The organism is Arsukibacterium sp. (assembly GCF_018402695.1).
Classification (GTDB): Bacteria; Pseudomonadota; Gammaproteobacteria; order Enterobacterales; family Alteromonadaceae; genus Alishewanella.
This window is the reverse complement of sequence record NZ_JAGYIM010000016.1, coordinates 173,015-403,700: the sequence shown is the minus strand read 5'-3', so window position 1 is coordinate 403,700 and position 230,686 is coordinate 173,015. Positions and strand designations below refer to the sequence as shown.

The following is a 230,686-nucleotide window of genomic DNA, read 5'->3' as shown; positions in this document are numbered from 1 at the left end:
GACCACATCCACCGCAGCACTGCTGGTTAGCGCCTGTAATGCCGGACAATGACGCAGCTGCATGCGCGCTGCCACCGCGCTGAGTTTTGGATCGGCTGCAGCCCGGCGCAGGCCATCTGCTAATAAAGCAGCAACCACCGGATTACGCTCTACCAGCGTAACCGTAGCGCCCAGACTGGCCAGCACAAAAGCATCGCGACCAAGGCCGGCAGTCGCATCCAGTACGCTTAATTGACTTTTTTTATTCAGCCCGACCGCCTTGGCTATCGCTTCGCTTTTACCGCCACCATGCTGGCGCCGGTAGCGACTGGCGCCGCTGGCAAAATCAACCAGAATGGCGCCCTGTTTAGCCAGCTCAGTACTTTGCAGCACTAATGCCCCCTGCTGCATACTCAGGTACCAGCCGACGGGCTCGGTAAGGGTAGTCAGGCCAAATTGTTGTTGTAAATGCTGACAGTAGTCAGCATTTAATTCAGCACTTTGCAGCAGCGAAATAGGTAACATTTACAGTTTCACTCAACGAAAAGCCATGCAACTGATAAAACAAGGACACCAGTGTACCTGCTGTCCCGGTGCCCTGACCAGCTGCAATTTCGTTTAATAACCCTGCTTTAGCCAACCATTTAGCTCAGTTACTGACCCCACTGACATTATCAGCACTGTCGCGGTCAATTAGTTTGACAAACGGGTCCACCCCGGCGAACCGCGGTAGCTGGTCCACTAGCAGCTCCAGGGTGTTTTCTCCCGTTACCAACTGATGTTTTTGTAAATACAGTACGCTACTGTCCTGGTTAAATTTATCCGGGTCGGCACTGAATAAACCAATATCAATTTGCTCGCTCAGTGGCACGCTGGTTTGCTGGCCCAGTTCATCGGCCTGAAGTTTGTCAGCGATGACCGTTAACACTACTTTGTATTTGCCGTCAGCCAGCTGTTCGCTACTAGCACCGGCCAGACGCAAATCGTACAGGGTAATGTAGTTGAACTGATCAGCGATAAAAGCTGCTTCTGGTTCATCGGTGTTCAGGCTGATATACCGCACTAAATCTTCAGTGGTCGGGAATGGGTCATTGCGGTACTGATAGCGCTCAGCAAAAGCCCTTAAATTAGCATTTAAGCGTTGCTCCCCTAACCGGTCGGCGATGGCCATCATTACCACCGATCCCTTCTGGTAATGTATGTAGCTCTGGCTTTCTGAGCGCAGCAACGGCTGCTCACCTATCCGCTCACGCGAGCGGCTAGCCAGGTAGCTGTCGAGCTCAAAGCGCATAAACTTGCGCATATTATCCGGGCCATACTTTTGCTGCATTACCATCAGCGCAGCATATTGCGATAAGCTTTCGGAAATCACTGCACTACCCTGCACATCGGCAGCGCCAACCTGATGCCCCCACCACTGATGGGCCACTTCGTGGGCGGTAACGTAGTACACCGGGTCGATATTGTCAGGATCGCGCAAGTCAGTAATAAAGCCAATTTGCTCGGAGTAAGGCACGGTATTGGCAAAACTCTGCGCAAAACTGCGATAGCCCGGAAACTCAATAATCCGCAACTGCCGGTGCTGGTACGGGCCGAATGCTTTGCTGAAGTAAGCAATAGAGTCGCGCACCGACTCCAGCATCCGCGCGACATTCCACGGATGACCCGCATGGTAATACACTTCAATATCAACGCCGTTATATTGCTCCCGGGCCACTTCATAGCGACCAGACGACACTGAATAGAAGTTCACCATGGGCTGGTCCATTTTATAATGGAAATAATTGCGGCCATCCTGCTGCCAGTGTCGTTGCAGATAGCCCGGCACTAATGCAGTCTGATCAGCGCTGGTGGAAACGATGGCTTCAAACTGAATAAAGTCACCGTCCTGACCAAAAAAGTTCTGCTGATAGAAGCGCTCATCTTCCAGTTTGTTAGCCCGCGGCCGTGGTTCCAGCCCGCGTTTTTGCCGCTCATGGCGGTCTTGTAATTCGTAGTTTTGCTGGTAACCAAACTGCGGGAGCAACTCGCGGTTATTAATAAAAGTACCGTTTTCCAACACGCTGTAATCGAAGTTATTTTCTTTAATACCGCGATTCTGCCGTAATAAACGAATTTCACCGCTTATCTGCTCACCCGGTTGGACCGGCCTGGCAAACGTCAGCCAGGACTGGCGGAACCGCTCGTCGCGCTCGCTTAAGATGGCATTGGGGATAGTAATGGTCAGCTGTTCAGTATGTGCCGGCCAGTTAACCAGCAACCGGGTTATTGGCTGCGCCGACTTGTTCTGCCAGTTAACCAGTAAACGCGCCTGAATCTCCCGGGCCTGGGGGTAGATATCCAGCTCGGCTTTTATCCGGGTGGTTACCAGAATGGGCTTATCTTGCAGCGAGCTAAATTGCTTTTCGTAATCGGCCTGCAAGTCCATTCGCTGCTCTGACGTCTGGTAACTATTAATAAAGCGAGTTTGCTGCACCAGATAGCTGCCACTGCCAACAGCCAGCACCAGACACACTGCCGCCGTTAGCATGCCGGCGCGGCCCAACTGATAGGGCAACTGGCGCAGCCGCACTGTTAGTTTTTGCAACGGTCCGCGGTGATACAAACCATAACCAATAATAAACAACACCGCGGCAATGGCGCCCCAATACACCATATACCAGCTATGGGTTAACAGGCTCCAGCCATAGCCGTTTAAATCGGAATAGCCAATGGACGGCGACAGGGCAAAATTATACAGGCTATGACCATAACCCCAGGAAGCCAGCACCGTACTGAGCAGGAAATAGCCCACAAATAAGCCCATCCCGACATATTTATTAGGGCTGACCACCTGCAGGAAAAACGCCAGCACCACGCTGAGCATATATGGCAGCAACGTAAAGTAGCCCAGCCGCACCAGATATTGCAGCAGTTCCAGGTTATCGATGCCTTTAAGCAGCTGAAATACAACTGTGGTTGCGACAGCGAACAGCAACAACAGCGCCATCACCAGACAGACCGCAACAAATTTCGCCAGCCAGAACACCAGGTTCGGTACCGGCAAACTGTCGATAATATCGCCCATACCCGAGCTACGCTCGCGCCAGACAACTTCAGCACAGTAATACACCGTTACCACAACAATAATCAGGCCGGTGGCCCCGGTAATATTAGCAACCATCGTCTGGGTTACCGGCCAGTTTGACGTGCCATACCAGCCAAAATCGCCGAACATGGGTACCATCAGGTTTATTACCGTTAACAGGCCGAGAATAAAAAAGGGTGCGGTGAAAATGACCTGCCGGAATTCAAACTTCATCCGGGCATAGAACATTGGCAGCACAGCAAAACCACTGGCTTTTTGTTGCAGGGTATTCAGCAGTACCAACGGCGCAGCGCGCTGCTGGCCGCGTGGTTTCTTGCCGGTGGCTCTGCTTAGCTGGGGCAACTTAAACAGACCCGCCATCGCCAGTAATGCGGCCGCCACCCCCAGCCACAACAGCCGGTTTTGCAGCAGTACACCGCTAAAACTGACCAGCTGGCTGTTTTTCTCAATAATAGTCCAGTAGCGGCTGACATCGGCATAAGTGCGCAGCGCAAAGGGGTCGAGCAGTGCGGCTAGCTGGCGATACTCTGGCAACCTGGCAAAATTACCGGCCAGAATATAGAACACCAGTAACAGCACCGCGACCAGATACAACGCCATCATTGAACGAAAACGACGGGCAATCGCATAAAACAAGGCAGACAGAATAAACAGGCTCGGCACTGACAACAGCACAAAGGCATTAACATAATAGCTTAGTTGCGTTGGCCCAAAGCGGCTGGCGTCGACCCAGGGCATAAAACTGCCCAGTAAAATACCCAGCGGTACTGCGGTAAAAACCAGCAATACCACCAGATAACTACCGATAAAACGGCCAAACTGATAGCCAAAAGGCGCTATCGGTTTCGAGTAGATCAGTTCCTCCATTTGGTGGCTATTGTTACGCAGTACACTGGAGCCAACAAAGTTTACTACCAGAAACATCGCAAAAATGCCTAAGGTTAATAAAGTTTGAGCAATGGCAAAGCTGCCGTTCTTTAATACTTCGCCACCACTGCCAATACTGACCGAATTGGAGACCACTGATAAAAAGCTGATTAAAAACAGAATAAGGGCCACCACATAAAATGAAGGTTGGCGCAAATAATAACTAAGTTCAAACCGGAGCATTGCTGTAAACATGAATGTCTCCTCAGGCGGGCGTTGTTGCAGTATTTAGCGGGGCGCGACGGGCACGCAAGGTCGAAAAGTACACATCTTCCAGGCTGGCAGTACAGGCTGAAAAGCCCGGCGGCGGCTCGGCCGCATAAACGTTTAATACGGTGCGCCCGGCAAACAGCCGTTTTGAGATAACCGGTAAGCTGTGCTCCAGCTCTGCCGCTTCGCTCTGGCTGGCAGTTATGCTCCAGATTTGGCCCTGCAGCTCGTTAACTAACTGCTGCGGGTTACCTTGTAATAAAATTTCGCCACCAGCCAACACGGCCATGTCAGGGCACAACTCAGCAACGTCATCAACAATGTGGGTGGATAAAATAATGACTTTTTCTTCGCCGAGGCTCACCAGCAAATTGTGAAACCGATTACGCTCTTCCGGATCCAGCCCGGCAGTCGGTTCATCGACAATCAGCAGGTCCGGGTTACCCAGCAGCGCCTGAGCAATACCAAACCGCTGGCGCATGCCACCTGAGAAGCCACTGACGGCTTTATCTTTATGCTGATATAGATTGGTATGGGCGAGTAAGCCATCTACTATTTCCTGGCGTGATTTCTTGTCACTCAGACCTTTTAACACCGCCAGATGATCCAGCAGTTTGTAGGCGCTGATCCGTGGGTAAACGTTGAAATCCTGCGGCAGATAGCCGAGTGTTTTACGCAGCGCTGTCGGGTCTTGCAGTACATCAATATCGTTAAACATGATGCTACCGCTGTCTGCACTTTGTAAGGTGGCGATAGTACGCATCAATGACGACTTACCTGCGCCGTTCGGACCCAGCAGACCGAACAACCCTTTGGAAATGGTTAAATTAACGTTATTAAGCGCTTTTACGCCATTGTCATAGGTTTTAGATAAGCCGTTGATCTGAAGCATGGTAATTTTCCGCGAGCTGAAAATACCACGCTAACACAGGGTTAAAATAACAAGAAGATGCATTTGGTTAACAGCGCCAGTAATTTGTAAGCAAATATACCAAAGGTTAGTAAAGGGATGTTAGCGCTGCATACCTACCTGATTTTCGCCGCAACTTAATGCCACGATCTGACTGATTTCCTGCAAGCTTAACCCTGACTGTTGCTGCCACTGGTTAAATTGCTGCTGAATTTGTTTCAGGCTGCGCTGACTGCTCAGGCCACCATCAAATACCCCGTAAGCGCGCAAGTAGCCTTCAATATCCTGCGTGAGCAAAAAGGTATCCTTACCAATCGCCCGAAGTGCATAAGGGCCGGTATTACCCCCTAATCTCGCGCCATGTTTTTTCAGATAAGCCCATAACCCAATAATATTGTCTGTTGGCCAGTCGGCAACAAAACGGGCGAAACTTTGCTGTTCCTGCTGGACATCGAAAATCATCAACGCATTATCACGAATGGTGAAGACCTTATTCAGATTACGGATAATCCGCGGATCAGCCGCTTTCTGCTCCAGCATCTCATCACTGAGCAGCAGCACTTTTTCAATATCAAAATCGAAAAACAGCTCGCAAAAGCCCGGCCATTTCTGCCGTACTACCCGCCAGACAAACCCGGACTGAAACACCTTCTTAGTCAGCTCGGCCAGCAGCACGCTGTCCGGCAACTGCGCAAGCGTGGCTGGTACCAGCGGCTTACTAATTAGCGCCTGTAACGCTGCTTCACCACCTTTGCGCTCGCAGGCCCGCTGATAAATTGCACTAAAATTTTCTACTGTGCCGGTCATACTGCTCCGTTTAGCCGGTAAGCCTCAGTAACTGTTGTTTTTCACCAGTTTGCACTGGCCACCCGATAACTCTACCGCTGGCTTGGGTACAACCGCACAATCTGACATCCGGCCCAGCCGCATATTTTCTGCCTCAGCAGCGGCGTTATAAGCTGCTATCCGGGCAAGGATCTCCTCCTCATTGCCCTCTTTGGTCGAATAAGCAATGTATTGCGCCGGCCCGCCACAAGGTTTATGGCCAAAGCCCGTTACCCGGCACTGGCTGTTATCGTCAGCGCTGGCATCACCAATCAGCTCTAATGCTTCGCGCCGTAACGCATCAACATCCTGATCTGCTTTTACATTCATTTGCTTCTCCTTCGCTTTGACGGCAGCAATCGGATTTTTTTCCGGATCAATCGCTTCTACTAATGGCTCAGGTGCCAGTCGCTCGTCATTTGCTGCCTGCCCCTGCTGACAACCTGTTACGGCCAGTAATAAAGTTAGTAATGCTATTTGATATTTCATATTCGCCACCTCCGGTTTTGCTCATCCTGACAGAGCAAAACTGAATAAGCAATTAATTAAATGTTAACAACTTAGCCAGCGATCCCCATATGACGAAGCAAGGCTTCATTCGAGGGTTCGCGCCCGCGGAAGCCCTTAAATAACTCCATTGGTTCCGCACTGCCGCCGCGTTCTAAAATCCAGCTTAAGAAATCCCGGCCGGTAGCCGGATTAAATACCCCTTCTTCTTCAAAGCGGCTGAATGCGTCTGCTGACAACACTTCTGCCCATAAGTAACTGTAGTAGCCTGCGCCGTAACCGCCGGCAAAAATATGACCAAAACCATGCTGAAAACGATTAAATCGCGGCGGTACTATTACCGATACTTCGCTGCGAACTTGGTCCAGCAGTTGCTGCACCCGGCTACCGGCTGCACTGTCTGGCGCGGCGCTGTATTCGGCGTGTAAGCGCATATCAAACAAAGCAAATTCCAGCTGACGCACTAAGAACATTGCCGACTGAAAGTTTTTCGCCGCCAGCATTTTATTTAATAAGTCCCCGGGCAGCGGCTCACCGGTCTGATAATGGCCAGAGATAATTGCCAGCGCCTCCGGCGCCCAGCACCAGTTTTCCAGAAACTGGCTGGGCAACTCTACTGCATCCCAGGCTACGCCATTAATCCCGGCAACGGCTGCCGCCTCAACTTTGGTTAGCATATGATGCAAACCATGGCCAAATTCGTGAAATAAGGTTACCACTTCATCGTGGGTAAACAACGCGGGCTTACCGCCGACCGGCTTATTAAAATTACAGGTTAAATACGCTACCGGTGTCTGCACGCTGCCATCGGCCAGGGTGCGCCGGCCGCGGCAATCGTCCATCCAGGCGCCACCGCGTTTCTGGCTGCGGGCGTATAAGTCAAGGTAGAAACTGCCGCGCAGCTCACCCGTACTGTCGGTAATATCATAAAAGCGTACGTCCGGGTGCCAGACATCCACACCTTTGCGCTCGGTAACCGTGACGCCAAACAATTTATTAATAACCTGAAACAGGCCCGGTACCACTTTCGTTTCCGGAAAATAGGGTCGCAATTGCTCATCTGATACCGAGTATCTGGCTTGTTTCAGCTTTTCAGCGTAGTAAGTCACATCCCAGGCGGCCAGCTCAGCGGCCTGATATTGCTCGCGGGCAAACTCACTCAGTTCAGCCAGATCCTGCTCAGCTTGTGGTTTAGCGCGCCGGGCCAAATCGGTCAAAAAGTCCAGCACCTGGGCCGGGCTGTTGGCCATCTTGGTGACCAGTGATTCTTCAGCCGCATTGTCGAAATCCAGCAGCTGCGCCAGTTCATGTTTTAAGGCCAGAATTTCATCAATAATGGCGCTGTTATCAAACTTGCCGGCATGCGGTCCCTGATCAGACGCCCGGGTGCAATACGCGCTGTAAAACTCCTCGCGCAATTGCCGGTTATCGGCGTAAGTCATAATGGCTATGTAGCTGGGAAATTCCAGGGTAAATACCCAGCCAGCTAAATCGCGGCTTTTTGCTTCCTCTTCTGCCGCTAACATTGCATCTTCAGGCAGGCCAGTTAGCAGTGATTGCTCGGTAATATGCTTAAACCAGGCCTCGGTCGCGTCGAGCGTGTTGTTGGAAAAAGCAGAGCTTAACTCGGACAAACGGCTTTGAATTTCACCATAGCGCTTTTTCCTGGCAGCTGATAAGCCAATACCTGACAATTTAAAATCGCGCAGCGCATTGGTAATCACCTTTTGCTGCGCCGGGGTTAAACTGGCAAATTCTTCACTGTCTTTTAGCTTTTCATATGCCTGATACAGCCCTTCGTGCTGGCCCAGCCAGGTGCTGAAATCCGACAACAACGGCAGGCAGCTTTCATAAGCCTCGCGTAACTCGGGGCTGTTAACCACCGAGTTTAAATGCGACACCGGTGACCAGAGCCGGCCCAGCTGGTCACTGTCCTGCTCCAGTTGTTCAACCAGACTGTGCCAGCTAATGTTACCCGCAGCCAGCACCCGCTCTACCGCCTGGCGTGACGAAGCAATCGCAGCTTCCACCGCCGGCTTAACATGTTCAGGTTTAATTTGTGAAAATGGGGGTAGCTCAGTAAAGCTCAGTAGCGGGTTATTAGCTGCTGTCAGGGCTTGCGGTTTTGATTCGGATTGCGATGAAGGTTGCGACATAAAAGTGTCCTGCGAAATAGTGCGGATAATGCTGCTTATCTTGGGTTGGCAGCAGCATTTGTCAAGGTAATGTCTGCAGTGCTTATCGCAACACGCTTGTTTTTAACCGCGGTAAGTCTTATATCTGGCCTATATCCGGCTTCGCCGCGTAATCGTTTTTTTAAAATTAAGGGTATCATTATGGCAAGGCATTTTAATTATCTGGCAATCGGCGCCGGCAGTGGGGGTATTGCCTCAGCCAATCGGGCGGCCATGCGCGGTGCCAGCGCCGCAGTTATTGAGGCTAAGGCCGTTGGCGGTACCTGCGTAAATGTAGGCTGCGTACCGAAAAAAGTTATGTGGTATGGCGCCCATATTGCTGAGGCGATTAAATACAGCCCAGATTATGGTTTTAATTTAACCAATAACGGTTTTGATTGGGCGACGCTGGTGAAAAACCGTGAAGCTTATATTGAACGGATCCATGCAGGGTATCAGCGCGGTTTTGCCAGTAATGGTGTCGAATTTATTGAAGGTTTTGCCCGCTTTGTAAACGCTAATACGGTGGAAGTTAATGGCGAACAGATTACCGCTGACCATATCACCATTGCTACCGGCGGCCAGCCATTGATCCCCGATGTACCGGGCGCAGAGCATGGTATCGACTCTGATGGTTTTTTTGCCTTAACCAACCAGCCGAAAAAAGCCCTAGTAGTGGGTGCCGGTTATATTGCAGTGGAAATTGCCGGCGTGCTGCATGCGCTGGGTAGCGACAGCCATTTGTTGATCCGCCACGACCGGCCGCTGCGCGATTTTGATCCCGATATCACCGATATGCTGCTGGAGCGGATGACTCAGGACAAACTGGCACTGCATAAACATACCAACGTGATCCGGATTGAAAAAAATGATGACGGTAAATTAACGGTTTTCTGTGACAAGAATGTCGAATTTACCGACGTCGACTGCCTGATCTGGGCCATTGGCCGGGCGCCGGCAACTGCCAATATTAACCTGCAGGCTGCAGGCGTAACAACAGACCAACAGGGCTTTATCCGCACTGACAAATATCAGAACACGAATATTAACGGCATTTATGCAGTTGGTGATATCACCGGCGAAGCCCAGCTAACCCCGGTGGCCATAAAGGCTGGCCGACAGTTAGCAGAGCGCTTGTTTAATAAAGACCTGCCCGATGCCCATATGGATTATTCGTTAATTCCCACCATCGTGTTCAGCCATCCGCCGATTGGCACTATTGGTTTAACCGAAGCCCAGGCCCGCGAGCAATACGGCGATGCCAATGTTAAAGTGTACCGTTCCAGCTTTGCCGCCATGTACAACGCCATTACCAGCCACCGGGCGCTGAGCCGCTTTAAGCTGGTTTGTGCCGGCAAAGAGGAAAAAGTGGTTGGTTTGCATGGTATTGGCGAGGGGATGGATGAAGTGCTGCAGGGCTTTGCCGTAGCGATGAAAATGGGCGCCACCAAAGCCGATTTTGACGCCACCGTGGCACTGCACCCAACCAGTGCGGAAGAGTTTGTAACCCTTCGATGATGACTTAAATGACAAAGCCTGAGGCAGGGTTATCTGCCACTAATAGTCTGCCACTGGTGTTGGCGGGGCCACTGTTGCGTGCCGTCACGCCAACCAGCGTGACCTTGTGGCTGGCAACCAGCCAGCCGATACAGCTGCAGCTGGAACTGCGCCCTGAGAATGAAGACGCTCGTCATTTTAACCCGGTGCAGATGCAGCGGCACTGTCAGAGCATCCGCTGCGCCGGGAAGCTGTTTTTGCAGCTAATCCACATTCCGTTGCAACAGCCGCTACCCACTGGCTGCTGGATAGGGTACAACCTGACGCTGGCGACACAGCAACAGAATATGTCAGCCGACTGGCTTGGCTGGCAGCACTGGGCGCCCGATCTGGTATATCCTGGTCGCGACAACCCTGGCTTTGTTATTCAGCCAACATTACTTAGTCTGTTACATGGCTCGTGCCGCAAACCTCACTTTGATGCCGAGGATGGCCTGTTGGCGGCTGACATGCATCTGCAGCAAGTGTCGACAGAGCACTGGCCGGCATTGCTACTGCACAGTGGTGATCAGATATACGCCGATGATGTCGCTGCACCTATGCTTAGAGCCGTACATCAGCTGATTAACCGGCTGGAGTTTAGTGACGAGAGCCTGCCCTGTGTAACCGTAAGCCAGGCTACTGAGCTGCATCAAACCAAACCGCATTTTTTCCGGCGTGATACTCTGTTACCAAAAACGGAAGCTGGCCAGGCTGTGATCAGCCAAGTATTTAAAGGTGCGAAAAAACCGGTTTTTACCTCTGATCATGCCCGCAATCACTTAATTAGTCTGGCTGAAATATTGGGGATGTATCTGTTGGTGTGGTCGCCGGCAGGTTGGCAGGCCGATGCTACAGAGCTGACAGAAGAGCTGGCAGCAAGCCTTGATCAGGCTGATCAGCAACAATACCAGGAGCAACAGGCTATTATCCGCCGCTTTGCAGCTGGCCTTGGCAGGGTACGCCGGCTGCTGGCGCACATACCCAGCGCGATGATTTTTGATGATCATGATGTCACCGACGACTGGAACCTTAGCGCTGAATGGGAACAAACAGCCTACAACCATGATTTTTCACGCCGGATTATTGGTAATGCCTTAATCGGTTATTTGTTATGCCAGGGCTGGGGCAATACCCCCGAACGCTTTCAGACTGGCCAACTGCTGCAACAGGCAGAGCAGGCGCTGAATGACAGCGGATCGGCGCAACATCAGCAGTTTATTACTGAGTTATTGAGATTTAACCAGTGGCAGTATCATTGGCCAACATCGCCGCCGCTACTGGTGCTGGATACCCGTACCCGCCGCTGGCGCTCAGAGGTGGCGCTGGATAAGCCGTCCGGTTTGCTCGACTGGGAGGCGCTTACTGAATTGCAACAGAATTTAATTGGCTATGATGCTGTCGTGCTGGTGTCGCCAGCACCGGTATTTGGGGTAAAGCTTATTGAAGGACTGCAACGGCTATTTACGCTGCTGGGCAAACCGTTAATGGTGGATGCTGAAAACTGGATGGCCCACCGTGGCACAGCCTACGCATTAATGAATTTGTTCCGCCATCCGAAAACCCCTAAACACTTTGTTATTTTGTCCGGCGATGTCCATTATTCGTTTGTGTACGAGGTGAATCTGCGTGGCCGTGTCAGGGGGCCGGATATCTGGCAAATTACCAGTAGTGGCCTGAAGAATGAGTTCCCGGGACGGTTGCTCGATGTTCTGGACAGGTTAAACCGCTGGCTGTATTCACCACGATCGCCATTAAACTGGCTGACCAAACGGCGGCGGATGAAAATTGTGCCGCATAAACCCGACACCGCCAAAGCTGGCGAACGCTTGCTTAATATGGCAGGTATTGGCCTGGTAGAACTTCATGCTGATGGCTCGCCCAAACGGGTGGTTCAGCTTGGCGCAAAAGGCCAGGCTGTCGCCTTTAATATCAGCGAAGAGGACGCCCGCTGGGAGTAAAGGCTAATGCAGCAGGTCTATACGCAGCAGATAGTTGGTGGCGGTAATGGCAGTGTAGAGCAAGCGGGTATCAGTGCTAACTACTATATTAGCCACTGCCATGTTGAATTGAATAGTTTTTAAATACTCAGCTTGTGGCGAGAGTCCCCAAACACCGCCCGGTCCGGTGGCCACCAGAATACGGTATGGCAGCACTTTTAAACCATCGGGTAAGTAATTTTGCTTCTGAGTTTAGTGTTTTAACAGTATTGTACATAATTGTTACTATGCAGACTGAATCCGAGCGATAACTTTTATCTCAAAATCAAAGCCAGAAAGCCAGGTAACACCAACTGCAGTCCAATTCGGATATGGGGCTGATGGGAACATCTGTTGTTTGACTGCCATAATTGACTCGAGCTGGTTTTGAGGATCGGTATGGAATGTTGTAACGTCAATAATGTCATCCAATGAGCATCCTGCAGCACTTAAAACAGACTTTAAGTTGTCAAATGCTAATTCAACCTGACGTTTGAAATCTGGCTCTGGGGTACCATCCGCAAGACTGCCAACCTGTCCTGACACAAAAAGCAGGTCGCCGGATTTTATTGCAGCAGAGTAACCATGCTGCTCATATAGATCATGTTTCCCCTCAGGGATAATTACTTCACGTTTAGTCATCATTTAACTTTTCCAAATTTAAATTTTCTTGGTAATAAGCTCGGCGGCGTTTACCTACTTCATCACTTATGAAGAAAGTGGTATACGACATAGTGCATGACGGTTTAATATACGCGTCGTATGTAGAGTATTTATATACGTTACGTATGTCAATGTTTTATATACGCCGCGTATGTCAGGTGAGAGGGGTAAATGTGAATAAACGTTTGAAATCAATGGCAGAAAATCGAGAGAAATTAATTTCTGCTGCCCGGAGCGCATTTGCTAAAACGGGATACAGTGCATCTTCTATGGACGATATAACGGCGAGCGTTGGTTTAACCAGAGGTGCGCTCTATCATAACTTTGGTGATAAACGTGGATTATTGGCAGCCGTCGTGGCACAAATTGACGGTGAAATGGCAGTGTATGCGCATAAAGCGCGCTCAGAGGCCGGAGATGATTGGCATGGGTTGCTTGCTGAGGGAGCGGCATATATCAAGCTTGCTCTGGACCCTGAAGTTCAGCGTATAGTGCTTCTTGATGGGCCGGCAGTATTGGGCGATCCGACGCAATGGCCAAGTCAGAGTAGTTGTCTGGAATCGACAAAGCTCACCTTAGAGCGGTTAATTGCCGACGGGGTACTAAAAGAAATTGATACTGTGGTTGGCGCTCGATTAATTAATGGCGCTGCGCTTAACGCTGCTCTCTGGGTTGCGGCAAGTGAGACGCCTCAAGAGGTTTTGCCAAAGGCTCTTGAAGCTTTTTTTGCACTGGCTACCGGGTTACTTAAATAGATCTTATTGTTGTTGCAACCATTCTCTTGGGCTTACACCGATTTTTCGGCGAAACGCCCGCGCCAATGCGGATGGGCTCTCATAGCCAACTTCATCTGCAATCAGCGCTATAGGCCGGCCTTGGCGCAGACGTTTTTGCGTTAAGCTAACGCGCCAACTCAGTAAGTAGTCGGCCGGAGTTTTACCTACTATTTTGTGAAACTGTGCTGCGAAACTGGCTCGGGACATACTGGCCGCGCTGGCAAGCTCTGCTACCGACCAGGCCTTAGCGGGCTGATCATGCATTAGCGTAACTGCCCGAGCTAGGCGCAAATCTGCTAGCCCAGCCATCATTCCCGATGACATGCTGCTACTGGCCATGATATGGCGCAGCAGTTGGATCATTACCAACTCAAACAGCCGGTTTAACACGGCATTTTTACCGCAGTTTTGCTCTTCCGCTTCACTAAATAACCACAAGACGCTATCGCCCAAGATTGGTAAATCCTTCACTGGTAACAGCATATAGTCAGGCAAAGACGTGGTTAACGGGTTATCCAAACCGCCGTCAAAACTGAGTTCTGCACTGACCAACTGAGTATTGTCTGTCGCCACCGCGCTCAATTGGTGTTTGCAGGGCCTGGGGATAAATAGCAGGCTTGGTGCGCTAATAACAATTTCCTGCTTGGCTATCAGCAAACGAGCTATACCGTTATTAAACAAATACAGCTTTCCACTTCGCTCCTGAGCGTCAAAGGGCAAGTCACCACTGAAAGTGCCTGCATGAAAAGTCGTGGCACGCATACCAAACTGTGCCAGCAAGGTTGAAAGTCTGTCCACACCCCCTCCAAGTTAGACTATCTGCAGCATAATTTAGACAATATGGCGCCAAAAAACAAACCTGAGAGACTAAAATACCTCCAACGCTTACAGCTGAGCTGGAGCCTGTTAGTGCGCCGCTTAAGGCATGACGTTAACCAACGAAAACTTTTTTCACTGAACAGGAAAACATTATGAGTAAGTTAAGATTTCGCCACATTGCCGCTGCCGTTGCTACAGCAGCGCTGACATTAAGCAGTGCAGCCTTTGCCGCAGACAAACCGACAGTGGTCCTGGTACATGGCGCCTTTGCTGAGTCGTCCAGTTGGAACGGCGTAGCCGCTAACCTTCAGCAGCAAGGCTACCCGGTAGTAGCAGTAGCTAATCCACTGCGCAGTTTAACAACTGACGCCAACTATGTTGCCAGCCTGGTAAAACAAACAGCCGGCCCGGTTGTTTTGGTCGGCCACTCTTACGGCGGCGCGGTGATCAGCAATGCTGTGCAGGACAATACTAATGTTACCGCCCTGGTCTATGTTGCTGCTTTTGCGCCGGAACAAGGCGAAACCGTCCTGGAATTATCAGGCCGTTATCCCGGTAGCACGTTAGGCCCGACATTGGCAACACCAGTGTTACTCAAAGACGGCAATAAAGATTTATACATTCAGCAAGATAAGTTCGGTGAGCAGTTTGCTGCAGATGTACCGCCCGCAGAAGCCACACTGATGGCCGCCACCCAGCGCCCGGTTACTGAACTGGCATTAGCTGAAGCCGCTGGCGAGCCAGCGTGGCACAACATACCGTCATGGGCCATTTATGGTACCGCCGACAAGAACATCCCACCTGCGGCAATGAAGTTTATGGCACAGCGCGCTCAAGCAAAAAAAATCGTTGAAGTATCGGGCGCATCGCATGTGGTTATGACTTCACACCCAGACAAAGTCGCAGCGCTTATTGCAGAAGCGGCAACTTCTGCCGCAACTGCAAAATAACAGACTGCTGCAACAGCGCACTTAATCGACACTAAACTCACTGACAATTTATAGGAAACTACCATGAAAGTATTAAATACAGTTATCACAGCCAGCTTACTTGCTTTAAGTATAGGCAATGCGTTTGCCGCGGGTTCCCCGGGCGTCGAGATGAAAACTCAGGGCTTTCTTAATGCCCTGGCTCAGGGTGGCGGTAAACCATTAGAGCAGTTATCTGTTGCAGATGCCCGTGCGGTGCTGGTCGGTGCCCAGCAAGGCGCTGCTCTTCCGGCTGCTGATATTAGTGAAAAAACCATTAATGTTGATGGCCAGAATATTAAACTGGTGATTGTAAAACCAAAGGGTACAAAAGGTACGTTGCCAGCCTTTATGTATTTTCACGGCGGTGGCTGGGTATTGGGTGACTTCCCAACGCATGAGCGTTTGATCCGTGATTTAGTGCAGCGCTCTGGTGCCGCGGCAGTATATGTTGATTACACTCCGTCGCCAGAGGCCAAATACCCAACTGCAATTAATCAGGCTTATGCGGCAACACAATGGGTAGCTAAGCATGGTAAAGAGATAGGCGTTGATGGCAGCCGTTTAGCGGTAGCAGGCAACAGCGTTGGTGGTAATATGGCCGCCGTAGTAGCATTAAAAGCCAAAGAAGCGGGCACCCCTGCATTAAAGTTCCAGTTATTACTGTGGCCTGTAACCGATGCGAGTTTTAACAATACATCATATCTAACCTATGCTGATAATCACTTCTTAACCCGCAGTATGATGTTGTGGTTTTGGGATAACTACACCACGTCGCAGGAGCAGCGTAACGAGATTTATGCTTCGCCACTGCGCGCAACCACAGAGCAGTTAACGGGTCTGCCACCGGCGCTTATTCAAACTGCTGAAATGGACGTTTTGCGCGACGAAGGTGAAGCTTATGGTCGCCATCTGAATGCTGCGGGTGTTGCAGTGACGACACTGCGTTACAACGGCATGATCCATGACTTTGGTTTGTTGAATGTGTTAAATGACGTACCAGCAGTGCAGGATGCGTTAGATCAGGCTGGCCGCGAGTTAAAAGATCATCTGAACTAATTTAAACAATACACATTTGTTTTGAATTAGCGTTGCCACTTGAAGCAATATTAAGTGGCAACAACTCGCTCTGATTTAACCCCATTAGATCTCACGCCAATTAATGCTGGCCCTGTTATGCGGGGCTGCCTTTTAGAAATTTCAAGGTTATTTATAGCTCTAGAGTACTACCGCATTTCTGTTGCTTTTTCTTCTGTACCAGCTTCAATTCTCAATATGCTCAGCAAGCTTTTTGTACTGCCAACAGTTTACGCAGCATCTTTTCGTAACCTTGTTTAGAGCATACAGTCTGGTTGGCAAAAACACGTTATAACCTGTATGATTGCATTTATGCGGTTACTTCTGTGCTTCTGACTCAGATAAAGTAACCCCCATATATATCTTATAAAGGTTGGTTATGCAGATATCTGAAGTTTTACATGACAAAAAGATCACCGATCCTCCTTTGCTTGGGGACCATTTAGCGATGGATCTACTCAACACAGAAGCTCGCAGTGGCGACATGGTTGTTGATTACTGGGAAAGTGATTCCGATGTGCTCAGATGGCTTAGACAGAATGAAATTTCGGTTGTTTTGCAGCCGGGCCAATTGACCGAAGGTGAGTTACTCTCCCAAGCCAAAGCGTTGAGAACTCTCGCTTTCCAGTTGATTAGCGCCTTTAAGCAGAAGCAGCAACTGCAGGATATTTGTAAGCTGAATACCTACCTGCATTCGTATGTTAGCGCACCGCATTTAGCTCAGGATGGTGATGGGAAATTAACAATAACGCGTATCTCACGCAGTGATACTGCTGCTTCTATGCTGGGGCAGGTTGCAGAAGCAGTAGCTCAGTTGCTGGTTGATGGTGACGCAACATTGATTAAGCAATGCGAACACCCCGATTGCATTTTATGGTTTTATGACCGCACCAAAGCACACAAACGCCGTTGGTGTAGTATGGCAACCTGTGGTAATCGCCATAAAGCTGCGCAGTTTAGAAAGAGAAAAAGTTAAGAAGAGGTAAGTTACGATAGCCTCGTTTTACAGTATTTATGGCAACACAAATCTTGTCAAAGATACGGTCAATGCAGGCTCAGAGATGCTTAGCCTACTGCATTAATCTTAGCTGTTAGTGTATCAAGCTACATCCTCGAATCAGCGTTGCACCGATACAAGTCCCTCCTCATCTTGCTTACAGAGTGTGCGCCAATACCTGGCGTTCTGGAGCTACAACTAGCACAAAAGTAATTCTCGCTGCTTGAAGACTGAGCGGTAGCCAGCTAAGTCATGAGTATTTGATCTGACACTATTCTCTGGCAGCGTATTGAAGAGCTTATCTGCCGTAGACATTTTTATCGATTGCTAGACGAAGTGATTCGTCCTGCCAGCAAAGATGTTGATACTGATTTCTGAATATTGATCAACTCCATAAAGTAACCAATAAAAATGCACTTGACTGGTTACAGGGTGTGATGTAACCTTTAAATTCGATTTTAATTGGTTATGAGGTTATTTATGAAATCCAAAACAATTCCAGCAATACTACTCGCTACCAGCATGGCCAGTGGTGCAGCACTAGCCACCCAAACGGATAATGCTACTGACTCAAATGTGCGATTTAACTATGAGCAAATTGAAAACGTTAATATTTTCTACAGGGAGGTCGGCAGTAAAAATGCTCCAACAATTCTGATGTTGCACGGGTATGCGGCATCTTCTTATATGTGGCGCGATGTCATTGATGCTTTGTCTGGCGATTATCATGTTATCGCATTAGACTTGCCTGCTTTTGGTTTTACGGAGTCTCCTGCCAGGGAAGACTATGAATACACCTTTGCCAATCTTGCAAATACTGTAGATAAGTTTATTAAGAAGAAAGGCATTAGCTCTTTTGCTATCGCCGTCCATGACTACGGCGCTCCTGTCGGTTGGCGCTTAGCGCTTAAAAATCCGGGCAAGGTAACCGCAATCATCTCTCAGAATGGAAATGCCTATGAAGATGGTTTGGCCGAAGGCTGGGGACCGATTAAGAAATACTGGCAAAATCCATCCAGCGAAAACAGAGCAGCCCTTAATGACTTCCCGACACCAGCATCAATTAAATGGCAATACGTAGAGGGTGTACGCGATTTAACCAAAGTCTCTCCAGATGGCTACACCTTAGAAGGGCTTCATGTTTCAAAGCCCGGAATGGCAGATATTCAGTTGGACTTGCTACTTGATTATAAATCCAACGTTGAACAATATCCGGAATATCAGGCCTATTTCCGTAAATATCAGCCGCCACTGCTGGCTGTTTGGGGAAAGAACGATCCTTTCTTCTCACCGGAAGGTGCTCAAGCCTGGAAGAGAGATATTCCGAAAGCTGAAATACACTTCTTTGATACCGGTCATTTTGCATTGGAAACTCACCAATCAGAAATCATTCCGGTGATAAAAGATTTTCTCCAGCGCAATTTGAAGTAAAACTGTCGTGATGTTCACTTGCTGGCGTATGGTGGTACCTGCCGCCTTATGCTGGCAGGTTATTTTGGTGGTAATCCTGGTGATATAATGAACCTTAGGTTTTACGGTGTGATCAAACGCTTATTAAATGGAGCTACTACCAACTCCCGAAAATCAGCTAGATTATAGGTCCTGGCGGATGTAGTAGGCCCCAGAAGAGTCCAGGTAGCATCTTCGGCCAATCGCTAAAAGGCATGACCAAAACTTGAAACCGAACGTATCACAATTTCGCTTGTTTCCACGTCATCAGGCTGTGAAATTGCGTATAACGCAGCGTTTGCGACCGACTCTACGTTCAATGACATCGTGCGAAGTTGACCCACGAGTTCTGCCGCCGCTTTATCAGTAATGTCGTGACCAAGTTCGGTAGTGGTTACCCCTGGAGACAGTACGGTGACACGAATGTTGTTACACTCCTGACGTAAGCCTTCACTAATCGCCCATACTGCGTATTTACTGGCACAATACACCCCACAAGACGGGCCGACGGCATACGCCCCGGTTGATGCAGTATTGATTATCTGACCACGACCTTGTCGCTCCATAACGGGCAACACTGCGCCTATGCCGTTCAGTACGCCCTTTATGTTGATATCAATAATGCGATCCCATTCATCGGTTTTCAACGCATTCATGGGTGATAAAGGCATGATACCGGCATTGTTGAATAACACGTCAACTTGGCCAAAAGTGTGCTTTGCAAATTGTACAAAGGCCTTGACCTGTTCAGCGTCAACAACATCTAACTTTTGGTAGGCCGCTTGACCACCAGCTTGCCTGATTTCCTGTACTATGGACTCAAGACGGTCTGTTCTGCGTGCACCAAGTACGACCTTTGCGCCATTTTTAGCCAATAGTCTTGCAGTGGCCTCACCAATGCCGCTGCTCGCTCCGGTAATAAGAACTACTTTGCTTTGTACATTTTGCATGATGCTACCCTCATTGATTAAAAACTTGTCGAATTGACAGTTGAAATGTTAGATATCTAATGAGAGATTTAGGATGCATGAAACTACGATATTATTGCCTATTTTTGCAACTCGTTAGGGTGGCGGCATGTCCTAGTATATAATTACTGCCAGTGAAATGTCGGGGGTTAGCACAAAATGAAAGATAGCCAATGTACAGAAATTGCTGAATTAGTTAATAAATTCTCAAAGGGGAATGGTGTTCACAGCTCAGCTATTCCCGGCGTAAATTGCATCAAGTTCAACACAACTATTGAAAAATTTCCCGGCGTTTATCACCCCTCTTTGTGTATTATCGTTCAAGGTAAAAAGCGGGTCTTACTTGAAAATGAGATTTTTCAGTATCAACCGTCTGAATTTCTGGTCGCTTCCGTAGATTTGCCGGTGATCGGCCAGATCACTGAGGCAACAAAGGAAAAACCTTATTTATGCTTACAAATTGAACTCGATTTACATGAGCTTACTGAGTTGGCCATGCTGGTTAACAACAGCAAAGACTATGCTAAGTCAATTTATCCCGGTATTTTTATTGGCGATGTTGATGACTCGCTGGCAGATGGTGTACTCAGGCTTGTTCGACTGCTAGAAACTCAGCAGGACATCGAAGTTTTATCACCGATAATCAAACGTGAGATTTACTATCGGTTGATAAATGGTGCGTACGGAATTCGGATTGCTTCGATTACTCAGATTGGTAGCAATATGCAGCGCATTTCAGCCGCTATAAAAATCCTTAAAACAAATTTTAATAGCCGACTAAACATGGAAGAAATTGCCACTGAAGTAGGAATGAGTATTTCCTCGTTTTATACTCATTTTAAGTCGGTGACGGCAATGACCCCTCTACAGTACCAAAAGCGTTTAAGGCTTCTTGAAGCCCGGAAAATCATGATCAATGATCGTCAAGATGCGGCGAGTACTGCGTTCCAGGTAGGTTACGAGAGCCCCTCACAATTCAACCGTGAGTATGCTCGTCAGTTCGGTAATCCGCCTAGACGAGACGTTGGCTCTCTCTCTGGTGAATATTGATAATCTATGTTTCTAAACTGGCAAAATAGACGATAAGAGGAATTGTCTGGGTTTGCCAGCAAAGTTAAAGCCTCAGCGTTGTGCCTCTTCCTCGCGCAAGGTCAGCACTTCCACCCCGGTCTCGGTTACCGCGACGGTATGCTCCCACTGGGCCGACAGTTTTTTATCGCGGGTGACTACGGTCCAGCCATCTTTTTTGGTTTTAGTTTTAGCACTGCCCTGGTTCAGCATTGGCTCTATGGTAAATACCATGCCTGGCTTTAACTGCATGCCGCTGCCGGCCTTGCCATAATGCAGCACCTGTGGTTCTTCATGCATTTCCCGGCCAATGCCGTGACCACAGTATTCCCGCACTACACTGTAGCCTTTACTGTTAGCAAACTGCTCAATAGCAAAGCCGATATCGCCTAAACGGGCACCTGGCTTAACAGCGTTAATGCCCAGCCAAAGTGCCTGATAGCAGTCATCCACTAACTGCCGAGCCAGATAACTCAGCTCGCCAATACCGTACATTTTGCTGGAGTCGGCAATAAAACCGTTTTTCTCCAGGGTGATATCAACATTAACAATGTCGCCATCTTTTAACAGCTGGGTACTTGATGGCACACCATGACAAACCACGTCATTAACCGAGGTATTTAACACATAAGCAAAACCGTACTGGCCTTTGCTGGCCGGCCGCGCCTGCAGTTCATCAACAATATAGCGCTCAGCCAGCTCGTTTATTTGCAAGGTCGACATGCCCGCCACGATTTTAGTGTCCAGCATGGCAAATACCCGGGCCAGCAAGCGGCCAGCTTCGCGCTGCAGTGCCAGCTCGTCGGCGGTTTTAAGCTGAACGCCGCTCATCGGTTGCTCCTGTTACTCCGGCTATACCCGCTATTTTAACGTCAGCCTGTTGCATCAGCATTTGCAGCAGTTGCTGGTAGCTAAGGGTGGGATGCAGTTCTGCCAGCATGCCTACTTTTAACCAGAACTCTACCTGCGAATTGATAGAGCGCGACATGGCACCGCTGGCTTTACGAATTTCTTCATGTAGCTCATCACTAATTTTAACGATACCCATGGTAAGACTCCGCAATCAAAACAATATACGAATTATATATAAAACATATACCGTTGCCAATATCACCGTTCTTCATCGCTTAAATCGATTAGGTCAGCCACTAAAAGTGGCTTTAATAGTTGAAAAATCAGGTCTATAGTCATTTGTATAGAAAACCGGGAGCAAGTTGTACTCCCAGCCAATAGCAACAGTGCAAGGAGTAAATTATGGATAACGGTAGTAATAATACGGGCGGAAAGTGCCCGGTTATGCATGGCGGCAATACCCGCTCAGGCAGTGGTGGTACCCAGAATAAAGACTGGTGGCCGAACCAGCTGAATATTAAAATTCTGCATCAGAACGACAAGAAGTCGAATCCACTGGGCGAAGATTTTGACTACGCCAGCGAATTTAAAAAACTCGATTTGGCCGCAGTAAAGCAAGACTTAACTGCTTTAATGACTGACTCGCAAGATTGGTGGCCGGCTGATTACGGCCATTATGGCCCCTTTATGATCCGGATGGCCTGGCACGCAGCGGGGACTTACCGTACCGCCGATGGTCGTGGTGGCGCCAGCACCGGTAACCAGCGCTTTGCCCCGCTAAACAGCTGGCCGGATAACGGTAATCTGGATAAAGCCCGCCGCCTGCTCTGGCCCATTAAGCAGAAGTACGGTAACAAATTGTCCTGGGCCGATTTATTTATTCTGGCCGGCAACGTGGCGCTGGAATCGATGGGCTTTAAGACCTTCGGTTTTGGTGGCGGCCGCAATGACATCTGGGAACCGGAAGAAGATATTTACTGGGGCGCGGAAAAAGAATGGCTGGCCACCAGTGATAAACCTGACAGCCGCTATTCAGGTGACCGTGAATTAGCCAATCCGTTAGCCGCGGTACAAATGGGCCTGATTTATGTTAACCCGGAAGGGCCGGACGGTAAGCCTGACCCTATTGCGTCCGGCCGCGACATTCGCGACACCTTCGAGCGGATGGCAATGAACGACTATGAAACGGTAGCGCTGACTGCAGGTGGCCATACCTTTGGCAAGGCGCACGGTGCTGGTGATGCCTCGCTGGTTGGAGTCGAGCCTGAGGGTGGTGCGCTGGAAGATATGGGTTTTGGCTGGAAGAGCACTTTTGAAACTGGCATGGGCCGCTATACCATCACCAGTGGTATTGAAGGTGCCTGGACGCCAACACCAACCAAGTGGGACAACAGCTATTTTGATGTACTGTTTGGCTACGACTGGCAACTGACCAAAAGCCCGGCCGGCGCTCACCAATGGGAAGCGAAAAACCTCGCTGAAAAAGACCATGCGCCCGACGCGGAAGATGCTTCTGAACGCGCCAAACTGATGATGACAACGGCTGATATCGCGATGAAAGAAGATCCGGCCTATCGCAAGATATCTGAACACTTTCATCAGAATCCGGACGAGTTTGCCGATGCTTTCGCCCGGGCCTGGTTTAAATTAACCCACCGTGATATGGGGCCAAAATCGCGCTATCTGGGCCCTGAAGTGCCAGAGGAAGATTTAATCTGGCAGGATCCGGTACCAAAGGTTGACCATGAACTGATTAATGATGCTGATATCCGAGATTTAAAAGCGAAAATTCTGGCGTCGGGTTTATCGACCGCGGAACTGGTGTACACCGCCTGGTCGTCAGCTTCCACCTTTCGTAATTCAGACTGCCGTGGTGGCGCCAATGGTGCACGCATTCGCCTGGCACCACAGAACAGCTGGCAGGCGAATCAGCCAGGGCAGCTGAAAAAAGTGCTACAGGCGTTGCAAAACATTCAGCAAGATTTTGACAGTGCCCAAAGTGGTAACAAAAAAGTATCACTGGCCGATTTAATTGTACTGGGCGGTGCCGCTGCCATTGAACAGGCGGCAGAAGCGGCCGGCAACAACATCAGCGTGCCTTTCAGTCCGGGCCGGACCGATGCAAGTAGCGAACAAACCGATGCCGACTCCTTTGATGTGCTGGAACCGGTTGCGGATGGTTTCAGAAACTATCAGCAACAAGAGTTCACGGTAAGCGCTGAAGAGTTACTGCTGGATAAAGCGCAGTTGCTGAATCTGACCGCACCGGAGATGACGGTGCTGATTGGTGGTATGCGAGCACTGAATGCCAATTACGATAACAGCAAATTAGGTATTCTGACCGATCGCCCCGGCCAGCTGACTAACGATTTTTTCGTTAACCTGCTGGATATGAGCACCAAATGGCAAGCTTCATCGGCCAAATCTGACACCTTTATCGGTGTCGATCGCAAAAGCGGCCGGCAGAAATGGACGGCAAGCCGGGTTGATCTGGTATTTGGCTCAAACTCGCAGTTACGGGCCTTGTCAGAAGTATATGCCCAGCAGGATGCTACGCCGAAGTTTTTAAAAGACTTTGTTAAAGCCTGGGTAAAAGTGATGAACGCTGATCGCTTTGACTTGCGCTAACAGCCATTAGCGCTTACCGGATTAGCGAAAAATAAAAAACCGCTGCCAGGAAAGTCCTGCAGCGGTTTTTTTTAGGCTGAATAACGCTTAATGGTCATGATCATGGGCGGCGGGTTCGGCAATACCTAACCATACCAGTTTATGTGGCATAAAGTTAAGTTGCTGAGTTGCCACTACTTCACCATCGGCAACATCAACTGTCAGCAGACTGCTATCAATCGGGTTCAACACATATACTTTGTCGTCACTGGCTGAAATAGCCAGTTCAAAGCGGCTGCCTGCAGGCATGGTACTAACATCTGCTGTGGTTAGCTGTACCTTGGCAACAAACTCAAAAGCTGGCTCTTCAGTCGCTTCTTCTTCGTGCTCATGCCCGTGATAGTTCAGAATGGTTAGATAGCCCTGATTATCTAACAGTACAAACTTTTCGCCATGGTCAGCAAACCCGTAACCGTTCAGACCAGCGCCCTCTGCGGCTTGCCAGTCAACCAGCTCCATTTCAGCATCATGGGCGTGAATAGCAAACATACTGCTGCCGGCAAAACCAACAAAATGTTCTGCATGTTCCGCCCCAACCAGAGTGCCAATCCGCATGCCCTCGCTGAAATCATCGGTATTTACCAGTTTGCTGGCAGTAAAGGTTTCCGCTTGCTGTTCAATTAGCAGCACGCCGTCAGTACAACCAAAACCGATAAAATGCTCGTTCTGGGCACTGCCATGTAAACCAGGGCATAGCTCGTCAAACACCAGCTCTTGGTCAAAGTGATCATCATGGGCGTGATACACCGCCACTTGATCTGGCAGGGTGGTAGCACTGTCAACATCGCGAACGGTTGATACCAGATATTCACCCCGTGCCTGAGCAGCACCATGCATATGAATACTGTAATTGAGCAGCGGGTAGCTATTGCTGTCGATGGTGATGTCGGCTTCAGTAATAACCGCGACCGCGGCGGGCGTGCCACTTTCTGCATCACCATCAAAAAACACCGCGGTCTGGCTGTCGGTGCTGGTGATGTGGGTTGGCCGGCTGTCGCTAAGAACAAAGCTGGCTAAGGCAGGGTCTTGTTGGTAGTCATCAAAATGATCGACATGGTCTTCCTGAAACAGCCCACCATCAATAAATTCTACCCGGTCGGTGGTGCGCTGGATGGCCAGGGCGTAGCGTTTAGCCGGGGAGGCAGCCAATGCCGATGGAATATCGGCCACAGCAAAGGTATCCAGCAGACTGCCATCAGTTAGCTCATAAACCGATACCAGATTGGAGTCTTTGGCAGAAATTACCAACCTGCCGGCCGTGCTAATGTCACCGTGGCCATGATCGTGGTCATCCTCATGATCGTCACCGTCATCCACTGCTATCGGGTCTTTTTCAACAATGCTGGTAGTGCTGTCACCGCAGCCGCTCAGTAAAGAGACGCTAATCAGCACCGCCAGAGCGGTTAATTTAGTTTGCAACATAATAACTCCTAACAAAATGAAAAAGGCGACGGGCCAGGAAGCTCCCGCCGCAAAAAAATCAGAAGCGGCCGCGCAAACCCAATGCCAGCGAACGGCCTGGTAGCGGTGCAACATCTTTTAAGAATGAGGTATGTACCCGTGCGGTCTCATCGGTCAGATTCTGGCCTTTCAGATATAACGTCAGCTCCTGCATACCCACGTCAAAGCGGTAACTGACACTGGCATCCAACAGGGTATAGCCGGCGGTCGCCTGCTCCATCTGAGCTACTTTGTCTTGTTTAAAGTAACGGGTGGCCCGGATGTCGGCACTGATGGCATCCTGTTCGTATGCCAGTTCAGCCGCTACCCGCAGTGGTGGCGTGCGCGGCAAATCACCGCCGCTCTGCAGCCGGGCCCGGACATAGTCACCCTGCAGGGTCAGTTTAAACGGGTCATTAACCTGCCAGACATACTCTGCCTCTAAACCGTGCAGGGTAACGTCTGCTGCAGCAAACAAGTACACTGGCATTTCATCAGAATGCTCATCGCCGTGTTCATCGCCATGCCCAGCGTCGGGGCCGTGATCATGGCCAGCTTCGGCAAACAGTCCGGTATTTTGCTGGTAATAGTAATTATCAATGCGGTTGTAAAACGCGTTTAGCACGAACCCGGTATTGCCACTGAACTTACGCAGGGTCAGATCCAGGTTATTCGACTTTTCCAGTTCAACAGGTTGGTTATTTAATACAAAGGCTTCATCATCCTGCACAAACAACGCACCAACTTCATAGGACGCGGTACTGATATGCGGGCCGAATGACAGCAATTCTGCGGCTGAAGGTGCCCGTTGCGAATGCGAGATCGATACGCCAAGGTTATAACCGTCGGTAAAATCCCATACGGTACCGGCCGACAAGCTGTAAGGTGTAAAACGCTGTTTTACATCAAATACCCGGATGTATTCTGTACCATCACCATGATCATGTTCATCTTCATGTTCACCTTCGTGATCATCATGGCCGTGCGCTGTCAGCTCCGGTAACAACACATTTGGCGCTTCCAGCGTTACCCGCTCAATCCGGGCACCCAGTTGCAGCAGCCAGTTGCCGATATGGCGCTCTTCAACCCAGCCAACTGCCAGCATTTCGGTCTCTGATGGCGGTGTAAAGGCTTCTTCACCTAAGGCTTCAAAGTCGCTGAATTTATAGTGCAGGCTCAGGCCACCGCGCCATTCCAGCAAAGTGCGATGCAGAATTTCAATCCGGGCTTCGTGGCTGCGGTTTTTAAAGGTGGTGCCCACTTCGCCCTGTTCAATTTCGGCATGCTGATAATCGGTAAAAGCCAGTTTAGTGTTAACAGAGCGGATAAAGCCTGTTGCCGAATTCAGCTCGCTTAACAGCTGCAACCGGTTTTGAGTTAAATCGGCATACACCTCTTCCTCTGCTGCATGTTCGTCATGACTTTCTTCTTCATGGCTGCCATGCGAATGGCCCGGAATACCGTACTCACGATCTAACCGACCATAGGAAACACCAATAAAACCATTGTCCAGCAGCAAGCTGCCGCCGAGGGTAAAGCCTTTCGCTGTTGCGGCGGTATTGTCGACCCGCCCCTTCACCGCATCTGCCTCCGGCTCGGCCTCAGCAAAACCCGGAATCTTATAGCTTTTGTTATCACGCCAGAAACCATCTACATACATTGCGACATTTTCAACACCCGTTACAAGTGAACCTGATGCCAGTTTCTCGTCGTTTACAGAATCCCCCTGCAGCATCCACTCGGCACGGGTAGTGTTGTCGGTAGGAATGCGCTCATCCACCACATTAACCACGCCACCAATAGCACCACTGCCATAAAATAAGGTGGCGGGACCGCGCAGTACTTCTATCTGAGTCGCGGTGCTGGTCTCGCTGGCAACGCTGTGATCGGGACCAATTCTGGACGCATCGCCAGCGTCCAGACCATTTTGGGTAATCAGCACTCTTGGCCCGTCTAAGCCGCGAATAATCGGGCTACTTGACACATTGCCATAAAAGTTAGAGTGAACGCCCACTTCGTTTTTCAACGTATCACCCAGGGTTGACGCCTGGCGCATTTTTAAAGCGTCACCGGCCAGTACGCTAACCGGCAATGACGACTCAGTAGCCGAGGCATGAAAAGGGCTGGCGGTCACATCGATGACCTCGATGGTACTACTGAGCAGGGTCAGACTAACGTCTGCTAACCCTTGTTCAGGCACGGTAAAATGGAAATTCCGGTGACCGAAACGGCGCGCCTCAATATGCAACTCAGCTTCGCCCGTGCGCAGGTTGCTAACGACAAAGCGACCATCTGAATTGGTCACAACCCGTTGGTTTTCGCCTACAACACTCACTTCGGCCCCGGCAACGGGCTTGCCGTTTTCGTCGTTAATTACCCCGGTAATAGACTCAGCCATGACCTGGCCGGTCAATAAACTGGCCGCAACCACAGTGGCTACAATGGTTTTTCTAAACATCTTGTTCCCCATAAAATACCGATTTTTAGTTCAATCGCTGGCAATGGTTACCGGTTAACAAAGTTTCGCTCGCCGACCTAATGCTATGTTATAACATTTTTGATTGTTTTGTTATACTATAACATTGTTTTTTTGAGGACAACCCCGGGTCAGCATTTGGTGCCCGGTAGTTAAGTGTCAGGGAGTTACTATGAAAGATCTTATTGCGGCAGCTCTGTCCGGCCTGTGTGTAGTGCATTGCCTGACGGTACCCATTTTGTTGGCACTGGGCAGTTCCGGCGTACTACTGGGGGTATTCAGTTCTGAATGGTTTCATTATCTGATGTTGTTGCCTATCAGTGCGTTGCTGGCCTGGAGCCTGCCCGGCGGCTGGTGTGTCCATCGCAATAAAACACCGTTTATTCTGGGTTTAGGCGGTTTTCTATTGTTGGTGGTGGCACTGTTTGCCGGCCATGATGCCGAGCTGCCATTATCGGTAGCGGGCGGCCTGCTGCTGGCGTGCGCTCACCTGCATAACCGAAGGCTATTGCTCTGCCATTTGCTGTAAAAACTGCAGCCGCTGTTGCTCTTCGGCGCTGGCCTGAAACGGCTCGTCAGTTAACTGGCTGAGGGAAAAAAACTCCAATGGGTATTCGCTTTGCTCACTGTCGCCATAGCGGGTTAGTTCACCGGGCACGGCGGGACGGCGTTCCAGCACAAAGCTGCTGAGAATATAGGGGCCCTCCTGCTGGCGCAGCACCGCTTTGTAGGCGCGCAAAGTGAGTTCGCCGTTACCCTCAGCTAACTTTTCTGTGGCAGTCAGCAATGCCAGTGGCTGGCGTTCTGCGGTAAATAAGTTGGCGCGTAGCCGGTAGTAGCCAGCCTGCTCTACCTGCAGTTTTACCGGGATCAACATGTCACTGCCAACACCCCGGCTGGAACCTACCCCGGTAATAGTGGCTACCGGGTGGCTGTATAAAAATCCGGTTTTCAGGGTTTGTTCCCGGCCATTGGCGCTAAAGGTCACGCTGATTTCTACCGGGCCGTTCCAGTCGTCTTCAGGGCTTAATTCCGCCTGCCAGCTTTGTTCATTGCCCGGGGCTGTGCTCTGTTGCATGGCTTCGCTGGCCAGTAATGTGTTGTCCTGCTCACTATGTAACCGCACACTAACACTATGCACCGTTAAACCAGTTACCTGCAGGCTTACCGGTACCGCCTCAGGGTAACTAAAACGGTATTTCGGCAGCACTATCGCTGCGCTGGCGCCGCCTTCCAGTGGTACCGGTTGCACCACATAAATGTTGGGGTGAAGTAAATGACTGTCAGCCTCGGACAGTGGCCGCGAATAGCCCGGGTACTGCAGCTCGCTGGCATAAGCTGTTGCCAGTAACTTAAAACTGTCGCTGACCGGCTCCGGCAGCCGTTCGGTAACGGTAATGGTAGGCTTGACTGGCGCTTTAGCTTTGGCCGTTGCAGCAGGCTGCACGGCTATGGTGGCGACTTCTGGCACTGTTACCGGATGAGCTGGCTGGTCTGATGCACGCCAGAATAACCACAGGCCTGACAGCAATGCTGCCAGGGCCAGTACGACCATGATGACTTTCTTCACTGCTTAAGCCACACCTGTTAATTTGCCGCCTGATACACCAGCGCCGACATGCTGGTATTGTTCGAGTTACGCACTACCCGGTAGCGCGAGCTGAATATCCACCAGCCACGTTTTTCATCATAGGTACTGAACTGCAGACTGTCGTTATTTAAATAACCTGCACTGCTATTGGCGGCAGTGACTTCATCCTGAACCTGATTTGCGATTAAGCCACCATGACTATAGCCTTCGCTCATTAACAACGGATAATGGTAAGGCATAAAACTACGCACCCCATTGCTCTGACTAGCCAGCTTGCCGTCAAAGGCGACACTGGCCGAGCAGCTGCCGAAGTTACCTGCCGTCGCCGCACCACAGGTAGAGTGACTGGCTACCACACCATCATCTGTACCGGGTAAAAATGGCCCGGTGGCCCCGAGGTAATCAGAGCCGGCGCCAACAAAGCGTAAGCGCGGCACCCGGCTATCCGGAAACGACGCCAGCTGACGGGCACTGTTTACCCGCAAGTCATTCAGAACGCCCACCGTGCCAGCGTTAGGTATCTCGCCAAGCCAGGCGGCCAGCGCCAGCCGCAAGGTAAAGTCGATAAGGCCCGAGCCACTGGCGACATTTACGGCCAAATCGGCCAGCTCAGAACCCCCTCCCGCGCCGGCGAAGTCAAAGGTGGCGACAATATTGAGCGGTTGCAAACCGGCATTCTGCAGCCACAACGCCTGATTATCCAGCAGATAGCGGGTCACTAAATCGCCGGTGGAGTGCGAAACAAAAATACAGCCATTGGCGCAAGTACCATTTACCGACAGTTGCTGCAGTTTTGGCCAGACATAGTCACTGGCAATTTTACCGGCAACCCGCTCATGGGCCGGCCAGTCAATCCGCACATCGGCCCGGTCGCGCCAGTAGGCCTGCCAGTAAGCTGCACCATCGCTGCTGACTTCGCTGGCATTGGGCCGGCTGGCCAGTTGCTCGGGTTGTAAACCATGCACCAGTACCACCGGATAACCGCCAACGGCGGCACAGAGGTTAAAGCTGACGGCGAGGCCGCCAAGAAGCGCTGCCGAGAGCAGCCTTGTTAATTTTTTCATTACAGTTCCTCGTCTTTATCTTATTTTTATTGGGGTAATGCTGTCCTGACTCAGTGAACAAAAATAGAACAGTAGCCACTGATTGCAAGAGGCAGTTTTCGGGACTATAAGGGCTAAGCGGCGCTATGGCTTGCGCTGGTGTTTAAATAATTTCCAGGCATGTGGTGTGAGAACTCATTAGCGCAGGATTAACAGCTGCTGAACGTTGTTGTCAGAATTGGTTAAAGCTAACAGGCGTTTAAAGTGATTACTCGAACTTTTTTCACAATATCAATAAAAAAACGCAGCCGAAGCTGCGCTTTAACGGATAAACGCCGGTTACTGCGTTTTCATCTGCCGGTGAAACTCAGCTAAATCGGTGATCACCTGCTGGCCTTCGATTTCAGCAAAAGGTTGCTGACTGAAACCGGTACCACGCATTTGCACTGAAATCCGGGCGGCTTCCTTATTTAACAGGGTTTCCTGATAAAAGGCTTTTACCTCGTCCAGGGTCAGTTTTTCCACTTCGGCTATCAGTTTTTGCTTGCTGTCGAAGTCAAACTTTTCCTGATACCAGTCGCTGATCAGCGGCGCCATTTCCTCCTGCAAGTTTTTCGGTGGCTCTTTCAGGCTTACCAGTAAGCTTTGTTTTAACTGTTCAAAGCCGGCATTGTCCAGCTGTTGCAGGATTTGCCAGTATTGCTGCTTAAAGTCATCAAACCGTTGCTGCATATCCGCTACCGGCTTAACCGGGGTTTGAATATATAAGCCGAAGCCGGTGTAATCTTCAACACTGACGGCAGCGCCGCCCACGGCATAGGCTAATTGCTCTTCGGTACGCAGGGTGTCAAAGGCTTTATTGGAAAAATGACTTTGTAACAGCCGGCCGCGGGCCAGCTGTTTAACTGACGGGTCCGGGTGAATATGCATATCCACGACTGCCACATCCGCCACCACTAAATCTTGCTGCAAGCTTATAACCTCACCTGGCGCAGGTTGCCATACCGGGCTGCGGGTATAAGCCAGGGTTGTCCGCTCTGTCGGCAACCTGGCAGCGATAGTATTTACCAGCTGCTTAACATCTTCCTGATTATAATTACCAAACGCGAAAATACGCAGCTGGTGATTCGCCAGTACCTGCTGCATAAACTGCTGTAAATCGGCCGCCGTTAATTGCTCAGCACTGGCAATTAACTGCTCATTATTATAGTTGCCGCCCCGGTACAGGCTGTTAAACGCCATAAATGCCTGTTGAAACGGGAAACGCCGCTGTAAATTGCGGATACCCCGGACATAACGGTCTACCGCCTGACTAAACCGTTCTGCAGTTACTTCGGGGGTTAACCCAGCCAGTGCCTGTTTTAACAGCTGTGGCTGTTTATCGGTAAAGCCACCAAGACTTAGTACCAGACCATTATTGTCATTCAGCGATAAGTCCATCCCGGCCACTGAGGCTTCGGTTGCCAGCACACTTTGCTCCAGGTTATATAAATCCTGCCACAGCGCAAACATCACTTTCGCTTTAGCATCCTGCAATGCTGCCGGGCTGTTCAGAAAAATGTTCAGCCGGCCTCTGGGCTGGCTGGCAAACTGCTGGCTGGGATACAACCAGGCTTTAATGCCTTTGTCTTCTACCACCAGTTCTGGTTTATCCGCCTGTGCCGGCGCTCGCAATTCAAAATTCTCCGGTAATAACCGGTTCACAGCGGGTAAGTTAGTAGCAATCGGGCTTTGCTGCCAGCTGGCAATTTCCTGCTCGCTGATGTCGGTAATTTTGTAACGGCCATCATAGAAATGCAATTCGCTGTCAAAAGGTTCCTGCTGACTGATATACCACACCCGCAAACTTTCTGGTTTCAGCTGCTGCAGCACCCGGTTGATCGCTGCCGCGTCAAACCGCTCGTAATGATAGGGGGCATTTACCGCATGCTGGGCAGGCACAAACTGCATGGCATGCGCCAGGTTAGAGACATAACCGAAACCATCGGTTTTTTCCAGAAAACGAAAGCGGTTGGCCAGACTGGTTTGAATTTCACTGAAATACTTGCTGTCGACCCCGTCGCGTTTTATCAGCTCCAGATACTGCATCACGGTGGCAATAATGGCCTCACGCTGCGTCATACCACTGTCAGTCAAATTGATATCAATAGTCAGACTGCCATAGTTACCGTAAGCGCCTGGTTCTGCACTGGCCGATAATGATGAAATTAAGCCCAGTGCTTTCAGTTGCTGCGCCGGCGACCCCGGCATTTCAGAGCCGAGCAGGTAGGTAATGAATTCGTTCGGTTTAACCGCAAACTCATCGCTGTTATTGGTGATAGTGAAATCCAGCTTCAGCTGTTTTACATCTTCATTCGGTACGTAGTGGATCCTTTTCGCCCCGAAGTCCTGATAATTCAGCTCAGTGTCAACTGCCGGCTTGGCGATTTCTTTGTTTTCAATGGCAGCAAAATGTTTGCGGGCTAACAGCTCCATTTCAGCCAGCGGTAAATTACTTAACAACGCCAGCTTCATAGTATTGGCAGAATAATACTGCTGATAAAACTTTACTGTTTCATCATGCAGTTTACTGCCCTCTTTGTCGCTGAGCGTTTCCAGATTACCAATTAAAAACCGGTTTGCCGGGTGCTCACCAAACATGCTACGCGACAGCTTAAACTGGCCAAAAAAGTCCATTTCCCGGCGCATCGACCATTCTGCATTAACGGCATTACGTTCTTTCTCGGTATATTCCGGCAGTAATAACGGTGCTTTGAAGAAATCAGAAAAACGGTCCAGTGCCTCATCATAAGACGGATTATTTATCTGAAACATGTAGTTGGTAATGTCCAGCCAGGTGTAGGCATTGGCAGCGCCACCATTTTGCGACATAAAGCCGTTGTAGGAGGCCGGATCGGGGTAGCGCTCTGTGCCCATAAATAATAAATGTTCTAAGTAATGCGCCATGCCCTGCTGGCTCATCGGATCCTGCAGTAAACCAACGCCAACGCTCAGTGAAGCCGCCGATTTTTCGGTAGTAGGGTCTGATACCAGAATCACTTCCAGCTTATTTGGCAGTACCAGCGTTTTATACTGGCGCTCGTCATTCGGGCTGACTAATACCTGGCCGGCAACCTGCTGCTCCATGCGTGGCTCTGTCGTTACCGCAGCACGCTCTCCGGCGCAACCAGTCAGCACTGCCAGTGCTACCGCACTGATAACAAATATTTTTTTCATTAGGGCACCTGTAGTAGATTGCTGCACTTCACGTAAATGTGAAATTTTGTAATACCCAATGTAATAAATAACGTCAGCAATAGGCAAGCCGGCTAACTGAAAAGCCGACCAGCAGATTGTAATGAAATGTGTCGAAAGGTTACTAGCTAATGCCGCGCTTATCCCAGTGCAGTATCCAGCAGCATCATCAGCACAAAGCCCAGCATCAGGCCGGTGGTCGCCGGTAGTTCATGGCCCTGACGGTGCGATTCCGGGATCATCTCATGGCTTATCACGAACAACATGGCCCCTGCGGCCAGCGCCAGGCCCCAGGGTAACAACAGGCTGGAATCCCCTAACACAGCTGCACCCAGCACCGTCATCACAGGTTCTGTCAGGCCCGATAATATCGCCATGCCCACCGCCAGGGTGCGGCTGTAACCAGCTGCCAGCAGCGCCATAGCGACAACCAGCCCCTCCGGGATGTCCTGAATAGCAATACCGGTGGCCAGCGCGGTTGCCGCAGCGGTATCGCCACTGGCAAAAGAGGCGCCTATAGCCAGTCCTTCCGGAATATTATGTAAAATAATAGCAAACACAAATAACCAGCTGCGGCGCAATTTTAAGCCGCGTAAGCGGTCTTCTTCCTTGATAAAGTGCTGATGCGGCACCAGCCGTTCAACCAGTAGCATTAACGCTGCCCCAAACAAAATTGCCAGCGCCACACTGCCTGAACTGCGCCAGGCCGAGGCCCCACTGTTTTCCAGAATAGCTAAAGCTGGCACAATTAATGAAAACATGCAGGCAGCCAGCATGACGCCCGCGCCGAAGCCGAGCATCACATCATGCAATTTTTGGGATAAGCGTCGTATAAACAATGCCGGTGTTGCACCAGCAGCAGTAGCCGCTGCCGCAACCATTCCAGCATAAAAAGCATAGCGGACATTTTGTTGCTGTTGCATTAACAGTACCAGCTGCTGGATCGCATAACTGGCACCCAATAAAATAATCAGGGCGCCTAACACCTTGCGGCCATTAAGCCAGGGTGGCTGCATTAACGATTGCTTCATGCCTGCTCCTGCCACCACAGACTATGAGGTGGCCAGTAAATTTATATAACTATCTGTAATTTAGAATTCAGTATAGGCACTTATTCTGAACACAAGCTTGTTATGCTGTTGGTCCAGGATTAAACCAAGTAAACACGCAAATAATAATAATTATCGTTTGAGTATTTGTAAAGGGGAAATCCTACATATACCCCGGCAGATGCTGAAACAATGCTTTGTCTGCACAGCGCCGACGCCGGGTGCTATTTTTTTTCGTTTTTCTTTTTTGCCGGGCTGCCCGGTACCCACCAGGCTTTGGTTTCTGCCGGAGCTTGCTCTGCGCTGGTACCGCGGGTTTTAAGCAATGATATCGCCATTGAACCACCAATTAGCACTGCGGTTATCAATAATGCAATTTCTGTCGGAATAACTTTTTCGCCGAAGTACGCATTCAGGATCATTTTGCTGCCCACCACCATAAGTACTAATGAAAGACCGTATTTCAGGTAGTGGAAGCGATGAATTATACCCACCAGCGCAAAATACAGCGCCCGCAGACCTAAAATGGCGAAGACGTTAGCGGTATATACAATAAACGGGTCGGTGGTGATCGCAAAAATTGCTGGAATAGAGTCCAATGCGAACACTAAATCAGTCAGCTCAATCAGCACCAGCACGATAAATAATGGCGTCATAAATAGTAAGCCATTGCGGCGGACAAAAAAACGATCTTGTTCAAAGGTGTCGGTAACTCTGAAACGTTTGCGCATAAACTTCACAATGCGGTTGTTTTCCATGTCAGGTTCCTGCCCTACCATCACCAGCATTTTAATACCGGTGAAAATTAAGAAAGCACCAAACAGGTAAATAATCCAGTGGAAAGCTTCAATAACGCTGGCCCCAACGTAAATCAGGGTGCCACGCATCAGCAAGGCACCAATAATGCCCCAGAACAGTACTTTATACTGATATTTCGGCGGTACCGAAAAATGCATAAACACCAGCAGAAACACAAAGATATTATCGACGCTCAGGCTTTTTTCGATAAGGTAGCCGGTAACAAACTGATAACCGCTCTCGCTGCCCATAAAATGGAATACACCGGCGGCAAATATCATTGCCAGCACCACATAGCCCAGGCTGAGCCACAGCGCTTCTTTAACTGTTATTTCTTTGGAGTTGCGGTGTAGTACGCCCAGGTCAAAAGCCAATAGTGCCAGCACAAACAGATTAAACCCTATCCAGGCCCATAACATGTCCATTCGCTTCTCCGGTTAGGTTGTTGTTTTGATAAAATCATTAACCAGTGTGTCACTGCAGTGGCAGAGAAAACAAGGTATGCAACAGAATAAAAGCTGCTGTAGCGGCGTGATTTTAAATAGCAGGATTAGTTGAAAACGTTGAGGAGCTCCGTCAAGTATCGCAATCACTGTACGTGATATGATGCAAGTGTCGTTAATTCAGCTGAATTACCGTCTGGCCGATGTTGACCTAACTTTATGTTTTGCCTTAGCGGGCAGTAGGACCACTAGAGCGATACCACCCAAAATCGCCAGTGATGCCAGCAGCAGGCGCAGTGTTAATGGCTCCTGCAACAGCAATACTCCGCCCAGCGCCGCCAGCATGGGCACGCTTAGCTGCACTGTCGCCGCTGTGGTTGCTTTAATTAAAGGCACAGCACTGTACCAGATGGCATAGCCCACGCCCGAGGTTACAGCTCCAGACAGTAACGCGTAGAATATTCCGGAACTATCTACCGACAATTGTCTGGACAACAGCACAGATAACAGCAATGTCATAGGGATAGTACGAATAAAATTACCGGCAGTAACCTGCAGCGGATTGCCCGCAGCTTTGCCGCGCAACGAATATACGCCCCAGGCAATACCGGCAGCGATCATCAGCAACGCACCAATCAGCGGCGGCGCCGATGCCCCGGGTAGTAACAAGCCGGTTAAGCCGGCACATGCCAGTGCCAGCCCAAGCCATTGTCCTGCAGCAAAGCGCTCACCACACCACAGGCCATACGCAATCATGCTGGTTTGCACGGCACCGAATAAAATTAATGCACCAATGCCGGTATTTAACTGCATATAAGCAAACGAAAAGGCCGCAGCATACACAAATAGCGCCAGCGCCGACGGCCAGTTTCCAGCCCCTCTTACGCTGCCACTACTAACTCCGCTGCGCAGCACCACCAGGACAAACAACACCACCGCCCCTGATAACAACCTGATAGTTGTAAAGCTGGCGGCATCTATCTGGGTATGGGCCAGTGCTGCGCGGCACAGTAACGAATTACCTGCAAAGGCGATAAGCGCCAGCAGGGTTAACAGCAAGGCCCGGTTTATTTATCAATACCTAACAGATTCAGAATAAACGCATATTCCTGCGCATATTCGGCCAGTCGCGAAAAGCGACCAGATTTGCCGCCATGGCCGGCTTCCATATTGGTTTTAAACAGCAGCGGGTTCTGGTCAGTTTTATGGGTCCGTAATTTAGCTACCCATTTAGCCGGTTCAAAATACTGCACCTGAGAGTCATACAAGCCGGTGGTGACATACAGTGCCGGGTAGGCCTGTTGGCCCACCTGATCATAAGGCGAATAGGCCAGCATATAGTCATAGTACTCTTGCTGTTTAGGGTTGCCCCACTCATCAAACTCATTGGTGGTAAGCGGAATAGTTTCATCCAGCATAGTGGTGACCACATCGACAAAGGGCACATGGGCTATCAGTGCCCGGTATTTCTCTGGTGCCATATTTGCTACGGCGCCCATCAGCAGGCCACCTGCGCTGCCACCCATACCAAATACTTTGTCTTTCGCCACATAGTCATTAGCAACCAGGTGATCGGTTACTGCAATGTAGTCGGTAAAGGTATTAACTTTGTTAAGTAGTTTGCCGTCTTCATACCAGTGACGGCCCATTTCCTGGCCGCCACGGATGTGGGCAATGGCATAGACAAAGCCGCGATCTACCAGCGAAAATACGGTTGAGCGAAATGATGGATCAGACGAGCTGCCGTAAGAGCCATAAGCGTACTGATACAACGGCGCGGTGCCATCGCGCTTAAGCCCTTTGCGATACAGCAACGACACCGGTATGTTAGTGCCATCTGCCGCCGTGGCCCAGACCCGCTCAGTAACATAGTTGCTTTGCGCAAAATCACCCAACACTTCGGTTTGCTTCAGTAGCTGCTTTTCGCCGGTTTGCATATTCAGCCTGTACACCGTCTCCGGAGTGGTCAGTGAGGTATAGCTGTAGCGCAACCAGTCGGTATTTTGCTCCAGGTTTTTCTCAAAACGGCTGACATAAGCGGCTTCATCGGAGGCAATATAAAACGCTTTGTCCGGCGCTTGCCAGGGCATAATTTTAATACGGCGCAGACCGTTGCTACGCTCGCTGATTGCCAGGTAGTTATCAAAGGCTGTAAAACCCTCAATAAATACCTGTTCATCATGCGCCAGCAGTGGCTGCCAATGCTGGCGATTACCAATTTTATCTGCAGCAACAGTCATTAAGCGGAAGTTTGGTGCCTGCCAATCGGTTTTTACAATCCAGCGGTTCTGATGATGCTCAGCACTATATTGAAAGTCGCGCTGACGCGGTGCCAGTACCTTAAATTCTGTTTGTGGCTGATTGCTAGGTTGCACCCGGATTTCCGTCGACACCGTGCTTTCAGAGGTGATCATCACATAGCTATCATCCTGGCTGTTACCAAGGCTTAAATAAAAGCTGTTATCAGGCTCCTGATACACTGCTTTTGCCTGGGCTGCGCTATTGCCCAGCTTATGCTGCAACACCGTGGTGCTTAACAGGGTTACCGGGTCATTCTGAATAACATACACAGTTTGGTTGTCAGCGGCCCAGGCCAGGCTGCCGGATAAGCCCGTTAGCTGGTCTGGCAAATCCTGCCCAGTGCGTAAATCACGAATTTTCAGGGTGTACTGGCGCCGGCCACTGCTATCTTCCAGATAGGCCAGCAGGTTCTGATCCGGGCTGATCTGCCAGTTTGCTACCCGGTAATAGTCTTTGGCAGCCGCCAGTTGATTCACATCCAGCATGACTTGCTCAGTGCCATCTTTTAATGACTTGCGAGCATAAATCGGGTATTCCTTGCCGGCTTCATAACGGCTGTAGTAGCTGTAGTCACCTTTAGTATAGGGTACCGAACTATCGTCTTGTTTAACCCGGCCGATAATTTCGTCAGTCAGCTTGTCCGTTAAGGGCTGATAGGCTTTCGCATAAGCAGCAAAATAATCGTTTTCGCGGTGCAGATAATCCAATACGGTCGGCGATGTGCGACTGTCATCACGTAGCCAATAGTAAGGGTCTTGCCGGTCACCCTGCGGCGAGGTAATGGTATAAGGTTGCTGCACGGCAACCGGGGGCAAATTGCGGTTAATATCGTTGGCACTGAGCCAGAAACTACTGACGCAACTGGCGGCTAGTAGCAGAGAGACGGCATTTTTGTACATAGATTGATGCTCAGTAAAAAATAGTACCGGAAAATTAACACAAAGCCACGGGGCAGGCCAAAGTATGCAGCTTAATAAAGTGTAAGCGAGTGTAATAAAAAAGCCGGCAATAACAGCGGCCGGCTTTCTGCATATTCGTTGTTAACACGCCACTACATTTGCGCCTGCAGGTAATTTTCCAAACCCAGCATCTTAATCAGCCGCAGCTGCTGCTCCAGCCAGTGGGCGTGGTCGTTTTCAGTATCGTCCAGCAGTTGCTGTAACATATCGCGGCTGACATAGTCCTGCTCTTTCTCACACAATGCCATGGTTTTTTTCAGCAGTTTTGCCACGGTATATTCCACGTTTAAATCGTTCTGCAACATGGCAGGCACGTCTTTACCGACATGAATGGCGTCGCGGTTCTTTAAATCAGGGGTACCTTCCAAAAATAAGATCCGTTCAATCAGTTTAGAAGCATGGCCTTTTTCATCGTCAAACTCATGGTCAATCCGTTCAAACAGCTTGTGCAGGCCCCAGTCGTGATACATGCGCGAATGAATAAAATACTGGTCCATCGCGGCCAGTTCATTGGCTAACAATTCGTTTAATGCTGCTATTACCTGTTGATTACCTTTCATAATTACTGGCCTCCTACCTGAGCTTGCAGGTAATTCGCCAGCCCCATTACGCCAATTTGATGTTGCTGGGTTTCCAGCCAGTCGATGTGATCTTCTTCGTATTCCAGTAGGTCCGTCAGGATGTCGCGGCTAACGTAGTCCTGCTCGGTTTCGCACAGGGCAATAGCCTCGCGCAGTAACGGCAACTGTTCATACTGAAAATCCATATCGCATTGCAGCATTTCCTCAGTATCTTCACCAATCCGCAATTTACCCAGCGCCTGTAAATTCGGTAAGCCTTCCAGCATTAAAATCCGCTCAATCAGCTCATCGGCCTGCTTCATATCTTTAATCGATTTTTTATAGCAAACGTCGTTCAGCGCTTGCAGGCCCCAGTTTTTATAAATGCGGGCATGCAGAAAATACTGGTTTATTGAGGTCAGCTCGAAGGTAAGTACTTCATTTAATTTACTAAGTACTTTGGGGTTGCCTTGCATAATGCGACTCCGGTTAGCGTTAACATGGCATTAGCTTAGGCCAAAAGCATCAATTTAGCAAAATTACTTTTAAAATCATAATGATACAATTAATAAGTATTCGTATTTTCATCAAGCCTGTTACCGGATTATCCTGTAAAACTGCTGTCAGTCGCATTGCGACTTCGCAGCACGCCGTTTTGACGCTACAGTACCCTGGTAATTCAAACTAAGAGAGCTGTTTATGCTGCGTTTAATCAAAATCAGCGGCCTTTTCGCCGCCCTGCTAATGGCCAGCTGGCACCTGCATGCTGCTGAGCAAGTTCAAATTGACGCTGACTCGGTGGTAACCACCGAACACCGCACCGAAATTAATGGCAAAAGAGTTAACTACAAAGCGCATACCGGTACCCAACCCGTTTGGGACAGTGAGGGTAACCCGACTGCCACCCTGTTTTATACCTATTATCAGCGCACCGATATTAAAGACACGGCAAAACGGCCACTGTTAATTTCATTTAACGGTGGCCCGGGTTCTGCGTCGGTTTGGATGCATGTTGCCTACACCGGCCCTAAAACCCTGAATATTGATGACGAAGGTTACCCTGTGCAGCCATATGGCGTAAAAACCAACCCGCATTCGGTGTTGGACGTAGCCGACATAGTGTTTGTAAACCCGGTTAATACCGGTTATTCACGGGTGCTGCCAGATAAAGATGGCAAAATGCCAAGTAAAGATCAGCAACAGAAAATGTTTTTCGGCACCAACGCCGATGTCAGCTATCTGGCAGAGTGGATTAACAGCTTCGTCAGCCGCTACGAGCGCTGGAGCTCACCGAAGTTTTTAATTGGTGAGAGCTATGGCACCACCCGGGTGTCCGGCCTGGCGCTAGCCTTGCAGAACCAGCAGTGGATGTACTTAAATGGCGTGGTACTGGTATCGCCGACCGATATAGGTATAAGCCGGGACGGCCCGGTAAAAGCCGCTAACCGCTTACCGTATTTTGCTGCGACGGCCTGGTATCATCAGAAGCTTGCCGCCGACTTGCAACAGAAAGACCTGTACGACATTCTGCCCGAAGTCGAAGAATTTACCATTAACCAGTATCTGCCGGCCTTAGCCAAAGGCAATATGATAAGTAGCGAAGAAAAACAGCAGATAGCCGAGCAGGTTAGCCGTTACTCTGGCATCAGCGTGCAAAACGTGCTGCGCTCTAATCTGGATATCAGTACCAGTTATTATTGGAAAGAGCTGTTACGCGACCGCGGCCAGACCGTCGGCCGGCTCGATTCCCGCTATCTGGGACTGGATAAAACCGATGTCGGTGATACGCCGGATTACTGGGCCGAGTTGACCTCCTGGCTGCACTCATTTACGCCGGCCATTAACCACTATCTGCGCACCGAGCTGAACTACAAAACCGATGTTAAATACAATATGTTTGGCCCGGTACACCCATGGGATCGCAGCAACGATAATACCGGCGAAAACCTGCGCCAGGCCATGGCCCAGAACCCATACCTGCAAGTGCTGACCCAGTCGGGCTATTATGACGGTGCCACCAACTATTTTGATGCCAAATACAATATGTGGCAGCTTGATCCGAGCGGCAAAATGAAACACCGGATGAGTTTTAAAGGCTATCGTAGCGGTCATATGATGTATTTACGCGCCGAAGACTTACAGAAATCGAACGACGATTTGCGGGAGTTTATTTTAAATGCGCTGCCAGCTGAGGGGCAGCCGGCAAAGTACTAAGTTTAGCCTGGCTGCCTTGAGAAGCAGCCAAAAGGATACCATGCTATACGTTCAACCCTTACATGGACAAGGAGCCTGCAATGGCAACCCGGATTGAACACGATAGCATGGGTGAACTGCACGTGCCCGCCAACGCGCTGTATCAGGCCCAGACTCAGCGTGCCATAAATAACTTTAAGTTAAGCCCGCTAACCCTGCCGCGGGCTTTTATTCAGGCTATTCTGCAGATCAAAAAAGCCGCCGCTACCGCTAACAGTGAGCTGGGCGAATTAGACCCAGCCATTGCTGGCGCCGTTATTTATGCTGCGGAGCAGCAGCTTGCCAGCACTGATATGGCACAGTACCCGCTGGATGTATTTCAGACCGGCTCGGGTACCAGTACGAATATGAATATCAACGAGGTACTGGCCACCCTGGCCAGTAAGCAGCTGGGTCAGCAGGTGCACCCGAACGATCATGTTAACGCCGGCCAGAGCAGCAATGATGTGATCCCCACTGCTATTCAGCTAAGTAGTGCCCTGGCCATCCATAACCAGCTCATCCCGGCACTGCGGCATATTCAGGGCGTGTTGGTGGTAAAAAGTCAGCAGATTGGCCACATTGTTAAAACCGGCCGCACCCATTTAATGGATGCCATGCCGGTGCGCTTTGAGCAGGTACTGGGTGGCTGGCAAAGTCAGCTGGCCCATGCTGAACAGCTCTTGCAACAGCAACTACCACGTTTACAACAACTGGCTCAAGGTGGCACTGCGGTAGGTACAGGTGTCAACACTCACCCGGAGTTTGCCCGCTGCTTCGCCCGTCACCTGAGTACCGATACCGGCCTGCAGTTAAGCCCCAGCCAGGATTTTTTCTTCAATATCGGCTCGCAGGATGTTGCCGTAGCCTGCTCGGGCGCATTAAAAACCCTGGCGGTTGCTTTGCTGAAAATCAGCAATGATTTGCGCTGGATGAACTCAGGCCCGCTGGCTGGTTTGGCCGAAATAGAACTGGCTGCACTGCAGCCCGGCTCCTCTATTATGCCCGGCAAAGTCAACCCGGTGATCCCGGAGGCCGTCGCCATGCTAAGTGCTCAGGTAATCGGTAATGACACCACCATTACCGTGGCTGGCCAGTCAGGTAATTTTGAACTGAATGTGATGCTGCCGCTTATTGGTTATAACCTGCTGCAAAGTATTGAGCTACTGAGTAATGGCTGTATTGCCCTGGCTGATAAGGCGATCAGCGGCTTTACCGTGAACCAGCCGAATATTGATCACTCGCTGGATAAAAATCCGATTCTGGTAACCGCGCTGAATCCGGTTATTGGTTATGAAAAAGCCGCAGCCATTGCCAAGCAGGCTTATCAGCAACAGCGGCCGGTGCTGGACGTCGCATTGGAACATACGGACTTAACTGAAGAAGAGCTTAAAAAGCTGCTGGACCCTGCCCGGCTTACCCGTAATCAATAGCCAGTTACCCCATACAATTTTTCGAAACCCGGCGGCAGCAACCCTATGCATTGTCTGCCAGCCGGATTTTATCGCAGCACACAGCACAATAGCCGCGCCGGATGTCAAGTCGCTGATATTGCTGCTATAGTCAGCTCCAGCATATTGACAACAAAAAAGGTTATCGATGAAACACTGCAAATTTGCGCTGCTGGCCAGTTTACTGGTCAGTGGCGCAGCATCGGCCGATCCGGTGCTGCTACATAATGTAAAAGGTTATGGCTTTAACACCGACCGTGAATTAGTGACGTTCAGTGCATTAGCATTTGATGACGCCAGCGGTAAAGTGCTGGCTCGCGGTGATGCTGCTGTGCATAAGCAGTTTAGTAACGCCCGTAAACTGGACGGTAAAGGTAAAACCTTATTACCGGGTTTAATTGATGGCCATGGCCATATGCTGGGGCTGGGCGAATATTTAAACCAGGCCGATTTACGGGGCATTGGCAGCGAACAGGCTACCGTGGCAGAAGTCGCCCGCTTTGCGGCCAGTCAGCCGCAGGCACCCTGGGTTGTCGGCCGCGGCTGGAACCAGGTGCTGTGGGACAATAAAGCCTTCCCTGACAAAAGTTTGCTGGATGAGGCTGTTGCCGACCGGCCGGTCTGGCTGGTACGGATAGACGCCCATGCTGGCTGGGCCAACAGCAAAGCACTGGCAGCAGCAGGTATTAACAAAGACACCCTGGACCCGCCTGGCGGCGAAATTATCCGTGATGCTAACGGCAACCCGACCGGCGTATTTATTGATAACGCCATGCAACTGGTGCAGCAAAAAATTCCGGCGCCAACCAGTGATGATAAAACCGCGGCGCTACAGTTGGCATTTGAGCACTTGCTGGCACTGGGTATTACCAGTGTGCACGATGCCGGGGTAGATACCGGCCTGGCCGATATTTATCAGCAACTGGCTGAAACCAATCAGTTGCCGTTGCGTTTATATGCCATGTTATCGGCTAAAGATCCGGAACTGGGCCGCTGGCTGGAGCAGGGAATTGTTGACGATCCCCAAGACTGGCTGGATATCCGCTCGGTGAAAATTTATGGCGACGGCGCCCTGGGCAGCCGTGGTGCCGCGCTGCTGGCCGATTACAGCGACCAGCCGGGCCAGACCGGGTTACTGGTTACCCAACCAGATGCCCTAACCCAGATTATGCAGCTGACGATGGATGCCGGTTTTCAGGCTAATGTCCATGCCATTGGCGACCGGGCGAACCGGCTGGCGTTAGACCGGTTTGAACAACTGGCCACCGCTGAACAGCGACTGGCCGGCCGCCACCGGATAGAACATGCCCAGATTGTATCGCCGAACGATATTCCGCGCTTTAAAACGCTGCATGTACTGCCCTCGATGCAGGCGGTGCATGCTACCTCAGATAAAAATATGGCCGGCGACCGGCTGGGTGTAGCGCGGTTACGCGGCGCCTATGCCTGGCGTAGCTTTATTGACCAGGGCAGTATTATTGTCGGCGGCTCTGACTTTCCGGTAGAACTGGCCAATCCGTTTCATGGCTTACACGCCTCAGTTACCCGCCAGGATCAACAAAATCAACCTGAAGGCGGCTGGCTGCCAGAGCAGCGGCTAACCCTGACTGAGGCATTGCGCTCATTTACCGTCGATGCGGCCTACGGTGCCTTTCAGGAAGATACGCTTGGCACCCTGGCACCAGGCAGCTGGGCTGACTTTATTCTGGTCGATCAGGACATCTTTAATATCGATCCCAGCCAGTTATGGCAGGTATTACCGCAACAAACCTGGGTGCACGGCCAGCAAAAATATAACCGTAACGCACAACAGTAGCAGCAGACAAAAAAACGGCGCCTCCAGCGCCGTTTTTTTTAATTATTAGCAAAAATGCCCGTTACGCCTGCTCAGGCTCTGTAGCTGCAGGCTCTGGTTCAGAGAAATCGGGGCTGCCAGCCCGGGTATGTTTATCGCGCAGCTTGCCAATGGTTGAACTTAACTTACGCTGCAATTTATCTGCGGCACCGGCTACCGCCTGGCCGACCGTCGCGGCATGCTCAGTAATCGCTATCGGCTCCATCCCTTCCGGACGGGCTTCTAATAAGCATCGCTTATCATTGCCGGCGTGCTTGGTATTGCCGTTTTCATCGCTTAAATGCACTTCAATCCGGGTTACGTGGTCGGCAAAGCGGCTTAATTTAGTGTGTAGTGTCTCGCGTACAAATTCTGCCAGCCGCTCGTCGGCCTGAATATTACGGTCACTATTAATTTGAACTTGCATAGACTACTCCTGTTAAATGACACTGGGTCGGGACTGTCTTAACAGACCCTGCCCGCGCCGAATGGTTGCATGCTACTCTTACATATCTGGAGACGTTCAGCGTCACACTCAAGGCCAGCCTTAATAATTTATCGCCGATAAAATCAGACAGCACAGCAAAGTCTGGTTAAAATAGCCGTAATATTCACCGACCAAAGCCAACAGCATGATAAGTATCAAATGGGCCAAGCTGATTAAATCGCTGCACCTGAAAAAGTACCGTAAAGCCGAGCAGTTGTTTTTTGTCGAAGGCGAAAAAGCGGTGCTGGAAGTCTTGGCCTCAGGCTGGACTGTGCCGGCGTTATTTGCCACCGAAGCTTTTATCCAGCAGCACAGCCAGGCGGTGAAAGCTGCTGCGTTACTGCAGCCATGCAGCAGTGACGAACTGGTAAAAAACGGGACTTTTAGTAGCAATGATGCCGCGCTGGCAGTTGTGGCAATGCCGCAGTGGCCGCTATTTAGCGCAACAGAACACAGCTGGACTCTGGTACTGGATAATATTAATGACCCCGGCAACCTGGGCACCATTATCCGGGTCGCCGACTGGTATGGTATCAAGCATATTCTTTGCTCGCCAGATACCGCCGATTGCTACAATCCCAAAGTCATTGCGGCAGCAAAAGGGTCATTTTTGAGAGTGCAAGTGCATTATCTGCCGCTGGCCGACGCATTGGCCCATGCCAGTATGCCGGTATACGGCGCCTATCTGGGCGGCGACAATGTCCATCAGCTTAGATTAAACGAGGCCGGTGGCTATATTGTGCTCGGCAATGAAGCCAACGGCATCAGCAATGAACTTGGCCGGTGCATCAACCGTAAAATCACTATTCCGTCTTTTGGCGGCGCAGAATCGCTGAATGTTGGTATTGCCGCAGCGGTTATCTGCGATAATTTACGCCGGCTTAGCCATTAACAATCAGCCGTTAACAGTGCAGCCGCTTTGCGCTAAACTGGCACTATTATGTTGTTCGTTCACTGGCGGTTTTACCATGACATTTCCTACTATTGAGCACGCAGTTGGCAGCACCCGGCTAGTTAAATTGCAGCGCATGGCGGCGCATACCAACAGTACTGTATTGCTGAAACTGGAAGGCGACAACCCGGCAGGCTCGGTTAAAGACCGGCCGGCGCTGAATATGATAGTGCAGGCTGAACGGCGCGGTACTATTAAGCCAGGTGACAGAATAATCGAAGCCACCAGTGGTAATACCGGCATCGCCCTGGCGATGGCAGCGGCAATTAAAGGCTACGCCATGACATTAATCATGCCCGATAACGCCACTGAAGAGCGCAAAAGCTCGATGCGCGCCTATGGCGCCGAGCTGATTCTGGTGACAAAAGAGCAAGGCATGGAAGGTGCCCGCGATTTAGCCCTGCAAATGCAGGCCGAGGGTTTGGGCATAGTACTGGATCAGTTTAATAACCCGGACAACCCGGCAGCACATTATGCCAGTACCGGACCTGAGATTTGGCAGCAAAGCCAGCAGCAGGTTAGCCATTTTGTCAGTAGCATGGGCACCACCGGCACCATCATGGGGGTGTCGCGCTACTTAAAACAGCAAAACCCGGCGATTCAGATTATTGGCCTGCAGCCGGCCGAAGGCGCCAGTATCCCGGGGATCCGGCGCTGGCCAGAAGCTTACCTGCCAGGTTTTTTTGATAAAAGCCGGGTAGATAGGATTATTGATATCGGCCAGAACGAAGCACTTACAGCTATGCGCCGCCTGGCTAAAGAGGAAGGTATTTTTGCCGGCGTCAGTTCCGGCGGTGCCGTGCATGCCGCCATTCAGCTAGCTGAGCAACACGACAATGCGGTCATAGTGGCCATTATCTGTGACCGTGGCGACCGTTATTTGTCGGCCAATATCTTTTAATTCCAGTCTGCTTTACCCTAAATCATTGTTATTTCGGCGCTGTCTGTTGTAGTAATCCCGGTATCCGGTTTGGTATAACCGGCTAATTAGACTATTCTTATTCCCACTGCGTCACCTGTTTTTCCGCAATTGATAAGGCCCGCTTATGAAAACCCACTGCAGAGTTGCCCTGATCGCTGCTGCTGGATACTTAGTTACGCCAGCATCCTTCGCCGCCACACCTGCCGAAACAGACGAAATTAAACAACAACTCAGCCAGCTAAAAGCACAAATTGCCGCACTGGAAGCCCGGTTGGCAGAGCAAGAAGAAACTCAGGCTGAGCTCAGCAGCCAGCAACAGGCCGAGCGAAGTAGCGAAGAAGCAGAAGAAGTGGCAGCAGAGCAGACCAGCACTGCTGACGAAGAGGGAATTACACTGGGTGGCGCTATCCGCACTAATTACAGCCATACCTCTTACAGTGACGGCAATAAAAACCGGGGCGGCGATTTTGCGCTGGATATATTCCGGCTTAATTTAAACGGCAGTATTGGCGATGTGTTACTTAATGCCGAAATTCGCTTTTTTGATTATATGACCGCCGTTAAATATGCCTATGTTGGCTATCAGCTTACTGATGACTGGCAGGTGCAGGCGGGCATTACCCAGGTACCTTTTGGTAACTGGCCCTATAACTCGCATAACTGGTTTTTCAGCACTAACTATTATATCGGGCTGGAAGATGACCACGATTTAGGTATTTTATTTAAGCGCCAGCTAAGTGACAACTGGCAGCTGGATTTAGGTTTCTTTAAAAACGACGAATTAGGCGGGGTAGATGGCTATGTTGGTAGCCGCGCTGACCGCTACTCATATGACATAGTGGGCGCCCGCCTTTCAGGTGATGGTATCTACGATGATCCGGCGCAGCCGCTGGGTGAGTACAACACCTTAAGTGGTCGCTTTGGCTACCACCTGACTCAAGGTGAGCTGAAAACCGAGCTGGGGGTATCAGCACTGGCCGGTGGCTTGCATAATGGTCAGACCCGGGCCGGTGATTACCACGCCTGGGCAGTGCACAGTAATAGTCACTACCACAACTGGAACCTGCAGCTGCAGTACACCAAGTACCAGTACGATGTCGATGGCGGTGCAGATCGGATGGCTGTGGGTGCCTACGCTTTTTATGATTCGATTGCCGCCGAGGCCACGTCTGCCACAGTAAACCTGGCTTACAGCGTGCCTGTTGAATGGGGCCCGGTAACCGGTTTGCAGTTCTACAACAACTATGGCCTGGTGTACGACAAGTCAGATGGCAGCCGCGACACCATGATGAACATTACCGGCTTCTCTGTGGCAGCAGGCGGTCTGTTTACTTATTTCGATTTAGTTCATGCTAAAAACCAACCCTTTGTCGGTGGCAGCGCCAGTGGCGACAGCAGTGAAACCGAACGGCGTTTCAATATCAATATTGGCTATTATTTCTAAAATAACAACAAGGATATACTAATGACAACTGAAAAGGATCCGATGATCCCGGATGGCAAAGTTAATCCAATCAATACCGATTATCAGGTGGGTCAGGACAACATCGTAGTGAAAGTCGGGCCTTTCGGCCTGGATATTCACAACCGGGTGTTTTTGATCTCCGGCTTGTCCATCATTGTTTTTGTGTTGCTAACGCTAATATTTCATAGCCAGGCGGCAACGGTCTTCAGCGATATGCGCGGCTGGCTTACCAGCAACCTCGACTGGTTTTTTATCAGCGCCGCCAATATTTTTGTGCTGCTGTGTCTGGGGTTAATTGTCTCACCACTAGGTAAGGTACGCCTTGGCGGCACTGAAGCCACCCCGGACTTCAGCTATATTGGCTGGTTTTCGATGTTGTTTGCTGCCGGTATGGGCATTGGCCTGATGTTTTACGGCGTGTCAGAACCCTTGTCGCATTTTAACAGCGCGTTTGCCGGCACCACAGTGGTGGATGGCGTCAGAACCGACTGGGCGCCGCTGGCCGGTGCTGCCGGTGACGCGCTTGCAGCCGAAAGACTGGGGATGGCAGCGACAATTTACCATTGGGCGCTGCACCCGTGGGCCATTTACGCCATTTTAGCGCTGGGTTTAGCGTTATTCTCGTTTAACAAAGGTTTACCGCTGACTATTCGCTCGGTATTTTATCCGCTGCTGGGCGAGCGTGTCTGGGGCTGGCCGGGACATATTATTGATATTCTGGCGGTGTTTGCCACCTTGTTCGGCCTCGCCACCTCGCTTGGCCTGGGCGCCTCGCAGGCCAGCGCGGGTTTGAACTACCTGTTTAACTGGCCAGAGGGGGTGACCACTCAGATCTTGCTGGTTATTGGCATAACCATGATAGCGCTGCTATCTGTTCTGGCAGGCCTGGAGGCCGGGGTAAAACGCTTATCAGAAATTAATATGACCCTGGCAGCATTGTTATTATTGTTCGTGATTATTGTCGGCCCGACTTTAGCGATTTTAACTGGCTTTTTCAGCAATTTAGCCGCCTATTTACAGCATCTCCCGGCACTGGCCAACCCAATTGGCCGGGAGGACGCGAACTTTTCCCAGGGCTGGACGGCCTTTTACTGGGCTTGGTGGATTAGCTGGTCGCCCTTTGTCGGCATGTTTATCGCCCGGGTATCCCGTGGCCGCACCGTTAGGGAATTTTTGATTTCCGTCTTGCTGATCCCTTCATTGGCCTGCGTGTTGTGGATGACTGTTTTTGGCGGCACCGCGATTAGCCAGGTGGTACAAGACAGCTATATGGCCGCAGTTGAAGCCGCCTTGCCATTGCAGTTATTCAGCATGCTGGATGCCCTGCCGCTGGCCGGCATTACCTCCTTTATTGCGATTATTCTGGTGGTGGTGTTCTTTGTCACGTCGTCAGATTCCGGCTCCTTAGTGATTGACACCATAGCTGCCGGCGGTAAGGTCAATGCACCTACACCGCAACGGGTATTCTGGTGTACCTTTGAAGGCCTGGTTGCCATAGCGCTTATTCTGGGTGGCGGTCTGGTGGCATTGCAGGCGATGGCGGTGTCAACCGGTTTCCCGTTTACCCTGGTGCTGCTGGCATCCTGTGTGGCGGTGGTGAAAGGCCTGATGTCTGAACCCCGTGGCAGCTAGGTTCAGCAGCCGTGGAAATTGAGCAGATTGAAATCCTGGAATTCCTGAAACGGCACCCGCCGTTTCAGGAGCTACCTGCTGAGCAACTGCAGCAAGTCGCCATCGGTATTGATATCGGCTATTTTAAAGCCGGCAGTGAAATTCTGCGGTTTAATGAACCGCTTCACGCCCTGCACCTGATCCGCAGCGGCGCAGTGGAAACCTATCGGCGCAATGGCGATTTATACAACCGCCTCAGTGAAGGCGGTTTTTTTGGTGAGCAAGGTTTACTGCGCGGCGGCAAGGTGCGCTTCCCGGCTACTGCCCTGGAAGATACCCTGATTTATTTTATTCCCGATCAGGTGTTTCAGCAGTTGTTTGATGACAATGAGTTTTTTGCAGACTATGTCCAGGTTGGCGACAGTGAACGGCGTAAAACCAGTAAAGCCAGTATCCAGGCCCGGGCCGATTTGCTCGGCGCGACGGTAAGTACCCTGCTAAGCCGGGAACCGGTTACCATCGGCAGCGATGCCAGTGTCTGGCAGGCGGCGCAACTGATGACCGAGCAAAACGTGTCATCGCTGCTAATCCTCGATCCGGAACAACATCTGGCCGGCATTATTACCGATAAAGACATTCGCGCCCGGCTGGTGGCACCGGGGTTAAAATCTGAAACCCCGGTCACTGATATTATGTCGGCCAAACCGGTGACTATTGAGCAACAGCAATACATTTTTGAAGCCATGATGCTGATGCTGCGGCATAACCTGCACCATTTGCCGGTCGTCAGCCAGCAACAAGCGGTTGGCGTGATTGCCATCTCCGATATTATCCGCTTTGAGTCACAAAACAGTCTGTACGTGGTCAGCCGGATTTTCCGCCAGCAAACGGTTACTGACTTACAGGCACTAGTGCCCGATGTGCATGCCTGTTTTGTACGGATGGTAAACGAAGATGCCAATTCACAAATGATTGGCAGCGCTATGGCCGCGATTGGCCGTAGCTTTAAACAACGCTTGCTGGAGCTGGCTGAGGCGGAACTTGGCCCGCCACCGGTACCTTACTGCTTTTTAGCATTGGGCTCGATGGCCCGGGACGAGCAATTAGTGCTAACCGATCAGGACAATGCCTTAGTTCTGGATAATCGTTTTGACCCGGCTCAGCACGATAGCTACTTTCAGCAGCTGGCAGCCTTTGTTTCTGATGGCCTGGCAGCCTGTGGCTACACCTATTGCACCGGTAACGTCATGGCAACTAACCCGCAGTGGCGTCAGCCATTAAAGGTATGGCAGCAGTATTTTCAAAACTGGATAGCGCAGCCCTCCGCTGAGCGCTTGCTGCACAGTTCGATTTTTTTTGATCTTGATGGTGTCTGGGGCCAAACCCAGTGGGCCGAACAACTTCAACAACTGGTCAGCAACCTGGCCCGCAAAAAACCCTTGTTTCTGGCCAGCATGACCCGCAATGCCCTTAGCCGCACCCCGCCACTTGGCTTTTTTAAAGACTTTGTAATGGAGCAGGACGGTAAACAAAACAATGTTTTAAATATTAAACGCCGGGGCACCGCCCCCTTTGTCGATTTAATCAGAGTGCATGCGCTGGCCATCGGTTCCACCGAAAGCAATTCATTCAGCCGCTTACAACAGATCACCGCAGCCAACGTATTACCCAAAGGCCGGGCCGAAGATTTACGTGATGCTTTTGAAGTAATAGCCATGACCCGCATCCGCCAGCAGGCCGCAGCGCTTCGCAGTGGCGAGGAGCCTGATAATAATGTGCTGCCTGAACAGTTGTCAGAGTTTGAACGCAAACATTTAAAAGAAGCATTTCAGGTACTGAGCAATGCCCAGAAATTCCTGAAGTTTCATTTTAAAGCCTGAGGTAAACATGCTGTATCTGGGGCCTGAGCAGGCAGACAACAAGCAGCATAGCAGCAGCACCGACTGGCAGCAGTATTATCTGCAACAGGCGGCTGTGGTTAAGCACCCGTTATTGCAGCAGTTTTATGCCACAGGTATGGTGGCGGGCAGTACCCCCATCAGCCAGGTACCGCTGGTCGCGGTCGATTTTGAAACCACCGGTCTTAGTGCCGAGAGTAACGGTATTGTCAGTATTGGCCTGGTGCCTTTTAATTTGCAACGAATTTTCAGCTCCCGGGCCCGGCAATGGCTGTTAAAACCCCGCTTTGCCCTAAGTGACGACTCCGTTACCGTCCACCGGATCACTCACTCAGAAATAAGCCATGCCCCCGATTTAACTGCCGTGCTACCCGAGCTGTTACCAATGCTAGCCGGTAAAGTCGCCGTGGTGCACTACCGCCAGATTGAACGCAACTTCCTGGCGGCCAGCGTCAACGTGCGGCTGGGCGAGAGTATCTTATTCCCGGTGATTGATACCTTAGAGCTGGAAGCCCGCCTACACCGGGCTAAGCCGCTTAGCTGGTGGGATAAATTACGGAAAAAGCAGCAGGTGTCGATCCGACTCGATGCCAGCCGCAGCCGCTATAAGCTGCCACCGTACCGGCCACATCATGCGGTAACCGATGCCCTGGCCAGTGCTGAATTACTGCAGGCACAAATTTGTCACAGGTTCAGCGCCGCCACCCCGGTTAGTGAGCTATGGTGCTAATACCGTTGCCTTGCAATTGCCCTGCAGCAAAGGCATAGTAGCCAAAACAATCATCAGGTCAGACCACCATGAACCCATCGCCGATAGCAACCAAACCAAATAAGCTGCAACGCATCGTCACTAAGTGTTATCAGCTGCCAAAAGCACTGCAGGCTTTCGCCTTAAGCACGGTTTTCGGCCGGGTCATTAAATTTGCCGGCACCGCCGGGGTGGAAGTACTTGAGCTAAAAGGCGCCCGCTCGGTATTGCGATTAAAAAACCGCAGAAAAGCCCAGAACCATATTGGCTCGGTGCATGCCGCCGCGACAGGTTTACTGGCCGAATCGGCCACCGGCTTTTTAGTTGGTATTCACCTGCCCGACCACAAATTACCGCTGCTAAAACAAATGCAAGTTGACTACATTAAACGCTCAAGCGGTGATTTAACGGCCGTGGCAACCCTGACCGATGACCAGATAGCAGCGATGCATAACGACGATAAAGGTGAAGTAACCGTAGCAGTTACCATTACCGACAGCGCGGGAATTGAGCCGGTGCATGCCCGGATGACCTGGGCCTGGATCCCAAAGAAACGTTAAGCAGATTCATAGCGCTTACCCTGAACATTTAACCCCAGCCCCAGTGAGCTCATATCAATTCTGTATTTTTTTACAGAGAAGTAATATTTGTTGCTTTTTTAGGAAGCCAGGAATAAATTCAGCCACAGAACAATAATATTTACTAATTCAGGGAAGTAAAATGAATCAATTTTTATTGAGCTTTAAGCTGTGCTTGCTGATGTTATCAGTTTTACTGTTAGCTGGCTGCGGCGGCGGAGGTTCTGATTCCGGCTCAACACCACCTACGGTTGCTGACACTACACCAAACACTTTTAATTTCACTGCACAAACTGATATTGCGCCGGAGGCTGTCGTCACCTCCAATAGCATAAGTATCTCCGGGATCAATGCGGCAGCTGGCATAAGCATTCAAAACGGCGAATATTCTATTGATAACGCAGCCTTCACGACAACCGCAGCTACCGTAAATAATGCAGCACAAATCAGGGTGCGTCACCAGGCTGCATCGCAATTTGCGACCAGTCGTACCACAACGCTGACTGTGGGTGGGGTTAGTGCCAGTTTTGTTAGTACTACCCGCAATCCACCCTCAACCGGCACAGATGTTCCTCCACAAGCCGCAATTGTTTTTCCCTGGGCACAATCTAAAACTTCAGCGGGCACCATTGCAGTTCGCGGTACGGCAAGCAGCACCAATGGTATCAGCACCCTTAGTGTCAATGGCGTTGCCGCGATTATTCAACCGGTAGCTGTAGCGGCATCACAAGCGTTGGTGCTTAGTGGAAATGGTCAACTTGATGATGACGACAGCGAGCAATATGAATGGACGGCAAATGTTGAGGTAGATCCATATACCAATACCGATTTGATAGTGTCAGTGGCGGATCTATCAGGTAACCAGGATGACGGCGCTGCAGCAGCGCAAACTAATACCCTACAAGCGCCCCGCTATTTTGATTTTGATGAGGGCAACAACAGGCTGATTGGTATGATGGACAACCGGGACCTGGTTGCTATTGATTTGACGGATTTAAGTTATGACGTGTTGGCAGTTGTTGATGAAGCGACTCAGTTCAGCCTTGACCCAACTTCGGGCCGGCTGCTTTACAGCAGTTTCTCCGGTAACACATTGTCTCTTTCTTCATTGGCACTTAGCAACGGTGAAGTCAGCACTGTCCAAACATATGAACCAGAACTGGCTGAGGATACTCAGGTTACCAGCGTGCTTACTCAGCTGGATCTGACCAACCAACGGGTGTATATATTATTACGGCTGATTGAAGCTGATACGACTTCTGCCACGGACAGGTTATATCAACTCAATCTGGTTGATAATAGTATTACGCTACTCTCGCAAAGCACGTTGCAAGATCAGCCGTTCTTACCGATGTTTGAAATGCTGTTGCATGGCGAACGCTTGTTTGCTACATCACAGGACGAGCAGCTAATCGAAATTAATACCACCGACGGTCAACGCACATCTTTGCTTCAGCTGAATAATATACCCATGGCTTTAGCTGGGGGGCAAACTGCAAGTCAATTGTATGTGGCCGGTTTAAATGGCATGGTCAAGGTAGATCTTAGCCTGATGGAGGCATCTATGCTATCAGCCGAAACCCCGGCATCGCAGTTTCCTACCTCTCAGATCAGCGATGCCCTTCTGCTAAACGAACAAACCCTGCTGGTGGCAGACTCCAGCTTTGAGCTGGTTATGCAAATTGACACCCTTAATGGCGAGCGTTCGGGTCTGTTAAGTTCAGGTATTGGCGCAGGACGCCCTTTGCTGTCTCCGCAATATCTTACGTTTGCGGATAACACTACTACGTTGTACGTACTGGATGATGGCCAGAACGCGGCAGAATCCTTATTTGCCGTCGATTTAACCTCTGGAGACCGGGTTCAGCATAGTGCGATTGACCGCCCCCTTAATAGCTACCCAAGTGGCTTGTTTTATTACGCCAGCAACAATGCCCTGCTGGTAGGATTCAATGATGCCATCTGGTCTGCGTCGTTGGAAGATGGCAGCCTGAGCGTGATAAGCGATGCCAGCACCGGCAATGGTCCTAATATAGGCACGTTGGAGGGAGGTGATTTAGACAGTGCTACCAGCATTTTATACATGGCTCAGTATGTTCTGGAAAATGCAATTTTGCGTATTGATGTTGCAACGGGAGACCGCAGCTTGCTGGAGTTTGACGGTAGCGCTGGCCCAGCAGCTGTTATCAGTGGCCTGAAAGATATTGCACTGGATAAAGAAAATAATCAGTTATTTTTAGCCAGTCAGGGCCAAAGTGCAATTTACCAGCTTGACCTCGGCACAATGGAAACCGTGCTTTTGACCGATCAATGCCATAATCAAAACGCGCAAAACATCCTGGACGTTAGTGTTTCTGGCATTCAGAAAATTCGTTTCGATGCCGACAACCAGCGTTTGCTGATTTTGGCCAGTCAATTAGCGAGCTACGATCTTGTGACAAAGTCGTGTCATATAATTGGCCAGAGTAATGAATATTATAATGTGCTACCGCTTGAAAACGGTACCTTTCTGAGTATTAGTCAAGGGGCGTTAAAGCACTTTGACCCAACAAGCCAGAAACAAGTAATTATTTCCAAGTAATATGTATGGCCGGCAGAACATACTGCCGGCCATCGCTTGCTAAGGCTGAGTTAACTGCCAATTACCCCACCGTCGTCTTTGGTAATTACCACTGTTGCCGAACGGGGCCGGTTACTGCCGCCATCTGGCCAATGACTGGTAAAGTCGGTAGGCGTGGAACGATCGCCGGGGTGCTGAATATTGACAAACAGGGTTTTCATATCCGGCGTGGCACTGATCCCGGTCACTTCGCAATCATGGGGCCCGACTAAAAAGCGCTTCATCTGCCGGGTGACCGGGTCGGCGACCAGCATTTGGTTGTTGCCAAAAGGACCTTCGCCTTGCTGACTGCCACTCATGTCGGTTTGGATCCAGAGTAAACCGTTTTTATCAAACCATAAGCCATCCGGACTGGCCAGATGATTGTCTGCCGTTAAGGTAAGCTCAGTGTCCGGCGTTTCGGTACCCACATCACCGGCCAGCAGGAAGATATCCCAGTCAAACGCCTGTGCCTCCTGGGTGTCACGTTCGTGCCAGCGAATAATATGGCCAGTAGCATTGGCCGCGCGCGGGTTAGCGGCATCGGTTTGCTGCTCGGTACGGGCAGTATTGTTAGTTAGGGTAAAATACACCTCACCGGTGTCAGGATGTACCGCACCCCACTCCGGCCGGTCCATCTTGGTTGCCCCGGCTACATCAGCCGCCAGCCGGGTATTTAGCAATATGTCAGCCTGATCGGCAAACTCAACACCAGCGGCAGTGGCTTTTGCCATAAAATCGCTGTTGTTAATATCCAGCGGTAACCAGTCGCCACTGCCATCGTCATTAAAACGGGCCACGTACAAAGTGCCTTCGTTCAGCAAATGGCCACCAGCGGTGTTCTGAAAATAAGGCGCTGCAGAGACAAATTTATAAATGTACTCAAAACGGGCATCGTCGCCGGAATACAGCACCAGCGGCTTACCCTCTTCTAACTTTCCAAAAATAATGCCTTCATGGCCGAAACGCCCCAGTGCCGTGCGCTTTTGTGGCACGCTATCCGGGTTAAAGGGGTCAATTTCAACTATCCAGCCAAAGGTATTGGGCTCGTTGCGGTAATCATCGCTGGCCGCCTCACCGCTGCTGCTGGCATTAAAGCGCTGATATTGTTCAGCCGCTGGTGTCGCGGTTTCCCATAAATAACGGCCGTTGCTGGCCGACACGCCATAGCGCCGGTGCTCACGTGGTGGTTCTGCATCGGTGTTAACAAAGTAGCCTGCCCAGTTTTCTTCGCAGGTTAAGTAGGTGCCCCAGGGCGTAAAGCCATTGCCACAGTTGTTCAGGGTACCGCGGGTCCGGCTGCCATCCGGGCTGTATTTCGTAACGACTTTACTGCTGCCGCGCACCGGGCCGGCCAGTTCCATTGGTGTCGCACCGGTGATTCGGCGGTTAAACGGGCTGTTGTTTACCAACTGCCAGCTACCGTCTGTTTGCTGCTGAATATGGGCCACCGATACGCCATGCGCAGCAATCTCTTTGCGCACTTGATCGGCAATACGCGGCACGGTATCAATACCGTTAGGATGAATTAACTTATGGTCGATATACTCATGGTTAAATACCAGCAAGCCTTCCGTCGAACTACTGCCGCTGTTACGGGTGTCAATCGGGAAAAAGTGCATACCGTCATGGTGCATGCCCACTTGCTGTTCCTGCTCGCTACCACTATTACTGGCATCAGTTAAATAAGCCGGATAATCTGCGGTTAGCGGCGTGCCCCAGGGCAGCAGTACACTGGCGCTGTAACCTTCAGGTACAACTACAGTATCTGCCCGGCCTGCCGCCACTGCAGCAAAGCCCAGTAACGGCGCTTCAGCTACCGGCGGCACGACCGGCGCCGGATCCGGCTCGCTGTCACTGCTACTGCAGGCGGTCAGCGAGCTGCCAATAATGGCAGCAACCGCTGCGCCAACACTGCCTTTTAAAAAGCGGCGGCGGGCCATCCGGCTTTGTACTATAGCGGCAAAGGTCGGGTTTACCGAAAAGTTGGTTTGCGGGTCGATGCCCGAGTTATCGATACTGACCTGGGTATAGCTGGTATTGTTTGTTTTGTCTGACATTATTTTTACTCCGGTCTGAAGCGGATGATTAGGCCGCACTATTAAACCGGCCGTACATGGCAAAACCGTTACAATAAAATAGCATTTTTGTGATACCTGCCTGCTGCCAGCGTATTTAGCAGCATGCTGGCCACTGGCGCAGCAAGGGCTGCCTCTGATATAGTTCAGAAAGAGTGCGTTAGCGCAGTAAATCAGGGAAATTACTTTATGCAATGGCAAGTACAGACTTTTGCCGAACTGGACACTTTAACGCTTTACTCCATGCTGCAGTTACGGGTAGACGTGTTCGTTGTAGAACAAAATTGCCCTTATCCGGAGTTGGACGATAAGGACCTGCACCCACAAACACGGCATATTATTTTAAAAAAGGGCGATAAAGTTATCGCCTATTCCAGGGTATTAGCCCCGGATGTCAGCTTCCCCGGCTTTCCGGGTATTGGCAGGGTGTGTGTATCGCAAACAGCGCGCCGGCTGGGGCTGGGCCGGGTTCTGATGGACAAAACCTTAAATGTTGCTGAACAATTCTGGCCGGATATGGACATTCATATCTCCGCCCAGTGCTATCTGCAGCAGTTTTATCAGGAATCGGGCTTTGAAAGCGCCAGTGAGCCTTATCTGGAAGACGATATTCCGCATCTGAAAATGATTAAGCGGGTGCCGCAGTAGCGATGCCGCACAATGTACGGCATCGCTGACTGAGCGGGCAAATCAGAACCGCACGTTTACACCCAGCCAGAGGTTACGGGCCTTGTCTTTATTGTTGTAATCATCAACAAAGCTGGCAGCGTAACCATTCTCACCGTTGGCATCCAACACACAGCTACTGGCCGTTTCACTGCAGGCCGTAAACGCAATATCATAGGTGGTGAAATCCCGGTCAAACAGGTTATTGATCCGGGCATTAAAGGTTACCGATTCGCTGGCCTGATATGACGCGCCCAAATGAAACACATTGTAGGCTTTATAATATAATGCCTGATCACGAGTGACATCCCATGACCGGTAGCGCCGGGTACGGTACTCCGAGGTCAGAAACACACTGAGGGCCTCGGTAGCGTCCCAGGCCAGGGTCAGGTTAGCCATATGTTTGGCACTACTGCCCAGGGGCCGGCCTTTGTTAACGCCACTTTTTTGTTCACTATCAGTGTAGGTATAGTTTGCCCGCAGCACCAGGCTGTCAGTCGCCTGCCAGCGACCGGCCAGCTCCGCGCCCTGAATAGTCACCTTATCTATGTTGACGGTTTTGCTGCTGGTGGCATAACCCAGTTCGGCATATTCACCGGTGGCGGCACATTCAATATTGGTGCCGGTGCCGCAAGGTTGCGAGGCAATTTTGTCGTCGAAATCGTTTTTAAACAGTGTGGCGTTAAAACTGTGGCCGTTCTCATGCTGCCAGTAAGCAGCAAGTTCGGTGGAGACACTGGTTTCAGCAGTTAAATCGGGATTACCAAAAAAGGGTGAAGTACCCTGGCCGCCAAAGCCAATAACACCGTTATAAAGCTGAGTCGTTTTAGGTGTTTTGTAACCGGTACTGACCCCGCCTTTAATCGTCCAGCTGGCGTTTACCGTGTACACGCTATAGAGCCGCGGGCTAAGCTGGTTACCAAAAACCTGATGGTCGTCATGCCGCAACCCGGCGGTGACAGAAAATGATGGCGTAGCATCCCAGCTATCTTCAGCAAATACCGACCACATGTTGTGCTGCTGCACTGCCCCCGGATTACCGCTTTCCATGCCAAAGACACCATCTTCCAGTTCACCGCGGATCAGCTGAGCACCCACTACTGCAATATGATGGCCGGCCAGCTCAAACGGTATATCCAGCTTGGCATCCAGCGTATACTGGTTGCTCGCCATTACCCGTTTTGCCCGCGGCAAAAATGTCGCTTCGGCTAAGTCTTTGCGATCAGCTTCACTGATATCAGCATAAACACCGGTGCCATCGTACATCGCCAGCAACAGTTCCCGCTCACTGGTGGTAAACGGTAGGGTACGGCCATGATTCTGAGTGTCAACATAAGATAACGAGACAAAGCTGTTGCCAAAGTCCCATTTCCCTTCATGGGTTAAAGACCAGGTATCGCGGCTGAATTCCTGGGTTGGGCTGTAGCCAATACGGGGGTTGGCACGCCGGGCCCACTGGCCGCCATCATCAATACAGGCCTGCTCATTCCGGCCCACGCCTCCCTGACAGTAATTAGCCACAGCCCAGACACTGTCAATATTATCTACGGTGCCGACCGGGTACTGCTTATTACCGTCATCATTAATAACCGGTGTGTTGTCGTATTGTTGGGTTGAGGTTTCTATATCAAACCAGATACTCTGATTGCTGGCCGGGGTCCAGCTTAAGCGGCCACCGAATACCTCATTTTCATTGTCAACCGTTTTACCACCACTACCAAAACCGAGTGAGCGGTTACGCACTTCACCATTCGGGTACTCGATTGGGGCATATTGCGGCGTTGATGCCATCCGGTTATAAAAACTACCCCGCAGCGCCATACCCAACACGCCCGGGATCAGCGGACCCATGACGTTAAAGTCGGTTGTTACGTCGTCACCAAAACTATCGTCCGTCTGTACGGTACGGCTATGACTGACCGATCCCATCCAGTTCGCAGTGACTTTTTTGGTGATAATATTAATAACCCCTCCCAACGCATCTGCGCCATACAGGGTGGACGCCGGGCCGCGGATAACTTCAATCCGGTCTACCGCATCCAACGGTGGAATATGGCCAAATTGGTTGCCGCCAAAGTTGTTCGGGTAAATATCGCCATGGTTGTTCTGGCGCTTACCATCAACCAGAATAAGCGTATAGTCGGAGCCCATGCCACGCATACTAATGCTGCCCTGACCGGTTTTATCCCGGGTTTCGCCGATATCGACCCCTTCCAGATCCCGCACCGCGTCCAGCAAAGTGGTATAAGGCCGTTTTGTCAGCTCTTCCTGGGTAATCACGGAAATACTGGCCGGCGCATCTACCAGTTTTTGTTCGAAACCGGACGCCGTGACCACGATAACTTCCATATTGTAATCCGGTGCAGCCGCCGTTGCTCCGGCAGGGGGTAACACAAACGCGGCCGTTATTGCAGAGACCAGGACCGAGGGACGAAATAACATTTTAACTCCTTGTGACAATAGTAAAACCATTGCTAAATGTAAGAAAGGCCGTTAATGATAATTATTCTCAACAACATGTCAACACAAATGATAACTATTATTATTTAAGGAGAGGTCCTGTTTGCCCCACTTACAAAAACGCAAGCCGAATGAGATTGATTCGTATTTTTAGCTGTGTTCTAATTGCGGCCGTTATAATTTGTCTATTGTCTAAGGGAGTTACTATGCGAACTGTTTTCCAGACTAAAGTGTCGCGCCTGTCACTGGCGGTGGCGCTGGCCACTGTCTCATTAGGTGCTGCAGCGCAGCAGCAGATTGCTAATGCAGAAAGCAACGTTGAACGCAAAAAAATAATGCCTGCGTTAGAAGTTATCCGGGTAGTTGGCACAGCTAGTCCGGTATTACTGGACCAGACCGGTACTGTTGTTGTTATTGACCGTGAGCAAATTGAACAAATTCAGCCCCTGTCTACCGAAGATATTCTGCGTCGTATACCGGGTATTAATATTAAAAGTGAAGAAGAAACGTCAATTGTTTCTAACTTCGGCATGCGTGGTTTGTCAGCCAGCGAATCGAAATCACTGATGCTGGAAGATGGTGTACCGGTTGCACCCGGTTTATTTGTCGGTAATGATCGTTACTTCAACCCGCGGATCCAGCGGGTTGAGCAGGTAGAAGTGTTAAAAGGCTCGGCCTCATTGCGTTATGGCCCATCGACCATCGGTGGCGTGGTCAACTACCAGACCAAAACACCGGACGATGGCGTCACCGTTACTGGCCGTGCCGGTTCGTTTAATATGCAGGAAGTCAACGTAGAAGCCGGTGGCAAAACAGCGTCAGGCGACGCCTTTGCCGGTATTGTTGCGACCCATGCCACCAGCGATGGCTTTATGGACAAAGATTACGAAATGACCGACGTAATGGCCAAGGCCGGGGTTATTTTCAGCAATGATCAGAAACTGGGTATTAAAGTGTCGCGCTATGAAAACGATGCAAATATTTCATACCGCGGTTTATTGTTGGCTGACTATCAGGCGGGCGCCGATTATAACCCGGCACCGGATGACTATTTCCTGACGGACCGTACTGCTTTTGATATTAACCACGAGTGGACGCTTTCCAGCCAGGCAACCCTGAAAACCCTGTTGTACTGGAGCGAGATGAGCCGCGATTACTGGCGCTACAATGTCGATACCGCCGCGTCAAACGAGGCAGGCCGCTGGGTCTATACTGATGATTTAACCGGCAACAACCGTTCATTTGACCGGGTAGGCATAGAAACCCGCCTAACGCTGGACCACAACCTGGCAGGCATGGCAGCTAACAGTGAATTTGGCCTGCGCCTGATGCAGGAAGAAGCGAATGACACTCGGATCCGGGCTGTACGCAGCGCTGATCGCACCGGTACCAACGATCGCCACCGGATAGATTACGCAGACAGTGTGGCTGCGTACGCGCAGAGCCGGATTGAACTGAGTGACCAGTTTGCCGTAACCCCAGGTTTGCGGGTTGAATCTTACGAGCAAACCCGGTTGGTGCTCACCAGCGACAATGCTACTGCCAAAACCAGCAATACCGAAGTGTTACCGGGTATTGGCGCTACCTATAACCTGAACGACTCTGCTCAGGTATATGGTGGTGTATACCGTGCATTCTCCCCCGCCTCAAACGGCGTGGCGCTGGATGGCCTGACCGACCAACAGTTAGACGGCGAACGCTCGACCAATGTTGAGCTGGGATTACGCGGCAAACAAGGCGCAGTAAGCTATGAAGTTGCCGCTTTTATGATGGATTTCAGCAATCAGGTGGTTACCGGTAACAGCGACCCGAACCTGTCACAATCTAATGGTGGTAAAACTGAACACCGCGGTATGGAGTTCTTACTAGGTTACGAGCTGGGCGCCGGTTTCAGTATCGACAGCAACGCCACCTGGGTGCCGACCTCCGAGTTTAAAAGCGGTGACAACCAGGGCAATCGGCTACCTTACGCGCCGAAAATCATCGCCAATCTGGCATTGAATTACCAGGTAGAGCAGTTAAGTGCGGCGCTGACTGCCCACCATCGTGGTGAGCAATATGGTGACCCGACCAACCTGGAGGCTATTCCAACCAATGCCGCCGGTGGTATCTGGGGCGGCCTGATGCCATCTTACACGGTGCTGGATTTAACCGCGCAGTATAACCTGGCACAAAACGTGCGGCTATTTGGTGCTGTAAAAAACCTGACCGACAAGCGGTATATTACCGGACTGCGCCAGGGTATCTACGTCGGCCCGGAACGCTCGTTTGAACTGGGCGTCAGCTACAGTTTCTAATTAGATGTTGCTACAAAAAAGCCCCTGTCATCAGGGGCTTTTTTTATTCAGCTTTGCGGCTGGCCATACAGTTGCTCGGCGCGGTTAAATAAAATCCAGCTGGTCAGAATATATTTATCATTTGATACCGGCGTGCAGCCGCGGTGGGTGTGGGTAAAGTAGGCCGGCGCTATGACCATCCTGCCGGCTTTCGGGCTGATGGCTTTATTCTGGTAGAAAAATTCGGTCTGACCGCCCTCTGCCACGTCATTTAAATAAAACATAAATAACAAAGTGCGGTGCAGTGGCTCATTGTGTGGTAACTGCGGGTACACCTCACAATGCCAGTAATTGTAATTACCTTTACCCGCCTGATATTTTTGTGCCTGAATTGGCCCTAACCGGTACAGGGTGCGCATAAAATCACCCGCTTTTGGCGCACCGAATTCAGCATAATTTTCATGGGTAATCGCCAGTGGCTGGCCAGTGTCCGGGTGGCTAACCGTTAAACCAACGGGCGCGATCAGCGCAAAGTGATATTTGGCAAAGTACTCAGCAGCAAACTTGCTGGTGGCATCGATAATCTGCTGCATCGCTGCCTGGTATTCCGGGTGCTGATTTAAATATAAATCGGTACTGATTTTTTTGCTGGTGTCGACGCCGGCGCCGGTGCGGCCAGGTACCCGATGCGGGCTGTTATCAAAAAGCCTGATTAGCTGTTGGCAAAAGTCCGGGCTTAACGCATTATCGTACACCTCTATAAAATCTGTCATGAGTATTCCTGGTTATGTTTAGCGAAGTTATTCAGCCCCGTTTTTCCGAAACCGACGCCCTGGGACATATTAATAACACCGTTTTTGCAGTGTGGTTTGAGGGGGCACGAACTGCGGTTTTCCGCATTTTTACCCCAGAACTTAATCTGCAACAATGGCCTTTGATCATCGCCCGGGTCACTATCGACTATCATGCCCAAACTCAGTATGGTGAGCCAGTAGAAATTCGGACCTTTATCAGCCGCCTCGGTGGCAGTTCGTTTGATGTGTATCAGGAAGCCTGGCAAAACGGGGTTAAATGCGCCTCTGGCACGACAGTAATGGTACAGTTTAATTATCAGCAACAACAGGCTGTGCCGTTAACTGCACAACAAAAAACCGCGTTGTCAGAGCATTTAGTCAGCCCGGCCGACCGTTAATCAGCAACCGTTGGTCGAAAGGCGCTGGCAATTATTGTCTGCAGCCGCTAGCGTGCCATTAATATTAACTAAGGTAAATCACCATGAAAATATGTTCCTCTGTTAGCCTGCTTGCCAGTGCAGCCCTGCTGGCAAGTTACGCTGTCACAGCCTATGACCGGGTTACCGGCCATGACTTTGCCAGCCGCTCAGAAGTGATAGCCCAGAATGCCATGGCCGCGACCAGCCACCCGCTGGCAACCCAGATTGCGCTCGATACCATGAAAAAGGGCGGCAATGCCATTGATGCAGCCATCGCAGCCAATGCGGCACTGGGTTTAATGGAGCCTACCGGCAATGGTATCGGCGGTGATTTATATGCCATTGTCTGGGATGCCAAAACCGGCAAACTACATGGTTTAAATGGTTCAGGCCGCTCGCCCCTCAGTTTAAGTTACGAAATGCTGGCGCACGAACTGGAAAAGCTGGGACGCCCAGATTTACCGCCGCATGGCATGCTGCCGATCAGCGTGCCTGGCGCTGTCGATGGTTGGTTTGAATTGCACAGCAAATTCGGCAAGCTGGATATGGCTGATATTCTACAACCGGCCATTAATTATGCTGAGCAGGGCTTCCCGGTTACCGAGCTTATTGCCTATTACTGGCAGCGCAGCGTGCCAATTTTAAGCCCGCAACCCGGCGATTTTAAAGGCACCTTTACCATCGATGGTAAGGCGCCAGCCAAAGGCCAGATTTTTAAAAACCCGGCGCTGGCTAACACCTACAAAGCGCTTGCCACAGAGGGCCGCGATGCCTTTTATAACGGCGATATTGCGGTACAGATTGACCGTTTTATGCGCGAAAACGGCGGCTACCTGCGTTTTGCCGACTTTGCTAACCATCGTTCCAGCTGGGTAGAGCCGGTTGGGGTTGATTATAAAGGCTACACCCTGTGGGAGCTGCCGCCCAATGGCCAGGGCGTTGCGGCACTGCAAATGCTGCAAATTCTGAAGAACTTTGATTTAAAAGCCATGGGTTTTAATACACCGCAAAGTATTCATACTCTGGTTGAGGCAAAAAAACTGGCATTTGAAGACCGCGCCAAATTTTATGCCGATCAGGACTTTCATAAAACGCCGTTGCAGGGTTTAATTTCGGAAGAATACGGGCGCGAGCGGGCCAAACTAATTGGCGAACGCGCTGCACAGCGGGTTGATGCCGGCAATCCGCACCTGTATGAAGGTGATACCATTTATCTGACCACGGCCGATAAAGACGGCAACATGGTGTCCTTAATTCAGAGCAATTACCGCGGTATGGGCTCCGGCGTGGTGGTGCCTGGCCTGGGCTTTGTATTTCAGGATCGTGGCCAGTTGTTTTCCATGGATAAAAACCACGCCAATGTTTATCAACCGGGCAAACGGCCTTTTAATACGATTATTCCGGCTTTTATCACTAAAGACGGTAAGCCGTTAGTCAGCTACGGTGTAATGGGCGGTGCCATGCAACCACAGGGGCATGTGCAAATTCTGGTGAATATGGTCGACTACGGCATGAACCTGCAGGAAGCCGGCGATGCCGCCCGCTGGCAACACCTTGGTAATACGGAACCCACTGACGGCCAGGATACTTACCTGAGCAATGGCGGTTATATTGAAGTAGAGCGTGGCGTGCCTTACAGCACGGTACGTGACCTGATGCTGAAAGGCCATCAGGTGCGCTATGGGCTGGGTGGTTATGGCGGTTATCAGGCCATTATGAAAGATCATGAAAACGACAGCTATATTGGCGCTTCCGAGTCACGTAAAGACGGTCAGGCAGCTGGTTACTGACCACGAGGGAGACATGGCTAATACCGAGCACAACATGCAAACCGGTTACGCGCTGGAAAATTTACCGGCGCCGGCTGAAGTCAGTGGCGTCACCGCAGCAAACTTTGCCGAAAAAGTAACGGACCACTACCGGCCAGTGGTGTTACGCGGTTTTGCCACACAATGGCCACTGGTGCAAACGGCCAGACATTCATTAACCGCAGCAGCAGCGTATTTAAAAGCACGCAGTAATAATCAGTCACAAAAGCTGGTAAGTCTCGCCCCTGAAACCGATGGCAGATTGTTTTATAATCACGACATTAGCGGTATGAATTTCAGCGCCAGTCAACAGCCACTTAACGCGGCAATAGATACGATGCTTGCCAACAATAGTGAGCAGAGCAATCGTTACTGTGTGCAATGCGTGCCAGTGGCAGACAATTTCAGTTCGTTATTAACTGAGCTGAGCAACCCGCTGCTAACCCCGTCACCCAAGCCGTTTATCTGGCTCGGCACCAGGGTTACTGTGCCGGCACACTTCGATGAAGCCAGCAATATCGCAGTGGTAGCGGCAGGTAAGCGGCGCTTTACCCTGTTTCCGCCGGAGCAGGTAGCCAACTTATATGTAGGTCCGCTGGATTTAACCCCGGCCGGCCAGCCTATCAGTATGGTGAATCTACAACAACCTGACTTACAGGCACATCCACTTTACGCCAATGCGTATCAGGCGGGTTTATCGGTAGAGTTAGACGCAGGTGATGCCATTTATATTCCCAGCCCCTGGTGGCACAGCGTCACCTCACTCAGTGATTTTAATGTGCTGGTGAACTACTGGTGGAGCAATGCCTATGTCGCCAGTGCTCTGCCACTGCCAATGTTGTTACACGCCATCCAGGCCTTTAACCACATGTCCTCTGGCGAACGGCAAGCCTGGCAACACATGCTACAGCACTATTTATTTAAGCCAGAACATCCGTTGGCGCATATCCCGGAAAATGCCAGAGGGGTGCAGGGCAACCTGACGCCGCAACTGGCGCAGGGGCTGCATCAGTGGCTGGCAGCGCAACTGAATCGGTAGTCTTGTTCTGGTGCAGCCTGCCCGCCAGCAGGTAGCGAATTAACGACTAATTTATCTTGCCTTTACAAAAACGGCTGATTAAAGTGCGTAATCAGGAACACAATAAACGGAGTAGTAGTAGTGGATGTCACCCCTGATTATGACAAATACAGTCTGGACGACTTATATTCTGCCGCAAATAGTATTGACCAGGAACAGTATCCTGAGCGCGCCGCGCTGATCCAGCAACATATTAGCGAGCGTGAGGCCAGACGAGCCGCTGAGCAGCAAGCACACCAGCAAGAGGTTACCCAGCAACCCGTCAAACCGACGCCTGAGCTGGTGCTTCCGGCAAATCTGGCCAAGCGCAGCCATCGTTTCTGGGGCGCCATTATTGATGGGGTATTGCAAATTCTGGTGAGCATACCATTGTTCTGGTATGTCGGACTGGCTGCATTTGCTGAACCGAGTATGGGGCTTATTATTGGTTCGGCAATCTACGGCGTGGTCGCCTATTTGCTAATGCACGGCTATTTATTACACCAGTACGGCCAGACAATAGGTAAAGCTGAGTTTGGTATGCGGATAGAACATTTAAATGGTCAGCAAGCCAGCCTTAAACACATAATGCTGATGCGCTATTTACCGATGGTGGCGATAAACTGGATCCCAGGAATTGGTGCTTTCATTGCTGGACTGCTGAATCCGCTGATGATCTTTGGCAAGCAAAAACGGTGTTTACATGACCATGTTGCCCAGACCCGGGTTTGCTATGTCAGTGCCAGGCAACAACCTGATGACGGCATGACCGCGTGATCATTAGTTAACCTTTAATAGCGGCAACATCAACATCAGCATGGTCGCTGGCCATAAAGGCCAGCGCTTTCGCTAAATCACCGGCAAACGGCTCAGTGGCAATCCGCTGTTTGCGAGCACTGATCCGCTCAGCAGCCTTTAAGTAGCGCATTACCTGTTCGCGGCTGGTTAATTGCAGGCGTGGCACCTGCAAAGTAGCACCGCTTTCGTCTTTGGCAATCATGGTAAAGTATGATGAGTTACAGTGCTTGATCAGACCGGTCTGAATATTCTGGGCATCGACCCGGATCCCTACCATCATAGAGGTATTGCCGACATAATTGACCGAAGCTTTCAGGGTTACCAACTCCCCTACTTCTATCGGGTTCAGAAAGTCAACCCGGTCGACCGACGCCGTGACGCAATAGCTGCCACTGAATTTAGAGGCACTGGCAAAGGCTATCTGATCCATTAACGACAGCAGATAGCCACCGTGAATTTTACCACTGAAATTTGAGTGCGATGGCAGCATCAGCTGCGATAAGGTGATTTCTGAACTGGCTACCGTTTTATAATTTGCCATCGCGATATCCTTTTAATTTACCTGCACTGGCTTATCCTGTACCAGTACCCAGGGCGAAATAACCACAGCCCATAACTCAGTATTATTATCAAACCACTGCTGCGCCTGCTGCTCAGTAGTGCGCTGCACAACACCTGCAGCCAGCCAATCTGCCACCTTGGCTTTGTCATCGGCACTGAAGGCATACGCGACGTCTACCAGATCGTGGCCGGAGCCGACGGTTATTACCGACCCTGCAGCATAAAATTTTTGTAGTTGCTGCCAGTTAATCCGGGCGGTTTCACTGACAATTTTTGCTTTAATCAGCTCGGGGGTTTCAGCAGCCTCAGCCAGGTGGCCATCGGGTGGCGTTATTGCGTTCATTGCAATCTCCTTCATTAACAACGGCAAGTGTAAAACAGCTACCGGCCTTACTCCAGCGATTCATCCTCAGCAGCAACCTGGGCGGCACTTAATTCATGTTTTTTCAGTAATTTATAAAAATCGGTGCGGTTGCGTCCTGCCAACTCCGCCGCCCGGGTAACATTGCCTTCAGTCATTTTCAGAACCCGCACCAAATACTGGCGCTCGAACTGGTCGCGGGCATCGGTCAGGGTCGGCCAGTAACTACTGTTTTGTGATAGTGCCTGCTCTACCAGACTCTGACCAATAACCGGACTGTGCGTTAACGCCACACATTGTTCGATAACATTGACCAGCTGGCGCACATTTCCCGGCCATTTAGCAGTCGCCAGGGTTTGCATAGCATCATCGGCGAAGCGGGTGACTTTAACATTGTGCCGCTCGGCACTTAACGCCAGCACATGGCGGGCCAGCAAGGGTATATCCTCTGGCCGTTGCTCCAGACTTGGCAATTGCAGGTTAACCACATTTAAGCGATAGTATAAATCTTCGCGAAAACTGCCCTCGGTCATCGCCTGTTGTAAATCACGATGCGTGGCCGATAACACCCTGACATTAATCGGCACACTTTTGCTGCTGCCCACCGGCCGGATTTGCCGCTCTTGCAACGCGCGTAACAGCTTAACCTGCAACGCAACCGGCATATCGCCAATTTCATCCAGAAACAGGGTACCGCCATCAGCTTCGCGAAATAAGCCGCCATGCTCCGACACTGCACCGGTGAACGCACCCTTGCTGTGGCCGAATAATTCCGATTCCAGCAAGTGCTCTGGCAGGGCACCACAGTTTATTGCCACAAAATGCTGTTTGGCACGGGGGCTGGCTTTATGAATAGCGTTGGCCAGCAGTTCTTTACCGGTGCCGCTTGCCCCGGTAATTAACACACTGACATCGCGCTGGGCTACCCGGTAAGCCTGTTCCAGTAGTGCCGCCATCAGCGGGCTGCGACTGACGATCTCTTCACGCCAGTCTGCCTGTTCAGGTACTGACTGATGCACCGCCTGCTTTAAAATATCCCGCAGTTCAGCGTTATTCAGTGGCTTGGTTAAAAAGCCAAACACGCCGCGCTGGGTAGCGGCCACCGCTTCCGGAATAGAGCCATGGGCCGTCATCAGCACCACCGGCAGGCCCTGATAGCGTTTAGCAATTTCATCAAACAAGCTCATACCATCCAGGCCTGGCATCCGCAAATCACTTAACACCACATCAAAGCTCTGTTTATTTAAAATCGTCAGCGCGGTTTCGGCACAATCGGCACTGACCACCTGATACCCCTCACCCTCCAGCCGCAACGTTAACAGCCGCAATAAGCTTGGGTCGTCATCGACTAACAGTAAACGCGGTTTAGGGTCGGCCATTGTTACCCTCATTGATACTTTGGTTAAGTTGGGCTTCTATCTGAGTTAATGCATCAATTTTTTTCTGCAGATCTTTATTGGTTTTTTGTAGCCGCTCAATATTGTCATGCTGCTGGGCATTCAGCCGGGTCAGGGCGCTGACCGCCGACTCCGTCTCGAGTAATTTCTGGTTAAAAGTTAAATCCCAGCTGATAAGCGCAGCCAGCCCCGGCGGCAATGCGGCAATTTGTTCGGCCAGCTGCATTTGTACCCGCAGTCGGGTTAAATAAGGGGTGTCAGGGTGTAACTGCAGAATAATCCGCTGCAGCATTTGCACCGGATCGGGGTCAGACAGGTCACTCAGTGATTCACGCCACAGCGCGCGGTTGTTTAATAAACTGGCCCGGTAATTGACCCAGGCTTGTAAAGTAGCCGGATCATCACTGAGGCTTAACGCTACTTCAGTGCTGGCCACGCTGTCTTGCGGCAGGGTTTGTGGCTCTGTAGACTCCGGCTCTGCCGTCGGCTCCTGTTCAGGCGGCGGCTGGTTTAACAGCTGGCAGCCGGACAGCGTTACCAGCAGCAATATCAGCGTAATTCTCATGTTATTTTTCCTCTAGCAGCGGTAAACGTACTCTGATACACACATCAGCGTATACCACATCAACAATATCAGCGTGGCCACCCAGTAGCCGGGCACAGTCTGCGACAATAGATAGCCCCAGGCCCGATCCCTGCACCGCATCAAACCTTGGGGTGGTACCGCGCTGAAAGGGTTCAAATAATTTTTCGCGCAGCGCCGTAGGTATCGGCGCACCATTGTTTGCCACTTCCAGCACCAGCATATCGTCCTTTTTATACAATTTTACCCACACCGGGCTACTTTCAGCGCCGTACGCCTGGGCATTGTTGATCAGGTTATCGAGAATACGCCGGAACAAGGTTTCGTCGGTATAAATATTGGTAAGCTGACAGTCCAGCTTAATTTGCTGCTGGCGTTGCTGCAGCGACAGCGCATGGTCGGCAAAACAGGCTTGTAGCAACTGCTGCGGTACCTGACGACTGAGCTCTGGTTTGGCTTGTTGTAATAGCCGGTTGTAATCCAGCAGCTGCTCAGTAAGCTGGCTTAAGCGGTCAGCACTGCCATTGAGCAGCATTACCACTTCCAGTTGTTGCGGGTTCAGTGGCCCCAGCAGTTGTTCAGTTAATAAGGCACAGCCTTCGCGAATGCTGGATAACGGGGTTTTCAACTCATGTGAGGCATGGCGCAGTAAAATCAGCCGCAGTGCTTCTAATTGCTGCAGACGCGAACTTAACCAGCGCAGTTGTTCACCCAATTCTGACAGCTCCCGCGGACCTTCCAGTTTACCGTCCGGAAAATGTTGCTGTTGGCCTATCGCCCTGATCATTTTATCCAGTTTTTGTACCGGTGCTGCCACCCTGCCCGATGCCCACAGCACCAGCAATAAGGTCAGAAATACCAACGCCACGGTTTGCCAGGCCTGGCGCTGCTGCGCGTCCTGTACCAGTTGCTGCTGGTTTTGTAATCGCTGTTCCAGTAAATCCCAGATTTGCTGGCTGATCCGCTGCTGGCGCAGCCTTATTTGCTGTAATAACTGTTCCAGTGGCGTGCCACTCAGCTGGCTGTACTGTGCAGCGAGTTGCTGTAAATCAGCCTGCTGCTGCAAGCAGTCAACCAGCTCGGGTAAATCGTGGCATAACTGGCTAAGGCTGGCTTGCTGATTGCTGATGTGGCTTTGCGCTACCCTGGCCAGCGCCTCCGTTTTTACCACGGCATACTGACGCACAGCCCGCTCAATATCTACCACCAGGTTTTGCATATTCTCGGCCCGGCGCACACTGATCACGGCACTTTCGGCCTCACTGGTTGCAAAGCGGCTTAAACCCGACAGAGCTTTATGGCTTTGCCACATCAATACCCCGACCGGGATCATCGCCAGCAAAAAGCTCAGAATAACCAGTTGTCGCAACGAAGCAGTTCGCAAAGGAAAGCGCATAGGCAGTTAAATTCAGAGAAAGTTAGCGTTAGCATAACCTGTTTAACTAAAAAAAACAGGCCAGTAAGGAGGGCTGGCCTGAACAAGCATTCAGCAAGGAGCTGAACTCATGGGAATAAATTTGGCTTACTGCGCCTTGCGGGCATAAGCTGGCATATAGCTGACAGCCGCCGGGTGAGCGCCGGTGTTAGTGCGGATAACAGCAGCTTGCTGTTGCTCCCAGGCCTGGACACTGGGGTTATTTAAATCGACCCGACGCAACATTGTTACCACTAACATCATATTGGCAACCAGGAACATCGTGATAAACACTAAGAATAAATCCATAACACACCTCCGGTAATTACCTTAGGTGTATCAAGTGTTATGCCAACTTTAAAATATCCAATAAATTCAGTTTATTACAGCATATTTCCTGCTAAAGCCCGCCGTAATTTGTTAATAGTGTCTGCATTCAGAGACACTATTAACCGTCTGAAATGCTAGTTGTTATAAATCAACAAGTTAAACTGTATGCATTTTGCGACACAAAAAATAAGCTTTTGTTTTAACTAAATAAAACCATATTGCTTAGCAACCCGGTCAAAATAATCCAGACAATTTTTGGCGTACTGACGTTTCTCAACATAGCTGCCCGGAAAGAAGCTCTTTTTAAAACCATAGGCCACCATGTCTTTTAAGCGTTTTAGCGGGATATCAAAGTTATCCAGCGCCAGTTGATATTCGTTGCATACTGTCGTGTTAGACACCAGACGGTTGTCGGTGCAAATCACTGTCGCCATCCGGTTGTCCAACATAGCCTTAAACTGATGCTGACGAATATCAGTCAGTTGCGGGTTGGTTTGCAGGTTACTGGTCAGGCATACTTCAATGGCGATGCGCTTATCGGCAATATAACTGGCCAGGTTGCGGATATAGGCCGCTTTATCACAAATATCGGCACTATGGATCATCTCTGGAATAAACATCGAATACCCATGACCAATCCGGTCGGCATAGCATTCGGTAATAGCTTCAAACACGCTTTCAGCACCATAAGCCTCACCCGCATGCAAAGTCTTTAGCATAAAATGCTGATGCGCATATTCGTAGACTTCTTTGAATTTACTGGCAGGGTAGCCCGATTCCTGACCGGCTAAATCCAGGCCGACTATTGGCATACCACTTTCATCACGCAGCCTAACACTGGCCCGCACCAGCTCCATCCCAGCCAGTTTAATCACGTCCATCGGTGCAAAATCACGCATCAGCTGAAATAAATTGGTGTAGTACGGCGAAAAGCCCTTATCGCCAAACATCCGCATCGCGCAATTAATAATGCCATAACCAAAAGGCGGCTTATCACCGCTTAGCACTGTCTCGCTGCGGTTATACTCGTTCTGCGCTCGCTTTAAACCGTTATTTACGGCATGCATGATCTGGTCAAAATCGATGCCGCGGCTTAAATCGATTAGTAACTGAGGGGCAAAGCGAACCTCTATATAGTTAACGCCTTCAGCCTGGTTATCAATGGCCAGCTCATAAGCTGCCCGCTCCAGGTTTTCCGGGTCGCGCAATACGGCGCAGGTGTATTGAAAACAGTGTAAATATTCGCCCAGATTCTGGTATTTATCTTTAAATACCCGCTGTTTTAAGCCGTCAACGCTTTGCGAAGGCAACTTAGTGCCAGTACGCTTTGCCATTTCAATCAGGCTGTCCAGCCGCAGGCTGCCGTCTAAGTGCAGATGCAAATCAGACTTGGGCATGGCTTTAATAAATTCAGCAGAATAACGTGGCATAGCAGCTCCTTTTTTTGTCTGCATATAGTGTATCGCAGTTTACTGCCCTTGTTTTACTGATGTTGGCAAGGACTGCTTCGAAATGTGCTGCTAAATCACTGCCAGACATAAATTTAAATAGCGTTGGCACTCGCTTTTTTGCAGCGACCGCGTATACCTAATACATAGTCCTTCAGAGTAAGACCGTTATGCAAAATAATGCGACGTTAACGATTGAACAAAGCAGGCTGGAGGCATTACAGCAACTCGGCCTGCTTAACACCCCCCCAGAGGAACGGTTTGACCGGATAACCCGGCTGGCCAAAGCGTTATTCAATACTGACATAGTATTGCTAACCCTGCTGGATGAAAAAACCCAGTTTTTTAAATCACGTTTAGGTACCAGCCTGGAAGGCACGCCCCGTGATATCTCGTTTTGCACCCATGCCATTATGGAAGAGAAGTTGCTGGTGATCCCTGATGCACTGCAAGATCCGCGCTTTGCAGACAATCCGTTAGTCACCAAAGAACCGTTTATCCGCTTTTATGCCGGCGCGGTTATTCGTACCTATACCGGTATGGCGCTGGGTACCTTATGTTTAATTGACAGTAAACCGAGGCATTTCAGTGCCGATGAGCAAGAATTGTTGCTGGATTTAGCTAAAGGTGCGGAGAACGAATTTCAGCTGCATTATCTGAAAACCTTACAAGCAGAAAACCGGCGGTTGGCCTGGATAGCAGAGCAAACTGCCAACGGTGTGTTGTACACCGACACGACTAATCAGATAGTCTGGTGCAACAGCGGTTTTAGTAAACTCTGTGGTTACAGCCTGGCTGAGCTGGTCGGGAAAACCCCGGCCGAACTGTTTTTAGGCCCCGATACTAATCCGGTTACCATTCGAAAACTGCACCAGCAAGTGCAACAGCGAAAACCCGCCAAAGCTGACATTCTGTATTACAGCAAGCACGGCAAACCCTATTGGGTGCATGTCTATGCTGAGCCTTTATTCGACGAACAGCAGCAATATCAGGGTTATATTTCAATGCAAACGGATATTACCGAGCGGGTAGGCAAATTAGTCGAAATGGAGCGGCTGGCTCATTTAGACCCGCTAACCGGTTTGCCAAACCGCCGTTACTTTGAAACACACTTTGCCCAAAGCCTTGACCGCTTAGCATGCAACCCCGCCAGCCCTGATATGCTGGCGTTATTTATTATTGATTTAGATGGTTTTAAAGCCGTTAACGATAATCATGGTCATGCTGCCGGCGATCAGGTGCTAACGGATTTAGCTCAACGCTTAAAAAACACCATCCGCGATGCGGAGCTGCTGGCCCGGTTAGGTGGTGACGAGTTTGCACTGTTAGCTGATGTGCAGCATGCCGATGACGTAAGCGCCATTGCACAGCGGATTTATCAGGTAACAGAGCAACCGCAGAGCCTGCCTTCGCAGCCAGGTGATAAGGCACAAATCACGGTAAAACTGGATATGAGCATTGGTATTGCCTTGGCGCCACTTCACAGTATGTCGCAGGCGCAGTTATTTGAGCTGGCCGATCAGGCGATGTATCGGGCGAAAGCCGCCGACCTGCCATTTCTGATTTATACAGCTGGTGACGACTAACTACCGTCAGCCGTTCTATCGCGATTAAAAAAACTTTTGGCCTGGTTTAAATCGTTCAGATGCTGTTTATTGGCCGTTAGAGCACGCCAATCGGCTGGCGACAGCAACTGAAAAGCACGATATTGTGGTTGTTGCTCGCTAAAGCGGGTCTTTACCATGCCAACATCGGTAAATTTTGCCTCGCCATCACTTATCATTAGTGCACTGCTGGTTTGCTCTGCCTCTACCGCCATTAACCGGCCATCGTACAATGCCGTTGGCTTCGCTACCGGGGTATGGCCAATAACCAGTGCATTTACGTTGAAGTGGGCCAACACCTGCTGCAGGTGCGCCTCTTGCCAATCGCCACCGGATACCCCGTCATTGCTTTCTGCAAGAAGTGCCCGGAACTGGCTTAACCCCTTGCTACCGTAAAATAACGCATAGTCAGCCTCGGTCACCTGCTCATTGGTTTGCTTTAAGGTGGTATGGTATCGCTCATTAAGTTGCGTTACCGTCAAACCGCTGGCTAGTACCTGCGGGCTGATACCACCGTGGGTAAACAAATAATTTCCCATCCTGGCAATAATCGGTTGCTGCCGCAGCCAGCCACCCAACACGGTATTGACGGCGAAACTTTGCTCATAAGGCATAAGTTGCTCAATTGCCCAGAAATGCTCAGTCTCCACACGGTCAACCAGGCCGCGCATGACATATTGCTCATGATTGCCGTGCAACAACAGTAACTGGCCACCCTGCTGCTGAGCTTGCTGCGCCAACTGATATAAACGCCATAATAAATCGTATACCTGACGCCCCCTGTCGACGGCATCACCCAGGACAATGAGCTGGCCGTTGCCAAACTGCCAGTCTCCATTGGCATCGGTTACACCGCTGCTACGGGCCCAATGCTCAAAAAATGCGATGTTGCCTTCCAGATCACTAATCACGGCAACTGCTGCCGGCGTCGCTATTTCAGCATTGATACTAAGTGGCGAACCGGCCAGCTGGTAATGATATTGCCGTCCCTGACAATCCAGCTGCACATTGGCGGCAGCGAGCGTTAGCTCCTGCGTAATACGTTTATCCTGACACCAGGCTGTTAACTGCAGTGTCAACGCATTTTTAACGATAACCGGGCCCTGTAAGCCTGAAATTGCTGGCTCACTCGCCTGCACACTGCCAGCTGCGTTCCACTTTATTTCGCCCACGACTATTGGCAAATATACCTTGCTGTAAACACCACCCTTGGTTAATTCAACGGTGGCATTTGCCAGTATTGCTAATAAAGCCGCCAACAACACCAGTAACGTAGCCACTAATACTTTTAGTAGTGTTTTCATTAACCCTGCTTTTAGATACAAAAAATAAACAATTAGGTTTTATATATTGAAGCAACCGTAAAAGCAATGTCTTTCGCTCTAAGCTATTGCTTTTTAATATTATCTGACTTAAAACAGTTAACACTTATTCCTGCTAAGGGACCTACATGAGAATATTATTTCTACTGCCCGCGCTAACGACGTTGCTCGTTTCTGCAACATTATCCGCCAATACCACGGCGTTTAGCCAAAGCCGGGTACTGAGTTCTGCAACCTATTATCATATATTAAGCCCACGGCAGCGGGTAACAGTGGAAAACCAGTTGACTAATCAGCGGCTGGAGCAATTGCTGCCACAGCTGATGGCCGAATCAGAGCTGGATATGTGGCTGGTGATTAATCGTGAGTATGCTGAAGATCCGGTGTATTTTACCCTGGTGCCCCAACCCACTTTTGCTGCGCGGCGTACCACAATGTTGTTGTTCAGCCGCAATGCCGATGGCAGCATTGATAAGTTATCCGTTAACCGCTATCCGCTTGGTGATCCCTATGAATCAGCCTGGGCCGGCGGCAATTTAGCCGAGCAGTGGCAGGCACTGGCCGCTGAAATTGTCAAACGTCAGCCGAAGACAATTGGCATTAACACCTCTGAACACTGGCCGGTGGCTGACGGCTTAACCTCTGGCCTGCACCAACAGTTGTTAAAAGCATTACCCGCGGAATATCACAGCAGGTTGGTATCGGCCGAGCAATTAGTGGTGCGCTGGCTAGAGCAACGCACAGAGGCAGAGCTTGAGCTATACCCGCAGATTGTCAGCCTGGCCCGTTCAGTTATTGCTGAAGCATTCAGTAATAAAGTGATCACCCCTGGCGTGACCACGACCGATGATGTTGCCTGGTATATTCGTGAGCGCTTTGCCCAGCTGGATTTACCGGTCTGGTTTATGCCCTACGTTAACCTGCAACGTCAGGACCTGGCCTGCGAAGCCGATAATCCGTTCTGTGGTACTTCGGGCGTGATCCAGCGCGGTGATGTGCTGCACACCGATGTTGGCATTTGTTATCTTACCCTCTGCACCGACACCCAGGAAATGGCGTACGTACTGCATAATACGGAAACCGACGCCCCCGCGGGTTTAAAGGCGGCTCTGGCCACCGGCAACCGCTGGCAGGATATGTTAACCGCCGAATTTAAAAGCGGTCGTAGCGGTAATGCGATTCTGGCGGCCACCCGCAAAGCGGCCGCAAATGCTGGCATCAACAGCAGTACTTACACCCACGCTATCGGCTTTGTTGGCCATGCACCAGGGCCTACTATTGGTATGTGGGATAATCAGGGCGATACACCAGTACAAGGCGACTGGCCACTATATGCCAATACGGCCTACGCTATCGAAGGCAATATTAAGCAGGCGGTGCCAGAGTGGAACCAGCTGGTACAGATAAAGCTGGAACAAAGTGCCTATTTCGATGGCAAACAGGTCATTTATCTGGCGGGCCGGCAAACGCAGTGGCATCTTGTCAGGTAACTTAAGCGACTATGGCCGGCAGCTGCCGGTCGTTATCTGTTTGCAAAGACCAGCTTATTCAGCTACGCTTCTGAAGCTGTGCATTGTTAATTTTCAACAAGTTATAGCTTATCCAAAACGAAGTTTGTCCGTTAAACAACAAATTCAAGGATGTATCCATGATAAATAAATTGTTCAAAATCAGCTTCGCCAGTGCGATTGCCCTCGTTGGCACGTTATTCTTCGGTATGAGTCAGGCAACAGCAGGCGTTTATAGCTCTGATCAGGTGATTGCCGACCAGCAGCACCATTATAATAAACAGCAGGTACTGGCTTTTGTCGATAGTGCAGAGGTACAAAGTAAACTGATTGAACTGGGTGTCAGCCCGGCTGATGCCAAACTGCGTATCGCCAGTATGACCAATGCCGAGCTGGAAGCCTTTAACAACCAGCTAAATGAGATGCCTGCAGGTGGCGTGGTTGGCACCATAGTAACCGTACTGGTCGTAGTGGCAGTACTCGATTTGATGGGTATTACCAACGTTTATCCGTTTATCCGCCCTATCGGCGGCTGATAGTTCTTTATGCAAAAACTGATTCAGACCAGCCTGTTGGCTGGTCTGTTGCTTCTGCTAACACTTGGGCTGACAGCCTGTCAGACCCCGCCACAAACCCGGCTGTTACTGGCAGAACCTCCTGCTATAGCCCGCACTCATACTATTGGCCAGGTGCCCTTTTATCCACAGCAGGAGTATTTCTGCGGTCCCACTACGTTATCAGAAGTCGCGGGGTATTACGGCGTCAGCAAAAGCCCGGATGAGATAGCGCCCGCTACCTTTACCCCAGGCCTTGAAGGCACACTGCAAATAGAAATGACTGCAGCTACCCGGCAACTTGGTATGGTAGCCTATGCACAGCGCGCAACGATGAGCCAATTATTGAGCCTGATAGCCGATAATATTCCGGTTATTGTGCTGCAAAACAATTCAATCGCCTGGTTACCACAGTGGCATTATGCAGTGGTTATTGGTTATGACATTAATAGCAAAGAGGTGATTTTACATACCGGCGTTACAGAAGCACACCGCCTTAATTTTTCAACGTTCGAGCGCACCTGGCGCCGCGCTAATTACTGGATGCTGGCGATGTTGCCCCCCGATAAAACCAGTGCGCAACTGGACCCTTTTGTCTATACCAAAGCCTGTCAGGATTTAATTGACACCCGGCAAACCAACGCCGGTATTGCCGCGCTGATCAACGCAACTAAACAATGGCCAGACTACTGGCTGCCGTACTTTTACTGGGCAATCATTATTTTGAAGCCGAGCCGAAAAAAGCCGCCGGTTGGTTTGAACAAGGCCTGGACGCAGCCCGGCAACAGGTGGCTTATCTTAACAATTATGCGGTATTGCTTAGCGAGCTTGGCTGTCACAACAAGGCGACAGCTTTAATTGAGCAAGCGCTGCAACTGGCACCGGACGACAAGATGCTACTGGATAGCCAACAGCAAATTAATTCAGCGCGACAGGCGGCTGCAGAAACTTCTGATTGTCAGCTCGGGCATACCCACTAATTAATGCTAATCGCCCCCTGACTAAAACCGGCTTTTTTTAACCATCCTGCCCACTTCCAGAGCAGCGTTTTTTTTGTCGCCGGGAATCATTATCCCGGGGCATCTTTTTATTAAATTATTCCCGCACCGGCACTGCTTCCAGCAGGCTGATGATATTTTGGTTTTTACCCAGCCGGGCCAAATCAAGCAGGTAGCCCTTTTCCAGTGGCTGCATGGTTTGGTTGGCCAGTAACGCTTTTAGCCGTGCCTCTTCACCGTTTGCTACCGCAGTTTTCAAAGCGGAATAGTGGGCGATACTGTGGTTATTTTGATCAGCTTGTGCAGATGTCATTAGTGTTGCTCCGTGGCTGGTGTATCAATCTCTGGTTGCTGCCCGCGTTACAGTATGGCAGCACGCGTTTCATACCCCATTTCTGCTTAGCGCCCTGGCTGGCGAACCAGATGCTCTTGCAGCATTTGGCGTTAAGTTTGGCCATTAGTTGCATTAGTTTTTGAGCTGACTCTGTCTGCTTTCTTTGTGCTTGTGGATCTGCAGACTGCGTAAACAAACCGGGGTGCTTCGTAAAAAAGCTTGATCCAGATCAATGTTCGGCCGTATCATAGTTTCAGAAATTTCTGAAAGTTCAGTAAGGGCTATTTATGCAAATGACACCCATGATCGAGTCTTTTGTTTGTCACTTCGGGGAGATGGGCAGCCGCTGGGGTTTTAACCGCACTGTTGGCCAGATTTACGCCTTGCTGGTGGTCAGTGAGCAGCCAATTTGTGCCAACGACATTGCCGAATTACTGGGTATTTCCCGGGGTAATGTCAGCATGGGCTTAAAAGAACTGGGTAGCTGGCAGTTGGTGCAGGTGCAACATAAAGCGGGCGATCGTAAAGAGTATTATTTTTGCCGTGGCAGTATCTGGGATATGGCCAACAAAGTATTTGAAGAGCGGCGCAAGCGTGAAATGGACCCGACCCTGTCATTGCTGCGTGACATTATGATGGACGAAGCCGCTAACAATGATGAAGCCTATGCCCAAAAACGGATTACTGAAATTCATGACCTGCTGGAAAACATTACCGAATGGACTCAGAGCCTGCAGTCGCTGTCACCGGAAAAGCTCAATACCCTGATGAAGCTGGGCTCCGGCGTGGGTAAGGTGCTGGAATTTACCGATAAATTCCGGCCGAAAAAAGACGCCTAGGGCGTGTTGATACAGAGGTGGTTATGTTAGATACCTTAATTTTGTCCCGCATTCAGTTTGCGGCAAACATCAGTTTTCATATTCTGTTTCCGACTATTACTATTGCCCTCGGCTGGTTGTTATTCTATTTCAAAGTACGCTTTGATCTGTCGCAGCACCCGGTATGGATGCGCGCTTATCGTTTCTGGGTAAAAGTATTTGCCCTGACCTTTGCCCTGGGGGTGGTCAGCGGCATTACCATGTCATTTCAGTTTGGTACCAATTGGCCGGGTTTTATGGAAAGCATCGGCAATATTGCCGGGCCGTTGTTAGCTTATGAAATTCTCACCGCGTTCTTTTTAGAAGCCACCATGCTCGGCATTATGTTGTTCGGCTTTCACAAAGTGCCGCGCTGGGCCCATACGCTGGCTACTTTTCTGGTGGCGCTGGGTACCACCTTCTCTGCATTCTGGATTTTAGTATTAAACTCCTGGATGCAAACGCCGGCCGGTTTCGAAATGATAGATGGCGTTGCCCATGCTACCGACTGGCTGGCCATCATTTTTAACCCGTCATTTCCGTATCGCTTCACCCATATGCTGCTGGCATCGGGCCTGACCGTCTGTTTTCTGGTGGCCGGCATTTCGGCTTATCGCATCTTAAAAGGTGATAACAAGAAAGCCCCGAAACTGACCCTGAAAACAGCCCTGCTAAGCGCGGCTATTCTGGCGCCAACTCAGGTGCTGGTCGGTGATTTTCACGGCTTAAACACCCTGGAGCATCAGCCGCAGAAAATAGCGGCAATGGAAGGGATCTGGCACACCGAGCGCGGTGCGCCACTGGTGTTATTTGCCATACCAGACCAGGAAACCCAACAAAACCGTTTTGCCATTGAAGTCCCTAAGCTGGCCAGCCTGATCTTAACCCATGACGCTGATGGCGAACTGCAAGGCTTAAACGAGTTTGCCGGCGAGCATCCACCAGTGGCGCCGGTGTTCTTCAGCTTTCGGATAATGGTTGGTATCGGCATGCTAATGCTACTGATGGCCTGGTGGAGCAGTTATCACTTGCTGCGCAAAAAAGCACTGTCGCCGCTGCAGCTGAAAATTCTGATTGGCATGACCTTCTCCGGCTGGATCGCTACGCTGGCCGGCTGGTACGTCACCGAGATTGGCCGCCAGCCTTACTTAGTGTATGGCGTACTGAAAACCCGCGATGCCGTAACCACCGTGCCGGGTGAGCATGTCGCCATGACACTGGCCATGTATCTGGTGTTATATCTGGTGCTACTGCTGGCTTATATTAAAACCCTGTTCTGGCTGGCCAACCGCGCGGTTGAAGTGGAAGAATACGATTTAACCCGCCCTGGCCTGGCAGAAAGCCGCAGCGAACCGCTGCCAGAGAGTGCACCTAAACCCCGCACAGGAGCCGCATTATGAGTTGGCTAACCGCAGACAACCTGGCATTGATTTTCAGTGGCCTGACCGCCCTGTCTATCCTGCTATATGCCATTTTAGATGGCTACGATTTGGGCGTGGGCATTACCCTGCCAATGGCCAACGAACCCTGGCGCGACACCGCCATTGCTTCAATTGGCCCGTTCTGGGATGCCAATGAAACCTGGCTGGTACTGGCCGTTGGCCTGCTGCTGGTCGCCTTTCCGGCAGCACATAGCGCCATTTTACATGCTTTATACCTGCCGGCTGCCTTGTTATTACTGGGGTTAATTCTGCGCGGCGTGGCTTTTGATTTCCGGGCCAAAGTTAAAAATAACCGCAAAACCCGTTGGGATTACACTTTTAAAGCCGGCTCAGTGCTGGCCACCTTCAGTCAGGGTTTTATGCTGGGTATTTATGTGATGGGCCTTGAATACACCACCGGCAGTGTTATTTTTGCCTGCTTTAGCGGCCTGTGTGTTACCGCCGCCTTTGCCATGATTGGCAATGCCTGGCTCATTGGCAAAACCAGTGGCGATTTGCAATTACATGCTATTAAGCATTGTAAAATAGCCGGCGTGCTTACCCTGGCCGGTATTCTGGCGGTCAGCGCCATTAACCCGCTGGTCAATGCCAATGCGCTACAGGTATGGACCGAGCCCCCGCTGGCTTTTGTCTTTGCCGCAATCCCCCTGCTGTGCTTTGCTATGTTTGTTATCGGCTACTTAGTGCTGAAACGCTTGCCGCTGCCGGGCGACGCCGGTGCCTGGCTGCCTTTTGTTATTTGCAATATTATCTTTATCTGCAGTTTTCTGGGCCTGGCATTAAGTTTCTATCCGTTTGTAGTACCAAACCAGCTTACCCTGTATGACGCCGCCAGCTCCAGAGAGTCGCTGCTAATCATCTTCTTTGGCGCTGTAGTGGTTATCCCGGTGATCATTGGTTACACCGCCCTGGCCTACTATGCGTTCCGGGGTAAAGCAGATGGTCTGAAGTACTACTAGCAAATAAGTAGCAGTAGGGGCATTGTAGCTAAGGTAACTATTTTCTGCGGTAAGTAAAAGTTACCTGTCTTCGGTAGCGATGATGAAGTAACCAAGGGAAAAGTGGAGGAATAAACTAAATGGTGCCCGGGGCCGGACTTGAACCGGCACGCCCTTTCGAGCGAGGGATTTTAAATCCCTTGTGTCTACCGATTTCACCACCCGGGCAGAGTTGCGTTGCACTGAAAAGTGCTGGCAGAACGGCGCGCATAATAATGAACGCCGGCTGCTTATGCAAGTACTTTATTTACCAGTCCATTGATGACGGAATACGTGGTGAGGACAGCAGCTTGATAAACCGCGCCCAGCGCTCGTCCTGATCATCAGTTTGCTCAATGTACTGTTTTACCAGCTCTTTGCCCCAGTTGTAGTTAATAACATAGGCACCGTAGCTGTCAAAAAACCGCAGCCGCTGCCGCGCTTCCGCTTCGCTGTTCAGGCTGTATTGCTGCAGCAGCGTAACAGCTTGCTCGCCATCAATGTCACCATTTAAGTACTGGCGGGCTATTTCATTACCGACATAACTTAAGCGTGCCATTAACTTTAAGAACGCTGCATAATCATCGGCGGTAGCCGGGTCTAAACCAGCCAGCGGATACAGGACCTCACGTTCGAACTCCAGCTTTTGCTCGCCGGGAAAGGCCAGGTCGATACCATAATTGGCCGTGCCTTCAGCAATCAGTGATTGCGGGCTGTATAACGGATACACACTGAATTCCTGCCAACCGAATTCATTCACCAGCTTTTGTTCCAGTAATGCATTGTACGTGTGGTGACCCGGGTAACCTTCATGACAACCTAAATCGACGGCGCGGGAAATATCAATTGGTCGCTCGCTGTTAATCTGAATTAAGCTGTAGGCGCTCCCTTTGTACCAGTTGTAGCCACTCCAGGGTTTATCCTGCACGTATTCCAGGCTGAAATCCTCATTGTCCGGCAAGCTGATATAAGCAGCGGTGCGGGCTTTACACTCACTGATTGCCCGCTGAAACACCTCGTCCAGCTTATCGGCCGGGATCACAAAGTTCTTGCGGTAGGCTTCTACCCGCTCTGACAAACTGCCATCACCTGGCACCAGCTCATCAATACCGGCCAGCACCTCATCAAAATCAGTCAGGCTGTAATTGGGCGGTGTGGTGTCATACAAGGCCTGCGCCTGAGCTTCAAAGTTAGCTTTTTTGCCATTGCTCAGGCTGTCAGCATGAAAGGCCAGCGCCTGCAGCTGTTTATCCAGGTAATGCAGCCGCAGTTTGAACATATCGTCTTCCGACGTAGGCTGGGTATCAATTTTTTCAAGCAAGGTTTTTGCTTCAGCCGCAATTTCAGCGGCACTAAGACCGCGGGCGACCGCCTCATCGCGTAATTGTTGCGGGCCATAATAGGCATCAACATAGCTGCTATCATGCTCGCCCAGTGCCAGCACCAGTTGCATATACTCGCGGGCAATGTTGTCCGGCTCAACCGTGGCCGCTACCGGCGGTTCGGGCGCTTTGCCACAAGCCGTGGTCAATGCCAGGCTGGCGGTCAGTAACAACGGATTAAACAGAGAATATCGCATAGTCAGCTTCCTTGGTTTGCTTTTATTTTAATGAGTTAGAACACTGTTATCTACTTAAGCCTAGCGCTTCGCCTGCCATGCAGCAACTTTTTCACTCTTTTGGACGTCTATACTGTTGCAGTTAAAAAATAACCATGTTATTACTAATAGCGTTTAGCAGTATAAATTAAGAATAAGAGTAATTAATGAATTTACAACGTTGTGTTTCTACAAACAGCCTCCTCGTGCTCCTCAGCGGCGCGCGGGGTGTGGTTTATTGGTAGAAACGTAACGAACCGATAACAAAAAACCCCGTGCCACTGGCCGGGGTTTTTTGTATTTCAGCCCCCGCCACACGTTGCCACCGACACCGATTAACGGAACAGGAAACACAAGATGAGCGGCGATAATAAAATCTGGATCTTTGACACCACCTTGCGCGACGGCGAGCAGGCCTTACGGGCCAGTTTAAGCCAGAAGCAAAAATTCAGCTGGCCCATGCGATAGCGCGCTTAAAAGTAGATGTGATGGAAGTGGGTTTTCCGGTATCCAGCCCGGGCGACTTTGACTCGGTGCAGCGCATCGCCCGTGAAGTAAAGGGCCCAATCATTTGCGGCCTGGCCCGCGCGGTCACGGCCGATATTGAAGCCTGCGGTGCAGCGTTAAAAGACGCCGAACAGCGCCGTATTCATACCTTTATTGCCACCTCACCGCTGCACTTGCAATACAAACTGCGCAAAACCTTAGCCCAGGCCAGCGAGCAAGCGGTAGCGGCAATTAAACTGGCCAGTCGCTATACCGACGATATCGAGTTTTCCTGTGAAGATGCCGGTCGCACGCCCATTGACGACTTATGCTGGATAGTGGAGCGGGCGATTAACGCCGGTGCTACCACCATCAATATTCCCGATACCGTCGGCTATACCATCCCCAATGAGTTCGCTGCCATTATCAGCACCTTACGCAACAAGGTACCGAATATCGATAAGGCCCGCTTAAGTGTGCACTGTCATAACGATTTAGGCTTAGCGGTCGCTAACAGTATCAGCGCTGTTCAGGCCGGCGCCCGCCAGATTGAATGTACGGTAAATGGCATTGGTGAGCGAGCTGGTAACTGTTCGCTGGAAGAAGTCGCGATGATTATCAACACCCGCAAAGATGTATTAGCACCGCTGTATACTGATATTAAAACCACTGAGATTTACCGCAGTTCTCACTTAGTCAGCCAGATTTGCAATATGCCCATTCAGCCAAATAAGGCGATTGTCGGTGAAAACGCCTTTGCCCACAGCTCGGGTATTCATCAGGACGGTGTATTAAAAGCCCAAAACACTTATGAAATTATGGCGCCAGAGCAGGTGGGCATTCGCCAGAACGAGCTGAACTTAACCTCGCGCTCGGGCCGCCATGTTATTCAGCACCGCTTAGCTGAGCTGGGTTACACCGCCGACGATTACGATTTAGAGGCCGTGTATAAAAGCTTTGTTGCCCTGGCCGATCAGAAAGGCCGGGTGTTCGATTACGATTTAGAAGCGCTGGTGTTTTTTGAAAACATGCAGGAACAAAACGACTATTACGCATTGGAGTTTTTAAGCTCGTCTACCCATACCGGCCATGTTGCCAGCGCCACCGTCGGCTTACGCTGTGGTGATCAGGTTTTTACCGAAGCCGCCACCGGCAATGGCCCGGTGGAAGCCGCCTTCAGTGCGATCTCGCGCATCAGCAAACTGACGATCAAGATGGTCGATTTTAACTTACAGGCCAAAGGCAGCGGCGAAGATGCCCTGGGCCAGGTTGATATTATTGCCGAGCATGAGGGCCGGCGCTTTCATGGTGCCGGTTTGGCTACCGACATCGTGCGCAGCTCGGTGCTGGCGTATGTCCACGTGCTGAACATGATCCAGCGTGCTCAAACCATTGACGCCCACAAGCACGCCCGCCAGACCCATACTCGCGAACAGAACATAGTAAAAATTGCAGCAGGTGAACAACAATGAGTAAGCACTACAACATAGCCGTGCTGGCCGGTGACGGCATTGGCCCGGAAGTCATAGCCGAAGCAGAGAAAGTGCTACAGGTGGTTGCCGATAAATTTCAGTTTGGCATTACCTTAACCCCCGCCTTAGTCGGTGGCGCCGCTATTGACGCCACCGGCGAACCCTTGCCACCCCAAACCTTGTCAATATGTCAGCAAAGCGATGCGATATTATTTGGCTCGGTCGGCGGGCCAAAGTGGACCGGCCTGGCACCGGATAAACAGCCCGAGCGCGGCTCGTTATTGCCACTTCGCAAAACCTTCGACTTATTCTGTAATTTGCGCCCGGGGCAAATTTACCCGGCCTTTGCCGGCTTATCGCCGCTGCACCCGCGGGTCAGCAGCCTGGGCATGGATGTCTTGTGTGTGCGCGAGCTGACCGGCGGTATTTATTTTGGTGAGAAAGGCCGCAGCGACACCGACGCTTTTGATACCCAGCGCTATAGCGTGGCAGAAATTGAGCGGATTGCCCGTGTGGCGTTTGAGGCCGCACAAAAGCGTAGCAATAAAGTCACCTCTATAGATAAAGCCAATGTGCTGCAAACCAGTATTTTATGGCGCGAAACGGTCCAGCGGGTAGCGCAGGATTACCCCGGGGTAACCCTGGAGCATATGTACATTGATAACGCCGCTATGCAGCTTATCCGCAGCCCGCAGCAGTTTGATGTATTGCTGTGCGACAACCTGTTTGGCGATATTTTATCCGACGAAATTGCCGCCATTGCCGGTAGCTTAGGTTTGCTGCCATCAGCCAGCTTAAATGGCAGCGGCTTTGGCTTGTATGAGCCGGCGGGTGGCAGTGCACCGGATATCGCCGGCAAGGGCATTGCCAACCCGATAGCACAAATTTTAAGTGCGGCCTTAATGCTGCGCTACAGCTTTGGTGAGGAAAACGCCGCACGGGCAATAGAGCAAGCGGTGCAGCACTGCTTGGAGCAGCATATTGTCACCCGTGACATTGACCCGGCATCAACCTATGGCACCGCCGCGGTCGGCGCGGCCATTGTTGCGACTTTACGCCAGCCAGCGCACAACCAGAACGGAGTAAACTAATGGGCCACGCTTTTTCAACAACCAGTTCTTCTGCAAAAACCTTATATCAAAAGATTTATGCCAGTCATGTGGTAGGCAAGTTGAACCCCAGTACCGATTTATTGTTTGTCGACCGCCACTTAATTCATGAGGTCACCTCGCCGCAGGCGTTTTCCGGTTTAAAGCTGGCCAACCGCAAAGTACGCCGGCCCGATTTAACTTTCGCCACTATGGACCATAACGTGTCGACCCAGCGCCGCAGTATCGACGCCGCCGGTGAGACTTCGCGCAAGCAGCTGGAAGCGTTAGCGGCTAACTGTAGCGAAAATAACATTCCCTTACTGGATTTAACCCACCCCGATCAGGGCATCGTCCATGTCATCGGCCCGGAGCAAGGCTTAACCCAACCCGGGATGATTATTGTCTGTGGTGACTCGCATACGTCTACCCATGGTGCTTTTGGCGCCCTGGCCTTTGGCATTGGCACCTCAGAAGTCGAGCATGTGCTGGCGACTCAAACCCTGCCGCAGCAACAGGCAAAAACCTTAAAAGTGGAGATAAATGGCGAATTAAGCGCCCATGTTACGCCAAAAGATGTGATTATGGCGGTAATTGCCGAACTGGGCACCGCTGGCGGCAACGGCTATGTCGCGGAGTTTGGTGGCAGCGCCATTGCGGCAATGAGTATGGAAGGCCGGATGACCCTGTGCAATATGAGCATTGAAATGGGCGCCAAAGCCGGGCTGATAGCCCCTGATGAAACCACTTTTGCCTATTTGAAAGGTAAGGCTCATGCGCCGCAGGCAGAGCACTGGGACGCGGCAGTACAATACTGGCAAAGCCTGTATTCCGACGCTGATGCCGTATTTGATAAGCAGGTTGAAATTGATGCCGGCAGCATTACCCCGCAAATTACCTGGGGCACTAACCCCGAGCAGGTTATTGCGATTGACCAGAGTGTGCCCTCACCTGCCAGCTTTACCGATGCCACTAAGCGTGACGCTGCCGAGCGCGCCCTGGCCTATATGGGATTGGCGCCGGGCCAGAAACTGACCGATTGTCAGGTCGATGTGGTGTTTATTGGCAGCTGCACCAATAGCCGGATTGAAGACCTACGGGCCGCTGCCAGTGTGGTGCAAGGTAAGCAGGTCGCCGCCGGTGTGCGGGCCTTAGTTGTGCCGGGCTCAGGTATCGTTAAACGTCAGGCCGAAGCTGAAGGTTTAGCCGACATTTTCAAAAGCGCAGGCTTTGAATGGCGCGAGCCAGGCTGCAGTATGTGTCTGGGCATGAATGATGACAGAGTAGCAGCCGGCGAGCGCTGCGCGTCTACCTCAAACCGTAACTTTGAAGGCCGCCAGGGCCGCGGCGCCCGTACTCATTTGGTTAGCCCGGCTATGGCTGCCGCCGCGGCAATTGCCGGAAAGTTCGTTAATATCGCGACTGTCAGCAGTGAACAAGCAGCCATCCAAAAGGAGACCCGCTATGAGTAAAATTTTTGCTAAGGGCTTAGTTTGCCCGCTGGATAAAAATAATGTTGATACTGACCAAATTATTCCAAAGCAGTTTTTAACCAGCGTCAGCCGCGATGGCTTTGCTGACGCAATGTTTTTTGACTGGCGTTATTTAGCTGATGGCAGCCCGGACCCGGATTTTGTCATCAATAAACCTGAGTATAACGGTGCCAGTATTTTACTGACCCGGGCCAACTTTGGCTGTGGCTCCAGCCGCGAACACGCGCCCTGGGCCATTCAGCAATATGGTTTTAATGTCATCATCGCCGAAAGCTTTGCCGATATTTTCTTTAATAACAGCGTCAATAACGCTATGTTGTTAATTCAGCTAAGTAAAACCAACATCGACTTGCTGTTTAACCGCTGCCAGCAAGGCCCGCAACATTGGCAAATTGATTTAGCCAGTCAGGAAATATTGTTTGGTAATAATGCCGCACTGGGCTTTAATATCGATGCTGATATAAAACAGCGCCTGCTATCGGGGCTGGATTTTATTGGCAGCAGCGAGCAGCTTAACTCACAAATTACTGACTTTGAGCAAAGCCGCAAAGCCAGCCAGCCCTGGCTGGGTTAGCACAACAATATGGTATATTAAAAGCGCACTTCAATTGTCAGTTGGTGCGCTTTTTTAATGTCCTGGCCAAATCTTTAACAGTTATATATCATAAACCAGATAAGACTCAGCTTTTACAATAACAAGGAAGCAGCATGCAGCAGAGCACCAAATTAATGTTGGTGGCACTATTTGCCGTGATGACAACAGGTTGCGCCAGTAACAACGTAAAGCAGGCAGCGGACGATTTTGCCGATGGCACTGTTAGTAATGCCGAGCACCGGCAGCAACACCGTCATCAGCATGGTAATACTGACACCCGCCTTAAAAAGGAAGACTCTATTGCCGGCATTCTGAACATTGGCCTGCAAGGTTTTCTCAGGTTGTTTAAGTCCGAAGAGCCGGAATAATCAATGCCTAAACTCTTTTCCTACGGCACCTTGCAGCAAAACAATGTCCAGCTGGCTAACTTTGGCCGTGAATTGTCAGGTAGCAAAGATATTCTGCAGGGCTATGTGGTCGGTGAAGTAGAAATTACTGATGAGCGGGTGCTGCGCGAAAGTGGCAAAGCCATACATCCTATATTGCGCTTTACCGGTAATCTAAATGATGAAATTGCTGGCACCGTATTTGAACTGACTGACGCTGAACTGGCACAAGCCGACGATTATGAAGTCGATGCCTATACCCGACTTAACGCCTGTTTAAAATCCGGTACTGAGTGCTGGATTTATGCAGCGGCAACACCAGACAGCAGGTAAAACGCATGTCTGACAGGTTACTGCTGATGTTGGCTGACACCATTCTGCTGCTTCATTTCTTATTTGTGCTGTTCGTGGTAGTGGGTCTGTTGGCCATTTACCTCGGCTATTTTTTGCAGTGGCACTGGGTCAGAGCCAAAATATTCCGGATTTGCCATTTAATTGCGATTGGTATTGTTGTGCTGCAATCCTGGCTGGGCGTTATCTGTCCGCTTACGCTCTGGGAAATGGCTTTACGGGAAAAAGCCGGCGCTGCAACTTATGCCGGTTCCTTTGTTCAGCACTGGCTACAATATTTACTGTACTACACTGCACCAGACTGGGTATTTATTGCACTTTATACCGGCTTTGGCGCCCTGGTGCTGATAAGCTGGTATCTGGTACCGGTAAGGACGAACAAACATGGCTGATAACCCACTGTCTGCAGCCAATGCCACGTTACTTGCCAGCGTTCGCCAATGCCGCTTATGTGCAGCCGATTTGCCGCTGGGGCCCCGGCCCATATTACAGTGGCATCCCGATGCGCATATTCTGATAGCGGGTCAGGCGCCGGGGCGCAAAGCGCATCAGGCAAACAGGCCTTTTGCCGATGCCAGTGGTGAGCGCTTACGTACCTGGCTGGGCCTGACTGCTGAACAATTTTATGATCCTCGTTTGGTGGCTATTTTGCCGATGGGCTTTTGCTTTCCGGGCACAGGCAATAACGGCGATTTACCTCCACGGCCCGAATGCGCCCCTACCTGGCAGCAGAATTTATTGCAGCAGTTAACCCGGTTACAACTTACCGTGGTTATTGGTCAGTATGCGCAGGCTTACCACCTGGCTGATCTTAAACCGACACTGACTGAAACAGTTGCCAGCTGGCAGGATTACTGGCCCCATAAAATACCGTTGCCTCATCCGAGCCCGCGCAATAACCTCTGGCTTAAACGCAATCCGTGGTTTGTTGAAATACTGTTACCGAAACTACAAACCAGAGTGCAGCAGGTGCTGGCTGCTGATAACTAAATTAGTTTACCAGGCGGTTAGTCGGTTATTGAAGTTATGCCGTGACTGGTGCTATTTGCTGGGGGCTTGCTAATAAAAAAAGGCAGCCAGGCTGCCTTTTGCAATGAGCTGACTGTTTTAGTTAGCAACCATTTTCAGGTTGGCAAATTTAATCATTTGCTCTGGCGTTTGCAGTTCTGCCATTAACGCGCCGGATTGCACCGCGTCAAAGCTTAACGGCTCAGCAAAGCTAACATTAACCTGCAGCTTTTCTGGCTGGTTAATAAAAGTGGTCAGGCTTTCTTTCATTTCCAGTGGCAGGTTTTCATCGGCAGTGATTGCCATCAGCGCCATGCCTTTTAAGGCGTCCATTGGTGGCAATTGACCCTGGGCGCTGCCCATTTCTACCAGGCGCTCAATAAAGCCGTTGTTGGTTACCACCAGCTCACCACTTTTCAGGGCACCTTTAACCAGATTAGCCATTACGTCTGTCATGTAGCTGTCAGACATCGTTAACTGTTGTTGCTCTTCCGGGGTTTTCTCGCTCATATCGCGGGCAAAGGCCCACAATTCCTGCATCTGGGCAAATGAGATGTTGTAAGCCAGGCTGAACTCGTCATTGATCCGGGTATCCTGGCTGAAATACAGCTCGCCGGTGGCCGGGGTATATTGGTAGCTGTAATCAGCATGCAGCGCCACGCCCTGAACAAAGGCGCTCATATCCGGTGGTAACATTGCCAGCATCGGCTCAGCTACTTTCGCGCCAACCAGCTGCGCGCTGCCTTTATCTGCTAAGCCCTGCGGTTTTAAACCCACAGCGGTCACTTTTTCAATGGTAGCGACCTGGCCCATACCGGCAACGCTAACATCAACCCCTGTCACGCTGTAACTGGACGTAAGTACATTGGCCGACACATCCTGATAACCAATGCTAATTGCTGGCATCAGGCCGCTCGCGGCCATTTCTGCATAAGACTTATTTGCCTGCTCAATTTGCTCTTTAATGGCATTTTCAGCTTGCGAATTGGCATAGTAAAAGCCCGCAGCGGCGGCAACCACAACAATACCGGCACCAACAACTAATTTATTCATACTAATCCTTTATTCAATGTAATTTATCAAACGTATTATTTACAAAAGCGGGAAATCGTAGCACAACCGCCTTGTTGCCGAAAAGTAAGTATTGCAACTATTTTATAAGTTACTGCTACTGCTGGAAAACATTTACCTGCTGCCCAAAGCCTGCTAGCGTGACACTATCTTTAGCCAGCTGATAGCTACCGCATCATGACCCCTTACTTTTTCTGGTTTGATTTACTGGGCGTTGCTGTCTTCGCGGTGTCAGGCACGCTGGCAGCCTGGCGCAACCAGATGGATGGCTTCGGGGTTATTGTACTGGCCAGTGTTACGGCGATTGGCGGCGGCACCCTGCGCGATCTTATTCTGGATGTCCCGGTTATCTGGATAAACAATAATAGTTACTTTTATGCTATTTTTTTCGCCGCCGTAACCACTATTTTATTAGTACGCAACCGTTTAACTATTCCCAACAATACCTTACAAATTCTCGATGCCATTGGCCTGGCATTTTTTGTCATTATGGGTACCCAGAAAGCGCTGGATTACGGCACCTCTACTTTGGTGGCCATTATGCTGGGCACCATGAGCGGTGTATGTGGCGGCATGATCCGCGATGTACTGTGCCGGGAAATCCCCATGGTATTCCGGGGCGAACTGTATGCCGTGACCTGTCTGGTTGGCGGCGGTGTCTATACCAGCTTGCTGGCGCTTGGCGTGGGCCAGTTGTCAGCCATGCTGGCCGGTATGTCGGCGCTATTATTACTGCGGTTGGCGGCGATTAAATGGCAGATTACCATCCCGGTTTTTGGCAAACACCATAACGAATTAAATGAGCCCTGAGTATGCAACAAGCAAGTAACACGTCCACAACTGGCCAGCGGCTTGTCCAGCTTGATATCATCCGGGGCCTGGCCATTTTAGGTATTTTACTGATTAATATTTTTGCCTTTGCCAGCCCACCCGATTACTCCCATAGCCTGATCTGGCAACAAAGCGTCAGCACCCTGGATACCCTGTTATTCAATCTGCAGACCATGCTGTTTTCAGGCCGGTTTTTAACCCTGTTTAATCTGTTGTTTGGGGTCAGCCTGCTTCTAATAGCCCAAAAATATGGCGAGGCTTACTTAAACCGCCGTTTGCAGTGGCTGGCTATCTTTGGCCTGATCCATATCAGTTTTATCTGGTTTGGCGATATTTTGCTCTGGTATGCCCTGACCGGTTTACTGGTATTAAAACAGGGCTATCATAAACTCGATAGTGCAGCGTTGTGGCGCAAAGGCGCTTTGCTATTTGCCATTTCGCTGATCATGCCGGCTTTGTTCAGCTTATATCTGCTGCTGGCGACCCCGCCACCGCAGCAGCCATTAACTGCAGAGCTGTTAATGGCGCAGCAGCAACTATGGACCGGACCTTATCTTACTCAGCTGACGGAAATGCTATGGCATAACCTGCTCATGCTGGTGGGTTTTGCGCTAACTCTGTACTGGCTAATGGCCGCGCTGATGCTTTTTGGCATGGCGCTGTATAACAGCGGCTGGTTTCGCCAGGGCTATTCCGGTCGCAGAACAACCCTGCTGTTGCTGGCGTCACTGACTATCAGCGGCACTACCGCAGTACTCGACCACCTTACCGGCTATGGTTACGATTTGGGCATTATGCTGCCGTGGGAGCAAATAAGCGCCTTGCTGATGGCACTAGCTTTTGCCAGCGCGCTGATTAATGCCCAGCACAAGCCGGGGTTGTGCCGTTGGCTGCAAGGCTGGCTGGCACCCTGCGGCCGCATGGCCTTTACTCTGTATTTAAGCCAAAGCCTGCTAATGGTGTTGCTGTTTAAAGTGTTTAAACCCGACTGGTTTGCCAGCCTCGACCGGTTATCCTTACTGGGTATTGCGGTTGCCACTATCATCCTGCAACTACTATTTTGCCGCTGGTATCTTAAGCATTACTCGCAAGGCCCGCTGGAATGGCTATGGCGCAGGTTGAGCAAGCAGCCTGTAACAAGCATTGTCCATCCCGATGCCAGCTAATAGTCAGCAGCTTAATTATTCCAACTTCCTATTTAACAACGCTTTAGCCGCTGCTATTAAGCAGGCATTCAGTTAGCTGCCGCTAGTTTAAGATTTGTTAATTTAACGATTAAATCTCATAACGTTTACAGCTATCACTATTATAAAAACAATGAAGGAACCAGTATGAAAGGACTTCTGTTCAGTTTAGGGCTATTGGGCTGCAGCTTTGCCAGCCTGGCCACCCCACAGAATATGGATTTTTCAGAAATATCTGAAAACCAGCCAGCCCATTGGCAGATTGCGGGGACAGAGCCGCCAACCTTTAGTAAAGTAGCGTCGCTTGATAACGCCACTGCAATGAAAATCAGTCGCAAAAGTACTACCGCCGGCGCATTTGCCGACATCCACCAGCATATTAAATTTCCCTATGGTGGAAAAAGCATAATGCTTAGCGGATATATAAAAACAACTGAGGTTAGCGCTGATGGTTTCGCCGGTTTCTGGCTTGCTCAGGCGTCAGAAAACGACGACACAATTCACTACACCGATATGGAGTTAAATGCAATTAATGGCAGCAATGACTGGCAGCAATATACACTGAGCGCTGAACTGGACCCTGATACAGAATACTTATATTTTGGCCTGTTGCAAGTGGGTACCGGAAGCAGCGAGTATACAAAGCTTAGCCTGACCATAGACGGTAAACCGATTGCGCAGGCACCTGCAAGAGAGCGAGTGGTCTATCCGGCAGCATTACCCCATAAATTTGAACAAGACTCTGGCATTCGCCTGAAAACACTCAGCCAAACAGAACAACGCAACTTAGCCGCACTGGCCAAAGTATGGGGCTTTATTAAGTATTATCACCCAGAGTCTGCTGCGGGCAATATCAGTATGGATGCTGAGCTGTTTAAATTAATTCCTGAAGTGCTGACAGTAGATGCCAAAAAGCGCGACCAGCTGCTAGTAAAGTGGATAAATGATCTGGGCGAGCTTACTCCATGCAAAAAGTGCAAAGACACTACCGATGCTGCACTGGCTCACCCCGACCAACACTGGTTAGCCTGGCAGTTATCGCCAGAACTAAATGCCACCCTCGCCAAAGTCTACGCTGCTGAGTTACCAGCCCGGCACTATTGGGTAAAGCGTTCAGCACAAGGTAACCCGATGTTTAATGAAAAGCCTTATGCTGACATCGGCTATTTGGATTCTGGTTATCGTTTACTAAGCGTGTTTAGGCTATGGAATATAGTTCACTACTACTCACCATACCGTGATTTAACCGAGCAACCGTGGCAACAGGTGCTTGATGAGGCAATTGCAAACGTTATCGCTGCACCTGATGACACCCAATATCAACTGGCGCTGATGACGTTAATCTCAGATATCCATGATAGCCATAGCCAGTTCTGGCCAAACCGAAAAAATACAGCAATTGCTAACTACCTGGGTCGCAACATAGTCCCGGTAGAAGTTCGCTATGTAGAGGACAAACCAGTCATTGGGCTATTGTATCAGCCAGACCTGCCGTTACAGATTGGCGATATTATTACTCATATTGATGGCAAAGATATCGCGGAGTACCTGGCAAGAATTAAGCCGATAGTCGCCGCCTCAAATGGCCCGACTTTACAGCGCCAGTGGGCAGATTCTTTGTTGCGCAATAATAAGCAGCAACTCACTTTAGGCATTAACCGTGCTGGTAAATCATTAAATGTTGAGGTGCCACTGATAGAATACGACTCTTTCAAACGGCAATTTTTGTATACCCCGGCGAGCGATGACCCTTATAAGCAGCTGCCGGATAATATTGGTTATATCCGGCTGGATAAAATAAAAGGTGTTGATCTTGAGCAGATGATGCAGCAACTTAATGATACTAAAGGCCTGATTATTGACATTCGTGAAACTCCGTCAGAATTTGTAGCTTTTACGCTGGGCAGCTATCTGTATCCGAATCCTTACCCATTCGCTAAATATACCGTTATGCAGGCTGACAACCCGGGCCAATTTAACTGGGATGGCCCAATAATTGTGGGCAACAACAATCCAGACTACTACACAGGTAAAATTGCCATTCTGATCAACGAGCAAACGCAAAGCAGTGCGGAATACACCACCATGGCGTTTCGCGGCGCCCCAAAAGCCAAAGTAATAGGTAGTACCACGGCAGGTGCCGATGGTAATGTCTCCGGTATTATGCTGCCCGGTGGTCACTGGACCCATATATCCGGTATCGGCATATTCTACCCGGATGGCACCCCAACCCAGCGAATAGGTATCGTGCCGGATATTGAGGTAAAACCGACCATAGCCGGCATCGCAGCCGGCCGTGACGAGCAACTGGAACGCGCTATTAAGTATATAAAGCAGAAATAAAACCGCCTATGCAGACAGTTAGCTGAGTAAAGCCGGCAGATCCCCACTCTGCCGGCTTTTTGTTACACAACGATCATTGTCACAAAATAACTGCAGTTATTGACTGAAAAAGGGCGTAAACATCATAACTCTCTAGTTGCCAAGGACTTATATCTAATCGCCCGGCTTGGCAATCGTTTAGTACCTGTTACTTAATAAACAATTGACACCCATTTAATTTACAGTTATCTCTATAATAAAAACAACAAGGGAAACAAAATGAAAGGATTTATTACCAGCCTGTTGCTCTGGGCTATTTGCTTAACCGCGCAAGCCGCCCCACAGAATATGGATTTCTCTCAGAGTAAAGATGGAGCGCCAGAGCATTGGTATATTCAGGGCAGCGAACCTGACAATATCAGTGAGGACCATCCAACCGGTTCAGGGCAAAGCTTGCGCTTAAACAGAACCAGCACTAGCGAAGCTAACTTTACCTCAGCTGCGCAACGTATGCCTTTTGGCTATGATGGCCAACAAGTTACCTTAAGTGGTTGGATCAAAACCGAGCAACTGACAGGAGATGGCGCCGGGTTTTGGTTAAGATTACATAATGGTAAGGATATGGTTGCGTTTGACAATATGGCCGGGCGCTGGCTAACCGGTAACCAAGACTGGCAACAAGTGCAACTGTCGCTTGATGTGCCAGCGGGTGTTGATAGCTTAGTGTTCGGGGCTTTGTTAAGTGGTACTGGTCAGGCCTATTTTGCCGACCTTAAGCTGACACTGGATGGTGTAGATATTGCAAAAGCACCAAAGGCCAAACCTCTCATCGCCGCAGCACCTCATGAGTTTGAGCCGGATTCCGGCATTAGCCTGACAGCCCTTAGCCAACAGCAACACACTAACCTTGTCGCACTGGCCAAAGTTTGGGGCTTTATTAAGTATTATCACCCAGAGTCTGCTGCTGGCAATATCAGTATGGATGCCGAGCTTTTTAAGTTAATCCCTGAAGTGTTAAAAGCCGATGCCAAAGCACGCGACCAGTTGTTGGTTAAGTGGATTAATGGCCTGGGCGAGCTTAACGGCTGCAAAAACTGCAAAGACAGCAAAGACGCTGCGCTCGCCCACCCTGAGCAACACTGGTTAGCCTGGCAGTTATCGCCAGAGCTAAATACCACCCTGGCTAAAGTTTATGCTGCTGAGTTACCGGACCGGCATTTTTGGGTAAGCCCTGCAAGGGGCATAGGCAACCCGGTCTTTAATGAAAAGCCCTACGCAGAAGTTGGCCATGAAGATAGCGGCTATCGGTTACTGACAGTATTCCGGCTGTGGAATATTATTAATTATTACTCGCCTTATCGTGATTTAACCGAACAGCCTTGGCAGCAGGTGCTGAATAGCGCTGTTGCAGAGGTTATTGCGGCGCCAGACGATACCCGTTATCAATTGGCATTGGCTACGCTAGTCTCGGCTATTGAGGACACCCATACTCAGTTCGGGCCAAACCGGAACAATACTGCGCTAACCGATTATATTGGCCGCAATATAGTACCGGCAGAGGTGCGGTTTATTGAGGACAAGCCCGTTATCCGGCTGGTCTATGATCAAGACACCGCTTTGCAGATCGGAGATATTATTACCCATATCGGCGGCAAGCCGGTAGCGGATCGCCTGGCTTATCTGAGGCCGCTGGCGGCAGCCTCCAATGAGCCCACCCGCTACCGCCAGTTTGCCTGGGACTTGCTGCGTGATAACGCAGAGCAATTGGCATTAGATATCGAACGGGCCGGTCAGGCCATGCAGCTAACGGTACCCCTGGTTGAGCGCAGCTCACTGCAACGTCAGTATGAATATTACAACTTTGGCGACACCGCGTATCAGATCTTGCCAGACAATATTGGCTATATCCGGGTTGATAAAATGAAAGGTGTCGACGTTGAAGATATGATGCAGCAACTGGCCGGTACCACAGGGCTTGTTATTGATATTCGCGCTTACCCATCCCAATTTCTGGTCTTTAATCTGGGCCGTCACCTCTATCCACAGCCGTATTCATTCGTTAAATTTACCCGTATGCAGCCCGATAACCCGGGGCAGTTTAACTGGAGTGAGCCAATCCAGGTTGGCAGCGATAACCCGGATTACTATAAAGGTAAAGTGGCTATTTTGGTTAACGAACAAAGTATCAGCCAGTCGGAATATACCACTATGGCGTTTCGCGGCGCACCTAAGGCAAAAGTAATTGGCAGCACCACGGCAGGTGCAGATGGTAATGTTTCGTTTATACCATTGCCCGGTGGTCATCGGACTGCTTTATCTGGTTTAGGGGTGTTTTACCTTGACGGCACGCCTACCCAGCAAGTTGGCATAGTGCCCGATATTGAGGTAAAACCGACCATCGCCGGTATAGCGGCAGGCCGTGACGAGCAACTGGAACGCGCTATTGAGTATATAAAGCAGAAATAAAACCGCTTATGCAGGCAGTTAGCGGAGTAACGCCGGCAGTTTCCCTAACTGCCGGCTTTTTCGTTATAATCAGCCGGCATTTTTTCTAAAAAAGACTATTTTAGCATTGAGCCCCTATACCGAACTCGCCGCGCCCGTTGAGCATTGCCTGACCGAGAAAAACAGTGACTTTCTGAGCTTTCTACAGCCGGTTAAAAACCGCGATGAGGCGCTGGTGTGGCTAAACCATTACCGCAAACAGTATCCCGATGCCAACCATGTCTGCTGGGCTTATATTATTGGCAATACCCGCCAGCCTGAAACCCAGGCCTTTAGCGACGATGGCGAGCCCTCTGGCACCGCCGGTAAACCGATGCTGCATGTACTGACAGAGCAGGAACTGGGTAACAGCCTGGCAGTGGTAGTGCGCTATTTTGGCGGGGTAAAGTTAGGCGCCGGCGGCCTGGTGCGGGCCTATTCTGCCGCGGTATCGCAAGCCGCGGCGCTAGCGCAAACGGTGCAAGTAGAGCCACAGGTGCAGCTTAAGGTAGTACTGGATTTTGCTTTTGAAACCCGCACACGCCAGTTAATTAGCCAACATAGCGGCGAGCTACTGGCAACAGTCTACAGCCAGCAGGTAGTGCTGACCATCAGCCTGCCAATTGCGGCTGTGGCAGAGTTTGGCCAACAGCTACAAAATATCAGCTCCGGCAGCGTCACGATAAAGGCCGTATCAGCAGCAGAATAGCCCTAAGTCTCCAGCCCTGGGTTAATCAGCCGGCTGACTTATTTGAAACTGGCATTTGCTGCCATTCCATGGATAATAAGCCGCATTAAAATATTGACTGCGGCGCTTAAATTGTGCGCCGCCGACAGGATGCGCTATGTCTCAACTACTTCGTATTGTGCTTATTCACACCCACCTGCCCGGGGTGGTGGAATTACAACTGGATCAGCACACTAATATTTGCGGCACCAACGCCTCAGGTAAAACCACCCTGCAACGGCTGGTGCCGGTATTTTACGGTGAACAGCCAAACCGGGTGGTACCGAAAACCCGCAAAAAGTTTGACGAGTTTTACCTGCCTTATAGCAACAGTTACCTGATTTACGAATACCAGCGTGAAGGCGGTGCCCTCTGTCAAGTAGTGCTGACCCGTAAAAGCGATGGCGGGGTGGAATACCGCTTTGTGGCCGCGCCTTACCAGAGCGAATTCTATTTAATTGAAAATGACGATGGTGTAAAAGCGCTGAGTTACAGCGACTGGGCTGCCAATATGCGCGCCCGGCCGGACGTACAGGTATCGGCGAAAATAAGTGCCACCAGCGAATATCGCAGTATTATTCAGAACGATGCGGCCGCGCTTAGAGGCAACAATGCCGACAGCGTGAAATTGCGCCGGCTGGCAGCCAGTTTTAGTTTAGTCAGCAGCGGCCATAAGCTGCGCCATATTGAAAAACTGGTCAGTGCTGTGCATGCCAAAGAAGGCAAAATGGATACGCTAAAAGCGATGCTTGCGGCCATTTTTGAAGAAGACGGCGTTACCCTGCCGACTACCAAAGTGAAAAACACCAAGGCCCGCGACTGGATCCAACAAATGCGCCAGTCGATGCGCCTGGATAAACTACAGCAGGATTTTGAGCGTTTAAAACAGCTGGCCCAACAACTCGATGGCGCCGAAGCCCAGTTAGCCGGACTATTACCGCTGCTGCTGCAGGATGAACAAAGCCAGAAACAACGTAAGGCCGATGCCGAGCAGCAGGTGAACACCCTGCGCGGCCAGTTGCAAAGCATTAAAGAGCAATTCAACCAGCAGCAGCTGGAGCTGAACGGCCAGTTGGCAAAAACCGAAGCTGATTTACATGAAACCAGTGCCCGGCTTGATCAGCTGCAGCAGCGCTTTGACGATTTTGACAGCCAGGATATGCCAAAACTGCAACGGGATACCGATGCCCTGCCGCTGTGGCGGGAGAGCCTGCAGGAAGCGGCCGAGCAATACCAGCTAATGGTAGAGCAACATGGCGATTTAGAGCGGCAGTTAGAGCAGCGCAAAATAAAGCTGGCTGAAGCCTTTAACCGCTTAAGCGAGCAACATCGCGCTAAAGCCCGCCAGCTGCAACAGCAAAAAGATGCCACCCGTGAGCAACAAGACAACAAGCTGGCCGCGCTGGAGCAGGCCTTTGGCCAGCGTCTGCAGCAGGCCCAGCAGCAATTTGCCGGTCAGTTAACGGCGCTTAGCAGCAGTATTGCGGTACTTAATAGCCAGTTACAGGCACCGATGCTAAGCGAAACAGAACATGACGAGCTGCGCAGCGCGGACCTGCGCTTAGAGCAGGCCCAGCAACAGGCGCAACAGCAAGCCCGCCAGTTGCAGCAGCTGCAGCAACAATATCAGCAAGCCCGCACAGCCCGCGACCAGGCCGATACCGAGCTGGAAAGCAGCCGTAAAGCCTTGCACCAGAGCGAGCAGCAACTACAACAACTGCACCGCCAGCTGACGCCCGAGCATGGCAGCCTGCGCCACTTTTTACGGTTGCATTACAGCGGCTGGGAGCAAAAATTAGGCAAGGTGCTGGACGAGCGCTTACTGGAGCGGCAGGACTTACAGCCGCATTTAGCCGAGCTTAGCGACAATCTGTATGGCCTGCAGTTAGAGCTGACCGCCATTGACACCCCTGACTACGCCCAGGACGAAGCGGCCATTCGCCATCGTATTCAGACCGCTGAGCAACAGTTAGAGCAAACCACTGCCGGCAAACTACAGGCTGAGAAAGTCCTGAAAGAGCGTCATGAGCAAGCCGAGCTGTGCCGCACGCAACTGGAGCAGGCGCAGTGGCAGCTGACCCAGTATGAGCAAAATATTGACTACGCCCGCGATGCCCGCAACCGCTTGCAGGCTCAGCAACGCGAACTAACCGCCCAGCGTCAGAGCAAGGTAAAAAGCGAGCTGACGGCCCAGCAACAACAGCTGGAAAAACTGCAGCAGCAACAGCAGCAAGATATTCAGGCACTGCAAAGCGACCACAACAGCCAGAAAATGGAGTTAAAAGCCGATTGGCAGGCCGAGCTGCAGGTGTTTGATGAGCAAATCGACGAGCTGGAACGGCAGCTGGAACACAAACGTGATGATAATAAAAACCAGATCAAAGAATTGCAGCAGGCGTTCAGTGAAGAGCTGTCGGCCAAAGGTATCGATCCGCGGCGGCTGACCGAATTGAAGCAAAAGCAGGAGCAGCTGAAAACCGCCATTAAAGCGGTAGAAGCCCGCCAGGATCAACTGACTGCCTGGCAGCAGTTTATTAAGCTCGACTGGCAACAACTGCGGCCGCAGCTGCTGGAGCGGGAAACCGGCCTGAAACAACAACAACGCAGCGTGAAGCAAGCACTGGAGCAGCAAAAAGCCGATTACAGCGCCAATGCCAAAAAGCTGGATGAGCAAAAGCGCAGCCAGCAAGAGCTGATGAGCCAGGCCGAGCAACTGCTGAATCAGATAAAACCGGCACTGCAAAAGCTGCAGGAATTACATCTGGCGAGTATTAGCCCCGCAAATGTCAGTGGTTCTGCTGATTTAGTCGAACGCCTGGCCCGCGCCAATGAAGCGTTAGAGCAGCGCGGCAAAGCCGACAGTGCGTTAAAGCAGGCGGTGGGTCAGTTTGAAAGTGTGCTCAGTAAAGATGCCGGCCCGGAATTTTTAGACCGGCTGGAGCATGAAAAGCGCAAACTGGCTGAATATGCCGGCGAGCGCCAGCAACTGCCTATTTTGCAAAACCTGCTGCAAATTTTAAAAGACGCCCAGCAGCAATTGCTGGAGATGGGTGAGAACATCGGCGGCGATCTGAAAAAATTCTTTACCGTATTCAGCGATATTAACCGCCGTATCGCCCAGCAAAGCCGCCGCTTAAGTGAAGCCGTGGCCGATGATTTAGTGCTGGAAGGGATCAGCCGCTCCGAAGTACGGATTTTATCGACCATTGACGAGCTGGGTTTCTGGCAGCCGCTGAAGCACTTCGCCAAACTGTATGATGACTGGGGCAATTCGGGCAAAGCGCTGCCATCCGAACAGTATCTGAATGCGCTGGCAGACGTGGTGGAATTGCTGCGCTCCGATGAGCAGTACAGCATTGAGTCCCTACTACGCCTTGAGCTGCATTTAAGCGAAGGCGGCTCGGAGCTGGTTATTAAGAACGACCGCCAGTTACTGGAGTCGTCCAGCCATGGTATGGCGTACCTGATTTTATGTAAATACTTACTGGCCTTTACCCGCTTGCTGCGTGGCGATGCCAAGGTAGCTATTCACTGGCCAATAGACGAAATTGGTACCCTGGCCTATCACAACGTCGAAAAACTGTTTGCCGCCTGCAGCAGCAATAATATTGTGATTGTCGGCGCCTTCCCTAACCCGGAGTCTGATGTGTTAATGCTGTTCAGTCATCGCTATTTAATAGAGCCGGATCAGCACGAGCCCAGTAAGCGCCGCTTAAAACGCATTCAACCGAAAGTAAGCCGGCTGGCCGAGCGCCTGGCCAGTAAACAGCAGGAGGCAAGCTGATGTTACAACACGGACCTTTACTCGAGCGCCTGCTGGCGGGCGATTTTATTTGCCAGGTAAGCGACGAAGATGCCTTTCGCCATTTAAGCAATCAGCAAACCCAGCAGGACATTAACCACTACCTGCGGCCGCTGAACCGGCGCCTGGTCAGCAATGACGACAATACCGTATTTTTCCTCGGCTACTTTGATCTGAATAAAGCCGCCCGCGAGCAACTAAGCAGCCAGTTCTCACTAACGGTGCAATCCTTGTTGCCATTGTTGGAATGGCTGCAACTGGTACAGGAAACCCTGGGCCGCGACAGCGCTTTAACGGCCGGCGATACCATCAAGCTGCAGGAATTTGTGCTGCGTACCGAAGATAACCAGAGCCTGCGCCAACGCCTAAATCAGCTGGCCAGCGACCGCTTTTTTAACAGCCAGAGCGAGCAGCTGGACAACCAGGTAAAACTGATTTTCCGCCGCTTAAAAGAGCACGGCTACCTGCTGCAGCCGCACCACGACCGCCAGTATTATGTGGTAACCGGTAAAATTGACTATTTAATTGATGTTATTCGCTTTATCCGCGACGAAGAGCATTTGCCGGTAGATGACACCCCAAGCCAGGAGGCGTTACTCTGATGGCGCCAACAGATAGCGGTATTGCCTCTAACCTGTTTAATATCGGTAGCGATCGCTTGGCGCTATTGGGCAAGCACCATAAAGCACTGATGCAGGGTTATCTGGACGGCTTTATTGATGAAACAGCTTTTAGCGAAAGCGCGTTAAAAAAACTGATTGCCGCGCGTATTTTATGGCGGCCAGACGAACAGCAACCGCTGGCACTAAGGCCATTGGTCAGTGAGCTGATTGCCAGTATGGTAGCCGATGAAAACCGCCGGCAGATTAACGCCGACGTGGCAGAAAAGCTGGAGCAAATCCGTAACCGGGTGCAGGCCTACCGCGACGCCCAGTATAAAGGCGATTACAGTGTGGCCGAGCTGCAGCTGCAGCGCTTAACTGAGCATGTGCACGATTTAAGCGGCCAGTTTGAAGAAGCTATCGACAGCTTATGGCACCGGTTAAACAGCGACTTTGGTTTTGTCGCCAGCCTGGATGATAAAATCCGCGAAAACGAACGGGCACAAAAACAACTGCGCCGCTTACTCGATGGCCTGGATTTACTCGACTTTAACGAGTTAATTGAATTATCGGAAGGCAATAACCACCTGCGTAAGTTGCTGGTTAGCCAGCTGCAGAACCAGCTTAGCTCGCACCATAGCAGCTTGCTGGAAGTACAAAAACGTTTAGTGGAGCTGCTGGCGAAATTCCGCCAGCAGCAGGCCCGCTCGATGCTGATTGCCAATATGGCGGCGTTCTTACGCCAGCATCCGAAATACCAGCCAGCCGACTATCCGAACCGCTCTGAGCTGCCAGCGCTGTTTAATCAGGCGGCCAGCATAGTGCCGCAGGCCGCCATTGCCCTGGATAACGCCAGCGATCGGCAAAGCCTGGCCGAACTGGTCCGCGCCCTGCCGCGCTATCAGCCGGTAACCTTGCCGGATACCGGAAGTGCCAGCTTTAGCAGTGTGATGGTAGATGACGAAATTGCCGCCCGCCAGCAGGCGCTGAAAACCGATGTCGAGAACTTCTATCTCAGGGTGATTGACCAGGGCGGCAAACTCAGTGCCCTGGAGTATCTTGAGCAGCAGGCACTTGAGTGGGACAGCGAGATCTGGCTGTATCAGATCATCGCGGAATATCAGGCGCTGCCGCAGGATGAAAAGCAGATGTTCGCGATACTGCGCGACGAAGCCCCCGCCAGCAGCATGAACCAGCTACTGCTTATTCGGGATATCAGCCTCAGCCTTATTGTAAAAGCTGCCTGATGAATTACCCGCCGCTAAGCGCAAAAACTCTGCATTGGTTGCAGCAACTGCAGCAGCGGCTGAATGCCAGTGGCAGCGAGCGGGTGAAAACCAGTGTTAAAGCAGTACAGCAGGTACTGGCCTGGTGTATTGAGCATGAATTAGTGCCAGGCAATAGCCTTAACCTGCCGCATTATACGTTTAGCCTGGCACTGCTAAAAGACATTGCCAATGTGCAACGCAACTTGCAACAAGCCTGTTTTCTGGATGATTTAAACCAGAACAGCCGGCTAAGCAATGCCACCATCAGCCAGCAAGAACTAAAAAGTATTGGCCAGCAACCGCGTCAAAACCGGGTGTTGCTAAAACTGAGTACGACTGTAGATACCCGCATCGGTATAGCAGCGGATATTATTGATATTGACTGGCAGCAACTGCCACTGGCGCAGTTTGATGCGCTGCTGGTAGTCGAAAACCTCGATTGTTTTTATCAGCTGGAAAGTTTTAGCATTGAGCTGCCGTATCAACAACCGCTGATAATCTATCGTGGTGACACTCAGTACAGCAGTGGCGCTAAGGCATTATCTTCAGCCTGGAATAATACCGGAAAACCCAGCATTTACTTTGGTGACGCCGATTTAGCCGGGCTCAGCATCGCACTAAGCCTGCAATGCCAAAGTATGTTACTGCCTGCCATTAACGAGTTTACCCAACACGCCAGCCCCGCCATGCTGAATGATAAGCAACTTAAATATCAGCAGCGCCTGCAGCATATCGAAATCACCCCTGCATTTTCACCCTATCAACAACTTATCTGCCAGCAACTAAAAGGCCTGCGTCAGCAGAATATGCAGGGGATGGCGTTAGCGACTGTGCCCCTGATTAGCTTTTGGTGAAATCCGTTATAGCGCTATAAATACCTGCATATTTTCCCTAAGAATATAATTTAGGAACTGTCACGGTTGACAGTCAACCATCACGGACTATAGTTTCTAAAATAATGAATCGGCTCTACGGATGGCAGCATTTCAGCACCCAGGCGCGTTCCACCAAGCGCGACTACTCATTAAGCAAGCTTTGGATACTGGTGCCACTTCTCTAAATTTAAGTAAACTGCGTCTGCGCCAGCTTCCAAAAGATCTTGTGCTATTAGCCGACCAAATATCGAGCTTGGATTTATCGAATTGCGGCGCATTAACCGACTTAAGTAGTATAGAAGCATTTACGCAACTTACTGAGTTGAAAGTGAGTGGCTGCTACGCTCTACAAAGCCTCGATGAGCTGAAGTTCCTTACAAAGCTTACTAAGTTAGATGTAAGTCGATGCCAGTCCTTGCAAAACCTTGATGGAATGAAACATAACCTCCGCCATTTAGATATAAGTTACTGCCGCGGTTTGCAAAACCTCGGTGGCCTACAGTACCTAACTCAGCTCAACCATTTGGACATTAGTTACTGCCCTGCGCTGCAAAACTTAGACTTGCTGCAACACTTGACTCAGCTGACCCACTTAGCCTTAAGATGTTGTGGCACTCTAAAAAGTCTAGATCGGCTTAAACATTTAACCCAGCTGTTAAAATTAGATGTTAGTGACTGTGGTGCTTTAGAAAGTCTGAAAGGACTACAGCACTTGTCAGAACTTACCCAGTTGGAAGTCAATGCCAGTAGGTCACTTAAAAGCCTGGACGGGGTGCAACACTTGACCCACTTAACCAAATTGGCTGTCTGTAACTGTCATGCCCTGCATAGCCTAGTCGAGCTCCAACAACTTAAAAAACTAACCCAATTGGCGGTCAGCGGTTCAGATACGCTAGAAAGTCTTGACGGATTACAATATCTGACCCAGCTATTCAAATTAGCTGTCAGTCGTTGTGGTGCGTTAAAAAACGTAGAAGTGCTACAAAACATGACTCAACTCACCCATTTAAATATCAGCTACAGTCACGCCGTAAAAGACTTGGACAGGCTGAAACATTTGAGTCAGCTGACACATTTGGATGTCAGTGGTTTCTTTGTGCTAAATAGCCTAGACGGGCTGCAATACCTGACCCAACTCACCCATTTAGATATTAGTCGCTGCAATGCTCTTAAAAGCCTGGAAAGGCTGGAAAATCTGACACAGCTAACCCAACTGGTTATAAGAGAATGTGATGCCCTTATAAGCGTCGATGGGCTAAAACACCTGACTAAAATCACCCATTTATCCGTTAGTCACTGTAGAGCACTGAATAACCTCGAGGAGGTGAGACACCTGACCCAGCTCACCCAGTTAGATATCAGTGGCGCTATTGCCCTAAAAAGCTTGGACGGGCTACAGCACCTGACAAAGCTAACTGAATTAAGTATTAATTCATGTCACGGTCTAACAAGCTTGGACAAACTACAACACCTAACTGATCTTTCTCAATTAGCAGTTAGTGGCTGTGATGCTCTCAAAAGCCTTGATGTGTTCCTGCACATGACCAAACTTACACAGCTTGACGTGAGTAACTGTCAAGCACTGCAAAGTTTGAATGGTATTGATCACCTTGTCCACCTAATTACACTTAAGGCCGAGGAGTGTTCAATTGTTGAAATAGGACCGTTGCAGACACTTAATAAAGAGTTTCCTTATTTTAATAAGCTATATCTTTACGGAAACCCGCTTCAAAAACGTTACAATTTACAGCTAGAAAAACTTGAAAACAGCCTACCGATACTTGAAGCTTTTTTATACCAGCAAGGATCTATTCAATCTCAAACCCCAATCCGTCTTCCAGCAAAAGTAATGCTACTAGGCAATCATGCAGCAGGGAAAACTACCTTACTATGTGAAATAGACCCAAACGTAAAATATGCCGGCTCTACCCACATTTTGCAGGTTCACCCTTATGCTGGAGCAGACCAAAAAGAAGAGCGTAAGCAAAAGCACAAACTTCCTGCTGCTATGATTTATGACTTCGGCGGGCAAGATTATTATCATGGCATTTATCGTGTGTTTATGGGTCAAGACGGTATTTGCTGTTTGGTCTGGAACAAGCAGCAAGACCGAAATCATTGTGTGCCTGACAGCAACTCTGAAAATAACCTGTTATTTAACCGCGTTTATTGGCTAGGGTGTATACGACACTTTCAACCCACCATTTTCTCTATCACTCCAGATAGTGCTTCTAATCCGGATGTTAGTGCATCGGAATTAATATTAGTGCAGACCTACATCGAGCGGGATGATTCTGAGCTTACAGTCAGTTCTCATATCTACAGCCAGCATCATTTATCGCTAAAAGCAGTAAATAAGAGCAATGAAAATTTGGCTTCAGCAAACTCAATAGATGATCTCAATCACAACCTGAATACCTCAGCTTTGGCCTACTTTAGAGCACAGCTTAATAAAGTGATCTACCAGCATCAAACAACGATTGAGCAAGCCGCGTGGTACGAGGCTTTTTTAGCCAGAATTTTAGCTACACATCAAACAAAGAAACTTAGCGACTACTACCAAGCTACAGAAACAGATGAGTTATTAAAACATTACCGTGCCCCTCGCGCTAGTCTGGCCGAGCACAAGCTATTAGAAACCGCGTTAACCCAGCTGCACCGCCAAGGATTGGTACTCTACTATCCCCATATTAACTCGAAGAAAGTGTGGCAAAACCCGATGGCTTTTGTAGAGTATGTTCACGAGAAGGTTTTGACTAAATCACACCTGAAACAATCTAAAGGTATTATCACTAAAGAACTCTTTGCTAATGAAAAGATCGATCCAGATGTACTAGCAATCCTACAGAAAGAAAAAGTCATTTTTTTACACCCCTTTGGCGGTGACGATGGCAATCAACCAGAGTATATAGTGCCAAACTACCTATCATTGATTAACGAAAGCAGCCCAGATTACCAGCTCGCCACCTTTGGTCTATTGGCTCGCCCAGCGCTAATACTTTGGTTTGAACATTTTGTGCCACTGGGTTTAATTAACCAGTTAGTGTGCTTCTTTGGTCAGATGCCAGATCGTAAAAAATTCTGGCGTGATCAAATCTTATTTACGCTCGAAGCCAGCAGCAAAGTTCTTATAAAGTTGGAGTTTTCGCCAAAACTACAGATTAAAGTTTACTTGCAAAACAATGACGCCAAACAGTATCAACAGCATCTCAGCTACCTCTATTATGTACTGATGGGACTTTACCATGACTATTCAGTAGATCCTCTGGACGATTATTGTCAAAACCATCATGAGTTGTGCAGGCAGTATGGGCATTACCGCGAGTTGGATCCATTGCCCAACAAGGCAAAACCGTTCAGTCCTGAACTACCTTGGCTTTATCGACAAATTTATTTAAACCCACCCAATGATTTGCGACTATCTGTTAATGGCCAGTACTTTGTAAAAGTGACCGATTTAGCCCGGCTGGACGAGCAGCAAACCACGGTTGCGGCACAAAGCAGCGATGATGCGGAGATATCGGTGCAATTGCCAGCAAGTCAGTTTGCTCCCTTTATGCTCAACAAGCCAAAAAAACGGCTGAAAGTGTTTATTTCCTATTCTCATGACGACATCAAGCAGCGTCATGTTTTACAAAAGTTTTTAAGTAATTTGATACGGGCTGAGAAGATAGAAATCTGGCACGACAATATGATTAACGCCGGTGATTTTTGGGATCAAACCATCCGGCAAAAACTGGCAGAAGCCGATGTGGCTATCTTGCTGGTAAGTCAGTCGCTGTTGGCATCCAGCTATATTCAGGACGTTGAAGCGCCATTGTTAATGCAGTTGCACCAGCAGCGCAAACTATCGATTGTCCCAGTGTTAATTCGAGAGTGTTGCTATGAAGACTGGCTGATTTTTCCACCCGGTAGTAACCCGGATCTGGCTACTTTTGCTGCGGAATTGCAGTTCTTGCCAAAGAATGAACAAGCACAGCTGCAAGCAATTCAAGACTGGCATAACCCGGAAAAGGCCTGGAAGCAAGTTGTCGCGGCATTAAACCAACTATTTATACAGAGTTAAATTGTTCAGCGTGTCAGCCTTATGCAAGCAATTTGATCACAGAACGCGAACAAGAATTACAAGTAGCAGCTACACTTGATCTGGTAAAAGCTCGCATTACCGCTTATTTGCAAAATAACCAATAAAACCTAATCGCAGAGCGAGCAGTCCTGACCGCATGGAGCAAAAGGATGACCAGTCAAACCACCATTCGATTTGCAGTTCGTACTACTTCACAAGGCGCCGTAGCGCAGCCCGATGCTGACTATCAGATACGCAGCGTCAAACTCGCCGGCGGCGAAAAGCGAGCCATGAGCAGCACCCGGGTGCTTAGCGCTGAAACCGGCAATGACTTAGTACACCTGATCTTAAAAGATCACAGCGGCCAGCCGTTTGATTTATGGTTGCATCCGGAGCATGCCCGGGATTTGTTGCTAAGCCAGCAAGGTGGCACATTAGCCGCAGATGGTACGGTGCAGGTACCGACCCACGCACAGTGGCGCAGCCAGGACGGTGCGCAGCGAGGTTTTATCAGTGATTTGCTGATTGACACGTTGGAGTTGCTGGGGCTGAAGAAAAAAGCCGTTAAATATACCGCAGCAGCAATTGGCGCGCGTATTGACAGCAAGGTTAATGAAGGTGTGTATCGCCTATCAAAACAAGCTATTCCGGATCTGAAGCCCGGTACCACTTGTCAACTAGACGCTGTCAGTAATCCGCAGCTGGTGTTTATTCATGGCACCTTTAGCAATACCAAAGCGGGCTTTACTGGCTGGTGGCAGCATCAGCAGCAGATCCAACAGCTCTTTGATTACTATCACAATCAGGTCTATGCGCTTGATCATGCCACTGTGCTAAAAAGCCCACTATACAACGCCCTGACGCTGGCAAAAGCCCTACCCAAGCGCGCAGCCTTGCATCTGGTAACCCATTCCCGCGGCGGGTTGATAGCGGAGTGTTTATTGCGGGCTTTAATGTTAGCAGCCGACAAACAGCTGTTTGAAGATGAAATATCCTTCTATTTTCAGGACGCCGCATACTCACAACATAAGCAAGAACTTACCGACCTGGTCAAGCTGCTAAAAGACAAAGACATTCGTATTGAGCGACTGGTGCGGGTGGCCTGCCCGGCGCACGGTACTTTGCTGGCGTCAGACCGGCTGGATGCGTACCTTAGTGTGTTGAACTGGCTGGCCAAGCGGGCAAAGATCCCGTTATTGCCCGGCCTGCTGGACTTTACCAAAGCCGTGGCGCGTGAACGTACCGATCCAGGCAGCCTGACTGGCATTGAAGCGATGCGCGCGCAAAGCGCAATAATTCGTTGGGTAAATGCCCCCCTTAACGATGGCTGTGATAGCCAGTTACGTGTGGTGGCGGGCGATATTGCCGGCGACTCGCTGGTATCCTGGATCAAAACCCTTCTGGCCGACAGCTTTTACCGAACAGACAACGACTTGGTGGTACAGACCAGCGCCATGTATGGTGGCGTGCTGCGCCACGATGCCAGTTTTATACTGGAAAGCAGCGGCAAAACCGACCATTTTAGTTATTTTAGTAATCTAAGCACGGCCAGTGCTATTACCGACGCCTTAACGCAACAACGGCCGTCCGGTTTTCTACCGGTAGGCCCGCTGTCTTATCAGGGCCAAAATGCCAGCGGCGTGCGTACCAGCGACAAATCCGGTTTTAGCCCCAATATATTAGCTGCCAACGATTTGGGTAATGCGGCAAGGCCGTTGGTGCTGGTGCTGCCAGGTATCGCTGGCAGTCATCTGCAAAAAGCTGGACGACGCGAGTGGCTGGCATTGCACCGGGCTTTTGGCATGCTGGATCGAATTAGTCTGCAAGATAATGACAACATCGAAGCAGACGGCATGCTGGAAACCTATTATCAAACACTGCTAGAGCAACTAGCCTTGCAGTATGAAGTGGTGCCATTCAGTTACGACTGGCGTCGCTCGCTTGAAGACAGTGCTAAAGCCCTTGCGGCGGTGCTGCAGCAACAACTGACACACCGGCCCAACACCGCTATTCATCTGGTGGCGCATTCGATGGGCTCCCTGGTGTTTCGGGTACTACAAATTAAGCAACCTGAGTTATGGCAACGCTGGCTGAACCGGCCTAATACCCGGGTCGTGTTACTGGGGCCTCCTAATAACGGTTCCTGGGCACCAATGACTATGCTGACTGGCGATGACCCCTTTGCCAATATGCTGTGCCGGATAAATGGCGACTTGCAGACGCTTGAAAGCCGTAAACTGATTGCAGAATTTACTGGTTTGCTGCAGTTACAGGCAGGTTTACATGACCCGCAGCAGCCCATGGCACAACAGGCCTACTGGCGTCAGTTAGCCGACGCAGATCAACTTGTTGCTCAGGATAGCAGCCCTTGGTTTAGCCGGGTTTCGAAAAAGCATTTGTGGGCCATCCCGAGCGAGAACACGCTGCAACAGGCCAGTTTGCTGCGCCATCAACTTAATGCCCAGTTGCCGGTATTGCAGGAATACCACGATAAAATAAGTATAATTCTTGGCAGCAGCCCGGAAACGCCCGCAGGGTTTGTCGTCAATGATTTAGGGGCAGTGCAATACCAATATAGCCAGGAAGGCGATGGCCGGGTGTGCTGGCAGGACTCTGTGATCGAAGGTATACAAACCTGGCTCAGTCCACAAGTGCATGGTGCATTAGCTAATGATAAATACGTAATAGCGGCTTGCCAGCAGTGGTTGGTAGGCAACACCATCCAGTCGGCAGGTTTGCAGCCGTTTTACTTGCCAGAGCGACGTGGCGATGGCGACAAAGCATTGTTACCAACTAAAACCAGAGCCTATGCCGATACAACATCCATTAGTTACCCGCTGGATGAAGCGACGGTGATGCAGGCCTTATTTATCGATAGCACTATTGCCAGTCGTTCAGGCCCCCAGCTACCGCCAATGCAACTGACCGTACGCAACGACGATTTGCGTTTTGTACGCCAGCCACTGTTGTTAGGTCACCAGAATTCACTGCAGATTACTGGCTCTGAACGAGCGGTGGATCAGCTACTGGGTGGTGATTTACAGTTGGCACTGCAGTCTGGTGTGTACCCGGTAATGCCAGGGCAGTACCAGATTTTTGTCAACCGCCGGCAAAACCCGGCAAACCAACTCGCATATCCGAAGCCGGTAGCGGCGATAGTGGTGGGACTTGGCGATGAAGGTGAACTTACTCCGGCGGTGATCCGGCGAACAGTGCAGGCCGGTGTAATCGGTTACTGCTTGCAGCAGGAACGGCAGACCACACAGGTGGAACTGGCGGTTACCATTTTAGGCAGTGGCGGCATTCTGGCGGTAAGCCAGTCGGTACAGGCGTTGGTGCAAGGCGTGCTGGATGCCAATGAAAAACTGCGACAGCTGGCAGTGCAGCGGCAACACAGGCCAGTCGCGCATGTTAGCAAGCTATTGATTATTGAACAATTTCATAACAGGGCTCTGGAGGCCTGGCATACGCTACATGACTGGGTCACCTTAAATCAGGCACTACCGCTGGAACTAACCACACAGTTACAAAACGGTCAAAATGGCATTTCGCAGCCGGTAGAGGGGCATTATCGTAGTGTGAAATATGATTTACTGCGGATTTGCGCCCGCCCACTATACCATCAACCCACTGTCGCCAACTCCAGCAACACAACCATGGCGTGTTATTTGTTGCTGGAGTACGCCCTGTTTACCCGACGCGCCCGCTCCGAACTATATTACAAAGAAATTCAGGTACCGCAAATTCGCGAGCTGCTGCGCAGCGCTGAAATAAGTGGTTACTTTGACCAGACATTAGCGCGGGCTCTGTTCCAGCTAATTCTGCCACATGAACTGAAAACCAGCTTGCGTGCCAGCAGCGAACTAGTGCTGGAACTGGATGATAATACCGCCTGGATCCCGTGGGAGTTGCTTGTTGAAGGTGCCGAACAACGCAGTCACATTGAACGTGGTAACGTGCAGGCATTTGGTAGCAGTATGTTGCGTAAACTCCGACTGCGTGAGTTCAGACGCCAGCCGACAGCCAGTTTATCTGACAAAATCTTGGTGATTGGCGAGCCGTTAGTTGATGAGTCTGTGATCCCGTTGCCAGCCGCTGCCAAAGAAGCTAAACAAGTGGCGCATTTATTCGCAGGCCGCGCCCACTTGCTACTTAACAGTAGCAGCAGCGACATCTTTAAAGCCGCTTTTAGCCATGACTGGCAAATTGTTCATCTGGCCGGTCATGGTCTTTACTGTCCGTCAGACGAGGCTGAATCGCTCTGCAGTAAAACCGGCATGCTCTTGCAAAACGGTATCGTGTTTGGTCCAGCGGAATTTGACAGCATGCCGCATGCACCAGAGCTGGTGTTTGTAAATTGCTGTGAGCTGGGCAAAACGGAACAGCATGGCGCGCCCCGTTACCGTGATTTTGCAGCCAATGTCGGCGAACAACTAATCCGGAACGGCGTTCGCTGTGTGGTGGTGGCAGCCTGGGCTGTGGCGGATCGGGCCGCAGAGGCGTTTGCCGGCAAATTTTACCAGGCATTGCGAAATAACATGACCTTTGCTCAGGCGGTTCAGGCTGGACGTAAAGCAGCTTTTGATGCCAACCCTAAGGACAACACCTGGGCTGCATATCAGTGCTATGGCGACCCAGCCTGGCGACTAAGCGACAGTGAGCAGGCGAATGACCTCCAGACGCCTCCGCTCGCCAGTACCCGTGAACTGCTGCTAACATTAGAGCAGTTACTGGCACAGACTGCTTACGTCAGTAATGATGGGCAGCAATCATTACAAAACCGGCTGCAGACGATTTTACGCAGTAGCAACCCAAGTTGGTTGCAACAAGGCCTGATTGCAGAGCAGATTGCACAATGCTGGAAAGCGCTCGGCAACACTGAACAAGCCCGGCACTGGTTTAGTGAGGCAGTAAATGCTAACGATGGCTCAGCCAGTTTCGTCGCGCGCGAGCAGCAATTAAATTTGCAGGTGCGCCAGCCAGACGCCGACGAAGCAACCCTGAAAACCGCCACGCAGCAACTACAACAGTTAATTGATCTGGCGCCGACAGCTGAACGCTTCAGCCTGCTGGGCTCAGCCTGGAAACGGCGGGTCATGCTGATAGACAAGACACCGCCTGTAAAAACACCAACCAAGCGCGCGCAGCAGTCAGCAAAGCCCACTACCGCACCTGAGCTTACCGCAGCGTTAGAACAAATGGTTGCAGCCTATCAACAAGCAGCCGATCTAACGGCCAATGATGTTTTCTACCCACTAAGCCAGCTTTATCTGGCTAAGCTGCGGTTACATTGGCTGGACGCCAAACACGAGGCACCAACGGATGATGACTGGCAAAAATTGCAGCAACTTTACCAGCAACAGGCTGAACAGGAAGCTGATTTCTGGAACCATGTTGGCCCGTTGGAAGCCGCCATCTGGCAAGCCATGCAACAACAGCAACTGCATCTCACACTGCCTGAGGTCAGCACACAGTTGCAAGAACTAAAGCTAAGAGTCAGCTCTGTACATTGGTGGCAATCGGTACGCGATACTGCCGAATTTATGGGGAAATCCTATGTGCAGCATATTCAGCAAAACAACCTCGCTGACGCGGAAAACACTGCTGTGGAGCAGCTTATGCAACTGTTAGCGCAATTTGCGGGGGATACGGAATAAATGGAAAACTTTGATCTGTTTATCAGCTACCGCCGCTCTCAGGCCTTAGCGGTACAAGCCGCTGTTGCCAGTCTCGAACAAGCCGGTATCAGCTGTTTTTTGGATACCACCGACATTGCCCCTCTGGCTGACTTTCCAGAGGGGCTGCACGGTGCTATAGCCAATTCCAAAGCGCTATTGGTGTGGTGGAGTGCTGATTATGCTGATTCGGAGCATTGCATGGCCGAGCTGACGTTGGGTTGGCAATATGCCCGGGCGCAAAGCAGCGATGTTAGCCAGCGCATTTGGGTAGTCAACCCAGAGTTAACAACAGATCATATTTGCGCTGGTGAGCTGCAAAGCAGTAATTTGTTAGCAGGCAATAGCTTGCATGACGCGACGCTAACAGCGCAATTAACAGAGAAATTAGCGACCCTAACTACGCCTTTGTCGAACGAGCAGCAAACTGTTGCAGCAGCCAGTTATGGCAGCCAGGCACAAGCCGTCAGTAAGCACTTTACCGGTCGCCTGCGCGAATTGTGGCAGCTGCGTAGCCTGCTGCATCCGGCTAAAATTAGCCAAACTAACCGCTTAGTGGCAATACAAACCCACGGTATCGCGGGTATTGGCAAAACTGAGCTGGCAAGGGCTTATGTCGATAAATTTAATGCGGCATACCCGGGCGGAGTGTTCTGGTTAAATCTGGCGCCGTTAGATAGCGAAGCCCACGTCGATGATAACAGTATGCGCCGGGTGTGGGCCGATGCCGTGCGCGAAGCGCTTGACTGGGGTGGCCAAAGCGGCTTTTACCGCGATAGCGCCGGGCAATACCTGGAAGCACAGCCGCTATGGGAGAAGTTACAACAGCAAGGGCCATGGCAAAGCCAGCCGGTGTTATGGCTGCTGGATAACGTGCCGGTACTAAATACTCAGACGTACCACCAATTACAAAGGTGGCTAACCGCGCCCATGGCCAACAGCCATACGCTAATTACCACCCGCTTTGCTGGCGAGCTTGCGGGTTTTAAGCCTTTGAACTTAGCGCCTTTAGATCATATTGCTGCATTGCGCTTATTGTGCAGTTATCGCGATTTTACGAAAGCTGAACAACCTCTGGCCGAGCAACTGGTGCAGCAAACCGGCGCACATACGCTGGCGCTGGTGCTAGCGGGGGAATACCTGAAACACAGCAGTTATCAACAGCTGATTGAAGGCTTCGACTCCCAGCAAGTGCTGCCGGTAATTGAACAGATTGCCGCACTGTTAGCGGCGGATTTAGGCAACAAAGCAGTGGGGATAGTAGCAACATTCTCTTTATCTTTGCAGTGGCTTGATGATAAAGCCAAGCGCTTACTGGCGCTGGCCTGTCAGTGCGAAGGCAATAGCGCCTTTCCGGTAGCGGTGCTAAAGGATGCAGCCAAGGCGCTATTTCAGCAGGATGAAATGCAAAGCAGTATAGCGTTGCGCTGCCTTTCTCAGGCAGCCTTAATGCAGCAATCTGAACAGCGGGTGCGAATGACAGATGGCTCCACTTACCACGAGCCGATGCTGGAATTGCACCCTCTAACCATAGCGGCCAGCTGGCAACTACTATGCAAACAGCAAGATTTAGCTTTACCCACGGCAATTAAATTACAGCAGTATTTAATTGCCGCCGTGCTGACACATTTTGATCAGGTAGAGGATAATCGCCAGCATCCTACAATCCATCCTTATTTGGCTTTGGCACATTTTTTACCACAGCAGCATTGTTCAGCAGAGGCTTTTGGCTTACGACATCGTTTAGGACGGTTTTATATGCATGCCGGAGCAATTCCGAAATGCCGCAGCCCAGTGCAATTAGCAAATGCTTCGCAGAAACCCTATTACTACCAGATGAACACAAAGACATCCTGATGAGCAAGAGCCTTCTTGCTTCTACATATCGAAACAAGGACGACAGACGTTGCCCGCGCCATGGAAGCGGTACTAACCACAGAACGCACGTGGGTGCAGAGCATCCGGATACCCTGGCGGTAAACAACCTAGCCGCACCTGGCAAGCACAAGGCGATTTGGTCGGCGCGCGCGTTAGAGGAGGCTGTTCTGGAAGGTGAACGAACGTAAACTGGGTGCCGAACATCAGACGCACCTAACCATTAAAAATAACTGGCCCAAACATTAGGGGCGCAAGGCTTTTAACCGATGCACGCGTGTTTCATCAGGCAGTGCTGGAAGCTAGAGGAAGGCGCACGTTGGGCACAGAACACCCTGACACCTAGCGAGTAAAAACAACCTAGCTGACGCATTATCGGCGCAAGGTGATTTAGCAGGCGCGCGCTTCTTACAAGAGACTGTGTTAGAAGCGTTTGAGCGCATGCACTTGGCTTTGAGCATCCATATACGCTTACCTGTAAAGCCAATAGCAAGCACCTTAGAACCAAGGCGATTTAGTCAACGCGAGTCCTACAGGAGGTTACACTAGAAACCTTTGACCGGAGATGGGTACACATCCAAGTACCCTGACCATAAAAACAACTTGGCTAACATAATGCTGGAGCAAGGCGGCACACGGAGCCCGTGCTTTACAAGAATCATGTTGGAAGTACGAGCACACAATGGGCGCAGAACACCCTGCCACCCTAACTAGCAAAAAACAGTTTGGCTAACCTGTGAAACTCGGCGATTTAGAGGGCGCCGCATATTACATGAAGCAGTGCTTGATGCGCGCGAACGCATACTGGGCGCCATGCATCCAGCAACCCTGAGCGAGTAAAACAATCTGGCCAACGCTTATTGCAACTTGGCAATTTATTAGGCGCTCGTGCGTTGCTGGAGGCCGAGCTGGAAAGCTTACAGACGCTTGCTCGGCGCGGAGCACCCGAAATACAAACGGTAAAAACAATCTTGCTTGTACCTTGTTGCAAATCGGCATTTAGCGGGCGCTCGTATGTTACGGGAATTCGTGCTGGAAACGAGAGGAGCGAACTCTCGGCGCTGAGCATGCAGATACCCTAAATAGCAAAAATAATCTAGCCATCACCTTATGGCAACTGAGCGATTAGCCGGTTCTCGTGCGTGGAAGAGCTATACTGGAAACGCAGCTAACGCTAGGTGCTGAGCATCTGGCTACGTTGACCTGCATTCATAATCTGGCGCTTACTATACAACAACAAGGCAGATTACCACAGGCTTTACAGTTATTAGAACAAGTGTATCAGGGCAGAATAAATCAGTTGGGGAGCAAGCATGCAGATACTATTGGCTCTGGCCAGGCGCTGTTAGACTTGATGCTGGAAATGGACTTAAAAAAGAAGCTGAGGCTCTTGCGACGGAGCTGCGCAATGTCGTGAAAGCCGAAACAGGGAAGCACCTGACCACAATTAAATCAGGTGGAAATCAATGGCTGAATATCTGGCACGTGTTAGTTGGGACAGCATACAGCGATATAAACTACTACAACGCAGTAGTGACTCGCCGTCACCGAGCCGATTGTCGCTGACCGGTCAATATGGCTCGGGTCAACCAATACTGGCTAAGTTGCGTTTTGGCGATGGGCTTTGGCTGTTTACCGCCCCAGAATTTGGTAATGGCAACCAACGACGCACCTTGCCGCCTTCTGTGCTGGGGCGTATTTCCATCACACATCAACGCTTTCCGAAGACGGGTGCTGTTCAGCTTGCGGCAGGCACCCCGCCACAGGCTCAGCCGCTTGCGGATATCACAGTAAACGCCATGACCACGGACTACAATTACTGGTGCGGGGGGGACGTCGGATTAGCGCTGCCAATTCATAATGCTTATGCTGTATTTAAAAACCTGACTTTTACCGGCACGCGCAACCACACTATTGCATCGTGCGTACGATGCCAGCAAGCTGCAGTACCGGCAACCGGACCTTATGGTCACCTGATGCAGCACTTTCAATCTATCCGCCGCTTGTCGGCAGAAAGTGCCACGCAGCTTATGCAATTGCAGAACATGGTTGCATGCCGCCGAACGGTTTTTCTTAGCCACCGCCATTGTGAAGCCAGCAACTTAGTCAGCGAAGTCGCCACTACACTGCAGAAAAAAGATGCCTTGTGTTGGTGGGATGTGCAAGTAATGCCACAATCTCGTTGGTATGATGACAAGATATTGGTACCCATGCTGAAGGATGGTATCCGACAGGCGGCGTTGTTTATTGCTTTTATAACCCCCGGATACCTTGAACCCGGGTGGGCAAAGGAAGAATTTGACGAAGCGCTTCGTGCTAATGGCCCGATAATAGTACAAGTATTATTAGGCGGTACTATACACCAGCAACAACATATTCATGAGTTGGGAAATATACAACAGACGATAGATGTGGGGGCTGATGCTAGTAGCATCGCAGATTCCATTTTACAGCGTTTGGACGTTCTCAACCCTGACCTGTAATCAATTGGAATTAAGCATGCCGGGGTTAGCTTCTTTTTGACTAAACCACCATTCAGTTAACCATCTTTAATATCTGACCATTATCCGTAGCCCTCTGCCCTCTCATGAAAAAAATCCTTATAACTGCAATTAGCGTGTTAGCAATGCTGTATCGCTTTTAGCAATTGTTATCGACCCGCAGCTTTCTCTTGTTTGATGATTAACTAAAGGTCAGATCCACTTGTTAATTGATATCAGCCTACATTTAAAAAGTACAGTTACAGGCGGCGTATCGCGTTACCTGCCGCCGGGTTAGGTGCTCTAGAATACGTAAAGAAATCCGAGTCCTATTTCTGCTTCATAGTTGTTGCGTGCTATTGGGCTGTCTGCAATGTCGCTACTGTATCGCTCGTAGAGTGCCTCGCCGAAGATCCGCCAGTTATCGTTAATATAATGTCGATAATTGTAATGAACCCCAATTGAGCGGAACCCTCCACTCAGCTTGGTTTGCTCCAGCCCTGAGGCAGCTGCCTGCGCTGCGTCTATGCCAAACTCTGTATTAGCAAGTTCGCTATCGTGAAAGACCGCTACGACAGATAGTTCAGAACCGGAGCCGTCGATCTGCTCGCCGAAGCGGCGACCCACCCCAAAAATACCAAGGTTGCCGTTTTCACCAGCTACCAAGCGACCATCCAGCCAATAACGCCAATCAGCACTAAAAGCCCGGCGCGCTTGCAGTGCGAATTCGAGACCCTCTTCTGTGGTGCCGAGCCCGTCCAACCGGCCGTCATCGGAATCACTTTCTTCGCGCCCCTCTTCGAAGCCAACGATGGCCTCAAATAGCCAGGTATCAGCACGTAGTCCACGCCAGCCCAGTGCCTCACCGGCAAAGAAGAAAATATCATCACCTGTGCGCCATTGTACGGCACCTGCAGGCTGGACTTCGAAACCGAACTCATCTGACCCTTCATAGGCAGACTCGTATTCAACCCCCAGACCCAGCCCAAAACTCCAGCCATCTTCACCCCTGGTGAAATCGTCTAGCGACGGTAACGGCACTAATGCTGCTTGCTCTTCCTGTGCTATTGCTGTTTGCAGGCAGAGAGCATGGATGCACAATGCCAACAGTAAAGCTGTAACCTTTTTCATTTAAATTCCTCTAGCTGCATTGGTATAAAGTGACGTTTCAGAGCATGCCAATATTACTTAACGCTTTTGTGAGTAGATCACATCCCATCATTTTATATTCCAGACTCGATTCAAACTGACTGCCAAGGGTCAAATTCACTGGTCAACTGCTATCTGCCGGCAGTTACTGGCGGCGTAATATCTTACCCGCCGCTGTACACCCAAACACCTCACTGATTGTGTCAGTTTTCTTTACATAACTTTAGATTATTCTTTATTAGAAACCACAAGCCCATGATTTCGAGCTAATTTCTATTATGGCATGACGCTTGCTGATGATTTTTCAAGTGAACTGTCTGACAAAGCCTAATTCTCTCAAAATAATAAAACGTTTCTTAACACCCAATAACAATACACCATAAGGGATCATAATCATGTACATGAGAAAAATAGTGTCTACAGCGGCACTTGTCATTAGTATCAGTGCGGCGTTTGCTTCACACGCAAGCTTAATTACCAGCGGCGGCAATGAAACGTTAAGCTGGACTGCCCGCAGTTTGTTAACTGGTGCGGCACCCGGCGGTACTGCCTCTCCGGCAGCAGGCCTGGCAGGTAACGCTATTTATCACCCTACTTATCCTGCTTACAGCGGCGTGGTAGGCATGTTGATGGATTCCGGCAGTGGTCTTTCTGTTTGTACTGGCACCTTACTCAGTGATCGCAGGTCAATTCTGACTGCAGCGCACTGTGTATCCAGTGGCGCAGGTACTGCCAACCCTGTGTCGACCACAGTCTCTTTTCAGCCACCAGCCGGCCTTGCGCCCGATGAACGGATATATTTTAGTGCTAACCCAGACGTGGTGAGCATTGAAGTAAGCGACTACTTTGTTCATGAAGATTATACCGGTGAGGTTATTGATCAAAACGACATTGCTGTACTACGTCTGGCTGAAGAAGCACCGGCGTGGGCAATTTCACATGATATCTATACCGGCAGCGGCCTGACAGGGCTGGATTTTAACGTTGCTGGCTACGGCAACATGGGCACCGGCAACGGCGCTTTCATCGGTACTACCGGCTACTTGCGTGAAGGCGATAATATGTATGACTTCGCCTGGGGAAATGCGCTGTTTGGTGATTTCTTTACCGACGGTTTCTTTGGTACTGCCGACGTTACTTACTCTTTTGTATCGGATTTTGATAATGGCTTAGCAGGCAATAATGCTTCCAGCTTACTTGCTGGCGTATTTGGTGTAGCTGATTTGTTTAACGATTTAGGCCGTGGTGACCGTGAAGTGGGCGTTGCCGGTGGTGACTCTGGCGGCCCTAATTTTATTGATGGCTTAATATCCGGCATTAACAGTTACGGCTTAAGCTTTGGTGCTGGCTTTGGCGATTTTACTTCTGGCCTGAATTCCAGCTTTGGCGAACTCAGCGGCTACGTACCTACATACATTCATGCAGACTTTATCGGCTCTGCTTTGGTCCAGGTATCAGAACCTGGCATCCTGATCTTAATGAGCTTAGGCTTGTTTTCGATTGGCGCCTCTGCCCGTCGTCGCAAAGCCAAGTAGCCACACAACGATCTGAAAATGAGGGCAAGGAATAAACCGCTGTCGCGGCAGATGACTTGCCCCACCCTCGTGTATATTTCTGAGTGTAGTTATCGCTTTGTATACATGGCTATGTTGCTCTTCTTTATGTTGCCCTTACTCATATTGCCCTAATTTTGGGGAAACACCATCGCTTAGCTACATTACATAATCAGAACGCGCTGTTGAAAAGCAGTTTGCGAGGGCTTTGCTATACTGACTGCTGAATTATTAATCACAGGCAGGAGATACGTTATGAGCCGGCAGCTATTCGCGCCATTTCTGATTTTACTTATCACGTTTTTTGCATCGGCACAGGAAGAATTGCCGTTCAAGGTTGAGCAGATCAGTCAATTTGATGAGCCATGGTCGATGGCCTTCCTGCCAGATGGGCGAATGCTAGTCACCGAGAAGAAAGGCCGGCTGACTATTGTCAGCCAGCAGGGAGAGAAATCTTCGCCGGTAGGCGGACTGCCGAACGTGGATTACGGCGGCCAGGGCGGTCTGGGCGATGTGGCGTTGCATCCGGACTTTGCCGACAACAAGCTCATCTACATCAGCTACGCTGAAGCCGGTGAGGGTGGCGTGCGCGGTGCCGCCGTGGCCCGCGGCACTCTGGTTGAAGGAGAGCGTAGCGCTAAGCTGGAGAACCTGCAGGTGATCTGGCGCCAGTATCCCAAGGTGCTGGGCTATGGTCATTACGGCCACCGCCTGCTGTTCGATAACGACGGTTATCTGTGGATTTCCTCGGGTGACCGCCAGAAATTCACCCCGGCTCAGGACATGCAGTCATCGATGGGCAAGATACTGCGCTTGCATGACGATGGCTCGGTACCCAAAGATAACCCCTTTGTGAATTACCGCGATAAAGACGCTTTTGTTGACAACGAGGCCATTTACGCCCAAATCTGGTCGCTTGGCCACCGCAACCCGCTGGGTATGGCATTCGATCTGGATGGCCAGTTGTGGGTGATCGAGATGGGCCCTGCTGGTGGCGATGAGCTTAACCTGATAAAGCGCGGCGTCAATTATGGCTACCCGGAAGTATCTAATGGTAAACACTATGACGGCCGGGACATTCCCGACCATGACACCCGGCCGGAGTTTACGGCACCGGCAATCACCTGGACCCCGGTAATATCCCCGGCCGATATTATCGTTTACCGTGGCGAGCGCTTTGCAGACTGGCAGGGTGATGCCCTAGCGGCAGGCCTTTCTTCTCAGGGCATAGTTCGCATTACGTTCGATGGCGAAAGTGCGACAGAGACAGCGCGTTATGACATGGGCGCCCGGGTTCGCAAAATTACCGAGGGCCCGGATGGCGCTATCTGGGTACTTGAGGATGAGCGCGGGAACAGCAAGGGCCGCCTGCTGAAATTAACGCCGGACTCTGATTAACCGCTAATCACTTGTTGCAATTCGCAAGATCAATAACACCAGCCGGCATTCGCTCTAGCATGGGCGAATAGCCAGCATGGGTAAACTGAGGAGTGACAACATGGGCAGTCAGAAAATAGTACTGATCACCGGTGCCTCAAGTGGCATTGGCGCTGCCACGGTGGATAAGGTGGTTGCCGCCGGCCATAAAGCGGTTATTACTGCCAGAAGCGCCGATAAACTGAATAAAATTGCCGAGCGCTGGGGCAGCGATAAAGTGTTGGCAGTCACAGCAGACGTGTCTAAACTGCAGGAAGTTGAAAATGTGGTGGCCAAAGCCAAAGAGAAATTTGGCCGAATCGACGTGGTATTCGCCAATGCCGGTACCGGTGTTGATACGCCAGGTATTGCAACTGGCGACCCGGATGAATGGCAGACCATGCTGGATGTTAATATCAACGCATTGCTGTATACCGCCAAAGCCAGCCTGGCGGCCTTAAAAGAAACCCAGGGCCATTTTATTATTACCAGCTCCATTGCCGGAAAAATAACCTTAAAAGGCTCGGTGTATGGTGCCTCAAAGTGGTTTGCCTACGGGTTTGGCCAGAATTTAGCTGCTGAAATGGCTGAATGGAACGGCCGCTGCACCACTATATGCCCTGGCATGGTTAATACGCCATTTTTTGATGAAGCCAAACCGGACAAACTAGACCCAAGTGACATTGCCGATGCCGTGCTGTTTGCGATATCGGCCAACCCAAGATGCGATGTCCGGGAAATTACCCTGATGCCAACCAAATAGCCGGGCTGAGCTTGCCAGGTCGCTTCGGTATAACACTAGACGGAGGGGCACTTTGCAGCTGATGTAGCGCCACCGTTTTTTCTGGTTAAGTTGTACTACTATCTTAGGTGGTGAATTTAACAAAGCAGAAAAGGAGCCGGAAATGGCTGATTTGTTGTCAATTGCCAATTTGCTTGCAGTTATTGCAGCTATTGGCACAGCATGGCTGGGCATTATCACTTACCGCCGGCAAAAGGAAATTGATCTTGAATATCATAAAGAACAGCTGGAACGCGAAGCTGTTACTGAGTATTTGGCTTCGCTGGATACGTTAATAAATCATGCGGCTTATTGCGAGGGGAGCGGCACACATGATCAAGCCGATAAGATACTGTTGTGCAAAAAGAATATTAATAAAATATATATCTATGCGCCAGCTGAAGTCGTTGCGGCTATGGATACCTTACTGACGGAAGCCACAGAGCTGGCCAGTGTTATTTCCAAGATCCCAAATGCTGAAATTTATGATTCGGACAAAGTAGTACTATACGATACCGAGCGAACTAAAACTCAGAATGCCTACTTAGCGGCCGTTAACGTAGCCAGACAACATGTTGGCCTACATAAACAACCGGTTGGCGCTGTCCAGCTACTGTTGCTTGGCAAGAAATGATTAATGTTATTGTCACTTGCCAATAGCCAAAGATAGCGTGTACCTTATCGTAATGCTGCTTCTTGTAATGCTAATTCTAGCGTTGATAACAACGCTGGCTCTGAGTGTACACTAAAGCAGCGAAAGCAAAATAATAATAACGAGACAGGTATGACACACAAACTATGGCTGGCTTTGCTGGCATCAGTAGCGTTGCATGGCTGCGCCACTATGGACAAATCGCAATGCCTGACTGCCGACTGGCGGACCATTGGCTTTGAAGACGGCGCCAAAGGCAAGCCGGAAACTGAGATCAGCACCTACCGCCAGGACTGTGCAGACCATGGCGTAACACCTGATCTGAATGCCTATCGTCTGGGGCATCGCCAGGGTTCTGAGAATTTTTGTACCCAACGCAATGGCTTTGAGGTTGGTAGGCGCGGGGGCAGCTACCAAGGCAGCTGTACAACTGATCTGGCAGAGCCCTTTCTAAGCGGATATCGCGACGGTCAGGAGCTCTATGACTTACAGCAAGCGGTTGCGAATGCCCGTACCAGTATCGACCGTCAGCACCAGCAGATTAAAAAAACAGAAAAAATGATAAACAGCAAAACCGACTTATTAGTTGAAGATGGTCTGGTAAAAGATGAGCGCATTCAATTATTAACTGAAATTGAACTGCTGAAAACCGAACTTATGGACCTGTATGACCAGCTACCAGTGTTGCAACAGAACTTGCGACAGGCAGAGAGAGCATATCAACAGGCAGAGCAGCGTTTTCTGCCATATCAAAAATAATAATAAGGAATAGCAATATGGCTACTGCGTTTAAAGAATACAAAATGATTTATATCGCCGAGGGCGGTTGCGGCACTGTTTTCCTTGGTGCATCGGGTTTGCCGTTAAAAAAGGTTGAGGCAGAACTGAATGCCCAGGCAGCACAGGGCTGGCAGGTAGTATTCCAGTTAATTGAGCAAAAACGGTTCTGGTTGTTCTGGACCCGCGAAGCCATGGTCGTCACGTTGGGCCGCTGAGATGCAACGTCTGCTGTTATGGCTTATTCGTCGCTACCGTAAAAGCGGTGGCGGTATGCGCTGGTTTGGTATCGACTGCAATTATCAACCCAGCTGCTCAGCCTACACTTACACGGCTATTAAACGTTTTGGTTCACGCAAAGGCGTTGCCATGGGTTGGCAACGTATTAAGCGTTGCAGCCGGCATGACAGCTTTTGTAAATGTTTAGAGCCGGTGCCAGTAGCGGAGCACTACGGAGCATGTGACGATGCTAAATCAACAACAGGTTGATGCGGAAGAAGAACGGTTACGCGAGCAGGTTGCCGCCCTGCCCGATGAACAACGCAAAGTGTTTTATCAGCAACTTAAGCCGCTACTACGCGACCCCGATACCTACGCCACCTTAAACTGGTGTTTTTTAGCCGGTTTGCACCACTTTTATCTGGGCCTGTGGGGCCGCGGCCTGGTTAATTTGCTGATATTTATTGTTGGCGCGACACTGTTGTTCACGCCAATGATTCTGGTCGGCATTGCCATGCTGGTGCTTATTACGGTAGTAGAGCTGTGGGCACTGTTTCGTGCCCAGATTATTATTCAGCACTGGAATAATCAGCTGATTCGCCGCCTGTTGCAACGCAACTGACTGGCAAGCTTAAAAGCGCTCCACCACTTTAGCCTGCATATCCGGGTTGGCAAAATCCAGCTCTACCGGCTGCTCCAGAATAATCCGGCCTTCAACTACCGCATCGGCCGCAATATGCAAACTGGGCTTGTCGTTATTACTCCAGCCAAAAAACGACTTTTTCTTACCGGGCTTTTTAAATATTACATCGCCTTTAACCACGGTATTACCGGCCAGCTGAATATCACCATTTACCGTAGTGATATCCTGTGCCAGCTGCGCATTGTTTAGGGTTATATCACCATTTACCGTACTGACATCGCCACTGACAACCGCGTTGTCACCCAGGCTGATTTCACCATTGACTGTGCTAAGGCTGTCGTTGACGGTCAAGTTGCGGCCTGCCTCAATCGCTCCATTCACCGTTTCCGCGCTATCAAGTGACACGTCATCACGAATATCAATACTGCCATTGACCAGTGACACGACCTTTGCACTGCTGTTGCTGGCCATTTGCACACTGCCATTAACCAGTGACACATTGCCATAGTGCTCACCACTACCCACAACGGCACTGCCCATTACTTTATCGATATTGCCATAAGGGCCATTGGCTGCCGCGCTGCTAAATACCCCACTAAACATCACCGCAGCAGCAATTAAAGTGGCAACAGTAGCAAATTGAACGAATTTCATTTTCTTATCCTTGTTTGTTGTTAAGCTTTCCTCTTCTTTGCAAGGGTTTTGCCAAAATTAAAGCCTTGAAAAATATCAACTTTACTTGGTTGGTATTTTGTCGGATAGCATAATTTCGCCACAATTTAGCGAAATAGACTATCGAATAAACGAAGGGTACTGCTATTAAGATGCTGTCAGGGGGTTATTTTGGCCAGTACAGTCGCGGGTGCAGTTAGTGGCAGTGCCACTATGGCAGCTTCGCCGGATGCCGGGAAATAGCCAGTCAGCGCGGTAAAATTAACCTGATGGCTAACCAATACAGTTGGCTCTGGCAGTTCAGCCACAGCAAACCGCTGCAACAGCGCCCGGGTTTGCTGCTGACGATCACCACGGCCAGCAAAAAAGGAATTAAGTGCTGGCAACGGTTGCACCTGAGCCACCGCCATTAATTCAGCGGTTTCCAGACAGCGACACCACTGACTGCTGTACAGCGCAATCTTGCCATTATATTGCTGACGTAATAATTTCCCCCAAGCTGCAGCCTGAGCCCGGCCTTGAGCATTTAAGTTGCGCTGGGTGGCGCAATCAGCCAGCTTAAAATGTGCCGGGTCACCGGTACCCGGCGCTAAAGCATGGCGCATGATTAACACCGCCTTACCCTCACGCCAGGCCGCCCAGGCCGCTTCATCAGCTGATAACGGGCCTGCGCAAAGCAAACAAAGTAGTAAAAAGAAACGGTTCATTGGCATCGTTTAGCAAAGAATATATGACAGATTATACGGCCGACAGCAGCATTGGGTTTAGATTCAGACTTCAGGCAAAAGATCACCTGAAACAAGAAATGCAAAATCGCACTTGAATTAAGATGGTGCACACTATATTTTATTACCTGATGCTTACTTTTAGTTTAATTTATTGCTACTTAATAAGTTGCCAGTAGCATCCTTTTTTCAAAGGGAAGATAAAACATGCCCCAAGTTCCAACTGATATCGACACTAACCTGAACCAACACATCAGCCATCTATGCCCTTTCAGTATCGGCAGCAATAATAGTCAGAATCACTGTGCCCATTTTGTTTCTCATGTAATGGGGTACGAGTTCCCGGGCCCAACGTGCAAGAACTTTACCTGGGATGATAAGCAAAAAGCTGAAGCCGGAGCCACTATCCGGGTTGATGATATTTTCAAACGCTCAAAGGAAACAGGACTGCTCGAGGATAAAAACGCTGCACTGACAGAATGCTTAATTTTCGTTACTCTGGCATCGAATGTCAGAATGGCCGATGGCGCGTTAGTAATGGGTAATCATCCCCGCAAACATATTGGTATTTTGTCGCATGGTAAGGTTTGGAATTACAGCAATACTGGCAACAAAGTGGTCGCTGACAATCTGGAGGCCTTTAAAACTAAATTCACCAACGCTTACAAGACAACCGGCACTACAGTTGAATTTTATTTCGGTAAATTTATATGAAAAATTCAGGGTTAATTTGCATAGCGCTACTTACCGGTTCTGCCTGTGCAGCCCAAGCAGATAAAGTTCCACCTTCTGCAGAACAGGTATGGCAACTTTTTTTGCAGAATATGACATTGCCTCTCAGTGCTGAACCCAATTGTCAGCAAGTTTCGGCGACTAAGCCAACTGAACGTATGACACTTGGCCAGCATTTCGCTACTAACTTGTCGGTTAGTTTTGCTACAGAACACAATGTTAGTTTTTCATCGTCCTGTGAAGCATCAAAAATGGAGCTTGGCGATGGCCAGCTGCAACCGGTATGGGATTGTAAAATAGAAATTCTGGAGCAGGATGCGCAGGGTGAGTTTATTTCCAGCTCGATGACAGCATTTTATCTGGACATGGACGCGACAGCATTGCTACCTGGTTCGCTGCGCTGTTTTTAAGAGATTGAGAAACTAACATACTTTGAACACGTGTTAGTCTTCCTGATCCGACGCCGCCCTGGCGCGGCGTTCTTCCACTTCGGCAAAGGCGGCTTTAATTTGCTCCATTACGGCATCAACGTCAGCGGCGGTTTCATCGGCGATAAACTCGCCGGATAGTTGTACATCGGGGTGTAATTCACCGGCTTCATATAACGCCCAGATTTCACCGGCATAATTGGTTTGCAGTAATTGGGGGGCATATTGGCCGTAATAATCGCGCATATTGTTAATATCGCGCTCCAGCATCCATTTAGCATTGTTATTTGCCGCGGCATCAACTACCTGCGGTAAATCGATAATGACCGGGCCGTAGTCATCTACCAGCACGTTAAACTCGGACAAATCACCGTGAATTAGGCCCTCGCACAGCATCATTACCACGTACTGCATCATAGTAGCATGATCGGCCAGAGCAATATCTTCGGCCATCGCGACATCACCTAACCGCGGCGCCACCATGCCTTCATCGTCGCAAACAAGCTCCATCAGCAGCACGCCATCGTAGCAGCCATAGGGCTGTGGCACCCGCACGCCGGCTTTAGCCAGTTTAAACAGCGCATCGACTTCAGCGTTCTGCCAGCTTTGTTCCTGCTGGGCACGACCGAACTTTGAACCTTTTTCCATAGCCCGGGTGCGACGACTGTTTCTGCCTTTGCGACCTTCCTGATATAACACAGCTTGTTTAAAGCTGCGTTTGTCGGCTTCTTTATATACTTTGGCGCAGCGAATATCCTCACCACAACGGACGATATACACCGCAGCTTCTTTACCACTCATCAGTGGCCGGATAACTTCATCCACCAGACCTTCGTCGACCAGCGGCTGAATACGTTTCGGTATTTTCATAGCGCCCTTATACCCTAGTTAACATCGCCAGGGAATATCACGACGGCGCAAATTAAATAAAAAAATAGCTTACCTCACTACTATAACAACCAGCCCGATCTCAGGGCATACAACACTATACAGGCAAATGCGGCGGCAAGAATAACCAACATACTGAGAATCATGCCAAATACCCTGAATTTCAATGGCTCCTGCTGCTGGCTCACCCCAAAAGCATGGGATAAACGGCCGACAACCAGGGCAATCCCTAAAATATGCAGATATAGCGGTGCTAAGCCGCTGTACTCGGCCAGAAACATTAACAGTAAAGCAAATGGCACATATTCGGCAAAATTAGCATGCACTCGTATTGACCGCTCCAGCAACACCTGACCATCACTGCCTATCGCTACTTTGTACTGATTGCGTTTGGCAATCACCCGAAAACTTAACACAATAAACAGTATCGCCAGCAAGCCGGCGTAAAAAGCGGTGGTCATTATGCGATATCCTTATAATGCAGCAGGCACAATGCCTTACTAATGTTTAGCAGTATAACTGCTATCAGCTAACTCGCGGTCAGTTTAAAAAGTTTCGGATCACTATCCTCGGATCATAGTCGTTCAGACAACTAGACACCTTAACTTCGTAGTCATAGTAGTCCTTTGCACTTTTGTCTATTTTACAGCTTATGATGCCCCCGGCCTTTGCTTTTAATTTACAGTCGCTCTTAAATGGATTGGCGTATCCAGTAAAAATAATACTGAAATCCGGTAGTTCTGGCGACACACCAGCGGAATGCACAACCGAGGGCGAAGATACAACTTGCCAACTAATGTTTTTGCCTCGGGCTGCACAAGCGCAGTCTCTTGAACGACCACAACCGGCCCGAATGGTTTCCCCCGGATCACGACAATTGTCATCAACCGGTGGCCGCACTTCTTCAACACAACCATTTGTTGCCAGTTGAATAATCAGAGCCTGGTCTTTCCCTTGCCGGGCGACCACCTCTTCTGTCTCATTTTCTGCCGGCAGCCCGGCACAACCTACAGTCAGTATCAGTACTAATCCTATTGCTGCTTTCATTTCCTGCTCCTTGGTTTTTGGATGTTAGTGGTACTGCTTGTTTGCCGGAATTTTTGGGTCGGCGGCAACCAGGGCCGCCGAGTATCCACCCGCTAAGGCCTTTGCGACTAACTCGGCCCCGGCAACTGGCTTGTCGCAGTTGAAACTGGCAATAGCCAAATCATAATAAATGTAAAAATCATCGATGGGGTTGCTGCTCAGTTGCTCTAAGTCTTGCTGTGCTTGCTCACATAGCGCCAGCTCAGATTGAATCCGGATTATTTGTGAACGTAGAGCCTTGGCATCCTGATTTACGGAAAGGTTGGCCTGCGCCTGTTGCAGCGCCTGCCGATAATAGGTTTGCGCTTCCGGCTCGCGGCCTGGCTGCGCATCCAGGCTATCGGCCAGATTGGCCAGAATGGTGTAATCGTTCTGACTGGTTTGCAGTGCAGCAAGATACATCTGCTCTGCCTGACTAAACTCACCGTTGAAATAATACGCGGTACCGAGATTGGAATACGCCAGCGCCAGAGGTGAGTTCGCCACGACTTTTTGCCAGGCGGCAATGGCAGCCGCAAAGTTGTTATTGAAAAAGTAGCTGGCACCTAGGCTATTCTGGATATCGACACTGTCTGGCTGAATTAACGCTGCCCGCTCAAATTGCCTGCTCGCTTCACTAAACTGGCCACTGTTGTATAAAAAGCGCCCATAGTTGCTGTAGTGTTGCCAGTACCCCGGCTCAAGCCGGATAGCCCGGGTAAACAGCTGTCCGGCCTCTACCGGTAAATTTAAGTCAGCCAGCGAAATTGCTTTACCAGTTATAGCGTCAGGCAATGCAGGATTGAGCTGCAAGGCCAGATCATATTGCGTCATCGCCAGAGCGAACTCGCCGCGGGTACGATATAAATCACCCAGCACACTGTAAACTGGTGCCTGATTGACAGGAAAACTCGCGGCATGTTCACAGGCCTGTCTGGCCAATTCAAACTCGGCAAGGCTGCGATTCATCGCATATTTTTCTAAATGCAGTTTACATAAACCGGCTGAAGCCAATGCAAATTTTGGATCATGCTCAAGTGCCTGTAAAAACAAACGCTCGGCATTTTCTAAACTTTTCATATCAGCAAATTGTTTCAGCAGCTTGTTGGCGCGCAAGTAAGCGTCGTATGCCTGAAAATTAGTAGTCAGGCTATAGTCGGTAGCGTCTAATTGTTTGTTTTGCATCAGTAGGCCAAAAGCGCTGGCCAATTGACGATATAACTCTTGCTGTAATTGCGGTAACTGTTGACGGGTGGCCGCCATCCTGCCTGACCACTGCCTGACCCCGCTTTCAAGCTGAATAACGACGACTTCCAACTGCAGGTCCTGATCAGTAGCTTTCAGCTTGCCCTCGACGACATACAGCGCACCTAATCGCTCGCTGATCAGCTTATGATCAGCATCTTCAGGCAAGCCTTGCATAGCCCTGGCAGATATAACGGGGAATGCATTTAGCTGAGTAAGTGAATAAAGGAGCTCGTCACGCAGCCCCTCAATTAAATACGCATCCACATTATCCTGCGAAGCATTGTCCGGCCTAAAGGGCATTACCGCTACAGCATTTTCTAACGCAGGCACGGCAATTACGGCGTCAGCTGCACTGAGCGGCATTGCCTCCAGCTCAAGAGCCCTCTTCAAAGAAAGCCCAAGCAAGCTAACTACAACAAATGACAATAGCAAAAAGCCAATATCAATCTTCAACTGATAGCGCCAGAACTGCTGAGCGCGCGGATGAGCGGAGGCCGTCAGCCTGGCGCGTTGTGTTTTCAGATCCTTTAGCCAGGTGTAAAACAGGATTAACGGAAATAACACGACGATGGTCAACAACGTCATCTTCATACCCCGGGTGGTAATATGCAGTAACGGAAACGTAATGGCCATCACCTGAATGAACAACCACACTGACACCAGGCAAGCGATAGTAACGCGGAACAGCCGGCTACCTTTCACTAACGCATACCACCAGGACCATCTGGCGCCTGCGGCCACTGCCTGCTGAATCGCCGGCTCACTGATAAGCTGAGCCTGCTTACTGACTGGCTGAATTAACCGGTAACCACGACGGATCAGCGTTTGAATATAAATTGGGCATGCTTTATGGTCTCCCATTGCCTGGCGCAATTCACTGACCAGATGCGACAAAATATCTTTGTTGCTTTGCGCACTACCGGTAATGGCCTCCAGTAACACAGCCTGGCTAACCAATTGCTGTGCATGTGCCGCCAGCACCAAAAGCAGCTCCATCGCATTGGCGGAAATATGTCGACGTTCGCCAGCAACAACTATGCATCCGTCATCGGGCAATACCTGAATATCACCAAGGTAAAAACCGGCGTGAAGGGCATTTTTTTGTTGCAAGTCTGATACTACCGGTTCATGGCCTGCGCTGAAAAACTCACTGTCGTTCATGCTACCTTTGCACCGTTAAGTACAATATCTAAACCAGAAATATTAAAAAATACTCTTAGAGGTCGCTAAAGTATGACCAACAACAGATAAATATCCAGCAATCTGCCCCACCGCTAATTAACTTTACTGTTGGCCCCCGTTCAGGGTAACCTCCTGGTAACAATTACAATAAAAACACAACTAAAATACCAAGGAGCAGGCATGGCCGTCTTAAAAACCTTAGCCCGCGGTACCGTTAAACTTTTGTTAGGTTTATTGCTGCTATTAACCGGCTTTTATCTGCTATTGCTGGCGATAAACTGGCAGGATGCCAAGCCCAATGCTGCCAGTTTGCGCATGCAAAGCCTGCTGCAACAGCCTGCTATACCTGCAGAGCAAAATGGTTATCAGCATTTCCTTGCCAACAATGCCAGCAATGGGCTAATGCTAACCGGGCCACTACAAGAACTTTATCGCCAGTGTAATGATGCACAAGCTTGTAATGACGCGCTGAACTCCCAAGCTAATTTAGCTGAGCTGATTGCAGAGCAGCATCAGCTAATGACGTTTTATCAGCAGTTATTACAATACCCACATTGGCAGGAACCGCCACCAACGCTAGATAACATGCCTGCCTATCAAGGGCTATTGCATGGCCAGCGTTTATTTCTATGGCAAGCCTGGCTAGAGGCTAAGAACGGCAACAATGAGCAGGTTAACGCCGCCCTGCAAGCAGATTACCAGTTTTGGAAAACCGTATTGGCTAACACGAATAGTCTGATCACAAAAATGATCAGCTTTTCAGCTATAGAGCGTCATTTTATTTTTGTTCCTGAGATTGTGAATCAACTATCTGCAGAGCAGCGCCAGACTGGCGTGCCGGCTGCTTGGGCTGATGCATTCAGCGAAAAAGAATTAAGTCTGGAGCAGGCAATGGCTGGCGAGTGGCATTATGGGGCAGATATATCGGCCACTATGCGAGACACTGCGCCATCTGACTTTGGTAGTGACGTTAACCCTATAGAGACTATTTTTTATTTGTCAGTTCAACCATTAATGCTATTGGAGGACACTAAAAACATTCATGCCACTAAGCTGCTGCAGCAGGATGAGAATAACCTACCAGTTACCTACCCCTGGTACAGCTGGCTACGGAATCCGGTTGGTAAGTCGCTTATGGCAACAGGTACAGTACCCTATAAAGACTACCAGCAACGACTGCTAAAACTGGAACAGCTTAGGATCAAAGCCCTGCAGCAAGTTGGCTAAACGGCTAGAGCTTATCAACTATTGCCAGGGTACAACTTGCCGCTGCGCTAACTTGCTGTTGTAATTGCTGGGCCAGTTGCCGTAACTGAACCAGCTGCTGATCATCCATCGCCACCTGGCAGCGCAGCGCCTGCATTACGCCACTGACTTTTTGCTGTAATGCTCTGCCCTCTCCTGTTAGCACCACCTGCTTTACCCTCTCGTCATTTTCACTGGCTACCCGCTGCAACAATTTTTTTTGCTCCAGCTTTTTGACTAGCGGCGTTAAGGTGCCAGAATCAAAAAAAGTGACCCGGCCAAGAGCGCCTAAACTGATATTGTCTTGCTGCCAAAGTGCCAGCAATACCACGTACTGTGGGTAGGTTAAATCAAAGGGCTGCAACAATGGCCGGTATAACCGCACCACAGCATTGGACACACTATACAGGGCAAAACATAATTGTTGATCCAGCGGCAAAGTATTGGTCATTACAGAATCCGGTCGGGCAGTATTTTGCTATGCAGTATAGCGACATCCACATATGCAGTACACAATTAACTTGCACGCAAGATTATTGCATGCTAATTTATTCTGAGTTGTTAATCAGTCAACATTAACCAAGGAGTAAACCATGGATATTCTTTATAAAGCAGTTGTTACCTCAACCGGTGGCCGTGATGGCGAAGCGAAATCTGATGATGGCTTATTAGCAGTAAAATTGTCGGCGCCAAAACAGCTTGGTGGCAATGGTGGTGCGACTAACCCTGAGCAGCTGTTTGCGGCTGGCTACTCCGCCTGCTTTATTGGCGCCTTAAAAGCGGTAGCCGGCAAAAGCAAAACCAGCCTGCCTGATAACCTTAGCCTGACTGCGGAAGTGGGTATTGGTAAAATTGAAGGCGGTTTTGGCCTGGATGTGGATTTACATATTAGCTTGCCTGGCATGGACCAGGCCGCGGCTGACAAGCTGGTAGAACAGGCGCATCAGGTATGCCCTTACTCAAATGCGACCCGTGGTAACGTGGATGTCCGCTTACATATCAATGTGTAACACCGTAAGCAGATAAAACGTTGCTGTAGAATAAAGCGCAGGCCGAAGCCCGCGCTTTTTTTATTGCTGATTAGCCTTTACTAACTAGTATGGACAAACCTAGTCTGGACAGGCACCTACTTGCCAGAAACTGCTGTCAGCAGACGACAAGGTGGTAACTCCCCAGGTAGAACCAGCCATCGCCGCATTACTGCCATTAGCAAAGTAATCTGGCGCGTACGGGTTACCAGTACTGTAAGCCCGGCCCGCGACTTTATGGCTGTAGTTGTTGGTGGTAAAGGCGATACAATCTTCTGGCGGCGGCGCTGGCGGGTTACCGTCATCACCAGCATCGTCGCCTGGGCCGGCCGCGCTGCAATTTTGGGCCGGGCCAAAACAACTGGCGTCGTCATCCTGCCAGCGACACTGATTGTCGGTAATCAATTGCTCACGCAGCACAAAGCTGGCAGTACTGTATTCAAGGTAGCAATTGGCATAGTTGGTGTAATCCAGCCGGCCGGCACTAATGTGTTGATCCAGCGTAGCGTTCTGCCCAGCATCAATGGTAAAACTGAGTTGTTCTGCGCTAAATAAACCACCCTGATCGGTCGCAGTAATTAACGCCGTTTGCTCACCACCAGGCAGCGTACACTGCGCTGCACTGAATAAATCAGCGCTGATATCGGCAGCAACAGTGGCGTTGCTAAATTCCACCGTTACCGTTTCAAGGTCACGATTTAAGTCAAAAACCCGGCCACTTATTGTCGCACACTGGCCATCCACCGCCACTGCCAGCTCAGACAACTCTGGCGCAGTTGCCGGCGGCGGCGGGCCAATTAACAGCTGCTCGGTGTATATGCTGCTAACCAGGCCACCACTATCGGTGGCGGTTACGCTAAGCTGATACCAGTCATCAGCCAGCACCCGGCTGCTCAGGCTGAAGTTCCCTGTTGGCGCCGGGGTAACACTTGCCAGCTGCTGCTGACCCACACTATCAGTAAAACTGGCGGTAACAGTGATAGCATCACCGTCGACATCGCTGGCATTGCCGGTCACGGTTACCACACTTCCTTGCTGGCTAACATTGATGCCGCTCAGTTCAGGTGGACTATTCCGGTTAACCCGTTGGTTATTATCCTGAAAATACTGCCCCAGATACACTGCATAATTAATACTATTGCCATTAATGTAAGAGCCGCTGGCGGCCTGCCCGCCGGACCAGGCATGGTCAACATTGTTAAACCAAAGCATCGACACCCGGCCATTCTGCCATAATGTTTCATCCGCAGTGCGGCTGCTGCCTTCACTAATCAGATTTTCACCACTAAGCTGGCTGACATTATATAAATCGGCCATGCCATTGGCATTTTGCTCGTTGTAGCACAGGTTTACCGTGGTATCGGTGCGGCCATGGGCAATAGAGGCTATCTGGGTCTCAAAGTGGCTGGCATAGCTACCGGCATATTGGGCACAGCGCGCGGCGACATTCGCCGTTTCACAGGGGCCAATAGCGCCACTGGAGCTGGTGCCAATACTGGGCCCGGCGCTGACAGCCATGCCGGCAAACACATCGGGTGCCAGGCAGGCAGTGGTATTGGCAAAGGCGGCACCGGACGATAAACCGGCAATATAGACCTGATTAGGGTCTATCTGATAATTAACATCGGCCACCAGAGTGTTTGCCAGGGTGATCAGGTTTTTATAGTCACCGGCGCTGCGGGCTTTAGTGCCCTGCCAGTAAGACCAGCAACCAAAGCCCGCTTTGTTCATTGCATCCGGCACTGCGATTACCAGACCATACTGCTCGGCCGCCTGGGTTAAATTGGCACCAAGATAAGCGTCGATTGACTGGGTGCAACCGTGCAACACCACCAGCAAACCACGACCCTGACCAATGGCCGAGACACTGTCCGGCGTATATAAATGGACTTTATTAAAACCACCGACACTGACATTTTGCTGCCAGTTACCGGCCATTGCCGGCTGGCTTAGTAAGCCAGCAGCAAAGAGCACGCCTGCCAGCAAGATGCCGGCCCGGCTGAAAGCTTGAGTTTTCACGTCTGTTGTTCCTTATCATTTTTTTAGTTTCAGTGAACACCGCAGCGACGCTACTTCTCCCTGTTTCGACCTCTGACTCCCCGTAGCAAGCTGGGGTGCCCATCAACTATAGAAGCCAGTATCCAATAACGACTTAGTACTTTAGTGCTGCAAAGTACCCGCACTCAACACCGACTCGTCAGCAAAGCCGGAATAACGTAAACTGCCGGCAAAGTTAGTTACCGTAACCACTATGAGCAAACAAGCCCAACTACACCCCCGCAACCCGCATCAGGGCCGTTATGACTTAGCGACGCTAAGCAAGGGCTACCCGCCGTTGCTGGCACATCTGACGGTAAGCCCGGCTGGTGAGCAAACCATTAATTTCAGTGAACCGGCGGCGGTACAGGCGTTAAATGCTGCGCTGCTGCAGCATTACTATCAGATTAACCACTGGCAGCTGCCGCCCGGTTATTTATGCCCACCCATTCCGGGGCGGGCCGACTACATTCACTATGCTGCAGATTTACTGGCAGGGCCCGCTGGCGTGCCAACCGGTAAGCACATTGCCTTGCTGGATATTGGCTGTGGTGCCAACCTGATATACCCTATTATCGCCAGCCGCAGTTATCGCTGGCGCTGCGTCGGCACCGATATTGATAAATTAGCGTTAAAAGCTGCACAGCTGATTATTGAGAGCAACTCAACGTTAAAAGGTCAGATAAGTCTGCGCCACCAGCCAGATAACAACAGTATATTGCGTGGCATTATTAAGCCCGGCGATGCCTTTGCGTTGACGGTTTGCAATCCGCCATTTTATGGCTCAGCGGCCGAAGCCGCGGCCGCTAATCAGCGCAAACGAACCAACCTGCAGTTGGCTGCAACATCGCAACAGCGCAACTTTGCCGGCCAACAGCATGAGCTATGGTGCCCGGGTGGTGAATTGGCGTTTATCAAGCAACTAATTAATGACAGCGTTGAGTTTAGAGAGCAGGTGGACTGGTTCAGTAGTCTGGTATCACAACAAAAACACCTGAAAGCTCTGGTTAATGCCGCTCGTCAGGCTGGCGCGGTTGAAATTAAACACATTACTATGCAACAGGGCCAAAAAAGCAGCCAATTGCTGGCCTGGCGCTTTTAGCGCTGTTAAGCAGTGATTACCAGCGGGCGAAGTGATCTTCAGCCAGACCCTGCTGGCCATCACAGGTAATTTGCTGGCCGTCGCCAAGGCTAATGGTGCCATGCCAGCTGCCGCAATACTGACGGAAATTACTGGCCAGCAGCCCCAGGTTCAGCCGTTCCTGCCGTTTGGCGGCTGGAATAAACTGTAAATTTACCGCACCACAGTGGCTGAATATCTGCCAGGGTGCATCAGGTATTTGCCTGTTAAAACTAAACTGCACGGCTGGCAGTAAATAACGTTTATCGTTTAACCAGCAGCAGTTTTCCGTGGCACCGGTCTCATTTACCCCGGCCGCCAGATTAAAACCTATTTTATTACTGCCGCTATAACCGCTTAAACTGCCCCAGCGCCAGCTGGTTTCGCGGCGCATATAACCTGCTGAGAAATCATAACCGCCCAGCGCGCCGGTTACCGCAACCGGCTGTTGTGCAAAGATAATATCTCCTGTTACCTGCAACGTATTATGTTTCTGGGTGTAGGTCCAGCCGTTGTAGCCTGTTGGCAAACACAGAGCCAGTGGTTCAATTGGGTTGCCGGGGCTTAGCAACAAGTCGGCATTAAGCTGCTTGCTTTGCAGAGCCAGCCGCCAGTTAAAGCCACAGGGCTCAATACTGATCTGTTTTTTGCCGCTGGTGATAGACGCGACACCCGCTACGGGCGAATGGCTCATCTGGCTGCAGCGGGCAAACGGTTGCAGCAGTTTGAACTCAGTTAACGTTGCAGTATTGCGCTGATAAAAATAGGCAAAGCCGGAACATAAGTAGCGGATATCAGCAATGGCGGCCGCCAGGATCCAGTCGGGGTGGCTAACACTGACAAACTGAAACTGCTTATAATCCGCCCAGCGGGCCAGCCTGGATGCCAGCTGATCCATTGGTGTGCGATAGACAAAATCGGCCAGGCCCAGGTCGGTTACAGGCTGGTTAAAAACCCCGAATTGCGGCATACCATCGGCCTGAATAAGCCTGAAAGGTGCAGGTTGTGGGCTGTTCTTGGCCTGAACAGAGGCGGTCATGGCAATTCCAGAGCTACATTTTGCATAGTTTACTCTACGCTTAAACGAGAGATTAAGCAGCGTATTACTCTAACAATAACATGGGGTTCAACGATTTTACTCAATTTTATGCCGTGTTTCCCGATAACTAAGCCACAATTATCAATTGCCGTTTTGCTAAGGTTTTGCTAAATTTTACGCCTATTAACTTACATTTACCCCGCTGATTTGTTAACAACTTAACAGGCAACGTGGGCCTTCATTTTAACTAGTGGTGGTAGGGCTAACCATGTTTAAACGCAGCTTACTGGTCTCAACGGTTTTTTTACTTACTGCCTGTGGCGGCGGTGGCACTACAGACACCGGCGGTGGTGGAGGTGGTTCCGGCGGCGGGACGGGTGTTACGCCACCTACGTGGACTGCCGGCGTCTTTCCGGCCGAAAGTAATTTTAAAGATTACTGCGCCACACCACGCACCGGCAACGACCCTTATAACAACAACCAGCCCTATCCGGATAGAGCCGGTACTGCTATGCATGAAAAAATGTGGTTGCGTTCCTGGAGCAACAACACTTACTTATGGTACCGCGAATTGCCTGACAATAATCCGGCCAATTTCTCGGTATTGGCGTTTTTCGACCAGCTGAAAACCGATGAGTTAACGGATTCGGGCGCCGAGAAAGACAATTTCCACTTCGCTCAGAATACGGCCAGCTATAAGCAGCAAACTCAGTCTGGTGTAAGCTCAGGCTATGGTATTACCTGGTCATTTGGCAGTACCACTCCGCCGCGCTCTTTACTGGTTGCTTACACCGAACCGGACTCGCCGGCAGCCAACGCCAACATATTACGTGGCGCAGATTTAATCGAAGTTGACGGCGTTGACTTTGTTAACGACAACACCAACGCCGGTGTAAACGCCATTAATGCTGCGCTGTTTCCGGAAAGTGCTGGCGAGCAACATGAATTTGTATTTTTAACTAACGACGGTGAAACTCTTACCGTTACCCTGACCTCTGCCGATGTAGCCAGCAGCCCGGTGCAGAATGTGCAGGTACTGGATACCGATGCAGGTAAAGTGGGCTACTTGCAATTTAATAGCCATATTGCCCTGGCCCAGCCGCAATTAATTGACGCGGTGAACAGCTTTGCCACTGAAAATGTGACCGATGTGGTACTGGACTTACGCTACAACGGTGGTGGCTTGCTGGCACTGGCGTCGCAATTTGCCTATATGGTCAGTGGCGATGCCATTATTCAGGATCGGATATTCGAGAAAACCATATTCAATGACAAGCATCCGAACCGCGATCCGGTAACCGGCCAGACCTTAAGCCCGATGCCATTTTATGGCTTTGAAATTGATTACGAAGCCGGCCGCTTAACCAGTACTCCGCTGCCGGAACTCAACCTGAACCGGATTTTTGTGTTATCGACCGGTGACACCTGCTCCGCCAGCGAGGCCTTTATCAATGGTTTACGCGGTATTGATGTTGAGGTGATTCTGATTGGTGACCAAACCTGCGGTAAGCCTTATGGTTTTTACCCGACCGATAACTGCGGCACCACCTATTTTACTATTCAGTTCAGCGGCGCCAATGCCAAAGACTTTGGCGAATATGCTGATGGTTTCTACCCGACGCCGGCACCGGTGTTTGCCGCTGATGTGCAGGGTTGCCAGGTAGCAGATGATTTCTCGGCCCAGTTAGGCGACCCTTCTGAGCGCATGCTGGCCAGTGCGCTACACTATGCCGCCAACGACAGCTGTCCGGTGGGCGTGGCCGGCCAGAGCCTGAGCCAGCAGCAACGTAGCGATGACGGTAGCGGCTTAAGTATCCGGCGCCATGATCCGAGAATGGAAGCCTTTTTACTGGAAAATAAAGTTAACCAGCCAATTAAACCCGCTCAGGACTTACAGTAATGCAGCGCGGCTTACTACTAAGCGTCAGCCTGCTGGCTGGCGCCTTGCTGACAGGGTGCACGATGACTCAGGCCGAACCCCAGCCCGCCCGGCTGACTAATATGAGCCCGACCATAAAAGCTGAGCTACAACAGGCTATTGTCGAGCTGATTGGTGGCGAACCGGTTAAACTGGCTGACAATGCCTTTGCTAATAGTCATCAGCTGTTTATTGAACAGGCTATTTTACGTGACTCGCAAGGCCGGCCCATTATGGGTCGCCATAGTCAGCCGGCCATTTTACTGGAGCTGCAGCAAGCTGATAACCAATGCCTGCTAAGCCATCCGGCCAGCGGCCGCACTGTGCAGCTAAGCAAAAGCAACTGTCAGCAGGCTCCCGCAAAACACTGAATTAATAGCACTAACATCTGATATCTGATGTTTAGCGCCGGATTGCGGCCGCAGAGGCAAAAAACATCAGATAAACCAGCCTGGAGTTCTCAGGTGTGCTGCCAAAAGATTCGCCGGCTGAATGCCATAGCCAGGGCCGAAGCAAAATCAGCCGGTTATAACGCATTGGGATCCTATGGGTCATCTCCCATTTCGAATCGTCGTTGGAATCGGTTGCCAGCAGGTCTGAAATCCATTTTTTAGCCGAAGGCGCGCCAAATCGTTGCATAGATTCCTGATCACTGTAAGGAACCCGCTCGGTATTGGTTGCTTTATGCCGGAAGAACTCGGTACCCCCTTTGCAATCTTCCGGGCGGGACAAATATAAAATACCCGACCAGTGTGAACTGTCGACATGCACTTTGGCCGTGCCGACATCATTGGCTGAGGCAATCCGGAATTTACCATGTGCCTGATTATGCGCCATGGCCACCAGAGGCTCCCCAACCAATCTGGAGACTTGCTCATTCAAACCTTCAAGGTTGACCCGTTGCGCTGAATTTCTGCCAGGATAAGGGCCCTGAGCATCGGGATAATTCAGGCTAAGGCCGGCATCGCGTAACTGCTGCGGGTTGTCCAGAAAGTCATCTACCACAATAAAAGACGTTGGCACTATCAAATCCTTTTTTATTGTTTTTTGTAGTGCCAGTCTAGGCTGTTCATCCTCAGTAGATCAACCCATTTAATCTGTCTTAATGCACCTTACCGGCAACCTGCTCGATATCATGCTGCAGTTTTTTACGCAGGCCAAGGCTAAAGCTGATTTCAGCAACTACAAACAACGGCCCGACAAACAGGCCAACAATATCATCGACAAAAGCCGGTTTTTTACCTTCGTAGTAATGGCCAATAAACTGCAATACCCAGCCAACAACAAACAGCGCCAGTGAGCTGCCAAGCCAAACTGTAAAAGGCTGGGCTGCCAGATAAGTTGCAAGTGCAAAACAACTGCCGCTAAATAGCAGCATTACCAGACCAAAGCGTAAATCAAGCCGAAAGTAAAACAGCGCCGTGGCGATAAACAATAACAGCGCCGGGGTAAGAGTCACTCCTGCGACACTGAACAGCGGCAGTGATAACAAGCTGAAAATAGCCACCACTATTAACGGTATGCCAATGTAATGGGTTTTGATATTACGCTGGTCGCGGTGATACAGCGCATACTGGCTTAAATGTTCAGTCAGGGTTTTCATCGTTGTCGCTCCAATTAATGCAGGAGTAAAGCTTAGCGAAATGATTGGCTAAAAACTGTCAGCTAGCTGACATTGTCAGCAGCCAGCTCTGCTCGTAATTTTAGCCCTTCCATATCCAGAATTTCAATTTTGCCATAAGCACTGCGCACAATATTCTGTTGGGCCAGGGCCTGCAATTGCTGGTTAATGGTCTGGCGGGTTAAGGCCAGTAACTGACCCAGTTGTTCCTGCTGAATCGGGATAAGCCAGCGGCCATCGGCTTGCTGATGCACCCGGCTTAACATCAGTAAGCGCCTGGCCAGCCTTACCTGGCTGGATTGCAGGCTGATATCTTCCAGCGCCTGAAATACCAGCCGTACCTTGTCGGTAAGCAACTGGCCAAAACTGCGCCACCACAATGGCTGTTGCAACAACTGCTGTAACGCCGCCGCATTAAGGTGTAACAGGGTGCTGTCGACACTGGCCGTGGCATCGTGGGTGCGCGGTTTTAAATCAAATAAGGCAATTTCACCAAACCAGTCACCGGGCTCAACAATGGTTAACAGCGCCTGCTGGCCATTACGGTTAACACCTGAGATCATAATGGCGCCTTCAAGCAAGGCATATATACCGTCAAAGCTATCGCCCCGGCTAAACAGGCGCTGGTCTGCCGCCAAGTGGCAAACGGTGGCCTGCGTCAGCAACTGCTGTTGCTGCACCTCGCTAAGCGAGTTAAACCAGATACTGTGCTGTACTAACGCGTTGTGCGGCATCGCTGATCCGTTGCTATTCATTAAAAAGTATTACTACTAAGTATAATTAACTTAGCATTCAAACGCTTTTTATGCCCGCAGGCAATGAATTGCCCGCTATCACTACGTGCTCATAGCATACTCAGCTATGCTTAGTCGGCTAGCTTTAACCAGGAAACAAACTGATGCTGAAATATGTTGTGGTAGTCGCTGGAATGTTGTTTTGCAGCCTAAGCGGGCACGCTGTGCAACAGCCTATCTATATTACCAATGTACGGGTATTTACCGGTAAAGACCTGAGGCTAAGCGAACCGGTTACCGTGGAAATTGAAGCTAACCTGATTAAGCAGTTGCACAGTACCCCTATAACGCCGGCTGCCGGTGCCATGGTCATAGCAGGTACCGGCTATACCCTTATTCCCGGTTTAATTGATGCCCACGCTCACCTGACATTTGCCGCAGCACCACAAATAGCTGCGCTGACCGGCGATGTCGGTTTTGTTCATCACCTAGCCGGGCGTGAGGCGGGTGCTATGTTACAACGCGGCTTTACCACCGTCCGCGATGTTGGCGGGCCGGTGTTTGGTCTGAAACAGGCCATAGACCGCGGCGTATTAACTGGCCCGCGTATTTTCCCATCGGGCGCGCTTATTTCTCAAACCGGTGGCCATGGTGATTTCCGTTTGCCAACCGATATACCGCATGACAATGGCCTTAGCCATACCGAACGGATTGGCGCAGCCGCCATTGCCGATGGTAAAGACGCAGTACTGAAACGCAGCCGTGAACAACTGATGCTGGGCGCCAGCCAGCTGAAGTTAATGGCCGGTGGCGGTGTGTCATCCTTCTATGATCCACTCGATGTAGCGCAGTACACCGAAGAAGAAATGCAGGCAGCCGTGCAGGCCGCCGAAAACTGGGGCACTTATGTTACCGTTCACGCCTACACCCCAAGGGCGATGCAAATGGCTATCCGGGCAGGCGTTAAAAGCATTGAACATGGTCAGCTGGCTGACGAGGCTACGGTAAAATTAATGGCAAAACAGGGAGTCTGGTGGAGCCTGCAGCCGTTTCTGGATGACCAATACGCCAACCCGCAACAGGGCGAGGCCCGGCAAAAGCAATTGCAGGTAAGCAACGGCACCGATCGCGCTTACAATCTGGCGAAAAAACATAAAGTGCAAATTGCCTGGGGCACCGATATCCTATTTTCGCCCGGTAAAACGGCTAATCAGAACGCCCAGCTGGTTAAAATGCAGCGCTGGTTCAGCCCGGCTGAAATACTGAAAATGGCCACCTATGATAATGGTCGGCTGTTAGCATTATCTGGCGAGCGGACGCCTTACAAAGGGAAGTTAGGCGTAATAGAGCCAGGTGCACTGGCCGATGTATTGCTGGTAAAAGGCGACCCGCTAGCGCAATTAGAATTGCTGGCAGAACCCGAACAGAATTTGCTGCTGATTATTAAAGACGGCAAAATTTATAAAAATATGCTGGCTGCTGAATAGTTTTTTTTACGAGCAGCCGGCACATACTTAATTTGCTGCTTGATTGCTTGATAAATTGATACGAAAAATCACTCTGACCCATTTTTAAGTGGTTAATACAACTATGGTTTAGGTGATTAGTGGTGCCATGGCTTGCTACTGTCGCAACACCAAACCATAGCCGGTGGGGCGGTAGCCCAGGTGCCATTCGCGGTTGCCACTGATAAACGGGTTGTCGTGGCCCATATGCTGGCGGGTGCGCTGGTTTAGCTGCTGCTCTGCTGCACTTACCGGGTCGAGCTTATGCCAGGCCATAAACAATTGTTGCTGGGCGCGGGACAGGTTCAGGTTGTATTTGTCGGCCATATAAAAGTAAGTGCGGGCAATATCGCCCCTTACCTGGGTGGGCGGCTCGAATACCCGTTGCTTAAAATCGACCTTTACCGGGCAGGCACCGTGCTGAGCTGGCGAGGATGGCAGCACGCTAAAGCGGTAGTTACTGCGATCACCGTTCACCTCCCCAATTGCCGGTACCAGGTTATATAAATCGGCTTCCATTGCCCGGAAGGTACTGTCGGTTTTCACGCAGTTTTTCCTGCCGCCGTTTTGCCAGCACTGACGCTGATGGCCAAAATGATGAGCCGGCACAATGTGTTCCCATTCAATCCGGTTCGCCCGCGGGCCATTTTTGCGTACCTGATAACCGCAACCGCTAAGGTCGGGAATGCCTTTGTGGCCCTGCCAGCGAATGGCGCAGTCACAGTAAAAGCTGCTGGCCTCGGGGGCGTGAATGCGCTGCGCCAGCTTTTTAGCCTGATCAAAATTAGCCGGCGCCGCCTGAGCAAAGGCCGATAACAGCAACAGTACACTGCTGCCAAAAAACCTGAAAAACTGCATTCACTACCACTTACTTCAGTGAAAAACCGCTGGCCAGTGTAACGCGAAATACTGAACAGCGGCTGATTAATTTATGCTACTTCTCTGTACTAATTAGTTGCCAAAAGACCCTGCGGCACCGGGAAAGACTACCGGGCTTTCAATGCCATCCTGGCTGATACTGGCTACCCCGAAGAAGTAATTATCAATAACGACATTCTTTAACGTGAACTCAGTCACCTTGCCTACTTCACGGCTGAATTGCCAGGCAGGAGCATCAGTGTAGCGCCAGTAAATCTTATAGCCTTTTACCAGTTCAGCTTCCTGTGGCAGGGGGTTAGCCCATGACAGTGTGGTGTCGGCAGCGACAGCACCTTTAATGGTAACATCGACCGGCGGGCTGGGCGCCCAGGCTAAACTGGCCAGGGTTACGGCATTTAACGCGGTAAGTTTGGCCGCGTAAGCAAAATCGACACCGTCAATGGTATCGCCGTAAACTATGCCATTTTCAGTGCGTAAATCCTGGTGCTGACGATCATAGTGCTCGTTAGTTTCCATAATGCGCACCGCCGGATAGCCTAAATCATTAAAGGGCCGGTGGTGGCCACCTCGGCCAAAACGGTCCAGCCGGTATACCGGCATCACATCCAGGTTCGGAATATAACGATCAGCAATAACATCGATATAACGGGCCAGGTTGCGGGTGGGCGAGTCATTTTCACCACCGGTAAACCGGCGCTGCCGCGCCTCCTGTTCAGTTTCATTGGCCCGGGTACCTTCGGCAAAAACCCGGGCAGTGGTGTTATCTATCACACCATTAATGCCGGCAGTGTTACCAATCATGTCATTGTTCAGCACCGCTTTAATCCGCCAGCCGGCTTCTTTCGCCTGCTCTGCCAGAATTTTACCGCCAAATAAGCCCTGCTCTTCACCCGACAAGGCGGCGTATACAATAGTGCCATTAAACTGATATTTACTTAGTACCCGCGCTGCTTCCAGCGCACCGGCGACGCCAGAGGCATTATCGTTAGCGCCTGGGGCATCACTTGTAAAATCCATAACATCGCTGACCCGTGAGTCAATATCGCCAGCCATAATAACGTAGCGCCCTGGATCTGTTTTACCGCGCTGCACCGCTATCACACTCACCACCTCGGTGGCATCTGGTATGCGGGGTTCACCTTCTATCACAGCACTGGAATAAGATACCTCCAGGCAACCGCCACAGTCGGCAGAAATCCGCTCAAATTCCGCTTTAATCCAGCGCCGGGCGGCGCCTATGCCCCGGGTGTCAGACTCAGTTTCAGATAAGGTATGGCGGGTACCAAAACTGACCAGCTTGGCGATATCACGCTCAATATTGTCTGCCGAGGGCGCGGTGGCGATGGCGTGTAATAGTTGCTGCTTGTCATCAGTTGGTGCGGCGCACAGTGGCAATGCACTCAACAGCATAGCGGCCAGCAAAGGGGGTCGGGTCAACATAGGGTATCCTGCTCATCAGTAAAGTAATTACTACTATACGGCCTTTCAGCAGCAACGGCGGCGGATAAGGTCGCAGTCTGTGGCGTTTTGTCGGCAGTTTGTCTTATTTAGCCCGCGCAGCCGTTCCCATCATTTATAAACTGTAAACCAGATGTCATTTTGGCGTAACTTGACAATATTTACGCCAGCGCTCTGGTTATGCTGCAGGGGTGTTAAAGGGGTTCAGTTGTCACTAACACTTCGCTGGCTTTGCTGGCGGCTCATGCACGGATGTCTTGCAAAACAACAAATTACAGGACGAAAACATGCGAGCTTTTACCATCACTTGCCGCAGCATGCTGCTTGGCACACTGTTATTTATCGCGCCGCAGGCGCTGGCTGACGTTATTTTACATGCCTTTGACTGGCACTATGACGAGGTAGCTAACCGGGCGGAAGAAATTAAAAACCTGGGCTACAAAGCGGTACTGGTTGCGCCGCCACTGAAATCTAATGCCGGCAACTGTGCCTGGTGGCAGCGTTATCAGCCACAGGACATCCGGGTTATTGACCATTGCAAAGGCAATAAGCAATCGTTTCAGGCAATGATTAATGCGCTGAACGACAGCAACCCAGCGCGCCGGGTCGACGTGTATGCTGATATCGTGTTAAACCATATGGCTAATGAGCGAAGTGGCGCCACTGACTTTCCCGGCCAGGCCGCGCTTAACAGCTACGGCAGTAACCCTACCTACTGGAATAACCAGCGCTTATTTGGCAATTTAACCCAGGGGTTATTCAGCCCCTGGGACTTTAACCCGGCAAATTGTATCCAGAATTATAACGATGTCTGGCAGGTCCAGAACTGGCGCCTGTGTGGTGGCGCTGGCGACAGCGGCCTGCCCGATCTCAACCCCAACAGCTGGGTACTGCAACAACAGCGTGCCTACCTGCAGGCCCTTAAGACTATGGGCGTAAAAGGCTTTCGGGTTGACGCTGCCAAGCATATGACGATTTGGCATATTAACCAGATTTTCACCAGCGATATTAAAAATGGCTTGTATGTATTTGGTGAAATTATTACCAGCGGCGGTGCGGGCAACAACGAGTACAGTAGTTTTCTGGCCCCCTATTTACAGTATACCGACCATAAAGCTTATGACTTTCCGCTGTTTGAAAGCCTGCGCCGCGCCTTTAATCCCAGCGGCAGCATGACCGAGCTGGTTGATCCGGGAGCCTATGGTCAGGCATTGGCCAACAGCCGGGCAGTTACTTTTACCATCACCCACGACATTCCTACCAACGATGGTTTTCGCTACCTGATTATGGACCCGACTGACGAATATCTGGCTTATGCCTATGTCATGGGCCGTGATGGTGGTAAACCACTGATATTTAGTGACAGCACCGGGACCGATAATAACCGCTGGGTAAACGCTTATAGCACCACCTTTATGCAGCGGATGATTAGCTTTCATAACCGGATGCAAGGCCAGGGTATGGAAGTGCTGGCATCCAGTAACTGTGCCATTTTATTCCGCCGTGGTCAGGAAGGGGTAGTAGGTATTAATAAATGCGGTGGCCAGGTTACCTTTAACGTTAATACCAATGGCCGTTTTTACTGGTACCGGACCTACCGCGATGAACTAAGTGGTGGCGCTACCTTCAGTATTGGTAGCAGCAACCACAGCTTTAGCATCCCGGCCCGTCAGGCCAGAATGTGGTATGCCGACTAGGGCGTGTTATTTGCTGGGCTTTTTTCAGTCATTATGGCACGCTGAAGCAACCAATTTCAGGAGCTGTTATGAACAAAGCCTTAGCCCCCGCCAAACGTGTTACGTTGCTTACTGCAGTCACTGTTATGGCGCTGAGTAGTCTCAGCGCCTGCACCGATCCGGGTCCCGATGCCAGCCAGCAGCAACTTGTCGCCAGCCTGCCTGAGCCACAACGCCAGCTATTTACACAAGGCCAGCAAAAAGCCTACAGCTGCACAGCGTGCCACGGCCGCAATGGCATCTCCAGCCACCCGAATTACCCCAACCTGGCTGGCCGGAGTGAGGGTGAGTTAGCCAATGCGTTAACGGCTTATCGCAGCGGCGAGCGTAAGCATGCCTTGATGACCCCGCAAGCCCGTGGTTTGAATGACGCCGATATTACTGCACTGGCATATTATTTTTCATTGCAGACACCAGCGGCCTCTGCGGCAGCGACTCAGGCAGACTAACCCCATCGCTGAAAATTAACCACAAAAAAGGGCAGCCAACTGCTGCCCTGTTATCACATTAGATTTGACGCCGGATAATTACTTTTTCTTGCCCATTGTCATCTGGCTGTTCATTACCATGCCCTGCTCATCGATGTCCATATTAGCCTGAACCTGCATATTCATTTCAGTTAATGAACTGAATTCCTCTGGTACCGGCTGGCCACTGGCTTGCATCGCTTGCGTCATAATGCCAAAAAATCGGGCGTAATCCATACCAAAACTTACCATGCCGTTCTTGCCAATGGCTTGCTGCAGGGTCGTATTCGCCTGGGCGGTACCTTTGTCACCGGCATACACCACCAGGTGCGAATCATTAACCTGCAGCATTGGGGTTACCCCAAACGCATCCAGCATAGGCAACACACTGTTCAGAGGTAATTCTTCACCATCGGCCGGCAGGGTGATTTCAGCCATTCCCGGTACCATGGCTTTTAAACCTTCCAGGTAGCTGCGGGCATTTTTGGCCGTTACGCTGATCATGGCATCAACCGCTGATACCTGCATGGTAGTCGGATCCAGCGTCAGATCATTAATCGTTACCGAGGCACCCTGCACGCTGTGTACCATGGCACCAGCCGCCAGCATTGCCATCGGGTTTGCCTGCTGCATTTGTTGCTGCAGTTGCGCCAGCTGCGGACACTGATAAGCCGGCTGGGTTAGTCCGCGCCAGATTTTGGTTATTGCCGGGGCAAATTCGGCCATATCCAGCCCCAGCGCAAAGCTGAATACTGAGTCAGTTACGCCATCAGCAATATGGCTGGGCACAAAACCGCGAATACTGCTCAGGGTATTAATTGTCTCTTTATTGGCAGTCGGCACCAACATCTTACCGCGAACATGCGTTTGATCACCCGCTTTCGTGGTTATTTTGCTGTCGAAGTACATACCAGGCCAGCTTTCAGTAATACTGCTCAAATCCTGCTGACACTCTGCGGTATTCCAGGGCTGCATGGCGGTGCTGAACTGCGGACTGGCCAGCAGCTGGATATCATGTGCCAGGCGGTTACCATCGGTTGTGGTCAGGCCGGTGGCCAGTTGCTTAAAGCTGATAAAGCCAATGGCATTCGGGTTTAATTTATAATCAGAGGCAATATTCGCCAGCTGATTGTCACTGATAATGCTGCGCTCAGGTTTGGCTGTCAGCAATGCCAGCTGGCGGGTTTGTTCACCCTGAGTGGGTAGCACCAGCGCCATATTGCCCCAGCCATCGGTGACTGATACCAGTAATTCGGCGCTGAATTCGCCAAAATTAAACTGGTACGAGCGCAAACCACCGTCCTCGCCCGGCAGTGCCTGATGGCTAATGCCGCTTGCTTCTTCGGCGCGGTTAAATAACTGCCAGAAAGCGTCTTCATTTGCCAGTTCAATTCGCATAACCGGTGATAAGCCCACCATATAGCCTATCGAGCGCATCTGTGACTTAATGCCGGTTACCACCTCTAACTGCTCTGGTTGCGCCAGCGCCCGCATATATTCAGTGGCTAAACTCAACAGGAAACGCAGCTGCGGCTCATCAGTATCAGCAGCCAGCTCGGCCAGCTGTTGCTGACTGGCATCGCTGTAATAGTCCGGGCTTACTCCAAACGCATTTAAATAGGCGACAAAATCTACCGGCTCTAACTGCGCCGATAAAAATACTGTGTCGGCCGGCACAAATTCCAGCTCAGGGTGATCAACCGTGACACTGTCTGTTCCGGTAAGCTTGATATAACCATAAATGGCGCCGGCAATTATCGCCACCGCAACGAGTAATTTACGCATCACAGACTCCTTGATATTGTTATTAAATCCTGGTTTCAGTTCCGGCTGCTGCAGTGCTGTTTTGTTGCCTTTTGCAAAAGCAGTTAAATAACGCCCTGCACCATGCCAGATTAAAACGCATCGATATTACATTCTTAACTGCTTAATAACAATATTCCTTTGCCGGCTTTTACTGGTTAGCGCTATTAGCTAGCAGTTACAGCCTATTCGTCACTGCTAAACAGCGCCAACAGATCTGCAGCCTCGCCCTGCCACAGCTGACCTTTATTACCCCCTAATAACTGATCAGCCAACCCCTGCTTAAAGCTCTGTAATTGTTGTACTTTCTCTTCAACAGTATTGCGCGCTATCAGTTTATAAACAAACACGGCTTTATCCTGGCCAATCCGGTGCGCCCGGTCGGTAGCCTGCTGTTCTGCTGCCGGGTTCCACCAGGGGTCATAATGAATAACGGTATCGGCAGCAGTCAGATTTAAGCCGGTGCCGCCGGCTTTTAAGCTGATTAGAAACACTTCGGTTTCGCCATTTTGAAAGGCATCAATCTGGGTCTGGCGCTGCTTCGTCTGGCCAGTAAGCTTGCTGTAACTGATCCCCATATACTGCAGCTCCTGCTCTATCAGATGCAGCATGCTGGCAAACTGACTGAATAGTAAGATGCGCCGGCCTTCTTCCAGCATTTCCGGTAAGGTGTCACGCAGCCATTGCAGTTTGGCATTGTGCCGCACGCTTTGCGCTTGCTCTATCGGCACCAGCCGGGCATCACAGCATACCTGGCGCAGCTTTAACAAGGCATCTAAAAACTCGATCTGGCTGGCCGCCACGCCCTTGCGGACAAATAACTCCCGGACCTTGGTTTCCATAATTAAGCGGATACTTTCGTACAAGTTGCGCTGATCCGCTTCCAGTTCCAGCAACTGGACTATTTCAGTTTTTTCCGGTAGTTCAGTCGCTACCTGGCCTTTGGTACGGCGCAGCATAAAGGGTGCAATTTTCTGGCGCAGTACCTGGGCCCGCTCGGTATCGCCGTGCTTTTCAATGGGCTTGCGGTACACCTGGCTGAAATGTTGCTCGGTACCCAGCAAACCGGGCAGTACAAAATCAAACAGCGATTTTAATTCGCCCAGATGGTTCTCCAGAGGGGTACCGGTTAACGCCAGACTGAAATCACGGTGCAACAACCGCACACTTTGTGCTGCCTGGCTGCCGGCATTTTTAATATGCTGGGCTTCGTCCAATACCACCACACTAAAGCGATGCTGGCGGTACAGCGCAATATCGCGCACCAGCAGCGGATAGCTGGTCACTATCAGCTGATACTGTTGTATTTCGTCAAACAAAGGCCGGCGCTTCGGGCCATACACCTGCAGCACCTTTAAATCCGGGGTAAAGCGGCGCGCTTCCTGCTGCCAGTTGCCCAGTAAGCTGGTAGGGCAGACGATAAGTGCCGGTTGGGTCAGTTCACCCTGCTGATACTGCTTTAAAATAAAACTAAGCGTCTGTAAGGTTTTGCCCAGGCCCATATCATCAGCCAGCACGCCTCCCAGGCCATATTGCTTTAAAAACGTGAGCCAGTTTAAGCCCTGTTGCTGATACCCCCGCAGTGTCGCCTGCAGATTATCTGGCAGGGCGACATCGGTAATACCCGTGAAATCATGCAGCTGCTGGTTCAGGCTGGCCAGCCGGTTGGCGTTAAGGTATTGAATTTCTGCGGCGCCGGGCGGTGGTAAAATAGCGGCTTTATAGTCGGGTAGCTCGAGGTTCAGCGGCGCTTTGTGCATATTCAGCAGCTCGACAATGGTATCGATTAGCGGCTGAATTAAGGTCATTGGCAGCGCCAGTTTACCCTGGGGTAAACTGAGCCAGATTTGCTGCTCTGCTCCAGGCAGGCCGTTCTGGCGCAGCCACTGGCTGATCAGCGGCAATAAGGGTACTTGCTGGCCGTCAATATCCACCTGAATACCCAGTTCAAAACCGGTTTGTTTGCCGTCCTGTACCTGTAAATACGGCGTAGCCGCCAGTATATCCAGATTAAAGTCGCTCGCCTGCTCGACCAGCCAGCCATCGTCCCGCAGGCTGTCCAGCTGCTGCAGCAAAGGTTGCCACAGTTCAGGGTTGTCCGGGCCATCGCCGACCCCAAACGCCGCCTGCTGCTCATTTGGCGCGGGCAACGGTGGCAGGCTGAGCAGCTCCAGCTCCAGTAATACTTCCAGTGCTGCGGTTTCGCTGGCCCGCTGCCGTTTAACAAAATACGTCCGCGAGCCCTGTTGCACTTCCGTTTGCGATGCCTGTAAATCCAGCGGCAACCGCTGCTTGTCATAATCAAAACTTAGCAGCGCCACCGGCTCCTGCCGGCCCTTACTTTGGCGTGGCAACATCTTTAATTGCAATACCGGCGTCGGCGTTACATTAATTTGTTCTACACCTAAACCTTCCGGCATTGGCAGGCTGATTTTCGGCAGCAGCTGCTGCAAGCGACCTAAGCGGCTTTGCAATAGGGCAGCCGGTGCCGGTGGCATTTTTGACAGCAGCTTTAATTCACGGCCCGTAAGAGGGGTAGCAAGTAAACCCAGCTGATAATTATCGGTGTCCAGATAACAGGGCGGATCGGTAAACACCAGCACACTGTTGTGATCGTCACCAATTTGCCAGCCCAGTTGCTGGCCAGCCTTGCTGCTATGCCAGCTTAACTCCAGTGGCCGCTGTTCACCCCAGCTCAGCGGATAACGGGCCTCACTGAACATACAACGTTCCGTTGCCAGTAATTGCTGCAGCAACTGGTAACCCCAGTTATCTTCCAGCACCGACTGCTCCGTCAGATTATGGCTGCGAAACAGTGTTAACAGCTGATAGTCACTTTCGCTAAGCCAGGCCGGTGGCTGCGGGCTGACTAAATCGTACTTGCCGATAGCCTGGCCCTTGGTATAGCCGCCCTTTTTCATCGGCCTGACCCGGCGCGGATACAATTGCAAGCCGGCCTGGCCGTAGCTCAGTAAATACAGCACGGTATCACCGCTGTCATCACGTGGTGGCTGTTGTAACTGCTCCAGCTCGTTAAACCAGTTGTCCAGTTTCAGTTGCGGCAGCTGTTTTATCCGCAGTTGCTGTTGCGCATAGTCGCGCTTTAAGCGCAGCAGTACTGCCAGGATATGCTTACAGCGATGGCCTACCGGACAGCTGCAGCTGTCACGCAGTGACCAGCCATGCCCGGTCTGGGCCAAGACAATATTTTGCCGGTAGGGCGAAAACCCGGCGCCCCACACCTGGGCGCTGATCTGACTTAAATCGTCGCTGTACTCCAGCTTTAATACTTTACCAGCCTGCAAGTATGCGCGGGCCCGGTGCAGAGTGGCGCTGTCAAACCACTGCAACAAGCGGTCTTCATCCAGTGGAAAGGCGTGCTGGTCAGTCGGGCTATTCAAAATATCGTTAACTCTTACGAAAGTGACTTCTGGCGGCCGGGTTAAGTCTGACGCCAACGAAAACCCCCATGCTAGCTTACTTTGACGGCAGACCAAAGCGTCTTTGTAACTTGTTGTTGGTTTTTCAACAAAATCGGCAGTTAAAAATAATAATCGAGGCTGAGTTCGAGGTAATCGTCCTGACGCAGGTTGTAAAGTACATCACTGACCTCATTGCTCTGAAACAGCCAGGCATTGAGCCTTAACCGCAAGCTGTTGCTCAGTCGCATTGATGCTTCGAGTTTGGCACTACGGCTACTGCTGCGATCTAAGTCCTGCAACACCCCGAATAACAGCTCGCTACCGGCCACATCATTCAGCGCCAGTCGCCAGCCGACAAAGATGTCGTTCTGGCCGGTAACCGGTGCCTGCAAGCCACGGCTGTCGTATTGATATTCGGCTATCCAGCCTAAGTCCCAGCTACGGTTAAACACACCCACCCGGGTATATTCAAAGCCAGCTGTCGCCGCCGCGAACTCCTGCGGACCACTGCGCCGGTAAATGCTTTCCAGCTTCCACAGCCAGTCACCGGCAACATACTGGGTATCAATGCCAAATTGCTGCATCTGAAAATAATAAGGCTGAAGGCGCTGCATTTCAGGTTGGGCAATTAACAGCGGCTCACGGCTGTTGCCGGCAAAATAACTCAGCCCCAATTCAAGCGCACTGAAACGTTGTGACCAACGCAGGGCAAAATCGAGATTGTTGCGCTTGTCACTGGACTCATACAGCGCAATATCATGCTCGACCGGCCAGGGAGCGGTCAGCCGGCCAGCCGGATCAGCGAATAGCCGTTCGCGAAAATAAGGCAGCAGATACAGTTCCAGTGTGCCGGCATTGTTCCAGCCCTTAAAACTCAGCATAGGCTGGCCCAACCGCGTTTCCATATCAACGCCGCCAACCATATCCACCTGATTAATCACATCAACCAGCCGCTGTGATTCACTGACGCCCCAAAACACGATGTCGTTCCCGGCTTTCACTTCCCAGTTACGGCCGGCATAACGCCAGTAAGCCTGGCGTAAGTCCAGCAGATTGCTGGCGCTGTCGCGCTGCTGCCAGCGCAGAAACGGTGTTAACTGAAAACTATGAACAGCATTTTCATCCTGCCATGACCAGTCTGACAGCAAACTAAGCAACGTATGAGCCCGGGCCTGGCCCATAGTGCCGGTTTGGCCAAAATAACGTTGCTGGGCGGTTAGCTGATGTTGCTGGCGCAGACTAAAGCCGGTGTCAGGTTCGCCGGCAGATGGGCGGCTTTGCGCCGGTCTAGCAACCACTGTTCTTGCGGGTGATGGTTCAGTCACCCTTGCTGTTAAGGTAGGCGTTTGTGTCGACGCGGCGGCCCGCTCGGGCTCAACTGCCGCAGGCGTCTCGGCCGTTGTTACCGCTAATCGCCTCTTATCAGCTGCCGGCTGGCTGATGGTTGGCTCTGGCTGGATAGCCCCGGCAGCCTGCCCCCGGATGGCCTGATAATACCAGGCCCGGGCGTCAGCTGCGTTAACAGCCAGCATCTGGCTGCGGCTGGGTACCTGCAGCACTGTACCGACCCGTAATTTATTAATATCGTTATCAGCAAAGGCCGTCGGGTTTTCCTGCCAAAGTGCATACACCACCTGCGCCATACTAACAGCGTCATCCGGCCGGGCCTGCACCGCTAATCGCCACAGGGTATCGGTTTTCATGACCGGGCCAAGCTCTGCTGCCTGCAGCGAAGCGCCAGTAAGCAGCAGGGCTGTCAGTAACCCGCGGGCAATTACGCCGCTAATCCTCAGATATACCAACGTTGTTATACTTCCCCGGTTTTGGTTGCCCGCTGTCAACGCAGCCGCTCCAGTACGTTAACGTCGAAATCAGCCGCGCTGCGGCCAACATTAAACTGCAACTCTTCTACGACCAAGTCGGTACTTTTACCGGTTTGCTGGTTCTGCATCCGCAGCAGCATTGGCCGCCAGTATTTATCCAGATACAACTGATAATCACTGGCGGTCAAGGTTTTCAGCAAGCTTTGTTTTTTGTCGTAAAACTCAATCTTCTGCACCCGGTAGTGCTCTTTATCCACCCAGGCAATGGTTTTACTGTAACCGGAAAATTTATCGGCCGGGATCCGCTCAATCACGTAACACATTACGCCATTTACTTCTTCGTCGCGTAAATACCGAAACTGATATTTGGCCAGTTCAAAGGACGACATATCTTCATAGGCAAACTCACTGGCCATAAAAGGCCCGGATTTATTGCGGCTGGCAATGCGCCGGGTCCGGTTTATCGCCGGTAAATATAGCCACTGGTCGTCTTCGGCCGTAGGGTGGGAATGGCTTAAAAAGGCTGAGCCCCGAACATCCCGTGGCTCATCAAAAATAATCAGCGATTTATCACCATCGTCTGTTACTTCCAGCGCCAGCGTGCGCATCCGCCGGATACTTTCATTGCCGCTGGCATCGCGCAGTACCATCAGTACTTTGCTTTCGCTGTCACCCCAGCCGGTATCACGCTGTTTCTGCTCAGTGGCAATTTGCAGGCCTTTTTCCCGGCTTGCGACAATTTCTGCGTCAGTATCAGCGGCTACCGGCATCCCAAGCAGCAGGCCGACAGCCAGCATCAATATGGCCGGGCGGCTGGTTTTAAACTGTGGCATCTGTTTTATACTCCTTTGCATCAAATTTTAGCAGGCAGGCCGGCAGATAAAGAAAATCAATAATCAGAGCAACCAGGATCACCAGCGCTGTTAGCATGCCCATATCAGAGTTCAGCCGAAAACCAGAGAGCATTAATACCGCAAAACCGGTTACCAATACCACTGTCGTGATCCATAAGGCCCGCCCGACTGTGGTAAAAGCATAGCGTATTGCCTGCTCAGTTGCCTGCCCTTCCAGCCTGGCGGCCCGGTATTTACTGAGAAAGTGCACCGTATCATCAACAATAATGCCCAAGCTCATCCCGGCAACAACCGACAGCGCCAGGTTAATTTCACCACTTAGCAGCCCCCATAACCCAAATGCCACCAATGCCGGAGTAATATTCGGAATAAGGCTTAATAGCCCGAGCCGCCACGACCGTAAACTAAATACCAGTAGCAAGGATATCAGCAACAGCGCCAGTGGCAGCGTTTGCAACATCGACGCCATATTGCGCTCGCCAATATGGGCAAACATCAGCGCAGTGCTGGCAGCGCTGGCGGAGTAAACGCTGGCATGTTCGGCCAGGTAAGCCAACGCCCGGCTCTCGAAGGCGGTAAGCTGTTTACTGCCGAGGTTTTGCAGGCTGACTGCTATTCGGGTAGCACTTTTATCCAGATTCAGCTGGTTGTTTAAATCCAGGCCAAACGGCAGCGACATTTCGTACATCAACAGATACTGCGCAGCCTGCTGCTGAGTATCAGGCAAACGGTAGTATGCCGGGTCGTCCTGATGCATATTTTTATTTAGCCGCTTCATGGTGTCAGTAATGCTGTTAACGTGTTGTACTTCCGGCTGACTTTGCAGCCACTGGGTAAACCCTGCCACAGCGGTCAAAAACTCAGGCTGGTTAACCTCGCTGGCTTCATCACCGGCGATAACAAAATCAACCGTAGTGGCGCCGGTCAGGTTTTGCTCCAGAAAATCATTGGCCTGGCGAAACTCAGTATCGGGCGCGAAATATTTTACCGCTTCATCGTTAATACTGTTCAGGCTGATTAGCGAACTGCAGGCTATGATCAGCACCGTCATGCCCCAGAATAATGGCCGGTGCCGGCGGATCACCATATTGGCCAGCCAAAGCATGGTTTTGTCGGCACTGCCGGCTGCACTGTCCTTTTGCTGGCCGGCACTGACCGGCAAAAACAACAGCAATGCCGGCAGCAATACCAGGCTGAACAGACAAGCCAGCATTACGCCTACCGCTGTCATATTGCCTAAATCCCGCAATATGGGTACATCAGAAAAATTCAGGGTTAAAAAACCAATGGCTGTGGTGGCACTGGTAATAAATACCGGCATGATATTGCGCTTCAAGCTGTATTGTATGGCCTGGAGCCGGCTGTCACCCCGGCGCAGGGCAAATTGCATTGAGGCAATCAGGTGCACGGAATCCGCTACTGCCAGGGTCATCAGAATGGTCGGCACGTTGACGGTGGCGGTACTTAAAAACAGACCCGCCCACCCCGCCAGCCCCAGGGTACTGACGACAGTCACTACGATAATTACCAGGGTGGCCACTGACGCCAGTACTGAACGCAGTAACCAGGCCAGCATCAGTAAAATGGCGGCAAACATAACCGGAATAAGGGTTTTAACGTCGTTCTCGGCCTCATAAGCGAAAGCGTGATTCATCGCCACGACGCCACTGACATAAAACTCAGTATCCGGCTGCGACGCTTTAAAAGTGTCCAGCATGGCAGAGATAGCCTGCCACACTTCTTTTACTTCCTGCTGCAGGTTCTGTTCGGGTAGCTGCAGGGTAATATTAATCGCGGTAACGGTTCCGTCCCGGGATACCAGGCGCTGCACCAGCACCGGCTCGTTTAACGCCACTTGCGCTATCTTGTTAAGTTCAGAGCCGGTAAGTTCTAGTTCTTCAGCAACCAGATCGGCAACCCATAAGTCATCATCTATCGCTTCGGTGTGCTGATAATTACTCAGCGAATCCACCCGGATAGAGTAGGGCGTCTGCCAGGCTGCCTCGGTTAACTGCCGCACCAGACTCAGGGTCTGTGCGCTGAACACCTGCTTTGAAGCCGGTGCGATGGCAATCAGAATATTGTCACTTTTATTAAACTGTTGCTGCATTTGCTCAAATGCCAGCAACTGCGGATTATCGTCCGTAAAGAAGATCCGGTAGTCACCGCGGAAATACAGCTTACCGATGCCAAGGCCACTGCCAATAATAAGCAGCAGACTTAACACCATGATAAGTCTGGGATAAGCCAGAATATGCTGTAGCCAGCGCTGAATCATCTGTCGCTACCTCAGGTTGAAGTTAATGGCGTACCGGTTCGCCTCTCAGCTTAGCAGGCAATTGGCAACACAGGGAATAACCACCTGTATTGATATTGCTTTTATCCGCTGCCGCTTTACCAACTTGCAATAAATTAACATTATGCTAAACATAATGCAGTATTCGCGTAAAGTGTTGGAGACAGGATGTCACTTGCTGTGGTTTACAGCCGGGCCCGCCATGGTCTGGATGCCCCGCTGGTTACCGTTGAAGTGCATATCAGCAACGGCCTACCCGCTTTTCAATTAGTCGGTTTACCTGAAACCTCGGTTAAAGAGTCGCGCGACCGGGTGCGCAGTGCCATGGTCAACAGTGGCTTTGCCTTTCCGGACCGCAAGATCACCGTTAACTTAGCGCCGGCCGACCTGCCCAAAGAAGGCGGCCGCTTTGACTTACCGATAGCGCTGGGCATTATTGTCGCCAGTGGCCAGTTAAATGAACACAGCACAGGTGATTACGAATTTTATGGTGAGCTGGCGTTGTCGGGTGAAATACGGCCTATATTGGGTGAAATTCCGGTAGCAGTAGCCTGTCGTGACGCCGGCCGTGCCGCGCTGATGCCGATGTTAAATGCCCAACAGGCACAACAGGTGCCCAACGCAAATGTGCATGGCGCCGAGCATTTGTTGCAGGTACATAGCTTTTTACTGGCGCAACAGGCGCTGCCAGCCATTCCACCGCTGCCCGAGCGGCCGGTGCAACATATGCCGGATTTAGCCGATGTTCGTGGCCAGGGCCATGCCAAGCGGGTACTGGAAATTGCCGCCGCCGGTGAACACAATATGCTGATGCTGGGCCCGGCCGGCACCGGTAAGTCAATGCTGGCACAGCGGCTGCCCGGCATTTTACCGGCGTTAACTGAGCAGGAAGCGCTGGCGACTGCCGCCATTTATTCGATTGCCGGCTTACAACGCAACCTGACCGACTGGCAACAGCGGCCATTTCGCAGCCCGCACCATACCAGCTCGGCCGTGGCGTTAGTCGGTGGCGGTTCAGTACCGCGTCCCGGTGAAATTTCGCTGGCGCACCACGGTATTCTGTTTTTAGACGAATTACCGGAATTTCCGCGTAAGGTATTGGATGTGCTACGTGAACCGCTGGAAACCGGCATTGTTCATATATCCCGGGCCGCCCGTCAGGCCGAGTTTCCGGCCCAGTTTCAGTTGGTGGCGGCGCTTAACCCGAGCCCGACCGGTCACCATGAAGATGGCCGCGCTACGCCCGAGCAGGTCATGCGCTATTTAAACCGCTTATCGGGGCCTTTTATTGACCGGATAGAGTTACAGATTGAAGTACCGTTGTTGCCCAAGGGAATGCTTAGCCAGCAGCATAGTTCAGAAGAAAGCAGTGCCAGGGTTAAACAACGGGTGGTCGCCGCCCGCGACATGCAGCTGGCACGCCAGGGCAAAGCGAATGCCCGGCTAAGTGGTAGTGAAATTGCTGATTTTTGCCCGTTAAAACAAGATGATGCCCGTTTTCTGGAAGATACCATTCACCGCTTTAAGCTGTCAGCCCGTACTTATCACAAAATTATTAAAGTCGCCCGCACCATTGCCGATTTGCAGCAGCAACCGCAGATCAGCCGCGCCCACCTGATGGAAGCGCTCAGCTACCGCGCGCTGGAGCGGCTGCTGAGTTACTTGAAAAACTAGTTCGATTAGCAGGGAGCCAGCAATCGGTTTGCTCACATCAACACGCCGTAAATACATCCCTGTAGGCTCGATTCGGCCATCCAGGCCTGCAACGGTTGACTTAGAGCAAGCCGACTACTGTCTTTGATAACTCAGCGTTATACCAGTTTCCAGTTAAGGGTTTCACCGGCATAAAACGGCACTATCGGCAGGCCGTTTGGCAGGGTAATCTCCTTTGGTACCTGCCATTGCTGTTGTTGCAGGGTTACCGTGCCGCTGTTGCGTGGCAGGCCATAAAAGTCGGCGCCGTAATGGCTGGCAAAGCCTTCCAGCTTATCCAGACAACCGAGCTCGTCAAATACCTGAGCATACAGCTCTATCGCGCTGTGCGCGCTGTAGCAACCGGCACAGCCGCAGGCGGATTCTTTGCGATGCTTCTCGTGCGGCGCTGAATCGGTACCGAGAAAAAACTTGGCTGAGCCACTGGCCACGGCTGCGCGCAGTGCCTGCTGATGAGTGCGGCGCTTGAGTACCGGCAAGCAGTAATTGTGCGGCCGCACCCCACCCACCAGTAAATCGTTGCGGTTCAATAGTAAATGCTGCGGGGTAATGGTGGCGGCGACATTGCTACCCGCCTCGCTGACAAAACTGGCGGCATCGGCAGTGGTAATGTGTTCAAACACCACTTTTAACTCAGGCAATCGCGCCACTATATGCTGCAGGTAGCGGTCGATAAACACCTTTTCCCGATCGAAAATATCGATATCGTGATCGGTCACTTCACCATGCACCAGCAGCAACATGCCCTGCTCAGCCATCACTTCAAATACCGGATATAACGAGTCCAGCGCGCTTACTGCTGCGCTGGAATTAGTGGTCGCACCGGCCGGATACAGCTTGGCGGCAACCACCCCGGCGGCTTTAGCATCGATAATCTGCTGGCGGCTGGTTTTATCGGTTAAAAACAGAGTTAACAGTGGCTGAAAGTCGCTACCGGCTGGCCGGGCAGCCAGAATACGCTCACGGTAGGCCACTGCCATCTCTGCAGTGGTAACCGGCGGCACTAAGTTGGGCATCACAATAGCACGGGCAAACTGACGGGCCGTGGCTGGCACCGTTTCCAGCAACATATCACCATCACGAAAATGCAAATGCCAGTCGTCGGGGGTTTGAATAGTTAATTGGCTCATCAGCAGCTCCGGGCAGGTCAGAAAATATAGCCGCCATAATAGCAAGGAATCCGCTGCGGTGAAATCGAGCAGCGCCGGAAATAGCAGGCCTGGTGTTCTTTTAACTTAGCGGTGTCTGTTTTAATTTGGCTGTATGGTTTTAACCGGCCACTGCAGTTTGCTACACTGCACAGGGTTAGCAGGACAGCCTCCGCTGGGGCTGTCCGAAACAGGAGCAAACACCATGTCTGACTTTGATTTTGATCAGGATTTTGATTTAAACAACCTCGATTTTGACGGTGCAGAGGCCGCCCTCGCCAAACAGCAAGCCGAAGCCGAAGCAAAGGCTGCTGAGCCGCAGTTCGGTGACGACGATGACGAATGCAGCGGCGGCGCCTGTAAAATTTAGCGTTAACTGCAGATAAGGGCTTATACTGTCAGAAAATAACCCATGGAAGACAGTATGAAAAAAACCCGTATTATTACTACAGATGACATCCTGCTAACCCTGTGTCAGGCCGTAAATGGCGTGCTGGCCGCTGCCGGCAATCCGGCCATCAGCCATTCACCGATGGTCCAGAAAATTCAGAAAACCTGTCTGCGGCCCGACCTGGGTTGCTTCGTATTATTTGACGGCGGCTTCTCCGGGCTGGTTATTATCAATTTCACGGCACCGGCTGCACTGGAAATTTATCGCAAGTACATGATGAGCATGGGCATGCCGGAGAATGAGCTGGCCCACTTTCATACCTCTGATGAGGTCGGTAACGTGATGGGTGAGCTGATGAACCAGATTGTCGGTGATTTTACCAACAAAGTACGTCAGGATTTACACACCTCAATTAACCAAAGCCAGCCGAAAATGATGGCCATCAATAAGCAGGTGCAAATTCTGATCAATACGCAGCTTGATCAGCCGCAGGCCCGTCGCGTTACCTTCAGCACCCCGGAACATAATATTTTTTATATGGAGCTGGCGATGGATAAAACCGAGTTTATTCAATTGCAGGAATTTGAACGCAGCGAGCAGGAGAACCCGGACGACATTCTGGCCAATGCCCAACAATACCGGCAGGAAAATACCGTCGATATCGAACCGGAAGTTGACGACGACTTTCTGAAAAACCTCGGCTTCTGAGCCAACCTTGCGCCGGGCTGCCGAACGGCCAAGCCTGGCTCCGGCCTAAGCAGCGGCGGATGAACCGGAATGGGCTAACTGGCGCCATAGCTGGCTTAAACCAATTGCCAGCACACCAGATAGCATCAGCAACGAGAACGGCAGCGCATCGCCGGTATAAAACCACGCCAGCAAGGGCCCGGCCAGCGCACCACTACCAAACCGCAAAGTACCGATAACGGCAGTAGCCGTGCCACTATTATGTGGAAACTGCATAATAATCATTGCATCGGCATTGGTGGCCATTAAACCCAGGCTGGCCATTAAGGGTGCTATGGTAAAGACGGTATACCAGAGACCCAACCCGAAATAATTAAAGCCACATAACAGACTGGCACAACACAGCGCCACTACTAAGCCACAGCGTAACATGCGCTGCGGCCCAAAACGTACTACCAGCCGGCTGTTCAGCAGGTTGGCACTCATCAGCGCCAACACATTAAACCCAAACAGCAGGGCAAACATTTGCTCGCTGACCCCAAAATAGCCGATATAAACAAAAGATACAGCGGTTAAAAAACAGAAAAAGGCAAAGGAGGCAAACATCGAGCTGGCAATATCCGGCCAGGCCGCTTTATGCCGGAACACTTTGATATAACCGCTGAAAAAAGCAGGTCGCGGCTGCGCACTGTCGCGGCTGATCTCGGGCAGAAATCGCCAGCAAAAAACCAGCACCACAGCGCCATAGATGGCCAGAAACAAAAAAATGGCCTGCCAGCTGGCCAGCCAGATGATGCCACTGCCCATCGCCGGCGCTACCAGCGGTGCCAGCATCATTATCATCGATACATATGACATGCCTTTGGCAGTATGTTGCTGATACAAATGACGGATAATGCCCGGCACCACCACTGATGCCGCAGCACCCGCCAATGCCTGCAATGCCCGCCAGCCCAGAAACCATTCAATGCTGTCTACCAGATGTAAGGCAACACTGGCCAGAATAAAGCCGGCTAACCCGCACACTGCCAGGGGCCGGCGGCCCAACATATCAGCCAGTGGCCCGAACAGCAGCATGCCAATACCATAAGCGGCCAGAAAAATACTCAATGACTGCTGCACCAGTCCAATATTAGTTTCCAGCTCGGCCGCCATCATCGGCATAGCAGGCAGGTACATATCAATTGCCAGCGGGGTGGTGGCAACCACTGCTGCCAGTAACATCAGCAGCCAGACAGAAGGCTCGGAACTACGCATTACAGGTACTCATATTGGGGGCATGTATTTTAGCCGATTATGCTTTAACGGCGAAACATTCAAATAAAAAACTTAGCTTAGCGGCAGTAACAGCTGCAGGCTGGCACCGCCAAAGGCGCTGTCGCTGATAATCAGCTTACCCTGGTGCCAATGCACTATTCGTAGGACAATAGCGAGGCCCAGACCAAAGCCGCCCTCTTCGCGGTTGCGGCTTTGTTCCAGCCGGTGGAAAGGTTTCAGTACTTCTGCCCGTCGCTCTGGCGCAATACCGGGACCATCATCATTGACGCTGATGCGCCAGCAGCCGTGCTGACTTTTCAGATCAATGACAATTTTCTGTCTGGCATAACGCTTAGCATTAACCAGTAAATTCTGAATGGCCCGCTCCAGATAGTGGGCGTCACAATAAAACATGGCTTCAGCTGGCAACTGCAATTCAATCGCCGCGCCCGGCAGCGGCGCCAGCTTCTCGGCAACGTTATTAATAAGTTCTGTTAAATCAACTTGCTGCTTTTTCAGATTAAGCTGATGGCTTTGTAATTTGGCGTAATCGAGCATTTCATCGACAAGTTGTTGCAGTTCCCGCACGTCCTGCAACATCAACTGCTTATCATTATCCGGCAGCTGCGCTGCCATTTCCAGCGCAAATTTCAGCCGGGCAATGGGGGTGCGCAGTTCATGCGACACGGCATGGGTCATCTCCCGCTGCAACTCCAGCAATGAAATAATTTGCTGGCTCATTTGCTGGAAACTGTCCGCAATCGGGGCAATAAAGGAGCGGGCCGGTAACTGCAATTCGGCCGGCTGGCCTTTACCAAAGCGCTGCAGCCCTTGTTGCAAAAAACGAATATCCCGTGCCACCGGCCACAACCATAGCGCCACGGCAACCGCCAGTAAGCTGAAAAACAAAATACTGAACCAGTCAAAACCCGAGCGTTCATTTAACTGCAACGGGCCCACCAGCCATAACTGTTCATCGCGCAGGCCGTAAAAAAACACGCTGTTATCCTGAAATAGCGGTAGCAGGTGGTTTTGCTGTAACAGCTGCCACTCATCAGGCTGCCAGCTGACACTATCGAGCGGCACCGCCTGATAGGGCAAACCCAGATGACTGGACCACTGCGCCTCCGGCAGGCGCATTACCAGCGCCATTTGCTCGGCAAGGGTATCAACCAGGGCCGGTGGCTGATCCCCCTGGGCATATTGCCAAAGCTGATCAACCGCCCAACCGAGGCCAACAAGTACCAAAAATAAAAACAGATAAAAGTGCAGAAACAGACGATGCATAGTTACCAGGCATCAGCGACAAACAAATAGCCTTTACCCCAGACCGTTTTAATCCGGAATGGCACCTCGGCATTGTCACCCAGCTTGCGCCTTAAATGCGATACCCGCACATCAACGGTGCGATCAAGGCCATCATATTCACGACCAATAATTTGCTGATGAATAGCTTCACGCTTGACGGTCTGGCCGGCATGACGGGCCAGCATCCACAACAAATCGAATTCATAACTGGTTAAATCGACCAGATTATTGTCAAACCAGGCTTCGCGTGAACGCTGTTTCAGCAGTAAACGACCAAATGCCAGCTCTTGCTGCTCGGCTTGCGGGCTAACCTGCGTCCGGCGCAGCAAAGCATTGATCCGCGCTAACAGCACCCGCGGTTCGACCGGTTTAATAACATAGTCATCGGCCCCCAGCTCCAGCCCCAATACCTGATCAATATCACTTTGTTTGGCAGTGAGCATTAATACCGGGCCCTTAAACCAGGGCCGGATTTGCCGGCAAACCCCAAAACCATCCAGCCCGGGCAGCATTAAATCCAGCACAATTAAATCAGGCTGAAATTGTTTGCACTGCTCAGCCACCAGGTCACCCCTGCTTTGCTGCTGCACAGTAAAACCATGCTGTACCAGAAAACTCTGTACCAACCCGGCAAGCCGGGCATCATCTTCCACCAACAGAATCTTGGCCATTAAAAAATACTCCATGCGCCGGAGATACGGCGACGTTTTGCCGGTTGCCGGCTTAACACCTGTAACTCAGTACTTAACAATACCTGTTGTTGCTGGCGTAAGCTCAGCCAGCCCCGTTGCCAGTTAACCTGCTGACGCCATTGGCCACTGGTTGCTTCCTGCCAGCAGCGCTCCGCCTGTTCAGCCAGATATAAACACACTGTTCTGGGGGTATCACTGAACCAAATTACCCGTAGCTCGGCTTCACAGCCCTGTTCGAGTTTATCGGCAACACAGACAATTGGGCTGACCTGCCAGCACAAAGGCTCAGCACACTGGTCGGCCGCGCGCTCAGCCTGACTGCTCAGTGATACAGTCAGCAGCAGGGCCAGACAACATTGTACCCGCCACATCAGAAAAACCGGTAACTAACGCCACCAAACCAGGTTGTGACGTGGTCAGAGCGCACCAGAGCGCTGTCAGTCATAGCGCTGTCCAGCTGTAAATATCGAAGGAATACCAACACACTCAACCGTTCTGTTAATGGTTTGTTCCAGTTTAACCGAAGTTCTGCCTGCCAGCTATCCCGCCCCTGATATTCCTGACCCGGCGGCACCTCCAGCGCTGTTAAACCATAATAGGTGTCGATTAACTGAGCACTTTTCCAATGGAGATGCGCTGACACCTGCCATTTGCCATACGGGCTTTGCCAACTGCGGCGGGCGCCTAAGCTGGCATACTGGCCATGATGCTGCCGGCTGGCATCGGTCCAGTAAGCCAGTTGCCACATAGTGCCATGACTAACCGTATCTAATTGCAAGCCAACGTCAAAAGCAGTAGGCCGCTTACTGACCTCACTGACCGCCACCTGAAACGGCGCCTGCCGATCCATACTCGTGCTGAACTGAGGCATGGTTAACGTATTGGCTTCAAATTGCAGTAAGTTACCGCTAAACCATTGCTGAAAATAACCTTTTTCCTGATTCAGCTGGCCAATAATACTCAGTTGAGTGGTCTCAGTCAGGGCAACACTGCTGCCCAACCGGCCATTGTCAAAAAACCAGTATTTACTGTAGTAATAAATTTCCGGCAACAACACCAGGTTAAGTTTTTTGCCACCATGCAACGGATTACTGCGCTGGCCATAGCCCAATGCCCAGCTTAAATAAAGTTGCTGTTCGTTGATACAGTCGTCGCCCTGACAGTTCGGTGTGCTGGCACTTGTGGCGAAGCTACAAAGCAACAGGCTGACTAATAACAGAATTTTAAACGACATTTTCGACACAACAACTTACCTGATAACAGTGACTATTTAGTTTAGCAAGCAGCAGGCCCAGGCCGAAACAGAAATAACATAGTTTCACAAATTATCCGCAATGCTGATAGCCGGCATGGCTAAATCGGATACTGACACCGAAATTGAATCTACTGCCGAATCCATCTATGATGAGCGGACTATAATTATAAACGCGCTGATCAGATTGCTGCAGTTAACTGCAGGGCTGCACCGCTGTAACAGCAGAGCACACGATGAAAGACAAAGCGACATCCTTTGATATTGCCTATTTAGCCGGGGTATCTCAATCCACAGTGTCCCGGGCTCTGCGCAACAGCCCGCAAGTTAATAAAGAAACCCGCGAGCGGGTGCATGCCATTGCTAAACAACTTAATTATAAAGTGGATAAAAATGCCAGCAATTTGCGCAAACAGCGCAGCAGTACCCTGGCGCTGCTCTTGTTTGAAGACCCGACCTCTGATGAATCGCTGATTAACCCGTTTTTTTTATCAATGCTGGGCAGCATTACCCGGGCCTGTGCCAAACGGGGCCAGGACTTGCTGGTTTCATTCCAGCAACTGAGTGATGACTGGCATGCCGATTACGAAGACAGCAATAAAGCCGATGGCATTATTTTGCTGGGCTACGGCGATTATGTCGACTATGAAGAAAAGCTGGAAAAACTGTTAGCCCAGCAAACCCATTTTGTCTGCTGGGGCGCTGAAGTGCACGACCATCCCGAGTCAACAATTCGCAGCAATAACCGTGAAGGTGGCCGGCTGGCCGGCGAGCATTTGCTGGCTAATGGCTATAAAAATTTTGCCTTTGTCGGCAATGCGTCTGAGCACAGCCCGGAATTTTTTGAACGCTACCAGGGATTTACTGATGCGCTGCACGCAGCGGGTATTCAGCCAGCCGATATTGCTCAGTGCGATGCCATTTCTACCGAGAATGCCGGTGACCATGCTATCCGCCAAATTATTCGCCAGGGTAAGCCGATAGATGCGGTGTTTTGTGCCAGCGATATTATCGCTATTGGTGTGATGCGGGCCCTGCACCAGCTGGGCTACCGCATTCCGGCAGATATAGCGGTAATGGGCTTTGACGATATTCCGGTAGCATCCTTTGCTACCCCGGCGCTTAGCACCATTCAGCAGGACACCTCGCTGGCAGGGGAGATGCTGGTCGATAACCTGCTACGGCTAATTAATAATGAAGCCATTGTCAGCACCCATATTCAGCCGAAACTAATTATCCGCCAGTCCTGTGGTAGTCGCCGAGCTTGATGCCAGTGCATCTAATGCTTCTTTTAAGCTGGGGTAAAAGCGCAACCTGCCGGCTACCGGTTTAACACCGGCTCTGGCCAGGGTGCGTAACGGCTGAAACTGGAGATCGGCAATCACCAACTCGGTCTGGTTTTTAATACTTTGACTAATCAGCTTGTTCAATGCTGCCAGGCCACCCGCATCCAGCACAGTAACACCATCCATATACAAAACGATGCCGCGACATTGCCTGGTTACGCTGGCGATATCAGCAAAAATCCGCTCCGCTGCCGCAAAGAACAGCGGACCATTAATTTTCAGTACTTTCCAGCCCGCTGGCAGTTCAATATCAACCAGCTTTTTATGCTGGCTGATATCTGTCACTTTGGTCATCTCGGCAATATCTTTAACAAACAGTACTGCAGCCAGCAAAATCCCAACCGTGATAGCAATCACCATATCCAGCAGCACGGTCAGCGAAAAACAACTAAGGAACACCAGTATATCGCTGCGCGGTGCCGTTTTTAACAAATGCAGTGCCTTGGGCGCTTCGCTCATATTCCAGGCCACCATTAACAATAATGCAGCCAGCGCCGCCATCGGCACATAAGACAGCAGCTGAGCCAACAGCACCAGTGCCAGCAAGATCACCAGGCAATGCACCATGGCGGCTACCGGGCTTTGCGCACCGGCTTTAAAGTTAGCGGCCGAACGGGCCAGCGCAGCCGTCGCGGTAATGCCACCGAAAAATGGGGTAATAATATTGCCCAGGCCCTGGCCTAATAATTCACTATTGGCGCTGTGGCGCCGGCCCGACATGCCATCCAACACCACGGCACAAAGCAAAGACTCAATAGCGCCCAGCATGGCCATGGCAAAGGCGGCGCCGAGTAAGTCTTTAACCAGCTGCCAGCTAAAACCCAGCAACTCGCCGGCCGGGCCAGGACGTAACCAGGGCCAGTCAAAATAAGGTAAGTAGGGTGGAATGCCATTGCCGCTACTGCCGTCGGGCAAGCTGTAGCTGAAGCGGGAACCAATAGTGTCCAGTTCAGCACCCGAACTTAATAAAAACAGCGCCAGCAGGGTACCAATAAACAATGCCGGTAAATGTGCCGGTACCGGTGTTTTCAATTTTGGCCATAGCAGCATCACCGCCAGGGTTAACCCCGCGACCAGCACACTCGGCCAGGCAGCCTGCGGCAGTTGTTGCAGCAGTACTGCAATTTTCTCTATGTAGTGTTCTGGCAAGGCGCTGAGGCTCAGGCCAAAAAAATCTTTAATTTGTAAGGTGGCAATTACTACCGCGATGCCGCTGGTAAATCCCAGGGTTACCGCTTCGGGAATATACTCGATTAAACGACCCAGCCGCATTGCGGCCATTAATAGCAGGATCCCCCCCGATAACACGGTGGCCATCAGCAAACCACTTAAGCCATATTTCAGCGCAACCGGATATAAAATAACCACAAAAGCCGCAGTGGGGCCGGAAATGCTGTAACGAGAGCCACCGGTTAAGGCGATAACAAAGCCGGCAATTATCGCGGTGTATAAGCCGTATTGCGGCGCCACCCCTGAGGCAATCGCTAACGCCATGGCCAGCGGAATAGCAATAATGCCAACCGTAATGCCGGCCAGCAGGTCTTTACTGAGTTTACTGAGGTTATACCCTTCAGCCAGCGCCTCGCGCAGCGCATGGCCTATACGCAGGGAAAATAGGTGAGACCGGTAAGACACCACAACTCCGCCAAAGCAGAACAGTTGCTATCAGTTTAGCAAGCGCCAAGGCTGACCGGTATGCGCTATTAGTCTGAGTTGCAAAGAAAAACCGCCGCTATCACTTAGCCGGCGGTTATAGCACAAGGGTTACTCAGCGCTTTGCAGTACCAGCAGGCCATAAGCGGCCAAGTTATTGCCGTCCAGATCAAACGCCCAGGCCGGGGTAAAACCTTCGCGGTTAATAGCACTGATATCCTGCACTGAATCGGTTAAGTTCAGCACAAACACGCTTTTGCTGCCGTTTAGCTCACGGTTAATTTGCAGCACACCATTCTCCAGCGGGTCAACACTATAGCTGCCGTCTGTGCCAAGTTCTGGCCGTTGCTTTTTCTGAGCAATCAACAGCTTGTAAAGCTGCCAGATAGAATCCGGCTGTGCTTGTTGCGCCGCCACGCTGCGATCTGCCGCCTGCAGCTGCTGAGCCAGAAAATCCGGCCACCAGTTGGGGAAGTCATCGCCAAATAAGGTCAGTTGCTCTACCCAGCTGTTATCACTGTCGGTAAAGCCGGCCTGCTTCGTATTATTCCACAGCATCGGCGCGCGCTTAAATACGTCATGGCCACTTCTGTCCTGGGTTAAGCCAATTTCTTCACCATAATAAATATAGGGCGTGCCGGGTGAGCTAAACAACATAGCGGCGGCCAGCTTAGCCTTGCTGTCATGCTCTTTTAGCTGATACGCCACCCGTTCCTGATCATGGTTGGTTAAAAAGGGTGCAAAAAAGCTAAGCGGCGCAACTGAATCGCTGCGTTGCTGCACATTCTGGCTTAACACCCTGGCATCGGCAGTTTGCTGCTGATTTGACTGCATAGTGCCAAACTGCGCTTCGCCGGCGGTATCCTGTTGTAGCAAGCCAAGAATTTTATAGCCCACTTCAAAGTCAAAGCCCTGATCCAGCCCGGTGCCGTCGCCGAAGTAGCGGGCAGCTACAGGGATATCAACCCAGGCTTCGCCGACCAAATAGGCTTCTGGATTGACACTTTTGACAAACTGATTAAAGCGCTGCCAGTAGGCTATCGTTTCAGCGGTATCGGCCTGGGCATCCGGCCCGCCTTCCATCGCGAAACGCACTGCATCTAAGCGGAAACCGGCGACACCTTTATCCAGCCAGAACTTGGCCATTTTTTCCATTTCGGCCACCACATCGGGGTGGCGCAGATTTACGTCCGGCTGACTGGCACCAAAGGCAGCATAATAATATTGCTGGCGCGCCTCATTCCAGTGCCAGACAGCGTCAGGCTTATCGTTGTCACTCCAGGCATGGCCCCAGCCACTACCCGCCTCGGGCATATCATCCCGCCAGATAAAATAATCTTTATAGGGCGCTTCACCGGCAGCAGAGCGCTGAAACCATTCGTGCTCGCTGGAAATATGGTTAATCACCAAATCCAGAATGACCTTCATGCCTCTGGCGTCAGCCGCCTGAATAAAGGCTTCAAATTCTGCCATGCTACCGTAGTCGCTTTCTACCTGATAAAACTCGGTAAAGTCATAGCCATGATACGACGGCGCCTCAAACATTGGAGTTAACCATAACGCATTCACCCCCAGTTCCTGCAAATACGGCAGCTTGGAGGTCATGCCGTTAAAATCGCCATGGCCATCGCCATCGGTATCATAAAAACTGCGGGGCCAGATCTGATAGAAAATGGCGTCATCCCACCAGGCAGCATTTTGACTGGCTGTGGCGCGCTGTTGGCCTGCAGCGTTTTGCTGCACGGTCGGGTTGGCAACCTCAGGTTGATTAACAGGCGTTTGCTGCGGCGCCGGAGAGCACCCCGCCAGCGCGATGGCCAGCGCTATGGCTGAAATTGATCCTTTAAACATAATTAACTTTCCACTTTTACGGTTTTTACCCGCAGCACATATAGTGCGGCAAACACATAAGAACAGCCGCCAATTGCCAGCGCATAAATAGCCTGACCATTAAAGAAGTAGCCAATCAGGCTGCCCAGAATGGCAGCAGCCAGTAATTGCGGCAACACGATAAAGATATTAAACATACCCATATAAACCCCCATTTTATGGGCGGGCAGGCAGTTCGATAACAAGGCATAAGGTAGGGATAAAATAGAGGCCCAAGCGATACCTATGCCGATCATCGGTAACCACAGTAAGGCTGGGTCTTTGATCACAAAGAACGAAAACAGGCCGGCGGCACCGCACAACAGGTTAATGGCATGGGCTTTCTGGGTACCGGTAAACTTAACCAGCAAGGGTATTAACAGGGCGGCGATAGCGGCAAAACCGTTATAGACAGCAAACAATACGCCAACCCAGTCAGCGCCATTATTGTAAGCCAGCGACGTGGTATCACTGGTACCATAGTGGTAACTGGTTACCGCAGCGGTGGTGTAGATCCACATCGCAAACAGCGGAAACCAGGAGAAAAACTGCACCACAGCCAATTGGCGCATGGTAGCTGGCATGGTAAATAAGTCATCGGTAATTTCCACCAGCATATTGCGGTTTGCCTGTTGCTTAAACCAACTGGCGGCCCACTGCAATAAACCAAAGGCCGCGATCAGCGCCCCCAATAAATACAGTTGTTTATCTAAATTAGCGGTGGCGACCACTACCAATGACACGACACCGATTACCACCGCAGCAGCACCGCTTTTCCAGTAGTTAGCGGCAGGAGTTGCTGCAGGGGCACTGGGAAACTCGGCTTGCTCGGCAGCATCAAATGCGGCCAGTTGCTCCGGGCTGTATTCTTTGCTGGAGATAATAGTCCAGCCGACCGCTAAAAACAGCACGGCGCCGCCGGCGTAAAACGAATAGACCACCGAGTCAGGGATCATACCGGCCGCGGCCGTGTTCGCCACGCCAAACCAGTTAGTCATCATCCAGGGTAAGGCCGACGCTACCACCGCCCCCACCCCGATAAAAAAGCTTTGCATGGCAAAGCCAGTTGGCCGCTGCTGTTTATTCAGGTTATCGCCAACAAAGGCCCGGAACGGCTCCATGGTCACATTAATAGCAGCATCTAAAATCCATAACATACCGGCGGCAAACCATAAAGTAGGCGAATTAGGCATTAGTATTAAAGCAGCTGTGGTTGCCAGGGCGCCATATAAGAAGAATGGCCGGCGCCGGCCCAGTTTAGTCCAGGTTTTGTCACTAAAATGGCCAATAACAGGCTGCACCAGTAAACCGGTTAACGGCGCGGCAATCCACAGGATAGGAATTTGCTCCATGTCAGCGCCAAGGGTCTGAAAAATCCGGCTGACGTTACCGTTTTGCAGCGCAAAACCGAACTGAATACCGAAAAACCCAAAACACATATTCCAAATTTGCCAGAAACTCAGGTTCGGCTTTAGTTGCATGGTGGTGGTCACTCCAGGCTGTTAGTATAATTTTATGCCTGTTTTGCACCCATTTGGGCGTGGCAGGCTATCCTAGGGTCTTTGATAACCCCATTTTAGTGCAACCACAAGATGAATACGTATTCAAACGGCTTTTGCTGGCCGGTTTTGGTGCAGCGTAATGAATGCTTGTGTCAAAAAAATTGCTGGTAAAGTCGTTTACTGTTTCGTTGCTTGCTGGCGCTGCCGCTCGTATTCTTCATAGCTCTGGTCCATACCCCGCATGCAATCGTCATATTCTGTCAACGGCAACCGGCGGCATTCCTGCTTTTTATTCAGTTGCAGGTTCTGATATACCGCTTTATTGCTGCAGCCGGATACAACAGTCATAGCAGCAGCCAGTACAACTAATCCAAGTTTGATCTTCATAGCGCCTCCGATGCAAAAATCTCAGGAAGAGGTGTGGGCGATAATCACTGTGCCGGGTACTTCCGTTACGGTTCTGGCATCCGCGCGTTCAATAATTTTAACCAGCACAGACTGAATGGTTTCATCCTGCCGTGCGTCCTGCTTGCTGACAAAACGTTGCTCCTGCACTGCAGCGCCGGCCTCTGCGATAAAACCGACCACAACTTCCGTTGCGCAATCGCTGCTGCGGCCAAAATAGGTCAGGGTAAGTTGGGGATAACCGTCGAAGCCTTTATTGATTTGTTTGGCGATACGTTTTTTTGCTTTATCCAGGTTCATGTTAAAGCCTTGCAATATGCATGCGATGGTTAAGTAAGGTAAAACTATAACATTAAATCTGGCAGGTGATCGCATCAACCACTGCATTGGCCGAACGTACAGCGGACTCCAGTAACGGTACCCCTTCAAAAGCCCAGGAACCACAATAAAACAGTTTACGGCCGTGCTGCTGATGCCATTGTTTCAGGGCAGCATGGACTTTGGCCGTTTCAGGGCCAACCACGGCCCGCTCAAAGGGTACCCGGGCCAGCACGGTGTCCGGGGCGGGCTCGAACAGCGGGTCCCAGGTCTGAAACACTGGCGCACGGCCATTTAGCGACGGTTCGACCTGATTAACCCAGACCGTAAACATCGGCTTGTTCAGTTGCGGGTCCATTTGAAAATTCAGGGCAGTCCAGTCTTGGTTGTTGGCCGGCATAAAGCGGGCGTCCTGATGCACCCAAAGCTCACCAGCATCGAAACGGATGTTTGCCAGCATTTGCCGCTCCTCGCCAAACTGCTCGTTGTCGAGAAAACCCAGCTGATTGGCTTGGGTGGCGACAATAACCCGGTCAAATTCGCCGCCATCACCCCGTTCATTGACCACCCTGATCTGCGGCCCAAGGTCTTTAACCTGCAGCACCGGGCTGCCGCTATGCACGCTCAGGCCCTGACTCAATGCGGTAACCAGCGCCGTGGTACCGCCCTCAAGCCGGCACAGCCGCGCGCTGTATAAAATACTTTGTAATAGCGACAGCAGCTGCGCTGCCGGCCAGTTCAGCAAATGTTTTTCGTCACAGGTACATATGGTGGTCAGAATGGGCAGAATTAAGCCCCGCCAGAATAGCGGGTCAAAATGATGCTGCTGTAACACGACACCAAGTGTCAAATCCGCGGGTTGCTGCTGCAGCTTGCGGGTCAGCCGACGCAGTTGCCAGCTGCCGTAAGCTATGCGCAGGGCGCGGCGGTTAAGGTAGCGCCAGGAGCCGACAACAGGCCAGCCGACAACTGGCAACTCGCCACTGCGAAACCAGGTTTGGCCATTTGTCCAGCTGCAGGACGTATGAGTGCGGACATCAAAAGTGGTAACACCTACTTCGCTGGCCAGCTGCAGCACACTGGGCCAGGCTTCGGGGCTCATGACCCGCAGCGGCACATCCACCAGGCCACCCTCGGCCGACAGAGCATGGGCATCCATACCATGGCGGTTGTGGGCTTCAAATACCGTAACCTGATGGCCGGCACGGCGCGCCCGGTAAGCCGCAGCCAGCCCGGCCATACCGCTGCCTATCACAGCAATACAATAGCTCACCCTGTCACTGGCCTCCTGTTATTTAGTCTGAACCCCGGACTACCCCTGACAGGCTGCGGTTGCCTGCACTTTACAGCGGGCGTCAGCTTCTTCCTGGGTGCTGCCCCCCATACAGAAATCGAGCCGGATCAGCTTTTGCTCCGGCGCATTTGCCTGGCCGCTGTTATTAACCCACTTCCATTTTTTAATGACTTTACTGGCCGGACGGGCAATTACTTTTTCAGGCACGGAACTAACCAGGCTGACATCGGTGGCTGTACCATTTTCATCCAGGGTAATCTTAAACACGCCACAGCCAATTATGCCTTGTTGGGCCAACTCGAGCGGATAGCGAGGAGGAACTTGTTTTTCTCTGCTCCAAATGGCATCAGCCGCTGTCGGCTCGATATTGGTCAAATGTACGACACCGTAATTCATAGCACTAGCCTGAAAAACAGCAGTAGCCAGAACCGCGCCGAAAAATATTGGTAATTTCATTGGTTTTCCTTGTTGTTTAAGCAGGATATTTCCATTAACACCCAACAAATGTACCAATTATATTTACTAAATCAACCTTGAGTTAACTCGGAGCGCGATGTTGGCTGTACGACGACAACTAACCTAATCACGATAAGATAGTAATTGATCGTCGCCGGCGCTATACAAGCGCTGCCTTGTATAAATACCAGCCACTCAACTGCAAAAACAACCACCAAACGTCAACACGCCCTAGGTTACCTCTGATTGTGGGTAGCATACTATTAAGACATTTCGTCAGCTGGTGTAACTAATCACTTACTCCGCCGTAAACCGGATAGCAGCACCGCCGCTGCTGGCCAATGGCAGGGTTAACCTGTCGTTGGCGGTAACGCTTTGTTGCTCGATAATGATGTCGTATGGCTGAGTGCGCCAGTCGGCGTCGGCGCCGTCACGGTATAGTTGTGCGCTAAAGCGTTTACCGGCTGGTAAAAAGTCCAGTTTCACTGTAACGCTGCGTGGCTGCTCATCGGTGAGCGCACCGAGGTACCAATCATCGCTGTGTTTATCCTGACGGGCGAATACAACAAAATCTCCCACCTCGCCTTGCAGCGCGATACTTTCTGCCCAGTCGGTTGGCACGTCTTTAATAAACTGAAAGGCTTTGGGGTGAGCATCGTAGTGCTCGGGTAAGTCCGCCACCATCTGAATGGGGCTGTATAGCACGACATACAACGCCAGCTCTTTGGCCAGGGTAGACTGCACCCGGTTTTCGGCATCCAGCCCGTTATAAGCCAGGTTAAAAATCCCCGGCGTGTAGTCCATGGGGCCGGATAACATCCGGGTGAACGGCAACATAGCAGTATGCTCCGGCGGGTTCGGTGGCGAGCCCCACGCGTTATATTCCTGACCACGGGCACCTTCACGGCTAATCCAGTTCGGGTAAGTACGGCGCAGGCCGGTGTCTTTGATGGGTTCATGGGTATTAATGCTAATTTGCCGCTTAGCGGCTTCTTGCACCGAGTGCAGATAATGATTAACCATCAGCTGGCCGTCGTGCCATTCTTTGCGCTCAATACCGTTCTCGTCAATACGGGTGGCCTGGCCACCATCGGCGACATAGCCGGTTTTGATCTGGCTTACGCCGTGTTTAGCATATAAATCATAAGCGGCGCCCATTTGCGCTTCATAGTTGCTAATATGGCCGGACGTTTCATGGTGGCCCACCAGTTTAACGCCTTTGGCTGCACCATAGGCCGTAACCGCGGCCAGATCAAAGTCCGGGTAGCTTTGGGTAAAGTTAAAAACGGCGCCGTTTAAAAACCATTCGCCGTCCCAGCCGGTATTCCAGCCTTCTACCAACACGCCGGCAAAGCCGTTTTTGGCAGCAAAGTCGATATACTGCTTCGTATTTTCGGTGGTCGCACCGTGCTTAGGCCCGCTGCCCCAGCTTTGCGTTTCAAGGTGCATGCCCCACCAGATCCCGGCGTATTTGCCCGGTTTCACCCAGGACACGTCACCGAGTTTATTTGGCTCGTTTAAATTTAAGATTAAATCTGAATTCAGCAGGCCCACCGCACTGTCGGCAATTTGAACAGTGCGCCACGGCGTGGTAAAGCTGCCATTGGTTTTTACCCGGATACCGTCTGACCAGGGGGTTAAATCACTTTTTAACACCCCATCACGCTGCTGATCCAGCACCATGGCCGCAAAATCGACCAGCGCCGCTTCATGAATACTCAGATGCACGCCATCTGGCAGCTTAAAGGTAAAAGGGGTATGGGCGCGGTCCACCTCATTTAACGCTGTGGTGCGGTACAACATTTCATAGCGGTTCCAGCCACGGCCCGGGATCCACCAGGCAGTACTTTGCCTGCTGTCACTGATCCGAAACTCAGTCAGCTCGTCGATAATATCCAGCTTAGCCAGCCCTTGCGGCGGCACTTCATAGCGAAAGCCCAGACCATCATTGAACAGTTTGAAGCGCAGGGTAAACGCGGGCTTGCGATCGGGGTGCTGCAGGGTGACCGCCAGCTCGTTATGTTGATCAAGCACCGTCTCGCGCTCGCCCCAGGGCTGCTGCCAGCGCTGGTTTACGCTGTTTCGGCTGTGCTCAATCATCTTATAGCCACTGCCAATGGCCGGTAGCTGCAAGAATCGAAATCCGAGGGCGGAAGGTGCTATCACCTGGTTACCACGAAACTGCACCTGATAAGTCAGGGCCTGATCGTCCAGTGTCAGTTCAATATTACCATCCGGCGATGTGACACTGAGCGTGGCCGCCGACAATGATAGTGTGCTAAAAACGGCAAACAGCGGACCCAAAGCATGATACAGGCGCATAAACTTTTCCGGTACAGTAATAAAAGCTTTACCCTAGAGCATGCGCAGGCTTTGCAGCAAGCGATTAGCGGGCACTGCATACGTATTCAGTGCCCAGGTTAACGCGGGCCTCGCCAGCAAGGTTGCTATTTTTTAGCGGGCGGTTGCTTACAAACTCTTCTTCGGCGGCAATGCCACATTGGCAAAAATAAGGCCGCCAACCAGGGCCATTAAAATCATAAAGGTTTGCTGACCCACCCGGTCTGACACCACAAAATCCTGACCAGAAATCAGCGAGTTTAAACCAATATAGGTTTTGCTGCCTGGCACCAGCACTATCAAGCCATGCATGGCAACAATAACCGCTGGCGCCTTGGCCAGCCGGGTAAACAGGTTGCTGTAAATTCCCACAGCAAAGGCACCGAGAAAGGCCCCCATGGTGTAGTCGACCAGAGTGGCGCCGGTGATGCTAACCCCATAGGCAATAAAGCCGGCAGCCAGCGACCAGAGCGTGTACTTACCGCGGCTTTTAAACAGCACGATTAACGAACTGACCAGAATACCCACGGCCAGCCAGGCAAAGTGGCGGGAAATAGGCGCAGGCTTGACAAAATCGACCATGCCAAACAGCGTAAAACCGATCGCAATACCCAGAAAGGCACCAAAATACAGCTTAAACAGCATCATTAACGCGTCCATAATCCGGGCATTGCCCGACACCAGATGACGCGCTGCCAGTTCGGCAAAACCTATGGTTAATGCCAGACCGGGAATAAAGGAAATAATAGCCGATAGCACCGTCAGCCGGATATTAATGCCAGGGTCGATATAACTGCTGATCGCACAAGCTGCAATGGCCGCAACCATCGCCACCAGCGGCTCCAGCATATTGGAAATACGTGGCGAATGCTGCGCCCATAGTACAAACAGGTAAACGAGTAATGATAATAACGCCGACCACAATACATCGTTCCAACTGGTCGCCATCAGCATTGCAAAAGCACCACCCGATGCCATCATCGCAACAGCAGTAGCTAGCTTACTGTATGAGCTGGGGCGGTTATCAATAGCATCCAGTAAGGCATCTGCTTCAAACAGGCCGACCTGGCCCTGCAGCACCTGATCAACCAACTCATCGGTACGCGACAAGGCACCTAAGTCCAGATCACCGGGGTTTACCCGGGCGGCGTGGGTGTATTCCTGCTCGTGGCCTTCGGTCCATACCACGAACGTCATTGAGGTGGGCGAAATAATAAAAGACGCCTTCAGACCCAGATGGGTAGTAAGCTCGGTTAAATGCGCCTCCAGCCGGTAAGCCGGGGTACCGTATTTATGCAGCATCTTGCCAAGCTTAACAATAAATTTCCGTTTATGATTAAAATCATCTGTGTACAAAAGCGGCTTCCCGGTTTAGTAAATAACAACAATTCGCCAAGGCGGCCATTGTAACGCATTTACTCGGTAAAAATGGCCAAACCCTGCGCAGTTTTCTGCACTTTGGCAACGTCCCTGGCGCCACTCTGCACGCCATCATAGCTGGTTACCCGGTCGGTGAACGCTTCCTCAGATACACTGGTTAAAATAATGCCGTTAGCGCCAAGTGCCGCGGCTTCCGATTTCAACGCATCAATAATGTCATCGGGGTCTGCCTTGGCAGCAGCTTTGACTGTGCGGGTTTTAGTAGCAGATACAATGGCTATTTCAGTGAACTGTTCTGGCTGTTGCTCATAAACAACCACCTCTGCGGGGGACGTTGCCGGTCTTACTTCACCGGTAATAACATGTGATGATGGTGTGGAGCAGCCAATCAGAACCCCACATAACAGCAGACAACCAGCTAATTTAAGCATTTTAAATCTCCGTTGTTTTTAAAAAGCACACCATAAATAGGGCAATTTATCTGGTCTTTGCTGGCCGGGTACTACGCACTAACAAGTAACAACACACTGCCAACAGAATATAGCGCGGCAGCGTGGTCACTATTACGTTAAGCAGCTGCGGCTGAGACTGCAGCAAACCTTGTAGCAAAAAATACAGCTGGAATAACACTACTGGCGCCAGCAATAACAGGTAAAATGTGCGGTCGGGCTTATTAATAACCAGCTTACTGGCAAAAGCCAATACTAAAAATGCCGCCGCCAGCGGAATAGCAATGGTGAAAAAGTCGACCAGCGTAAATGCCAGCAAGCCTGATACCTGAGCCACGGGTTTTACTATCTCGGCCGGAATGGCAACTGCTGCACCTATGCCTATTATAGGCACTGAGGCCCAGGCTAACGCCACTCCCAAAATTACCGCAATTACCCGACTGGTAACTTTATCCATCTGTTAACTCCTTGTTGCCTGGCAGCATTGTCGCCCTGAGGTTTATGCATTTCCACGGCGTGAATATTTTGACAAGTTGTAAATTAAATTACTGAATAAATCACAGTAAAGCAACGTGCTATGTAATATTTAATGCTTAGCAAGTGAGGAATGGTGAATAACCCAGTATGCTAAAGCGACAAATACTCCCCCTACCAGCACAGCTAAAGACCACAACCAGGCGTTCACAAAGGCCAGATTGCCTTGCTCATTTTGCAGCCTGTTTGCATCATTAAACACGGCGGCGCTAAACGCAAGGTGTACCAGCAGCCCGGCAATCATTGGTAAAACATTCCAGAAAACACCGAATGTCATCAGTTGTTCAGAAGTAAAATTATTATAAAAATCCACTTTCATACCTTTTAAAAATAAACATAAAACTGCTGGCTTTTAGCACCTCAATTTAGCCCTGAAACGCCGCAACAGCTTGCCGTTGCGGCCAGCAAATTTTGCAGCTGTTAAATTATTTTTATTATGTTCCGAACCTAACAACGCCGCCAAGTAAACCCGCTAGCAATATTGCCAAACCCAGTTGAACACCTATCGATAACACTGCAATCACAATACTTTGTAAGTATTTGGCGCCTAAGATGACTGATATACACACCCCGGTAAACGCAATTGCAATTAGTCCGGCAACAACCTCATTATTAACCAAATTGCTTGCAATAGTTTCACTAGCAACTGATGCAATTACAACCAACAGACATCGCATAAACGATGTGCGTTCAGCCCCTAAAATCTTTGCTGCAATCATCACAGGTATTACCGTGAACAGTATTACCAACAATATAAATATCAAAAAGCCCAATCCAATCTCTCCTGATTATATGGCGCATCAAAGCATTTCGTTTCACCGGCACCATGTTCAGTGTCGGCTAAGCTCATATTGAACCGCTTGTTTTTTAATTTTTGGTACAACTGATGCTAATTGAATTTGTTTATTTAGGGAACAATTAATTTACAGAATTTTGCTGGAGGGGCTCGTCGTTATTTGCCAGTTAAACAGGTTTTTTTACCAGGGCGTGTATTGTCCGGTATCAATTCTTCAAGACAGCAATTTGTTGTTGTAAAAAGCGCTGCTCCGGCGCTTGCTTACATAAGCTCAGTGCCTGCTGGTAAGCTTGCAGTGCCTGGGCATCCAGGCCGAGCTTACGCAGTAAATCGGCTTTGGCGGCGTACAGCAGATGATACTGGTTCAAGTCGCCTTGTTGCTCCAGCTCGTTAATCAGGGCAAGGCCGGCGGCCGGGCCGTCGCGCATGGCAATGGCTACCGCCCGGTTTAAGCCAATAACCGGTGACGGCTCGGCTTGTAACAGCAAATTATATAAACCACAGATTTCATGCCAGTCGGTGTCTGCTGCAGTTTTTGCTTCACTGTGCACTGCGGCAATGGCCGCCTGTAAGGTATAGGGGCCAATGCGGCGGGTGCGCAGCGCCCATTGCACCAATTCACTACCTTCGGTTATTTCATTCCGCTGCCACAACCTGCGATTTTGCTGCGGTAACAACACTAACTCGCCGCCGTCATTAATCCGGGCGTCGCGCCTGGCGTGCTGCAACAGCATCAACGCTAACAAGCCAGCGGTTTCAGCATCGGGCAACAGCTGCAACATCAACCTGCCGAGCCGAATGGCTTCACCGCTCAAGCTGATATCCAGTACCTGCTCACCGGCTGATGCCGAATATCCCTCATTAAATACCAGATAAATAACCTGCAATACAATGTCCAGCCTTGCTGGCAACTCACTTGCCGGCGGTACCTCATACGGGATAGCCGCATCGCGTATTTTGCCTTTGGCCCGCACAATGCGCTGCGCTATCGTCGCCGGGCGGCTTAAAAAAGCGCTGGCAATTTGCTCGGTAGTTAAACCGCATACTTCCCGCAAAGTCAGCGCCAGTTGCGCATCAACCGCCAGGCTGGGGTGACAGCAGGTGAAAATAAGCCGCAGCTGGTCGTCAGCTATCGGCTCAATATCAGCAGGCGGTTCTGTGGTCAGTTGCTGCAGCAACTCATCGGGTAGCGACGTCAGACGGGCAGTTTTACGTAGCTGATCTATCGCTTTAAAGCGCCCGGCCGACACCAGCCAGGCAACCGGGTTAGCAGGGATACCCTCTGCCGGCCATTGTTTTAGTGCTGCATGAAATGCTTCATGCAGTGCCTCTTCAGCTAAATCAAAATCGCCCAGCAAGCGGATCAGCGTGGCCAGTACTTTGCGGGACTCTTTCTGGTATAAAGCGCTGATCTGCTGCTGCATGCTGTTAGTCCTGTGCTGGCAAAGTTACACCTCAAGCTGGCGCACCGGCCGCACTTCTACCGAGCCCACCCGGGCCGCCGGTATGCCACTGGCAAGCTGAATGGCTTCGTTTAAGTCATGCGCTTCAATCAGATAAAAGCCGGCCAGTTGCTCTTTGGTTTCGGCAAAGGGGCCATCGGTAATACTCACCTTGCCACTGCGCACCCGTATAGTGGTGGCGGTGCTGACACTCTGCAGCGCTTCAGCCGCTAACATCCGGCCGCTACCCTGCACTTTTTCAGCATATGCCTGGCATTCACTATCGTGCGGGCTGTCAGGATGACTATGCAGTTGCTGCTCATCGCTATAAACCAGACAAAGATATTTCATTGTCGCCTCCTGTGGCAGTGTTAAGGTTGCAGCGTAAATAGTGCCTGGCCGTTCTCGACATCAAAGGGCGCAGAAAAATGCTCGTGGGCAATTTTCCAGCCCTCGTTAGTATGGCGCCAGCACTGGGTCGAGCGCATCCAGCTCTTTTCCATTTGTCCCTGCGCATTCGCACAGCCACACAGGTTAACACTGTGACTAAACGCCAGCTGTTCGCTTGCGGTTACCTGCAGCTGATGCACCTCGTACAGGGTTTCACCTTTGGCAAACTCCATACAGGTTTGCCAGTGCGCCATGTAGGCTGTTTTACCTTTAAACTGTAGCGCCAGAATGGCGTCAAAAGCCAGCACCTCGTCGGTGTATAAGGCGGCAACCCGACTAAGGTCTTTCGTTCTTACTGCACTGACATACTGGTTTACTAAATCGCGGATTTGCTGCTCGGCTTTGCTGATGTTTGTCATCACGTTGCTCATAACTATGCTCCTGTTGGTTGGGGTAGCATAGTTAGTCGCACCGCTGACAGGCAGATCGACAGGCACAGGTAGTTTTTTTGAAAAGCTTTAGCAGTCTGCCTGCTCCTTCATTTGCACAGCGTCGTTGCTCAGGTGTTAACTGTGGTAACCACCATCGCCGGCATTATGGCCGCAACCAACACGGCGGTTTGGCAAGCCGAAATTACCTCTTTGGTCACTTGGCCAGTCAACTCACCCTTAACAATAGTCTTGATCCGCTCGCGTCGGGCCTTCACCTCTTTGCGCCCAAAAGTCTGGCCTAATAAACCCACCCCATCGGCCAGTGAAATCAACACGACGCTACGAGGGTCAAGTTGGTCGCTATCGGTAAATATCGCCATCCTCAATCGTTCAACAATTTCTTTCTCTGGCAATGGATTTATCTGAGGATAGATCCGTCTTTTAAAGATAAACAGCACCTTGTCTTCATCAGCATGCAAGATCCCTCTCTCGCAAAGCCGGCGTGCGACTTTATGTTTTAAATTCTTTATCCCGGCGACCCGCGACACCCAGGTTCGCAGCGATCCTCGTCGTTTGCCATCCATAATTTTATTCAGGCATTCGTCCAGCAGCGGATCGTCAGTAGTTTCAGCATTCTGAACCTGCACCAACTGTTTTCGCGAATTTTCCAGCGAAATTCGCTGAGTCAGCAATAGCTCCGCCATGATGGCGCCCGCAACGGCATACTCAATGTATCCCGTTGCAATAGTGCCCTCCTCGTCACGCAGCGCCAGCAGCATTAACTCTTCATACAAAAATAGTGGCTTATCATTTACCGTCATCTAATTCTCCTTTTAGTACAACGTTTGCGCTAAACCTCCGCCTTACCCGAACCATAATTTAAGCCCGTTTTACTTAGAAAAATTGGCGGCAGATAATAATAAAATACCGGTAAGCACTACTGCCGCAGTATTTTTACCATGGCTTTGCCTTTGGCCAGTTCATTTATCAGCTTATCTAAATAGCGGATTTTCTGCATCAGCGGGTCGGCAACTTCTTCTACCCGCACCCCGCATACCACCCCTTTTATCAGCGAGCAGTTCGGATGCAGTGCCGGCGCCTGGGCAAAAAAGGTAGCAAAGTCATGTTGCTGGGCTATTTGCTGCTCCAGTTCAGCCTGGCTGTAACCGGTAAGCCAGCAGATAATCTGGTCTACTTCCGCTTTAGTGCGGTTTTTGCGCTCGGCTTTTTGCAGATACATTGGATAAACTTTGGCAAAGGCCATTTTAAAAACAGGGTGGTTTGCCATGGCTTTAGCTCCTTGCTCGTAAGTGGGGGTTGTCGCTATTGGCTTAGTAAGCTTTACCAAGAGTAGCAGTTATCAGCGAGCGCTGTGGATCTTGGTAATTAGCGACCTCCTCTTGTTCTAAAACAACCAACCAAAAAGGCAAAAAGCAAAACCTGACCGCGAGCCCCTGCAGCCCCAAATCCTTATGTACCACCGGTTACAAGCGCTCTGCGCCCGGCCAGGCCAAGATCAAAGCTCATAGGGTAATCTCCAACATAGCTATCCTGTCGCCCTCAAGACTAAAGATATAATTAAGATTCAAAGGGCTGCCGGGGAAATTGCCTGTTACCTTACTGCTTACAATGGTTTTACCCGCCTTTTCTACCAAACAAAAAGGCTCAACGCTGTAGCTGAACTTCTTTGACGAGTCTATTTTCCATTGTTTAATCGCCGCTCTGCCACGATAGGTGTGGTTTTCGTCTTTGACAATCGCATTATCAGTAAAACAGTTAGCAACCGCCTCACTGTCTGCCCGGTCAGCTGAAAAATAATCGCCAATAGGCTTTGGTAGATTAATATTCATCTCAGTAATTCCCTGGTTTATAAGCGGAGCACCCTATGTGCTCCGAATGGCTACCTCAGCAGAATAAAATTAAGCTTTAGCTACTTCAAGAACGCACAAAAAGGTAAGGTACAGACTAAAAAGTAAGTTTTTTGACTGGCAAGCACTGTAGAGAATAAAAAAATGGAAAAAAAATGGACTCCCATTACGGCAGCAGAGGGTGTAGAGCAGGCACTTAAAATCTTTGACGGAAAATGGAAGTTAGTCATTATGTTTCACCTGTTTGGTGGACAGGTGTTACGATTTTCCGAGCTTGAAAAGGCAATTCCCACCATCACCCAAAAGATGCTGATTCAGCAGCTGCGCCAGATGGAAGTTGACGGGGTAGTGCGGCGCATAGTTCATGCTCAAGTGCCCCCTAAGGTCGAATATGCATTAACTGACTGGGGCCAGGCACTATGTCCGGCGCTTGACGCCCTGTTGAAATGGGCAGACCTGCGCGAAAATCACGACAAATAAATATGTTAAGTTGAACAGTGTTCTGTTGCGGAGGGGAGCTTTGGGGTCAGTATCATCGATATTTGCGCCACTAACCTTTCTCTAAACCGGATCAATGACACTGACCCTTTTGATTTGGCCAAAAGGAATTTCCCGCATTGATAGACCCGAGCAAAGTGTTATAGGTTCTCAGTGGGAGGCGCATGTGGGTGGCAAAGGCAGTCCAGCCTTGAAGCGAGATGGAGCGTGGAAGCACGTTAAGTCTGGACAGAATCCACCTAAATTACCTAGAAAAACTTTGGAATGGCTCCGAGAAAGTGGATGGAATATATGAGTGCTATTAATTATTTATCGAAGTTAGATAAAGTTTTATTTGACGAAGAGCTAACAGATTTTTCTTGGATTGAAAACTTAACCGAGTACCAGAGCTATGCGGTTTTTAACTCCAAGGAGGCTCGTTCGTTTTTTAAATCAGTACCTAAAAGTTTATTATTAGAAGTTTTTTTATATGGAGTTATTAATATAATAGATAGTGTAAGAGATTATGTAACTTCAAATAACAGCTGTCATGGTTTTCTTGTGGGTTTCCATTTTGATAGTTCAACTTTAGAATCTAAGATTGTTATAGATCCTAAAGCTGGTGATAGTTTAAATAGTGATTTCAGATTGCAGCGGCATGGCTTTAAAATCCTTTCAGATATTGATTCTTACTTAATGAAAGTTGGGCGAGATGATATCGTTTTTGGTGTTTTGACTTCTGGCTCGCTTAATCAAGTATGGATAGGTTATATCAGTGGTGGCAAAGCGGAAGGTATTGCAAAGTATTTAAGTTAATAGTCAGTGAAATCATCGATCAATGGGGTCGATCAATGGGGTCACGATCAATGGGGTCAGCGATCAATGGGGTCAGTGTCATTGATATTTGTATTACTATTTTCCACTACTCCTGTGCAAAGACTCTGACCCTATTGATTTGGAAAATCAGTAAACCCGGTCGAACGACTCGCCGTTGAATCGCAATACACTGCCATCACCCATACCAAGCCACAGGGCCCCCCTCTTGTCACGATAGATACTCCAAACCATCTGGCTGGTCAGCCCGTCTGCCATGGTGAAGTTGGTCAACGACTCGCCATCGAAGCGCCATGCACCATTGTCGCTTGTTCCAAACCAGATGTTGCCTGCGCTGTCTTCGGCAATAGAGAATACCCGACCAAGAGACTCGGAGGGCCCCTTTTCCCTGATGCTGAGGCGGTGCTGTTCGGTGAAGTTGGAGACAGCCTGACCATCGTAAAGCAAAACCCCAAGCCCGTTATTGCCTATCCAAAGCCTTCCTTTGCTGTCTTCGAATACACTTCGGACATAAAATGGCTCGCCTGCAGACCCGATGCCCTCGCTCTCTTTGTTGATGATCGTGAACGATTTACCGTCATAGCCGAATACAGCTGGATAGGTTCCGAACCAGACCTTTTTGTTCTGTCCCTTGGCGATGCTGGTCACCAGGTATGGTTGCTGATCATCTACTCCGGGGGGCAGGGGGAAGGTCAGATAGGAAAGCGAGCGGCCATCATATCGATACACTCCCTGCCCATCGACGCCTTTACCCCGTGCATTATCGCCGGGAAACCAGAGGTCGCCGGCTTTCGACTGCCAGGTATTCCCTGAAGTAAAGGCCAGCCCCTGCTGCGCTCTACCGTTACGGATCTCGAACGTATTGCCATCGAAACTGGTGACACCGTTTCCTGTGCCGAACCACATAACGCCGGCCTGATCTTCCTGAATCGTCCTGATCTGATTACCGCTCAGCCCATCGCTTACCGTGTAGTAAGTAAAGGCACTGCCATCGAACAATGCCACGCCTTCCTGCTGGCTGCCGAACCAGAAGCGTCCTTTACTGTCCTCGAAGATAGCGCTGATTATAGTTGAATACCTAAGCTGAAATTTCGCATCGCTGGCCTCCGAAATTGTTGCTGGCGCACGAGCGGAAAATACCTGGCTGCTGTCTGTGGCCGAAGTCTGCTGGCCCAAACAAGCGCCGGTCCACAACATCGCCAGCAAAGCCGTCCAACTGGCATGGATTCTTCTGTTTTTCTGCACAATTTCCTCGGTCTGCAAACTAAAAATTGTAGATTAATGGGGTCAGCGTCATTGATATTTGTATGACTGTTTTCCACTATCAGTGTTCAAAGACTCTGACTCTATTGATAAAAGCGAGCAACTTGTTGCGATTCCAGCGGCCATAGGCCGCTATGCTTAAGGCGGTTATTAGACGCCATTACGGTTGTTTCGAGATAATACTTTCAATCCACTGGTGATAATGGCTCAGCCGAACATTACAACTGACTTGACCATACCGCCCGGGAGTTCTGTTAGTACTTTGCAGATCACTCCATGAAGTAAGTCCGGCTAACAACCATTCCTGCTCAGCTGCAATCAGAACCGGCCCACCGCTGTCACCACTACCTGAGCCGCCTTCAAGGGTTAATGCATCCGCTGGATTGTCGAGCACATAGCAAAACCAGCGACCATCGGCACTGCTGACTTTGTTGTAAGCACGACGAAGGTCTGTGCGGTGAGAGCTGCTGAATTCATAACCGTCCATGCCGTTACCGGTAGCGCCTTTTCCTACAACCTTAACAGTTTGGCCGAACTCGTTGTTGCTATTGTAGATAGCCACAGGCGAGATATCGGTGATGGGCTCTGCCAGTTTCAGCAGTGCGATGTCATCTGAGGAAGCAAGCAGAACCCTAAAAAGCGTCCAATCCCAGGTAGCCAGCGCGTGCTCTTGTAGCTGTTGCGGCGGGGCTTTGTAGCCGGAATGAATCTCGATGCGTTCAACAGATCTGGCTATACCGCCAACCGTTATCTGTTTGATTTCAGATTGCCAACTGATTGCATGAGCAGCGGTAATCACCCACTGCGGCGCAATCAGTACACCATGTCCCTCACCAGGCATGTCGGCCAGAGCAGGAAACTCAGTTGCCTGAACCCGGTACTTGGAATCATCGACGTCGTGACGAATAACGATAGCGCTTGTGCTGAAAGACACGGCAAGCAGTGTAATAAACAAAATTCGAGACATTGATGTTTCCTTTGGTAGTCCCTTTTAAGGCTAACGTAGCCAGCAGCAGCCGCGCAGCTAGTTTGAGGTTGAGCTTACGCTGTGGGCGTTTCTGACTGGTCTTACTGAATTTTTGTTTGCACAAAATTCATAATACTTGGTGAGCGCTTTCGGTACGGAAACGTACGGGTTAGCATTATGCCCGGCCCCCTCGCTGTAACTGTAGGCCCATTGTAAATTGGCAGGAGCATTGGTTTCTAAAGCACTAAGGAGCCCTTTGAAAGAACCTGTAATAATTTCGTTTTCTTCGCCACCCAAGCTAAGGTATAAGAAAATAGGTTTACCATCGGTAACGGGTAAGTTCTTTGCAAACTCTTTTACCACCACTGAATCGTCGTACCAAGCTGCTGGACTAAAAGCAAGATAACCACTAAACAGATCTGGTTTAGTAACAATTGTATAAAGTACCAAACTGCCACCTGCCGAAAAGCCACTTAACAACCTGTTGTCATTAATAGCGTAATTCTTCTCAAGATAGGGGATTAGTTCAGTTTCGATAAATGCTAAAAACCTATCCGCTTTACCAAATATATCTGGATGATTATCCTCGTCAGGGCGTGCTTCAATATTTACGTCACGTCGAGCATACGGAGGAACTAAGTCCCTGTTTCTCGAATCAACCCAAAATAAATTAGGTATCGCAACGATTATAGAATCTTCTGTAATGCTCTGTGAGCTCAGCTCAGCCAGTGTTTCATCCCAGCGTTTCAGATTAAAATTGCCGTCAGTTTTAATAATTAGCGGGTACTCTTTACTTCGTTCGTAACCGCCAGGTAGCCGGATAAAAATTTTCCTGCTTTCACCTAATACAGAAGAGTAAATGGTTTCGTCAATAAAATCCGAAGTGTAATCTTCTTTATATTGCTGTGCTTTAAATAAGGCAACGGCCCCGACGGCAAGCACAGTTGTAATCAATACAACATTTTTAGCAACTCTGAAATTCACAAATTCTTCCTTGAGAAATTTACCAACTTATTGGCTGAGGAATCCTCTGCTTTTTCGCAGTGGTACTCGCTTGTTGTCACGATTTTAAATTTTGCTAAATTAGCCAAAATTCTGATTAAAAAAAATAACATGCTTCCAGTGTATTTTGCGACCGATAGGCCGTAATTTCAAAATCACGGAGCAAGATACAAGACCTGATCCTGAAGGTCTCGTATTCACCTCACGTACGTGGCGTAAATCTATGACCAAAGATTGTGAAACCATCGTTGGTCTCCGCAACAGGCCAGTAACCAACTTTTTTCAGTTCAGACAGAATCAGGTCAGTGTCTTGAGATGAGTTCCGTGACGGCACCTTTTCATAACCTGATTTTCTTATTACCCTGGGAAAAGTAATCCACTGAATCTCTTTGTAATAACGTGGCCCAAGCCAAAATCGATGATTTATATAAGTTTCTTCCAACTCACCGGTTTTAGGGCTACCTAATAAGGCGACACCATCATTGTTCGCGCCTACAAATTTCCAAATGGCGTAAACCTGCGGGAATTGTTCAGCCAAAAGCACGAACAACTTTTTCCATTTAGCGTTCGACATCTGTGAATCATTAAACGAAGACCGAATTAGCTTATCGATCTCAAGACCGTGATTAACAAAGTCAAAAACCTTATTCGAATCTGATTTCATAGCTTCCTGCTATTGCTGACAGTTTAGGGCTTATCATGTAGATCAATGGGGTCAGTGACATTGATTCTCCGGCGAGCTTTCAACCTCTTGGCTTATAGTGAATTTCATTATCATAATTTCCCAACCAGGAATACATTTTGACTAAGTTTGCATAAGGGTATTCTTCATTCCCTGTCGGCAAAGCATTAATAGGTACGTGTTCAGAGCCACACCACTGACTATCCCGCCAATAGCTTACAACGACATATTCGTTAGAAATAATTTTCTGAACAAAAACAAGTGCATCACTATTAGAATTATTTTCGCCGAAGTCGTCAAAGTGAGCGTGATATGAATCAAGGTAGACGGTTACTTCTTGATTATCAGTAGCCAACGTCAGAAAGGCATCTCTTTTGCTGCCCGGAAATGGGATTTTCGCTTCAAAAATTACAGCGCCATCACGGTTAACTGCGCCACAGTAGCTAATCCACCGTGGGAACTGGCTACGGAATTTATTTGCGATCTTTTCTGAAAACTCATCCATGTCAGCAACCTTGCCTTGAGCTTAGGTTCAATAGCTTAATAGTTGGTAAATGAATTGAAGTTACGCAATAAGATCAAGCAAATCAATATAATTCTGGTATGAAATCTGGTACGGGGTAGCGGCAGAGTAACTGCCCAAACAACAACCTTTGTAAAACTCAGGTTGTCGTTTGGCACAGACAATTTATAAAAAGGGGTTAAAGGCTTAACGCACCTGCAGTTGCAGCTTCTCACCCTGCCAGTGGGTTTTAACTTTTAACTGCTTAGTGGCTTTATCGTAGTACGCCACGTTTTGCTGGCGGGCGAAACGCTGGGGTTGGGCGACGATGGCGATAAACTGGCCGTTTACCGTGATGCGTCCGGCTTTGGCTGGTTGGTTATGCAGCACTACCGTTAGCTCGCGGCTCTCGGGTTTGCCGGTATAATCCCCGCCACTACGTGTAAATTCCAGCTTCAGGCCATTCTCATCATCTAATGCATAGAAGTTTAATAACTCATAGTTACCGTTCGCAGTGCTGTTGGTGCTGCTGCCGTCGTCTTCATACATCTGGCCTTTGGCGCAGCTAATGCTGCTGTCGGCATAGTAATGCACGGTAAGTTTGGCAGAGCTGTAATCCTTAGTGCTGGCCATCGGCTCAACCATCGGCACAAAGCTACCGGCCTTTACCAGTACCGGGATGGTATCAATAGTCACCGGCACTTCTGTCAGCTCACCGCCCTGATAGCGCTTGCCACTGAAAAAGTCGAACCAGACACCATCCGGCATATTCACCTGCCAGCTGCGTACACCGGGCTTCGTTACCGGCGCGATTAAGAAAGCGTCACCCCACAGGTAGCTATTGGTTTCGTCCATAAAGTGGGTGTTGCTTTCATCGGCAAAAAACAGCGGTCGCATCAGTGGCATGCCGGTCTGGCTGTGCTGCCAGGCCATCGTATATAAATAGGGTAATAACTGATAACGCAGGTTCAGGTAGGGCCGCAGGGTTTCAACCACATCCTTGCTGTGAAATACCGGCTCGGGCGCAATATGCTCCTGGGCATGTGGCCGGTAAACCGGTTGAAATACGCCGTACTGCAACCAGCGGATATACAGCTCCGGGTCGAAGGTTTCGGCACCGGCAAAACCGCCTAAATCAGAGTGAATATAGCCAAAACCAAACAGGCTCATTTGCAGCGCTAATTCCACCTGGGGTTGCAGGCCGCCCCAGCTGCGCTCGACATCACCGGTCCACGGTACCATACCATAGCGCTGCGAGCCCAGGCTGCCGGCCCGCATCATAATAAAGGGCCGGGTATCAGCAAAGTTACGTTTATAACCGCGATACACTAGCTCGGCCCAGCGATGGCCATAGGCGTTATGAACTTCGTCGGCACTGCCAAGCAGATGCCGGGTGTCGGCCGGGTGCACTTCCGGCTCGCCTAAATCACCCCACACCCCGGCTACGCCCTGCTCAGCCAGGCCTTTATATATTTGCCAGAACCAGTCGGCGGCAACCGGATTAAACACATCAATTAAGCCGGTATTACCAAAGTAAAAATCAAAGGTTTGCGGGCTACCGTCCGGCGCTTTTGCCAATACGTCAGCCGCGACCGCTTCCTGCCAGCGTTTTGAGCTGGTCAAGACAAAAGGCTCAGTCACTAAAATGGTTTTTACGCCATCGGCTTTAAAATCGGCCAGCATTTGCTCTGGCTCAGGGAAGGCCTCGCGATCCCAGGCCAGGTTACCCATATGGCCTTTAATGTCGGGGCCAAACCAGTATAAATCGAGCACGATTGCATCCAGCGGCAGGCCTGCTTCGCGGTATTTCTGCACCACTGCCCGCGCTTCAGCCTCGCTGCGATAACCAAAACGCGAGGCATAGCTGCCTAAGGTCCAGCGCGCCGGTAATGGCGGCTTGCCGCTTACGGTCAGGTAGTTGTCGATAAGCTCAGGGAAGCTGTCGCCAGCCACTACTATGTAAGCACTGCGGCCGCCCACTGCACTGAACTCCAGAGTGTCGGCGGCGGTTTTGCCAAGGTCGATATGGCCACTTGCTGAATTATCAAACAACAACATATATTTGTTGCTCGACATTACCCCGGCCAGGCTGAAATACATTTGCTCTGACTCGGTGCTGTAACCATAGTGTGCTTTGTTATACAGCGGCAGGCGATGGCCACGGCGGTCCATGCCTAGCACCCGCTGACCGGCGCCAAACAATTTTTCCTGTTCGGTTAAGCGGAATTTAAAGCTTAGCTGCTCCTTATCTTTGAAAAACCCCGGCTGCTCTTCGGTGATTAGCTGCTCGCCCTGGTAAAAACTTAACTTAAGTGGCGATTTGGCAATTTTTATCCGCATTTCTGCCGAGCGGTACAGCAGATGATCACCATTATCAGTTACCGTTAAGGTTTGTGGCGCCGGTGCCGTGCCAATCGCAAACGACGGCAACTGCTTGACGCCGGCTGGCTGATAATGCACCTCGGCCACCTGCGGTTGAAAAAAGGTGATGGCCAGCTCACCGTCGCTGGTTTTTAATAGCAGCTGGTTACCGAGCTGGCGGTGCGACTGATAATCGGCCGCAGCCAGACTAAAAGCGGCAAGAAAGCTAAAAGCGGCCAGTAAGCGGCTTAACGTAACAAAATAGCGCATGTTTACTCCTGATACTGCACGCGATACACCACTGAGCCCAGCGGCGGCAGGGCAATATTAACCTGCCCGACACCATTTGTAACCCGTAGTTCGGCGACGCCTTCGCCTAACTGGCCCGCCAGACCATGGCGGCCATCGGCCAGTTGCCATTGGCTAATCAGCTCAGCGGGCAATATCAGTTCAAATTCACTGGTCTGCTCCGCATTAAAATTACTGACCACAATCAGCTGTTGCGCGTCCTGCTGTTGCGGATCAGTGTAGCGGGCAAAGGCCAGCTGTTGCTCACTGTAGGCGCTGTTAGTAGCCAGGTTAGCAGTATGTAGCTGATAGTAGTCACCCATTAAGGCCGGGGCATTGGCACTAAAGGTCATTAAACGAACATAAAAGTCACGCAGTGCGGCTTCGTCTTTGCTTAGCGTCCCGCCGTCAAATTTACCGCCATTCATCCAGCGCTGATGATGCGGCACGCCAACATAGTCAAAAATACTGGTGCGGCTGGGCTTGCCAAAGCCGGCATCTTCAGCGCCTGGCTCACCGACATCCTGGCCGAAATACAGCATGGTGGGCGAGGTGCTGATTAATGCCGACACCACCATTGCCGGCATACCTTTGCGGGCGTCTCCGGCAAACTCCGGGCTGGCAATGCGCTGCTCGTCATGGTTTTCCAGAAAGTGCAGCATATGCTGTTCAATATCGGCCATCCGTTGCTGGGTGGCGACCAGGGCCGAGGTTGGGCCCTTGCCCTGCATCACCAGCTTTAAGCTGTCGTAAAACTCCACCTTGTCGTACAGGTAGTCCATTAAACCCAGTTTAATGTAGTCGCGGTATAAATCAGGCTGATACACCTCCGCCAGCAAAAACGCATCGGGGTTAACCTGTTTAATATGCGAGTTTAAATAGCTCCAGAATTCTACCGGCACCATTTCTGCCATATCGTAACGAAAGCCATCTACCCCGAAATCCAGCCAGTACAGGGTGATATCACGAAATTTCAGCCAGGAATCTGGTACATCCTTGCCCTGCCAGAACTGATAATGCGCCTGCCAGTCTTTTTCAGCGTATTCCGCTGGCAACGTATCGAAATCGTAACTGCCGTCGGGCCGCACCCCGTAGTTAATTTTTACCGTCTCGTACCAGTCATCAAAGGCCGGCTGGGCCGCGCGGGCCCCGTTGCCGGTCCATTTGGCCGGGTTTTCCAAAAATTTACCATCGGCCAGCGGGTGAGCCTCACCACCTAACACCTGATAACTATCGGGCCAGGCCGGCACTTCAAATGCCTTGCCCGGCACATAATAAAAGTTATTGTCGCGCTGATACTCAACACTGCTGTCATCATTAGCACCAAAATCGGCTACGCCCTTTGGCCTGGCCAGCGACTGATAATCGCGCGCCACATGGTTCGGCACAATATCAATCAGTACCTGCATACCATGTTTATGGGTGCGCTCTACTAAGGCTTTGAATTCAGCCAGCCGGTTGGCGGGGTCTACCGCTAAATCGGGGTTAACGCTGTAATAGTCTTTTACCGCATAGGCGAGCCGGCCCGGCCTTTTACCACATCAGGGTCATCCAGGCTGATGCCATAAGTGGTGTAGTCGTTAATGACCGCATGGTGTGGCACGCCGGTATACCAGATATGGCTGGTACCCAGTGCTTTAATGCCGGCCAGCGCCTCATCGGTAAAGTCGTTAAACTTACCAACGCCGTTTTCCTCAAGCGTGCCCCAGGGTTTATTAGTGGTATTAGTATTGCCAAATAAGCGGGTAAACACCTGATACACCACTGGTTTACCATGGCGGTCTGTCGCGTCATGTTTGGTTTTGGCTGCAGTTTCCGGTTCGGCTTCAGGCTGATTGGCAGCAGCTTGTGCCGGGGCCGTCTGTTCGGCAGGCGGCTGACCGCAACTGCTCAGGCAAACTACAGCAAGCGTTGCCAGCAAAAAATTAATGCGGGGACGAAAAGCGTCTGTTTTGATTTTACGTTGTGTTGTCATTACGGTTTACCCTGCCACTGTGTTAACCCGGTAAGTTACCGCAGAATAGCCGTTAATGGCTGCCTTTTGTTGCTGCATACGTATGCAAAACGCCATAGCGCTCAGTGCAGTAAATACTGTCTTTTCGTTTTGATGCTGGCTATAGTAATGGCCCGATGGAGGGAACTGATGGAAATAGCTGCTGAAGCTGGCTTTTTAATTTTAGTCATTGCTTTGCTAGCTCTGGTTGCATGCCTGTCCTGGTGCGTAATGAGCTGGGTAGTGCGTATTTGCCCACTGGCGAGTCGTCGCTTTGCGCTGGCAAATTTACTGGTACTGATAGGTACCCTGCTACTAAGCGCCCGCACTGACCAACCATCATTCTGGTTCTGGTTTGTCTCCGACACGGCGGTGTTAGCCGGCTTTTTTTTCGTTTATCTGGGGTTGCTCAAACTGTTTAAACTAAGCTGGTCTGCCCGTTCGGCTCAGCTTACCCTGGCACTGGCCCTGCTAGCCTTACTCCCATTAAACCAAGGCAGCAACAGTGCCTGGCTGGCCGGACTGATCTTTTCAGCTGCCGCAGCCATCTTGCTGGCCCATGCTGCAGTTGCTAATTTTCAGGCAATCAAAATGGAGTTCAGTACCAGCGCGGCGTTAATTATCAGCAGCCCTTTCGCTTTGATAGCACTGTTTTTTCTGGTGCGTTTTGGCCTTCTGCTACCTGATCGACAGGCGATAACCGGTTATTTATCGTTAAGGCATCCAGACTCGCTGCCACAGTTACTATTTTTTGTGGTGTTAACTGTCGTAATTAACCTAAGCCTGGTGGGTAACGCCTTCGCCCGGTTAGTCAGTAAAATACGGAGCCTGGCCGATCGCGATAGCCTTACCGGCCTGTGGACCCGGCGCATTATGCAGCAACAATTGCTTAATCATGCCCGCAGCAGTCAGCGCCATCAGTCAGTATTCAGCATTCTGCTGATTGACCTGGATTACTTTAAAAAAATTAATGATAAGTTTGGCCACCAGATCGGTGATCAGGCTTTACTGCATGCCAGCGCATGCTTTAAACAGGCGCTGCGGGCAGAAGACTGGCTGGCACGCTATGGTGGTGAGGAGTTTCTGGTACTGTTACCTGACACCGGGCTCTCTGCAGCCAGCAACATTGCTGAGCGCATTCGCCAGCAACTGGCTACCGAGCCATTTGCCCCGGCCGCCGGTATGGCACTGACGGCCAGCATTGGTGTTGCCTGCTATCAGGCGGGCAACAATATTGAAGAATTGATTGCCTCCGTAGACCGGGCACTGTATCAGGCCAAAGCACAGGGTCGCAATCAGGTGTGCCTGGCTGATTGCCTGACCAACAACGCTGAAGCTAGCTAACCAGAATACTGTCGGCCCAGCGCACCGCCTGCTGATAGACCTCGGCCAGCTCCGCTATACCGCTTATTTGCTGCTCCAGGTTTACCGTGGTGTCCCAGTCGCCGCGTTCAAACGCCAGGGTCAGTTGCAGCATCTTGCCCAGTAAACCACTTTGCGCCAGTAAGGCCTGTTTAATTTCGGCTTGCAGCGGTAGCTGCTCCAGCATCACCGGCTGCGGCTGTTCAATAATTTCATGTACATTAGAAAACAACCCGGTTAAAAAAGCACTGGGCGGGTTATTTGACAAGTGCTTTTGCTCGGCCAGTAAATCGCAGAAGCGGGCCCGGACCAACGCCACAGTTAGCCGGTCATCCTGTTCACCGTCTGCTAAGTTGGCTAAGGCTAACAGCGCGATAAACTTCTTCAGCTCCGGCTCGCCCATCGATACCATTGCCAGCTTTAACGAGCTAATGGGCTGGCGGGCGGCAAACTGGCTGTTATTAACAAAACGCAGTAACTTATACGACAGGCCAACATCGCGCTGGCAAATACCGGCCAGCAAGTCAAAATCCAGTTCAGGCTTTGACGCTTCAGCAATTAACGCCAGTAAATTTACTTTGTTTGAGCTCAATTGTTTTTGTTTCATCATTTCCGGCCGGGCAAATAAATAGCCCTGAAACAATACAAAGCCCATCATCTTCAGCTTTTCAAATTGCTCAGCGGTTTCTACTTTCTCGGCCAGTAACACCAGTTTATAGTTGGCAATTCGCCGCAGATAGCGGCTTATTTGCAGCAGGTTAAACTGTAATACGTCAATTTTGACATAGGTTATATAGGGAAGAAATTCGTCCCATTTCGGGTCAAAGTCATGGTCATCCAGCGCCAGCTTATAACCCTGGCTATGTAAATTCTGGCAAACCTCTAACAGCTGCGGACTGGCCGGCACCGTTTCCAGAATTTCAATTACGGTGCTGGCCGGGTTAATAGAGGTAGGAAAGCGATGCAGCAGGGTGTCGGCAGAGAAATTAATAAAGGCCGGTTTATTACCGGTCAGGCTTTCGACACCCAGCAATAAATGGTGTTGCAGCAGCAACTTACTGGTGGCTTCGTCAGCATCAATATTCGGAAAACTATTGGCCTCACCGTCCCGGAAAAGCAGTTCAAAACCGTATACGGTTTTATCAGCGGCAAAAATCGGCTGGCGGGCAATATAACCGTACATAACTGCGTAGCTCCATTACTTCCTGAAGTTCAGTATATTCGGATCTGCTGTAATAACAATATGCCGCCCCAACTAATCATAATCATACTGTCAGGGCGATACTTATCGTCTTTATGCTAGCTACGCGGCGAGCGCCGGCCGTCTCTATGCTCGGTTTTAGGCTTTTTCGGCCGGTAGGGTTTACTGTTCGGGTTACTTGCCGGCAGCTGTTGCACCGGCTCAAAACCGGCAATTACCTGGCGTGGGATCTGCTGTTTGGTTAGGCGCTCAATGCCGGCCAGCTCTTTTGATTCATCGGCGCACACCAGGGATATCGCCTGACCAGAGGCGCCGGCACGGCCGGTACGACCAATCCGGTGCACGTAATCTTCCGCCACATGCGGTAAATCAAAGTTAACGACTTGCGGCAACATATCAATATCCAGGCCGCGGGCGGCAATATCGGTGGCTACCAGCACCCGGATAGTACCCGCTTTAAACTCGGCTAATGCTTTGGTGCGGGCGTTCTGGCTTTTATTGCCATGAATAGCCAGGGCGCTGATGCCCGCTTTTTCCAGCTGCAAACTCAGCTTATTTGCGCCATGCTTGGTGCGGGTGAATACCAGCACCTGACGCCAGTTATGCTGTTTAGCCAGTGATATCAGTGCCGCCGCTTTCTGGTTTTTATCTACCGGGTAGACCCATTGTTCGATTTTTTCCACGGTACTGTTAGGTGGCGTAACAGTAACTTCTACCGGGTTATGCAACAAGCCTTTGGCCAGGGTGCGGATTTCGTTGGAAAAGGTGGCCGAGAACAACAGGTTTTGCCGTTTGGCCGGCAACAACGCCAGAATTTTTTTAATATCGCGGATAAAGCCCATATCCAGCATGCGGTCGGCTTCGTCCAGCACCAGCACTTCCAGCTGCGTGAAGCGCATGGCATTTTGCTGGTATAAATCGAGCAGCCGGCCCGGCGTGGCGATCAGAATATCAACGCCTTTGCGCAGTGCCATCAGTTGCGGGTTAATGCTAACGCCACCAAACACCACGGCTGAGCGCAGTGGTAAATATTTACCATACACCTTTACACTTTCGGCAATTTGCGCGGCCAGTTCGCGGGTAGGGGTTAAAATAAGTGCCCGCACCTGATTGGCCTGGACTTTGCGGCCCTGACTACTGCCTTCGCTTAACATCTGCAGTAATGGCAGGGTAAAGCCAGCGGTTTTGCCAGTACCGGTCTGGGCGGCTGCCATTAAATCATGACCGGCCAGCACGGCCGGAATCGCCTGCGCCTGAATAGGCGATGGCGTGGTGTAACCCTTGTCACTAATGGCTTTTAAAATATCGTTCGACAGGTTTAAATCGGTAAATTGCATGCGTTATCCCGCAATAAAGGCTGCGAGAAAAATCTGCCGCAGCTGCAGTGGCCCTCATTTTGAAGGGCGTGCAGCTTACAGGATTTACCGGCTATAAGCCAATATTGCTGCTTGTCTGGCGTTAATTAAAACAGGGTATAAATAAACCCCGCCAGTGCCGATTGCTGGCTGACCACCACCAGTGCGCCCAGTAACGCCAGCACCAGAATGATTGGCAGCAACCAGATTTTTTTGCGAACCCGCAAAAATGCCCATAAATCTGTTAAAAATTCCTGCATTAAAACGGGTCCTCTAAGTCTTTGGCGCTGGGTATTTTGTCAGGTGCCAGCCAATAGCTGTCGCCGCGGGGTTTTTGGCGGTACTGCAACTTGCCAAACAGCCGCAGCACCAGCCCCAGTGGCAGCAGCATCAGGTAAAATACCACCCCCAGCAACAAACGGGTATTCAGCCAGGCCATTACCCGGGCAAACGCCATCCATGCCCGGTACGGATAATATAAGCCAGTTGGCCACAGGCTCGCCAGCACGATAAAAATAGCCGACAGCAGCAGCGGCCATAGTGGTATACGGCCAGCAGCAAGCCAGCCAAATAACCAGGGTAACAGCAGGCTGAACAACAGCGGCACGGCAATGGCCATTTGCCAGCCGAAACTACGCAGCGCAGCGCGGTCGGTTTTTAATAATAACTGCATCTTTGTTCCTATAGCTGCCGTGGCGCTAATCAGCGATAAAACTGCGTAAACGGGCCGCAGCCAGTTGCGCTGGTTGCTGCTCGGTTTTACTGAGCAAACAATTCCCCAGCACCAGGTAATCCATATCGGTGGCCAGAAAACCCTGCAAGGCATCCGCCGGACTGCAGACCGGTGGCTCACCGCGAACATTAAACGAGGTGTTTATCAGCAGCGGCGTTGCTGTCAGCTCATTAAAGGTTTGCAGTAAGTGATAAAACCCCGGGTTGCCCTGCTTACTGACGGTTTGCACCCGGGCGCTGTAATCAATATGGGTAATAGCCGGCAGGCTGGAGCGCTGTTGTGCCAGCTGCGCCAAACCACGGGCTTCCGGCGGCAGGCTGATACACAATTCCGGGTTCACTTTCGCTACCAGCAACATGTAGGGGCTGGCGACACTAAGATCAAAATATTCACTGGCATGTTCTGCCAGCACCGCCGGCGCGAACGGCCGGAACGACTCGCGTTGTTTAATTTTTAAATTAAGAATGCTTTGCATGCTGGCGCTTCTGGCATCACCCAGGATAGAACGGTTACCCAGCGCCCGGGGGCCAAACTCCATCCGGCCCTGAAACCAGCCCACCACCTGACCGGCTGCCAGTAAGCCGGCGGTACTGTGATACAGCATATCATCGCTTAATTGCTGATAAGGTATTTGCTGGCTATCGAGTAACTGGCATATTTCCGCATCGCTGTAAGCCGGGCCCAGATAGCTGCCCTGCATCTTATCATGGTGCTCGTCGGCTGTTCTGGGCTGCTGATAGTACTGATGCCAGGCCAGCATCGCTGCGCCTAAGGCACCACCGGCGTCGCCGGCTGCCGGTTGGATCCAGATATCAGTAAAGGGTCCCTCGCGCAGCAAACGACCATTGGCGACACAATTAAGCGCCACACCACCGGCCAGACATAATTTGCGCTCGCCGGTTAACTGGTGGGCATGCCGGGCAATTTTCAGGACAATTTCTTCCGTCACCTGCTGCACCGAACTGGCTAAATCCAGATACAGCTGGCCGGGCGTTGCATCCGGGCTAAGCGGCGGTGCGCCGAACAGCTGCTCAAACTTGCGACTGGTCATCCTGGAACCGACCGGATAACCAAAATAGGCCATATTCAGGGCAAAGCTACCATCTGCTTTAACATCAATCAGTTCGCGGTAAATGGTGTCAACAAAGCGCGGCTCACCGTACGGCGCCAGCCCCATTAACTTATATTCACCGGAATTAACCTTAAAACCACAGTAATAGGTAAAGGCGGAATATAACAAGCCGAGCGAATGAGGAAATTGCAGCTCGAACAACGGGGTTAAGCTATTGCCGTCACCGTGCCAGATAGTTGAGGTGGCCCACTCACCAACGCCATCCAGGCAAATAACCGCTGCCTGCTGATAGGGGCTGGGATAAAACGCCGAAGCAGCATGCGCCTGATGATGCTGACTAAACAATAACCGCGGCAGTTTGGCTTTGCTATCCAGTTTAGCCAGGGTACGCAGCTCGCGGCGCAGTACGGTTTTTAAATACAGTTTTTCTTTCAGCCAGACAGGCATTGCTGCCAGAAAGGAGCGAAAGCCGCGCGGTACATGGGCCAGATAGGTTTCCAGCAACCGTTCAAACTTCAGCAACGGCTTATCGTAAAACACCACTGCGCTCAAGTCGCTTACGCTGATCCCGGCTTCAGCCAGGCAATAGCGGATAGCGTCTGCCGGAAACGCCGGGTCGTGTTTTATCCGGCTAAACCGCTCCTGCTGGGCAGCGGCCACAATAACCCCGTCGGCCAGTAAACAGGCCGCGCTGTCATGGTAAAAACAGGAAATACCAAGAATATATTGCATAAGCCGGCTCTGTTACTGCCCTGATTAAATAATTACTTGTCTAAAGTAACCTTAATTCAGGATGGCCGGTAGTTCAAATGCGCCAAAACTTGCTGAGTTTATTAACATCGGGTACCGTCATTTTTATTGAGCTATCAATGCCTGAACCCATGTCTGATTATTCGTCCGCAGCCGCGCATAACACCGCAAGCAGAAAAGTGCTGTTTTATACTATAGCGCTCTGTATTCCGCTACTGCTGTTACTGCTGGCCGAGCTAGTGCTACGCCAGACCAGACTTTACCAACCTTATCCGTTGGTGGTGCCGGTAGCAACTATGCCCGGTTACCAGCAAGCAAACCCTCAGCTGATTAACCGCTACTTTGCCACACCCGAGCAGGCGCCTCAGGTTAGCCCCGACACCCAGTATTTTCTGGCAGAAAAAGCCCCCGGCCAGCGTCGTATTGTGTTTATTGGTGGCTCTTCTGCCGCCGGCTTTCCGTATGGGCGCTGGGGAGCGCCGGCTGCCATGCTGCAACAGCGCTTAAAACGGCTGTACCCGGAGCAAAATATTGAAGTGATTAATCTGGCAATGGCGGCGATTAATTCCTACACCCTGCTGGATATTAGCGACGAGGTTATTGCTCTTAAGCCTGATTTAGTGCTGCTGTACGCCGGCCACAACGAGTTTTTAGGGGTAATGGGCGTGGGTTCAGCGTTTGCCGGTGAGTACAGTCACGCCACTAAACTACTGTATTTAAAACTGCGCAAACTGGCGTTATTTCAGGCGCTGCAGCGTGTGTATGCCAGCGTCAGCCCGCCTGCAGACCTGCAACCAGACCGCACCATGATGGCACAAATTGCCCGCCATACTGAAATAGCCCACAACTCTGCGTTATTTAAGGCCGGTATTGCCCAGTTTACCGCCAATATGGGCCTGCTGCTGTCGAAGTATCAGGCGGCCGGCATTCCGGTACTGCTTAGCACCATCGCCAGCAATGAAGCGGACCAGCCCCCTTTTGTCTCTGCCCGGCCCGCTTTGCCAGAGCCTGATGTGTTGCAATTGCAACGGGCCCTGGCGGCAAAGCCCGATATCGCCAGCTGGCACTTTCAGCTGGCGGCGCTATACCGGCACCAGAACGCACCTGGACAGGCACTACATCATTACCAGTTAGCACGGGAGCACGACTTACTGCGATTTCGGGCGCCACTGGCTGTTAATGAAGCGATTAACGAACTTAGTAAAGCCTTTGCCGCACCACTGGTTGATGGCGAGGCATTACTGCGCCGGCACAGCCCGGATGGCATTATTGGTAAACAGCTGATGCTGGAACACCTGCACCCGAACCAGCTGGGGTACTTTTGGCTGGCTGAGGCCTTTTTAGCTGCGGTGCAGCAACAGCTGGGGCGGACCATAGCTGCCAGCGCAGTCGTTTCTCCGCAGCAGGCACTGGCCGATATACCATTAACTGAGGTCGACCTGGCACTGGCAGAGTATAAAGTGCGCCAGTTGAAGGCCGATTACCCGTTTGTAGCAACGCCGCAGCAGATTACGTTTGCCGCCAGCGACAACCCATTCAGCGAGCTGGCCCGGGCGCGCAGTAACGGCTTAAGCTGGCTGGAGGCCAGTCAGCGGCTGGTTACCCTGTATCAGCAGCAGGGCCGGATTAGCGATGCCGCCAAAGTCGCCGGATTGCTGGCCGATGCCCTGCCAACCGAGAGCCATCTGGCTTTTGTCGCCGGCCAGCTGTATTTCGATAGCCAGCAATTGCCTCTGGCAGCATATTATCAGCGCAAAGCGGTGGCCATGGCGCCCGACAATACCGACTATCGGCTAATGCTGGCCCGCAGTTATTATTATCAGCAGCAGCTTAGCCGGGCGCTTAACGAAGTAGAGCAGATCCTGGCGTTGCAGCCAGAGCACCCGGTGGCACTGCGCCAGCAGCGGCAACTGCAGCAACAACTGACAACTGGAGACTAAACTGATGCGGATTTGGCTGTTCCGGGCCATTGCCCTGACATTACCGCTGCTGGTATTGCTACTGGCAGAGCTGGCGCTGCGGGCAAGCGGCGCCGGCCACAACTGGCCGCTGTTTAAAGTGAACCCAGCCAATCCTGCTTACAGGGTAACTGAAACCGACATTGTAAAGCGCTACTTTGCCAACAGCACGGCATTGCCGACAGTGAAAATGGAACCGTCTTTTTTCCTTGCTGACAAACCCGCTAACGGCATCAGGCTGGTGGTACAAGGTGGCTCAACCGCCGCCGGTTATCCCTATGGTGCTGGCGCGTCACTGGCGGCAATGCTGGAACAACGGCTAAGCCGCACCTTTCCTCAGCAGCGGGTAGAAGTGGTGAATACCGCACTGGCGGCAGTTAACAGCTATACCTTACTGGATCTGGCCGATGAAATTATTGCCATTAAACCGGATGCGGTGCTGATTTACGCCGGTCATAACGAGTATCTTGGTTTACTTGGCGTGGGTTCAAATTATCTGGCCAGCCAGAGCCCGGCTATTACCCGGCTACTGATCAGCCTGCGTCAACTGCATAGCTTTCAGCTGATGGAGCAACTGTATCAACAGCTAAACCAACCGCTCCAGGCAGCAGATGAAAACAGCCGCACTTTTATGGCACGGGTCGCGCGGGACAAAGCTATCACACTCGGCTCTGCACAGTTTCAGGCCGGGCTTGACCAGTTTGACAGTAATCTCAGCCGGCTGCTGGCAAAATATCAGCGGGCCGGCATTCCGGTGTATATCAGCACGCTGGTCAGTAATTTAGCTGGCCAGCCGCCCTTCAATAGTAAACCCATCCCCGAGGCAGCATTAAGCCAACTACCGGCCGTAACTACCGCTGACAAACCGTTAGCCGACATGACTGTGCTGGACGCGCTTGCCGCCCAGGCTGCCCGTGCCGGTTCGGCCGATTTTCATTATTTACTGGGCCAGCATTACCAACAGCAGGGCATGCATCAACAAGCCAGAGCACAGTTCTTACTGGCAAAGGAGCATGACTTACTGCGCTTTCGGGCACCAGAAGCGATTAACCAGCTTATCCGTGAGCTGGCCGGGCGCTATAACGCCACCCTGGTGGATACCGAAGCGGCCTTTATTGCTAATTCAGCTCAGGGCATCGTGGGTAACAGCCTGCTGCTGGAACATCTGCACCCCAATGTGCAGGGCTATTTTTTACTGGCCGACAGTTTTTATAAAGCACTGGGGCGCAACCGGGCAGTCGGGAGCTGGCAGCAGCCGGTTCCGGCAACTCTTGTACCGGCAACTGTTGTACCTGCAAAAATTGCCTGGCAGGAGCGGCCGATAACGCCGGCCGAGGAATACGCCGGGTATTTACGTATTCTGCAGCTGAAAGCCGACTATCCATTCAGGCCAGAGCCGCAACAGGTGCAGTTTCCGGCCCCGCAAAACGTCCAGCAACAGTGGGGACAGGCATATATCGAGGGCAAGTTGGACTGGCTCAGTCTGCAAAATCGCAATGTGCAGTATTATCATCAGCAAGGCGATGGCGATATGCTGTTAAAAACCTTAAAAATAATTGCTGATGCCCTGCCACACGATGCCAACGCCAACCTGCAGGCTGCACAAATACTGCTAAAAGCCGGCAGGCAGGGCGAAGCCAAAGGCTATTTGCAACGGGCGACACTCGCGCCACAAGTATCGCCACAGGTGCAGCAGCAACTACAACAACTGCAAGGCGCCCTGGCGCGATAATCCGCTGCGGTCATTCGCCCGTGTTATCACCGCCGTCTGCTTTGCTGCCCGCCGGCATGGCGACACACTCAAAGCCCCAGCCACGCTGTTTTTCAACAAACTCAGCCGCCTGCTGCTCACAATAACCGGCTTCGTTGTTGGCCTGCCATAACACGCTGGTAGTGCCATCTTTAGTGTAATGCACCTCACAAGGTAACTCGCCGCCCTCGGGGTACACCACTTCAATAACCCGCACAGCGTCACCCAGCTGACAATGCATGCTCTGCCCCTGCTGTTCATCTGCTTGCAACGGGCTAACCGACAAACCCACCGTCACCACCATACTTGCTAACACCAATCTCATTCAGATACTCCTGTTACAGTAAAACCTGCATTAGTATAGACCAGGTTTTCAGACCCTTGTTTTCCCAAAGCTATTTATTGCTGATCACTTTCAGCCTTTTTCCTAACGATAAATTAGAAAGCTAAAGACAGGCACAATGAAGATGCATGGACAGGCACAGCTGGCACAATGAAGATGCATAGACAGGCACAGCTAGCAAGAATAGAACAGACGAGCTGCTCATTAGCTTACGTTCAGGACAATTTGGCAAAAAGTCTTAGCAGCCAGTACTAATTTGGTAAATACCTGCGCCTGATGCGACTTTTCTCTCTTTACTGCCATAACGCTCCCTGAGCTTCAGGTTGATGGCCGGTTAAAGTGCGTTGTGCGGATTCACGAATTGATGAGTGTGACTCAGGCGGTTTCGCGTTGGGCGCGTCGGCTAAAGTGTGTGTTGTAGCGTGCTTCGAATTGGGTGGCGCGTGTCAGCCAGTCTTGCTGACTGAGATTAAGGCGTTGCAGGATGGGGGTAGCGGTTTGGTGGCGCTACCGGGTTGGCTTGGCCGGATAGCGCGGCGGGTGTAGTCCAGCAGCGCAAGATAGTCTTTCAGACTGAATATAATACCCGGTTGCAGCTGTTCAACCTGCGCGCCCTCAAAAGGCAGCAAGGGCTTGAGAGGGTGGCTGAAGTGTTGCAGGTTGCCTTGCCGGGTTTGTTCGGCAATGGCGTGTCCCAAATTAAATGTTGGGTTTAGCCGCTCTTTGATGCTGGTGAAGTCAGAGCCTTCAGGTGTCTCTGCAATGTTAGCGCGAACCGGGTTCAGGTCGACGTAGCCCATGCAGGACAATAGCGCTTCTTCGGTCAGAAGTGCCTGGGATTTAAATCTGGCTTCCCAGAAGTGACCGGTGCAACCGTCTTCCTGATTGGCCTGACGGGCAATGGGCTCGTTAAGGCATTTCATAAACCAACTGAGGCTGGTCAGGCGCTGGCGATAAACCTCGACACAACTATGTACGGTGTCCAGCTCGGCGGCACTGAGCGCACTGCCAGCCAGATAACGTTGCACCAGCAGTGTTCCCTTAAAAAGACTGGTCCAGCGCAACAGCACGTCTTGAGTATTCCAGTCCTTTGCCTGCTCTGGCTGGAGTTTAACCACGATATGCAAATGGTTAGACATAATGGCGTAGGCACAAATGTCGATAGCAAACAGTGAGGCCAGCAAGCGAATACGCTGTTCAATCCAGGCCCGGCGGTGTTCGTAATTTTCGCCCGTCTCACTGTCAATGCCGCACAAAAAAGACCTGCGCACGCAGCGGGAGACGACATGGTAGTAAGGTGTTTCCTCGACAGCGATGAGGGCTTTGCGGGGTCTGGGCATACCGCACCTGATAACTGTTTAAATATACAGTAAAGCTAGTTGTCGATTACCCGGCTGTCAAGGTTTGGTGAAGGGAAGAGTCTGAAGTCAGGATGGCTTGCTCTTTTGATGTGCCTGTCCAGGTATAAGGTGATAGCTGATACATCAGCTATAGCCATAAATAAAGATGTTATTTCATTTTAAAAACAAAAAAGCTGCAGACTGGCTGCAGCTTTTTTAATTGAGTTACCAACTTATTGTTTAGTAACGGTCAGTTCCGGCGTTTCGGTTAATGTGGCATCTAACAGAAAGTTATATACCGCATCGTCGGCGAACGTCATATTCAGGTTATCGTTACTGCCCTGGATCCGCAGCGGCGTACCTTCAGTTACCGTAGCCCCGTCCGGCCCTGCCCCCATATTAACCGTAGCCCAGTCGCTGGAAGCCACTTTAAATTCGTAGCTGCCGGCAGTGATACTGATATCCACGCTGTACAGGTTGGCACCCAGATACTCAAAGGCATCCGCTTCACCCCAGTCATTCATCGCACCGCGCAGGAATACGGTAGTTGAACCGTAAGGTACATACTCGCTGACAGTCAGCGTAGGTGCTGCCGGATTAAGCGCATTTAAGGTGAACACATAGGATGAGTTGCTGTCGACAGTAAGCAACAGGTTATCGTTACTTGGCTCGATAACGATTGGCGTATCAACTACCACCTGGTTGCCGGCAGCACCAGCACCCAGGTTAACGGCTGCCCAGTCGCCTGAGGCCACTTTAAACTCATAGCTACCCGCATTAATATTTAAGGTTGCCGTGTAAATACCCGCTCCATCATAGTTAAAGGCATCAGCCTCACCCCAGTCATTCATGGCGCCGCGAACAAACACGGTAGTGGCTTCGTACGGTGGAATATCCGGCGCACCCAGCGTCGCATCAGCCGCTAAGCCCGGGCCTTGCTCACCCATCTGCGCTTTAACAAATACTGCCATGCTGTACGCTGGCACGGTAAAGGTGCCTTCATCAGTGCCGGCGATAAAGCTGGCCATGCTGACCGTGCTGTCGACTGAGGCCTGCTGCATCGGGTGCAAGTCAAAGCCGGCAGCGGTAGGTACAGTGTGCGACTGCTCCTGCGCGGTGCCGTTAACCATTACCACCAAGGCGTCATGCATCGGGTCTAAGTCTGTCAGGCCGGTGCCATCGTCAATGGACATCACAATAACGCCCTGGGTCTGGTTACTGCCGATATTATGAAAGCCTACCCGGTCCATCACATCGTCTGCCGTGGTCAGGCGGAACAGCGGGCTGCCACTGCGGATTGCCAGAAACTCGGTAAACACATCAGAGGCAAACATAATGTCGGTGTCGCTGACCTCGGTTTGCGGGTTCAGGAATAACCCGGCAATGCTGTCCCAGTTATCCCGGTTTTTTTCCGCATTGGGTAAGCCCACCGCCCAGTTGTTGGTTTGCATGGTGAAATCAACATAGTTAAACCAGTCGCCTGAGTCATAGCTGTCGCGGTCCATTGATTTGGAGCGCAGGAAGTCGCCACCCATTTGCAGGAACGGAATACCCTGGCTCATCAGCGGAATGGCAATAGCCATATTCTGGGCCCGCACCCGCTCGGTAACACTCAGCGTTTCCGGCAAGCGGCTTTGCAGAATATCCCACAGGGTTTCGTTATCGTGTTTCGACACATAGTTAATAATGTCTGCCGGATCTTCCGCATAACCTGCCGCCTGGCCATTCCAGTTGGCACTGGACGCCGGGCCGGTAATATCGCGATAGTTTTTCAGCACATAGTCTTTTAAGGTACCGGCTAAACTGATGCGGATAATATCCTGCTCAGCCAGATTGCCGTCATCGTTAACCCCACTGAAAATGGCCGCGCTACGCACACCCTCCCGGATGCGGTCATTAAAGGTACCCACTTCGGTCCCCGCCATATCCTGTTGTTTAGCCTGGGTAAATAAGCGGTTGTCGGCTACTTCACCAAAGTTCCAGCCTTCGCCGTAGAAGTAAGTGTTAGCATCAACTGCCCGCACCGCTTCACGCGCGGCTAGCAGGTTGTCTTTCGGATGATGGCCCATAATATCGAAGCGGAAGTCATTAAAACCAAAGTCACGGGCTAAGATAACCAACGAGTCTTTAATAAACTTATCGAACATGTTGTGCTCGGTGGCGGTGTTTTCACAGCAGGTTGAGCGCTCAATCGTGCCACTGACTTCGTTATAACGGTGGTAGTAGCCCGGTACCAGTTTATCGAACACCGAGTTATCAAACAGGCCTGAACTGCTGGTATGGTTATATACCACGTCCAGCGCTACCCTAAGGCCAATATCGTTTAACGCTTTTACCATGGCCCGCACTTCTTTGATCCGCACCGCACCTTCCGGATCAGAGGCATAGCTGCCTTCAACCGCAATAAAGTGATGCGGGTCGTAGCCCCAGTTAAAACCGTCAATCCGGCGGATAGATTCGACCAGTGCCTGAGCATCATCACTGTACGGCAGGTAGCCTTCGAGTAATGACAGCAGAGTAGCACTATCGCTCTCCACACCACATACCGGTGCCTCGGCATTCAGCGCACACAGCTCGGCAACGGTGTCGGTTAAGTTAATGCGGCGGTTGGCGCGCTCTTCAATATTGGCCTGATCGTTTAACGGCAGCACATGAAAGTGCGTTAAGCCATTGTCAGCCAGTTTTTTCAGATGGCTTACCGGTGCGGACTCCATTTCAGTAAACGCCAGGTACTTACCGCGGTTCGCTTCGCTGGTGCTCATATCACGCACACTGAAATCACGGACATGGCCTTCATAAATCACGCTATCTTCCGGGTTGGCCACCACCGGCACGGTGCGCTCGCTCCAGCCTTCCGGCGCTAAGTCTGCGTCGGCCAGATTAACGAACTGGCTGTAAGCGCCGTTAGTCGAGACACTGACCGAATAAGGGTCGGTGCTTTCAATAGTTTCTACCGCCCGGGTTAACGGATGATAGACAGTCACTTCATAGCGGTAGAATTTACGATCCAGCGCACTGCTGGCACCGCTGTAAGACCAGACACCGGTTTGCTCGTCCAGGCTCATCGGGTGGCTGGCTGCAGCGGTTTTATCGCTGTTATACACTTTTAAGGTCATGCTGCGGGCAGTCGGCCCCCATACTGCCGCGGTAACATTACCATCGCTATACTGCACCCCTAAACTGGCGTCCAGCGCGCTGTTTTCACCACTGGCATATAAAGCATCCAGCACCTTGGCAACCTGCACATAACTGGCCGCAACCAGTTCACCGTCGCTGTTATAGGCAGCCAGTGCCAGCTGGTTTTTCGCCATGGCTTTGGCTTCATCTGCGGTAAAGTCAACACTGAATGCGGCCGCATTAGCCAGGTGCGGCACCAGGGCTTTTTGCTCGTCGCTAAGCATAACCGGCGTCAGCTCAATACTGCTACCTTCCAGCTCGTCATTGTTATTAACTTCAAGGTCGGCATCGGCTGAATAAAACAGCTTTACCACCGGCGCGGTATCAGCCGCTGTCGCATTCCAGATAAAAGTATTGGTGTCTAACCAATGACCGGCTGCACCCTGAATACTGACACCCAAGGACAAAATCGGGAACTCAAATACACCATTTACACCGGAGAATACCCAGTTCATCCGGGCAAAATCCGGGTCGTCCTGCGACAACGGCATTTGCATATCCGGGCCCGGGTCTTTGCCGGCATCGTCGGTGCCAATGTGAATAATAAAGTTACCACAGGCTTCTGCCGTGCCGGCATAACCTGGTTTTAAATCCAGCACCCAGTAAGCGCCATAATTCGGGTCAATGCCATCGTGGATCAGACCATTGGCCCAGGACGGCGCTATGGATGATGCGGCATAGGCATCGCACGCTTCATTATTCCAAGTATGCAACCGGTAACCATCATAGGCATCATCCTGCGGCCGGTTATAGAACAACACCGCCTGGTTTTCACCGGCAAATACCACCGGATCGGGCGCATTCGGGTCACGGCCACTGACACAACTTTCATTGTTGGCATCAGGGAAGGTACCGGTGGGGCAGGAAATGGGGGGCGGGTCAATACACTGACTACCATTAGCATCAGGTATTTGCGGCACATTACAGGTTAACAGTTCTTCGCCGGGCTCGGTTGAATCACCGCATGCGGCTAACACACTTACCGTGACTGCCAGCGCACTCAGTCTGAGCAGCTTTTTCATATTTAAAGGTATTGAATTAAACCTTTTTGTATTACGCATTGTTCAGTTACTCCAGATTATTCTGTTTCCCGCCACCGCAGGCCTGGCCTGCGCTGTGGCGCTACGCTGGGTTAAAACGAGTACACGGCGCCGACAAAGTACTGCCTGCCGAAAAACTGTAAGGTGCCGGTTTGCGCTTTATCACCAAAATAACTTTTGGTTGGCTCATCGGTCAGGTTATTTACCTGGAACAATAACTTCAGGTTTTCGTTAAACTCGTAACCAAATTGCATATCCACCACTAGCTCACTATCGAAGTTAGTAATTTGCTCATCGATACCCACCTGGCTTGACACAAAGGGTGAACGGTACCGGGCATTTACCCGCGCTTCCACACCCTCATGCTCCCAGAACAGAGTGCCGTTAAAGACATTTTTCGACAGGCCTTCAAAGGTGGTGGTAATCGCTTCGCCACCCAGAGTGTTAATCAGCTCTACTTCACTTTCGGTATAGGAGTAACTGCCACTAACCCCCAGCCCTGACCAGAAATCAGGTAAAAAATCGAACACATGGGTATAAGCCAGCTCCAGGCCGCGGATATAACCGCCCCGGTCATTATTAACCGCTGTGGAAAATGCGCCGTTAAACGTAGTGCGCGGAATACCATCTTCGTCAACAATGACATCCGGCACCGCAAAACCGGCGCCGGCAAAGTCAAATTCCTGAATAGTAAAGTCGTTGATAAAGTTTTGAATGTCTTTATAGAACAAGGCTGCTACCACAGCACCGCTGCTAAAATAGTACTCGTAAGATAAGTCATACTGGTTAGCCTCAAAGGGCCGCAGGAACGGGCTGTTCGAGCTTGAACCACTGATTTCACCGTCATCACTGATGTTAATAGAGGTATTAGACGCCAGACGGTTAATCGGAGGCCGGGAAATTACTTTGGCCGCTGCAAAACGCAGGTAGGTGTTTTCGGTCAGGTTTAAGTTTAAATTGATGCTGGGCAGGTAGTGGGTGTATTTTTCTCCCAGAATACCCGGAGCATACTGGTTATTGACCAGACCGGCATCATCAGTAATATTCTGGGCACCGCGCAATGGGTCACCGCCTACGTCGGTTAAGTCGGTGGCCGACTGATCGGTAGTAACCCGGCGCACCCCGACATTACCAGTTAATGGTAAATCGAAAATTTCAGTATCCAGATTCGCCATCAGGTAAGCGGCCAGCACATCTTCATACACTTCACCGCTTTGCAGCACTGACCAGCTGGTATCGACGTTGGAGTTTTCATCGCGGTTAATTACCCCAACATTACCCGCCCCCCAGGTTTGCACCGGCTGCGGTACCCCTTCCGGAAACCAGGCCGTCAGTGCCTTGTCCAGATCAATCGCCAGATAGCTGGGGTAATTAGCAAAATCGCCCTGAAAGTCGACCACTTTCGCCATATCGGCGGTTAACCGCAGCGGTGGCTGGGAGTTTAAAAAGCCACCATCACTGCCATATTCAAACACTGAACGGTCATTGCTGTAAGTCCGCTCTGAATAACGTACGCCAACTTCAAAAGAGCGGACAATGGGTAAATCGAGGTCGTAGCTTAAATCCAATTTTACAGCATTGACTTCATCACTGTTTACAAAGGGGTAAATGCCGTACTTGCTGACCATGACCCGGTCGATGTCTGAAAAAGCATCTGCCTGGTTAAAACCAATACTGGGTAAATCCATGCCATTTAGCAGGTATGAAATCGACACATTAGTATCAAGCTGCGGTGCCGCCACAGTGGCATCTTCAGCGACCAGCGCCCACAGCAGGCCGTTTCTGAAATCGCTGCTGGCGGTAGAGTGCGACACGTCGAACACCAGGTTAGTGCGGTCATTAATATCCCAGTCAGCGGCAACGCCAAAGCTCTTAACCTCGTCATAGTCGCGGTTGTCGTCGTTAACAATTTCGACCCGGGTAAAGCTCTGGGTAGTGCGGTTAAAGGTACCACCGATAACTGAACGATTATTCAGTACCGGATTGCCCACTGCGGCGGCATCGCCGCCAAACTTCACCCTGAAACCACGGGCGAAAGATTCTTTGTCGAACTGGGAAATAAAGGCATCGGCTTTTAAGCTAAAGGCGTCATGGGGTTGCCATTCAAGCGAACCCAGGTAGCCATTACGGGTTTCTTCACCGCCTAAATGCTGAATTTCAAAGCCTTCACTGATAAATTCGTTTTGCTCATCACCGGCCACATCTTTCTGGCCGTTATAAGCCAGGCCGATAAACTGGGTAGCAACACTGGGTTGATACAGCCGGGCATAACCTAATGCCAGGCCCAGCGTATTATCGAGAAATTTACCCTGATAAGAAAAACTAAAGCGGTGGCCGGTATCCTGACCGTCTGGCACCTCATCGGCGCGGTCGTTAAACATGCCACGCAGGTTAACGTTAAAACTGTGGTCTTTGTCGTTTTGCAACACGCTGGTGGTTTTCAGTTCCACAGTACCGGCCACCCCGCCTTCAATTAACGAGGCTTTTGGCGATTTATATACCGCAGCCGAGTTAATTAACTCTGACGGGTACTGGTCAAATTCGATATTACGCTTACCGCTGGTTGAAACCTGCTCGCGGCCGTTTAAGGTGGAAAACACAAAACCACCCGACATACCGCGAATATTAATTTCAGCCGCCTGGCCGCCGGTCCGCACCGCAGAAATACCCGGTAAACGGGTTAATGCGTCCGCTATTGAGACATCGGGCAAGGCGCCCAAATCATCGGCGGAAATGGTTTCAGACACCACATCGCCAAAGCGTTTACTGTCGAGTGAGCGAAACAGGCTGCTGGCAAAGCCCCGCACCTGAATGACTTCAACCTGCTGCTCTTCGGCAACCGGCTCCTCAGCCGGTGGCTGTTGCTGGGCAGCCGCCAACGAACTTAGCCCTGCTGTACTGACAGCAAGGCTAAGCAGACTAAGCTTAAACTTATTCATACTTTCGTCCCCGTTTTGTTTTTATTGTTGGTTGCGCTATCCATGCGATTCGGACCAGCCGGTTCGGGCACGAAACAATGCAGCCATAATTGTTGTAAGGTTAGTTATTAACCTATTTGGGGCAACTGGCAATATGAATACGTATTCACAAGCGCTAAAATGGCGCAGTGGTCACTTGCCGGTAACCAAAATGGTGCAAGCGACTGCAGACTTTTCATTGGCGGCAACTCAGGCTATGTTAGCCGGCAAGATACGATGACTATTAGCCCAGTAAAAAGGAAACTGTCAGGTGAAAAAAACAGCTAAAAGCTCGGTCATGGTTTACCGGCTGGAACGTTTGCTGGAGGTGCTGTATTCCAGCGAACCCACTTGCTTTTTCCAGCGCAGCAAAGCGTTTTTTGCCAGTTACCGCCAGCAACAAGCTGAGCTGAAACAGGCTGAGCAGCACTGGCAGCAACTACAGCAGGCGCCCGGCGCCAGCCAGGCCCAATGCCAGCAAGCACGGCACCATTACAGTGAATTACAGTATCAGGACGAACGCGCCAGGCTGACCCGCTGGGCCGATTTACATATGCTGGCCGAGCAACTGTTAAAGTTATCAGAAGGCGAAAGTAACAGCGAAACCCTGGCGTTCAGTGCCCGCTTACTCGGATGCCTGCAAATTATGGTACCAACCGCCAAACGCCAGCGCGAATTAGTCCAGTTTGCCTACAAGCCTTTGTACCGGGCGGTATTAAGCCTGCGGCTATTGGACCATTTACTGGCCCAGCAGTTGCTAGATGAGCCGGCACTGGTCAGCCACTACCAACTGCGCAACCGCCAGGCACCGGATGACTGCCCGTACCGCCAGCATGTACAACTGCCTATTGTTATGGCCGTGCTGCTGCAGGATATCGGTTTACTACACCCGGACGCCCTGGGCATCATTCAGGGTGAACTAGCCCAGTTTGACTCTGGCCGACCGTTAAATCTGGACGAGCGCGAGCGGCTGCTAAAAGTCAGCAGCGCAGCCAGCCTGGCGTTATTACAACAAGGCTTTGGCATAGCGCCTTACAAAGGCAATGATAAAGCCGAGCGCGAACAGTACTTTGCTGCCCAGCAGCAACGGTTGCACTGGCTAAGCCAGCTGTTACAGTTAGACCCAACCGATAAAACCTTATTTGGCAGCCTGTTAAAGGTGCCGCAGGTGTATGCCTCTATTGTCTTGCCGGGCCGGCAGCGTTTTAACTATGCATTGCTGCCAAAAGCGGCATTGTTGATGCGGGAAGTAGTGAAGGGAACGAGACTACAACGGCCTCGCTCGGTTGATCAGCGACTCGGATGCATCCGGCTTATTTCCCGCAGTACATGGTGTGGTATTTACCCTACGGGCCTGATCAGCAACCGCAGGATCGCTACGAGTTTGCCATTGTTAACGGCCTATATCCGCAAAAACCGGAGCAACCAAATTGCCGGGTGGTCAGCCGCCAGCAGCAATACCGCAATACCGGTTTAGACATCAGCCTGCAAACCGATTACAACCTGTACTTTAAAGCCGCGCGAGAACGGCTGGAAGTGCTGCCCGAACATCGCTTAAAAGCCTTGCTTAATGCCTTATATCAGGATGGCGAAGCGCGTTACCTTCGAAAGCTACTACCCCGTTGCTGGCAGCCCGAGCAGTTCTTTAACGACCCGGCCCACCAGAACCTGTGGCAGAACGCCACCTTAAAGCAAAACTAACGTCAGCTAATGTTAGTCACCTTCAAACGACATAATATCCAGCGTAACATCGCAGTTTAGCAACTTAGAAATCGGGCAGGTTAACTTTGCTTCTACTGCGGCTTTCTCAAAGTCTGCGCCATTCATACCCGGCACTCTGGCGTCCAACTTAATTTCAGATTTGGTAATGATAAAGCCGTCGCCGTCTTTGACCAGAGTGATGCTGGCTTTCGAACTTAGGGTGCCTTTGCTGAAGCCCTGTTTGGCCAGGCCAAAGGATAATGCCATCGTGAAACAGGACGCATGGGCTGCAGCAATTTGCTCTTCGGGGTTGGTGCCTTGTTTGTCTTCAAACCGGGTATTAAAACCGTAAGGTTGATCTTTTAATGCGCCTGACTGGGTGGATACATGTCCTTTTCCATCTTTGCCCAGCCCTTCATACGTTGCAGTTGCCCAATTGATAATTGCCATCTGTTGCTCCTTAATTGCTATCGTTTACATGTTTTTGAGGCTGAGAACCTACTACTAGATGTAGCCCTCGATGCTCAGACTCATGCGAATAAGATCTTATTGTTCCTGATACTCTTATTTGGTTGCACAATAAGAAGCAAGCTTTGTTCCAGCTTGGCAAAAGCAGGCCAGCCATGCTACGTAATCGATATGCACTACAACGATTTTATAATGTCTTCACTTTAATCGGTAAAAATTGCCGGTTATTGCTGTTTGTCTGCGCTACCGCAAAGTCAGCGTTTATCATGCCAATGCTTAGCCACACCTCACCAAATAGCTAAATAAATTTAACAAATATTATATATTTACTTGCGAAGTTGAACTATCTTTTGTGAAGGCAATAACGCCCCGCAATTCTTAATATTAAAATGGACTCTGATATGAAAAGAACTTTATGGCTTGTTGCAGTATTATCGTTGGCCACGGTAACTGCTGGTGCTCAGGGTAAAGCCGGGGTATCTGAGTGGCAGCTGATCCCGGTTGCCGCAGAAATGGAGATCATTGATGATCAGGGCAGCACGAAAACAATTAGCCCCAGCTGTGCTTTTGACACAGTAGCAAACCCCATTAGTGGCGAACCGCTGAATAACGCGTTTCACTTCTATTTTAAACAAGGCAAGAGTAAAAACCTGTTAGTCTTCTTTAATGGCGGGGGGGCTTGCTGGAACGATGCAACCTGTGTTGCCTCTTTGGCCCTGGCTGGCGTGCCTGCAGCCCGCCCGGCTTATAACCCGTCAATACTGGCCGAAAATTCGCCAATAGACGCCGGCGGAATTTTTGACGATAACCAGAAAAGTAACCCGTTTAAGGACTGGAGTAAGGTATATATTCCTTATTGCACCGGCGATATTCACATTGGGTCGAGTGATACTGTATATACAGATGTAGACGGCACGATAACCGGCTATCCAGGTGCTCCGGTAACCGTTAAACACCGTGGTTTTGACAATTTCATGGCCGTCCGGGAATGGTTGAAAAACCATCTTGATGGTAAAAAGCAGAAAAAAATTAAGAAGTTATTGGTAACGGGTTCAAGCGCTGGTGGTTATGGTGCAACCTTGCATTTTCCTTATTTACAAGCCGCCTTTCCTGATGCCAACAGCGCGTTATTTGCTGATGCGTCTGAGGCTATCGTTACCCAGGGTTTTATTGATAACGTGTTTGACTACAATAAGGTCTGGAATGTTGAAGCGAGCCTGCCACTGCTGTTTAGTGACGCATTAACTACCTACTCCGCATTAGATTTTAACACTGACATTTTCACCAAATTAAGTGAGGCCTACCCGCAAAGTCGATTCGCTCAGTACACAACGCAATTTGATTGGGTACAAGTGCAATTTTTAAAGATTATGGACCAAAATGATCTGGGTAACAGTAATCCTCTGTCATGGGGAATAAACGAGTCTGACTATGTATACTTCGCCGAATGGAATGCCAGAATGGAAGCAACATTAGCCTTGCTGTCTGAGACAACAACTAATTACCAGTACTATATTGGTAGCGGCGATGTCCACACTGTTCTGACAGACGCCTTTGCCACGGCAGACGTACCACATCCGTTTTATCAGGAGCAAAGTGCGGCAAATGTGAAATTTACAAAATGGTTAGAACGCTTTGTAAAACCAGGTAAATTTAAGGCGCACAGCGTCAAATATTCAGACTAAACAAGTATTCAGACTGGATTTTGCATAGGCCAGCCATTAACAAGAGGTGTATCTACGCTTGCTAATTGCTGGCCAAATCGATTAGCCAGGTTCTGTTGTAAACGCTGCCATCTGCCAGGAGTAAGTATGGGCAGTCAGCGTTTGATATAGACGTTATAGCCCCATGCCGGTAGGGTCAGCGAGGTATCAGCTGAAAATTCAGCGTTGCTGGCAGTAAAATATTCCCGGTAATTACCATGGTGTAAGTGGGCTTTAAAACTAACCTGCTGTGGCTGATCAGAGAAGTTAAATACAGCAAACACCTTGCTGTTTTCATCCTGACGCACAAAACTGAGTACCTGATTAGCCTGACTGTTATGGACCGGGATCATTCGCACCCCCCAGGTTGAGTTCCACAAAGCCGACTGCGATTTCTTCAGCTGAATCAGCTTTCTATACAACTCACCATTGGCATGATCGCGCCAGACAATCGGGTCTTTTTCAAAAAACTCCAGCCGCTTTTCATTGCCGGCTTCCTGGCCGTTATACAACATTGGAATACCTTCACTGACAAACGACAAAACCGTTACTGCAGGCAAAGCATCACCAAACATTTCAAACTCGGTCCCTTCCCAGGCGTTCTGATCATGGTTACTGGTGCCCAGTAAGCGCATGACCTGCTGCGGAAAGTATTTCTCATTCCACGAATAGTAAACATATAACTTATTAACGTCGGCGTGCCCGGTCACCACGGCATGTACTGCCTGATGCCAGGTCCAGCCGTAGGTGGCATCAAAGGCCTCAGCATGAAAATCGCGCCCCTCAAACTCGGCCAGCATAAAAACCGGCTTAATCTGGTCCAACTCGGCTCGCACATTCTCCCAGAAATCCAGTGGCACAAAGCCGGCTACGTCGGCCCGAAAACCATCAAAGCCAACGTCTTCAACCCAGTATTTCATCGCGTCTGTCATATACTGGCGCAGGCCGGGCTGGCTGTAATCCAGCTCGATAATATCGCTCCAGTCCCACCATGGGGTTGGCCGAAAATCGCCTTTCCAGTCGCGGATATACCAGTCGGGGTGTTGCTCGGTCAGCGGGTTGTCCCAGGCCGTGTGGTTGGCTACCCAGTCCAGAATAACGTACATTCCCTGCTGATGGGCAGCGGCAATAAAAGCTTTAATATCCTGCTTGGTACCAAACTCCGGGTTAACACCGTAATAGTCTTTGACAGAATACGGACTGCCCAGGCTGCCTTTACGGTTAACCTCGCCAATGGGCTGAATCGGCATCAGCCACAGAATATCCACCCCCAGTGCTTTTAACCGCGGCAATTGCTGCTGGGCGGCGGCAAAGGTGCCTTCAGCGGTAAATTGGCGGGTATTTATCTGATAAATAACCGCATCTTTGCTCCACTCTGGGTGGCTGAGTTTAACGTAAGGTTCTGGTTGGTAGCGCTCATTCGTGCTGGCAGTCATGGCAGCCCCCGTGTTGTCAGCAAGTGGCGTGTCGGTCTCAGTACTACCGGACAGGGTACTGCCAGCACAGCCACTTAACAATATAGCGGCAAGCCACCCGAACCCAGCTTTGCATAGTGAGGTAGTCATAGCTTCATCCTTCTGTGGTTAGCTGCGGTTTATCATGGTTTGAATATAGGTATCATGATCCGGCAGCTTACTTAACGGTTCCTGCTTAATATCCCGAATATTAGCCAGCATATCGCGCAGCTTTTCCGGACTGAAATTATTAGCAATCGGGTGATAATCTTTGGGTTCAATACCCTGGCCTAACATCACCTGCAGCCATGAGCTTTCCAGAAATAAATCGTTCTGGTCGCGAAACAGTTGGCCGTTATCGGCAAAAATGGCCATTTTCTGGCGTAAACTGTCCGGAATTGCAAGCTGTTGCATATCGCGCCAGAACTGACTGTCGCTGCGTTCATTAACGTGATAATGCAAAATAAGGAAGTCACGGATTTGCTCAAATTCCAGCTGTGACTGTTTGTTGTATTCGTTAATCGCGCTCTGGCATATGCCATTGTGCGGAAACAGTTGGATCAGCCGCACCACCGCTGACTGAATAAGATGAATACTGGTCGATTCCAGCGGCTCTAAGAAGCCGCTACTCAGGCCCACCGCCACCACATTACGCTGCCATTGCTGGCGCCGACGGCCGGTTTTAAAGCGCAGAAATTTTGGCTCAGCCAGCGCTTTTCGCTCTAAATTAGCCAGCAGTAAGTCGGCTGCCTGTTCGTCGGTATAATGGGCACTGCTGTACACCAGGCCATTACCATTGCGATGCTGCAGTGGAATACGCCATTGCCAGCCGGCGCTGTGGGCAATTGAGCGGGTATAAGGTACGGTTTTGTCAAAGCGCTCAGAAGGCACGGCGACAGCACGGTCGCACGGTAAAAAGTGGCTCCAGTCGTCATAACCGGCATTTAACTTGTCCTGAATAAGTAAACCGCGAAAGCCAGAGCAGTCGATAAATAAATCACCACTAAGCTCACGGCCGTCATCCAGCACCAGACATTTTATATCGCCATTGGGGTGCTGAAATACCTGCTGCACTTTGCCCTCATGGCGCACCACCCCCATCTGTTCACTCAGTTTTCGTAAATAACGGGCATATAGTCCGGCATCAAAATGGTAGGCGTAGGGCAGTTCCAGAATGCTGTCTTTGGCGTTGATTGGCGCAAATTTACCGGCCATGGCGCACAGGTAATTTAAATCATATTGCCATAAATCGGTTTTATCACCCTGCTGCCGGGCCCGCAGCCATAAATGATGAAAGTGACAAAACGCCAGGCTTTTACCCGGTGCGCCGAAGGTATGAAAGTAGCCTTCGCCCGGCACCCGCCAGTTATCAAACTTAATTGCCAGTTTAATGGTCGCTTTGGTTTCACGTAAAAACTCGGCTTCGTTAATGCCCATTACATTATTAAACAGGCGAATGGGCGGAATGGTGGCTTCGCCAACGCCAACCGTGCCGATATCTTCCGATTCCACCAGTTCGATATCCACGGCGCTGGCCAATACTTTCTTCAGCAAAGCTGCCGCCATCCAGCCGGCGGTGCCGCCACCCAATACCACGACTTTTTTAACTGTTTTGTTCATATTAAGTACTCAAAAAAAAACCCGACCCTTATACCAGGCCGGGCTTTTACCAGGGAGAACCTGCTCTGCCTGTGGCCAGCTCGCCATAACTATAGCAGGCTGGCCTGACAGAATTATCAGAACTTACTTCTTAAAACTTATAGTTCAGACCTAACATATAGTTAGTACCAAAGCTCTGGTACTCCGTAACCTGACGGACATCTGCACCGTTGGTTTTTAAGGTCGGTTCATCAGTGATATTCTGCACCTGGAAAGTTAGCCGCAGGCCGTCCAGTGCATCAATATTTGATTCACTGAAGTCATAACCAATCTGAGCATCCCACAGTTCAGCACCGCGGTCTTCTACTGTGGCCAGTGACAAACTTAAGCCACGGGTTTCACTTAAGAACTCATCACGCTTGGTACCTGAAATCCGGAACTCAAAGCCTTTATATTCGTAATAGGCAGTTAAGGTGTAAATTTCTTCTGATAAACCCGGTACCCGGCCACCGTCATCCAGTTTGCCGTCCATAAAGGTAGCGCTGGCTACTATACCAAAGCCATCTAAGGCTTCGTGGACAATTTCAAACGGCACACTGGCCTGGAATTCGTAACCACGGACAAAGCCCTGTAAACCATCAGTAACCTGGGAAATGCCGCCGACAAATAACGCTGGCGGCTGGTTGCCCGTAGCATCAGATGACTGGTGGAAACCCGGAATATAGACATCAGAGAAATCAGCTATGACTGTCTCATTGCGGTGCCAGTTTTTCAGATCTTTAAAGAAGAAGCTGGCGGCAAAGAAACCATTATCGTGGTAGTAATTCTCATATGATAAATCAAACTGGTTAGCTTCCAGTGGTTTTAACTGAGTATTACCGGCGTTACCACCCCATGGGCTGTTTTCCGGATCATTACTCAGAATATTTGAGTCGTTAAACTGGAAGGTTACCTGGGCATTGGGCCGCATATCATCCATCCGTGGCCGGCTAATTACTTTAGACAGTGCGGTACGGACATACTGGCGATCTGCCACTTCAACACTTAAGTTTAAGGTTGGCAAAATATCGGTGTAATCATCACTATCACTTACCGGCGTGGCTATCGTAAAGCCCTGGGCATTACTGGTAGTACTGAAACCTTCGCCACTTTGCTTAGCGTTAACCACTTGTACGCCAAAATTACCTTGCACCATCATGCCGGCAATTTCGGTGTTCATGTCAAACTTAGCAAATAACGTAGTCAGTTCTTCGTCAATTTTGTAGGTGTCACCAAAACGACCGTTTTCCAGCAGTGCGGCATCGGTTTCAATATAGTAACCGCTGTTATACAGGCCTAAGCTGTCGTAAGCGGTGACGCCTTCAATCCCAATAAAGCTTAAATCGGCCACACCCAATGGGTTAGGAATAGCGACATCGCCCGGCCAGCTTGGCGCGGTTAAGAAGGCACCATTGTTAATTTTGGTTTTTGAACGTTCCTGATAGACCACACCGGTTTCAACCGCGGTGATAATACCCCAGTCGACATAGCCGTTGGCTTGCAGGCGGATGCTGTCTAAGGTTTCTTCAAAAATGGGTTGGTTTACAAAACCATCCTGCGCGGTGTCTGGTCCAAATCCAGGTTGTCCCTGGAAACGCTCGATTGGGTTCAACGCGCCGCCCCAGGCTTGTGGGCCGGCTAAACGCATCAGGCTGGCATCAGTATAATCTACAGAAGGCAGGGTTGGGTGATCACTGTACATCACACCGGTAGGCGTCAATTCCCATGAGCGGGCAGCCAGTGGCCGGCCGTCGATACCAGCGCGGCCAACACCTGAGTAGCTTTCTACGTCGGTAATGGTTTTGTCAACTTTGCCGCTGGAGATATCCAGCTGCGCGGTCCAGTCGTCACTTAATTCATATTCCAGGTTTAAGCCAAAGGTCAGTAAGTCGGCTTCCTGGCGCCGCGCATCGTTACGCACGACTGAGTGAAAACCGTCGTAGTAACCCGACGTCACCAGGCCATTTTCGACACCGGTAATGGTGTAGTCGCCGGTACCCCATTCAGCACCACCTTCTTCCAGACCACGACGCACATCGTTTTCAATAAAGTCGATGTACAGGGCATCAAACTTTAAGGTCAGCTTGTCGGTTGGCATATATTCAACAATGGCAGCGAACGAGTCACGCTCCAGCATCGCTGAACGGGTAAAAGAATCGTGACCACCTGACACCACGGTACCTTCCGGTACATCTACCGTGTCGGTAGCGCGGCGCGGATTAACGAAACTGCCATCATCATTGCGGGCCAGGTTAACATTAGCAAAACCCCAGCCGCGGAATTGCTGCTCCTGGCGCGGGGTTTCCATTGACGACACCACCAAAGCTACACCCAGGGTGTCATCGACAAATTTATCTACAAAGTTTACTGAGAAACGGTGACCGTTGTTGTCAAAGTCCGGGTTGCCGGATGAGGTGCCATTTTGTTCAAAGTTTGCGTTGAAGGTCAGGGTTGGTTCGGCGGTTAATGGCCGGATGGTTTGTAAATCGATAGTACCACCAATACCCTGCGCCATGACCGTGGCATCCGGAGTTTTGTAAACCACAGCGGTTGAGACAATTTCAGACGGGTACAAATCGTATTCCACGCCACGGTTATCACCCATACCTAACAGCTCGCGGCCGTTTAATGAGGTACCAACGTAGTTTTCGTTAAAGCCCCGCACCGACAAGCCGCTGGTACGGCCATTGCGGCGCTCGCCGGCCAGGCCAGGTAAGCGGGCCAGCGACTCTGCAATACTGGTGTCTGGCAGCTTACCAATGTCTTCTGCTGACAGCACTTCCACCACCGAGCTTTCGCTCATTTTTATTGCCTGTGCTTTTTGCAGGCTACCGCGGTAACCCGTGACAGCAATAACTTCGATGTTATCTTCTTTTGCCTGCTCGCTGGCGTCAGTCGTTTGCTGCGCGACAGCGGCAGAGCTGGCGCCGGCTGCAATCAGCGCGACAGTCAGCATATTCAGTTTAAAGTTTTTCATTACCCTTATCCCCGGTGAGGTTGTTATTGTTCAGCAGTAAAGCATTCCCGGCTTATCGCAAGCGGTGAAAACTTACTAACCAACTTTTACTATGGTCATTTATTAAACTTATTCGGGCGTAAGCTCAACATGAATACGTATTCATAAGCGGCTTATTGCACAAAGCCGGGGCAAAGCGGTTAATCTGCGCACGATTACGGTGCACGCCTTAGCCATCAAGCCACCGCTAGCCAAAGCATGCTGCTGCTTTGTTACCTGTTAGGCCGTAAAACCAGGGTACCAACAGACTTTTCGGGTCAGGTATTTCCGGCTATTTTCGCTGCATACGTATGCAGCATGTTTAACTATAGACCAACGTTGTTTTATGCTTGCACCAATTAATGGCAGTGATGGGCAGAGCCGGGATTT

The 230,686-nt window shown here is 50.7% G+C and carries 190 protein-coding genes, 1 tRNA gene and 1 pseudogene (1 of these 192 only partly in view); 87 read left to right on the top strand and 105 right to left on the bottom strand.

The genetic code is table 11. The annotated features are described in order from the left end of the window. The 6 genes from KG631_RS09340 to prlC form a co-directional block, all read right to left on the bottom strand. Positions 1-504: the 5' portion of a class I SAM-dependent methyltransferase gene (locus KG631_RS09340; protein ID WP_213999029.1), read on the bottom strand. It extends 249 nt beyond the left edge of the window; 504 of the gene's 753 nt are visible here — the first part of the coding sequence; its start codon is at positions 502-504; the stop codon falls past the left edge of the window. Positions 505-628: 124 nt separating this feature from the next. Then, on the bottom strand, positions 629-4,189 hold the full coding sequence (locus KG631_RS09335) for a M1 family aminopeptidase (RefSeq protein ID WP_213999022.1): 3,561 nt from the start codon (positions 4,187-4,189) through the stop codon (positions 629-631). A gap of 10 nt (positions 4,190-4,199) precedes the next feature. Then, a complete protein-coding gene (locus KG631_RS09330; protein WP_213999020.1) occupies positions 4,200-5,096 on the bottom strand; it encodes an ABC transporter ATP-binding protein in 897 nt (298 codons plus the stop codon). 120 nt (positions 5,097-5,216) lie between these two features. Continuing rightward, positions 5,217-5,921 carry a DNA-3-methyladenine glycosylase I gene (locus tag KG631_RS09325; protein ID WP_213999018.1) on the bottom strand — a complete coding sequence of 235 codons (705 nt, stop codon included), beginning with the start codon at positions 5,919-5,921 and terminating at the stop codon, positions 5,217-5,219. Positions 5,922-5,945: 24 nt separating this feature from the next. Then, positions 5,946-6,428, bottom strand: a complete 483-nt coding sequence (locus tag KG631_RS09320) for a hypothetical protein (RefSeq protein ID WP_213999013.1) — start codon at positions 6,426-6,428, stop codon at positions 5,946-5,948. Positions 6,429-6,499: 71 nt separating this feature from the next. Next, positions 6,500-8,602 carry an oligopeptidase A gene (gene prlC, locus KG631_RS09315; protein ID WP_213999010.1) on the bottom strand — a complete coding sequence of 701 codons (2,103 nt, stop codon included), beginning with the start codon at positions 8,600-8,602 and terminating at the stop codon, positions 6,500-6,502. Between the two features lie 180 nt (positions 8,603-8,782). Here prlC and gorA point away from each other — a divergent pair, with 180 nt between their 5' ends. Together gorA and KG631_RS09305 are read left to right on the top strand one after the other, a co-directional pair. Next, entirely contained in the window at positions 8,783-10,138 is a 1,356-nt protein-coding gene (gorA, locus tag KG631_RS09310; RefSeq protein WP_213999004.1) for a glutathione-disulfide reductase, read from the top strand. Positions 10,139-10,146: 8 nt separating this feature from the next. Continuing rightward, the gene (locus KG631_RS09305) at positions 10,147-12,117 is read left to right on the top strand and encodes an alkaline phosphatase D family protein (protein WP_213999002.1); all 1,971 of its coding nucleotides are present in this window, start codon (positions 10,147-10,149) and stop codon (positions 12,115-12,117) included. Between the two features lie 264 nt (positions 12,118-12,381). Here the strand turns inward: KG631_RS09305 and KG631_RS09300 are convergent, their stop codons facing one another. Next, positions 12,382-12,780, bottom strand: a complete 399-nt coding sequence (locus KG631_RS09300) for a RidA family protein (protein ID WP_301003711.1) — start codon at positions 12,778-12,780, stop codon at positions 12,382-12,384. A gap of 191 nt (positions 12,781-12,971) precedes the next feature. Here KG631_RS09300 and KG631_RS09295 point away from each other — a divergent pair, with 191 nt between their 5' ends. Further along, positions 12,972-13,553: a TetR family transcriptional regulator gene (locus KG631_RS09295; protein ID WP_213998995.1), complete on the top strand. Its 582-nt coding sequence runs from the start codon at positions 12,972-12,974 to the stop codon at positions 13,551-13,553. 3 nt (positions 13,554-13,556) lie between these two features. Here the strand turns inward: KG631_RS09295 and KG631_RS19215 are convergent, their stop codons facing one another. Beyond that, on the bottom strand, positions 13,557-14,372 hold the full coding sequence (locus tag KG631_RS19215) for a cupin domain-containing protein (protein WP_213998988.1): 816 nt from the start codon (positions 14,370-14,372) through the stop codon (positions 13,557-13,559). A gap of 173 nt (positions 14,373-14,545) precedes the next feature. Here KG631_RS19215 and KG631_RS09285 point away from each other — a divergent pair, with 173 nt between their 5' ends. From KG631_RS09285 to KG631_RS09265, 5 genes are all read left to right on the top strand, one after another. Beyond that, positions 14,546-15,343, top strand: coding sequence for an alpha/beta hydrolase (locus KG631_RS09285; protein ID WP_213998986.1), 798 nt, complete (start codon positions 14,546-14,548; stop codon positions 15,341-15,343). A gap of 63 nt (positions 15,344-15,406) precedes the next feature. Then, a complete protein-coding gene (locus KG631_RS09280) occupies positions 15,407-16,420 on the top strand; it encodes an alpha/beta hydrolase (protein ID WP_213998980.1) in 1,014 nt (337 codons plus the stop codon). Between the two features lie 54 nt (positions 16,421-16,474). Next, positions 16,475-16,699: a hypothetical protein gene (locus KG631_RS09275; RefSeq protein WP_213998978.1), complete on the top strand. Its 225-nt coding sequence runs from the start codon at positions 16,475-16,477 to the stop codon at positions 16,697-16,699. A 118-nt stretch (positions 16,700-16,817) separates the two neighbouring features. Next, positions 16,818-17,414, top strand: a complete 597-nt coding sequence (locus tag KG631_RS09270) for a CGNR zinc finger domain-containing protein (protein WP_213998976.1) — start codon at positions 16,818-16,820, stop codon at positions 17,412-17,414. A gap of 501 nt (positions 17,415-17,915) precedes the next feature. Continuing rightward, the gene (locus KG631_RS09265) at positions 17,916-18,866 is read left to right on the top strand and encodes an alpha/beta hydrolase (protein ID WP_213998970.1); all 951 of its coding nucleotides are present in this window, start codon (positions 17,916-17,918) and stop codon (positions 18,864-18,866) included. Between the two features lie 224 nt (positions 18,867-19,090). On the opposite strand, the gene KG631_RS09260 is transcribed toward KG631_RS09265, so the two are convergent. Beyond that, positions 19,091-19,834, bottom strand: a complete 744-nt coding sequence (locus tag KG631_RS09260; RefSeq protein ID WP_213998967.1) for an SDR family oxidoreductase — start codon at positions 19,832-19,834, stop codon at positions 19,091-19,093. A gap of 177 nt (positions 19,835-20,011) precedes the next feature. Between KG631_RS09260 and KG631_RS09255 the strand changes: the two genes are divergently transcribed. Next, a complete protein-coding gene (locus tag KG631_RS09255) occupies positions 20,012-20,902 on the top strand; it encodes an AraC family transcriptional regulator (RefSeq protein ID WP_213998965.1) in 891 nt (296 codons plus the stop codon). Positions 20,903-20,974: 72 nt separating this feature from the next. Here KG631_RS09255 and map read toward each other — a convergent pair whose 3' ends face one another. Both map and KG631_RS09245 read right to left on the bottom strand, forming a co-directional pair. Further along, positions 20,975-21,751, bottom strand: a complete 777-nt coding sequence (gene map / locus KG631_RS09250) for a type I methionyl aminopeptidase (protein ID WP_213998963.1) — start codon at positions 21,749-21,751, stop codon at positions 20,975-20,977. After that, entirely contained in the window at positions 21,732-21,968 is a 237-nt protein-coding gene (locus KG631_RS09245; RefSeq protein WP_213998961.1) for a ParD-like family protein, read from the bottom strand. Before KG631_RS09245 ends, map begins: the two co-directional genes overlap by 20 nt. Positions 21,969-22,174: 206 nt before the next feature. Here KG631_RS09245 and katG point away from each other — a divergent pair, with 206 nt between their 5' ends. After that, positions 22,175-24,400, top strand: a complete 2,226-nt coding sequence (gene katG / locus KG631_RS09240) for a catalase/peroxidase HPI (RefSeq protein ID WP_301003710.1) — start codon at positions 22,175-22,177, stop codon at positions 24,398-24,400. A gap of 87 nt (positions 24,401-24,487) precedes the next feature. On the opposite strand, the gene KG631_RS09235 is transcribed toward katG, so the two are convergent. Beyond that, entirely contained in the window at positions 24,488-25,861 is a 1,374-nt protein-coding gene (locus KG631_RS09235) for a 5-methyltetrahydrofolate--homocysteine methyltransferase (RefSeq protein ID WP_213998956.1), read from the bottom strand. A 58-nt stretch (positions 25,862-25,919) separates the two neighbouring features. Next, positions 25,920-28,337, bottom strand: a complete 2,418-nt coding sequence (locus KG631_RS09230) for a TonB-dependent receptor (protein ID WP_213998953.1) — start codon at positions 28,335-28,337, stop codon at positions 25,920-25,922. 190 nt (positions 28,338-28,527) lie between these two features. On the opposite strand from KG631_RS09230, the gene KG631_RS09225 reads away from it, so the two are divergent. Then, positions 28,528-28,884 carry a MerC domain-containing protein gene (locus KG631_RS09225; protein WP_213998951.1) on the top strand — a complete coding sequence of 119 codons (357 nt, stop codon included), beginning with the start codon at positions 28,528-28,530 and terminating at the stop codon, positions 28,882-28,884. Here the strand turns inward: KG631_RS09225 and KG631_RS09220 are convergent. From KG631_RS09220 to bfr (KG631_RS09180), 9 genes are all read right to left on the bottom strand, one after another. Continuing rightward, positions 28,861-29,925 (bottom strand): hypothetical protein, encoded by a 1,065-nt coding sequence (locus tag KG631_RS09220; RefSeq protein WP_213998944.1) that lies wholly within the window; start codon positions 29,923-29,925, stop codon positions 28,861-28,863. The two genes, KG631_RS09225 and KG631_RS09220, sit on opposite strands and share 24 nt — an antisense overlap. A gap of 17 nt (positions 29,926-29,942) precedes the next feature. Next, positions 29,943-31,010: a hypothetical protein gene (locus KG631_RS09215; RefSeq protein ID WP_213998938.1), complete on the bottom strand. Its 1,068-nt coding sequence runs from the start codon at positions 31,008-31,010 to the stop codon at positions 29,943-29,945. 318 nt (positions 31,011-31,328) lie between these two features. Further along, positions 31,329-34,205 carry an insulinase family protein gene (locus KG631_RS09210; RefSeq protein WP_213998931.1) on the bottom strand — a complete coding sequence of 959 codons (2,877 nt, stop codon included), beginning with the start codon at positions 34,203-34,205 and terminating at the stop codon, positions 31,329-31,331. A 158-nt stretch (positions 34,206-34,363) separates the two neighbouring features. Then, positions 34,364-35,254 (bottom strand): ZIP family metal transporter, encoded by an 891-nt coding sequence (locus KG631_RS09205; protein WP_213998927.1) that lies wholly within the window; start codon positions 35,252-35,254, stop codon positions 34,364-34,366. Positions 35,255-35,496: 242 nt separating this feature from the next. Further along, positions 35,497-36,495, bottom strand: a complete 999-nt coding sequence (locus KG631_RS09200; RefSeq protein WP_213998922.1) for a TerC family protein — start codon at positions 36,493-36,495, stop codon at positions 35,497-35,499. Positions 36,496-36,702: 207 nt separating this feature from the next. Then, on the bottom strand, positions 36,703-37,572 hold the full coding sequence (locus KG631_RS09195) for a DMT family transporter (protein ID WP_301003708.1): 870 nt from the start codon (positions 37,570-37,572) through the stop codon (positions 36,703-36,705). 8 nt (positions 37,573-37,580) lie between these two features. Further along, positions 37,581-39,713 (bottom strand): S9 family peptidase, encoded by a 2,133-nt coding sequence (locus KG631_RS09190; protein WP_213998916.1) that lies wholly within the window; start codon positions 39,711-39,713, stop codon positions 37,581-37,583. Positions 39,714-39,865: 152 nt separating this feature from the next. After that, a complete protein-coding gene (gene bfr / locus KG631_RS09185; protein WP_213998913.1) occupies positions 39,866-40,333 on the bottom strand; it encodes a bacterioferritin in 468 nt (155 codons plus the stop codon). 2 nt (positions 40,334-40,335) lie between these two features. Further along, positions 40,336-40,809 carry a bacterioferritin gene (gene bfr, locus KG631_RS09180; protein ID WP_213998908.1) on the bottom strand — a complete coding sequence of 158 codons (474 nt, stop codon included), beginning with the start codon at positions 40,807-40,809 and terminating at the stop codon, positions 40,336-40,338. 223 nt (positions 40,810-41,032) lie between these two features. On the opposite strand from bfr (KG631_RS09180), the gene KG631_RS09175 reads away from it, so the two are divergent. The 3 genes from KG631_RS09175 (at position 41,033) to KG631_RS09165 (ending at position 45,832) form a co-directional block, all read left to right on the top strand. Then, on the top strand, positions 41,033-42,547 hold the full coding sequence (locus tag KG631_RS09175) for a carboxypeptidase (protein ID WP_213998905.1): 1,515 nt from the start codon (positions 41,033-41,035) through the stop codon (positions 42,545-42,547). Positions 42,548-42,627: 80 nt separating this feature from the next. After that, a complete protein-coding gene (locus KG631_RS09170) occupies positions 42,628-43,998 on the top strand; it encodes a class II fumarate hydratase (protein ID WP_213998899.1) in 1,371 nt (456 codons plus the stop codon). A gap of 166 nt (positions 43,999-44,164) precedes the next feature. Further along, positions 44,165-45,832 (top strand): amidohydrolase, encoded by a 1,668-nt coding sequence (locus tag KG631_RS09165; protein WP_213998894.1) that lies wholly within the window; start codon positions 44,165-44,167, stop codon positions 45,830-45,832. Positions 45,833-45,893: 61 nt separating this feature from the next. Here KG631_RS09165 and KG631_RS09160 read toward each other — a convergent pair whose 3' ends face one another. After that, positions 45,894-46,277, bottom strand: coding sequence for an HPF/RaiA family ribosome-associated protein (locus KG631_RS09160; RefSeq protein ID WP_213998890.1), 384 nt, complete (start codon positions 46,275-46,277; stop codon positions 45,894-45,896). Between the two features lie 205 nt (positions 46,278-46,482). On the opposite strand from KG631_RS09160, the gene KG631_RS09155 reads away from it, so the two are divergent. The 8 genes from KG631_RS09155 (at position 46,483) to KG631_RS09120 (ending at position 57,092) form a co-directional block, all read left to right on the top strand. After that, complete coding sequence (locus KG631_RS09155) at positions 46,483-47,229, top strand: RNA methyltransferase (RefSeq protein WP_213998883.1); 747 nt, start codon at positions 46,483-46,485, stop codon at positions 47,227-47,229. Positions 47,230-47,305: 76 nt separating this feature from the next. Then, positions 47,306-48,190, top strand: coding sequence for a cysteine synthase CysM (cysM, locus tag KG631_RS09150; RefSeq protein WP_213998875.1), 885 nt, complete (start codon positions 47,306-47,308; stop codon positions 48,188-48,190). Between the two features lie 145 nt (positions 48,191-48,335). Further along, positions 48,336-49,655, top strand: a complete 1,320-nt coding sequence (locus KG631_RS09145) for a porin (protein WP_213998868.1) — start codon at positions 48,336-48,338, stop codon at positions 49,653-49,655. A 21-nt stretch (positions 49,656-49,676) separates the two neighbouring features. Further along, positions 49,677-51,308, top strand: a complete 1,632-nt coding sequence (locus tag KG631_RS09140) for a BCCT family transporter (protein WP_213998860.1) — start codon at positions 49,677-49,679, stop codon at positions 51,306-51,308. Positions 51,309-51,319: 11 nt separating this feature from the next. Beyond that, entirely contained in the window at positions 51,320-53,167 is a 1,848-nt protein-coding gene (locus KG631_RS09135; protein ID WP_213998853.1) for a DUF294 nucleotidyltransferase-like domain-containing protein, read from the top strand. A 7-nt stretch (positions 53,168-53,174) separates the two neighbouring features. Continuing rightward, positions 53,175-53,915: a 3'-5' exonuclease gene (locus tag KG631_RS09130; RefSeq protein ID WP_213998844.1), complete on the top strand. Its 741-nt coding sequence runs from the start codon at positions 53,175-53,177 to the stop codon at positions 53,913-53,915. Between the two features lie 68 nt (positions 53,916-53,983). Beyond that, complete coding sequence (locus KG631_RS09125; RefSeq protein WP_213998842.1) at positions 53,984-54,493, top strand: DUF4442 domain-containing protein; 510 nt, start codon at positions 53,984-53,986, stop codon at positions 54,491-54,493. A 160-nt stretch (positions 54,494-54,653) separates the two neighbouring features. Then, positions 54,654-57,092 carry a hypothetical protein gene (locus KG631_RS09120; protein ID WP_213998839.1) on the top strand — a complete coding sequence of 813 codons (2,439 nt, stop codon included), beginning with the start codon at positions 54,654-54,656 and terminating at the stop codon, positions 57,090-57,092. A 50-nt stretch (positions 57,093-57,142) separates the two neighbouring features. On the opposite strand, the gene KG631_RS09115 is transcribed toward KG631_RS09120, so the two are convergent. Then, positions 57,143-59,170 (bottom strand): PhoX family phosphatase, encoded by a 2,028-nt coding sequence (locus KG631_RS09115; RefSeq protein ID WP_213998837.1) that lies wholly within the window; start codon positions 59,168-59,170, stop codon positions 57,143-57,145. Positions 59,171-59,377: 207 nt separating this feature from the next. Between KG631_RS09115 and KG631_RS09110 the strand changes: the two genes are divergently transcribed. Next, the gene (locus tag KG631_RS09110) at positions 59,378-59,836 is read left to right on the top strand and encodes a GNAT family N-acetyltransferase (protein ID WP_213998835.1); all 459 of its coding nucleotides are present in this window, start codon (positions 59,378-59,380) and stop codon (positions 59,834-59,836) included. A 42-nt stretch (positions 59,837-59,878) separates the two neighbouring features. Here the strand turns inward: KG631_RS09110 and KG631_RS09105 are convergent, their stop codons facing one another. Beyond that, positions 59,879-62,296 carry a TonB-dependent receptor gene (locus KG631_RS09105; RefSeq protein ID WP_213998833.1) on the bottom strand — a complete coding sequence of 806 codons (2,418 nt, stop codon included), beginning with the start codon at positions 62,294-62,296 and terminating at the stop codon, positions 59,879-59,881. 224 nt (positions 62,297-62,520) lie between these two features. Between KG631_RS09105 and KG631_RS09100 the strand changes: the two genes are divergently transcribed. Beyond that, positions 62,521-64,611, top strand: a complete 2,091-nt coding sequence (locus tag KG631_RS09100) for a TonB-dependent siderophore receptor (protein WP_213998824.1) — start codon at positions 62,521-62,523, stop codon at positions 64,609-64,611. A 47-nt stretch (positions 64,612-64,658) separates the two neighbouring features. On the opposite strand, the gene KG631_RS09095 is transcribed toward KG631_RS09100, so the two are convergent. Then, complete coding sequence (locus KG631_RS09095) at positions 64,659-65,363, bottom strand: 2OG-Fe(II) oxygenase (protein WP_213998816.1); 705 nt, start codon at positions 65,361-65,363, stop codon at positions 64,659-64,661. 14 nt (positions 65,364-65,377) lie between these two features. Between KG631_RS09095 and KG631_RS09090 the strand changes: the two genes are divergently transcribed. From KG631_RS09090 to KG631_RS09075, 4 genes are all read left to right on the top strand, one after another. Continuing rightward, positions 65,378-65,782 (top strand): thioesterase family protein, encoded by a 405-nt coding sequence (locus tag KG631_RS09090; protein ID WP_213998813.1) that lies wholly within the window; start codon positions 65,378-65,380, stop codon positions 65,780-65,782. An 83-nt stretch (positions 65,783-65,865) separates the two neighbouring features. Beyond that, positions 65,866-67,593: a gamma-glutamyltransferase gene (ggt, locus tag KG631_RS09085; RefSeq protein WP_213998806.1), complete on the top strand. Its 1,728-nt coding sequence runs from the start codon at positions 65,866-65,868 to the stop codon at positions 67,591-67,593. 13 nt (positions 67,594-67,606) lie between these two features. Next, positions 67,607-68,650, top strand: a complete 1,044-nt coding sequence (locus tag KG631_RS09080; RefSeq protein WP_213998799.1) for a cupin-like domain-containing protein — start codon at positions 67,607-67,609, stop codon at positions 68,648-68,650. A gap of 120 nt (positions 68,651-68,770) precedes the next feature. After that, positions 68,771-69,445, top strand: coding sequence for an RDD family protein (locus KG631_RS09075; protein ID WP_213998792.1), 675 nt, complete (start codon positions 68,771-68,773; stop codon positions 69,443-69,445). A gap of 7 nt (positions 69,446-69,452) precedes the next feature. Here KG631_RS09075 and KG631_RS09070 read toward each other — a convergent pair whose 3' ends face one another. From KG631_RS09070 to KG631_RS09040, 7 genes are all read right to left on the bottom strand, one after another. Next, positions 69,453-70,007, bottom strand: a complete 555-nt coding sequence (locus KG631_RS09070) for an acyl-CoA thioesterase (RefSeq protein WP_213998784.1) — start codon at positions 70,005-70,007, stop codon at positions 69,453-69,455. A 12-nt stretch (positions 70,008-70,019) separates the two neighbouring features. Next, a complete protein-coding gene (locus KG631_RS09065) occupies positions 70,020-70,370 on the bottom strand; it encodes a DUF2288 domain-containing protein (protein WP_213998777.1) in 351 nt (116 codons plus the stop codon). A gap of 47 nt (positions 70,371-70,417) precedes the next feature. After that, positions 70,418-71,767, bottom strand: coding sequence for a sigma 54-interacting transcriptional regulator (locus tag KG631_RS09060; protein ID WP_213998770.1), 1,350 nt, complete (start codon positions 71,765-71,767; stop codon positions 70,418-70,420). Further along, positions 71,754-72,350, bottom strand: a complete 597-nt coding sequence (locus KG631_RS09055; protein ID WP_213998753.1) for a hypothetical protein — start codon at positions 72,348-72,350, stop codon at positions 71,754-71,756. Before KG631_RS09055 ends, KG631_RS09060 begins: the two co-directional genes overlap by 14 nt. Before the next feature lies 1 nt (position 72,351). Then, on the bottom strand, positions 72,352-73,752 hold the full coding sequence (locus KG631_RS09050; protein ID WP_301003707.1) for a HAMP domain-containing sensor histidine kinase: 1,401 nt from the start codon (positions 73,750-73,752) through the stop codon (positions 72,352-72,354). 138 nt (positions 73,753-73,890) lie between these two features. Then, positions 73,891-74,091, bottom strand: coding sequence for a hypothetical protein (locus tag KG631_RS09045; RefSeq protein WP_213998739.1), 201 nt, complete (start codon positions 74,089-74,091; stop codon positions 73,891-73,893). A 224-nt stretch (positions 74,092-74,315) separates the two neighbouring features. Further along, entirely contained in the window at positions 74,316-75,542 is a 1,227-nt protein-coding gene (locus tag KG631_RS09040; RefSeq protein WP_213998733.1) for an adenosine deaminase family protein, read from the bottom strand. Positions 75,543-75,730: 188 nt separating this feature from the next. Between KG631_RS09040 and KG631_RS09035 the strand changes: the two genes are divergently transcribed. Then, entirely contained in the window at positions 75,731-77,146 is a 1,416-nt protein-coding gene (locus KG631_RS09035) for a diguanylate cyclase (protein ID WP_213998725.1), read from the top strand. On the opposite strand, the gene KG631_RS09030 is transcribed toward KG631_RS09035, so the two are convergent. Further along, positions 77,143-78,468, bottom strand: a complete 1,326-nt coding sequence (locus KG631_RS09030) for a metallophosphoesterase (RefSeq protein ID WP_213998708.1) — start codon at positions 78,466-78,468, stop codon at positions 77,143-77,145. The genes KG631_RS09035 and KG631_RS09030 overlap by 4 nt on opposite strands. Before the next feature lie 146 nt (positions 78,469-78,614). Here KG631_RS09030 and KG631_RS09025 point away from each other — a divergent pair, with 146 nt between their 5' ends. The 3 genes from KG631_RS09025 (at position 78,615) to KG631_RS09015 (ending at position 81,406) form a co-directional block, all read left to right on the top strand. After that, entirely contained in the window at positions 78,615-79,976 is a 1,362-nt protein-coding gene (locus KG631_RS09025) for a M24 family metallopeptidase (RefSeq protein ID WP_213998701.1), read from the top strand. A gap of 158 nt (positions 79,977-80,134) precedes the next feature. Further along, positions 80,135-80,530: a PA2779 family protein gene (locus tag KG631_RS09020; protein WP_213998686.1), complete on the top strand. Its 396-nt coding sequence runs from the start codon at positions 80,135-80,137 to the stop codon at positions 80,528-80,530. A gap of 9 nt (positions 80,531-80,539) precedes the next feature. Beyond that, complete coding sequence (locus KG631_RS09015; protein WP_301003706.1) at positions 80,540-81,406, top strand: PA2778 family cysteine peptidase; 867 nt, start codon at positions 80,540-80,542, stop codon at positions 81,404-81,406. Positions 81,407-81,643: 237 nt separating this feature from the next. Here KG631_RS09015 and KG631_RS09010 read toward each other — a convergent pair whose 3' ends face one another. Then, positions 81,644-81,859: a hypothetical protein gene (locus KG631_RS09010; RefSeq protein WP_213998678.1), complete on the bottom strand. Its 216-nt coding sequence runs from the start codon at positions 81,857-81,859 to the stop codon at positions 81,644-81,646. Beyond that, positions 81,840-82,013, bottom strand: coding sequence for a hypothetical protein (locus KG631_RS09005; protein WP_213999634.1), 174 nt, complete (start codon positions 82,011-82,013; stop codon positions 81,840-81,842). Before KG631_RS09005 ends, KG631_RS09010 begins: the two co-directional genes overlap by 20 nt. 154 nt (positions 82,014-82,167) lie before the next feature. Here KG631_RS09005 and KG631_RS09000 point away from each other — a divergent pair, with 154 nt between their 5' ends. The 3 genes from KG631_RS09000 to KG631_RS08990 are packed head-to-tail and all read left to right on the top strand — an operon-like array spanning position 82,168 to position 85,138. Continuing rightward, complete coding sequence (locus KG631_RS09000) at positions 82,168-82,719, top strand: GbsR/MarR family transcriptional regulator (protein WP_301003705.1); 552 nt, start codon at positions 82,168-82,170, stop codon at positions 82,717-82,719. Between the two features lie 23 nt (positions 82,720-82,742). Further along, complete coding sequence (locus KG631_RS08995) at positions 82,743-84,137, top strand: cytochrome ubiquinol oxidase subunit I (protein ID WP_213998671.1); 1,395 nt, start codon at positions 82,743-82,745, stop codon at positions 84,135-84,137. Further along, positions 84,134-85,138 carry a cytochrome d ubiquinol oxidase subunit II gene (locus KG631_RS08990; RefSeq protein ID WP_213998665.1) on the top strand — a complete coding sequence of 335 codons (1,005 nt, stop codon included), beginning with the start codon at positions 84,134-84,136 and terminating at the stop codon, positions 85,136-85,138. Before KG631_RS08995 ends, KG631_RS08990 begins: the two co-directional genes overlap by 4 nt. Before the next feature lie 120 nt (positions 85,139-85,258). Here KG631_RS08990 and KG631_RS08985 read toward each other — a convergent pair. Together KG631_RS08985 and KG631_RS08980 are read right to left on the bottom strand one after the other, a co-directional pair. Then, a tRNA-Leu gene (locus tag KG631_RS08985) sits at positions 85,259-85,345 on the bottom strand. 79 nt (positions 85,346-85,424) lie between these two features. Continuing rightward, entirely contained in the window at positions 85,425-86,735 is a 1,311-nt protein-coding gene (locus tag KG631_RS08980) for a hypothetical protein (protein WP_213998663.1), read from the bottom strand. Between the two features lie 375 nt (positions 86,736-87,110). Here KG631_RS08980 and leuA point away from each other — a divergent pair. The 8 genes and pseudogenes from leuA (at position 87,111) to KG631_RS08940 (ending at position 93,614) form a co-directional block, all read left to right on the top strand. After that, positions 87,111-88,711 (top strand): annotated as a pseudogene (leuA, locus tag KG631_RS08975) (2-isopropylmalate synthase). Next, the gene (gene leuB / locus KG631_RS08970) at positions 88,708-89,802 is read left to right on the top strand and encodes a 3-isopropylmalate dehydrogenase (protein WP_213998658.1); all 1,095 of its coding nucleotides are present in this window, start codon (positions 88,708-88,710) and stop codon (positions 89,800-89,802) included. Before leuA ends, leuB begins: the two are co-directional and overlap by 4 nt. Beyond that, positions 89,802-91,271 carry a 3-isopropylmalate dehydratase large subunit gene (gene leuC, locus KG631_RS08965; RefSeq protein ID WP_213998652.1) on the top strand — a complete coding sequence of 490 codons (1,470 nt, stop codon included), beginning with the start codon at positions 89,802-89,804 and terminating at the stop codon, positions 91,269-91,271. The genes leuB and leuC overlap by 1 nt, the downstream gene beginning before the upstream one ends. Then, positions 91,264-91,866: a 3-isopropylmalate dehydratase small subunit gene (gene leuD, locus KG631_RS08960; RefSeq protein WP_213998649.1), complete on the top strand. Its 603-nt coding sequence runs from the start codon at positions 91,264-91,266 to the stop codon at positions 91,864-91,866. Before leuC ends, leuD begins: the two co-directional genes overlap by 8 nt. Before the next feature lie 134 nt (positions 91,867-92,000). Continuing rightward, positions 92,001-92,255, top strand: a complete 255-nt coding sequence (locus KG631_RS08955) for a hypothetical protein (protein WP_213998644.1) — start codon at positions 92,001-92,003, stop codon at positions 92,253-92,255. A gap of 3 nt (positions 92,256-92,258) precedes the next feature. Beyond that, positions 92,259-92,606, top strand: coding sequence for a gamma-glutamylcyclotransferase family protein (locus tag KG631_RS08950; RefSeq protein ID WP_213998640.1), 348 nt, complete (start codon positions 92,259-92,261; stop codon positions 92,604-92,606). A gap of 5 nt (positions 92,607-92,611) precedes the next feature. Continuing rightward, the gene (locus tag KG631_RS08945) at positions 92,612-93,016 is read left to right on the top strand and encodes a DUF2784 domain-containing protein (RefSeq protein ID WP_213998637.1); all 405 of its coding nucleotides are present in this window, start codon (positions 92,612-92,614) and stop codon (positions 93,014-93,016) included. Then, the gene (locus KG631_RS08940; RefSeq protein WP_213998635.1) at positions 93,009-93,614 is read left to right on the top strand and encodes a uracil-DNA glycosylase family protein; all 606 of its coding nucleotides are present in this window, start codon (positions 93,009-93,011) and stop codon (positions 93,612-93,614) included. The genes KG631_RS08945 and KG631_RS08940 overlap by 8 nt, the downstream gene beginning before the upstream one ends. Positions 93,615-93,731: 117 nt before the next feature. Here the strand turns inward: KG631_RS08940 and KG631_RS08935 are convergent, their stop codons facing one another. Next, the gene (locus KG631_RS08935; protein WP_213998630.1) at positions 93,732-94,685 is read right to left on the bottom strand and encodes a hypothetical protein; all 954 of its coding nucleotides are present in this window, start codon (positions 94,683-94,685) and stop codon (positions 93,732-93,734) included. Between the two features lie 195 nt (positions 94,686-94,880). On the opposite strand from KG631_RS08935, the gene KG631_RS08930 reads away from it, so the two are divergent. The 14 genes from KG631_RS08930 (at position 94,881) to KG631_RS08865 (ending at position 122,897) form a co-directional block, all read left to right on the top strand. Then, positions 94,881-95,513, top strand: coding sequence for a trimeric intracellular cation channel family protein (locus KG631_RS08930; RefSeq protein ID WP_213998627.1), 633 nt, complete (start codon positions 94,881-94,883; stop codon positions 95,511-95,513). 2 nt (positions 95,514-95,515) lie between these two features. Next, positions 95,516-96,700, top strand: a complete 1,185-nt coding sequence (locus tag KG631_RS08925; protein ID WP_213998625.1) for a DUF418 domain-containing protein — start codon at positions 95,516-95,518, stop codon at positions 96,698-96,700. Between the two features lie 165 nt (positions 96,701-96,865). Beyond that, positions 96,866-99,061, top strand: a complete 2,196-nt coding sequence (locus KG631_RS08920; RefSeq protein WP_213998622.1) for a S41 family peptidase — start codon at positions 96,866-96,868, stop codon at positions 99,059-99,061. 258 nt (positions 99,062-99,319) lie between these two features. After that, complete coding sequence (locus tag KG631_RS08915) at positions 99,320-101,506, top strand: S41 family peptidase (RefSeq protein ID WP_213998620.1); 2,187 nt, start codon at positions 99,320-99,322, stop codon at positions 101,504-101,506. Positions 101,507-101,612: 106 nt separating this feature from the next. Next, complete coding sequence (locus KG631_RS08910; protein WP_213998617.1) at positions 101,613-102,233, top strand: YigZ family protein; 621 nt, start codon at positions 101,613-101,615, stop codon at positions 102,231-102,233. 136 nt (positions 102,234-102,369) lie between these two features. Further along, positions 102,370-106,035, top strand: a complete 3,666-nt coding sequence (locus KG631_RS08905; RefSeq protein ID WP_213998612.1) for an ATP-binding protein — start codon at positions 102,370-102,372, stop codon at positions 106,033-106,035. Next, positions 106,035-106,655: a hypothetical protein gene (locus tag KG631_RS08900; RefSeq protein WP_213998610.1), complete on the top strand. Its 621-nt coding sequence runs from the start codon at positions 106,035-106,037 to the stop codon at positions 106,653-106,655. The genes KG631_RS08905 and KG631_RS08900 overlap by 1 nt, the downstream gene beginning before the upstream one ends. Further along, positions 106,655-107,902 carry a hypothetical protein gene (locus KG631_RS08895; protein ID WP_213998609.1) on the top strand — a complete coding sequence of 416 codons (1,248 nt, stop codon included), beginning with the start codon at positions 106,655-106,657 and terminating at the stop codon, positions 107,900-107,902. The genes KG631_RS08900 and KG631_RS08895 overlap by 1 nt, the downstream gene beginning before the upstream one ends. Beyond that, complete coding sequence (locus tag KG631_RS08890; protein WP_213998606.1) at positions 107,902-108,777, top strand: Wadjet anti-phage system protein JetD domain-containing protein; 876 nt, start codon at positions 107,902-107,904, stop codon at positions 108,775-108,777. The genes KG631_RS08895 and KG631_RS08890 overlap by 1 nt, the downstream gene beginning before the upstream one ends. Positions 108,778-108,898: 121 nt before the next feature. Beyond that, positions 108,899-112,864 carry a leucine-rich repeat protein gene (locus KG631_RS08885; protein WP_213998601.1) on the top strand — a complete coding sequence of 1,322 codons (3,966 nt, stop codon included), beginning with the start codon at positions 108,899-108,901 and terminating at the stop codon, positions 112,862-112,864. A 170-nt stretch (positions 112,865-113,034) separates the two neighbouring features. After that, a complete protein-coding gene (locus KG631_RS08880) occupies positions 113,035-118,521 on the top strand; it encodes a CHAT domain-containing protein (protein ID WP_213998598.1) in 5,487 nt (1,828 codons plus the stop codon). Then, positions 118,522-120,396, top strand: a complete 1,875-nt coding sequence (locus tag KG631_RS08875) for a toll/interleukin-1 receptor domain-containing protein (protein WP_213998596.1) — start codon at positions 118,522-118,524, stop codon at positions 120,394-120,396. 1,156 nt (positions 120,397-121,552) lie between these two features. Next, complete coding sequence (locus KG631_RS19210; RefSeq protein ID WP_213998589.1) at positions 121,553-121,831, top strand: tetratricopeptide repeat protein; 279 nt, start codon at positions 121,553-121,555, stop codon at positions 121,829-121,831. 49 nt (positions 121,832-121,880) lie between these two features. After that, the gene (locus tag KG631_RS08865) at positions 121,881-122,897 is read left to right on the top strand and encodes a toll/interleukin-1 receptor domain-containing protein (RefSeq protein WP_213998587.1); all 1,017 of its coding nucleotides are present in this window, start codon (positions 121,881-121,883) and stop codon (positions 122,895-122,897) included. A gap of 300 nt (positions 122,898-123,197) precedes the next feature. Here the strand turns inward: KG631_RS08865 and KG631_RS08860 are convergent, their stop codons facing one another. Continuing rightward, positions 123,198-124,025 (bottom strand): MipA/OmpV family protein, encoded by an 828-nt coding sequence (locus KG631_RS08860; RefSeq protein WP_213998585.1) that lies wholly within the window; start codon positions 124,023-124,025, stop codon positions 123,198-123,200. A gap of 413 nt (positions 124,026-124,438) precedes the next feature. On the opposite strand from KG631_RS08860, the gene KG631_RS08855 reads away from it, so the two are divergent. The 8 genes from KG631_RS08855 to KG631_RS08820 all read left to right on the top strand — a co-directional run bounded on the left by KG631_RS08855 (position 124,439) and on the right by KG631_RS08820 (position 130,063). Further along, on the top strand, positions 124,439-125,578 hold the full coding sequence (locus KG631_RS08855; RefSeq protein WP_213998579.1) for a trypsin-like serine protease: 1,140 nt from the start codon (positions 124,439-124,441) through the stop codon (positions 125,576-125,578). Positions 125,579-125,851: 273 nt separating this feature from the next. Further along, positions 125,852-126,994 carry a PQQ-dependent sugar dehydrogenase gene (locus tag KG631_RS08850; RefSeq protein ID WP_213998572.1) on the top strand — a complete coding sequence of 381 codons (1,143 nt, stop codon included), beginning with the start codon at positions 125,852-125,854 and terminating at the stop codon, positions 126,992-126,994. A 100-nt stretch (positions 126,995-127,094) separates the two neighbouring features. Further along, positions 127,095-127,775, top strand: coding sequence for an SDR family oxidoreductase (locus KG631_RS08845; protein ID WP_213998565.1), 681 nt, complete (start codon positions 127,095-127,097; stop codon positions 127,773-127,775). A gap of 142 nt (positions 127,776-127,917) precedes the next feature. Further along, positions 127,918-128,427: a hypothetical protein gene (locus KG631_RS08840; protein WP_213998558.1), complete on the top strand. Its 510-nt coding sequence runs from the start codon at positions 127,918-127,920 to the stop codon at positions 128,425-128,427. A 150-nt stretch (positions 128,428-128,577) separates the two neighbouring features. Next, positions 128,578-129,204 carry a DUF2799 domain-containing protein gene (locus KG631_RS08835; RefSeq protein WP_213998551.1) on the top strand — a complete coding sequence of 209 codons (627 nt, stop codon included), beginning with the start codon at positions 128,578-128,580 and terminating at the stop codon, positions 129,202-129,204. A gap of 17 nt (positions 129,205-129,221) precedes the next feature. Then, a complete protein-coding gene (locus KG631_RS08830) occupies positions 129,222-129,440 on the top strand; it encodes a DUF4177 domain-containing protein (protein WP_046552533.1) in 219 nt (72 codons plus the stop codon). A gap of 1 nt (position 129,441) precedes the next feature. After that, positions 129,442-129,711, top strand: coding sequence for a membrane protein insertion efficiency factor YidD (gene yidD, locus KG631_RS08825; protein ID WP_213998542.1), 270 nt, complete (start codon positions 129,442-129,444; stop codon positions 129,709-129,711). Beyond that, complete coding sequence (locus KG631_RS08820) at positions 129,689-130,063, top strand: TM2 domain-containing protein (RefSeq protein WP_213998539.1); 375 nt, start codon at positions 129,689-129,691, stop codon at positions 130,061-130,063. The genes yidD and KG631_RS08820 overlap by 23 nt, the downstream gene beginning before the upstream one ends. Before the next feature lie 9 nt (positions 130,064-130,072). On the opposite strand, the gene KG631_RS08815 is transcribed toward KG631_RS08820, so the two are convergent. Together KG631_RS08815 and KG631_RS08810 are read right to left on the bottom strand one after the other, a co-directional pair. After that, positions 130,073-130,738 (bottom strand): hypothetical protein, encoded by a 666-nt coding sequence (locus KG631_RS08815; RefSeq protein ID WP_213998533.1) that lies wholly within the window; start codon positions 130,736-130,738, stop codon positions 130,073-130,075. Between the two features lie 176 nt (positions 130,739-130,914). Beyond that, positions 130,915-131,463 (bottom strand): histidine phosphatase family protein, encoded by a 549-nt coding sequence (locus tag KG631_RS08810; protein ID WP_213998527.1) that lies wholly within the window; start codon positions 131,461-131,463, stop codon positions 130,915-130,917. Positions 131,464-131,688: 225 nt separating this feature from the next. Here KG631_RS08810 and KG631_RS08805 point away from each other — a divergent pair, with 225 nt between their 5' ends. Next, entirely contained in the window at positions 131,689-132,195 is a 507-nt protein-coding gene (locus tag KG631_RS08805; protein WP_213998521.1) for a hypothetical protein, read from the top strand. Next, entirely contained in the window at positions 132,192-132,623 is a 432-nt protein-coding gene (locus KG631_RS08800) for a hypothetical protein (RefSeq protein ID WP_213998514.1), read from the top strand. Before KG631_RS08805 ends, KG631_RS08800 begins: the two co-directional genes overlap by 4 nt. Positions 132,624-132,656: 33 nt before the next feature. Here KG631_RS08800 and KG631_RS08795 read toward each other — a convergent pair whose 3' ends face one another. The 4 genes from KG631_RS08795 to KG631_RS08780 all read right to left on the bottom strand — a co-directional run bounded on the left by KG631_RS08795 (position 132,657) and on the right by KG631_RS08780 (position 137,003). Continuing rightward, a complete protein-coding gene (locus KG631_RS08795) occupies positions 132,657-133,511 on the bottom strand; it encodes a PA4780 family RIO1-like protein kinase (protein WP_213998506.1) in 855 nt (284 codons plus the stop codon). A gap of 80 nt (positions 133,512-133,591) precedes the next feature. Continuing rightward, positions 133,592-133,990, bottom strand: coding sequence for an MAPEG family protein (locus KG631_RS08790; RefSeq protein WP_213998502.1), 399 nt, complete (start codon positions 133,988-133,990; stop codon positions 133,592-133,594). Between the two features lie 79 nt (positions 133,991-134,069). Continuing rightward, positions 134,070-134,576, bottom strand: coding sequence for a hypothetical protein (locus KG631_RS08785; protein ID WP_213998494.1), 507 nt, complete (start codon positions 134,574-134,576; stop codon positions 134,070-134,072). Positions 134,577-134,600: 24 nt separating this feature from the next. Next, positions 134,601-137,003 (bottom strand): winged helix-turn-helix domain-containing protein, encoded by a 2,403-nt coding sequence (locus KG631_RS08780; protein WP_213998486.1) that lies wholly within the window; start codon positions 137,001-137,003, stop codon positions 134,601-134,603. A 201-nt stretch (positions 137,004-137,204) separates the two neighbouring features. Here KG631_RS08780 and KG631_RS08775 point away from each other — a divergent pair, with 201 nt between their 5' ends. Further along, positions 137,205-138,251, top strand: coding sequence for a hypothetical protein (locus KG631_RS08775; RefSeq protein ID WP_213998480.1), 1,047 nt, complete (start codon positions 137,205-137,207; stop codon positions 138,249-138,251). Positions 138,252-138,255: 4 nt separating this feature from the next. Here KG631_RS08775 and KG631_RS08770 read toward each other — a convergent pair whose 3' ends face one another. Continuing rightward, entirely contained in the window at positions 138,256-138,720 is a 465-nt protein-coding gene (locus KG631_RS08770; RefSeq protein ID WP_213998473.1) for a MarR family transcriptional regulator, read from the bottom strand. 142 nt (positions 138,721-138,862) lie between these two features. On the opposite strand from KG631_RS08770, the gene KG631_RS08765 reads away from it, so the two are divergent. After that, on the top strand, positions 138,863-139,279 hold the full coding sequence (locus KG631_RS08765; protein WP_213998465.1) for an organic hydroperoxide resistance protein: 417 nt from the start codon (positions 138,863-138,865) through the stop codon (positions 139,277-139,279). Between the two features lie 99 nt (positions 139,280-139,378). Here the strand turns inward: KG631_RS08765 and KG631_RS08760 are convergent, their stop codons facing one another. Then, entirely contained in the window at positions 139,379-141,316 is a 1,938-nt protein-coding gene (locus KG631_RS08760) for a PHB depolymerase family esterase (RefSeq protein WP_365868601.1), read from the bottom strand. A 232-nt stretch (positions 141,317-141,548) separates the two neighbouring features. On the opposite strand from KG631_RS08760, the gene rlmF reads away from it, so the two are divergent. Further along, positions 141,549-142,436 (top strand): 23S rRNA (adenine(1618)-N(6))-methyltransferase RlmF, encoded by an 888-nt coding sequence (rlmF, locus tag KG631_RS08755; protein ID WP_213998459.1) that lies wholly within the window; start codon positions 141,549-141,551, stop codon positions 142,434-142,436. A gap of 16 nt (positions 142,437-142,452) precedes the next feature. Here the strand turns inward: rlmF and KG631_RS08750 are convergent, their stop codons facing one another. After that, on the bottom strand, positions 142,453-143,493 hold the full coding sequence (locus tag KG631_RS08750; RefSeq protein ID WP_213998451.1) for a DUF2804 domain-containing protein: 1,041 nt from the start codon (positions 143,491-143,493) through the stop codon (positions 142,453-142,455). Positions 143,494-143,761: 268 nt separating this feature from the next. Here KG631_RS08750 and KG631_RS08745 point away from each other — a divergent pair, with 268 nt between their 5' ends. Further along, a complete protein-coding gene (locus tag KG631_RS08745; RefSeq protein ID WP_213998445.1) occupies positions 143,762-145,393 on the top strand; it encodes a S41 family peptidase in 1,632 nt (543 codons plus the stop codon). Beyond that, entirely contained in the window at positions 145,393-145,782 is a 390-nt protein-coding gene (locus KG631_RS08740; protein WP_213998437.1) for a hypothetical protein, read from the top strand. Before KG631_RS08745 ends, KG631_RS08740 begins: the two co-directional genes overlap by 1 nt. 31 nt (positions 145,783-145,813) lie before the next feature. On the opposite strand, the gene KG631_RS08735 is transcribed toward KG631_RS08740, so the two are convergent. The 3 genes from KG631_RS08735 to KG631_RS08725 form a co-directional block, all read right to left on the bottom strand. Further along, the gene (locus tag KG631_RS08735; protein ID WP_213998431.1) at positions 145,814-146,434 is read right to left on the bottom strand and encodes a DUF6445 family protein; all 621 of its coding nucleotides are present in this window, start codon (positions 146,432-146,434) and stop codon (positions 145,814-145,816) included. A 79-nt stretch (positions 146,435-146,513) separates the two neighbouring features. Then, positions 146,514-147,014 carry an Mpo1-like protein gene (locus KG631_RS08730; protein ID WP_213998428.1) on the bottom strand — a complete coding sequence of 167 codons (501 nt, stop codon included), beginning with the start codon at positions 147,012-147,014 and terminating at the stop codon, positions 146,514-146,516. Positions 147,015-147,076: 62 nt separating this feature from the next. Further along, positions 147,077-147,766, bottom strand: a complete 690-nt coding sequence (locus tag KG631_RS08725; RefSeq protein ID WP_213998422.1) for a Crp/Fnr family transcriptional regulator — start codon at positions 147,764-147,766, stop codon at positions 147,077-147,079. A gap of 164 nt (positions 147,767-147,930) precedes the next feature. Between KG631_RS08725 and KG631_RS08720 the strand changes: the two genes are divergently transcribed. Further along, positions 147,931-149,253 carry an amidohydrolase family protein gene (locus KG631_RS08720; RefSeq protein WP_213998415.1) on the top strand — a complete coding sequence of 441 codons (1,323 nt, stop codon included), beginning with the start codon at positions 147,931-147,933 and terminating at the stop codon, positions 149,251-149,253. A gap of 135 nt (positions 149,254-149,388) precedes the next feature. Here the strand turns inward: KG631_RS08720 and KG631_RS08715 are convergent, their stop codons facing one another. Together KG631_RS08715 and KG631_RS08710 are read right to left on the bottom strand one after the other, a co-directional pair. After that, complete coding sequence (locus tag KG631_RS08715) at positions 149,389-150,129, bottom strand: endonuclease I family protein (protein ID WP_213998413.1); 741 nt, start codon at positions 150,127-150,129, stop codon at positions 149,389-149,391. A 93-nt stretch (positions 150,130-150,222) separates the two neighbouring features. After that, the gene (locus KG631_RS08710; protein WP_213998410.1) at positions 150,223-151,590 is read right to left on the bottom strand and encodes a M28 family metallopeptidase; all 1,368 of its coding nucleotides are present in this window, start codon (positions 151,588-151,590) and stop codon (positions 150,223-150,225) included. Between the two features lie 305 nt (positions 151,591-151,895). Here KG631_RS08710 and KG631_RS08705 point away from each other — a divergent pair, with 305 nt between their 5' ends. Both KG631_RS08705 and KG631_RS08700 read left to right on the top strand, forming a co-directional pair. Next, positions 151,896-153,305, top strand: a complete 1,410-nt coding sequence (locus KG631_RS08705; protein ID WP_213998408.1) for an alpha-amylase family glycosyl hydrolase — start codon at positions 151,896-151,898, stop codon at positions 153,303-153,305. A gap of 68 nt (positions 153,306-153,373) precedes the next feature. Next, complete coding sequence (locus KG631_RS08700) at positions 153,374-153,793, top strand: cytochrome c (protein WP_213998403.1); 420 nt, start codon at positions 153,374-153,376, stop codon at positions 153,791-153,793. Positions 153,794-153,871: 78 nt separating this feature from the next. Here KG631_RS08700 and KG631_RS08695 read toward each other — a convergent pair whose 3' ends face one another. The 5 genes from KG631_RS08695 to KG631_RS08675 all read right to left on the bottom strand — a co-directional run bounded on the left by KG631_RS08695 (position 153,872) and on the right by KG631_RS08675 (position 163,991). Next, positions 153,872-155,596: a hypothetical protein gene (locus tag KG631_RS08695; protein WP_213998401.1), complete on the bottom strand. Its 1,725-nt coding sequence runs from the start codon at positions 155,594-155,596 to the stop codon at positions 153,872-153,874. Positions 155,597-155,799: 203 nt separating this feature from the next. Beyond that, on the bottom strand, positions 155,800-159,072 hold the full coding sequence (locus KG631_RS08690) for a DEAD/DEAH box helicase (RefSeq protein ID WP_301003702.1): 3,273 nt from the start codon (positions 159,070-159,072) through the stop codon (positions 155,800-155,802). 83 nt (positions 159,073-159,155) lie between these two features. Continuing rightward, positions 159,156-160,877 carry a FimV/HubP family polar landmark protein gene (locus tag KG631_RS08685; RefSeq protein ID WP_301003701.1) on the bottom strand — a complete coding sequence of 574 codons (1,722 nt, stop codon included), beginning with the start codon at positions 160,875-160,877 and terminating at the stop codon, positions 159,156-159,158. Continuing rightward, complete coding sequence (locus tag KG631_RS08680; protein WP_213998394.1) at positions 160,874-161,692, bottom strand: outer membrane lipoprotein-sorting protein; 819 nt, start codon at positions 161,690-161,692, stop codon at positions 160,874-160,876. The genes KG631_RS08685 and KG631_RS08680 overlap by 4 nt, the downstream gene beginning before the upstream one ends. Beyond that, positions 161,679-163,991 (bottom strand): MMPL family transporter, encoded by a 2,313-nt coding sequence (locus KG631_RS08675; protein ID WP_213998387.1) that lies wholly within the window; start codon positions 163,989-163,991, stop codon positions 161,679-161,681. The genes KG631_RS08680 and KG631_RS08675 overlap by 14 nt, the downstream gene beginning before the upstream one ends. Positions 163,992-164,177: 186 nt before the next feature. Between KG631_RS08675 and KG631_RS08670 the strand changes: the two genes are divergently transcribed. Next, positions 164,178-165,683: a YifB family Mg chelatase-like AAA ATPase gene (locus KG631_RS08670; protein WP_213998379.1), complete on the top strand. Its 1,506-nt coding sequence runs from the start codon at positions 164,178-164,180 to the stop codon at positions 165,681-165,683. Between the two features lie 137 nt (positions 165,684-165,820). On the opposite strand, the gene pyrC is transcribed toward KG631_RS08670, so the two are convergent. Next, the gene (gene pyrC / locus KG631_RS08665) at positions 165,821-166,852 is read right to left on the bottom strand and encodes a dihydroorotase (RefSeq protein ID WP_213998371.1); all 1,032 of its coding nucleotides are present in this window, start codon (positions 166,850-166,852) and stop codon (positions 165,821-165,823) included. Between the two features lie 223 nt (positions 166,853-167,075). On the opposite strand from pyrC, the gene KG631_RS08660 reads away from it, so the two are divergent. Then, positions 167,076-167,240, top strand: a complete 165-nt coding sequence (locus tag KG631_RS08660) for a hypothetical protein (protein WP_213998365.1) — start codon at positions 167,076-167,078, stop codon at positions 167,238-167,240. Between the two features lie 54 nt (positions 167,241-167,294). Next, on the top strand, positions 167,295-167,969 hold the full coding sequence (locus KG631_RS08655) for a DUF3334 family protein (protein ID WP_213998360.1): 675 nt from the start codon (positions 167,295-167,297) through the stop codon (positions 167,967-167,969). 45 nt (positions 167,970-168,014) lie between these two features. On the opposite strand, the gene KG631_RS08650 is transcribed toward KG631_RS08655, so the two are convergent. The 5 genes from KG631_RS08650 to KG631_RS08630 form a co-directional block, all read right to left on the bottom strand. After that, the gene (locus KG631_RS08650; protein ID WP_301003700.1) at positions 168,015-169,205 is read right to left on the bottom strand and encodes a multidrug effflux MFS transporter; all 1,191 of its coding nucleotides are present in this window, start codon (positions 169,203-169,205) and stop codon (positions 168,015-168,017) included. Positions 169,206-169,277: 72 nt separating this feature from the next. Further along, positions 169,278-170,492, bottom strand: a complete 1,215-nt coding sequence (locus KG631_RS08645) for an ATP-binding protein (RefSeq protein ID WP_213998357.1) — start codon at positions 170,490-170,492, stop codon at positions 169,278-169,280. 2 nt (positions 170,493-170,494) lie between these two features. Then, positions 170,495-171,184, bottom strand: a complete 690-nt coding sequence (locus KG631_RS08640; RefSeq protein ID WP_301003699.1) for a winged helix-turn-helix domain-containing protein — start codon at positions 171,182-171,184, stop codon at positions 170,495-170,497. Further along, a complete protein-coding gene (locus KG631_RS08635) occupies positions 171,184-171,576 on the bottom strand; it encodes a DUF3019 domain-containing protein (protein ID WP_213998343.1) in 393 nt (130 codons plus the stop codon). Before KG631_RS08635 ends, KG631_RS08640 begins: the two co-directional genes overlap by 1 nt. Continuing rightward, entirely contained in the window at positions 171,576-172,439 is an 864-nt protein-coding gene (locus KG631_RS08630) for a MipA/OmpV family protein (protein ID WP_301003735.1), read from the bottom strand. The genes KG631_RS08635 and KG631_RS08630 overlap by 1 nt, the downstream gene beginning before the upstream one ends. Positions 172,440-172,693: 254 nt before the next feature. On the opposite strand from KG631_RS08630, the gene KG631_RS08625 reads away from it, so the two are divergent. After that, on the top strand, positions 172,694-173,725 hold the full coding sequence (locus KG631_RS08625) for a LacI family DNA-binding transcriptional regulator (protein ID WP_213998330.1): 1,032 nt from the start codon (positions 172,694-172,696) through the stop codon (positions 173,723-173,725). On the opposite strand, the gene dauA is transcribed toward KG631_RS08625, so the two are convergent. The 19 genes from dauA to KG631_RS08530 all read right to left on the bottom strand — a co-directional run bounded on the left by dauA (position 173,687) and on the right by KG631_RS08530 (position 190,912). Continuing rightward, positions 173,687-175,438, bottom strand: a complete 1,752-nt coding sequence (gene dauA, locus KG631_RS08620) for a C4-dicarboxylic acid transporter DauA (protein ID WP_213998325.1) — start codon at positions 175,436-175,438, stop codon at positions 173,687-173,689. The two genes, KG631_RS08625 and dauA, sit on opposite strands and share 39 nt — an antisense overlap. Positions 175,439-175,567: 129 nt before the next feature. Further along, positions 175,568-177,307: an alpha-amylase family glycosyl hydrolase gene (locus tag KG631_RS08615; RefSeq protein WP_213998321.1), complete on the bottom strand. Its 1,740-nt coding sequence runs from the start codon at positions 177,305-177,307 to the stop codon at positions 175,568-175,570. A gap of 2 nt (positions 177,308-177,309) precedes the next feature. Next, entirely contained in the window at positions 177,310-178,806 is a 1,497-nt protein-coding gene (locus tag KG631_RS08610; protein ID WP_213998314.1) for an MFS transporter, read from the bottom strand. A gap of 198 nt (positions 178,807-179,004) precedes the next feature. Next, positions 179,005-179,214 (bottom strand): hypothetical protein, encoded by a 210-nt coding sequence (locus tag KG631_RS08605; RefSeq protein ID WP_213998306.1) that lies wholly within the window; start codon positions 179,212-179,214, stop codon positions 179,005-179,007. A 21-nt stretch (positions 179,215-179,235) separates the two neighbouring features. Further along, a complete protein-coding gene (locus KG631_RS08600) occupies positions 179,236-179,532 on the bottom strand; it encodes a hypothetical protein (RefSeq protein ID WP_213998300.1) in 297 nt (98 codons plus the stop codon). A 52-nt stretch (positions 179,533-179,584) separates the two neighbouring features. Further along, positions 179,585-180,823 carry an FAD-dependent oxidoreductase gene (locus KG631_RS08595; protein WP_213998298.1) on the bottom strand — a complete coding sequence of 413 codons (1,239 nt, stop codon included), beginning with the start codon at positions 180,821-180,823 and terminating at the stop codon, positions 179,585-179,587. A gap of 39 nt (positions 180,824-180,862) precedes the next feature. After that, a complete protein-coding gene (locus tag KG631_RS08590) occupies positions 180,863-181,300 on the bottom strand; it encodes an energy transducer TonB (protein WP_213998278.1) in 438 nt (145 codons plus the stop codon). 297 nt (positions 181,301-181,597) lie between these two features. Further along, positions 181,598-183,622 (bottom strand): glycoside hydrolase family 97 protein, encoded by a 2,025-nt coding sequence (locus KG631_RS08585; protein ID WP_213998273.1) that lies wholly within the window; start codon positions 183,620-183,622, stop codon positions 181,598-181,600. Positions 183,623-183,769: 147 nt separating this feature from the next. Beyond that, positions 183,770-184,996, bottom strand: a complete 1,227-nt coding sequence (locus KG631_RS08580) for a threonine/serine exporter family protein (RefSeq protein WP_213998266.1) — start codon at positions 184,994-184,996, stop codon at positions 183,770-183,772. Positions 184,997-185,055: 59 nt separating this feature from the next. Then, on the bottom strand, positions 185,056-185,451 hold the full coding sequence (locus KG631_RS08575) for a hypothetical protein (protein ID WP_213998259.1): 396 nt from the start codon (positions 185,449-185,451) through the stop codon (positions 185,056-185,058). A 46-nt stretch (positions 185,452-185,497) separates the two neighbouring features. Next, the gene (locus tag KG631_RS08570) at positions 185,498-185,926 is read right to left on the bottom strand and encodes a hypothetical protein (RefSeq protein WP_213998252.1); all 429 of its coding nucleotides are present in this window, start codon (positions 185,924-185,926) and stop codon (positions 185,498-185,500) included. Between the two features lie 129 nt (positions 185,927-186,055). After that, complete coding sequence (locus tag KG631_RS08565) at positions 186,056-186,322, bottom strand: hypothetical protein (protein WP_301003698.1); 267 nt, start codon at positions 186,320-186,322, stop codon at positions 186,056-186,058. Positions 186,323-186,437: 115 nt separating this feature from the next. Further along, on the bottom strand, positions 186,438-186,725 hold the full coding sequence (locus tag KG631_RS08560) for a hypothetical protein (RefSeq protein ID WP_213998245.1): 288 nt from the start codon (positions 186,723-186,725) through the stop codon (positions 186,438-186,440). A gap of 280 nt (positions 186,726-187,005) precedes the next feature. Beyond that, complete coding sequence (locus KG631_RS08555) at positions 187,006-188,223, bottom strand: RNA polymerase sigma factor (RefSeq protein WP_213998236.1); 1,218 nt, start codon at positions 188,221-188,223, stop codon at positions 187,006-187,008. Between the two features lie 24 nt (positions 188,224-188,247). After that, entirely contained in the window at positions 188,248-188,592 is a 345-nt protein-coding gene (locus KG631_RS08550; protein WP_213998230.1) for a YciI family protein, read from the bottom strand. Positions 188,593-188,612: 20 nt separating this feature from the next. Continuing rightward, positions 188,613-189,062: a nuclear transport factor 2 family protein gene (locus tag KG631_RS08545; protein ID WP_301003697.1), complete on the bottom strand. Its 450-nt coding sequence runs from the start codon at positions 189,060-189,062 to the stop codon at positions 188,613-188,615. Between the two features lie 128 nt (positions 189,063-189,190). Then, complete coding sequence (locus KG631_RS08540; protein ID WP_213998223.1) at positions 189,191-189,883, bottom strand: GPP34 family phosphoprotein; 693 nt, start codon at positions 189,881-189,883, stop codon at positions 189,191-189,193. 116 nt (positions 189,884-189,999) lie between these two features. Next, positions 190,000-190,350: a DUF2200 domain-containing protein gene (locus KG631_RS08535; RefSeq protein WP_213998216.1), complete on the bottom strand. Its 351-nt coding sequence runs from the start codon at positions 190,348-190,350 to the stop codon at positions 190,000-190,002. Positions 190,351-190,585: 235 nt separating this feature from the next. Continuing rightward, the gene (locus tag KG631_RS08530) at positions 190,586-190,912 is read right to left on the bottom strand and encodes a nuclear transport factor 2 family protein (RefSeq protein WP_213998210.1); all 327 of its coding nucleotides are present in this window, start codon (positions 190,910-190,912) and stop codon (positions 190,586-190,588) included. Positions 190,913-191,074: 162 nt separating this feature from the next. Here KG631_RS08530 and KG631_RS08525 point away from each other — a divergent pair, with 162 nt between their 5' ends. Then, a complete protein-coding gene (locus tag KG631_RS08525) occupies positions 191,075-191,410 on the top strand; it encodes a helix-turn-helix domain-containing protein (protein ID WP_213998204.1) in 336 nt (111 codons plus the stop codon). Positions 191,411-191,719: 309 nt separating this feature from the next. Beyond that, on the top strand, positions 191,720-192,223 hold the full coding sequence (locus KG631_RS08520) for a hypothetical protein (protein WP_213998196.1): 504 nt from the start codon (positions 191,720-191,722) through the stop codon (positions 192,221-192,223). A gap of 147 nt (positions 192,224-192,370) precedes the next feature. Here the strand turns inward: KG631_RS08520 and KG631_RS08515 are convergent, their stop codons facing one another. The 8 genes from KG631_RS08515 to KG631_RS18880 form a co-directional block, all read right to left on the bottom strand. After that, the gene (locus tag KG631_RS08515) at positions 192,371-193,486 is read right to left on the bottom strand and encodes a two-component regulator propeller domain-containing protein (RefSeq protein ID WP_213998190.1); all 1,116 of its coding nucleotides are present in this window, start codon (positions 193,484-193,486) and stop codon (positions 192,371-192,373) included. A 178-nt stretch (positions 193,487-193,664) separates the two neighbouring features. Next, a complete protein-coding gene (locus KG631_RS08510; RefSeq protein WP_213998182.1) occupies positions 193,665-194,471 on the bottom strand; it encodes a trypsin-like serine protease in 807 nt (268 codons plus the stop codon). Between the two features lie 57 nt (positions 194,472-194,528). Next, on the bottom strand, positions 194,529-195,455 hold the full coding sequence (locus KG631_RS08505; protein WP_213998174.1) for an alpha/beta hydrolase-fold protein: 927 nt from the start codon (positions 195,453-195,455) through the stop codon (positions 194,529-194,531). Between the two features lie 220 nt (positions 195,456-195,675). Continuing rightward, positions 195,676-196,137 carry a hypothetical protein gene (locus KG631_RS08500; protein ID WP_213998167.1) on the bottom strand — a complete coding sequence of 154 codons (462 nt, stop codon included), beginning with the start codon at positions 196,135-196,137 and terminating at the stop codon, positions 195,676-195,678. A gap of 79 nt (positions 196,138-196,216) precedes the next feature. Next, entirely contained in the window at positions 196,217-196,660 is a 444-nt protein-coding gene (locus tag KG631_RS08495) for a hypothetical protein (RefSeq protein WP_213998159.1), read from the bottom strand. Between the two features lie 204 nt (positions 196,661-196,864). Further along, complete coding sequence (locus tag KG631_RS08490; protein WP_213998152.1) at positions 196,865-199,288, bottom strand: TIM-barrel domain-containing protein; 2,424 nt, start codon at positions 199,286-199,288, stop codon at positions 196,865-196,867. Positions 199,289-199,290: 2 nt separating this feature from the next. Next, the gene (locus KG631_RS18890) at positions 199,291-200,715 is read right to left on the bottom strand and encodes an alpha-amylase family glycosyl hydrolase (protein WP_365868567.1); all 1,425 of its coding nucleotides are present in this window, start codon (positions 200,713-200,715) and stop codon (positions 199,291-199,293) included. 95 nt (positions 200,716-200,810) lie between these two features. Beyond that, a complete protein-coding gene (locus KG631_RS18880; RefSeq protein ID WP_301003695.1) occupies positions 200,811-201,281 on the bottom strand; it encodes a hypothetical protein in 471 nt (156 codons plus the stop codon). A gap of 168 nt (positions 201,282-201,449) precedes the next feature. Here KG631_RS18880 and KG631_RS08480 point away from each other — a divergent pair, with 168 nt between their 5' ends. Beyond that, entirely contained in the window at positions 201,450-202,643 is a 1,194-nt protein-coding gene (locus KG631_RS08480; RefSeq protein WP_213998146.1) for a GGDEF domain-containing protein, read from the top strand. On the opposite strand, the gene KG631_RS08475 is transcribed toward KG631_RS08480, so the two are convergent. The 5 genes from KG631_RS08475 to KG631_RS08455 all read right to left on the bottom strand — a co-directional run bounded on the left by KG631_RS08475 (position 202,636) and on the right by KG631_RS08455 (position 207,754). After that, entirely contained in the window at positions 202,636-203,844 is a 1,209-nt protein-coding gene (locus tag KG631_RS08475; RefSeq protein WP_213998139.1) for an EAL domain-containing protein, read from the bottom strand. The two genes, KG631_RS08480 and KG631_RS08475, sit on opposite strands and share 8 nt — an antisense overlap. A gap of 116 nt (positions 203,845-203,960) precedes the next feature. Then, complete coding sequence (locus tag KG631_RS08470; protein ID WP_213998132.1) at positions 203,961-205,199, bottom strand: DEAD/DEAH box helicase; 1,239 nt, start codon at positions 205,197-205,199, stop codon at positions 203,961-203,963. Between the two features lie 125 nt (positions 205,200-205,324). Further along, the gene (locus KG631_RS08465) at positions 205,325-205,477 is read right to left on the bottom strand and encodes a DUF5989 family protein (RefSeq protein WP_213998125.1); all 153 of its coding nucleotides are present in this window, start codon (positions 205,475-205,477) and stop codon (positions 205,325-205,327) included. Further along, positions 205,477-205,890 (bottom strand): SxtJ family membrane protein, encoded by a 414-nt coding sequence (locus KG631_RS08460; RefSeq protein ID WP_213998118.1) that lies wholly within the window; start codon positions 205,888-205,890, stop codon positions 205,477-205,479. Before KG631_RS08460 ends, KG631_RS08465 begins: the two co-directional genes overlap by 1 nt. Positions 205,891-205,915: 25 nt before the next feature. Then, complete coding sequence (locus tag KG631_RS08455) at positions 205,916-207,754, bottom strand: carbamoyltransferase (RefSeq protein ID WP_213998112.1); 1,839 nt, start codon at positions 207,752-207,754, stop codon at positions 205,916-205,918. Between the two features lie 77 nt (positions 207,755-207,831). Between KG631_RS08455 and KG631_RS08450 the strand changes: the two genes are divergently transcribed. Both KG631_RS08450 and KG631_RS08445 read left to right on the top strand, forming a co-directional pair. Further along, the gene (locus tag KG631_RS08450; protein WP_213998105.1) at positions 207,832-209,712 is read left to right on the top strand and encodes a hypothetical protein; all 1,881 of its coding nucleotides are present in this window, start codon (positions 207,832-207,834) and stop codon (positions 209,710-209,712) included. A 4-nt stretch (positions 209,713-209,716) separates the two neighbouring features. Further along, positions 209,717-211,462 carry an SGNH/GDSL hydrolase family protein gene (locus KG631_RS08445; protein WP_213998099.1) on the top strand — a complete coding sequence of 582 codons (1,746 nt, stop codon included), beginning with the start codon at positions 209,717-209,719 and terminating at the stop codon, positions 211,460-211,462. A 10-nt stretch (positions 211,463-211,472) separates the two neighbouring features. On the opposite strand, the gene KG631_RS08440 is transcribed toward KG631_RS08445, so the two are convergent. From KG631_RS08440 to KG631_RS08425, 4 genes are all read right to left on the bottom strand, one after another. Then, on the bottom strand, positions 211,473-211,805 hold the full coding sequence (locus KG631_RS08440) for a hypothetical protein (protein WP_213998092.1): 333 nt from the start codon (positions 211,803-211,805) through the stop codon (positions 211,473-211,475). A gap of 464 nt (positions 211,806-212,269) precedes the next feature. After that, positions 212,270-213,163, bottom strand: a complete 894-nt coding sequence (locus KG631_RS08435) for a transposase (RefSeq protein ID WP_213998085.1) — start codon at positions 213,161-213,163, stop codon at positions 212,270-212,272. A 233-nt stretch (positions 213,164-213,396) separates the two neighbouring features. Next, positions 213,397-217,362, bottom strand: coding sequence for an alpha-1,6-glucosidase domain-containing protein (locus tag KG631_RS08430; protein WP_301003694.1), 3,966 nt, complete (start codon positions 217,360-217,362; stop codon positions 213,397-213,399). A gap of 110 nt (positions 217,363-217,472) precedes the next feature. Next, the gene (locus KG631_RS08425; protein ID WP_213998062.1) at positions 217,473-220,319 is read right to left on the bottom strand and encodes a TonB-dependent receptor; all 2,847 of its coding nucleotides are present in this window, start codon (positions 220,317-220,319) and stop codon (positions 217,473-217,475) included. 289 nt (positions 220,320-220,608) lie between these two features. Between KG631_RS08425 and KG631_RS08420 the strand changes: the two genes are divergently transcribed. Then, complete coding sequence (locus KG631_RS08420) at positions 220,609-221,814, top strand: hypothetical protein (RefSeq protein ID WP_213998055.1); 1,206 nt, start codon at positions 220,609-220,611, stop codon at positions 221,812-221,814. Then, the gene (locus KG631_RS08415; RefSeq protein ID WP_213998048.1) at positions 221,775-222,038 is read left to right on the top strand and encodes a hypothetical protein; all 264 of its coding nucleotides are present in this window, start codon (positions 221,775-221,777) and stop codon (positions 222,036-222,038) included. Before KG631_RS08420 ends, KG631_RS08415 begins: the two co-directional genes overlap by 40 nt. Positions 222,039-222,050: 12 nt before the next feature. Here KG631_RS08415 and KG631_RS08410 read toward each other — a convergent pair whose 3' ends face one another. Then, positions 222,051-222,488: an OsmC family protein gene (locus KG631_RS08410; protein ID WP_213998040.1), complete on the bottom strand. Its 438-nt coding sequence runs from the start codon at positions 222,486-222,488 to the stop codon at positions 222,051-222,053. Between the two features lie 419 nt (positions 222,489-222,907). Here KG631_RS08410 and KG631_RS08405 point away from each other — a divergent pair, with 419 nt between their 5' ends. Continuing rightward, positions 222,908-224,191 carry a pectin acetylesterase-family hydrolase gene (locus tag KG631_RS08405; protein WP_301003693.1) on the top strand — a complete coding sequence of 428 codons (1,284 nt, stop codon included), beginning with the start codon at positions 222,908-222,910 and terminating at the stop codon, positions 224,189-224,191. 134 nt (positions 224,192-224,325) lie between these two features. Here KG631_RS08405 and KG631_RS08400 read toward each other — a convergent pair whose 3' ends face one another. The 3 genes from KG631_RS08400 to KG631_RS08390 all read right to left on the bottom strand — a co-directional run bounded on the left by KG631_RS08400 (position 224,326) and on the right by KG631_RS08390 (position 230,278). Further along, positions 224,326-225,774: an alpha-amylase family glycosyl hydrolase gene (locus KG631_RS08400; protein ID WP_301003692.1), complete on the bottom strand. Its 1,449-nt coding sequence runs from the start codon at positions 225,772-225,774 to the stop codon at positions 224,326-224,328. Between the two features lie 18 nt (positions 225,775-225,792). Further along, positions 225,793-227,283, bottom strand: a complete 1,491-nt coding sequence (locus KG631_RS08395) for a tryptophan halogenase family protein (RefSeq protein WP_213998015.1) — start codon at positions 227,281-227,283, stop codon at positions 225,793-225,795. A 130-nt stretch (positions 227,284-227,413) separates the two neighbouring features. Then, on the bottom strand, positions 227,414-230,278 hold the full coding sequence (locus KG631_RS08390; RefSeq protein WP_213997999.1) for a TonB-dependent receptor: 2,865 nt from the start codon (positions 230,276-230,278) through the stop codon (positions 227,414-227,416). Positions 230,279-230,686: the final 408 nt, after the last annotated feature.

Coding starts and splice junctions, on each gene's coding strand:
- KG631_RS09335 (WP_213999022.1), bottom strand. CDS start 4,189: ATGTTTACAGCAATGCTCCGGTTTGAACTTAGTTATTATTTGCGCCAA.
- KG631_RS09330 (WP_213999020.1), bottom strand. CDS start 5,096: ATGCTTCAGATCAACGGCTTATCTAAAACCTATGACAATGGCGTAAAA.
- KG631_RS09325 (WP_213999018.1), bottom strand. CDS start 5,921: ATGACCGGCACAGTAGAAAATTTTAGTGCAATTTATCAGCGGGCCTGC.
- KG631_RS09320 (WP_213999013.1), bottom strand. CDS start 6,428: ATGAAATATCAAATAGCATTACTAACTTTATTACTGGCCGTAACAGGT.
- prlC (WP_213999010.1), bottom strand. CDS start 8,602: ATGTCGCAACCTTCATCGCAATCCGAATCAAAACCGCAAGCCCTGACA.
- gorA (WP_213999004.1), top strand. CDS start 8,783: ATGGCAAGGCATTTTAATTATCTGGCAATCGGCGCCGGCAGTGGGGGT.
- KG631_RS09305 (WP_213999002.1), top strand. CDS start 10,147: ATGACAAAGCCTGAGGCAGGGTTATCTGCCACTAATAGTCTGCCACTG.
- KG631_RS09300 (WP_301003711.1), bottom strand. CDS start 12,780: ATGATGACTAAACGTGAAGTAATTATCCCTGAGGGGAAACATGATCTA.
- KG631_RS09285 (WP_213998986.1), top strand. CDS start 14,546: ATGAGTAAGTTAAGATTTCGCCACATTGCCGCTGCCGTTGCTACAGCA.
- KG631_RS09280 (WP_213998980.1), top strand. CDS start 15,407: ATGAAAGTATTAAATACAGTTATCACAGCCAGCTTACTTGCTTTAAGT.
- KG631_RS09270 (WP_213998976.1), top strand. CDS start 16,818: ATGCAGATATCTGAAGTTTTACATGACAAAAAGATCACCGATCCTCCT.
- KG631_RS09265 (WP_213998970.1), top strand. CDS start 17,916: ATGAAATCCAAAACAATTCCAGCAATACTACTCGCTACCAGCATGGCC.
- KG631_RS09260 (WP_213998967.1), bottom strand. CDS start 19,834: ATGCAAAATGTACAAAGCAAAGTAGTTCTTATTACCGGAGCGAGCAGC.
- KG631_RS09255 (WP_213998965.1), top strand. CDS start 20,012: ATGAAAGATAGCCAATGTACAGAAATTGCTGAATTAGTTAATAAATTC.
- map (WP_213998963.1), bottom strand. CDS start 21,751: ATGAGCGGCGTTCAGCTTAAAACCGCCGACGAGCTGGCACTGCAGCGC.
- KG631_RS09245 (WP_213998961.1), bottom strand. CDS start 21,968: ATGGGTATCGTTAAAATTAGTGATGAGCTACATGAAGAAATTCGTAAA.
- katG (WP_301003710.1), top strand. CDS start 22,175: ATGGATAACGGTAGTAATAATACGGGCGGAAAGTGCCCGGTTATGCAT.
- KG631_RS09235 (WP_213998956.1), bottom strand. CDS start 25,861: ATGTTGCAAACTAAATTAACCGCTCTGGCGGTGCTGATTAGCGTCTCT.
- KG631_RS09230 (WP_213998953.1), bottom strand. CDS start 28,337: ATGTTTAGAAAAACCATTGTAGCCACTGTGGTTGCGGCCAGTTTATTG.
- KG631_RS09225 (WP_213998951.1), top strand. CDS start 28,528: ATGAAAGATCTTATTGCGGCAGCTCTGTCCGGCCTGTGTGTAGTGCAT.
- KG631_RS09215 (WP_213998938.1), bottom strand. CDS start 31,010: ATGAAAAAATTAACAAGGCTGCTCTCGGCAGCGCTTCTTGGCGGCCTC.
- KG631_RS09210 (WP_213998931.1), bottom strand. CDS start 34,205: ATGAAAAAAATATTTGTTATCAGTGCGGTAGCACTGGCAGTGCTGACT.
- KG631_RS09205 (WP_213998927.1), bottom strand. CDS start 35,254: ATGAAGCAATCGTTAATGCAGCCACCCTGGCTTAATGGCCGCAAGGTG.
- KG631_RS09200 (WP_213998922.1), bottom strand. CDS start 36,495: ATGGACATGTTATGGGCCTGGATAGGGTTTAATCTGTTTGTGCTGGCA.
- KG631_RS09190 (WP_213998916.1), bottom strand. CDS start 39,713: ATGTACAAAAATGCCGTCTCTCTGCTACTAGCCGCCAGTTGCGTCAGT.
- bfr (WP_213998913.1), bottom strand. CDS start 40,333: ATGAAAGGTAATCAACAGGTAATAGCAGCATTAAACGAATTGTTAGCC.
- bfr (WP_213998908.1), bottom strand. CDS start 40,809: ATGCAAGGCAACCCCAAAGTACTTAGTAAATTAAATGAAGTACTTACC.
- KG631_RS09175 (WP_213998905.1), top strand. CDS start 41,033: ATGCTGCGTTTAATCAAAATCAGCGGCCTTTTCGCCGCCCTGCTAATG.
- KG631_RS09170 (WP_213998899.1), top strand. CDS start 42,628: ATGGCAACCCGGATTGAACACGATAGCATGGGTGAACTGCACGTGCCC.
- KG631_RS09165 (WP_213998894.1), top strand. CDS start 44,165: ATGAAACACTGCAAATTTGCGCTGCTGGCCAGTTTACTGGTCAGTGGC.
- KG631_RS09160 (WP_213998890.1), bottom strand. CDS start 46,277: ATGCAAGTTCAAATTAATAGTGACCGTAATATTCAGGCCGACGAGCGG.
- KG631_RS09155 (WP_213998883.1), top strand. CDS start 46,483: ATGATAAGTATCAAATGGGCCAAGCTGATTAAATCGCTGCACCTGAAA.
- cysM (WP_213998875.1), top strand. CDS start 47,306: ATGACATTTCCTACTATTGAGCACGCAGTTGGCAGCACCCGGCTAGTT.
- KG631_RS09145 (WP_213998868.1), top strand. CDS start 48,336: ATGAAAACCCACTGCAGAGTTGCCCTGATCGCTGCTGCTGGATACTTA.
- KG631_RS09140 (WP_213998860.1), top strand. CDS start 49,677: ATGACAACTGAAAAGGATCCGATGATCCCGGATGGCAAAGTTAATCCA.
- KG631_RS09130 (WP_213998844.1), top strand. CDS start 53,175: ATGCTGTATCTGGGGCCTGAGCAGGCAGACAACAAGCAGCATAGCAGC.
- KG631_RS09125 (WP_213998842.1), top strand. CDS start 53,984: ATGAACCCATCGCCGATAGCAACCAAACCAAATAAGCTGCAACGCATC.
- KG631_RS09120 (WP_213998839.1), top strand. CDS start 54,654: ATGAATCAATTTTTATTGAGCTTTAAGCTGTGCTTGCTGATGTTATCA.
- KG631_RS09115 (WP_213998837.1), bottom strand. CDS start 59,170: ATGTCAGACAAAACAAACAATACCAGCTATACCCAGGTCAGTATCGAT.
- KG631_RS09110 (WP_213998835.1), top strand. CDS start 59,378: ATGCAATGGCAAGTACAGACTTTTGCCGAACTGGACACTTTAACGCTT.
- KG631_RS09105 (WP_213998833.1), bottom strand. CDS start 62,296: ATGTTATTTCGTCCCTCGGTCCTGGTCTCTGCAATAACGGCCGCGTTT.
- KG631_RS09100 (WP_213998824.1), top strand. CDS start 62,521: ATGCGAACTGTTTTCCAGACTAAAGTGTCGCGCCTGTCACTGGCGGTG.
- KG631_RS09095 (WP_213998816.1), bottom strand. CDS start 65,363: ATGACAGATTTTATAGAGGTGTACGATAATGCGTTAAGCCCGGACTTT.
- KG631_RS09090 (WP_213998813.1), top strand. CDS start 65,378: ATGTTTAGCGAAGTTATTCAGCCCCGTTTTTCCGAAACCGACGCCCTG.
- ggt (WP_213998806.1), top strand. CDS start 65,866: ATGAAAATATGTTCCTCTGTTAGCCTGCTTGCCAGTGCAGCCCTGCTG.
- KG631_RS09080 (WP_213998799.1), top strand. CDS start 67,607: ATGGCTAATACCGAGCACAACATGCAAACCGGTTACGCGCTGGAAAAT.
- KG631_RS09070 (WP_213998784.1), bottom strand. CDS start 70,007: ATGGCAAATTATAAAACGGTAGCCAGTTCAGAAATCACCTTATCGCAG.
- KG631_RS09065 (WP_213998777.1), bottom strand. CDS start 70,370: ATGAACGCAATAACGCCACCCGATGGCCACCTGGCTGAGGCTGCTGAA.
- KG631_RS09060 (WP_213998770.1), bottom strand. CDS start 71,767: ATGGCCGACCCTAAACCGCGTTTACTGTTAGTCGATGACGACCCAAGC.
- KG631_RS09055 (WP_213998753.1), bottom strand. CDS start 72,350: ATGAGAATTACGCTGATATTGCTGCTGGTAACGCTGTCCGGCTGCCAG.
- KG631_RS09045 (WP_213998739.1), bottom strand. CDS start 74,091: ATGGATTTATTCTTAGTGTTTATCACGATGTTCCTGGTTGCCAATATG.
- KG631_RS09040 (WP_213998733.1), bottom strand. CDS start 75,542: ATGCCACGTTATTCTGCTGAATTTATTAAAGCCATGCCCAAGTCTGAT.
- KG631_RS09035 (WP_213998725.1), top strand. CDS start 75,731: ATGCAAAATAATGCGACGTTAACGATTGAACAAAGCAGGCTGGAGGCA.
- KG631_RS09030 (WP_213998708.1), bottom strand. CDS start 78,468: ATGAAAACACTACTAAAAGTATTAGTGGCTACGTTACTGGTGTTGTTG.
- KG631_RS09025 (WP_213998701.1), top strand. CDS start 78,615: ATGAGAATATTATTTCTACTGCCCGCGCTAACGACGTTGCTCGTTTCT.
- KG631_RS09020 (WP_213998686.1), top strand. CDS start 80,135: ATGATAAATAAATTGTTCAAAATCAGCTTCGCCAGTGCGATTGCCCTC.
- KG631_RS09015 (WP_301003706.1), top strand. CDS start 80,540: ATGCAAAAACTGATTCAGACCAGCCTGTTGGCTGGTCTGTTGCTTCTG.
- KG631_RS09010 (WP_213998678.1), bottom strand. CDS start 81,859: ATGACATCTGCACAAGCTGATCAAAATAACCACAGTATCGCCCACTAT.
- KG631_RS09005 (WP_213999634.1), bottom strand. CDS start 82,013: ATGCAACTAATGGCCAAACTTAACGCCAAATGCTGCAAGAGCATCTGG.
- KG631_RS09000 (WP_301003705.1), top strand. CDS start 82,168: ATGCAAATGACACCCATGATCGAGTCTTTTGTTTGTCACTTCGGGGAG.
- KG631_RS08995 (WP_213998671.1), top strand. CDS start 82,743: ATGTTAGATACCTTAATTTTGTCCCGCATTCAGTTTGCGGCAAACATC.
- KG631_RS08990 (WP_213998665.1), top strand. CDS start 84,134: ATGAGTTGGCTAACCGCAGACAACCTGGCATTGATTTTCAGTGGCCTG.
- KG631_RS08980 (WP_213998663.1), bottom strand. CDS start 86,735: ATGCGATATTCTCTGTTTAATCCGTTGTTACTGACCGCCAGCCTGGCA.
- leuB (WP_213998658.1), top strand. CDS start 88,708: ATGAGTAAGCACTACAACATAGCCGTGCTGGCCGGTGACGGCATTGGC.
- leuC (WP_213998652.1), top strand. CDS start 89,802: ATGGGCCACGCTTTTTCAACAACCAGTTCTTCTGCAAAAACCTTATAT.
- leuD (WP_213998649.1), top strand. CDS start 91,264: ATGAGTAAAATTTTTGCTAAGGGCTTAGTTTGCCCGCTGGATAAAAAT.
- KG631_RS08955 (WP_213998644.1), top strand. CDS start 92,001: ATGCAGCAGAGCACCAAATTAATGTTGGTGGCACTATTTGCCGTGATG.
- KG631_RS08950 (WP_213998640.1), top strand. CDS start 92,259: ATGCCTAAACTCTTTTCCTACGGCACCTTGCAGCAAAACAATGTCCAG.
- KG631_RS08945 (WP_213998637.1), top strand. CDS start 92,612: ATGTCTGACAGGTTACTGCTGATGTTGGCTGACACCATTCTGCTGCTT.
- KG631_RS08940 (WP_213998635.1), top strand. CDS start 93,009: ATGGCTGATAACCCACTGTCTGCAGCCAATGCCACGTTACTTGCCAGC.
- KG631_RS08935 (WP_213998630.1), bottom strand. CDS start 94,685: ATGAATAAATTAGTTGTTGGTGCCGGTATTGTTGTGGTTGCCGCCGCT.
- KG631_RS08930 (WP_213998627.1), top strand. CDS start 94,881: ATGACCCCTTACTTTTTCTGGTTTGATTTACTGGGCGTTGCTGTCTTC.
- KG631_RS08925 (WP_213998625.1), top strand. CDS start 95,516: ATGCAACAAGCAAGTAACACGTCCACAACTGGCCAGCGGCTTGTCCAG.
- KG631_RS08920 (WP_213998622.1), top strand. CDS start 96,866: ATGAAAGGACTTCTGTTCAGTTTAGGGCTATTGGGCTGCAGCTTTGCC.
- KG631_RS08915 (WP_213998620.1), top strand. CDS start 99,320: ATGAAAGGATTTATTACCAGCCTGTTGCTCTGGGCTATTTGCTTAACC.
- KG631_RS08905 (WP_213998612.1), top strand. CDS start 102,370: ATGTCTCAACTACTTCGTATTGTGCTTATTCACACCCACCTGCCCGGG.
- KG631_RS08900 (WP_213998610.1), top strand. CDS start 106,035: ATGTTACAACACGGACCTTTACTCGAGCGCCTGCTGGCGGGCGATTTT.
- KG631_RS08895 (WP_213998609.1), top strand. CDS start 106,655: ATGGCGCCAACAGATAGCGGTATTGCCTCTAACCTGTTTAATATCGGT.
- KG631_RS08890 (WP_213998606.1), top strand. CDS start 107,902: ATGAATTACCCGCCGCTAAGCGCAAAAACTCTGCATTGGTTGCAGCAA.
- KG631_RS08885 (WP_213998601.1), top strand. CDS start 108,899: ATGGCAGCATTTCAGCACCCAGGCGCGTTCCACCAAGCGCGACTACTC.
- KG631_RS08880 (WP_213998598.1), top strand. CDS start 113,035: ATGACCAGTCAAACCACCATTCGATTTGCAGTTCGTACTACTTCACAA.
- KG631_RS08875 (WP_213998596.1), top strand. CDS start 118,522: ATGGAAAACTTTGATCTGTTTATCAGCTACCGCCGCTCTCAGGCCTTA.
- KG631_RS08865 (WP_213998587.1), top strand. CDS start 121,881: ATGGCTGAATATCTGGCACGTGTTAGTTGGGACAGCATACAGCGATAT.
- KG631_RS08860 (WP_213998585.1), bottom strand. CDS start 124,025: ATGAAAAAGGTTACAGCTTTACTGTTGGCATTGTGCATCCATGCTCTC.
- KG631_RS08855 (WP_213998579.1), top strand. CDS start 124,439: ATGTACATGAGAAAAATAGTGTCTACAGCGGCACTTGTCATTAGTATC.
- KG631_RS08850 (WP_213998572.1), top strand. CDS start 125,852: ATGAGCCGGCAGCTATTCGCGCCATTTCTGATTTTACTTATCACGTTT.
- KG631_RS08845 (WP_213998565.1), top strand. CDS start 127,095: ATGGGCAGTCAGAAAATAGTACTGATCACCGGTGCCTCAAGTGGCATT.
- KG631_RS08840 (WP_213998558.1), top strand. CDS start 127,918: ATGGCTGATTTGTTGTCAATTGCCAATTTGCTTGCAGTTATTGCAGCT.
- KG631_RS08835 (WP_213998551.1), top strand. CDS start 128,578: ATGACACACAAACTATGGCTGGCTTTGCTGGCATCAGTAGCGTTGCAT.
- KG631_RS08830 (WP_046552533.1), top strand. CDS start 129,222: ATGGCTACTGCGTTTAAAGAATACAAAATGATTTATATCGCCGAGGGC.
- yidD (WP_213998542.1), top strand. CDS start 129,442: ATGCAACGTCTGCTGTTATGGCTTATTCGTCGCTACCGTAAAAGCGGT.
- KG631_RS08820 (WP_213998539.1), top strand. CDS start 129,689: ATGCTAAATCAACAACAGGTTGATGCGGAAGAAGAACGGTTACGCGAG.
- KG631_RS08815 (WP_213998533.1), bottom strand. CDS start 130,738: ATGAAATTCGTTCAATTTGCTACTGTTGCCACTTTAATTGCTGCTGCG.
- KG631_RS08810 (WP_213998527.1), bottom strand. CDS start 131,463: ATGAACCGTTTCTTTTTACTACTTTGTTTGCTTTGCGCAGGCCCGTTA.
- KG631_RS08805 (WP_213998521.1), top strand. CDS start 131,689: ATGCCCCAAGTTCCAACTGATATCGACACTAACCTGAACCAACACATC.
- KG631_RS08800 (WP_213998514.1), top strand. CDS start 132,192: ATGAAAAATTCAGGGTTAATTTGCATAGCGCTACTTACCGGTTCTGCC.
- KG631_RS08795 (WP_213998506.1), bottom strand. CDS start 133,511: ATGAAAATACCGAAACGTATTCAGCCGCTGGTCGACGAAGGTCTGGTG.
- KG631_RS08790 (WP_213998502.1), bottom strand. CDS start 133,990: ATGACCACCGCTTTTTACGCCGGCTTGCTGGCGATACTGTTTATTGTG.
- KG631_RS08785 (WP_213998494.1), bottom strand. CDS start 134,576: ATGAAAGCAGCAATAGGATTAGTACTGATACTGACTGTAGGTTGTGCC.
- KG631_RS08780 (WP_213998486.1), bottom strand. CDS start 137,003: ATGAACGACAGTGAGTTTTTCAGCGCAGGCCATGAACCGGTAGTATCA.
- KG631_RS08775 (WP_213998480.1), top strand. CDS start 137,205: ATGGCCGTCTTAAAAACCTTAGCCCGCGGTACCGTTAAACTTTTGTTA.
- KG631_RS08770 (WP_213998473.1), bottom strand. CDS start 138,720: ATGACCAATACTTTGCCGCTGGATCAACAATTATGTTTTGCCCTGTAT.
- KG631_RS08765 (WP_213998465.1), top strand. CDS start 138,863: ATGGATATTCTTTATAAAGCAGTTGTTACCTCAACCGGTGGCCGTGAT.
- rlmF (WP_213998459.1), top strand. CDS start 141,549: ATGAGCAAACAAGCCCAACTACACCCCCGCAACCCGCATCAGGGCCGT.
- KG631_RS08750 (WP_213998451.1), bottom strand. CDS start 143,493: ATGACCGCCTCTGTTCAGGCCAAGAACAGCCCACAACCTGCACCTTTC.
- KG631_RS08745 (WP_213998445.1), top strand. CDS start 143,762: ATGTTTAAACGCAGCTTACTGGTCTCAACGGTTTTTTTACTTACTGCC.
- KG631_RS08740 (WP_213998437.1), top strand. CDS start 145,393: ATGCAGCGCGGCTTACTACTAAGCGTCAGCCTGCTGGCTGGCGCCTTG.
- KG631_RS08730 (WP_213998428.1), bottom strand. CDS start 147,014: ATGAAAACCCTGACTGAACATTTAAGCCAGTATGCGCTGTATCACCGC.
- KG631_RS08725 (WP_213998422.1), bottom strand. CDS start 147,766: ATGCCGCACAACGCGTTAGTACAGCACAGTATCTGGTTTAACTCGCTT.
- KG631_RS08720 (WP_213998415.1), top strand. CDS start 147,931: ATGCTGAAATATGTTGTGGTAGTCGCTGGAATGTTGTTTTGCAGCCTA.
- KG631_RS08715 (WP_213998413.1), bottom strand. CDS start 150,129: ATGCAGTTTTTCAGGTTTTTTGGCAGCAGTGTACTGTTGCTGTTATCG.
- KG631_RS08710 (WP_213998410.1), bottom strand. CDS start 151,590: ATGTTGACCCGACCCCCTTTGCTGGCCGCTATGCTGTTGAGTGCATTG.
- KG631_RS08705 (WP_213998408.1), top strand. CDS start 151,896: ATGCGAGCTTTTACCATCACTTGCCGCAGCATGCTGCTTGGCACACTG.
- KG631_RS08700 (WP_213998403.1), top strand. CDS start 153,374: ATGAACAAAGCCTTAGCCCCCGCCAAACGTGTTACGTTGCTTACTGCA.
- KG631_RS08695 (WP_213998401.1), bottom strand. CDS start 155,596: ATGCGTAAATTACTCGTTGCGGTGGCGATAATTGCCGGCGCCATTTAT.
- KG631_RS08680 (WP_213998394.1), bottom strand. CDS start 161,692: ATGCCACAGTTTAAAACCAGCCGCCCGGCCATATTGATGCTGGCTGTC.
- KG631_RS08675 (WP_213998387.1), bottom strand. CDS start 163,991: ATGATTCAGCGCTGGCTACAGCATATTCTGGCTTATCCCAGACTTATC.
- KG631_RS08670 (WP_213998379.1), top strand. CDS start 164,178: ATGTCACTTGCTGTGGTTTACAGCCGGGCCCGCCATGGTCTGGATGCC.
- pyrC (WP_213998371.1), bottom strand. CDS start 166,852: ATGAGCCAATTAACTATTCAAACCCCCGACGACTGGCATTTGCATTTT.
- KG631_RS08660 (WP_213998365.1), top strand. CDS start 167,076: ATGTCTGACTTTGATTTTGATCAGGATTTTGATTTAAACAACCTCGAT.
- KG631_RS08655 (WP_213998360.1), top strand. CDS start 167,295: ATGAAAAAAACCCGTATTATTACTACAGATGACATCCTGCTAACCCTG.
- KG631_RS08650 (WP_301003700.1), bottom strand. CDS start 169,205: ATGCGTAGTTCCGAGCCTTCTGTCTGGCTGCTGATGTTACTGGCAGCA.
- KG631_RS08645 (WP_213998357.1), bottom strand. CDS start 170,492: ATGCATCGTCTGTTTCTGCACTTTTATCTGTTTTTATTTTTGGTACTT.
- KG631_RS08640 (WP_301003699.1), bottom strand. CDS start 171,184: ATGGCCAAGATTCTGTTGGTGGAAGATGATGCCCGGCTTGCCGGGTTG.
- KG631_RS08635 (WP_213998343.1), bottom strand. CDS start 171,576: ATGTGGCGGGTACAATGTTGTCTGGCCCTGCTGCTGACTGTATCACTG.
- KG631_RS08630 (WP_301003735.1), bottom strand. CDS start 172,439: ATGTCGTTTAAAATTCTGTTATTAGTCAGCCTGTTGCTTTGTAGCTTC.
- KG631_RS08625 (WP_213998330.1), top strand. CDS start 172,694: ATGAAAGACAAAGCGACATCCTTTGATATTGCCTATTTAGCCGGGGTA.
- KG631_RS08615 (WP_213998321.1), bottom strand. CDS start 177,307: ATGTTTAAAGGATCAATTTCAGCCATAGCGCTGGCCATCGCGCTGGCG.
- KG631_RS08610 (WP_213998314.1), bottom strand. CDS start 178,806: ATGCAACTAAAGCCGAACCTGAGTTTCTGGCAAATTTGGAATATGTGT.
- KG631_RS08605 (WP_213998306.1), bottom strand. CDS start 179,214: ATGAAGATCAAACTTGGATTAGTTGTACTGGCTGCTGCTATGACTGTT.
- KG631_RS08600 (WP_213998300.1), bottom strand. CDS start 179,532: ATGAACCTGGATAAAGCAAAAAAACGTATCGCCAAACAAATCAATAAA.
- KG631_RS08590 (WP_213998278.1), bottom strand. CDS start 181,300: ATGAAATTACCAATATTTTTCGGCGCGGTTCTGGCTACTGCTGTTTTT.
- KG631_RS08585 (WP_213998273.1), bottom strand. CDS start 183,622: ATGCGCCTGTATCATGCTTTGGGTCCGCTGTTTGCCGTTTTTAGCACA.
- KG631_RS08575 (WP_213998259.1), bottom strand. CDS start 185,451: ATGCTTAAATTAGCTGGTTGTCTGCTGTTATGTGGGGTTCTGATTGGC.
- KG631_RS08570 (WP_213998252.1), bottom strand. CDS start 185,926: ATGGATAAAGTTACCAGTCGGGTAATTGCGGTAATTTTGGGAGTGGCG.
- KG631_RS08565 (WP_301003698.1), bottom strand. CDS start 186,322: ATGAAAGTGGATTTTTATAATAATTTTACTTCTGAACAACTGATGACA.
- KG631_RS08555 (WP_213998236.1), bottom strand. CDS start 188,223: ATGCAGCAGCAGATCAGCGCTTTATACCAGAAAGAGTCCCGCAAAGTA.
- KG631_RS08550 (WP_213998230.1), bottom strand. CDS start 188,592: ATGAAATATCTTTGTCTGGTTTATAGCGATGAGCAGCAACTGCATAGT.
- KG631_RS08545 (WP_301003697.1), bottom strand. CDS start 189,062: ATGAGCAACGTGATGACAAACATCAGCAAAGCCGAGCAGCAAATCCGC.
- KG631_RS08540 (WP_213998223.1), bottom strand. CDS start 189,883: ATGACGGTAAATGATAAGCCACTATTTTTGTATGAAGAGTTAATGCTG.
- KG631_RS08535 (WP_213998216.1), bottom strand. CDS start 190,350: ATGGCAAACCACCCTGTTTTTAAAATGGCCTTTGCCAAAGTTTATCCA.
- KG631_RS08530 (WP_213998210.1), bottom strand. CDS start 190,912: ATGAATATTAATCTACCAAAGCCTATTGGCGATTATTTTTCAGCTGAC.
- KG631_RS08525 (WP_213998204.1), top strand. CDS start 191,075: ATGGAAAAAAAATGGACTCCCATTACGGCAGCAGAGGGTGTAGAGCAG.
- KG631_RS08520 (WP_213998196.1), top strand. CDS start 191,720: ATGAGTGCTATTAATTATTTATCGAAGTTAGATAAAGTTTTATTTGAC.
- KG631_RS08510 (WP_213998182.1), bottom strand. CDS start 194,471: ATGTCTCGAATTTTGTTTATTACACTGCTTGCCGTGTCTTTCAGCACA.
- KG631_RS08500 (WP_213998167.1), bottom strand. CDS start 196,137: ATGAAATCAGATTCGAATAAGGTTTTTGACTTTGTTAATCACGGTCTT.
- KG631_RS08495 (WP_213998159.1), bottom strand. CDS start 196,660: ATGGATGAGTTTTCAGAAAAGATCGCAAATAAATTCCGTAGCCAGTTC.
- KG631_RS08490 (WP_213998152.1), bottom strand. CDS start 199,288: ATGCGCTATTTTGTTACGTTAAGCCGCTTACTGGCCGCTTTTAGCTTT.
- KG631_RS18890 (WP_365868567.1), bottom strand. CDS start 200,715: ATGCAGGTACTGATTGATATTGTGCCGAACCATGTGGCGCGCGATTAT.
- KG631_RS18880 (WP_301003695.1), bottom strand. CDS start 201,281: ATGACAACACAACGTAAAATCAAAACAGACGCTTTTCGTCCCCGCATT.
- KG631_RS08480 (WP_213998146.1), top strand. CDS start 201,450: ATGGAAATAGCTGCTGAAGCTGGCTTTTTAATTTTAGTCATTGCTTTG.
- KG631_RS08475 (WP_213998139.1), bottom strand. CDS start 203,844: ATGTACGGTTATATTGCCCGCCAGCCGATTTTTGCCGCTGATAAAACC.
- KG631_RS08470 (WP_213998132.1), bottom strand. CDS start 205,199: ATGCAATTTACCGATTTAAACCTGTCGAACGATATTTTAAAAGCCATT.
- KG631_RS08465 (WP_213998125.1), bottom strand. CDS start 205,477: ATGCAGGAATTTTTAACAGATTTATGGGCATTTTTGCGGGTTCGCAAA.
- KG631_RS08460 (WP_213998118.1), bottom strand. CDS start 205,890: ATGCAGTTATTATTAAAAACCGACCGCGCTGCGCTGCGTAGTTTCGGC.
- KG631_RS08455 (WP_213998112.1), bottom strand. CDS start 207,754: ATGCAATATATTCTTGGTATTTCCTGTTTTTACCATGACAGCGCGGCC.
- KG631_RS08450 (WP_213998105.1), top strand. CDS start 207,832: ATGCGCCAAAACTTGCTGAGTTTATTAACATCGGGTACCGTCATTTTT.
- KG631_RS08445 (WP_213998099.1), top strand. CDS start 209,717: ATGCGGATTTGGCTGTTCCGGGCCATTGCCCTGACATTACCGCTGCTG.
- KG631_RS08440 (WP_213998092.1), bottom strand. CDS start 211,805: ATGAGATTGGTGTTAGCAAGTATGGTGGTGACGGTGGGTTTGTCGGTT.
- KG631_RS08435 (WP_213998085.1), bottom strand. CDS start 213,163: ATGCCCAGACCCCGCAAAGCCCTCATCGCTGTCGAGGAAACACCTTAC.
- KG631_RS08430 (WP_301003694.1), bottom strand. CDS start 217,362: ATGAAAAAGCTGCTCAGACTGAGTGCGCTGGCAGTCACGGTAAGTGTG.
- KG631_RS08425 (WP_213998062.1), bottom strand. CDS start 220,319: ATGAATAAGTTTAAGCTTAGTCTGCTTAGCCTTGCTGTCAGTACAGCA.
- KG631_RS08410 (WP_213998040.1), bottom strand. CDS start 222,488: ATGGCAATTATCAATTGGGCAACTGCAACGTATGAAGGGCTGGGCAAA.
- KG631_RS08405 (WP_301003693.1), top strand. CDS start 222,908: ATGAAAAGAACTTTATGGCTTGTTGCAGTATTATCGTTGGCCACGGTA.
- KG631_RS08400 (WP_301003692.1), bottom strand. CDS start 225,774: ATGACTACCTCACTATGCAAAGCTGGGTTCGGGTGGCTTGCCGCTATA.
- KG631_RS08395 (WP_213998015.1), bottom strand. CDS start 227,283: ATGAACAAAACAGTTAAAAAAGTCGTGGTATTGGGTGGCGGCACCGCC.
- KG631_RS08390 (WP_213997999.1), bottom strand. CDS start 230,278: ATGAAAAACTTTAAACTGAATATGCTGACTGTCGCGCTGATTGCAGCC.